Here is a 228,776-nt window from a genome sequence, read left to right as displayed (position 1 = left end):
CCCCCCCGGCCGGGCGCCCCCCCCGCGCCCCCCCCCCCCCGCGCGCCGCCCCCCCCCCGCCCCCCCCCCCCCCCCCCCCCCCCCCCCCCCCCCCCTCTTGTCCGTTCAGACGGTCACAGCTTGACGCGGACTTCCTTGCGGAACTTGGCGGTGGTGGCGGCGGCGTCCTCGGGCGCGGTGCCCTTGCCGCTCAGCAGTGAGGCCATGTCCATCGGGATCACGAAACCGAGCGTGCTGTGGTCGCCCCACACGCACACCGACATGGTGAACTCCGTCGGGCCCGCGCCCGCGTCGGCGCCGGCCTTCGGCTTGCTCTTGATCTGCTGGCACTTCAGGACGGCGCCGTCGAACTCGGCAGGCGTGTACGGCTTGGGCTCGCCGATCAGTTCGGCCTCGGCGTCCTTGTCCTTCTTGGACTCCGCGTTGATGGTGGCGAAGACTCCGTCCACGACCGCCTCGGGGTCGGCGATCTCGCCGTAGACACCGCCGAACTGGATCAGCTTCCCGCCCAGCGGGTTCGTCGTGTCCTTCACCTCGTAGCCGGCTTCGACCTGCTTCGCGTTCTTCACGCCGTTCTTCTCGGCGTCCTTCAGGAAGTCGTCGTTGTCCGAGCCGCCTCCGCTTTCCTCCTTGGACTTCTTGTACTCGGTGAGCACGGTCTCCGGAGTGATCAGCTTGTGCGGGCCGTCGTTCGCGACCGAGGAGCCGCCGCCACCCGCCGTGAAGTACCAGGCGCCGCCCGCGATCAGGGCGAGCGCCACGATCGAGGCGCCGACGATCAGGCCGGTCTTGGACTTCTTCGGGGCCGGCGGGGGCGGCGGGTAGCCGCCGGGGCCCTGCGGGGCGCCGTACGGGGGCTGCTGGCCGTACTGGGGCTGCTGCTGCGGGTAGCCGTACGGCTGCTGCTGCGGCGGCACGCCCTGGGGTGCCTGCTGCGGGTAGCCGTAACCGGGCTGCGGCGCTTGCGGCTGCTGGCCGTACGGGCCGGGCTGGCCCGGCTGACCGTACGGTCCGGGCTGCTGAGGCTGACCGCCGTACGGGCCCGGCTGGTTGTAGCTCATGGACAGGTTCCCCTCACAGGATGTTTATGCGTAGCGAACATCCTGTCGGACACCGTGCCCCGCATGGGCGGCGGGGGGCACACCGTTACGGAACAATCGAGTTTCAGGTCAACCCCGTCGCACCCCTAAACTGACCCCGTGACCGAGAACACTCAGCAGCAGCCAGCAGCCAACCCCGAACTGCCGACCCAGTACGCGCCGGCCGAAGTAGAGGGGAAGCTGTACGAGCGCTGGGTAGAGCGGGGTTACTTCGAGGCCGACGCGAACAGCGAGAAGCCGCCGTACACGATCGTCATCCCGCCGCCGAACGTCACCGGGTCGCTGCACCTGGGCCACGCCTTCGAGCACACGCTGATCGACGCCCTCACCCGCCGCAAGCGGATGCAGGGGTACGAAACGCTGTGGCAACCGGGCATGGACCACGCGGGCATCGCCACCCAGAACGTCGTCGAGCGTGAGCTCGCCAAGGAGGGCAAGTCCCGCCACGACCTGGGGCGCGAGGCGTTCGTCGAGCGCGTCTGGCAGTGGAAGGGCGAGTCCGGCGGTCAGATCTCCGGGCAGATGAGGCGGCTCGGCGACGGCGTCGCGTGGTCCCGTGAGCGGTTCACCATGGACGAGGGTCTCTCCCAGTCCGTCCAGACCATCTTCAAGAAGCTCTACGACGACGAGCTGATCTACCGCGCCGAGCGCATCATCAACTGGTGCCCGCGCTGTCTGACGGCGATCTCGGACATCGAGGTCGAGTACCAGGACGACGACGGCGAGCTCGTCTCCATCCGGTACGGCGAGGGTGACGCGTCCATCGTCGTCGCCACCACCCGCGCCGAGACGATGCTCGGTGACACCGCCGTCGCCGTCCACCCGGACGACGAGCGGTACAAGCACCTCGTCGGCACCGAGATCGAGCTGCCGCTGACCGGCCGTCGGATCCCGGTCGTCGCCGACGAGCACGTCGACCCCGAGTTCGGTACCGGCGCCGTCAAGGTGACGCCCGCCCACGACCCGAACGACTTCGAGATCGGCCAGCGCCACGGCCTGCCGAACCTCGCCGTCATGGACGAGCGCGCGGTCATCACCGCCCACGGCCCCTTCCAGGGCCTTGACCGCCTGGAGGCCCGCTCCGCCATCGTCGCCGCGCTGCGCGCCGAGGGCCGGATCGTCGCCGAGAAGCGTCCGTACGTCCACTCCGTCGGCCACTGCTCGCGCTGCAAGACCACCATCGAGCCGCGCCTGTCGATGCAGTGGTGGGTCAAGGTCGGCCCGCTCGCGAAGGCCGCCGGCGACGCGGTCCGCGACGGCAAGGTCAAGATCCACCCGCAGGAGATGGAGAAGCGGTACTTCGACTGGGTCGACAACCTGCACGACTGGTGCATCTCGCGCCAGCTCTGGTGGGGCCACCGCATCCCGGTCTGGTACGGCCCTGAGGGTGAGATCGTCTGCGTCGGCCCCGACGAGGAGCCGCCGTCCGGCGAGGGCTGGCACCAGGACACCGACGTCCTCGACACCTGGTTCTCCTCCGGCCTGTGGCCGTTCTCCACGCTCGGCTGGCCCGAGCAGACCGAGAGCCTGAAGAAGTTCTATCCGAACTCCGTCCTGGTCACCGGCTACGACATCCTCTTCTTCTGGGTCGCCCGGATGATGATGTTCGGTCTGTACGCGATGGACGGCACCCCGCCGTTCCACACCATCGCCCTGCACGGCATGGTCCGCGACCAGTTCGGCAAGAAGATGTCGAAGTCCTTTGGCAACGCCGTCAACCCGCTGGACTGGATGGACGAGTACGGCTCCGACGCCGTCCGCTTCACCCTGGCCAACGGCGCCAACCCGGGCGTCGACGTCCCGATCGGCGAGGACTGGGTCAAGGCCTCCCGTAACTTCGCCAACAAGATCTGGAACGCCACCCGCTTCGCGCTGATGAACGGCGCGACGGTCGAGGGCCCGCTGCCGGACCCGTCGGAGATGTCCGCGACGGACCGCTGGATCCTCTCCCGTCTCAACAAGACGGTCGCCGAGGTCGACGCGTACTACGACGACTACCAGTTCGCGAAGCTCGCCGACGCGCTCTACCACTTCGCGTGGGACGAGGTCTTCGACTGGTACGTCGAGCTGTCGAAGACGACGTTCTTCGCGGGCGGCGAGGGTGCCAAGGTCTCCGGCCGGGTCCTCGGCGAGGTCCTGGACGTGATGCTGCGGCTGCTCCACCCGGTCGTCCCGTTCGTCACCGAGACGCTCTGGACCACGCTCACCGGCAAGGAGTCCGTCGTCATCGCCGACTGGCCCACCGACTCCGGCTTCCGCGACGACGCCGCGGAGAAGGAGATCGAGCTGGTCCAGCAGGTCGTCACCGAGGTCCGCCGCTTCCGCTCGGACCAGGGTCTGCAGCCCGGCCAGAAGGTTCCGGCCCGTCTCGACCTGGCCGGTACCGCGCTCGCCCCGCACGAGGCGGCCATCCGTCAGCTGCTGCGTCTCCAGCCGGAGGGCGAGGAGTTCGCCGCCACCGCCTCCCTGCCGGTCGCCGGTGCCACGGTCGCGCTGGACCTGTCCGGCACGATCGACGTGGCGGCCGAGCGGAAACGGCTCGCGAAGGACCTGGCCGCCGCCGAGAAGGAGAAGGCGCAGGCGAACGGGAAGCTCGGCAACGAGGCGTTCCTGGCCAAGGCCCCGGACAACGTGGTCGACAAGATCCGTACGCGGCTCGCCAAGGCGGACGAGGACATCGCCCGCATCCAGGCACAGCTGGAGCGGCTGCCGCAGGCGTAGTGAGTGACGCGGGGGGCCCGGAACCGTTCGGTTCCGGGCCCCCTGCGTTTGGAGCCGACGCCCAGCTCGTCCTGGGATGCTTCGTGCGCATTCAGTAGTCAAACAGTAGATTGACTGGAGTGCCCGATCTCACACGAGAAGTGACTAAAGTCCAGGGTGATGGGTCGAAGGACCTTGGATGATGGAAGGCATGTCCCGACTGCCCGCCTTCCCCGCGCTGCGCGCCCGCGTGGACCGGTGGGCGGGTTCGCCCCGCGCCCTGGACGTCGTCACGGCGGTGAGCGCCTTCGCGCTGATGTCCCTCGACGTGCCGGGCCTGGCCCGCGCGGACAACTCCCTGACCGGCGCCACCGCCTCCCTCGTCCTGGCCGCCGGGGCCGCGACGCTCGTCCTGCGGCGACGGCTGCCCTGGGCGCCGTTCCTGGTGGCGCTCGCCCTGATGGGCTGGCTGCACGAGCTGACGATGATTCAGTTCGCCCTCTACTCGCTGGGCCGGTTCCGGGGGCGCAGGGTCGCGGTCGTCGCGACGGTGCTCTACGTGGGCGTGGCGTACGCCCTCTTCCTCACACCCGGCTGGCCGGCCCGGCACGGCGAGACGGTCAGCGAGTTCCTCAGCCTCGTCGTGCCCATCGGCGTGCTCGCGGCCGGTGTCGGCATCGCCGCGTACCGCCAGGACCTGGTGCGGGCCCTGGAGTCCCAGCGGGCGGAGGCGGCGGCGCGGCAGGCCGTCCAGGAGGAGCGGATCTCGGTCGGGCGGGACGTCCACGACCTGGTGGGGCGTGAGCTGACCGTGCTCGCCGTACGGGCCGAGGTGCTCTCCGTACGGGCCCGGGGCGCGGCGTACCAGAAGGACTTCGAGGAGCTCGCGGACACCGCGCGGCGGGCCCACCACATGCTGAACGAGACGATCGTGCGGCGGGCCGACGGGGGCGCGGCGACGCCCGGTCTCGAAGGGCTCGCCGTGCTCGCGGAGGAGAGCGAGCGGATGGGGAGCCCGGTCGACCTCACGGTCGCCGACGAGGCCAAGGCGCTCTCCCCGCTGCGGCAGGCGGCCGTCCACCGGGTCGTCCAGGAGTGCCTGACGAACGCGGCCAAGCACGCGCCGGGGCTCCCGGTGACGGTGACGATCTCGGTGACGGGCCGCGACCTGCGCGTCGACGTCCGCAACCCGCTCCCTGAGACCCCGCCGGACCGCGTCCCGGTCTCGACGGGCACGGGCCTGTTCTCCATGCGGGAGCGCGTCACCAGCATGGGCGGCAGTCTCACGGCCGGCCAGGACGGCACGACGTACGCGGTGACGGCGCTGCTCCCGACGGGCTTCACGCGCGCGTAGTCCCCCTGGCGCGCATGGAGGCCCCCTGGCCCTCACGCGCGCGTGGCCCCTGGCGCGCACGTAGGCCCCTCGCCCCCCAGCCGTCAGCGCCCGCTCTCCGCCCGCCCCAGCACCCGCTGCAGGTTGTCGAAGTCCTCCACGCAGCGGCCCGAGCCCAGGGCCACGCAGTCCAGGGGGTCGTCCGCGACGAAGACCGGGATGCCCGTCGCCGAGGCCATCCGCAGGTCCAGGCCCGGCAGCAGCGCGCCGCCGCCCGTGAGGACGATGCCGTGCTCCATGACGTCGCCCGAGAGTTCCGGAGGGCACTCCTCCAGCGTCGTCCGGACCGCAGCGATGATCGCCTCCACCGGCTCGTCCAGGGCCGCACGTACCTCCGGAACCGTCAGCTCCAGCGTCTTCGGCAGCCCGCCGACCCGCTCCCGGCCCCGCACCGTGAACGTCGCCCCCTCCCGCTCCTCCGCGCCCGGCACCGGCCAGGCCGAGCCGATCGCCACCTTGACGTCCTCCGCCGTGCGCTCGCCGATCAGCAGCGAGTGCTCCTTGCGGACGAAGTCGGTGATCGCCGCGTCCAGCCGGTCGCCGCCCACCCGCAGCGACCGCGCCGTGACGATGCCGCCGAGCGAGATCACCGCCACCTCCGTCGTACCGCCGCCGATGTCGACGACCATCGAGCCGCGCGGGTCCGAGACCGGCAGCCCCGCCCCGATCGCCGCCGCCATCGGCTCCTCGATGAGATGGACCGCGCGGGCGCCCGCCGAGCGCGAGGCGTGCACGATCGCCCGGCGCTCCACCGGCGTCACCCCGCTCGGCACGCACACCACCATCCGGGTGCGCGGCCTGCGGCCCTTCACGGCCTTGCGGACGAAGTGCCGGATCATCTCCTCGGCTGCCTCGTAGTCGCTGATCACCCCGTCCCTCAGGGGGCGGATCGCCGTGATCGAACCGGGAGTCCTGCCGATCGTCTCCTTCGCCTCCGTGCCGACCGCGAGGGCCGACCTCGATCCCTCCTGGACCGCCACCACCGACGGTTCGTTGAGCACGATGCCCTGGCCGCGGGCGTAGAGGAGGGTGTTCGCGGTGCCGAGGTCGATACCTATGTCCATGATCGCCAAGTTTGCCGGGCCCGGTCGGCGGACGGTGGGCCGAAAGTCCCGAAAGGGGTGGGTCCATGGTCCTGTCGGTACCCCTCCGTAGACTGGGCCCGTGAGTGAGCCCCGCGACCAGTCCGGCGAGTCCGACCCGTTCGACGACATCGTCGCCTCCGAGACCGACAGAGACCCCGACCTGGCGGTGATCGAGGCCGGCAGCCGTACGCTGCGCGCGCAGTCCGGCCCGCCCCAGGGTGACCCCGTGCCCGCCCGGCCCGCCGACCCGGAGGTGGACAAGGCGCTCCGCGAGGTCGAGACCGAGCTGTCGACCCGCTGGGGCGAGACCAAGCTCGAGCCCTCGGTGACGCGCATCGCGGCGCTCATGGACGTCCTCGGCGAGCCCCAGCGCGCGTACCCCTCCATCCACATCACCGGGACGAACGGCAAGACGTCCACGGCCCGGATGATCGAGGCGCTGCTCGCCGCGTTCGAGCTGCGCACCGGGCGGTACACCTCGCCGCACGTGCAGTCGATCACCGAGCGGATCAGCCTGGACGGCGCCCCGATCTCCGCCGAGCGGTTCATCGAGACGTACGAGGACATCAAGCCGTACGTCGAGCTGGTCGACGCCCGCGAGGAGTACCGGCTCTCCTTCTTCGAGGTCGTCACGGGTATGGCGTACGCGGCCTTCGCCGACGCGCCGGTGGACGTGGCGGTCGTCGAGGTCGGCATGGGCGGCACCTGGGACGCGACGAACGTGATCGACGCCCAGGTCGCCGTCGTCACCCCGATCGACCTGGACCACACCGACCGGCTCGGCGGGACGCCCGGCGAGATCGCGGTCGAGAAGGCCGGGGTCATCAAGCAGGGCGCGACGGTCATCCTCGCCCAGCAGCCGGTGGACGCGGCCCAGGTCATGCTGAAGAAGGCCGTCGAGGTCGACGCGACGGTGGCCCGCGAGGGCATGGAGTTCGGCATCGTCGCCCGCGAGGTCGCGGTCGGCGGCCAGCTGCTCACCCTGCGCGGGCTCGGCGGCGAGTACGAAGAGGTCTTCCTGCCGCTGCACGGCGCGCACCAGGCGCACAACGCGGCGGTCGCCCTCGCGGCGGTCGAGGCGTTCTTCGGGATCGGCGCGGAGCACGCCCGCACCCTGGACGTCGACACCATCCGGCGCGCCTTCGCCTCGGTGGCCTCCCCGGGCCGCCTGGAGGTCGTCCGCAAGTCCCCGACGGTCATCCTGGACGCGGCGCACAACCCGCACGGCGCGCGGGCCACGGCCGACGGCATCAGCGAGTCGTTCGGCTTCTCCCGGCTCATCGGCGTGGTCTCCACCAGCGCCGACAAGGACGCCAAGGGGCTGCTCGAAGCCTTCGAGCCGATCTTTGCCGAGGTCGTCGTCACGGCGAACTCCAACCCGCGCGCCACGGACGTCGACGCGCTCGCGGCGATCGCCGTGGAGGTCTTCGGCGAGGACCGGGTGGTCGTCGAGCCGCGTCTGGACGACGCCATCGAGGCCGCCATCACCCTTGCGGAGGAAGAGGGCGAGTTCAGTGGGGCGGGTGTGCTCGTGACCGGTTCGATCTTCACGGTCGGGGACGCCCGGCTGCTGCTGGGAAGGCGCTGAATCCGATGCGTACGCTCTGTGCCTCGACGCTGATCGGCGAGTTCTTCGTGATCGGCTTCGCCGGGCTCGTCGCGATGAAGGACGACAGTCTGTCGATGTCCACCGTCTGGTGGGTCTGCGGCGTCGCGATGCTGCTGTCGGTGCTGCTCTGCGGGATGATCACCCGTCCGGGCGGGGTCCAGCTCGGCTGGGCGCTGCAGATCGCCCTGATCGCGAGCGGTTTCTTCGTCCCGGTGATGTTCTTCCTCGGCGCGGCCTTCGCAGCCCTGTGGTGGGCCTCGTGCCACTACGGCGCGAAGATCGACGAGGTGAAGGCCCGCTGGGCCGCCCAGGCTGAGGCGGCGGGCCCGGAGCCCGAGGCGAGCTAGGGCAGGGACGGGCGAGAACCGGACGGTCGGCCTCCGGGCGGGACCCGGCTCGGCCCCGGCGCCCCGCGGGGCGCCGGGGTGTGCTGGGGGAGGGCTTGACGCTGAGTAATCGGCGCTGGATCCGGCCCTGTAGCCTCTGAGTCCCGCACACCGGATTGAAGGAGTCCCCACCGTGAGCCAGCGCACTCTCGTCCTGCTCAAGCCCGACGCCGTCCGCCGTGGCCTGATCGGCGAGATCATCGGTCGCATCGAGCGCAAGGCCGGCTGGACCATCTCCGCGCTCGAACTGCGCGAGCTGAGCCAGGAGACGCTGGAGCAGCACTACGGCGAGCACAAGGGCAAGCCCTTCTACGAGCCGCTGATGGGCTTCATGCAGTCCGGCCCCGTCGTCGCCCTGGTCGTCGAGGGCGAGCGCGTCATCGAGGGTCTGCGGACCCTCGCAGGACCGACCGACCCGATCGCCGCCGCCCCCGGTTCCATCCGTGGCGACTACGGCACCATCGTCCGCGAGAACCTGATCCACGCCTCGGACTCCGAGGAGTCCGCCATCCGGGAGATGAAGCTCTTCTTCCCCGGCCTGGCCTGATCCGGGGCTGACGGGTCCGACGGGTCCGACGGGTCCGACGGGTCCGACCGGTCCGACGGGCCGAATGGTCCGACTGGTCCGTCTGGTCCATCCATGAACCTCCCGTTCTGACCCGATGTCAGCCATCCACCGCAACGAACCTGGGGCGACCGAAGGAATTTCGGTCGCCCCCGGGCATATGAACGGTGCGAGCGGGAACGCATCGCACCGTCCTGTCGTCACCTGTACAGAGGTGGACCACCGCGCGGTATCCGTGTGGGCGGCACTACGATGGAAAACTCCACGCCGTAGCACCCGAACACCCACCACCTCGCCTACCTGAGAAGCCGTCAACGCTCCGATTGGGAAGGCTCGACGCATCCTCATGGGAAACAAGGGGAACTCAATGTCGTTCATCGGCCGTGACATGGCTGTCGACCTCGGGACCGCCAACACGCTGGTGTACGTCAGGGGTCGAGGCATCGTTCTGAACGAGCCGTCCGTCGTCGCGATCAACACCAACACCGGCGGGATCCTGGCGGTCGGCTCCGAGGCGAAGAAGATGATCGGCCGGACGCCCGGCAACATCGTCGCCGTCCGGCCCCTGAAGGACGGTGTGATCGCCGACTTCGAGATCACCGAGCGGATGCTCCGCTACTTCATCCTCAAGATCCACAAGCGCCGCTACCTGGCCCGCCCCCGGGTCGTCGTCTGCGTGCCCTCCGGCATCACCGGAGTGGAGCGCCGCGCCGTCATCGAGGCCTCGACCCAGGCCGGCGCCCGTCAGGTGCACATCATCGAGGAGCCCATGGCCGCGGCCATCGGCTCGGGCCTGCCGGTCCACGAGGCCACGGGCAACATGGTCGTCGACATCGGCGGCGGCACGACCGAGGTCGCCGTGATCTCGCTCGGCGGAATCGTCACGGCACAGTCCATCCGGGTGGCCGGCGACGAGCTCGACAACGCGATCATCCAGCACATCAAGAAGGAGTACTCGCTCCTCCTCGGTGAGCGCACCGCCGAGCAGATCAAGATCACCATCGGCTCGGCCTACGACATGGACAAGGACGAGCACACCGAGATCCGCGGCCGTGACCTCGTCTCCGGTCTGCCCAAGACCGTGGTCATCTCGGCCGCCGAGGTCCGCAAGGCCATCGAGGAGCCGGTCAACGCCATCGTCGACGCGGTGAAGACGACGCTCGACAAGTGCCCGCCCGAGCTCTCCGGTGACGTGATGGACCGCGGCATCGTTCTCACGGGTGGTGGCGCCCTCCTGCGCGGCCTGGACGAGCGGCTGCGCCGCGAGACCGGGATGCCGATCCACATCGCCGAGGATCCGCTGGACTCGGTGGCCCTCGGCTCGGGCAAGTGCGTGGAGGAGTTCGAAGCCCTCCAGCAGGTTCTGGACGCCCAGCCCCGCCGATAACAAGTGGGTAGCTTTCGGCTCGCGATCGGCTGTACGGGTGGCAAGACCCCCCGTACAGCCGATCGTTGATATAACGACACAAACCGCACAGAACAACCGAACCCCGAGGAAAGGCACGGCCGCCGCACGTGAGGGACACACGAGAGAGCCGGCTGCTCCTGGTGCTGCTGATCGCCATCGCGTTCGCACTGATCACGGTGGACATCCGCGGCGGCGAGGAGTCACCGGTCGACGGCGCCCGGCAGGCAGCCGCCGCGGTCTTCGGCCCGGTCGAGAACGGCGTCGCGGCGGCCGTCGACCCCATCGGCAACGCCATAGGGGCGGTACGCGACTCCGGCGAGCGGCACGACCGCATCGCCGCCCTGGAGCGCGAGAACGCCGCCCTCAAGGCCAAGCTCGGCAGCGACGACCGCAACCGCAGCCGCCTCCGCGAGCTCGACACCCTGCTCAAGACGGCCGGCGCCGGGCAGTACGGCATCAAGGGCGCCGAGGTCATCGCCATAGGAGCGGCCCAGGGCTTCTCCTGGACCGTCACCATCGACGCCGGCGCCGACGACGGCATCGAGCGGGACATGACCGTCCTGAACGGCTCCGGTCTGGTCGGCCGCGTCACCACGGTCGGGCCGTCCACCGCGACCGTGCTCCTCGCCAGCGACCCCGACTTCACCGTCGGCACCCGCATGGAGAAATCGGACGAGCTCGGCTTCGCCACCGGCCAGGGCAACGGGCCGCTCCTCGTCCAGCTCCTCAACGGCAAGGCGAAGGTGAAGGCGGGCGACCGCCTCGTCACCTTCGGCTCGCAGGCGAACAAGCCCTTCGTGCCCGGGGTCCCGGTCGGCGAGGTCGTCCGCGTCGACCCGCTGGGCGGCGGTCTCACCCGCAACATCTACGTCCGCCCGTACGTCGGCTTCTCCAAGCTCGACATCGTCGGCGTCGTCGTCCAGGCCCCGCGCACCAACCCCCGCGACATGGTCCTGCCGCCCAAGCCCAAGCCCGCCCCGACCGTCACCGTCACGGTCACCCCGCCGCCACCCGCCGGCGAGCAGCAGGGACAGGAGCAGGGACAGGGCCAGCAGCAGGCGGAGCCGCAGGGCCAGCCGCAGGGCGAGGGCCAGCAGCCGGGGCAGCAGCCGCAGCAGCCACAGACCGGACAGCAGCCGCAGCAGGGGCAGAAGCCCGAGAACGAGCAGCAGGGGGACTGAGGCATGAAGTTCAACCGGATCCTGCTCTCCAGCACGCTCGTCGTCGTCGCCCTGGTCATCCAGGTCTCCGTCCTCGCGCGCCTCCAGCTCCCCGGCGCCGTACCCGATCTCGTCCTGCTGACCGTCCTCGGCCTCGCGCTCGTGTACGGCCCCGTCAGCGGCTCCCTCATCGGCTTCGGGGCCGGCCTCCTCGCCGACCTCGCCCCGCCCGCCGACCACGCCGCGGGCCGCTACGCCCTGGTCCTCTGCGTCATCGGCTACCTCGCCGGACTCGCCCGCCCCGACAACGGCCGACTCAAGTCGGCCAGCGGCCCGATGGCCGTCGTCGTCGCCGCGTCCATCGGCTCCACGCTCCTGTACGCGGGTGTCGGCGCCCTCGTCGGCGACACCGCCGCCCGCCATGTCGGCCTCGGCTTCCTGCTCTTCACCGCGGCCGTCTACGACCTCCTCCTCGCGCCCTTCACCGTGCCCCTGATCATGGCGCTGGCCCGGCGCGCGGAGAACGATCCGCTCGCGGCGGCCGAGAACTCCGGCGGAACCGACGTCGCCTCCGGCTGGCTCAGCTCCGGCACCGGCCTGCAGATCGGCAGCCAGCGCGGTGGCCTGCGCGTCAAGGCCGCCCGTACGAGAGCGGCGCGCGCCGGACGCATCAAGGGAGTCAAGCGACTGTGACCGAGGGGGCAAGGGCAGCATGAGCAACATCCCGGAGACCGGGCGGACCCCCAGGGTCCAGGTCCGGCTCGTCATCATCCAGATCCTCGTCTTCTCCCTGCTCCTCACCCTCGGCGGACGCCTCTGGTACCTCCAGATCCGCAACGGCAAGGAGTACACCGAGGAGGCGAAGAGCAACCACGTCCAGCGGGTCGTCCAGCCCGCCGTGCGCGGCTCGATCCTCGACGCCCGCGGCGTCCCGCTCGCCGACAACGAGACCCGGCTCGTGGTCTCCGCGTCCCGCACCGACCTGATGAAGATGAAGGACGACGGCAAGGGCGTCCTCACCCGCCTCGCGGGCGTCCTGGGCATGAAGCCCAAGGACGTCATGGACAAGGTCCGGCTCTGCGACTCCAAGACCCCGCAGCCCTGCTGGAACGGTTCCCCCTACCAGCCGATCCCGATCACCGACGAGGCCACCACGCAGCAGGCGCTGCGGATCCGGGAGAGCACCGAGGACTTCCCCGGCATCACCGCCGAACTCACCGCCGTACGCCGCTACACGGCACCCGGCAAGGCCCGCACCGCGCAGGTGCTCGGCTACCTCTCGCCGGTCACCGACGAGGAGATCCAGAAGGCCAAGGACACCGAGTCGCCGCACCTCCGCTCCGACCAGGTCGGCCGCTCCGGCCTCGAACGCACCTACGACAAGGAGCTGCGCGGCAAGGCGGGCGTCACCTCCTACGAGGTCGACAAGGTCGGCCGGGTCATGGGCCAGACCGAGGCCGAGCCGGGCGTGCCCGGCTCCACCCTCGTCACCAGCATCGACGCCCGGGTCCAGTCCGTCGCCGAGTACGAGCTCGCCCAGGCGATGAAGGTCGTCCGCGGCGAGACCGACAAGATCACCGGCCGTAAGTACGAGGCCGACGCGGGCGCCGTCGTCGTCATGGAGTCGAAGACCGGCCGTGTCGTCGCGATGGCCTCCCAGCCCGACTACGACCCCAACGCCTGGGTCGGCGGCATCTCCGGCAAGGACTACGCGCAGCTCACCAGCAAGGGCTCCAACTACCCGCTGCTCAACCGCGCCATCCAGGGCCAGGCCCCGGCCGGCTCCATCTTCAAGGTGGTCTCGGCGAGCGCCGCCGTGCGGGCCGGGTACGACTTCAACGACAAGTACAACTGCAGCAGCTCCTACAGCCTGGGCAGTCGCAGCTTCGCGAACTTCGAGTCCCAGGGGCACGGCCCCATCACCCTCGGCGACGCGCTCAAGTTCTCCTGCAACACCGTCTTCTACGCCCTCGGCCACAAGGAGTGGCAGCGCGACGGCGGGCTCAAGCCGAACAAGAACACCCACGACTGGTTCTACAAGACCGCCCGGGACTTCGGGCTCGGCTCCGAGACCGGCGTCGACCTGCCGAACGAGGTCACCGGCCGCATCCCCGACCGCCAGTGGAAGCAGAGGTTCTGGGAGGCCAACAAGGACTCCTGGTGCAAGCAGGGCAAGAAGGGCGGCACGTACGTCGAGCAGATCGCGTACGAGAGCTGCCTCGAAGGCAACCAGCTGAAGGCCTACGACAGCATCAACTACGCGATCGGCCAGGGAGACGTCCTCGTCACCCCCATCCAGATGGCCACCGCCTACGCCGCCATCAGCAACGGCGGCACCCTCTTCAACCCCACCATCGGCAAGGCCGTGATCAGCCCCGACGGCAAGAGCGTCCAGGAGATCAAGCCCGAGTCCCACGGCAAGCTGCCGGTGAACGCCCAGACGATCCGGGACCTCGACAAGGGGCTGCGCTCCGTCGTCGAGCCCGGCGGCACCGCCGCCTGGCGGTTCGGCGGCTGGCCGCAGGACAAGATCCCCATGCGGGCCAAGACCGGCACCGCCCAGGTCTACGGCAAGCAGACCACTTCCTGGTTCGCGACGTACACCGACGACTTCACGATCGTCATGACGATCTCCCAGGGCGGTACGGGCTCCGGCGCCTCGGGACCCGCCGTGCGCAACATCTACGACGCGCTCTACGGCCTCGACGACGCGGGCAACCAGGACCTCAAGCGCGCCCTGCTGCCCAAGCCGCAGTCGACGCTCCCGAAGGTCCAGCCCGACGGCTCCATCGACGCGCCGGACGTCAAGGCGTACGACCCGAAGTCGCAGCTCGTCGACCCGGAGAAGCAGGGCGAGGGACAACAGCCGCTCGCGGGGCCGCCGCCGCACGCCAGGACTGGGGACTGAACCGATGACCGCACCTCACGGCTTCTCCGTCTCCCGGTACGCCCCCGAGCGCGGCACGCTGGCGAAGCTGGCCGCCCGCGACTCGGTGGTGCGCCGCCTCGACTGGCCGATCCTGCTCTCCGCGCTCGCCCTGTCCTTCATGGGCGCGCTGCTCGTCTGGTCCGCCACCCGCGGCCGTACCGAGCTGAACGCCGGAGACCCGTACGCCTTCCTTTTCCGGCACACGCTGAACACCGGCATCGGCCTCGCCCTGATGATCGGCACGATCTGGCTCGGCCACCGCACCCTGCGCGGCGCCGTCCCGATCCTCTACGGCATCTCGATCCTGCTGATCCTGGCCGTCCTCACCCCGCTCGGCGCGACCATCAACGGCGCGCACGCGTGGATCGTGATCGGCGGCGGCTTCTCGCTCCAGCCCAGCGAGTTCGTGAAGATCACGATCATCCTGGGCATGGCGATGCTGCTCGCGGCCAAGGTCGACGCGGGCGACCAGGTGCACCCGGACCACCGGACCGTCGCCAAGTCCCTGCTCCTGGCCGCGCTGCCGATGGCCATCGTCATGCTGATGCCGGACCTCGGCTCGGTGATGGTCATGGCGGTGATCGTGCTCGGTGTGCTGCTCGCCTCCGGAGCCTCCAACCGCTGGGTCCTCGGCCTCATCGGCACCGGAGTCGTTGGCGCGGTCCTGGTCACCGCGCTCGGCCTGCTCGACGAGTACCAGATCAACCGCTTCGCCGCCTTCGCCAACCCCGAGCTCGACCCGGCGGGCGTCGGCTACAACACCAACCAGGCGCGGATCGCGATCGGCTCCGGAGGCCTGTACGGTGCGGGGCTCTTCAACGGCCACCAGACCAGCGGCCAGTTCGTCCCCGAGCAGCAGACCGACTTCATCTTCAGCGTCGCCGGCGAGGAACTCGGCTTCCTCGGCGGCGGGCTCATCATCGTGCTGCTCGGCGTGATCCTCTGGCGGGCCTGCCGGATCGCCCGGGAGACCACCGAGCTCTACGGCACGATCGTCGCGGCCGGAATCATCGCCTGGTTCGCCTTCCAGTCCTTCGAGAACATCGGCATGGCGCTCGGCATCATGCCGGTGGCGGGTCTGCCACTGCCGTTCGTCTCGTACGGCGGCTCGTCGATGTTCGCGGTGTGGGTGGCGATCGGACTGCTCCAGTCGATCAGGGTGCAGCGGCCGATGACGGCCTGAGGCGCGCCGGGAACGGCCTGAGGCGGGCCGGGAGCGGGCCCGAGCCAGGCCTGAAGCGGGCCTGAGACAGGCCTGAGCGGGCCTGAGACAGGCCCGAGCCAGGCCTGAAGGGGGTGCGAGACAGGCCTGACGCGGACTCCCCTTCCGTTCACATCCCGTCTAGATTCGATTCATGGCGGAGACCAAGCGCGAGATCGAGCGGAAGTACGAAGCCACGGCCCGGACGAAGCTGCCCGACCTGGCACGCGTGGCCGGGGTCGCCTCGGTCGCGGACCGGGGCGTCACCGAGCTCGACGCGGTCTACTACGACACGCCGGACCTGCGGCTTGCCGCCGACTCCCTCACCCTCCGCCGCCGCACGGGCGGCGACGACGAGGGTTGGCACCTCAAGTTCCCGGTCGCCTCGGGGATCCGCGACGAGATCAGGGCCCCGCTCTCGGAGAGCCTCCCGAAGCCCCTGGCGGGCCTGATCCGCTCCCGGACCCGCGCCGAGGACGTCGTCCCCGTCGTCCGCCTCCGCTCCTCACGCAGCGTCCGCCACCTCGTCGACGAGGCGGGCGCGCTCCTTGCGGAGGTCTCCGTGGACACGGTCCACGCCGAACGCCTCCCGAAGGGCCCGGACACCTCCTGGACGGAGATCGAGGTCGAACTCGCCGACGACGCGGACCCCGAGATCCTCGACGCGGTCGAGAAACGTCTGAAGAAGGCGGGCATCGCCGCGTCGACGTCGTCGTCGAAGGTCGCGAGGGCCCTGGCGGAGACGGGGACACCGGCACCGGAGGTGCCCGACGACTCTCCGGGGGACGGGGACGGGGACGACACCGCCGGCGGGCGGGTCCTCGCGTACGTACGGGAACAGGTGGAGGCGCTCGTCGCCCTCGACCCCGCCGTCCGGCGCGACCTGCCCGACTCCGTGCACCAGATGCGCGTCGCCTGCCGCCGCCTCCGCAGCGCCTTCAAGAGCTACCGCAAGGTCCTCGACCGCACCGCCACCGACCCGCTCGGCGACGAGCTCAAGTGGCTGGCCGGTGAACTGGGCTTCGCCCGCGACCAGGAGGTCCTGCACGAGCGCCTCCGCGCCCGGCTCGACGAGATCCCCCGCACCCTCGCCCTCGGCCCCGTCCGCGCCCGCCTCCGGATCTGGCACCACGCCCACAGCGGCGGCGCCCGCCGCAAGGCCCTCGCCGCCCTCGACTCCGCCCGCCACCTCGCGTTGCTCGACGCCCTCGACGCGCTCCTCGCCGACCCGCCGCTCCTCAAGGCCGCCCACGACGCCCCGGAGCCCGTCCTCGCCGCCGCCGTCCTCAAGGACTACGACCGCCTCGCCACCCGCGTCGACCACGCCCTCGCCCTGCACCCAGGACACGACCGCGACCTCGCCATGCACGAGGCCCGCAAGGCCGCCAAGCGCGCCCGCTACGCCGCCGAGGCTGCACGGCCCAGCCTCGGCAAGCCCGCCAAGCGCTTCGCCAAACGGGTGAAGGCCGTCCAGACCCTCCTCGGCGACCACCAGGACAGCGTCGTCGCCCGCGGGGCCCTGCGCGACCTCGGCGTCCAGGCCCACGCGGCCGGCGAGTCCGCCTTCACCTGGGGACTCCTCCACGGCCAGGAAGAGGCGGCAGGCGCGGCCCGCGAACGCGAGTTTCCCGAGGTCTGGGCCAAGGCCTCGGCCCCGGAACTGCGGGCGGCACTGACCCCGTGAGCACCGGGTACGCTTGAGAGTCGCCCCCTGCCAGCTCACGAAGGTTCGAGATGTCTGCTGCCGAGTCTGTCTTCCCGCAGCTCGAAGCTCTGCTCCCGCACGTGCAGAAGCCGATTCAGTACGTCGGTGGAGAGCTGAACTCCACGGTCAAGCCGTGGGAGTCCGCCGACGTCCGCTGGGCGCTGATGTACCCGGACGCGTACGAGGTCGGTCTGCCCAACCAGGGCGTCATGATCCTCTACGAGGTACTGAACGAGCGCGAGGGCGTCCTGGCCGAGCGGACGTACAGCGTCTGGCCGGACCTCGAAGCGCTCATGCGCGAGCACGACGTCCCGCAGTTCACCGTCGACAGCCACCGGCCCGTCGGCGCCTTCGACGTCTTCGGCCTGAGCTTCTCCACCGAGCTCGGCTACACCAACATGCTCACGGCCCTCGATCTGGCGGGCATCCCGCTGGAGTCCAAGGACCGGACCGTCGACCACCCGATCGTGCTCGCCGGCGGCCACGCCGCGTTCAACCCCGAGCCGATCGCGGACTTCATCGACGCGGCGATCATCGGCGACGGCGAGCAGGCCGTCCTCGACATGACCGAGATCATCCGCGCCTGGAAGGCCGAGGGCCGCCCCGGCGGCCGCGAGGAGGTCCTCCTCCGGCTCGCCAAGACCGGCTCGGTCTACATCCCGGGCTTCTACGACGTCGAGTACCTGCCGGACGGCCGTATCGCCCGCGTCGTCCCGAACAGGTCGGGTGTCCCGTGGCGCGTCTCGAAGCACACGGTGATGGACCTCGACGAGTGGCCGTACCCGAAGCAGCCGCTGGTGCCGCTCGCCGAGACGGTCCACGAGCGGATGTCCGTCGAGATCTTCCGCGGCTGTACCCGCGGCTGCCGTTTCTGCCAGGCCGGCATGATCACGCGCCCCGTGCGGGAGCGAAGCATCACCGGCATCGGCGAGATGGTCGAGAAGGGTCTCAAGGCGACCGGCTTCGAGGAGGTCGGCCTGCTCTCCCTCTCCTCCGCCGACCACACCGAGATCGGTGACATCGCGAAGGGCCTCGCGGACCGCTACACGGACGACAAGATCGGCCTGTCGCTGCCGTCGACCCGCGTCGACGCCTTCAACGTCGACCTGGCCAACGAGCTGACCCGCAACGGCCGCCGTTCCGGTCTCACCTTCGCCCCCGAGGGCGGCTCCGAGCGCATGCGCAAGGTCATCAACAAGATGGTCTCGGAGGAGGACCTGATCCGTACGGTCTCGACGGCGTACGGCAACGGCTGGCGCCAGGTGAAGCTGTACTTCATGTGCGGCCTGCCCACCGAGACCGACGAGGACGTCCTCCAGATCGGTGACATGGCGGTCAACGTGATCGCCAAGGGCCGCGAGGTCTCCGGCCAGAACGACATCCGCTGCACGGTCTCCATCGGCGGCTTCGTCCCCAAGCCCCACACGCCGTTCCAGTGGGCCCCGCAGCTCTCGGCGGAGGAGACGGACGCGCGCCTGGAGAAGCTCCGGGACAAGATCCGCGGCGACAAGAAGTACGGCCGCTCGATCGGCTTCCGCTACCACGACGGCAAGCCCGGCATCGTCGAGGGCCTGCTCTCGCGCGGCGACCGCCGGATCGGCGCGGTCATCCGCGCGGTGTACGAGGACGGCGGCCGCTTCGACGGCTGGCGCGAGCACTTCTCGTACGACCGCTGGATGGCCTGCGCGGACAAGACGCTCCCCGAGATGGGCGTCGACGTCGACTGGTACACCACCCGCGAGCGCACCTACGAGGAGGTCCTGCCCTGGGACCACCTGGACTCGGGCCTGGACAAGGACTGGCTCTGGGAGGACTGGCAGGACGCCCTCGACGAGACCGAGGTCGAGGACTGCCGCTGGACCCCGTGCTTCGACTGTGGCGTGTGCCCGCAGATGGACACCCAGATCCAGATCGGCCCCACGGGCAAGAAGCTGCTGCCGCTGACGGTCGTCAAGTAGCGCGTAACACTCCGGCGACGGCCCGGCGTAAGGGGAAACCCTTCGCCGGGCCGTCGCGTCATGTCCGGCATGAGCATGGAGAAGCCCCAGCCCCGTCCGGCCGAGCCCGAGGGCTGTCTGACGGCGGTCATCAGGATTCCGGTGCGGATCGTGGTGCTGGTGATCGTCGTTCCGGTACGGATGGTCTGGGACGTGCTGGTCGTCTGCGCCCGCGCCCTCGACCGCACGGTCCTGCGCCCGACGGGCCGCGCGCTTGCCTGGCTGGGCAGGGCGTTGTTCGTCCGGCCCTGGGTCTGGCTGTGGCGGCAGGTCGTGCTGCCGGTCGTGCATCACGCGCTCGTGGTTCCCGCCCTGTGGCTGTACCGGCAGGTCCTGACTCCGCTGGGGCACGGGCTGGCCTGGCTCCTCACCATGCTGGGCAAGGCGTTGTTCGTGTGGCCCTGGGTCGCGCTGTGGCGGTACGTGATCGTCCCGGTCGCCCGCTACGGGATCGGGGTTCCCGCCGCCTGGGTGTACCGGTGGTTCCTCACCCCGCTCGGCGTCGGCGTCGCGTTCCTGGTCCTCGGGCTGTGGCGGTACGTCGTCGTCCCGGCGGCCCGCTACGGCGTCGCGCTGCCGCTCAGCCGGCTCCACCGCCATGTCCTCACCCCGCTCGGACACGGTCTGGCCTGGTTGTTCAGCGTCGTGGGGGCCGGGGTCCTGGCCGGTGCGGTCCGGCTCGGCAAGGCCCTCTTCGTGTGGCCCTGGGTCGCGCTGTGGCGGTACCTCGTCGTGCCCGTCGTGCGGTACGGGATCGTCGTCCCACTCGTCTGGCTGTACCGCCGCGTCCTCACCCCGGCCGGGCGCGAGCTCGTCGACGCGCTGCGGGTCTGCTGGCGGGTCGCCGGCTTCATCTCCCGGGCCGTCGGGCGCGCCCTCAAGTGGGTCGCCTGGAATCTCGTCGGGCGGCCCACCGTCCGGGTCTACCGGAGCGTCTGCGCTCCCGTCGGGCACTGGGTCCGCGACCAGGTCTGGGCGCCCGCCCGGAAGGCGGCCGTCGGGGCAGGGCGGGTCGCCCGGGAGGTCCTCGCCTCCGCGCGTGCGACCGTGCGGCAGGCGCGCCGTGACGCGTGGCGCGCGCTCGTCGGCGCACCCCGGGTGACGGAGCCTGGGGAACCGGTGGTGGCCTCTACGCGTACTCTGGGTAGTACAACAACCGCCTCCGGCGCGGCGCCCACACCCGAGATCTCCCTGCGAAAGCGGGGGTGAGCCGGGCGGGCCCCCCAGAGGCCACCCGTCTGTTCGAGGGTGGCGCGGCACCCGCGCCCGCCCCGCACCGAGGAGAAGAACCACTGGGCAAGCGACAGCCCGAAGGCCCGCCGCCCGCACCGGCGGTGCAGCGCATCCGACTGCGCTACACCAAGCGCGGCCGCCTCCGGTTCACCAGCCACCGTGACTTCCAGCGCGCCTTCGAGCGTGCGCTGCGCCGCGCCGAGGTGCCCATGGCGTACTCGGCCGGCTTCACCCCGCACCCCAAGGTGTCGTACGCCAACGCCGCCCCCACGGGTACGGGCTCCGAGGCCGAGTACCTGGAGATCGCCCTCACCGAGACACGGGACCCGGAGACTCTGCGGGCCCTGCTCGACGAGTCGCTCCCCACCGGTCTCGACATCACCGACGCCGTCGAGGCCCGCACCTCGGGACTCGCCGACCGGCTCACCGCCTCCGTGTGGGAGCTCCGGCTCGACGGTGTCTCCCCCGAGGACGCGGAGAAGGCCGTCGAGGCCTTCCTCGCGGCCGAGACCGTGGAAGTACAGCGCAAGACGAAGAACGGCATCCGTACCTTCGACGCCCGCTCCGCCGTCGCCGAGCTCGTCGCCGACCGTCCACAGGCACGTTCCGGAGCTGATAGGCCCCTGGACAATGCCTGTGCGATACTGCGGCTGGTTGTTCGGCACGTGACACCTGCCGTGCGACCCGACGACGTCCTGTCCGGTCTCCGAGCTGTGGCCGACCTGGCGCCGCCGGTCCCCGCAGCGGTGACCAGGCTGGCGCAGGGGCTCTTCGACGAGGAGTCCGGCACGGTGACCGACCCGCTCGCGCCCGACCGCGAGGCAGTCACGGCCGCTCCACCCACGGCCGCCGCGACCGCCTCAGCGACGGCGCCGGGTACCGGTTCCGCGTAGGGAGCGGTCGTTGTAGCGCAGCCCTGGCACTCGGGAGCCACCTGGGTCGGGCAGCGCACTGACCAGGAGACTTTCGCCAGGCCGTACGTACAAACGCGTACGGAACCGGCGAGCCAGACATCAGCTCCCGTGCGGCGCCCGCGCCCCGGACGGCGGCACCGCGCATCATGCGTGATCGTGCCGCCGGACCGGACCAAGACGCGGCGCCCGGGAGCGTGACGGGAGAACCGCCCGCATGCTCGAGCCGAACGAAGAGAACAACAGCAACGCACCTGGTGACAAGCTGCCGCCGCGCCGCAGGCGCCGCGCCGCTTCCCGCCCCGCCGGTCCGCCGGTCGCGGCGGAGGTCACCGAGACCGTGGCCGAGGTCGTCGTGGAGACGCCCGCCACCCCGGCCGCCGCGCCGGAGCCCGTGGAGGAGCCCGCAGCTCCCGCGCGCCCGCGTCGCCGCGCCACCCGCAAGGCCACCGCCCCCGAGCCGGTCGCGGAGCCGACGATCGAAACCGCCGTGGTCGAGGAGGCTCCCGCCGAGGAGCCCGCCGCCCCCGCCCGTACGCGTCGCCGTGCCACCCGTAAGGCGACGGCGCCCGAGCCGGTCGCCGAGGTCGTCGAGCCGACGATCGAAACCGCCGTGGTCGAGGAGGCTCCCGCCGAGGAGCCCGCCGCCCCCGCCCGTACGCGTCGCCGCGCCACCCGCAAGGCCACCTCGCCCGAGCCGGTCGCCACCGCGCCCGAGCCGGTCGCCGAGGTCGTCGAGCCCGCCGCCGTGGTCGAGGAGGCTCCCGCCGAGGAGCCCGCCGCCCCCGCGCGCACCCGTCGCCGTGCCACCCGTAAGGCCACCTCGCCCGAGGCCGCCCCCGCCGGCGGCGAGAGCCTGCCGCGCGAGGCCGTCGAGCAGATCACCTCCGAAGAGGCCGAGCCCGAGGTCGTTGCCGCCGAGAAGGCCGCCACCCGCGGTCGCACCCGCCGCCGCGCCACCTCGCCGCAGTTCACCTCCGAGCCGCCGGTCACCGCCACCGCCCCCGAGGCGGAGGAGGAGCCCCGCGGCCGCCGTGCCGCGCGCCCCGCCGTCGCCGTCTTCCAGGCCCCGGTCTTCACCGAGCCGATGTTCCAGACCCCGGAGACCGCGGCCGCCGCCGCTGCCGCCGAGGCCGTGGAGGAGGACGAGGAGGAGGCGGAGACCGTCGAGACGGTCGAGGAGCCCGTGGCGTCCGTCGAGACCGTCGAGCGTCCCGAGCCCGCCGGCCGCCGTCGCCGCCGCCGTCGTGGCGAGGCCGCCCCCGAGCCCGTGGCCGTCGAGCCGGTGCCCGCCACCGTCGCCGACGAGCCCGAGGTCGAGGCCGAGGAGCCCGAGGCGGAGGCCGAGGAGTCCGACGAGTACGGGGACCGTCCGTCCCGTCGCCGCCGCCGTGGTGGCCGTCGTCGTCGCCGCGGTGAGCTCGCCGAGGCCGATGCCGAGGAAGGCGACGAGAGCGACGAGGCGGAGGAGGCCCGCGCCGAGGACGAGGAGTCCGAGGACGAGGGCGAGTCCGACGAGTACGAGAACGGCGGCACGTCCGGCGGCAGCAGCAGCTCCCGTCGCCGTCGTCGCCGTCGCCGCCGCAGCGGTGACGCCGGTGGCGAGGCCGAGGCGGGCGAGGAGGACGGCGTCCGTACGGTCGTCAAGGTCCGCGAGCCCCGCCCGGCCCGTGAGAAGGCCGAGCCGTCCGACGAGGTCCAGTCCATCAAGGGCTCGACCCGTCTGGAGGCGAAGAAGCAGCGTCGCCGCGAGGGCCGCGAGCAGGGCCGCCGTCGTGTCCCGATCATCACCGAGGCCGAGTTCCTGGCCCGCCGTGAGGCCGTCGAGCGCGTCATGGTCGTCCGCCAGAGCGGCGAGCGCACCCAGATCGGCGTCCTCGAGGACAACGTGCTCGTCGAGCACTACGTCAACAAGGAGCAGGCCACCTCGTACGTCGGCAACGTCTACCTGGGCAAGGTCCAGAACGTGCTGCCGTCGATGGAGGCCGCGTTCGTCGACATCGGCAAGGGCCGCAACGCCGTCCTGTACGCCGGTGAGGTCAACTTCGAGGCGCTCGGCATGGCCAACGGGCCGCGCCGCATCGAGACCGCCCTCAAGTCCGGCCAGTCGGTCCTGGTCCAGGTGACGAAGGACCCGATCGGCCACAAGGGCGCCCGTCTGACCAGCCAGGTCTCCCTGCCGGGCCGTTACCTCGTGTACGTCCCCGAGGGCTCGATGACCGGCATCAGCCGCAAGCTCCCCGACACCGAGCGCGCCCGTCTGAAGACCATCCTCAAGAAGATCGTCCCCGAGGACGCGGGTGTCATCGTGCGCACCGCCGCCGAGGGCGCGAGCGAGGACGAGCTGCGCCGTGACGTCGAGCGTCTGCAGGCGCAGTGGGAGGACATCCAGAAGAAGGCGAAGAGCGGCAACGCCCCGACCCTTCTCTACGGCGAGCCGGACATGACCGTCCGTGTCGTCCGCGACATCTTCAACGAGGACTTCTCGAAGGTCATCGTCAGCGGCGACGACGCCTGGGAGACCATCCACGGGTACGTGAACCACGTCGCCCCGGACCTGACCGACCGCCTGTCCAAGTGGACGAGCGAGGTCGACGTCTTCGCGACGTACCGGATCGACGAGCAGCTGATGAAGGCGCTGGACCGCAAGGTCTGGCTGCCGAGCGGTGGCTCGCTGGTGATCGACAAGACCGAGGCGATGATCGTCGTCGACGTCAACACCGGCAAGTTCACCGGCCAGGGCGGCAACCTCGAAGAGACCGTGACGAGGAACAACCTCGAAGCGGCCGAGGAGATCGTCCGCCAGCTGCGCCTGCGCGACCTGGGCGGCATCGTCGTCATCGACTTCATCGACATGGTCCTGGAGTCCAACCGCGACCTGGTGCTGCGCCGCCTCCTGGAGTGCCTGGGCCGTGACAGGACCAAGCACCAGGTGGCCGAGGTCACCTCGCTGGGCCTCGTCCAGATGACCCGTAAGCGGGTCGGCCAGGGTCTGCTGGAGTCCTTCTCCGAGACCTGCGTCCACTGCAACGGCCGTGGCGTCATCGTGCACATGGAGCAGCCGACCGCCCCCGGTGGCGGCGGCAGCGGCAAGCGCTCGAAGAAGCGTGGCCGTGGCGGTGCCGAGCACCACGAGCACGAGCACGTCGACGTGGTGGAGACGGAGTCCGAGACCGAGACGGTCGAGACCGAGGCCGAGGTGGCCGCGGAGATCGCCGCGCCGGTCGCCGTGGAGGAGCCCTTCCGCGCCGACGAGGAGCTGTACAGCAGCGCCGCCGAGGCCGAGGCCGCCGCCACGCGCGGTCGTGGCCGCCGTCGGGCGACCCGCAAGGTCTCCGCGCCGGCCGGTCCTCCGGTCGCCGCCGCCCCCGCCCCGGTCGTCGTCGAGGAGCCCGAGCCGGTCGTCGAGCCCGAGCCCGTCGTCGAGGCCCCGGTCGTCGAGGCCGCCCCGGTGGTCGAGGAGGCCGCCCCGGCTCCCCGTGCCCGCCGCCGTGCCACCCGTAAGGCGACGGCCCCGGCCGGTTCGCCGGTCGCGGCCGAGCCGGTCGCCGAGACCGTCGTCGAGCCGGTGGCCGCCCCTGAGCCGGTCGTCGAGCCCGAGCCGGCCCCCGCGCCGGTCGTCGAGGAGGCCCCCGTGGCCGCCCCGCCGAGGGCCCGTCGTCGGGTCGTCCGCAAGGTGACCGCCCCCGCCGGTTCCCCGTCGGGCGCCGAGGAGGCCGCCGTCCTGGTGGTCGAGTCCCCGGCTGCGGCCCCGGCCACCGCCGAGGCCCCCGCCGCGGACGCCGAGCCCGAGGCCGAGGCAGCCGCCCCGGCCAAGAAGACGGCCGCCCGCAAGACGGCGAAGAAGGCCACCGCGAAGAAGGCCGCCACCAAGAAGACGGCGACGGCCAAGAAGACCGCGGCGAAGAAGACCACTGCGAAGAAGGCCACCGCCAAGAAGACGGCGGCCCCCGCGCAGGACTGAGGTTGCAGCCGGTGCGGGCCGTTCCTGAGGGACGGCCCGCGCCGCCGCAGGGGTGAAGTCACCGAATTTGACCCCTTGCGGCACCGGCCCGTAACCTTGACCGTCGGCGTGTCGTACGACCCGCCAAACCCCTGAGCACCCTCCTCCCGGTCTGCCGCGGAGAGGCCGCTCGTCCAATTCCGGATCACCGCGGGCTTCGGCCCGTGTGAGCGGCTGGCATCAGGGGTCCGTTCCCGAGTGAGAGAGAGATCCGCGTGTACGCCATCGTGCGCAGCGGTGGTCGCCAGCACAAGGTTGCTGTCGGCGACATCGTTGAGGTTGACAAGATTTCCACGGCCAAGGTTGGCGACACCGTAGAGCTCTCTACGCTGCTCGTTGTCGACGGCGACGCCGTGACCAGCGACCCGTGGGTGCTGGCCGGTATCAAGGTCACGGCCGAGGTCGTGGACCACCACAAGGGCGCGAAGATCGACATCCTTCGCTACAAGAACAAGACCGGCTACCGCCGTCGCCAGGGCCACCGCCAGCAGTACACGGCGATCAAGGTCACCGGCATCCCCACGGCTGCGAAGTAAGGGACTGAGGAGAGATGGCACACAAGAAGGGCGCATCGTCCACTCGGAACGGTCGCGATTCCAACGCTCAGCGGCTCGGCGTGAAGCGCTTCGGCGGTCAGGTCGTCAGCGCCGGTGAGATCCTGATCCGCCAGCGTGGCACCCACTTCCACCCGGGTTCGGGTGTCGGCCGTGGTGGCGACGACACGCTGTTCGCGCTGCAGGCCGGTTCGGTGCAGTTCGGCACCCACCGTGGCCGCAAGGTCGTGAACATCGTTCCGGTCGCCTGATCGGTTCTTTTGCGGAGGCGGACCTCACTTCCCGGCAGGGAAGCGGGTCCGCCTTTCGCGTGTTACTAGATAGACATTCCACCTCGTAGTACCCCTTGTATCTGGAGGCACAGAACCATGACCACCTTCGTGGACCGCGTCGAGCTGCATGTCGCCGCGGGTAACGGGGGCCACGGCTGCGCCTCCGTTCACCGGGAGAAGTTCAAGCCCCTCGGCGGGCCCGACGGCGGCAACGGCGGCCGTGGCGGCGATGTGATCCTGGTCGTCGACCAGGCGATCACCACGCTCCTCGAATACCACCACTCCCCGCACCGCAAGGCGACCAACGGTCAGCCCGGTGCCGGTGACAACCGCTCCGGCAAGGACGGCCAGGACCTCGTCCTGACCGTGCCCGACGGCACCGTCGTCCTCGACAAGGAGGGCAACGTCCTCGCCGACCTGGTCGGCCAGGGCACCACCTTCGTCGCGGGCCAGGGCGGCCGCGGCGGCCTCGGCAACGCCGCGCTGTCCTCCGCCCGCCGCAAGGCCCCCGGCTTCGCGCTGCTCGGCGAGCCCGGCGAGGCGCGGGACGTCGTCCTGGAGCTGAAGACCGTCGCCGACGTGGCCCTGGTGGGCTACCCGAGCGCCGGCAAGTCCTCGCTCATCTCCGTCCTGTCGGCCGCCAAGCCGAAGATCGCGGACTACCCCTTCACCACGCTCGTCCCGAACCTGGGCGTCGTCACCGCCGGTTCGACGGTCTACACGATCGCCGACGTCCCGGGTCTGATCCCGGGCGCCAGCCAGGGCCGCGGCCTGGGCCTGGAGTTCCTGCGCCACGTCGAGCGCTGCTCGGTCCTCGTGCACGTCCTGGACACGGCGACGCTGGAGTCGGACCGCGACCCCGTCAGCGACCTCGACATCATCGAGGAGGAGCTGCGGCAGTACGGCGGCCTCGAGGACCGTCCCCGCATCGTCGTCCTCAACAAGATCGACATCCCGGACGGCCAGGACCTGGCGGACATGATCCGCCCGGACCTGGAGGCGCGCGGCTACCAGGTCTTCGAGGCCTCCGCCGTAGCCCGTACGGGTCTCAAGGAGCTGTCCTTCGCGCTGGCCGAGATCGTCGGCACGGCGCGCGCGGCCAAGCCGAAGGAGGAGTCGACCCGGATCGTCATCCGCCCGAAGGCGGTCGACGAGGCGGGCTTCACCGTCACGTACGACGAGGCCGAGGACGTCTACCGGGTGCGCGGTGAGAAGCCGGAGCGCTGGGTCCGCCAGACCGACTTCAACAACGACGAGGCCGTCGGTTACCTGGCCGACCGCCTCAACCGCCTGGGCGTCGAGGACGCGCTGATGAAGGCGGGCGCCCGCTCGGGCGACGGCGTCGCGATCGGCTCCGAGGACAACGCGGTCGTCTTCGACTGGGAGCCCTCGATGATGGCCGGCGCCGAGATGCTCGGCCGCCGTGGCGAGGACCACCGTCTCGAAGCCCCGCGTCCGGCCGCCCAGCGCCGCCGGGACCGCGATGCCGAGCGGGACGAGGCACAGCGCGAGTACGACGAGTTCGACCCCTTCTAGGGTTCAACCCCTTCCAGGAACGGGCGGGGCCCGGGAGCGGCCGGTCGGCGAGATCGGCCGCTCCCGTAGGATCTCGGTGTGAGTAGCGCCCCCCACCCAGTCACGACAGAAGCCATGCTCGGCGTCGTCGTCATCGCCTACAACGACGCGGAGCTGGTCGGCGAGGCGGTCCGCTCGGCGCTCGCCCAGGGACCCGTCGTCGCCGAGGTCGTCGCCGTGAACGACGCGTCCACCGACGCCACCGCGAAGGTCCTGGACGAGCTGGCGGCGCTCCACCCCCGGGTCCGCGTCGTCCACCGCACCGAGAACAGCGGCGGCTGCGGCACCCCCCGCAACGACGGGATCCAGGCGGCCACGGCCCCGTACGTGATGTTCCTGGACAGCGACGACGTCCTGCCCGAGGGCGCGGCCGAGGCGCTCGTCACCGCCGCCGAGCGGCACAGCACCCCGGTGGCCGTCGGCGCCTGTGTCCGGCGCGAACTCCCCGAGGGCCGCGACGTGCGCTGGCAGCCCGCCCTGTACCGGGAGCCCGCCCTCCTGGAGACCGAGGCCGATCTCGTCCCCCTGGTGCACGACACGCTCTGCGTCAACAAGATCTACCGGCGCTCCTTCCTCGTCGAGCACGCGATCCGCTTCCCCGACGGCCGCTTCGTCTACGAGGACTTCCTCTTCACCGCCCGCGTGCTGGCCGCCGCGCCGCGCATCGCCGTGATCCCCGACACCGTCTACGTCTGGCACGTGCGCCGCGCCGCCGCCCAGCTGTCGATCTCCCTCGCCCGCGAGGACGTCGGCAACTGGCAGGCCCGGATCGCCGCCCACCGCCAGGCCGTCGAGACCCTGCGGGAGGCCGGGCGCGCCGAGCTCGCCGCCGCCTGCCGCACCAAGTTCCTCGAACACGATCTGAGCCTGTACGCCCGCGAGTTGAGGCTGCGCCCGGCCGAGTACCGGAGCGCCTGGTGGCTGCTGACCCGCGAGCACCTCGCGGCGTTCGAGGAGGGCGAGATCGCCGCGGCGACCGCGCCCGCCCGCTGGACGGCCCGCTTCCTGCTGGCCGCCGAGGAGCCCAGGGACCTGCTCAGGCTGTCCCGGCTTGCCGCCGACCCCGCCCGTCTCCTCCCGCCGTACGCCAGGAACGGTGCCGCGGCCGTCTGGTCCGAGGACCTGCCCGGCGTGGAGCTGGACGGCGTGGACACCCTGCCGCTGGCCGAGCTGCCGCTGGTGGTCGACGCGGCCCTGCGCACCGGCGCCGGGGCCGAGCTGCGCCTCACGGTCCGCGACCTGTACGACCGGGTGGGTGCGGCGGGCCCGCGTACCGTCGAGGTCGCGTTCGTCCCCCGGGGCGCCGACGCGCCGGCCCGTACCGAGCGGGCCGAGTTGGCCGAGGTGGACGGCGGCTGGACGGCCCGCGTCCCGGCCGGCCTCACCGGCCTGGCCAGGGCAGGTCGCAGCCGTGGCGACGCGGGGATCCAGTTCTGGGACATCCGGGCCACGGTGACGTGCGCCGACGGGGAGACCTTCTCCACAGCGCTCCGGCTGCCGGAGGGCCGCCAGCGGCGATCGGTGCTGCCGAGCAGCCGGTACGGTGTATTGCTGGTGCAGCAGTACACCACGGCGAACGGCTCGCTCGCGGTGCGGATCGCACCCGGTGCCCGCGACGGGCTCGGGGCGGTCAGGGCCAGGCTCCGTCGGCTCTCGCGCCGTTCATAGCGGAAGGAATTGGGGCGTAATGACTTATCTGATCACCGGTGGCGCCGGCTACATCGGCTCGCACGTGGTCCGGGCCATGACGCAGGCGGGGGAGCGGGTCGTCGTCCTCGACGACCTGTCCACGGGCTACGCGGAGCGGGTCCCGGAGGGTGTGCCCCTGGTGGTCGGCTCGACCCTGGACCGCGAGGTCCTGGACCGCGCCATCGCCGAGCACGGCGTCACGGGCGTGGTCCACCTCGCGGCGAAGAAGCAGGTCGGCGAGTCCGTCGAGCTGCCGCTGCACTACTACCGCGAGAACGTGCAGGGCCTCACGGTCCTCCTGGAGGCCGTGGCGGCCGCCGGCGTCCGCAACTTCCTCTTCTCCTCCTCGGCCGCCGTCTACGGCATGCCGGACGTCGACCTCGTCACCGAGGAGACGCCCTGCCTGCCGCTGAGCCCGTACGGCGAGACGAAGCTGGCCGGCGAGTGGATCGTCCGCGCCGCCGGCAAGGCCCACGGCATCTCCACCGCCTGCCTGCGCTACTTCAACGTGGCGGGCGCGGCCACCCCCGAGCTGGCCGACACCGGTGTCTTCAACCTGGTCCCGATGGTCTTCGAGCGGCTCGACGCCGGTGAGGCCCCGCGGATCTTCGGCGACGACTACGCCACCCCCGACGGCACCTGCGTCCGCGACTACATCCACGTCGAGGACCTCGCCGACGCCCACCTCGTTGCCGCGCGCAAGCTCGCCGAGTGGGCCGCCGCCGGTGAGCCGCGCGACCTGACGGTCAACATCGGCCGCGGCGAGGGCGTCTCCGTGACCGAGATGATCGACCTGATCAACGAGATCACCGGCCACTCCGTCGCCCCGGTCGTCACCCCCCGCCGCCCCGGCGACCCGGCCCGTGTCGTCGCCTCCGCGGACCGCATCGCCACCGAGCTGGGCTGGAAGGCACGGCACGACGTCCGCGACATGATCGACTCGGCGTGGGCGGGCTGGGTCGCCCGCCGCTCCGTCAACGCCTGACCGGACACGCACCACCCGTCGGGAGACCGATACGGCGAAGGGCCGGGGAGCACGCTCCCCGGCCCTTCGCCGTATCAGCCGTATCAGAGGTCGGTCGTGGACCGGCCGTCCGTCACGGACGGTGGATGCGCTCCACGCCGTAGTACGTCGACACGCACTGGGCGACCCAGTCCTTCTGGTAGTTCCGGGTGTAGTACGGCTCGGCCAGCCAGCCGATGTGCAGCGGCCGGTACTCGACGTCCGTCGCACCGCGCGCGACCTGTGCCCGGATCCGCGCGTCCTGCTTGTCCCAGGCGATACCGCGCGTCACCGTGCCCGAGGTGAGCGTCTGCATCTCCGGAAGGAGGGCCGCCGCGCTGCCGAGGACGGCGGCGGCGGTGACCACCACGGCCACGACCGAGAGCTTCGACGAACGGCCGCCGGCGCGCGAGAGACGCGCCCCGAGCAGTCGGCCCAGCCACACGCCGTACAGGCACAGAGCCATGAGCAGCGGGACCATGAAGCTGGTCCAGGTACGGGCGTACGTCCAGCCCGAGGGGCCGTAGCCGCTGCGCAGGCCGTAGGTCACGGCGAGCGTGGCGACCAGGATCAGCGGCACGGGGAGCAGCATGACGAGCCGCAGCACACCGCGCGACGGGCCGGTGGCCTCCACGCTCTCGGCGGCGTCGGCCGTGTCGAGGTCGTCGATCCCCGTACGCGAGACGCGGCGCGAGAAGAACGCCACGGCGAGACCGAGCAGCAGACCGGCGGCGATGGCCCCCAGGTACGCCCACTGGTCCGAGAGCACCTGCCAGATCCGCACCCAGTCGCGGACCGTCGCCTTCAGCTCCTCCGGCGCGAGGGTGTCGCGCGGCGGCTGCTGGGAACGGCGCCAGCGGGCACCGGGGGAGGTGTAGAGCAGGACCAGGCCGGACACCAGGCCGAAGCAGGCGGCGGCGCACCAGGTGAACGGGAACCAGTCCTTCGCCAGCTTCAGCCGGGGCAGCGACAGCAGCCCGGCGGTACCGGCGAACAGGCCCGCGACGGCGGTGAACGGCTCGCTGAGCGTGCCGATCGCGACGCCGAGGAGCACCACGCCGACGACGGCGGTGGCGCGCGCCGAGCGACGGCCGCTGCGGGCGGCCCAGACGGCCGTCAGGACCGCCCAGATGCCGATGATGCTGGGCAGCGTGTGCGAGATGGTGGCCGGGGCCCACAGCAGCACCTGGTACGAGCGGGTGCCGGCGAAGAACAGCAGCGTCTCGAGGAGCATCGCGGCGGCGACCAGGCTGATCAGCGGAGCCCGCAGGCCGAAGGCGCGGAGCACCTCGCGGCCCAGCAGGACCAGGCCCACGCCGAGCGTGAGGATCAGCAGGAGGGGCAGCACCTTCGGGCCCAGCAGGCCGTCCGCGTACACCACACCGCTCAACAGCGCGTTCGTGACCCGACCGTTCTGGGTCATGTAGAAGTCCGAGGCGATGCCGAAGACTCCCATGTCACGGGTCTTCCAGACGGCGCACCAGTCGTCCGACGTGGGGCGCACGTACAGGCCGAGGAACGCGCCGACGGACAGCAGGGCTCCGGTCACGGCGACCGATATGAGCCCGACCCAGCGGACGAGGCGCCCGATTCCGGCCGGTGCGGAGTCTCTGCCGTCGCCCTCCGCGGGCCGCACGTCGCGCCGCGACGCGGTAGTACTGCTCATCGTTCCTATCTCTCCAGGAAAAGGAAGAGGTCTTCCCAGCGGTCGGTGATCTCCTCGGCGGCGTACCGCTGCACGTTGCGCCAGGCGGCGTCGCCCATCCGGTCGCGCAGCTCGGTGTCGGCGATCAGCGTGCTGATGTGCGCGCCGAGCTCGATCGTGTTGCCGAGCCGGGCGAGCAGGCCGTCCTCGCCGTCACGGATGATCTCGCGGACACCCGGCGCGCAGTCGAACGCGGCACAGGGCACGCCGGCCGCCATGGCCTCGAGGAGGGTGATCGGGAAGCCTTCGGCGCGGGACGCCTGGGCGAAGACGGACGCGCCGCGCAGCGCGCCGAGCACGTCGTTCGTGCGTCCCATCCACTCGACGGAGTCGTCGAGGCGCATCGACGCGGAGTGGCGGCGGAGCGTTTCCTCCTCGTCGCCCGCGCCGTAGATCCGCAGCTTCCAGTCGGGGTGCCGGGGGGCGACCTCGGCCCAGGCGTCGAGCAGCATGTCGACGCCCTTCTCGTGCGAGAGCCGGCCGATGCAGGCGACGACCTTCTCGGTACGGGGGGCGGGTGCCTCGGGCATGAACGGCAGCGGGTTCGGCAGGTGGCCGACGTTGTCCATGCCGTTACGGATCCACAGATCGGCGTCGCCCGGCGTCAGCACGAGCAGCCGGTCGACGTCCTTGTAGTACCGCTTGACCCGGGCGAGCCGCGAGGAGCCCGCGCTCGCCTGGTACGACTCGTGGCTCATGCCGATGACGGTGAGGCCCTTGGTGTCGGCGAGCGCGACCCACTCCATCGCCCAGACCTGGGTGACGATGACGACCGCTCCGGGGCGGGCCGCGGCGAACAGCGCCGTCAGCTTGTCCGCCTGCTCCCGCATCCCGGCCGCGCGGGCCCGGTGCCGCATCCGCTCGGCCGCGTTGAGCTTGCCCTTGAGGCCGCGCAGCGACCGCACGTGCGGCGGGTGGGCGTCGTACAGCGTGGTCGTGGCGTACGGCAGGTCGGCGGGGAACTCGTGCGCGCGGCCCGCGGGCGCCGGGGTGATGCCGACGACGTGCACCCGGTGGCCGCGGTCGGCGAACTGACGGGCCATCTGGTGCGACCAGGTGGTCACACCGCCCATCTCGTCGACGCTGTTGGACACGAAGAAGATGTCACGGCCGCCGGACACGGCGGTCTGCTCGGTCACTTACCGCTCCTGGTGAAGAACTTGGCGACGATCTGCCGGGCCGCGTCGCCCCGGTCGTAGGCGCTGAACTCGGCGTTGAAACGCTCCCGTGCCGCCGAGTACTTGGCATCCGCCTCGTCCTTGAGGTGGGTGATCGCCGAGAACAGCTCGTCCTCGGTGGCCACCACGGGGCCGGGCGCCTTCTCCTTCAGATCGAAGTACGTGCCGCGGCTCTCCGTCGAGTACTCCTCGTAGTCGTACGTGAAGAAGATCATCGGCCGGTCGAGCAGCCCGTAGTCGAACATCACCGACGAGTAGTCGGTGATCAGACCATCGGCCAGCTCAAGGAGAGGGGTGATGTCGTGGTGGTTCGTGACATCGATGACCCGGCCGCGGACCGACGGCGGGAGCGTCAGGTTGTTGAGGTAGTGCGAGCGGATCAGCAGCGTGTGCGTGTCGCCGAAGCGCTCCGCGAACTCCGTCACGTCGAACGGCAGCTCGAACTTGCGCACCGCCCCGCCCGGCGCGGCCCGGAAGGTCGGCGCGTACAGCAGCACCGTCTTCTCCGGCGTGATGCCCAGCTCGGCGGCGAGCGCACCGCGCTCACGGGTACCGCTGCCGGCCTCCCGCTGCCGCGCCGCCACCAGGGCGTCGTTGCGCGGGTAGCCGACCGGAAGGAGCTTCTCCTCCTTGAGCCGGAAGGCCGCCGCCAGCGTGTGGATGTCGTGCTCGGCGCGGATCAGGAAGTGGTCGAACCGGTCCAGCGAACGCTGGAACGAGTTCTGCGCCGCCAGACCCTGCCGCTTCGTACCGGGCTCGTGGAAGCCCATCCGCTTGAGCGCGGAACCGTGCCAGGTCTGGATGTACGTGGTGCCGGGACGCTTGGTCAGCTTCAGCGGGAAGCCCTGGTTGTCGATCCAGAACTCCGCCTGGGCCAGCGCCCGCAGGTACTGCCAGCTCCACCGCTTGACCAGCGTGGCGTCCTTGGGGAATCCGGTGGGACGGGCGCCCGCGTAGGACCACACCGCCTCGAACTCCACGCCCTGGCGGCGCATCTCCTCGTAGATCGCCTTCGGGCTGTCGCTGTACTGCTTGCCGAGGTGGCTCTCGAAGACGACGAGGCCCTTGCGGATCGGGAGCTTGCTGTACACGTCGTGGTAGACGCGCAGCTTCGTCTCGCCGCCGTTGAGGTCGCGACGGGCCTTGAGGATCCTGCGCAGACCCGTCTTGGCCAGGCCGGCGGTGCGGCCGTGCATGGCGCCCTCGATCAGCGCGGACGCGCGGACGGCCGCGCGGCCCTCGGCCGTGAGGACGTACGACAGGTTGCCCTTCTTGGTGACCTCGGGCGCGAACCGGTCGGAGACCAGCCGGGTCAGCCGGGGCCGGACCCGGACCGTGCGGGTCTCGCTGAGTTCGACGCTGCCCGCGGAGACCCGGGTGCGCAGCTCGTCGCCGTCGACGACGAGGATCAGCCGGACGTCCCAGACCGCGTCGATGATGCCCAGCGGCCGCACCTTGCGGGTGATGTCGGCGGTGGCGTCCCACTCGATCGCGGTGTCCGTGCGACGCAGCGAGGTCACCGGGAACCGGAAGGCGCGCACACCGATCTTGCGGCGCGGCTGGAACTCCAGGAACGCCTTCAGCTCGGCGTCGGCCCCGATGCGGCCCAGCGGGTTCACGACCGCGCCGGAGAGCCGCACGGCGCCGTCGCTGCCCGCGTACGAGGTGAGGTGGTTGCCGAGGGCCATCGAGGTCAGCGGCTTGGTGTGGTAGCCCGCCGAGGTGACGTCGAGGATGCGACGGCCCTCGGGGTCGTCGAGGTGACCCTCGCACCAGTAGATGTGGCCGTCGTGCTCGACGAGCGGGGCCGTCAGACGGCCCTTGTTCGCGAGCGCGTCGGACGCCGGGAGCAGGTTGTCCCAGTCCTCCTTGCCCAGCAGATAGGCGCAGATGGCGTGGAGCGGCTGGACCTCGGTGTAGGCGTTCGGGTCGATCCCGGAGAGATAGCCGTTGGCCAGCTCCGCGAACTCGCGCCGGTACTCCTCACCCATCCGGGGCAGGTCACGCAGATGCAGGACCAGGTCGTGCTTGAGGAACTTGATGTCCTTGCGGTACCGCAGCTCGTCGTAGCCCTTGCTCTTCAGCAGGGCGTCCACCCGGCGGTGTATTTCCATCCGGTGGACGAAGTTGGCGATCTCGTGGCGCCGGTTGGAGATGGACTTCGACGCCGCGCTCTCCTGGACGTTCCAGTAGTAGACCTGGTTCGGGATGAGCGTGATCCGGCTCGCGGCGACGTACGCCTGCGCCGAGAAGAGCAGGTCCTCGTAGTGGATGCCGACCGGGAACTCGAGCTTCTGCTCGAGCAGGAACTCGCGCCGGTAGCACTTGTTCGTCGAGAGGGTGTCGAAGACCATCAGGTCGGGCAGCTCGGTGATCGACTCGATCGTCCGGGTGCCCGAGTAGATCCAGGGGTACCACTCGGTGGTCTTGCGGTGACGGCTGTCGAGGTGCACGCGCACACAGAGACCGGAGACGATGTCGGAGTCGGTCCGCTCGGCGGCCTCCAGCATGTTCCGGCAGGCGTTGCGCTCCAGGACGTCGTCACTGTCCAGGAACATGACGTACTTGCCTCTGGCGCGCTCCACGCCGTAGTTCCGGGGCGCACCGCAGCCGCCGCTGTTCGCGGGCAGCTGGTACGCGCGGACCCGGTCGGGGTGGGCGGCGGCCAGTCCCTGGGCGACCTCGAAGGTGTCGTCCTTGCTGCAGTCGTCGACGATGAGGACCTCGACGCTCTGCAGGGTCTGGTCCAGTACTGATCGGACGGCCGTCGGGAGACGCTCTGCGTCGTTGTACGCGATGACGACCACGGAGACGTCAGGCACTTGCACCTCAATCCACTTTCTACCTTTAGACAGATCCAAGCTACCTGGTGTTCGCACCCGCCCCCGCCGCACAGGCGCTCCGGTGGCGAGGAGCCGTTTCACGATCGTTACGGGACAGGTCCCAGGGGAACTACAACCTTCTCGGCAGTTCATCCGTCACCTCTGGTGCCGACCTTTCGGGATCTCCCGCTCGGGCGGTGAGATTCTTCGCACCGTTCCCGCGGAAGCCTTGCAGGGCCCGGAGAGTCGGCTACGCCGCGTGATCCGAATCACGGTGCCCGCGCGGTTTAGCCCTCGCGACCCGTACTCTGAGAGGGCTGCCCGCGGGAGGGCCCGGTGACCGACCCGGACTTCCGTCCGGTACGCCTCCGCGCCGTACCTTCTCGCTCATCAACCAGGAGTGACCGTTCATGACCAGGCTTTCGGTCGTTGTTCCTTGCTACAACGAGGAAGAGGTCGTCGAGAACTTCGACAACCGAATCCGAGAGGTCCTCGACGGACTCTCCCTCGACTACGAGATCTGCTACGTGGACGACGGCAGCGCCGACGGCACTCTCGGCAAGCTCCGGGGGATAGCCGCCCGTCACCCCGAGGGCACGCAGTACGTCTCCTTCAGCCGTAACTTCGGCAAGGAGGCCGGCATGCTCGCCGGCCTGCGGAAGGCCACCGGCGACGCGGTCGTGATCATGGACGCCGACCTCCAGCACCCGCCGGAGCTCATCGAGGCCATGCTCGACCTCTACCACCTCGGGCACGACCAGGTCATCGCGCGGCGCACCCGCGAGGGCGACAAGAAGGTCCGCTCCGCCCTCAGCCGGCTCTACTACCGGGCGGTCAACCGCTGGGTCGACGTCGAGCTGACCGACGGCGTCGGCGACTTCCGGCTGCTGTCCAGGCCTGCCGTGGACGCGCTGCTCTCCCTCCCCGAGTACAACCGCTTCTCCAAGGGTCTGTTCTCCTGGATCGGCTTCGACACCGTCACCTTCGACTACCAGAACGCCGCCCGCGAGGCCGGCGAGACGAAGTGGAAGTTCAGCTCCCTGGTCAACTACGGCATGGACGGGCTGATCTCCTTCAACAACCGTCCGCTGCGCATCGCGATCTGGATGGGCCTGGGCCTGTCGGCGCTGGCCGCGCTGTACGCGATCTGGATCACCGTCTCGGCGATCACGCAGGGCGTCTCCGCGCCCGGTTACGTCACGCTCGTCGCGATCATCGTCGGCCTCGGCGGCGTCCAGATGATCATGCTGGGGCTCATCGGCGAGTACATCGGCCGCATCTACTACGAGAGCAAGCGCCGGCCGCACTTCCTGGTCAAGGAGACCCACCGCTCGATCCCGCGCGGCGGCGACAAGCGGGTGCGCGTCGCGGCCAGCGACCGGGAAAGCTGATGCGAGGGCAGCTCGGGCAGATCGTCCGCTTCGGCCTCGTCGGCGGAGTCAACACGGCCACGTTCTACGGCTGCTATCTGCTGCTGCACCCCTGGATGCCGTACTTCGCGGCGTACTCCATCGCCTTCGTGCTCAGCATGATCGGCTCGTTCTTCCTCAACACGTACTTCACCTACCGCACCAGGCCGACCTGGAAGAAGTTCGCGCTCTTCCCGCTCACCAATGTCACCAACTACCTGGTGCAGAGCGTCGGCCTGTACGCCCTGGTGACCTGGGCCGGGATGGACGACCGGATCGCGCCGCTGGTCGCGGCCGTCGTCGCCATCCCCTTCACCTATCTCCTGTCGAAGAAGATCCTCGTGCCCGGCGGCAAGCAGCCGAGCCCGGCGGGACCCGTCGGGCCGACCGGGCCGGCAGGGGGCGCCGACGTCGAGTCGGACCCTGTCGCGAGCCGCTGAGCTCTCCTGGCGTGGGGGCGCCCGTCTCCTTTGGGGGTGCCCGCCCGTTCCAGCCGTCGGAATGGACGGGCACCGTCCGTCCCGCCTCGCGTAGATTGCCGCCTGACATCCGAGTGGGGCGACGACGCCGGTGACGGCGGTACAGGTGGCGGCGGTACAGGTGACAGTGGCAAGGCAGTTCGTGACGGAAGCCCGCAGGATCGTCGTGAAGGTCGGCTCGTCCTCCCTCACCACCGCGTCCGGCGGCCTCGACGCCGACCGGGTCGACGCCCTCGTCGACGTCCTCGCCAAGGTCCGTAGCGGCGGCGAGAAGGAGATCGTGCTCGTCTCCTCCGGCGCCATCGCCGCCGGACTCGCCCCCCTCGGCCTCACCCGCCGCCCCAAGGACCTCGCCCGCCAGCAGGCGGCCGCCAGCGTCGGCCAGGGCCTCCTCGTCGCCCGCTACACGGCCTCCTTCGCCCGCTACGGCGTACGCGTCGGACAGGTGCTGCTCACCACCGACGACACCAGCCGCCGCGCCCACTACCGCAACGCCTACCGGACCCTCGACCAGCTCCTCGCCATGGGCGCCCTGCCGGTCGTCAACGAGAACGACACCGTCGCCACCGACGAGATCCGTTTCGGCGACAACGACCGGCTCGCCGCCCTCGTCGCCCATCTCGTCCGCGCCGACCTGCTCGTGCTGCTCTCGGACGTCGACGGGCTCTACGACGGCGACCCCTCCAAGCCCGGCACCTCGCGGATCGCCGAGGTGGCGGGCCCCGAGGACATCGCCCACGTCGAGATCGGCTCCGCCGGCAAGGCCGGGGTCGGCACCGGCGGCATGGTCACCAAGGTCGAGGCGGCCCGGATCGCCGCGGCCGCCGGCACCCCCGTCGTCCTCACCTCCGCCAGCCGCGCCGCCGACGCCCTGGCGGGCCGCGACACCGGTACGTACTTCCACCGCACCGGCCGCCGCTCCGCCGACCGGCTCCTCTGGCTCGCCCACGCCTCCACCCCGCAGGGCAGCCTCACCCTGGACGACGGCGCCGTACGGGCCGTGGTCGAGGGCAAGAAGTCGCTGCTCGCCGCCGGGATCGCCGCCGTCGAGGGGGAGTTCGTGGCGGGCGACCCGGTCGAACTGCGCGACACCGACGGCCGGGCCGTCGCCCGCGGGCTCGTCAACTTCGACGCCAAGGAGATTCCCCGGATGCTCGGCCGCTCCACCCCCGAGCTCGCCAGGGAGCTCGGCCCGGAGTACGAGCGGGAGGTCGTCCACCGCGACGATCTGGTGGTCGTCCGCGCCTGATCCGTCCCCTGGCGCGGGGCGTGTGGAGAAACGGCTGAAAGACCGGCCATCCGGTAGGGACCTTTACCAAAACCGCCCCACGTGCCGCCTCGGACTGGTCAACTTTGTCTCGGGGACAAGACAAGGGCGGGGTACAGCACCACACGCATCAAACAGGAGGCCGCCGGTGAGACGAGCGCGCCCAGGGGCACCGCCCCGCGGGGCAGCCGAACGCGCCCTGACCAGTGTCGAGGCCGGAGCCGACTTCGACGAGGGACAGGGCACCGAGACAGCTCAGGGACGCGGTGAGGAGCGGCCGGTGGTCGCCTCGAAGCTCTGGCACATCACCCTCAGCGTCTCGGGCGCCGAGGCCCCGCTGAAGGAGGTCAGGCGCGGCCTTGAGCAGCTGGCCCACGACCATCCCTTCCTGCTGACCAGTCGCTACGCCAATGATCACGCGGAGATCCGCTACTGGGAAGAGGCCCGTGACCTGCACGATGCCGCCGCGGTGGCCCTCCGGCTGTGGGGCGAGCACCGGCAGAGCGCCAAGCTGCCGCCGTGGGAGATCGTCGGCCTGGAGGTCATCGACCGCGAGACCTACCACCTCCGGATCGCCGAGGGCTACGGCCCGCCACCGGCCGCCCCGGTGGGGGTCCACCCGTACTGACGGGCGGTCCGGCCGCAGGGGCCGCACTGGAGTGGCTGACGCCCTGCGCGTGCACGGACGGGCGTCTCGGAGTGCGGGATATGAACGGCATACGTGAGGGATGTCCGCAGAGGTGCCAGTACCCTGCGGGCATGACCTCGCTCACGCCCCTCGACAACCTGTCCCCGGTCGCCCGGGCCGCCTACCGCGCCCGCGCCGCCGCCGCCGAAATCGCGCCACTTCCGCGCGCGGCCAAGGACGACGCCCTGCTGGCGATCGCGGACGCCCTCGAGGTCCGCAGCGCCGAGATCGTCGAGGCCAACGCCGAGGACATCGCCCGCGCCCGCGAGGCCGGCACCAGCGAGACCGTCATCGACCGGCTCACCCTCACCCCCGAGCGCGTCCGCGCCATCGCCGCCGACGTCCGCGACGTGGCCGCCCTGCCGGACCCCGTCGGCGAGGTCGTCCGCGGCTCGACCCTTCCCAACGGCATCGACCTGCGCCAGGTCCGCGTCCCCCTCGGCGTCGTCGGCATCATCTACGAGGCCCGGCCGAACGTGACCGTCGACGCGGCCGCCCTCTGCCTCAAGTCCGGCAACGCCGTCCTGCTGCGCGGCTCGTCCTCCGCGTACTCCTCCAACACCGCCCTGGTGAAGGTCCTGCGGGACGCCGTCGGCGGCGCCGGCCTGCCCGCCGACGCCATCCAGCTCGTCCCCGGCGAGTCCCGCGACTCGGTACGGGAGCTGATGCGCGCCCGCGGCCTGGTCGACGTCCTCATCCCGCGCGGCGGCGCCTCCCTGATCCGTACGGTCGTCGAGGAGTCCACCGTCCCCGTCATCGAGACCGGCACCGGGAACTGCCACGTCTACGTGGACGCCCAGGCCGACCTCGACATGGCCGTCGACATCCTGATCAACTCCAAGGCCCAGCGGCCCAGCGTCTGCAACTCCGCCGAGACGCTCCTGGTCCACCAGGACATCGCGGAGGCCTTCCTGCCCCGCGCCCTCGCCGCCCTGGCCGACGCAGGCGTCACCGTCCACGCCGACGAGCGGATCCTCGCCCACGCCGAGGGCTCCAAGGCCACCGTCGTCCCGGCGACCCCCGAGGACTGGGAGACCGAGTACCTCTCCTACGACATCGCCGCCGCCGTCGTGGACTCCCTCGACAAGGCCGTCGAGCACATCCGGCTCTGGTCCTCCGGCCACACCGAGGCGATCGTCACCACCTCACAGGCCGCCGCCCGCCGCTTCACCCAGCTGGTCGACTCCACGACGGTCGCCGTCAACGCGTCCACCCGTTTCACCGACGGAGGCCAGTTCGGCTTCGGCGCCGAGATCGGCATCTCGACCCAGAAACTGCACGCCCGGGGGCCGATGGGCCTGCCCGAGCTGACCTCGACGAAGTACATCGTCACCGGCGACGGCCACACCCGGTGACCCCGGTTTCCCCCGTTCGGCCCCGCTCCCACGGGGCCACGGGGGGGCCGGACGGGCAGGGATGGTTCGCACTCTCCCTGCCCAAATCCCCCTCCCAGGTCTACTCTGAAAAGCGTGCCGGACGACGTGGGGGGCGGGCCGTTCCAGGACGGCCGGGACCCTGAGAACTCGGACGACCGCGGGGGCGCGAAGGACGACTTCGCCACCGTGGTGTTCAACGAGGACTTCGTACGGGCCGCCGAGGTCCATGAGCCGACCGCCGTGGAACGCCTCCTTGCGGCCGCACAGGCGCGCGCCGAGGCCGAGGCCGCCCGCGCCAGAGCCGGCGGGCGACCGGGCGACGACGACGCCTACGAGGACGGCTACGACCCCTCCGACCCCTTCGGCGGCCTCTACGGCGACGCGTGGGACCCGGACGACCCCCACGGCGATTCCGGCCCGTACGGCCCCCACGGAGGCGCCCTGCGCCCCTACCGTGGCGCCGCCCGCTGGCACCGTCCTGTCGCCTGGGTGCTCGCCCTGGTGATGGGCGTCGGCATGGTCGCCCTCGCCTTCACCGCGGTCTACCGGGGCGCCTCCGCCACCCGCCAGGACCAGGTCCCCGCCCCGGCCACCACCGGCATCGACAAGCCGGGCGGGAACCCTCCGGCGGTCACCGCGCCCTCGGCCTCCGCCGAGTACTCCGCACCCCCCGTCCCCGCCGTTCCCCGCACGCCCTGAAGCCCCGCGGGCACAGGGCCCGGTAACCGCCTCGTCTTGCGTGCCGTGCGTCGGAAATCTTCGGAACTTGTCGTGTACCTGGGCGTTTACCGAGGCCGCGTCCGACCTACTCTGAAGGTATGGCAGGGCGTGGCGACCCGCCTGAGGGGCCGGCTCCCGACCCCGGCGGTGGTGAGGACGAGTACCGATCCGTCGTCTTCGACGAGTCGTTCGTCCGGGCTGCCCGGCTTCAGGAGTTCTCGGCGGAAGAGCGGATGGGCGAGCCCTCCCACGCCGTACGCTCCCGCCCCACCTGGGAGGCCAGAAGCGGCTCCCGCCAAGCCGTCCTGCTGGTGCTGCTGGTGCTCCTGGCCTTCGGCACGGCCATCTATCTCGGCGTCCGCAACCCCTACCAGCCCCCCGTCGACCAGCGGGCCGAACCGCTGCGGGTCACGATGGTCCCGCTCGCCCCGCAGGGCCCGGTCCCGGGCGGTCAGCCGACCCAGCTGTTCGCCCACAGCCCCGCCGCCGAGTACCGAACGGGCGCCGCCGGCATCAACCTCCCGGTCGCCGGACGCACCACCCACTTCTCGGAGAGCCAGGTGGTGACGGCCCTGTCCATCGCCAAGGACTACCTCGTGGCCTCCTCCCTGGAGCCCGACGTGCTGGCGGGGGTGACGGTCCGCCCCGCCCGTCTGCTGCTCGACCCCGACCAGCTCGCGCAGTTCGACCGGAGCGTCGAGTCCTCGCTCGACGACGGCCGCCACGCCGAGGCCGGCTGGCTGGTGCGCTTCGACCCGGCGAAGGTCGCCCTGGCCGACCCCACCGTCCGCGTCCAGGGCACCCTCCGCTTCGCGGAGACGGCCGCCGACATGCTGGAGGTCACCACGGACCACACCTTCACCTACGCGCTGCGCCCGGCGGTCGCCGGCGCCGGGCCCGTGGCCGCCGCCTCCCTCTTCACCGTCCATCGCGCGATGCACTTCCGCTTCGACCGCGAGGACCTCCGGATGCACCGCGTGGAGCTGCTGGCCAGCACCGTCCAGGCCGGTCCGCAGGCCTGCGGACCGGACGCCGGTGGAGCCCTCCGCCCGCTGCTCGCGGGCGAACGCACCTCCGACTCGGGCGGCCCGGCCGTCACCGACCCGTACGCCACGGGCCGGCCCGCCGTCTCCTCGCTCTGCGGGACCCTCGCCCCGCGCGCCCAGCCCTCGGTCTGATCGCCGTCAGCCCTCGGTCCGACCGACCGACGTCAGCCCTCGGCCCGACCGACCGACGTCAGCCCTCGGTCCGACCGCCGCTGTCTCTGCCGCCCTCGTTGCCGGCGTCGCCCTTCTCGGCGCCGCCCGTGCCGTCGTCGCCGCGCGGGGCCCCGCCGCCGAACCGGCTGCGCAGCTTCCCGCCCAGGTCGCCCGCCAGGTCGCCCGCGCCACCGGCGATGTCGCCGACCAGCTTCATCAGCGGGTCCTTGCTGGTGCGCACCGACTCGGCGTAGTGCCCGGCCGATTCCCGGAAGGAGTCGGTCACCGAGGCGTCCTTGTCCTCCGTGCGCCGCGGGTAGTGCCCGTCCATGATCCGCTGGTAGTCCCGGGTCTCGGACCACTTCTTCAGCTCGGCCGCCCGGACGGTGGTGAAGGGGTGCGTGCGCGGGAGCACGTTGATGATCTTCAGGACGGAGTCGCGCAGGTCGCCGCCCTTCTCGTACTCGTCGGCCTGGGCGAGGAACGCGTCCACGTTCATCTCGTGGAGATGGTTGCCACCGGCGATCTTCATCAGACCGCGCATCGACGCCTGCAGGTCCTGGCCGACCAGGAGGCCCGCCCGGTCCGCCGACAACTCGGACTTGCGGAACCACTCCCGCAGCGCCGTCACGATCGCCATGATCGCCACGTTCCCGAGCGGGATCCAGGCGACCTTGACCGCCAGGCTGGTGAGGAACAGCAGGATCGTGCGGTACACGGAGTGACCGGAGAGGGCGTGGCCCACCTCGTGGCCGACGACCGCCCGCATCTCCTCCTCGTCGAGCAGCTCCACGAGGCCGGTGGTGACCACGATGATCGGCTCGTCCAGGCCGATGCACATCGCGTTCGGCTTCGGGTCCTGCGTGACGTACATCGGCGGGACCTTCTCCAGGTCCAGGATGTAACACGCATCCCTCAACATGTCGTTGAGGTGGGAGAACTGGGCGTCGCTCACCCGCACGGAGTCGGAGAGGAAGAGCAGTCGCAGGCTGCGCTCGGGCAGCAGCCCGCTGAGCGCCTTGAAGACCGTGTCGAAGCCGGTGAGCTTGCGCAGGGCGACAAGCGCCGAGCGGTCCGCCGGGTGCTCGTAGGCGCGCGAGGAGATGTCGGGGAAGCGCTTGCGCTGCCTGCTCGGCACGTTCCCGTGGTCGTTGTCGGTCTTCTCAGTCATGGATGCCCCCTGTTCGTACGAGACCTTGCTCGTCCCCCTGACGCATCCCAGCCTAGGTGCTGGGGTCCCGGAGCGCCGGAGCCTGTGGATAACTCGGGCGCGGGGGCAACGACGGGGTACGACAGCCCGGTCAACGACTGAGTCGGCGTGAGCGTGCCCGGACGGCCCGCATACGATGTGCGCGAAGTCATCCGCTCCCATCCCCGATCGATAGGTCCTGCCGAAGATGAGCCTCCACAGCACCGCCGCGAACCTGGTCATGCTCGCCGAGGGCGCCGAGCACGGCGGCAACCACGACAGCCTCAACCCCTACCTCACCGGTTTCGGCGCACTCGGCGCGCTGCTCCTGCTGCTGTGGATCACCACCCGCTTCAACCGCGACCGCTGAGCCGGCGACCGGATCGAAGGCGCCCGCAGCCGTGCCAGTAGGCTCTGCACGCATGGGAGAGCAGGAAGTGCCTACTGGCGGCCGCGGCAAGCGCCGCCTGGGCGTGATGGGCGGAACGTTCGACCCGATCCACCACGGACACCTGGTGGCCGCCAGTGAGGTGGCCGCCCTGTTCCACCTCGACGAGGTGGTGTTCGTGCCGACCGGGGAGCCGTGGCAGAAGAGCCACAAGGCGGTCTCGCCTGCCGAGGACCGTTACCTGATGACGGTCATCGCCACGGCGTCCAACCCGCAGTTCTCGGTCAGCCGTATCGAGATCGACCGGGGCGGGCCGACGTACACCATCGACACCCTGCGGGACCTGCGCTCCCTCAACGGCGACTCGGACCTCTTCTTCATCACGGGTGCCGACGCGCTGTCGCAGATCCTCACGTGGCGCGACGCCGAGGAGCTCTTCTCGCTCGCCCACTTCATCGGCGTCACCCGGCCGGGCCACGACCTGACGGACGACGGCCTGCCCAAGGGGGGCGTCTCGCTCGTCGAGGTTCCCGCCCTCGCCATCTCCTCCACCGACTGCCGGGTGAGGGTCGCGCAGGGCGATCCGGTCTGGTATTTGGTCCCGGACGGTGTGGTGCGCTACATCGACAAGCGCCAGTTGTACCGCGGCGAGTGAGCCTCGGAGAGGGGCACCGGTGAACGATCAGAACCCGTACGACCCGTACTACCCGCAGCCGCAGATCATCGGCTACGACGAGTACGGGCAGCCGGTGTACCAGCAGGTCCCACCGCAGGCGCAACAGCCGTACGACGCCTACGACCCGTACGGCCAGCAGCAGCCACACACCCAGCAGCCCGTCCAGCAACAGGGTCAGGCGCAGGGTCAGGCGCAGGGCCAGCAGCAGGGGTACGGCTACGACGCCTACGGGCAGCCCGTCCAGCCCCAGCAGCCCCGGACGGCCCCCCAGCAGCAGCCGCAGTACGACCCGTACGGGCAGCCGCAGCAGCAGGGCTACGGCTACTCCTCGTACGACACCGGCCAGCAGTGGGCCGTCCAGGCCGAGACGGCTCCGGCCGCCGCGCCCAGGCCCGCGCCCGCTCCGGCCGCCCCGGTGGCCGCGCCGCCCGGTGTGCCGGGCCAGCGCCCCGCGCCGGAGGGCGGCGGCGAGCGCGACTACCGCACCGAGCAGTTCTCGTTCATCGAGGAGCCCGACGAGGACTCCGAAGACGTCATCGACTGGCTGAAGTTCACCGAGAGCCGCTCCGAGCGGCGCGAGGAGGCCAGGCGGCGCGGCCGCAACCGGGTCGTCGCCCTGATCGTCGTCCTCGCCCTCGCCGCCGTCGGCGGGGTCGGCTACCTCTGGTCCGCGGGCAAGCTCCCCGGCATGTCCGGCGAGGAGCAGAAGCAGAACACCGCGACCGGCCCGCAGAAGCGCGACACGATCGTCGTCCACCTCCACGACATCAAGAGCGGCAACACCTCCACCGCCCTCCTCGTCGACAACACCACGACAGGACAGGGCACCACCGTCCTGCTCCCCAACAGCCTCTCGGTGTCCAACTCGGAGGGCTCCACGACCACCCTCGCCAAATCCGTCGAGGACGACGGATCCAGCGGCACGCGCGAGGCGGTCGGCAACCTCCTCGGCACGAAGATCACAGGCACCTGGCGCCTGGACACCCCGTTCCTGGAGAACCTGGTCGAGCTGGTCAGCAACATCGACCTCACCACCGACGCCACCGTGCCCAGCGACAAGAAGGGCGAGGACCCGCTCGTCACCAAGGGCGAGAACCAGACGCTCAACGGACGCGCCGCCGTCGCCTACGCCACCTACCGCGCGCCCGGCGAGGCCGAGGCCAAGCAGCTCCAGCGCTTCGGCCAGGTCCTCTACAGCGTGCTGCGGAAGATGTCCGACGACCCCAAGGCCAACGCGGACACCATCGCGACGCTGGTCATGATCCTGGACCCGTCGCTGCCGGAGAAGGACCTCGGCGCCTCGCTCGCCGGACTGGCCAAGCACGCCAAGGGCGGCGACTACAAGACGGCCCTGCTCCCGGTGGAGCAGGACGGCTCGCTCAGCGAGGCCGCGTCCGACAGCGTGGTCAAGGACATCCTCGGCGGCAAGGTCAGCGCCCCCGAGCAGGGCGCGGCGGTTCGTGTCTCGGTCAAGGACGCCACCGGCAAGGACGCCACCGAGCCCGCCAGGGTCGTCCTGGTCAACGGAGGGTTCTCCTTCGTGGGCGGCGCCGAGGCGGCCACCCAGGAGACGTCACAGGTCCTGTACGGCGACGACGCCCAGAAGGCGACCGCCGCCGAGGTCGCCAAGACGCTCGGTCTCCCGGACGGCTCGGTGAAGAAGGGCAAGCCTGCCGGAAACGCCGATGTCACGGTGGTTCTGGGCCAGGACTACAAGATCCCCGGGAGCAAGAAGTGACCCGTTCGTAATCGTTTGCGGGGCGGTCGGCGGTACGTGAGACCCTTGATGTGTCTCTGACCGCCGACGAAAGCCTGCTTGTGACCGCCACGGATCGTTCCATCGAGCTCGTCAACGCCGCCGCCCAGGCGGCGGCCGACCGGCTCGCGCACGACATCATCGCGTACGACGTCAGCGATGTGCTGTCGATCACCGACGCCTTCCTGCTCGCCTCCGCGCCCAACGACCGCCAGGTCAAGTCGATCGTCGACGAGATCGAGGAGCGGCTCAACAAGGAGCTCGGCGCCAAGCCGGTCCGCCGCGAGGGCGACCGCGACGCCCGCTGGATCCTCCTGGACTACGTCGACATCGTCGTCCACGTCCAGCACAGCGAGGAGCGGGTCTTCTACGCCCTGGAGCGGCTGTGGAAGGACTGCCCCGAGCTGCCTCTTCCCGAGGACGCCCTGAAGACCCGCGGCAAGGCCGCCGAGCACGCCGCCCTGACCGGTGTCGGCGAGGAGACGGACGGTGAGCTGAGCTGAGCACCACCAAGGGCGGCAGTGGCCGCCGCATCGTCCTGTGGCGGCACGGTCAGACCTCGTGGAACCTGGAGCGCCGCTTCCAGGGCTCCACGGACATCGAGCTGACCGAGACCGGCGTCGCCCAGGCGCGCCGGTCCGCCCGGCTGCTCGCCTCGCTCAAGCCGGACGCGATCATCGCCTCCGACCTGAAGCGGGCGGCGGCCACCGCGGCCGAGCTGTCCGCGATCACCGGTCACCTCGTCACGCACGACTCCGCCCTGCGTGAGACGTACGCGGGGGAGTGGCAGGGGCTGACCCACGACGAGATCGTCGCGCGCTACGGCGACCAGTACGCCGCCTGGAAGCGCGGCGAGCCCGTGCGCCGGGGCGGCGGCGAGCTGGAGACCGAGGTCGCCGACCGGGCCGCACCGCTGGTCCTGGAGTACGCCGACAAGCTGCCCGAGAACGGCACGCTCGTCGTCGTCAGCCACGGCGGCACCATCCGCACCACCATCGGCCGGCTCCTCGGCCTGGAGGCGCACCACTGGGAGAGCCTCGGCGGGCTCACCAACTGCTGCTGGTCCGTCCTCGGCGAGGGCGCCCGAGGCTGGCGGCTCCTGGAGCACAACGCCGGCACGCTGCCCGAACCGGTCCTCGGCGACGACGACTGAGCGGCCCGCCCACCCGGATTTCACTTTCCGGCAGGTCACAAGCTAAAGTTCTTCTTGTTCGCGGCGCGGAGCGCGAAGAACACGAGGGGCTATAGCTCAGTTGGTAGAGCGCCTGCATGGCATGCAGGAGGTCAGGAGTTCAATTCTCCTTAGCTCCACAGTCACCGAATCCCGTCCCCACCAGGGGGCGGGATTCGTCGTTTCCCCCTCCCCGTCCTGCGGCGCCGTCACGTCCAGGTGTCCACCCCCTCGGCGCGCAGCACCTCGATCGCCCTCCTGCTCTCCTCGTCGTTCGGGGTGTAGGCCACGATCCGGCACTCCGGCATCCCGTTGATGGAGAGCGACACCGACGTCATCCGCAGCTCTCCGACGGCGTCATGACGGAAGGTCTTGACCTGGCTGCCGGGCGGGACCACGTCGCCGCTCCGCCACAGCCGGGCGAACTCAGGGCTCGCCTCCGCGAGCCGGCGGACGAACGACTCCCAGGCCGGCTCGCCCACGTGCCGGCCGTACGCGCCGCGCATCTGGGCCACCATCAGCGGAAGCTCGCGCCGCTTGTCGACGAGCGGACAGCGGTGGTCGTCGAGGGTGAAGAGCGTCCACAGCACGTTGCGGACGTCGGCCGGGGTGGTCTCCGGCGCGGCGAACAGCAGCCGGTACGTCGAGTTGGTCGCGAGCACGTCGTAACGGCTGTTGTAGACGACCGCCGGATGCGGGACCAGGGCGTCCAGGATGCCCTGGATCTCCGGACTGACCACGTCCACGTCCTCGCTGCCGTGGTCGGGCGCGAACGGCACCTCCGCGAGGTGGTACAGATGCTCGCGCTCGGGCCGGTCGAGCCGGAGGACTCGGGCCACCGCGTCGAGCACCTGGGCGGAGGCGTTGATCGGACGGCCCTGTTCCAGCCAGGTGTACCAGGTGACGCCGACGCCGGAGAGCTGGGCGACCTCCTCGCGGCGCAGCCCCGGCGTGCGGCGGCGTAAGCCGGGTGGCATCCCCACGTCCTCCGGAGTCACCCGGGCCCGGCGGCTGCGGAGGAACGCGGCCAGTTCGTGTCTGCGGCGCTGCTGTGCCGGTGCTGCCAAGATCGTCACACCCCCCATGGTCGAGTCCCCGTACCGCCGTTGCCAGGTGGTGTCAGTACCAGCATCAGCGGGCTCTCGTTACCCGTATCGGATCCTCGTCACGCTGGCTGCCATGACGACGACCACAACACGTCCCGTACTCAGTAAAGACGGTGGCACCGACAACCGGCCCGGGCTGCTGCTCGCGGTGGTGCTCGCCGCGCAGTTCATGGCGCTGCTCGACGCCTTCATCGTCAACGTCGCCGCCCCCACCATCCGTACCGAACTCTCCGCCTCAGGAGCGGGACTTCAGCTCGTCGTCGCCGGATACACCATCGCCTACGCGGTCCTGCTGATCACCGGCGCGCGGCTCGGCGACCGCCTCGGCCACCGCCGGACGTACCTCGGCGGACTCGCCGTCTTCACCGCCGCCTCGCTCGCCTGCGGACTGGCGGCGGACACGGGCCAGTTGGTCGCGTTCCGGCTCGTCCAGGGCGCGGGGGCGGCCCTGATGATCCCGCAGGTGCTCAGCCTCATCCAGCGCACCTTCACGGGGGAGGGCCGCGTCCGCGCCCTCGGGGCGTACTCCGCGGTGCTCGCCACGGGCGCGGCCGCCGGCCAGGTCGCCGGCGGTGTCCTCGTCAGCGCGGATCTCCTCGGCAGCGGCTGGCGGCCGGTCTTCCTCGTCAACGTGCCCATCGGACTGGCCCTGCTGGCTCTCGGCGCCCGCGTCCTGCCGCGCGACGCGCGCACCGAACCCGAACGCTCCCGCCCCCTCGACCTGCCCGGCCTGGTCCTCCTGGCGGCCGCCGTCTCGCTCCTGACCGTCCCGCTGGTCCTCGGGCAGGAGGAGGACTGGCCGCTGTGGTCCTGGATCTCGCTCGCGGCCTCCGTCGCGGTGTTCGTGGCCTTCGGCGCGTACGAGTCGCGGCTCGCCCGCCGTGGTGGCGCCCCGCTCATCGCCCCGCGCGTCCTGCGGATCCCCGGCATCGGACGGGCCGCGTTCCGGATCGGCGTGGCGATGGCCGTCAACGCCGGGTTCCTGTTCACCCTCACCCTGCACCTGCAGGGAGGGCTCGGGTACAGCGCCCTGCGCGCGGGGCTCACGTTCGCACCGGCAGCCGTCGTGTTCGGCGTGATCGGCCTCACCTGGCGGCGCTGGCCGGCCCGCGCCCAGCGCTTCCTGATCCCGGGAGGATTCTTCACCGCGGCAGTGGCCGCCCTGGCCATGGGCGGTCTCCTCAGGGGCGGCGACACGGGCGGCTGGGCGCTCTACCCGGCCCTCGCCGCCATGGGCGGAGGGCTCGCGCTTGCCTTCAGCCCCGCCCTGACCGGTGCGCTGGCCGCCGTACGGCCCGAGGACGCCGCCGACGCCAGTGGTCTGCTCGCCACCGTCACCCAGCTCGGCCAGCTGATCGGTGTGGCCGCCTTCGGCACGCTCTTCCTCGGCCGGCTGCACGCGCCGGGGGCGTATGCCTCCGCCGACGCGCTGTGGGCATGCGCCCTCGCCCTGGCCGTCGCTTCGATCTTGGGCGCGTCGACCGGCCTCGTACGCCGAGCTCGCTGACCCCCTTGCGGGGCCATGGCAGAATCGGACGGCCGGAGGGGAACGAGGGTCCGGGCGGGAGGGAGTGCGCGTTGGCCGTGAGCGGTGCCGAGGATGCCGAGGCCCATGCCGTCACCGAGCCCGTCGAGTCCGCAGAACCTTTCGAGGTCCCTGCCGTGGCGTCCGCCGCGGCCGAAGGGACCGGAGTTCTGCTCGACTGCCCCTCGTGCGGTTCCGCCCAGGTGGCCCAAATGCTCGGTGACAACGGCGGAGTGTCCTATGTGTGCACGTCCTGCGGCCACAGCTGGAGCTGAGTGATGGGTGCACACAGGCGGAAATGCGACTGGTGCGGCAGTGGTACGCCCATCGTCCGTGACATGGACCCGGTCAACATCGAGTACCAGTACTGGTGCGAGGAGTGCGCGCGGGCGCTGATCATAAAAGGCGACCCCATCGAGACGTACCGCGAGCTCGAAGGGGAGCCGATCTACGGTCGGCTCCTCGACGAACACTGCACCCTCAAGCGGTTCTACTCCTTCGCCACGGCCTGACGCGGGCGCGTGAGCGCGTAGCCCGCGAACAGCGCCAGCACGGTCAGCGGATAGACCGCCGAGAGCAGCATCTGACCGGCGTTCTGATCGAGTTCGGGGCGACCCGGGTCGTGCGGAACCCACCAGAGCGCGAACGAGGCGAAGACGAGCGCCACCGCCCAGACCGTCCAGGCAGGCCGTATCCGCTCGCGGCGGTCCACCAGCAGGACCAGCAGCGGCACGCACCACACCCAGTGGTGGGACCACGAGATCGGGCTGATCATCAGCGCCGTGACCGCGCAGACGACCACGGCGAGCGCCTTGTCCCCGCGCAGCGCGGCCCGGACCGCGAGCACCATCGCCGCGCCTCCGAGCAGGGCGGCGACCACCGCCCACAGCAGACCGGGGTCGTCGGTGTGCATCAGCCGGGCCAGCACCCCACGCAGCGACTGGTTGGCGGTCTCCTCGGCGAAGCCGACCCGACCCGTCTCGAAGAGCGTGTGCGTCCAGAAGCGCTTGGAGTCGTACGGCAGGGCCAGCGCGCCGACGAGGGTCGCCCCGAGGAACACCCCCGTCGCCGTGGCGGCCGTGCGCAGCCAGGCGTTCCAGCGCTTCTCGCGGCGCCACTGGAGCAGTCCGGCGGCCAGCAGGAGGACGACGAAGAGCCCCGGTGTGAGCTTCACCGCAGTCGCCAGACCGATGCCCAGGCCCGCCCAGCGGCTGCCCTCGCGGCGTGTGAAGTCCCACAGCACCGCCACCGCGATGAGCAGGTTGATCTGCCCGTACCGCAGCGTCGTCCACACCGGCTCGCACCAGACGACGACCGCCGCCACCCAGAGCGTGGTGCGCCACAGCCGCTCGCCGGTGAGCGACGGGCGGACCAGCCGCAGCGAGAGCTGGACCAGCGCGACCACGAGGAGCAGGTTCCCGGCCGTGGCCAGCGTGCGCATCAGCGGAACGTCGACGAACGTCAGCGGGACGAACATCAGCCCCGCGATGGGCGGGTAGGTCATGGCGAGGTTCGCCGAGGTGGCGCGCATCGCGTAGAGGTCGCCGCCGGCCCGGACCGTCTCTCCCTCCGCCCGGTAGACCATCACGTCGAGCATGTTCACGTGGGCGAGCCGCTGCGCCACCCAGAAGGCGACGAACGAGACGAGACAGACCGCCACGGCGGTGGCGAGGGGCCACTGGCGGGCGCGGGTTCGGGCGAGGACGGTCACGGTCACAGAGGGGGACCCTACCCGCCGAGGTCGAACGCCCAGGGAAACGATTTGGTGATCCCCCGGGGGGCCGGTTAATGTTCTGTCTGTCGCCGCGGGGGAAACCCGGAACGGGGCGGACAGCGAGGGGCTATAGCTCAGTTGGTAGAGCGCCTGCATGGCATGCAGGAGGTCAGGAGTTCAATTCTCCTTAGCTCCACAATCAACGAAGAAGCGGGCCATCCGAATCGGATGGCCCGCTTCTTCGTGTTCGGCGGCTCCCGGGGAGCCGGGGTGTCAACCCCGGCCGCTGCCCAGTGCCTTACGGCCTGCGCCGGGCGGCAGCGCCGGCCGCTCCTGGGGCGCAGGCTCGATCCGGAGCGCCAGCGCGGGACAGCGGCCCACGGCCCGCTGCGCCCGCCCGCGCAGATGCGTCGGTACGGAGGCGTCGGCGAGCGCCGGATAGCCGTCCGGGCCCAGCCGGATCAGCTCCGGCACGATGTCCGCGCACAGTCCGTGCCCCTGGCAGAGCGTCCAGTCCACGGCCAGCTTCTCGCCGGTCGGAATGGACTCCTCCGCGTCCTGCTGGCCGGGGCCGGGGAGCGGCAGCACGCCGACGGTCGGGCGTCCGCAGCCACCGCCGAGGACATGGGCGGCCAGATCGTCGGTGAAGGCCGAGACCGTCGAGGCGAGGAAGCGGGCCGAACCGTCCGGGTGCTTGCACGCGCCCCTGCCCTTGACCGCCTGGGTGACCGCCCGCAGCGCTTCCAGCGCGGCCGGGCCGCCTCCGTTCAGTACGTCGGAGAGACCGCCGGCCGCCGCGGGGAGCCCGAGCCGGCACGGCCCGCACTGGCCTGCGGTCTCCGCCGCCAGCCAGTTCGCGACCCGCAGCGACTCCCCGAGCGGGCAGGTCTCCGGTCCGATCGGCAGGATCGCCCCGGCCCCGAGCGCTCCGCCGACGGCCGCCAGGGACGCACGTGAGACCACCGCGTCGTCGACCGAGACCGAGTCGATCCAGTTGCCGTGGTAGCCGCCCGTGAGGACGCCCTGGAGCAGCGGCGGGGCGCCCGCCAGCTGAAGCACGTACCGCAGCGGGACACCCGTCGGAACCTCGACGACCATGGGGCGCGCGACCGCGCCGGACAGCGTCAGCAGGACCGTGCCGGGTTCCGAGTCCAGACCGGTGTGGCGGTAGCGGCGCGGACCGATCCGGGCCGCCACGGCCAGCTGGGCGAAGGTCTCGGCGTTGGACAGCAGCGTCGGCGCACCGCCCACCCCCGACTCCGCAGCGCGCTCCCGACGGCCGGGCGGCAGGGCGGGGCCGCCGCCCGCCGCGCGGATCACCGCCGAGGCCTCCCCGGAGACCATCCGCTCGGGAGTACGGACGACACGCGCGCGTAGAGCCTGTCCACGCCGGTCGGAGAGGCCCCGCTCGGCGAGCGCGGCCCTGACGGAGATCTCCGTGGAGTTACGGGTCACGGCCACGATCAGCGTCCGGGCGCCGAGGGCCTCCGCCGCGAGCAGCGCGCCGTCCAGGATCAGGTGCGGGGCGCGGTTGAGCAGCACGGTGTCCTTGCGGCAGGCGGGCTCGCCCTCGCTGCCGTTGATCACGACCACCGGGCGCACCCCACGGCGGATCGCCGCCTGGCCGACCGCCCTGAGCTTGCGGCCGAAGGGAAAACCGGCGCCACCGCGCCCGTGGAGGGACATGTCGTCCGCGAGCTGGGCCAGCTGCTCGCCGCTCAGCGGGTCGAGCGGACCGTGCACCTTCAGGTGCATCTCCAGGCCGAGCCGCTCGACCAGGTCGAACCCCTGGGTGAGCTGGGGCAGGCCGACCACCCGGACCTCGGGGACGTCGGGGAGCGGTGCGTTCACGTGCGGTCTCCTGTGGGCGCGGTCCAGGGCTCACCCGCGGGGGGCGGGGTGGCGTACGTCGGCGCCGGGGGAGGGGTCGCGTACGTCGGCATCGGGGGTGGGGTGCCGTATGTCGGCATCGGGGGTGGGCTGGAGTACGTGGGCATCGGGGGTGGGGTGCGGTACGTGGGCGCCGGGGGCGGAGCGGCGTACGTGGGCACCGGGGGCGAGGGAGCGGGCCAGAAGCCGGGGCGGACGGGCGGGTCGGGGACGACGGGTATCTCCTCGGTGAGGGGAACGCGCTCGGCGAGCGGGGCGCGGCCGCCATCGGCGGCGTACGGAACGGGCTCGGACACGGACGGGGCGGGCTCCGAGGCGTACGGGGCGGGCTCCGAGGCGTACGGGGGCGTCTCGGGTGCGTACGGAACGGGCTCGGGCGCGGCGCGGGACACCGCGCGGTAGGCGGCCGAGAAGCCCGCCGGGACGCCGGGGGCGGGCCGGTCGAGCCACTCGGCGGACAGGGTGGGGGGTTCGTCGGGGACGGACGCGGCGGCCGTGCTCTCGGCGCTTTCGGTGCTCTCGGCCCCGTCGTCCGGCTCCGGAGGCCGGGTCCTGCCCTCCAGGGACGCCAGGAGGTCGGCGAACCGGTCCGCGAGCGCCCGCTGGGTGGGGGCGGGCAGCAGCCGGAGCGAGACGGCCGTCGCGACCGCGGTCAGGGCCAGGCAGTACATGACGAGGACCCAGGTGGCGGCGGGCCGTCCGGCGTACAGACCGTGAACCAGGGCGAGGCACCAGGCCGGGTACGCCAGCATGTGCAGCGGGCGCCAGCGGGCGGCGAAGCGGCTCCGGCCCGCCAGGGTGCTGCGCAGGGCTCCTGTGGCGGCCGTGACGACCATGAGGAGCCCGGCGAGCGAGCCGAAGCCGATGAGCGCCGAGGTCCCGGTGACTCCGAGGCCGAAGGGGATCAGCGCGCCGACCGGCTCGACATGGCCGAGGGCGACCTTCACGGTGCCGTGCAACAGCAGGAAGCCGAGCGAGGCGACCGCGGTGGCGCGATGGATCCCCTGGGCGAGCAGCCGGTGCCGGGTGGAGAGCAGCAGCCGGTCGGTCGCGATCAGGCCCCACGCGACCGACGCGGTGAGGGACACCAACGACAGCACGCCGCTGGTGAAGTCGAGGGCGGCCCGGAATCCGTCACTGCCGCCGAGGACGAGCAGGGGAATGATCACCAGCGCCGCGATCGAAATCCCGCGCTGAACCGGCCGGCTCAAACCGGTTCGCAGGACGGGGGAGGAACGGATCTTGCGATGAGGGTTCATGGGTGCGACTCCGAATGGTGCGGATAAGCGGTCCCGTTGCGGCATGCTAAGTCGCTCCATACCGACCGGTAGGTGGTTTGCTCGTTTACGCGGCACGAGACGGAGAACTGACTTTGGGGTTGCCCCGGATAGGGGCGATACGCGGAGTAACCCGGGCGCCTCGGGCGCCGTCGACCGCCGCCGACCGTCGGGTGGCCGCCGGGTGGAACGTCGGTGCGGCCCGTGCGGGCCCTGCGGTACCCTGACGCCATGCGTGCCGTACGCCTTCTGCTTAGCGAGCCGCGCTGATCAGTCCCGACGGATGAAAGATCCGGTCGGAATCGGCGCGGCGTCCCCTCCTGTGCGAGGGGATTTTTCATTTCGTGGCAGTGCAGTTCGCGGGCAGTGGGCAGAGACGATCGATGGAGCTTCAAGGATCATGAGCGAGATGAATTCGGCTGCCGAGACGGCGGCCCCGCATCGTTATACGGCGACCATGGCCGCCGACATCGAGGCACGCTGGCAGGACTTCTGGGACGCCGAGGGAACCTACGAGGCCCCGAACCCGACCGGTGACCTGGCGGGGGACGCGGCGGTCGTCGCCCGCCCCAAGAAGTTCATCATGGACATGTTCCCGTACCCCTCGGGTGCGGGCCTGCACGTCGGTCACCCGCTGGGCTACATCGCCACCGATGTCTTCGCCCGCCACCAGCGCATGACCGGCCACAACGTGCTGCACACCCTGGGCTTCGACGCCTTCGGCCTGCCGGCCGAGCAGTACGCCGTGCAGACGGGTACGCACCCGCGCGTGTCCACCGAGGCCAACATGGAGAACATGAGGGTCCAGCTGCGCCGGCTGGGCCTGGGCCACGACAAGCGCCGCTCGTTCGCCACGATCGACCCGGACTACTACAAGTGGACCCAGTGGATCTTCCTGCAGATCTTCAACTCCTGGTACGACGACGAGGCCAAGAAGGCCCGTCCGATCGCGGAGCTGGTCGAGCAGTTCGAGAACGGCACCCGTGAGGTCCCCGCGGCCGGCCGTGAGGCATCCGGCTCCACGCGCGCGTGGAGCGAGCTGACCGCCGCCGAGCGCTCCGACGTGCTGGGCGCGTACCGCCTGGCCTACGCCTCCGACGCGCCGGTCAACTGGTGTCCCGGCCTGGGCACCGTCCTGGCCAACGAGGAGGTCACCGCCGACGGCCGTTCCGAGCGCGGCAACTTCCCCGTCTTCAAGGCCAAGCTGCGCCAGTGGAACATGCGCATCACCGCCTACGCGGACCGGCTGCTGGACGACCTGGACGCGCTGGACTGGCCCGAGGCCATCAAGCTGCAGCAGCGCAACTGGATCGGCCGCTCCGAGGGCGCCCGCGTCGACTTCCAGGTCGGCGACGCCGGTGCGATCACCGTCTTCACCACCCGCCAGGACACCCTGTTCGGCGCCACCTACATGGTCCTGGCCCCCGAGCACGACCTGGTCGAGAAGATCGTCCCGGACGCGTGGCCGGCCGGCACCCACGATGTGTGGACGGGCGGCCACGCCACCCCGACCGACGCCGTCGCCGCCTACCGCAAGCAGGCCGCCTCGAAGTCCGACGTCGAGCGCCAGGCCGAGGCCAAGGACAAGACCGGTGTCTTCACCGGCGCGTACGCCACCAACCCGGTCAGCGGCGAGCAGGTCCCTGTCTTCATCGCCGACTACGTCCTGATGGGCTACGGCACCGGCGCGATCATGGCCGTCCCCGCCCACGACACCCGTGACTTCGCCTTCGCGCGCGCCTTCGAGCTGCCGATGCGCTGCGTCGTGGAGCCGAGCGACGAGCGCGGCACCGACCCGTCCACCTGGGACGACGCCTTCGCCTCGTACGAGGCGAAGCTGGTCAACTCGGCGAACGACGAGATCTCCCTGGACGGTCTGGGCGTCGTCGAGGCCAAGGCGAAGATCACCGCCTGGCTGGCCGACCGCGGCATCGGCGAGGGCACCGTCAACTTCCGCCTGCGCGACTGGCTGTTCAGCCGCCAGCGCTACTGGGGCGAGCCCTTCCCGATCGTCTACGACGAGGACGGCATCGCGCACTCGCTGCCCGAGTCGATGCTGCCGCTGGAGCTGCCCGAGGTCGACGACTACTCGCCGCGCACCTTCGACCCGGACGACGCCGACACCCGGCCCGAGACGCCGCTGTCCCGCAACGAGGACTGGGTCAACGTCACCCTGGACCTGGGCGACGGGCCGAAGAAGTACCGCCGCGAGACCAACACCATGCCCAACTGGGCCGGTTCCTGCTGGTACGAGCTGCGCTACCTGGACCCGAACAACTCCGAGAAGCTGGTCGATCCGGCGGTCGAGCAGTACTGGATGGGCCCGCGCGAGGGCATGCCCACCGGTGGCGTCGACCTGTACGTCGGCGGTGCCGAGCACGCCGTACTGCACCTGCTGTACGCACGGTTCTGGTCCAAGGTGCTGTTCGACCTGGGTCACGTCTCCTCCGCCGAGCCGTTCCACAAGCTGTACAACCAGGGCATGATCCAGGCCTTCGTCTACCGGGACGCGCGCGGCATCGCCGTGCCGGCCGCCGAGGTCGAGGAGCGCGACGGCGGCTACTGGTACCAGGGCGAGAAGGTCAGCCGCGTCCTGGGCAAGATGGGCAAGTCCCTGAAGAACGCCGTCACGCCGGACGAGATCTGCACCGAGTTCGGCGCCGACACCCTGCGCCTGTACGAGATGGCGATGGGCCCGCTGGACGTCTCCCGCCCCTGGGACACGCGCGCGGTGGTCGGCCAGTACCGGCTGCTGCAGCGGCTGTGGCGCAACATCGTCGACGAGTCGACCGGCGAGGCGACGGTCGTCGACACCGAGCCTGATGAGGACACGCTGCGCGCCCTGCACAAGGCGATCGACGGTGTCTCGCAGGACATGGCGGCCATGCGCTTCAACACCGCCATCGCCAAGGTCACCGAGCTGAACAACCACCTGACCAAGGTGGGCGGCCCGGTCTCCCGCTCGGTCGCCGAGCGGCTGGTGCTGCTGGTCGCCCCGCTGGCCCCGCACATCGCCGAGGAGCTGTGGCGCAAGCTGGGCCACACCGAGTCGGTCGTCCACCAGGACTTCCCGGTCGCGGACCCGGCGTACGTCGTCGACGAGACCGTGACCTGCGTCGTGCAGATCAAGGGCAAGGTCAAGGCCCGCCTGGAGGTCTCCCCGGCGATCACGGACGCGGAGCTGGAGGCGCTGGCCCTGGGCGACGCGCACGTGGTCGCGGCGCTGGGCGACGCGCAGATCCGCAAGGTGATCGTGCGGGCGCCGAAGCTGGTCAACATCGTCGCCGGATAGTTTCGGCAGCTGATCGCCGCAGCCGCTTGCTCCAGCTGATACCCGCAGCTGGTCCCGGCAGCCAGGCATGGGGGGTTTCCCCTACGGGCAGGTTGGGGGTTCCGTTGGAACCTCTGGCCTGCCCGTTCCGTTTACCGTGGAAGAACGACAGCCGAGGGAATTCGACCCACGCCGGAGGGGCGGACATGGAAGCCGCGATTGTGATCATGGCTCTGCTCTTCTTCGCCTTCGTGGCGCTGGGGGTCTATGCCACCGTGAAGGCGGTCAAGGCCGCCAAGCGGGGCGTCGACCGCACGATCCACCAGGCTCGACGCACCGTCGAGGACACCACGCTGCGCGCCAAGAGCTACGGACAGGGCGGGGTGGGCGGTGAACTGGCCCAGCTGCGGCTCTCCCTGCGGACGTCGATGCGCGCGACACAGGACGCCCTGCAGGCGGGCGTGGCCGAGGACGCCTCGCTGAAGGAGTCCCTCGAGCTCTTCCAGCGGCTCAGCGCCCATGGCCGCGAGTTGGACGAGGACCTCAAGCGGCTGGAGCGCGAGCCCGACCGGGCGAGGGTGGCCGGACAGCTCAAGGGCCTGCGGGAGCGTACGGAGCGGATCACGCACTCGGCCGACTCGCTGCGCTGGGCGGCCAGGGACCGGGCGCAGAAGTTCGCGGAGGACGACCTGTCCTCGCTGAGCGCCCAGATCGACCTGGAGGCGGGCGCGCTGCGCCACTGGTCGGGATCGACCGCCCAGGACCCCGCCTCGGACGACTTCTCCTGGCCCGACGCGGGCGCCCCGGCGCCGGACGCCGAGCGGGAACAGGTCTGGCCCGCGGAGACGGACGCACGGGCCGACGGAAGCGGTGGCGCGGACGGCGACGTGAAGGCCGGGCCCCGGCCGGACGGGGAGGCCCCGGACCGGCAGGCGCCGCAGGCCATCACGGCGCGCGACCCGCGTCTGACCACCTACCCGTGGGAGAAGACCGCGCGGCCCGAGACCACGAACTGACGTCGTGGAACGCGGGGCCGGGCTGCCGTGAGGCGGCCCCGGCGGGTAACCTCCCGCTCATGTCCCGGCATGTCGCGATCGTCACCGATTCCACGGCCTACCTGCCATCCCAGACGATGGAGCGGCACGGCATCACCGCGGTTCCCCTCACCGTCGTCATCGGCGACAGAGCGCTCGAAGAGGGGACCGAGATCTCGGCCCGCTCGCTGGCCCAGGCGCTGCAGAAGCGCCGGCCCGTGACCACCTCGCGGCCGAGCCCCGGCGTCTTCGCGGAGACGTACCGCGCGGCGGCCGAGGCCGGCGCGACGGGCATCGTCTCGCTCCACCTCTCCGGCGAGTTGTCCGGTACGTACGACGCCGCCGTCGTGGCGGCCAAGGACGCTCCCGTACCGGTCCGGGTGGTCGACACTCGCATGGTGGCCATGGCGCTCGGCTTCTGCGCGCTGGCGGCGGCGGACGTCGCGGACGCCGGCGGCTCGATCGACGAGGCCGTCGCCGCCGCCGAGAAGCGGGCCGCCGGGATCTCCGCCTTCTTCTACGTCGACACGCTGGACTATCTCCGACGGGGAGGCCGGATCGGCGCCGCGCAGGCGCTGCTCGGTTCGGCGCTCGCTGTGAAACCGCTGCTGCAGCTCGACGGAGGCCGGATCGAGCTGCGCGAGAAGGTACGGACGGCGTCCAAGGCGATCGCCCGCCTGGAGGAGATCGCGGTGGAACGGGCGGGCGCCGGACCGGTCGACATCGCCGTGCACCACCTCTCCGCGCCCGAGCGGGCCGCCGTGCTCGCCGACCGGCTGCGGGAACGGGTGCCGGGAGTGGAGGAGTTGCACGTCAGCGAGGTGGGCGCGGTGATCGGGGCGCACACGGGACCCGGACTCCTCGCCGTCGTCGTGTCGCCGCGCTGAGGCGTCCGTCACTCGAGTGAGTGACGGACTTATCCACAACTGGGCGCCTGTCCCCGGAAATTGATGCGTCTCAGCTGATTCGGACGGATGTGCCTACCGTCCTTTCCATGGCTCTTCGCACACATCTCGCAACCCGTCCCTCTTCCGTACGTCACGCCCCCTCGGTGAGGAGGGCGGGCGCGTCCAGCGGCCCGGGGCGCGCGCCCGGATCGGACGGGCGCACCCGCGTCCGAGGCCGGGGTTCGCCTCCCGCGCGAGCTCGGGGGCGGGTACGGGGAAGGCACGCGGTATCCGCTGACGGCGCGGCCGTACGACGCCGGGGCGAGGCGCTCTTTCCCACCGCCGCCCGGCCGACCGCGCCCCGACGCCCGACGGACTGGGGAGCGTCGGAGGTGGTCGAGCCACCCGGCCCGCAGGAAGAGAGGGCGACTCCCGGACGGTGGGAGCGGTTGCGGCTGGCGCTCGGTGAACGGCTGCCGGTGTGGGTGCAGTCCCGGTGCGGACTCGAACCGCGAACGCTGGCCGCACTGGCCGTGGTGCTCGTCGTGGCGGCCGTAATCGCCGGGAGGTACTTCTGGACCGGTAGGCCCGAGGCGGTCAGGGCGCCGGAGATCGTGCACGCGGCGCCGCTGCCGGAGGCCGGCGTGTCTCCCGATGCCTCGACGGCGGCTGCGCCCGGGGCGGCGCCGTCGGGTGTCGTCGTCGACGTCAGCGGCAAGGTGCGACGGCCGGGGGTGTTGACGCTGCCGTCCGGGTCACGCGTCGCGGACGCGCTGCGGGCGGCCGGAGGGGTCCGGCCGGGGACGGACCTCACCGGACTCAACCGGGCACGGATCCTGCTCGACGGCGAGCAGGTCGCGGTCGGGGTGACGCCACCGGCCGTCGTGGGCGGCGGGTCGGCAGCGGCCGGCGGAGCAGGCGCCGCGGCGGGTACGCGGGCGGCTCCCCTGAGCCTGAACGCGGCGACGGTGGAGCAGCTCGACACGCTGCCCGGGGTGGGGCCGGTGTTGGCCCAGCACATCGTCGACCACCGCACCGAGCACGGCGGCTTCCGGTCGGTGGCCGAGCTGCGCGAGGTCAACGGCATCGGAGAACGCCGGTTCGCGGACCTCGCGCCGCTGGTCCGGCCATGAACGCGCGCCGGGTGACGGAGGAGCCCGCGCCGGAGGGGCGCGGGTGGCCGCACGAGGAGGGGCCCGCCGATCTCCGGCTCGTACCGCCCGCGTTGGCGGCCTGGGGAGCGGCCGCGCTGGCCGTGGGGGTCACCGGGTGGTGGGTGTGCGCGGGGGTGCTCGTCTGCCTGGCGGGGGCGGGGGCCTTGATGGCGGCGGTTCGTGTGCGGTCCGGGCACGGGGCGTCCGGGGGAGTGCGGTCGGGGGGAGGGTGGTCCGGGTGGGGATGGTCCGGGCGGGGACGGGCCGGGTGGGGGCTTCGGGTCACGGCGGGGGCGGCCGTGCTGCTGTGCGCCGCCGCCGGTGCCGCTTCGGGCGGGCTACACGCGGCGGACCTGAGGCGGGGGCCGGTACCCGGGCTCGCGGAGGAGTACGCCCGCGTGGGGGCGGAGGTCACGGTCACCTCCGATCCCCGGCTCACCAGGCCCCGGGTCCGGGGCGACAGGACAGCCCCGGTCTCCGTCGTCCTCGACGGCGAGGCGACCCGGGTCGAGGCGGCGGGCGGCGCCGCGCACCGGACCAGGACACCGGTCCTGGTGATCGTTCCGGCGGGGGAGGCCCAGCGGGAGTGGTTGCGGCTGCTGCCCTCGACCCGGCTGCGGCTCGCCGCACGGCTCGCGCCCCCGATGCGCCCGGGGGACAGGTTGGCGGCGGTGCTGCGCGTCGAAGGGGCCGGGCCGCCCCGGATCGTCGGGCCGCCGAGCAGCGTGCAGCGCACGGCCGGGGAGCTGCGGGCCGGGCTGCGGCGCGCGACGGAGAACCTCGACGGTGACGCGCGGGCGCTGCTCCCCGGGCTCGTCGTCGGCGACACCTCGCGGATCGGTCCGGACCTCACCGACGCCTTCGAAGCCACGGACCTCACGCACCTGCTCGCGGTCTCAGGCTCCAACCTCACGGTCGTCCTGCTCCTGTTGATCGGGCGGCCGGGAGCGGCGCTGCGGGCGGAGCGGGGCGGGCTCGCGCCCTGGCTCGGCCTTCCGTTGCGGGCCACCGCGCTGGTCGGGGGAGGGCTGACGCTCGCCTTCGTGATCGTGTGCCGCCCGGATCCGAGCGTGCTGCGGGCGGCGGCCTGCGGCTCCGTCGCCCTGCTCGCCATCGGTACGGGCCGCCGCAGGTCGCTGGTGCCCGCGCTGGCCGGCGCGGTGCTGATGCTGGTGCTCTACGACCCGTGGCTGGCGCGGAGTTACGGATTCCTGCTCTCCGTCCTGGCCACCGGGGCGCTGCTCACGATCGCACCGGGCTGGGGCAACGCGCTGCGGCGGCGCGGGGTGCCGGGCAGGCTCGCCGAGGCGTTGGCGGCGGCTCTGGCGGCCCAGGCCGTGTGCGCGCCCGTGGTGGCGGTCTTCGCCGCCCGGGTGAGCCTGGTCGCGATCCCCAGCAACCTGCTCGCCGAGGCGGCCGTGGCCCCGGCCACGGTCCTGGGGTTCGCCGCGCTCGCGCTGGCCCCGGTCTCGCTCCGGGCGGCGGAGCTGGTGGCGGCGGTCGCGGCCTGGCCCGCCGAGTGGATCGCCGGCGTGGCCCGGGCGGGTGCCGCGCTGCCCGGGGCGGAGGCCACCTGGCCCGGGGGCTGGTGGGGCGGGCTGCTCCTGGCCGGGTTCTTCGGCCTCGTGGCGCTCGGGGCGTGGAGGCTGCCGTACCGGCGGAGGATCGCGGTGGGCTGTGTCGTCCTGCTCTTCCTCGCGGTGGTGCGACCACCGCCGCTGACCCGCCTGGTCAGCGGCTGGCCGCCACCGGGCTGGGCATTCGCGATGTGTCAGGTGGGGCAGGGCGACGCGACCGTCCTCGCGGCCGGTGGGGACGCGGCCGTCGTCGTGGACGCGGGGCCCGACCCGGCCCTGGTGGACCGCTGCCTCCACGATCTCGGCGTCCGGCGGATCCCGCTGCTCGTACTGACGCACTTCCACGCGGACCATGTCGCCGGGCTGCCGGGGGTCCTGCGAGGCCGGTCGGTCGGGGCGATCCAGACGACGGGGCTCGAAGAGCCCCCGGCACAGGCGGCGTTCGTGCGGCGCACGGCCCAGGCGGCGGGGGTCCCCGTCGTCCGCGCGGGGCCGGGGGAGCGGAGACGGCTGGGGCCGCTGGAGTGGCAGGTGCTGTGGCCGGCGGGACGGCCAAGGGTGGCGGGGGCGGAGGAGTCCGGGCCGAACGACGCCAGTGTCACGCTGCTCGTCCGGACCGTGGCGGGCCTGCGCCTGCTGCTCCTGGGAGACCTCGAACCGCCCGCCCAGCAGGGCCTGTTGCGGGCCTACCCCGCGCTCGGCCCGGTGGATGTGCTCAAGGTCGCCCACCATGGTTCCGCCTACCAGGATCCCGGGCTGATACGGGCGGTCCGGCCACGGCTCGCGCTGGTGTCGGCCGGGCGGGACAACCCGTACGGCCACCCTTCGCCGGCGACGGTCGAGGCGCTGCGGGCGGGAGGAGCGGAGGTGCTGAGGACGGACCGGGACGGCGCGATCGCGGTGACGGGGGTGGGGCAGGGTCTGGTGGCCTTACCGAGTGCGTAGCGGAATCCTTGTCCGGGAGCGGGGTTGCGTGTTCTCGGCCGCCTGAGTTTGCTCCTCTCCGACCGTCAGACCAACCACTCACCGTCGCGCATCAGCACGCGCTCGGCGAGTTCGTGCTCCTCGTTCCAGGCCCTCACCGTCCTGGGGGTGACCCGGAGGTAGACCCAGGCGGTCCTGTCGCGCGGATCCCAGGGGAGCTTGGCCGCGAAGGCGTCGGCCGAGGCCGTCGGAAGGTCGGTGCCCTCCACCTTCTCGGCCGTGCCGTCGATCAGCACGACGTCACGGGTGTGGCCGAGGCTGAGCCGGACCTTGCCCTTCGGGGTGAGGTTGCGGGCCGTGGGGTTGTTGCGCTTGGTGCAGAACAGAAGCGTCCCCGCGTCTGGCCGGTCGTTCCCGGTCACGTCCCAGAGGAACCACAGCGGCACCAGGCACGGTTCGCCGTCGGCCGAGGCGGTAGCGACCCAGATGTCCTCCTCCTTGGCGAGCCGGGTGAGGACGTCCTGCTTGCGCTGGACGCGGGGCCGGGGCGGTTCATGATCGGTCATGATCGGCACGGTAGTCGGGGCGGTACGGGTGCCGCCTCGGCCAACGGACCTCGGGCAACAGGCCTAGGGCCTTTCGTTTGGATCGGGCCGGATCAGGGAGCGGGGTCTGGTGCCGTGGATCGCAAGGCGGAGGAGGGAGTCAACGCGGAGCGTTGGCGACCGACGACAACGCGGCGAGGTGCGGTGCCAGGGCCCGCGAGCCCGGCATGATCCAAACGAGAGGCCCTAGGTCCAGGGACATGGGCGAGCGGAAGGACGGACCGGCAGACTCTGTTCATGACTACTGACACCCAGCAGACTCCGGATGTGCCCGTCGAGGCGTACCTGCGGCGAATCGGAGCGACGCGACCGGAACGCCCCGATGCGGGCGCCCTGCGCGACCTGCACGTGCGGCACCTGAAGGCGGTCCCCTTCGAGAACCTGTCGATCCACCTCGGCGAGGACATCGTCCTGGAGGAGAAGCTGCTGCTCGACAAGGTCGTCGGGGCGCGCAGGGGCGGGTTCTGCTACGAGATCAACGGCACGTTCGCCGCTCTCCTGCGCGCAGTCGGGTTCCGCGTGACGCTCCTCCAGGCACGGGTGTTCGGCGAGGGCGGTCGGCTGGGCGTCCCGTACGACCACATGGCTTTGCTGGTGGAGACGGAGCCGGAGGGGCAGTCGGGGGAGGAGGGGCGGTGGCTCGCGGACGTCGGGTTCGGCGAGCACGGCCACTTCCCGCTGGCGCTGGACGAGCGGGGCGACCAGGCCGATCCCGCCGGCACGTTCCGCGTCGTGGAGACCGAGGGCGGCGACCTGGACGTGCTGCGGAACGGCAAGCCGCAGTACCGGCTGGAGACGCGGCCGCGCGTGCTCGCCGACTTCACGGTGGGCGCCTGGTACCACCGCACCTCCCCGGACTCGCACTTCCCCCGCTCCCTCGTCTGCACCAGGCTCACCGACGAGGGCCGGGTCACCCTGAGCGGCCACAAGCTCGTCACGCATGTGCACGGTGAGCGCACCGAGCGGATGCTCGACGGGGACGAGGAGGTGAGGGCGGCGTACCGGGACCTGTTCGGGATCGGGCTCGCCGAGCTGCCGCCCCTTCCGCCGGCCAGGAAGGCGTAGGGCCTTTCGTTTGGATCATGCCGGGCTCGCGGGCCCTGGCACCGCTCCCCCAAGCTCTTCGAGCAGGGGGCACCCCCAGCCGCGTTGTCGTCGGTCGCCAACGTCCCCCGTAGCCCTTCGGGCACGGGAGGTACCCCCACCGCGTTGACTCCCTCCTCCGCCTTGCGATCGCACGCACTAGACCCCGCTCCCTGATCCGGCCCGATCCAAACGAAAGACCCTAGGGCCGGACAGGCCCTGGCGCACGCATAATTCGGACCCCCGGTAACACTTGCTCTATTTGCCTCGAACGACGCATCGGTGATCGAATGCGTCTTCGTTGGTATGTGAAACGAGTTGCACGGGGGTGCACGGAATGTTCAGTCGTCTTTTCGGCGGTCGGCGCGCGGGCGGGGCCGCGAGGGGCGGTCCGTTCGCCGGGCTCGCCGTTCCGCCGTCGGCCGGGGTGCTGAGCTGCCGCGTCCTCGACCCCGTCAACGAGCCGCTCCGGCAGGCCGAGTTCGTGGTGAGCGACCACGCGGGCCGGAAGGTCGTGGGCGGGGAGACGGATCCGTACGGCAGCGTCCTCGCGACCGTGCCGGCCGGTGAGTACCGGCTCGCCGTGACCGCCGAGGGCTACACGCCGTACCACGGCGGCGCCACCGTCGCCGAGAGCGCGCACGTGGGCCTCGGCGATGTGATGCTCCAGGTCGCGCCGCAGGCGAACCTCCCCGAGCCGGGCGACTGGGAGATCGACCCCGCGCACTCCCGTGTCGGTTTCACCGTCGCGCACATCGGACTGGCCCGGATCCACGGCCGGTTCAACGGTTTCGCGGGCGCGGTACGGATCGCCGAGCGCATGGAGCACTCGGCGATGCACGTGGTCATCGACGCCGCGTCCATCGACACGGGTGTGCAGATGCGCGACGACCATCTGCGCTCCAGCGACTTCCTGGACGTCGGGCGCCACCCGACGATCGAGTTCTACAGCGAGCGCTTCGTCCACAAGGGCGGCAGCAAGTGGTCGGTGACCGGCGCGCTCACCCTGCATGGCGTCAGCCGCACGGTCGCGTTGGACACCCAGTACCTGGGTCTCGGCAGCGGCCTTGAGGGCGAGACGCGCTGCGCGTGCCGGGCGAGCACGGAGCTGCACCGCGAGGACTTCACGCTGACGTGGCAGACGCTGCTTGCGAAGGGGATCGCGGCCGTCGGGTCGAGCATCACGATCGAGCTGGACGTGCAGATCGTTCCGAAGGGGCGCTGACGGGGTTTCTGGGGGCCTTCTCGGTGTGGCTCCTCCGGCTCCTCCTGCCAGGCTTCGCTACGGGGCCTCCAGCCAGCCCTCGTACTCAGCGGCCAGTTCGTCCAGCGCCGACGCGTCGAGCCGGCCCTCCGGGTCCTCCACGACGACCAGCCACTGCGCGTCCTCGGCGTCGTCCTCACCTGCCAGCGCGTCCCGTAGGAGCTGAGGCTCCTCGGCGACGCCGAAGCGGGCGGGAAGCTCCTCGGCCACCTCTTCGGCGGCGTCGCGGTCGGGCAGTACCAGTACGTGTCGTTCACTCACCCCGCCATTCTCGGGCATGGGGTGGGTGTCAGTGGGGCGTGGGATGCTGGTTCACGATGGCCACCAGGAAGAATTCGAACGACGACCTCCTCGCCCCCGTCACGCTCGCCGTGGGCCAGGAGGACCTGCTCCTCGACCGTGCCGTCCAGGAGGTGGTGGCGGCCGCCCGGGCCGCCGACGCCGACACGGACGTACGGGACCTCACCTCCGAGCAGCTCCAGCCCGGGACGCTCGCGGAGCTGACGAGCCCGTCGCTCTTCGCCGAGCGCAAGGTCCTGGTCGTGCGGAACGCGCAGGACCTGTCCGCGGACACGATCAAGGACATCAAGGCGTACCTCGACGCGCCCTTCGAGGAGATCACGCTCGTGCTCCTCCACGCGGGCGGAGCCAAGGGGAAGGGCCTCCTGGACGCGGCGCGGAAGGCCGGCGCGCGGGAGGTGGCCTGCCCGAAGACGACGAAGCCGGCGGAGCGGCTGACGTTCGTACGGCAGGAGTTCCGGACGCTGGGGCGGTCGGCCACGCCCGAGGCGTGCCAGGCGCTGGTGGACTCGATCGGCAGCGATCTGCGGGAGCTGGCGGCGGCGGTGTCGCAGCTGACGGCGGACGTGGAGGGGACGATCGACGAGGCGGTCGTCGGGCGGTACTACACGGGGCGGGCGGAGGCGTCGTCGTTCAACGTCGCCGACCGCGCGGTGGAGGGGCGGGCGGCGGAGGCGCTGGAGGCGCTGCGCTGGTCGCTCTCGACCGGCGTCCCGCCGGTCCTGATCACCAGCGCGCTGGCGCAGGGCGTCCGGGCGATCGGCAAGCTGTCGTCGGCGCGGGGCGGGCGGCCGGCGGATCTGGCGCGGGAGCTGGGGATGCCGCCGTGGAAGATCGACCGCGTGCGGCAGCAGATGCGGGGCTGGACACCGGACGGTGTCTCGCAGGCGCTGCGGGCGGTGGCGGAGGCGGACGCGGGCGTGAAGGGCGGGGGGGACGACCCGGAGTACGCGCTGGAGAAGGCGGTGGTGGCGGTGGCCCGGGCGGCGAGGTTGCGGCGGTAGGGGGCGTGGGGGTGCGGTTCGCGTCCGCGTGGGGGTGCGGTGCGCGTGCGCGTGCGCGGGCGGGGGTGCCGCTGTTGTGGCGCGGGGCCGGATGCCGGGTGCGGGTGCGTTGTGCCGGGGGCCTTTGATTCCCCCACCCCGCCCCTTCCCGAAACCCTGCCGGGGGCTGGTGGGGGCTGAGGTTACGCGGGGCTGCGCCCCGGCCTTCCCGGGTGGCGGCAGCTGCGTGCTGCGGTACTCGGGGCCGTGCCCTGCCTCTGCGGCAGGCGGTAGCCCCGCCCTGCGGCCCGCGCGGTCGAGCCCCGGCTGCCCTGGTGCGGCGGCTGCGCGCCGCAAGGCGCTGCGTCGGGGTGGGGTGGTCCCGCCGGGCTGCGCCCCGGCCTGCCGGGTGGCGGCAGCTGCGTGCCGCGGTGCTCGGGGCTGTGACCCGGACCCGGCTGTCGTCCCGTTCGGGTACGGCGAAGGCCCCGGGGCTCCTGGGGAAGGAGTTCCGGGGCCTTCGGCGTGTAGATGGTGGGCTCGTGCACGCGTGGCGAACGCGTGTCGCGCACGGGTCCGGGGTGCCGGGTGGGAGCGGGAGAGAGGGCCCGCTGGGTCCCGTCCGGCGTTACATCAGAGGGGCTCAGCCCTGCAGAGTGGCAACCTTGGTGGCCAGCGCCGACTTCTTGTTGGCGGCGGCGTTCTTGTGGATGACACCCTTCGAGACAGCCTTGTCGAGCGCGCGGGAGGCGGCGCGAGAAGCCACGACGGCCTTCTCGACGTCACCCGCGGCGACGGCCTCGCGGGCCTTGCGGATCGCGGTCTTGAGCGAGGACTTGACGGCCTTGTTGCGCAGGCGCGCCTTCTCGTTCGTCTTGTTCCGCTTGATCTGGGACTTGATGTTCGCCACGAAAAGAGCCTTTTCAGGTTCGGTGTTGTTTCTGAGGTGTGTCGCATCGCTGAGAGGGCGAACGTGACACAGCTGTCCACGGTATCAGGGCCCATTACCTCCGCCCAAACCGAGCGGAGCCTCCCACTCGTGGGACGATGGAGCCTACGTATCCAACCGACCATCGCCCCGAGACGAGACCTTGCGTGCCCGCGACTCCTACCCACGTGCCTGAGCCGAGCCGTACCGACCCGGCGTTGATCCGCAATTTCTGCATCATCGCGCACATCGACCACGGCAAGTCCACACTCGCCGACCGGATGCTCCAGCTGACCGGTGTGGTCGACCAGCGGCAGATGCGCGCCCAGTACCTCGACCGGATGGACATCGAGCGCGAGCGCGGCATCACGATCAAGTCCCAGGCCGTTCGTCTCCCCTGGGCGCCCACCGAGGGCGAGGGTCAGGGGAAGACCCACATCCTCAACATGATCGACACCCCCGGGCACGTCGACTTCACCTACGAGGTCTCGCGGTCCCTGGCGGCCTGTGAGGGTACGGTCCTACTCGTCGACGCGGCCCAGGGCATCGAGGCGCAGACCCTCGCGAACCTGTACCTGGCGATGGAGAACGACCTCACCATCGTTCCCGTACTGAACAAGATCGACCTGCCCGCCGCGCAGCCGGAGAAGTTCTCCGAGGAGCTCGCCAACCTCATCGGCTGCCAGCCCGAGGACGTGCTCAAGGTCTCCGCCAAGACCGGTCTCGGAGTCGAGGCGCTGCTCGACCGCGTCGTCGCGAACGTGCCGGCCCCCGTCGGTGTCGCCGACGCCCCCGCCCGCGCGATGATCTTCGACTCCGTCTACGACTCCTACCGCGGTGTCGTGACGTACGTCCGTGTCGTCGACGGCCAGCTCAACAAGCGCGAGCGCATCAAGATGATGTCGACCGGCGCCACCCACGAGCTCCTCGAGATCGGCGTCTCGTCCCCGGAGATGACGGCGTCCGACGGTCTCGGCGTCGGCGAGGTCGGCTACCTCATCACCGGTGTGAAGGACGTCCGCCAGTCCAAGGTCGGTGACACGATCACCTCCCTGGCCAAGGGCGCCACCGAGGCGCTCGGCGGTTACAAGGACCCCAAGCCGATGGTGTTCTCCGGCCTCTACCCGCTGGACGGCTCGGAGTACCCGGACCTCCGCGAGGCCCTGGACAAGCTGCAGCTCAACGACGCCGCGCTCGTCTACGAGCCGGAGACCTCCGCCGCCCTCGGCTTCGGCTTCCGTGTCGGTTTCCTCGGTCTGCTGCACCTGGACGTGATCCGGGAGCGGCTCGAGCGCGAGTTCGGTCTCGACCTGATCGCCACCGCCCCCAACGTGGTCTACCGCGTGGTCATGGAGGACGGCAGCGAGCACACGGTCACGAACCCGAGCGAGTTCCCCGAGGGCAAGATCAGCGACGTCTTCGAGCCCGTCGTGCGCGCCACGATCCTCGCGCCCAGCGAGTTCATCGGCGCGATCATGGAGCTCTGCCAGACCCGTCGCGGCACCCTCCTCGGCATGGACTACCTCTCCGAGGACCGCGTCGAGATCCGCTACACCCTCCCCCTCGCCGAGATCGTCTTCGACTTCTTCGACCAGCTGAAGTCCAAGACGCGCGGTTACGCGTCCCTCGACTACGAGCCCACCGGCGAGCAGGCCTCCAGCCTGGTCAAGGTCGACATCCTGCTGCACGGCGACAAGGTCGACGCCTTCTCGGCCGTCACCCACAAGGACGCCGCGTACGCGTACGGTGTGCGGCTCGTCGCCAAGCTGCGCGAGCTCATCCCCCGCCAGGCCTTCGAGGTGCCGATCCAGGCAGCCATCGGCTCCCGGGTCATCGCCCGCGAGACCATTCGCGCCATCCGCAAGGACGTCCTCGCCAAGTGCTACGGCGGTGACATCTCCCGTAAGCGGAAGCTGCTGGAGAAGCAGAAGGAAGGCAAGAAGCGGATGAAGATGGTCGGCTCGGTGGAGGTTCCGCAGGAGGCCTTCATCGCCGTCCTGTCGAGCGACGAGTCCGGCGGCAAGGCGAAGAAGTAGGCGAGTGGGGAGTCAGTAGGGGCCAGTAGGGAGTCGGTCGGGGGTGGACGTCAGCCGGTTCTCTCGTCCCCGCTGCTGTCCGCCGTTTAGCTGACAGATACATCGAACGGGTCCCCGCACGGACAGTGCGGGGACCCGTTCGCCGTTCGTTCTGTTATCAACCGGGTATGAAGAGGCGGCCCGCAGCCTCTTACGCGCCGGTCCCCGGCGCCTTACTCTGATCGCGGCTCGAAGGTTACTCGCGAGTTAGTACGCAGAACCGCATGCGGCAGCAACCGCATGGAACGCACCGCCAGAACGCACCGCCGCCGCCCGGAGGACGTCGTGAGCGACACACAGACCCAGATCGAGAACCGGCCGCCCTCGGTGGCGAACCTTTTCCTTGAGCGCGTGGCGCGGACCCCGGACGCGGAGGCCTACCGCTACCCCGTCCCGGCCTCCGACGGCCAGGGCCCGGACGACTGGAAGTCGCTCAGCTGGGGGCAGGCCGCCGAGCGGGTCTACGCGATCGCGGCGGGTCTGATGGATCTCGGCGTCCAGCCGGAGGAGCGGGTCGCCCTGGCCTCCTCCACCCGCGTGGAGTGGATCCTCGCCGACCTCGGCGTGATGTGCGCGGGCGCCGCCACCACCACGGTCTACCCGCAGACCAACGCCGAGGAGTCGGCGTTCATCCTCTCCGACTCCGAGTCGAAGGTGCTGATCGCGGAGGACGCGGCCCAGCTGGCCAAGGCCCGCGAGACCCGCGCCGACCTGCCCGGCCTCCACCACGTCGTCGTCATCGACCCCACGGGCGTCGAGAGCGACGACTGGGTCCTCTCCCTCGCGGAGCTGGAGGCGCGCGGCAAGGCGTACCTGGAGAAGCACGCCGACGCCGTCAAGGAGCGCGTCTCGGCCATCACCGCCGAGCAGCTCGCCACCCTCATCTACACCTCCGGCACCACCGGCCGCCCCAAGGGCGTCCGCCTCCCGCACGACAACTGGTCGTACATGGCCAAGGCCATCGCCGCGACCGGCCTGGTCACCAAGGACGACGTCCAGTACCTCTGGCTGCCGCTCGCGCACGTCTTCGGCAAGGTGCTCACCTCCGGCCAGATCGAGGTCGGCCACGTCACCGCCGTCGACGGTCGCATCGACAAGATCATCGTGAACCTGCCGGTGGTCCAGCCGACCTACATGGCCGCCGTGCCCCGCATCTTCGAGAAGGTCTACAACGGCGTCGCCGCCAAGGCACGCGAGGGCGGCCCGGCCAAGTACAAGATCTTCCAGTGGGCGGCCGGCGTCTCCCGCGAGTACGCCAAGGTCACCCAGGACAACTTCCGCCGTACGGGCACCGCCTCCGCCCCCTTCGGCCTGGAGGCGAAGCACAAGGTCGCCGACGCGCTGGTCTACAAGAAGCTCCGTGAGGCCTTCGGCGGCCGGCTGCGCGCCGCCGTCTCCGGCTCCGTCGCGCTGGCACCCGAGATCGGCTACTTCTTCTCCGGCGCCGGCATCCACATCCTGGAGGGCTACGGCCTGACGGAGTCCAGCGCGGCCTCCTTCGTCAACCCGGGCGAGGCCTACCGCACCGGCACCGTCGGCAAGCCGCTGCCCGGCACCGAGGTCCGGATCGCCGACGACGGCGAGATCCTGCTGCGCGGCCCCGGCATCATGGAGGGCTACCACGGCCTGCCCGAGAAGACGGCCGAGGTCCTGGAGGCGGACGGCTGGTTCCACACGGGCGACATCGGCGAGCTGTCCGCCGACGGCTACCTGCGGATCACCGACCGCAAGAAGGACCTGTTCAAGACCTCGGGCGGCAAGTACATCGCGCCGACCGAGATCGAGGGCCAGTTCAAGGCCGTCTGCCCGTTCGTCTCCAACATCGTCGTCCTCGGCGCCGACCGGAACTACTGCTCCGCGCTCATCGCCCTCGACGAGCCCGCCATCCTCGGCTGGGCCGCCGAGCACGACCTCGCGGGCAAGCCGTACGCGGAGGTCGTCGCCGCGCGGCAGACCCAGGAGATGGTCCAGGGCTACGTCGACCGGCTCAACGAGGGCCTGCAGCGCTGGCAGACGATCAAGAAGTTCCGGCTGCTGCCGCGCGACCTGGACATCGAGCACGGCGAGCTGACGCCGTCGCTGAAGATGAAGCGGCCGGTGGTGGAGCGGACGTACAAGAACCTGATCGAGGAGATGTACGCGGGGGCGCGGGAGGCGTAGCGCGTAGGGGGCTGCGCGGGGCTTTGCGGGGCCTTCGGGTTTCCGGGCCCGAGCCCCCGGGTCGCCCCTGTTTTCCACAGGTCGGAGGGTTACCTCGGGCAGTACGGGACAATGGGCTCATGCCTTCCGTACTGCCCGATGGTGAGCCCATGCCCGAGGACGGGGCGCTGCCCCCACACGCCCTGCAAGGGGCCGGGGAGCGGCCGCTCGGGTTCTATCTGCACGTACCGTACTGCGCCACGCGGTGCGGCTACTGCGACTTCAACACGTACACCGCGAGCGAGCTGCGCGGTGCCGGAGGCGTGCTCGCCTCCCGCGACAACTACGCCGGGCAGGTCGTCGAGGAGATACGCCTCGCCCGGAAGGTGCTCGGTGACGACCCGCGCCCGGTGCGGACCGTCTTCGTCGGCGGGGGTACGCCCACGCTGCTCGCCGCCGGAGATCTCGTACGGATGCTGGGGGCGATCCGGGACGAGTTCGGGCTCGCGGACGACGCCGAGGTGACGACGGAGGCGAACCCGGAGTCGGTGGACCCGGCGTACCTGGAGGAGCTGAGGGCCGGTGGCTTCAACCGGGTGTCCTTCGGCATGCAGAGCGCCCGGCAGCACGTCCTGAAGGTCCTCGACCGTACGCACACGCCGGGGCGGCCCGAGGCGTGTGTCGCGGAGGCGCGGGCGGCCGGCTTCGAGCACGTGAACCTCGACCTCATCTACGGGACGCCGGGGGAGTCCGACGACGACTGGCGGGCCTCGCTCGAGGCGGCGATCGGTGCGGGCCCCGACCATGTCAGCGCGTACGCGCTGATCGTGGAGGAGGGGACGCAGCTGGCCCGGCGGATCCGGCGGGGCGAGGTGCCGATGACGGACGACGACGTGCACGCGGACCGGTATCTGATCGCCGACTCCGTCTTCGCGGAGGCCGGCTTCGACTGGTACGAGGTGTCGAACTGGGCCACGTCCGAGGCCGGGCGGTGCCTGCACAACGAGCTGTACTGGCGCGGCGCGGACTGGTGGGGCGCGGGTCCCGGGGCGCACTCGCACGTGGGCGGTGTGCGGTGGTGGAACGTGAAGCATCCGGGGGCGTACGCGGCGGCGCTGTCCTCCGGTAGGTCGCCGGGGGCGGGTCGCGAGGTCCTCTCCGAGGAGGACCGGCGGGTGGAGCGTGTCCTGCTCGAGCTGCGGCTTCGGGAAGGGTGCCCGTTGGAGCTCCTGCGGCCGGACGGGCTGGCCGCGTCTCGCAAGGCCCTGGAGGACGGGCTCCTCGCGGCGGAGCCGTACGAGGCGGGGCGGGCGGTCTTGACCCTGCGGGGTCGGCTGCTGGCCGACGCGGTCGTTCGAGACCTGGTGGACTAGGGCCCCGGCCCTGGGCGGGCCAGGCCTGTGAAGCGCGCCCACTTCGTGCGAGGCCCCTGAGGGCACGGCGCCCCCGTGCGAGGGGCCTGAAAGGGCACCGCCCCCGTGGGTTGTGCCCACCCGTTCCGCCCTGCGGAACGATTGCCCACAACGGTGGGGGCCTCGTCTTACGGGAGCATTGCCCGCGACCGTGGGGGCTCTGCGGCGCGAAGCTGCCGCTCGCCCTGCCGGGGCGGCCATGGGCATCAGCCCACGGCACCTCACCGCCCCCCACCAGCCCCCGGCAGGGTTTCGGGAAGGGGCGGGGTGGGGGATCCGCCCCGGCCGCGCCCCCACGGCGCGTGGGGTAGGGGGTAGGGACCGGCCCCCGGCTCTCCCCCTCGGCGCGCGAGGTCGGATCGGTTCAGGCTCCCCGCCCCCGCCTACGGTGCCGTCACGAAGTCGATCAGTTCTTCCACTCGGCCCAGGAGCTGGGGTTCCAGGTCCTTGTAGGTGTGGACCTTCGACAGGATGTGTTGCCAGGCCGCGCCCGTGTTCTCCGGCCAGCCGAGGGCTCGGCAGATGCCTGTTTTCCAGTCCTGGCCGCGGGGGACGGACGGCCAGGCGGGGATGCCCACCGACGACGGCTTCACCGCCTCCCAGACGTCGATGTACGGGTGGCCGACGATCAGGACGTCCGGGGACGAGACCTGCGCCGCGATGCGGGACTCCTTCGAGCCCGGGACCAGGTGGTCGACCAGGATGCCCAGGCGCGCGTCCGCCGTCGGGGCGAAGTCCGCGACGATCGACGGGAGGTCGTCGATGCCCTCCAGGTACTCCACCACCACGCCCTCGATGCGCAGGTCGTCGCCCCAGACCCGCTCCACCAGCTCGGCGTCGTGCCGGCCCTCCACGTAGATCCGGCCCGCCCGTGCCACCCGGGCCCTCGCCCCCGGCACCGCGATCGAGCCCGAGGCCGTGCGGCTCGACCGCGTCGGGCCCGCCGCCGGGCGGGTCAGGGTGACCACGCGCCCCTCCAGCAGGAAGCCCCCCGGGTCCATCGGGAACACCCGGTGCTTGCCGAAGCGGTCCTCCAGCGTCACCGTGCCCGCCTCGCAGCGGATCACCGCCCCGCAGAAGCCCGTCGAGACCTCCTCCACCACGAGGTCCACGTCCGCCGGTACCTCCGGCACGGGCGCGGAGCGCTTCCAGGGCGGTGTCATGTCCGGGTTGTAGCTGCGCATTTGCGCGACGTTATGCGACGGAGAAGCGGCGTGCCAGTTCCTCGCGTTGGTGCCGTACGAACGTGGCGTCCACCGTCGCCCCGTGGCCCGGTACGTACACCGCGTCCTCCCCGCCCAGCCGCAGCAGCCGGTCCAGCGCGTCCGGCCAGCGCGAGGTGATCGCGTCCGGGCCCGCCTGCGGCTCCCCCGACTCCTCCACCAGGTCGCCGCAGAAGACGATCTCCCGCCCGCCGGGGATCAGCAGAGCCAGGTCGTGGGCCGTGTGGCCCGGGCCCACGTTCGCCAGCAGCACCTGCCGGCCGCCCAGGTCCAGCGTCCACTCCCCGGAGACCACGTGGTGCGGCGCCACCAGGACGTCCACCGCCTCCGCCGCAGCGAACGCGTCCACCCCTTGCCGTACCGCGTCCACCATCAGCTCGCTCCCCTCCCGGCGCAGCAGCGCGTCCACGCCCACCGCCCCGTACACCTCCGCCCCCGCGAACGCCGCCGTGCCCAGAACATGATCGAAGTGCGGGTGGCTCAGTGCGATGTGCGTCACTCTTCGGCCGCCCGTCAGCGCCTCGATCTGGGTCCGTAGCTCCGTTCCCTCCCGGAGCGTGGAGCCCGTGTCGTACAGCAGTACCGCCTCTTCGCCCACCACCAGGCCCACCGTGGCGTCCCAGATCGGCAGGCGGCGCCTGCCCACCCCGTCCGCGAGCCGCTCCCAGCCGAACTCTTCCCAACCGACGTCCATGCCGCGACGCTATCCGCAACGACGCGACGTCCGGCGACGTCCGGCGCGATGTCCGACCCGACGCACGACGCGACCTCCGACGCGGCCTCCTTGCCAGGAGCGATGCCCGCCGCCGTACACTGGCCGGGGGATTCCTGGCACTCGGGCAGGGCGAGTGCCAAAAGCGGAGCAACCGAAGCAACCGATACGACAGCTGGAGGTGTGCGCGATGCTCAGCGAACGCAGACTCGAGGTGCTGCGCGCCATCGTCCAGGACTATGTCGGGACGGAGGAGCCGGTCGGCTCCAAGGCGCTCACGGAGCGCCACAAGCTCGGCGTCTCGCCCGCCACCGTGCGCAACGACATGGCCGTCCTGGAGGACGAGGGCTACATCGCCCAGCCCCACACCAGCGCCGGACGCATCCCGACCGACAAGGGGTACCGCCTCTTCGTCGACCGGCTCGCCGGCGTCAAGCCGCTGTCGACGCCCGAGCGGCGCGCGATCCACAACTTCCTCGACGGAGCCGTCGACCTCGACGACGTCGTCGGGCGCACGGTCCGGCTGCTCGCGCAGCTGACCCGCCAGGTCGCCGTCGTGCAGTACCCGTCGCTGACCCGCTCGACGGTCCGGCACGTGGAGCTGCTCTCGCTGGCGCCCGCCCGGCTGATGCTCGTGCTCATCACGGACACCGGCCGCGTCGAGCAGCGCGTCATCGACTGCCCCGCGCCGTTCGGCGAGACCTCGCTGGCCGACCTGCGTGCCCGGCTCAACAGCCGGGTCGTCGGCCGCCGTTTCGCGGACGTGCCGCAACTGGTGCAGGATCTCCCGGAGTCCTTCGAGGAGACGGAGGACCGCGGCACGGTCTCGACGGTGCTCGCGACCCTGCTCGAAACGCTGGTGGAAGAGCACGAGGAGCGGCTGATGATCGGCGGTACCGCCAATCTGACCCGCTTCGGCCATGACTTCCCCCTCACGATCAGGCCTGTGCTCGAAGCCCTTGAGGAGCAGGTCGTGCTCCTCAAACTGCTCGGCGAGGCCAAGGACTCGGGCATGACCGTACGGATCGGGCACGAGAACGCCCATGAGGGCCTCACCTCCACGTCCGTCGTCGCGGTCGGCTACGGTTCGGGCGACGAGGCAGTCGCCAAACTCGGCGTGGTCGGACCGACCCGCATGGACTACCCCGGAACGATGGGAGCGGTACGCGCAGTGGCACGTTACGTCGGACAGATCCTGGCGGAGTCGTAAGTGGCCACGGACTACTACGCCGTACTCGGCGTGCGCCGCGACGCGTCCCAGGACGAGATCAAGAAGGCATTCCGGCGGCTCGCGCGCGAGCTGCACCCGGATGTGAATCCCGATCCGAAGACGCAGGAGCGGTTCAAGGAGATCAACGCCGCGTACGAGGTGTTGTCGGACCCGCAGAAGAAGCAGGTCTACGACCTCGGCGGCGACCCGCTGTCCGCTTCCGGCGGCGCCGGTGGCGCGGGCGGCTTCGGCCAGGGCGGCTTCGGGAACTTCTCGGACATCATGGACGCGTTCTTCGGTACGGCGTCGCAGCGCGGGCCGCGCTCGCGCACCCGGCGCGGCCAGGACGCGATGATCCGGCTGGAGATCGACCTCAACGAGGCGGCCTTCGGTACGACGAAGGACATCCAGGTCGACACGGCCGTCGTCTGTACGACGTGTTCCGGTGAGGGCGCGGCGCCCGGCACCTCCGCCCAGACCTGTGACATGTGTCGCGGTCGCGGTGAGGTCTCGCAGGTCACCCGGTCCTTCCTGGGCCAGGTCATGACCTCCCGCCCCTGCCCCCAGTGCCAGGGCTTCGGCACCGTCGTCCCGACCCCGTGCCCCGAGTGCGCGGGCGACGGCCGGGTCCGCTCGCGGCGCACGCTGACCGTGAAGATCCCGGCCGGTGTCGACAACGGCACGCGCATCCAGCTGGCCGGCGAGGGCGAGGTCGGCCCGGGCGGCGGCCCGGCGGGTGACCTGTACGTGGAGATCCACGAGGTCCCCCACGAGGTCTTCCAGCGGCGCGGCGACGACCTGCACTGCACGGTCACCATCCCGATGACGGCGGGCGCGCTCGGCACGAAGGTGCCGCTGCAGACGCTCGACGGGCTCGAGGAGGTCGACATCCGGCCGGGCACCCAGTCCGGCCAGTCGATCCCGCTGCACGGGCGCGGCATCACGCACCTGCGCGGCGGCGGACGCGGCGACCTGATCGTCCACGTCGAGGTGACGACGCCGACGAAGCTCGACCCCGAGCAGGAGCGCCTGATGCGCGAACTGGCCAAGCTGCGTGGCGAGGAGCGGCCGACGGGCCAGTTCCAGCCGGGGCAGCAGGGGCTGTTCTCGCGCTTGAAGGACGCCTTCAACGGGCGGTAGGGCGGCCCCGGGAGGCCCCCGGAGTGCGTAGGCAAGGGCGGTGTCCGCAGCGCGGATGCCGCCCTTCCTTATGGCACGATGCCTGCATGTCCACCGCGCTGAACGATCTCTCCCGATACCCGATCGTGCAGGCTCCCATGGCAGGTGGCGCGTCCGTTCCGCAGCTCGTCGGGGCGGTGTGCGAGGCCGGTGGGCTCGGGTTCCTCGCCGGGGGGTACAAGACCGCCGGCGGGCTGTACCAGGAGATCAAGCAGGTGCGCGGGCTGACCGGGCAGCCCTTCGGCGTCAACCTCTTCATGCCGCCCGGCGGACAGCCCGCCGACCCCGCCGCCGTCGAGGTGTACCGGCACCAGCTCGCCGGGGAGGCCACCTGGTACGAGACGGCCCTCGGCGACCCGGACAGCGGGCGCGACGACGCCTACGACGCCAAGCTCGCGATCCTGCTGGAGGATCCGGTCCCCGTCGTCTCGTTCACCTTCGGCTGCCCGGACCGGGACACCTTCGACGCCTTCGCCCGCGTCGGTACGTTCACCGTCGTCACCGTCACCTCCGCCGAAGAGGCCCAGGCCGCCCAGTGGGCCGGCGCCGACGCCGTCTGCGTGCAGGGCGTCGAGGCCGGCGGACACCAGAGCACCCACCGCGACGACCCGGACGCCGTCCTCGGCGGGACCGGGCTCCTCACGCTCGTCACCCAGGTCCGGGAGACCGTGCAGCTGCCGATCGTCGCCACCGGAGGGATCATGCGCGGCGCCCAGATCGCCGCCGTACTCGCCGCCGGTGCCGACGCCGCCCAGCTCGGCACCGCGTTCCTCGTGTGCCCCGAATCGGGCGCGCACCCGCTGCACAAGCAGGCCCTGACCAACCCCCTCTTCGTCCGCACCGAGCTCACCCGCGCCTTCTCCGGCCGCCCCGCGCGCGGACTCGTCAACCGCTTCATGCGCGAGCACGGGCCGTACGCCCCCGCCGCCTACCCCGAGGTCCACCACCTCACCGCCCCCCTCCGCAAGGCCGCCGCCACCGCCGGTGACGCGCAGGGCATGGCCCTGTGGGCCGGCCAGGGGCACCGGCTCGCCCGCGACCTCCCCGCCGGCCAGCTCGTCGAGGTGCTGGCCGCCGAACTCGACACCGCACTGACCGCGCAGTCCCACAGGAGCACCGCCTCATGACCGCACCCGTCTTCGTCGTCGAGGCCGTCCCCGGCACCGGCACCTTCCTCCTCGACGGCCCCGAGGGCCGCCACGCCGTCGCCGTGAAGCGGCTGCGCGCGGGGGAGGAGCTCGTCCTCACCGACGGGCGGGGCACCTGGGCCGACTGCGTCGTGCTGGCCGCCGAGGGCAAGGACCAGCTGACCGTCCAGGTCTCGGCCACGTACGAGGAGGCCGCGCCCACGCCCCGTATCACCGTCGTCCAGGCGCTGCCCAAGGGCGACCGGGGCGAACTGGCCGTCGAGATCATGACGGAGACCGGCGTCGACGCGATCGTGCCGTGGGCCGCGTCCCGCTGCATCACCCAGTGGAAGGGCGACCGCGGGCTCAAGGCCCTCGCCAAGTGGCGGGCCACCGCCCGCGAGGCCGGGAAGCAGTCCCGCCGCACGCGCTTCCCCGAGGTCGCCGACGCGATGACCACCAAGCAGGTCGCGACGCTCCTCGCGGGCGCCGACTTCGCCGCCGTCCTGCACGAGGACCGGGACCACCCCAGTGGCGCGCTCGCCGACGCCGAACTCCCCGCCGAGGGCGACATCGTGCTCGTCGTCGGGCCCGAAGGGGGCGTCTCCCCCGAGGAGTTGGCGGCCTTCGAGGCGGCGGGCGCGAAGCCGTACCGGCTGGGTCGGAGCGTGCTGCGCACCTCGACGGCGGGTACGGCGGCCACGGCCCTGCTCCTCGGCCGTACGGGCCGCTGGAGCTGAGCGCCCTCCCGTCGGCCTGCTTGCCGGAACCCGGTGGACGAGGAGGCCGGGTCGCTCCCTAGGCTGGGCCGCATGCCCGACGAGTCCCCCCTGATCCGTAGTCTGCGCGCCGCCGTCGCCGCCGCACCGGAAGACGTGCCCCTGCGGCTCCACTTCGCCGAACTGCTCCTCACCGAGGGGCGGGGCGACGAGGCCGTCACGGAGGCGGCCGTCGCGCTCCAGCACGCGCCGGGCGACCTCGCCGCCCGCACCCTGATGGCCCGCGCCATGGGCGTGCCCGCCGCGCCCGAGCGGACGCCCGCCGCGCCCGCCGTACCGGAGCAGGCACCCGCCACGCCGGACGAGGCCCCCACGGACACCCCCACCGACACCCCCACCGACACCCCCGCCGAACGCCCCGGTTTCGACTGGGACGCCGCCGAGCAGGAGGTCGGGCACGTCGTCGGTCCGCGCTTCGTGACCGGTGAGGTCGAGCAGCCGCTCACCGCCGACGGCAGTGGTGACCCCGGCGACGCCTCCGCCTGGGACGTCGACCGCCCCGGCGCCGTGCGCCTCGCCGACGTCGGCGGCATGCAGGAGGTCAAGGACCGCCTGGAGGCCGCCTTCCTCGCGCCCATGCGCAACCCCGAACTCCGCAAGCTGTACGGCAAGTCGCTCCGCGGCGGCCTGCTCCTCTACGGCCCGCCCGGCTGCGGCAAGACGTTCATCGCCCGGGCCGTCGCCGGCGAGCTCGGCGCCGGCTTCATCTCGGTGTCGCTCTCCGACATCCTCGACATGTACATCGGCACGTCCGAGAAGAACGTCCACGACATCTTCGAGACCGCCCGTGCCCAGGCTCCCTGCGTCGTCTTCCTCGACGAGCTGGACGCGCTCGGCGCCAAGCGTTCCCGTACGCACCACAGCGGGCTGCGCAACGTCGTCAACCAACTCCTGACCGAGCTCGACGGCATCGACGGCGCCGAGAACGAGGGCGTCTTCGTACTCGCCGCCACCAACGTCCCCTGGGACGTGGACCTCGCGCTGCGCCGCCCCGGCCGCCTCGACCGGACGCTGCTCGTGCTGCCGCCCGACGCCCCGGCGCGCGAGGCGATCCTCCGCTACCACCTGCGCGAGCGGCCCATCGAATCGGTCGACCTGGGCAAGCTCGTCAAGGCCACCGAGGAGTTCTCCGGCGCGGACCTCGCCCATGTCTGCGAGAGCGCCGCCGAGTTCGCGCTCCTCGACTCCGCCCGTACCGGCACCGTACGGATGATCAACATGAAGGACCTGCTGGCCGCGGCGAAGCAGATCAGGCCGTCCAGCGAGTCCTGGTTCGCCTCCGCCCGCAATGTGGCGATGTTCGCCAACGACGGCGGGATGTACGACGACCTGGTCGCCTACCTGAAGAAGAAGCGCAAGCTGTGAGCCCTCATCCGCAGGTCCAACGGGCCAGCATGCTCTACGAGATGGCGCGGGACGAGGAGGCCTACGAGCTGATCGGCCGCCGCCTCGCCGAGGACCCCGACGACCACCACGCGTGGTCCGTGCTCGGCCAGTGCCTGATCACCCTCGGGCGGCCCTCAGAGGCCCTCGCCGCCGCCATCGAGTCGTTGCGGCTCGAACCCCAGTACCTCGAGGCCCACTTCGTACGAGGCGTGGCGCTGCGCCATCTCGGGCGGCTGAAGGACGCCGAGGCGGCCCAGCGTGAGGCGATCCGGATCGACCCGTACGCCTGGGGCCCGCGTCGGCACCTCGCCGAACTGCTCCTCGAACTGGTCCCGGAACGGCCGGAGGAGGCACTGGAACAGGCCCACGCGGCGGTGCGGATCGGGCCGGACGTGACCTACACGTGGCAGACCCTGTACAAGGTCGCCTCGTTCCACGAGCGGACCGAGCTGGCCGACGAGGCAGTCCGGGAACTCATCCGAATCGACCCCACGCACTCCCTCGCCGTCACCGTGAGCACCGAGCGCGAGGCCGCGAGACCCGGCACGTCCGCCGCCGAGGCCGCCGACATGTACGCGAGCGGACTCGCCGCGGCGCCCCACTCCGACGCCCTGCGCACCAACCTCGACCAGGCCGTCTACCGGATGCTGCGCGGCACACGCTGGCTCGCCCTGCTCTGCCTGGTGATGGCGGGCGTCACCCTCGACGTCTTCCCGACCGACGGCGAGGAGACGAAGGAACTCCCGATCCACCTCGGCACCCGGTTGTGGGCGCTCGCGCTGATGGCGGCCGTGTGGGGCTTCGGCGCCCTGCGTCGCTATCTGCGGATGCGCACCGGCGCGAAGCTGACCGTACGCGACCTCGTACGGCGGCTGTTCTGGCCCCGCGTGGTCCTCGGCCAGGCCGTCCTCGCCACGCTCTGCGCCCTGCTGATCGTCCTCGTGCCGTGGACCGACCGGACGATCCCCCAGGTTCTGTTCTGGCTCGGACTCGTACCGAACCTGCTCAGCATCACCCACGACCGGGACAAGGTCTGATGAACCCCGCGCTGGACCGGGCGGACGCGCTCTTCGACGTCGGACGGTACGAGCAGGCCGCCGCGCTCGTCGCGCAGCACCTGGCGACCGATCCGGACGACGCCGCCGCGCTCGTCCTCCTGGCCCGCTGCCGGCACCGCCTGGGGCAGGAGCGGGAGGCCCTCGACACCGTCGAGAGGGCCCTGCGCGCCGAACCCGACGCGCTGCCGGGCTGGTTGATGCGCACCCACATCCTGCTCGCGCTCAAGCGGTACGAGGAGGCCGAGCAGGCCGCCCGGCACTCGGTCGAACTCGCCCCGCAGTACTGGGGCGGCCACTACGCCCTCGGCACCGTCCTCGACCGTTCCGTCCGCACGGAACGCCGGCGCGAGGCGTACGAAGCGGCCCGTACCGCCGTCGCGCTGGCGCCGGAGGAGAGCGACGCGCACTTCCTCGTCGGCCTCACCGCCCAGCGCACCGGCCACCACCGCATCGCCCAGCAGGCCTACGAGACGGCGCTGCGCCTCGACCCGCAGAGCAGCGAGGCACACAACAACCTCTCCCTGCTGCACCTGCGCCGCCGCTGGTTCCGGCGCGGGGCGTGGACGAAGGCGGCCGAGGGCTTCGTCGAGTCGGCGGCGCTCGACATGAACGACCGGCAGGCCCGCTACAACCTGGAGACCATGGCCTGGGGCACGGTGGCGGGCGCCCGCTGGGTGGCCCTGCTCGGCTTCGTCGCCGCCGCCATCGGCTCGGCGTCGCTGCGGACCGGCTCGTCGGGCGCCGAGGCCCTCGTCCCGTACGCGATCGGCGCTGTCGTCCTCGTCGGCGGCTGGGCCGGCTGGGCGGTGTGGATCACCCGGCGCGTACCGCGGCGGCTGCGCCGCCCCCTGCTCCTCGTGGCGCGCAACTGCCGGCCCGTGCTGGCCATGGCGCTCGCCGTCGGACTGCTCGGCCTGCACTCGCTGGTCTCGATGGCGTTGTGGACGCTGGACGCGGCCGTCGTCGGGGCGCTCGGCTATCCGCTGTTCTGGGTCGTGATCATCACTTATTGGGTGAGCCGCTCCGCCCTGCGGCGCCGCGCGCCCACGCCCGAGCGCGGGCGGTGAACCGAGCGGGGGCGGTGACCCGAGCGCTCGCGGTGACGTGGCCGATACGATGCCCGAGTAGCTGATCACCGAAGGCGAGGAGGCCCGGGCATGACCGGAGAGCCGCAGAGCGACTGCCTGTTCTGCAAGATCGCGGACGGGGAGGTTCCGGCGACGATCGTGCGCGAGACGGAGACGACCCTCGCCTTCCGGGACATCAACCCGCAGGCGCCCACGCACGTGCTCGTCATCCCGCGCCTCCACTACCCGGACGCCGCCAGCCTGGCCGCCGCCGCGCCGACGGTCGCCGCGGACATGCTGCGCGAGGCCGGTGAGGTCGCCGCGCAGGAGAAGATCGACGGCAGCGGCTTCCGGATCGTCCTCAACACCGGGGCGGGCGCGGGCCAGACCGTCTTCCACGCCCACGCGCACGTCCTCGGCGGCCGCGGCCTCAACTGGCCCCCCGGATAAGCCATGTCGGTACGTGAACTCGTCGTGCTCGGGACCGCCAGCCAGGTCCCGACCCGGCACCGCAACCACAACGGGTACCTGCTGCGCTGGGACGGCCGGGGCATCCTCTTCGACCCGGGCGAGGGCACCCAGCGCCAGATGCTCCGGGCCGGGGTCGCCGCGCACGACCTCGACCGGATCTGCGTGACGCACTTCCACGGCGACCACTCGCTGGGCCTGGCGGGCGTGATCCAGCGGATCAACCTCGACCAGGTCCCGCACCCGGTCACCGCGCACTACCCGGCGAGCGGACAGCGCTTCTTCGAGCGGCTGCGGTACGCGACGGCCTACCGCGAGACGGTGAAGCTGACGGAGGCCCCGGTGGCCGCCGACGGGCCCCTCGCCGTCACCGACGCCTTCACCCTGGACGCGTACAAGCTCTCGCACCCCGTCGAGTCGTACGGCTACCGGCTCGTCGAGCCCGACGGGCGCCGCATCCTGCCCGAGCGGCTCGCCGCGCACGGCATCAAGGGCCCGGACGTCGGCCGGATCCAGCGCGAGGGCGTCCTGAACGGCGTGACGCTGGAGTCGGTCAGCGAGGTCCGGCGCGGGCAGCGGTTCGCGTTCGTCATGGACACCCGGCTCTGCGACGGCGTGCACGCGCTCGCCGAGGGCGCCGACATGCTCGTCATCGAGTCGACCTTCCTCGACGAGGACGTCAGGCTCGCCACCGACCACGGCCATCTGACGGCCGGCCAGGCCGCGGCCGTCGCGCGGGACGCGGGGGTGCGGCACCTCGTCCTGACCCACTTCTCGCAGCGGTACGACGATCCCGCCGCGTTCGAACGGCAGGCGCGGGCGGCCGGGTTCGACGGCGAGCTGAGCATTGCCAAGGACCTGATGAGGGTCCCCCTCCCCAAGAGATAGACGAACCACCATGCCTCTCCCCAAGGCCGAACTCCACCTCCACATCGAAGGCACCCTCGAACCCGAGCTGGCGTTCGCGCTGGCCGCGCGCAACGGGGTCACGCTGCCCTACGCGGACACCGAGGAGCTGCGCAAGGCGTACCTCTTCAGCGACCTGCAGTCCTTCCTGGACCTGTACTACGGGCTGATGGCCGTCCTGCACACGGAGCGGGACTTCACCGAGCTGGCCGACGCGTATCTCGCGCGGGCCGCGGAGCAGGGTGTGCGGCACGCGGAGATCTTCTTCGACCCGCAGGCGCACACGGCCCGCGGTGTCGCGATCGGCACCGTCGTCGAGGGCCTGGCCGCCGCGCTCGACCGGGCCGAGGAGACGCACGGCGTCTCGACGCGGCTGATCATGTGCTTCCTGCGGGACGAGTCCGCCGAGTCGGCGATGGCGACGCTGGAGGCCGCGAAGCCGTACCTGCACCGGATCACGGGCGTCGGCCTGGACTCGGCGGAGGTCGGCCACCCGCCGTCGAAGTTCCGCGAGGTGTACGCGGCGGCCGAGGCGCTCGGCCTGCGCAAGGTCGCCCACGCGGGCGAGGAGGGCCCGCCGGAGTACATCCGCGAGGCGCTTGACGTCCTGGGCGTGGAGCGCGTCGACCACGGCCTGCGCTGCATGGAGGACCCGGAGCTGGTGTCCCGCCTGGTACGGGACCGGGTGCCGCTGACGCTCTGCCCGCTGTCGAACGTACGGCTCCGGGCGATCGACGTCCTGGAGGACCATCCGCTGGCGGCGATGTTGTCGGCGGGACTCGTGGCGACGGTGAACTCGGACGATCCGGCGTACTTCGGGGGGTACGTGGGGGACACGTTCGACGCGGTGCGGGGGGCGTTGGGTCTGGGGCGGGAGGAACTGCGGACGTTGGCCCGGAACTCCTTCGAGGCGGCGTTCCTGGAGGACGAGGAGGGGCGGCGGGCGCGGTATCTGGCGGAGGTCGAGGCGTACGACTTCGACGCGGAGTAGGTACGGGGGCGGGGCGCGTGGCGGGCGGGGGCGCCTGCGGGGGCGGGGCGCGCGCGTGCGGGCCGGGGCGCCTGCGGCGGGCTCTTCCCCACCCCGCCCCTTCCCGAACTGGGGCTCCGCCCCAGACCCCGCGCCTCAAGCGCCGGCGGGGCTGAGTTTCCGTACGGGGGCCCGGGGGCCTGCCCCCAGTTCGGGAAGGGGCGGGGTGGGGAAGAAGCCCCGCGCAGCGGCCCCGGTCCTTCTACGCCGTCGTCGACAGATCGAGGCCCGAGCGCTCCGCGGGGACCGGGATCGGGATCTCGGTGACCGCCGCCGTCGGCGCGCCCCGGCGGCGGATCGAGCCGGGGACCAGGGTGCGGCCCGAGGTGTGGAGGGCGACCGCCGTCATCGGGGCCGCCGCCAGCAGGAGCAGGGCGCACAGGATCAGGCCCATGCCCGGGTACCCGGCCTGTTCGGACAGGACGCTGCCGGTGACCGGGCCGCAGGCCACGCCGAGCGAGGACGCCGAGCCCACGAGCACCGCCCACCGCCCGCGCGGGTCCAGGGACGCGGCGAGGCCGAGCAGGTACGACAGGACGACCGGGTAGAAGACGTTCCACAGGACCTCGCCGGTCGCGAACGCCGGCAGGCTCTCCGCGCCTGAGGTCACGAGCACGCAGACGGCGATGATCGCGGTGCCCGCTCCGATCGGCGCCGCCCGGCCGAGGCGCGAGCCGAGGGCCCCGGCCGCCGTGACGCCCGTGAGCCCGGCGCCCAGCGCCACCGCGAACACGGCGCCGACGGTGACCTCGCTCAGCCCGGCCTGGGTGAGCCCGATCCGGCCGCTCACGCCCCACAGGGCGTTCTGGGCCATGGACCAGCACAGGATCGCGACGGCGAGGACCAGACCCGAGCGCCGGTGGGGGAGTGACGAGAGAGAGGTCTCCGGCCTCTCCGGCCTCGGTTGCCGTTCCGCGGTGCGGCGCCCGGCCCCTCCCGCGAGACCCCCCGTCAGCGGCCAGACCACCGCCGCCGCCAGCGCGATCGACGCGAACGGCAGTTCGTGGCCGCCGCCGAGGTGGGGGAGCGTGAGGTAGAGGGCGCCGGCGGTCGCCGAGACCGTGAGCAGGCCCAGCGTGGAGGCCCGGTGCGGGTCCCGCTGGGCCGCGATGCCGGCGGCGGCCACCGCGAGGGCCGTACCGGAGCCGAAGCCGCCCACGACCGCGCCGCCGACCACCAGCGGCACGCTCGCGGTCAGCGCCGCCGAGCCGTAGCCGAGGCACATCGCGCCGAGCCCGATCCGGGCCGCCCGGCGCGGGCCGAGCCGTTCGACGCGGGCGGCCAGGGTGAAACCGGCAGAGGCGGAGGCGAGCAGCAGGACCGAGCCGACCAGGCCGGCCTGGGCCGGTGTGAGGCCGAGCCCGGCGGAGAGTCTGCCGACGACGGTGGGGAGCAGGTACGGGGCGAGATATCCGGCCGTGAACAGGGCCACGAGGGGCCCCAGGGCACGCGGGCGCGACGACATGGGCGTTCCAGGGAACGGGGGGAAGGTGGGGTGGAGCGCCCGGTGTTGCACGGGATCGCGGGACATATCTATCAAGCGACCGAGGGCCCCGAGAAGCCCGAAGAGGAAGGAAAGCCCCCATTCCATTTGTGATGTGGGTCACTATGGGGTTTGGGGCCTGATTCGGCGGGTAGTCGTGGCCGGTTTTTGGTCAGGCGGCGCCCCTGCCACTCCGACCCCATCAGGCACACTGGCCTGACCAGCACCACGGACGGGAGGAAGCCGTGACCACGGCAAGAGGAGACCAGCAACGCGACGCGGGGGTCGATCCGTTGGTGCGGCTGCGGGAGCCCACCGACCCCGCCTGCGACGTCTTCCTCACCGGGACGGTCTTCCTCGACATCATCTTCACCGGCCTCGACAACGCCCCCGTGCGCGGCACCGAATCCTGGGCCAGGGGCATGGGGTCCAGCCCCGGCGGCGTCGCCAACATGGCCACCGCCCTCGCCCGCCTCGGCCTGCGCACCTCGCTCGCCGCCGCCTTCGGGGACGACCACTACGGCGAGTACTGCTGGGACGCCCTGGAGCAGGGCGAGGGCATCGACCTCTCGCTCTCCAGGACCGTCCCCGGCTGGCACTCCCCGGTCACCGTCTCCATGGCGTACGAGGGCGAGCGCACGATGGTCTCCCACGGCCACGAGGCCCCGCCCCTGGACGGCGCCCTGCCCGCCTACCCGCCGCACGCCCGGGCGGCCGTCGCCTCGCTCGTGCCGGGCCGGCCGGAGGAGTGGGTCGTCCAGGCCGCGCGGGGCGGCGCGAAGGTCTTCGCCGACGTCGGCTGGGACGACACCGGCCGCTGGGATCTGGCGGGCCTGACCGACCTGGAGCACTGCGAGGCCTTCCTGCCCAACGCCCAGGAGGCCATGCGCTACACCCGCACCGACTGCCCCAGGGCCGCCGCCCGGGCGCTCGCGGACAAGGTCCGCTACGCCGTGGTCACCCTGGGCGCGGAAGGCGCGTACGCGGTCGACGGGGCCACCGGCGAGACCGCGGAGGTGCCCGCCATCGAGGTCTCCGCCCTCGACCCGACCGGCGCCGGGGACGTCTTCGTCGCCGGGTTCGTCACCGGGACGCTCGCCGGCTGGCCGCTCGCCGACCGGCTGGCCTTCGCCGGGCTGATCGCCGCGCTCTCCGTCCAGGAGTTCGGCGGTTCGCTCTCCGCCCCCGGCTGGGGCGAGGTCGCCGCCTGGTGGGAGCACGTTCAGGAGCACGTCTGCCAGGACCCGGAGGCCCTGCGCGCCCGCTACGCCTTCCTGGAACGCCTCCTCCCGGCCGCCACCCGCCCCTGGCCCCTGCGCCGGGCCGTCCCGACCATCGGGTTCCGCGCCGCCCCCTCGTAGCAGTCCCCTCGTGGTCGATCGCCCGCCTCGTAAAAGCCCTCGGCCTTGTCAGTGACAAGTCGTAGGCTTGGTATCCCAGAGGTTGTCGAGCAGCGAGAACCCTGCAACGGGAGGTATGTGCAGGCCACAGTGCCGGCCCATGACTCAGACACCCACAGCCCCGAAGGGCGCGCCGGGCGAGACCCGCGCCCACTTCACCGTCCCCGCCAAGCATCCGATGGTGACCGTTCTCGGTTCCGGTGACGCACTCCTGCGCGTGATCGAGAAGGCGTTTCCGAAGGCCGACATCCATGTCCGGGGCAATCAGGTCAGCGCTGCGGGAGAGGCGGCCGAAGTCGCCCTCATCCAGCGCCTGTTCGACGAGATGATGCTGGTGCTCCGCACCGGACAGCCGATGACGGAGGACGCAGTGGAACGCTCGATCGCCATGCTCAGGGCGAGCGAGAACGGCAGCGCGGAGGCAGGCGAGGAGACCCCGGCCGAGGTCCTCACGCAGAACATCCTGTCCAGCCGCGGTCGCACCATCCGCCCCAAGACCCTCAACCAGAAGCGGTACGTCGACGCGATCGACAAGCACACGATCGTCTTCGGCATCGGCCCCGCGGGCACCGGCAAGACGTATCTCGCCATGGCCAAGGCGGTCCAGGCCCTGCAGTCCAAGCAGGTCACCCGGATCATCCTGACCCGGCCGGCCGTCGAGGCGGGCGAGCGGCTCGGCTTCCTGCCCGGCACGCTCTACGAGAAGATCGACCCGTACCTGCGGCCGCTCTACGACGCGCTGCACGACATGCTCGACCCCGACTCGATCCCGAAGCTGATGGCCTCGGGCACGATCGAGGTCGCGCCGCTGGCGTACATGCGAGGACGGACGCTCAACGACGCGTTCATCATCCTCGACGAGGCGCAGAACACGAACCCCGAGCAGATGAAGATGTTCCTCACCCGCCTCGGCTTCGAGTCCAAGATCGTCATCACCGGTGACATCACCCAGGTCGACCTGCCCGGCGGCACCAAGAGCGGTCTCCGCCAGGTCCGGGACATCCTGGACGGAGTCCCGGACGTCCACTTCTCGATGCTCACCTCCCAGGATGTCGTCCGGCACAAGCTCGTCGGCCGTATCGTCGACGCGTACGAGCAGTACGACAGCCGCAACGGGAAGTAGCAGCCAGCACCATGTCGATCGACGTCAACAACGAGTCCGGAACCGAGGTCGACGAGCAGGCGATCCTCGACATCGCCCGCTACGCGCTCGCGCGGATGCGCATCCACCCGCTCTCCGAGCTCTCGATCATCGTCATCGACGCGGAGGCGATGGAGCAGCTCCACATCCAGTGGATGGACCTCCCGGGCCCGACGGACGTCATGTCCTTCCCGATGGACGAGCTGCGTCCGCCGTCGAAGGACGACGACAACGCGGAGCCCCCGCAGGGGCTCCTCGGCGACATCGTGCTCTGCCCCGAGGTCGCCACCCAGCAGGGCAAGGACGCGCCGACGCAGCACTCCATGGACGAGGAGCTCCAGCTCCTGACCGTCCACGGAGTGCTGCACCTGCTCGGCTACGACCACGAGGAGCCGGACGAGAAGGCCGAGATGTTCGGCCTCCAGGCGGCGATCGTCGACGGCTGGCGCGCGGAGAAGGGCCTCACCGGCCCCTCGCCGGCGCCCACCGTCTCCTGACCCGGGGATCGGGCCCCCGATGAACGCATCGCTCATCCTCGGAGCGGTCGCGCTGGTGATCGTCGCCTGGCTCGCCGCCTGCGCCGAGGCCGGCATCGCCCGCGTCTCCAGCTTCCGCGCCGCCGAGGCCGTACGGTCCGGGCGGCGCGGCGCCGAGAAGCTGGCGCAGGTCTCCGCCGACCCCACCCGCTACCTCAACGTGGCGCTGCTCGTCCGCGTCGCCTGCGAGATGGCGGCCGGGGTCTTCGTCACGTACGTGTGCCTGGAGGAGTTCCCGGAGACCTGGGAGGCGCTGCTCGTCGCCATCGCGGTGATGGTGCTCGTCAGCTATGTCGCCGTCGGCGTCTCGCCGCGCACCATCGGCCGGCAGCACCCGCTGAACACGGCGACCGCCGCCGCGTACGTCCTGCTGCCGCTGGCCCGGATCATGGGCCCGATCCCGCAGCTGCTCATCCTGATCGGCAACGCGCTCACCCCGGGCAAGGGCTTCCGCAAGGGCCCCTTCGCCTCCGAGGCCGAGCTGCGCGCGATGGTCGACCTGGCCGAGCAGGAGTCGCTGATCGAGGACGACGAGCGCCGGATGGTGCACTCCGTCTTCGAGCTCGGCGACACGCTCGTACGGGAGGTCATGGTGCCGCGCACCGATCTCGTCGCCATCGAGCGGTTCAAGACCGTCCGTCAGGCCCTCACCCTCGCGCTGCGCTCCGGCTTCTCCCGGATCCCGGTGACGGGCGAGAACGAGGACGACATCGTCGGCATCGTGTATCTGAAGGACCTGGTCCGCAAGACGCACATCAACCGCGACGCCGAGTCCGACCTGCTGTCTACGGCGATGCGTCCGGCCGCCTTCGTGCCGGACACCAAGAACGCGGGCGACCTGCTGCGCGAGATGCAGCAGGAGCGCAACCACGTCGCCGTCGTCATCGACGAGTACGGCGGCACGGCCGGGATCGTCACCATCGAGGACATCCTGGAGGAGATCGTCGGTGAGATCACCGACGAGTACGACCGTGAGCTGCCGCCGGTCCAGGAGCTGGGCGACGACCGCTACCGCGTCACCGCCCGCCTCGACATCGGCGACCTCGGCGAGCTCTACGGCTTCGGGCCGGACGAGTACGACGACGAGGACGTGGAGACCGTCGGCGGACTCCTCGCCAAGGCGCTCGGCCGGGTGCCGATCGCGGGTGCCAAGGCGGTCGTGGAGCTGCCCGACGGGCGCCCGCTGCGGCTGACCGCCGAGTCCCCGGCGGGCCGTCGGAACAAGATCGTGACGGTCCTCGTGGAGCCCGTACGGGCCGAACCCGAGAGGGACGCCGGATGACGCCTGAGCAGCTGCGCGCCTTCTGCCTGGAGTTCAACGACGCGACGGAGGAGTTCCCCTTCGGGCCCGACACCTCCGTCTTCAAGGTGGCCGGGAAGATGTTCGCGCTGTCCTGGCTCGACGGCCGGCCGCTACGGATCAACCTCAAGTGCGAGCCGGAGGAGGCGGTCCGGCTCCGCGAGGAGTACCCGGCGGTCGCTCCCGGCTACCACATGAACAAGCGGCACTGGAACACGGTGACGGTCGGCGGGCTCCCGGACCGCATGGTCCGGGAGCTCGTGGAGGACTCGTACGACCTGGTGGTCGCGGGCCTTCCGAAGGCGGTACGCCTCCGCCTCGACCGGCCCTAGGGCCTGTCCCTCGCGGCTCAGGCCGTCTCGCGCGGCTCAGGCCTTCTTCCGCAGGCCGAGGGCGATCAGCAGGGCCGCCGCCAGGACGATCGCCGCGTCGACGGCGAGGACCGTGCGCACCCCGTCGTACAGGCTCGGGCCGGTCGTCGCGAGGACGCCGAGCAGCGGGATGCCGACGGTGAGACCGACCTGCTGGGTCGTCGTCACCAGGCCGGTCGCCAGGCCCTGCTCCTCGTCCGGGACGCCGGAGGTGACGGTCACGCCGTACGAGATGATCGCGGCGAGGTGGCACATGCTCGCCAGCGAGACGCCGATCGTCGCGAACACCGCGCCCGACTCCGTGCCGAGGCCGAGGAGCGTCGCCACGAACACGCCCTGACCGAGCAGGGCGACGGCCAGCGTGCGGCGGGCGCCGAACCGGCCGATGACCTTCGAGGCCATCGACCCGGCGAGGACCGACACGAGGCCCTGGACGCCGAAGACCAGGCCGGTGCCGAAGGCCGAGAGCCCCAGCGTCTCCTGGAGGTACAGGGTCAGCACGAAGACGACCGTGGACATCATCGAGAACGTCACGAGCCCGCCCAGGTTGCCGAAGGCCACCGTCCGGCGGCGCAGCATCGGCAGCGAGACGAGCGGCGACTCGTGCCGGGACTCGACCGCCACGAAGGCCACGAGCAACAGCACCCCGCCCACCAGCGTGACCAGGACGTCCGTACCGCCGAAGCCGCGCTCGGCCGCCGTCGACAGGGCGTAGATCACGGCGAGCAGTCCGCCGGTCACGGTCACCGCGCCCGGCACGTCGAGGCGCGGCCGGTCGGTGGTCCGCGACTCGCCCAGCACGCCGGGCGCGAGCGGCAGCACGATCAGGCTGAACAGCGCGAGCAGACCCATCGTCGAGCGCCAGCCCAGGGTGTCGGTCATGACCCCGCCGAGCACCATGCCGATGGTGAAGCCGAGGGACATCAGCGTCCCGGAGATGCCGAGCGCCCGGGCCCGCTGCGGGCCCTCGGGGAAGGTCGTGGTCAGCAGGGACATGCCGGTCGGCACGATCGCCGCCGCGCCGAGGCCCTGGAACGCCCGCCCGGCCAGGAACGAGGCCGGGTTCCAGGCGAAGGTCGCGAGGAGCGAGGCCGCGCCGAAGAGCGCGAGACCCGCGAGGAACAGCTTCTTGCGCCCGTACAGGTCGCCGATCCGGCCGAAGAGCAGCAGGAAACCGCCGGACGGCAGGGCGAACGCGGTCACCGCCCACTGGAGCGCGGACGGGCTCATGCCGAGGTCGGCGCCGAGGACGGGCAGCGCCACGTTCAGTACGGAGAAGTCGAGCGCCACCATGAACTGGGCGGCGCACAGCACGAAGAGGATCAGCCGGGAGCGGCCGGTCAGCGCCGGCGGGGACGGCGGTGCCGAGGTGGTGGTCGGCGCCGGGGTGGTGGTCGGTGCGGGTGCCGGGGTCGTGGCCGTGGTCGGGGAGTCGGTCGGGGAACCGAGGGAGGTTGCCATGGCCACCACCCTCGACGTGCGGGAACATCCGTGGGGAGCGGGAACTTATCCTGTTGGTCGCACCACCAGGCATCCAGGGGGAGGAACACGCCGTGGCCACAGCGGTCGAGAACGATGCTGCGAAGGCACACCGACTGGGCGAACTGCGCGAGTTCCTGATGAGCCGTCGGGCCCGCGTCACCCCGGCCGAGGCGGGACTCCCGGACGGCGGGGCCCGCCGCCGTACGCCGGGCCTGCGCCGCGAGGAGGTCGCCGTCCTCGCGGGCGTCGGCGTCTCCTGGTACCAGTGGCTCGAACAGGGCCGGGACATCACGGTCTCCCCGCAGGTCCTCGACGCGGTCGCCCGCGTGCTGCGGCTCAGCCCGGCCGAGCGGCGCCATCTGTACGTCCTCGCCGCCCTCAACCCGCCCGCGCCCGAGGTCGACCCGGCGGCGCGCGACATGTGCGCGGGGCTGCGGCGGCTGATCGACGCGTGGATGCCGTTCCCCGCGCACATCATGGACGTGTACTGGAACGCGATCATGTACAACGAGTCGGCGTCGGTCGTCCTGGGCATGCGGCCCGAGACCTCGCAGAACTGCCTCATCTCCTTCTTCACCGACCCGCTCTACCGCTCCAGGACCGCCGACTGGGAGCGCCTGGCGCCCCAGGTCGTGGCCCAGTTCCGGGCGGCCTGCTCGGACTGCCCGGACGACGACGGCTTCCGCGCGGTGGTGGAGGAGGCGAAGGCGGCGAGCGCGGACTTCGCGGCGCTGTGGGAGCGGCGGGACATCTCCCCCGGCGGCCAGATCCGCAAGCAGATCGCGCACCCGATCGTCGGCGAACTCCACCTGGAGGCCACGCAGTTGAGGGTGCCCGCCCGGCCCGACCTGACGATCGTCATGCACGCCCCGCTGCCGATGGCGGACACCGAGGCGAAGCTGACCTGGCTGGTCTCCCCGGAGGGTCGGCGCGGGGCGATGTACCCGATCGCGGGCTGAGAGGTCGGGGGCGGTCGCGAGAGGTCGAGAGAGGTCGCGGGCGGTCGCCCGGGTGTCGACTCGACGAGTGGGCCCGACGGGAGTGGGCCCGACGGCGTGGGCCCGATACGGGGATGTCGGCGGGGCCGGATATCCTCCTCGCCGTCCGGCCGCCGACCATGAGGCTTCCGGATGGACTTCTCTCTCATCACCCCCAAGGGGCTCTGCACCATGCGCACTCGCATACGCCACGGCCTGGCCGCGGCCCTCGTCGTCTCCGCCCTCTCCCTGACCGCCGCGTGCGGTGGCGGCGAGGCCCAGGACGACACCAAGAAGGACAAGGCCGCAGACAAGCCGGCCGCAGGGCAGACCACGTCCGCCGCCCCGTCGACCGCCCCGGCGGCCACCGCGCCGCTGACGGCCGCGCAGATGAAGGCCGGCGTCCTGGAACTGAAGGACCTGCCGTCGGGCTGGAAGGCCGTCAAGGCCGACGAGGGCCCGAACCTCACCAAGGTCGACAAGCCCGAGTGCCTGCCGATCGCGGGCCTGTTCGCGGAGAAGCTGTCCGGCGCGACGCTCGGTGCCTCGGGCGACTTCGAGAATGGCGGAGCCACGACGCTCAACCAGAAGGTCCTGACCTTCACGGGCACCGGTGCCACCGACTTCGTCACGAAGCTGGGCGGCGCCCTGGGGTCCTGCACCGGATTCGGTGCCACGGCGGAGGGCATGAAGGTGCAGGCCACCGTCGAGAAGCTCACCGTGCCGCAGGGGGCCGAGGAGGCCCACGCCCTGCGGGTGAAGCTGAGCATCGCCGAATTCGGTTACGCGACGGAGGTGAACCTGCTGGTCGCCCGCCAGGGCACCGGTGTGATCCGGCTGGCGCACGACCCGGCCGCCGCCTCCGGCCACAAGGACTTCGACGCGCTCGCCAAGATCGCCACCGACAAGTTCGTCAAGGGCGCCAAGAGCTGACCCCGTGCCCCGACCTATCCTCGGTCCATGACACTTCAGCCCGACCACGGCGACCTCGGCGCCGAGGACCTCAAGATCATCACGCTGGCGCGCAGCGCCCGCGCCCGTAACGGTGTGCCCGAGGGTGCGGCGGTACGCGACGAGACCGGCCGCACGTACGTGGCCGGGACCGTGGCCCTGGAGTCGCTCAAGCTGAGCGCGCTCCAGACCGCCGTCGCGATGGCCGTGGCCAGCGGGGCCCGGTCCCTGGAGGCCGCGGCCGTCGTCTCGAACGCCGAGGCCGCGTCGGACGAGGACCGCGCGGCCGTGCGCGACCTGGGCGGGCCCGACACCCCGGTGCTGCTCGCCGGTCCCGACGGGCAGCTGCGCGCGGCGGTCACGGCGGGCTAGAGGCCGCGAGGTTCGGACGTACGCGCAAAGGGGGCCCGGCACCGCGCCGGGCCCCCTTTGCGCGATTGTGAAGAATCAAACGGAACGTCTCTTGTCTTCCCCGGCTCCTTGCGCGTCAATGGCAGCGGTCGGTCCGACGGACCGTCAGATCCACGCCTTCACGCAGCGTCCGCACCCCTGCGTGCTTCATCGGGAAGGGGTACGACCTATGAGAGGCACCAGTAGAGGCAGGTTAGGCATCGGCGCGGTCCTCGCGGGAGCGCTCGCCGTGACCGGGCTCGCCTTCGCCCCGGCGGCCGGCGCCGTGACGCCGGGCAGCGCCACGGCCACGTACGACTGCGGGATCTGGGGCGGCGGGCTCGCCACTCTCCAGGCCACGCAGAGCGGCACCGCCGCGACGATCACCCTCACCTCGGCCGTCAAGACGCCGGTCGCGGTCGGGGCCGACACCATCAACGCCAAGCTGACGATGGCCAAGGGTGCGGGCGGTACGACCGTGTTCAGCGGCCAGAAGAACCCGGCCCTGGCGGCGCAGCAGTCCGTCACCATCGGCCCGCTCAACGGGACGGTGGCCGCAGGCGACAGTCTCAACTCGTACTTCGCGGGCACCGCGCTCACGATGACGATCTTCGGCGTGACCGTGAACTGTGACGCGGTCACCTCGCAGTCGCCCGGCCCGTTCGTGTTCTAGCGCGACCTGCTCCTCCGTTCCTTCACCGGCGTCGCCACAGGCGGCGCCGGTACCTGTGCTGTGCTCGTCCCGTACCCCCTGTGACCAGGCGAAACGTCGATCTTGACAGTATCTGATGGGTCATCAGTCGGTGCATTTCGATTCCATTGACTTCTCCTGGCCCGCAGCCGTCAATGGCGCCCTCTCATCCCTCAGGAGGGGGCACACACATGGCACTTTCGCCCACCCGGACCCGGACCCGAAGACGGCGCTGGACCGCCGCCCTCGGTGCCACCGCCCTCGTGTTCGCCGCGGGCGGCGCGCTGGCGTCTCCGGCCGGCGCGTTGGGGACCGCGTCGCAGGAGGTGGAGTTCCCCACCCGCTGCGTCCCGCCGCCGATCGCCGGCATCCCGCCCATCGAGGGCATCACGAAGGCCCAGATCACGGTCGACAAGCCCACGCCCAAGGTCGGCGACACCGTCACGGTGACGTACACGATCACCAAGCCGGCCGCCTCGAACCCCGTCGACCTGGCCCTGCCCGCCGACATCATGACCCCGACCGGCAAGGTCACCCTCGGCGGCGCCCAGTCCGGCGCGGTCACCGTCGCGGGACCCAAGAAGAACCCGCCCGTCCCGGGCAAGGGCACCTTCCCGTCGTTCTCGATGACCGGCACGTTCACGGTCACCGCGCCCGGCTCGATCACCCTCTCGCCCGGTGACTACAACATCCACACCAGCTACATCATGGAGCTGGACACCCCCTGTACGGTCCTCAACCCGCCCGCCCCCGTCTCCGAGACGGTGGTCGCGAGCGCGCAGCCGGGCGCCAACGAGCGGAACGTCTCGCTCGGCACGGCCTCCGGCGCACCCGGCGTCCGGGTCACCGTGACCGGCGCCAAGTTCACCCCGCTCGCCGAGGTCACCGTCGTCGGCCGGGCCGGCGCGGCGGAGACCGCCGACAAGATGACCGTCACGACCGACAGCGAGGGCGGATTCGTCGCCCGCCTGAAGGTCAGCGACAAGGCGACCACCGGGATCGTGGCCTACGAGGGCGCGGCCTGGGACCCGGAGAAGGGCGCGGGACCGGCCGCGTACACCGTCATCGACGACACCCCGCAGCCGCCGAACAGCCAGAAGCTCACAGCGGCGGTCGCGGCGGGCGAACTGTCGATGACCCAGGCCGGTGACGCCGTCCAGCTCTCGTCCGTCGACTTCGGTCAGGGCGGCGCGGCGACCGGCGACCTGAAGACGGTGACGGTCAAGGACTTCCGCGGCGGCCCCGCCGGCTGGTCCCTGACCGGCAAGGTCACCGACTTCACCGGGCCCGGCGGCTCCATCGGAGCCGGCGCGCTCAGCTGGACCCCGGCCTGCACCACCAAGGCGGGCAGCCCGAGCACCTGCGTACCCGGCTCGGCGGGTGCGGTCGGCAGTGGCGGGGCGACCCTCGCCTCGACCCCGAACGGCACGCTCACCGGCGGTGAGTTCACCGTCGACGCCAAGGTCTCCCTCGACGTCCCGGCGTTCACCGCGCCCGGTTCGTACGCGGGCGTCCTGACGCTCACGCTCAGCTAGCCCAACCAGTCCAACCAGTCCAACCAGTCCAACCAGCCGGAGCAGCTCAGCCAGCTGGAGCAGCTCAGCCAGCTGGAGCAGCTGGACCAACTGGAGCAGCGAGAGCAGCAAGCACCCCAGCGGGCCGGGCGCGCACCCGGTCGGCCCGCTCCCAACCCCGGGAGGGCTCCGCACCGTGCGCAGCAAGCTGTACGTCTTCCTCCTCTTCCTCCTCGCGGCGGCGCTCACGCCGATCGGCGCGCCAGCCGCCCAGGCCGCCGAGAACGGCGAGTGGGCGGTCTACCCGGCCGCGTCCGAGCTCGGCAGCCGGCCGTACTTCTACCTCTCCGCCGACCCCGGCGCGACCGTGAAGGACCAGGTCACCGTCGCCAACAAGACCGGGGCCGCACTGACCTTCCGGCTCTACGGAGCCGATGCGTACAACACCGAACGCGACGGCGGCTTCGCCGTCCGCACCAGCCAGGAGAAGCAGACCGGCGCCGGAGCCTGGATCAAGCCCGACCGCACCCGCGTGACCGTCCCGCCCCGCTCCTCCGTCACGGTGCCGTACACCCTCACCGTCCCCGAGGACGCCGAGCCGGGCGACCACCCCGGCGCCGTCGTCGCCCTCGACGAGCGGATCGAGGCCGGGACCGGCTCCGTCGCCGTCGGCGTCCAGCGCGCCGTCGGGGCCCGCGTCTACCTCCGGGTCAATGGCCCGACCGTCCCGGCCCTCGCCGTCGAGGACGTCACCCTCGACCAGGACCGGCCGTTCGTCCCCGGCGCGGGCACGTCCACCGCAGTCATCTCGTACACCCTCCACAACCGGGGGAACGTGACCCTCAACCCCAAGGTCGCCCTGCGCGCCGAGGGCGTCTTCGGTCGCACCCTGCTCGCCCGCGACCTCGCGAAGATCCCCTCCGAGCTGCTGCCCCGGCAGAAGATCCGGCTGACCGAGCGGTGGATGGGTTCGCCGCAGTTCGACTGGGGCGAGGTGACGCTCACGGCCACCGCCAAGGACGTACGCGAGTCAGGTCGGGCGTCCTTCCTGGCGCTGCCCTGGCTGGCCGCCGGGGTGGTGCTCGTCGGGGGAGCGGTGGCCCTGATCGCGCTGCGGGTGCGGCAGCTCCAGGCGCGCCGAGCGGACTCCGGCGGGCACTGAGTACGTGACGGGGCCGGGGATCGGGGAGAATGGCCCCCATGAGCGCTCGTAACCAAGATTCCGAAGCCGTCCACCGGGCCGGCTTCGCCTGCTTCGTCGGCCGCCCCAACGCGGGCAAGTCCACTCTCACGAACGCTCTGGTCGGCCAGAAGGTGGCGATCACCTCCAACCGGCCCCAGACCACCCGGCACACCGTCCGAGGCATCGTGCACCGCCCGGACGCGCAGCTGATCCTCGTGGACACGCCCGGCCTCCACAAGCCGCGCACGCTCCTCGGCGAGCGGCTGAACGACGTCGTGCGCACCACGTGGGCCGAGGTCGACGTGATCGGCTTCTGCCTGCCCGCCGACCAGAAGCTCGGCCCCGGCGACCGCTTCATCGCCAAGGAGCTGGCCGGGATCAAGAAGACCCCGAAGGTCGCGATCGTCACCAAGACCGACCTGGTCGACTCCAAGACGCTCGCCGAGCAGCTCATCGCCGTCGACCAGCTCGCCAAGGAGCTGGGCTTCGAGTGGCGCGAGATCGTGCCGGTGTCGGCCGTCGGTGACAAGCAGGTCCAGCTGGTCGCGGACCTGCTGATCCCGCTCCTCCCGGAGTCCCCGCCGCTCTACCCGGAGGGCGACCTCACGGACGAGCCGGAGATGGTGATGGTCGCGGAGCTGATCCGCGAGGCCGCGCTCGAAGGCGTACGGGACGAGCTGCCGCACTCGATCGCGGTGGTGGTCGAGGAGATGATCCCGCGCGAGGACCGCCCGGCGGACAAGCCGCTCCTCGACATCCACGCGAACGTCTACATCGAGCGCCCCAGCCAGAAGGGGATCATCATCGGCCCGAAGGGCAGCCGCCTGAAGGAGGTCGGGATGAAGTCCCGCAAGCACATCGAGGCGCTGCTCGGCACCCCGGTCTTCCTCGACCTCCACGTGAAGGTCGCCAAGGACTGGCAGCGCGACCCGAAGCAGCTGCGGAAGCTCGGGTTCTAGCCCCAGGCCAGACTTTCCGGACGCGACCTAGGCGCCCTCTTTCAGGACCATGTCGATCAGGGCGCGCTGCGACTCCGTCAGGTGTGGGTCGCAGCAGCGGATCGTCGTGCCGTCGATGGTGATCTCGTACGAGAAGCCGTCCGGCACGCCCCGGACGTCACCGTCGCCCTCCTTGAGGACGGTGGCGGCCAGGGCGTCCAACTCCCCGGCGTCCCGTCGGCCTGAGGTGTCCACCTCGGCCGTCCGCTCGATGCCCGCGAAGCCGCCCGTGCGCCGCACTCGAATACGCATGGTTCAGGTCTACCAGGCCACCGGTCGGTCGGCCCGTCGGTCGATCAGCGCGGTGGCCTGTCAGTGCGCCAGGGCGATCAGTGCGTCGATACGCCGACGGCCGCCCAGGCCTTCAGCACGGCCTGGAGCTCCGGCCCGTCCCCGTACCGCGCCTTCGCCGCCGCCACCGTGGCCGCCGCGAACTCGGAGAACCGGGTCTCGGGGGTGAGCGTCCCGCCCGTCATCACGTCGTACCAGATCTGCCCGGCCCCCTCCCAGGCCCTGCCGCCCAGCTCCGTCGCCGCCAGGTAGAAGGCGTGGTTCGGGATGCCCGAGTTGATGTGCACCCCGCCGTTGTCCCGGCTCGTGCGGACGTAGTCGTCCATGTGGCCCGGCTGCGGGTCCTTGCCGAGGACGTCGTCGTCGTACGCCGTACCGGGGGCCTTCATCGAGCGCAGCGCCGTCCCCTGCACGTTCGGGTGGAACAGCCCCTCGCCGATCAGCCAGTCGGCCTGGTCGGCGCTCTGGCCGCGCGCGTACTGCTTCACGAGCGAGCCGAAGACGTCCGAGACGGACTCGTTGAGAGCGCCGGACTGGCTGAAGTACTCCAGGTTCGCCGTGTACTGCGTGAAGCCGTGCGCCAGCTCGTGGCCGATCACGTCCACCGGAAGGGTGAAGTCGAGGAAGATCTCGTCGTCCCCGTCGCCGAACACCATCTGCTCGCCGTTCCAGAAGGCGTTGCCGTAGTTCCGGTCGTAGTGGACGGTCGCGAGCAGCCGCAGCCCCGCGCCGTCGATCGAGTCCCGGTCGAAGGCGTTCAGGAAGAGGTCGAAGGTGGCACCGAGCCCGGCGTACGCGCGGTTGACGGTGGCGTCCCCGGTCGCCTCCTCGTCCTCCTCGCGGACCGTGACGCCCGGCAGCTCGGTGGAGCCCTGGGCGTCGTAGATGGTGCGGCGGGGGCGGGCGGGCCCGGCCGACTCCACGGCCGGCGGCGCGACCGGGCGGGACAGGGCGCGGGCGGTCCGGTTCGCTGCGTCGGCGACCAGGGTCCGCCGGGCGACGGCCGCGACGGCCGGGTTGTCGGACTCGGCCAGGTGCTCCAGGAGGTACGGCGGCACGATCGTGCAGAAGACGGGGTGAGCCGGGGTGTGCGCGTGGGAGGTCATCCCAGCAATGTGGCACTGGGTCATCCCGCTGTCACTAGCGGCGACGAGTATCCGCGAAATGGAGTGATTCGTCACGCTTTCGTATTATCGTCCCTCCCGTCCCGCATACTGGACCAAGATGTCCGCGCTCGGCGGACCTCAGCTAGGCTGCGGCACATCATGCGTTTCGGGCTGCTTCTCCTTAGCTGCCGCGGCGAGGGCCTGTAGTCGTAGGCCGACCCCCTCCCCGCGGGACCTGGTGTTGCGTTCGACAGTCGGCCGTCCCTCTTCCGGACCCCCGAGGAGCCCTACGCAATGTCCCAGCCCGTTGGTCGCCCGACCCCCGTCACCAACGCCACCCAGGCGCAGAAGCCGTCCGGGATGCCGATCCACAAGTACGGCCGGTACGAGGCCGTGCACATCCCCGACCGGACCTGGCCCGAGCAGCGCATCACCAAGGCCCCCCGCTGGCTGTCGACCGACCTGCGCGACGGCAACCAGGCCCTGATCGACCCGATGAGCCCCGCCCGCAAGCGCGAGATGTTCGACCTGCTGGTGCGCATGGGCTACAAGGAGATCGAGGTCGGCTTCCCGTCCTCCGGCGACACCGACTTCAACTTCGTGCGCTCCATCATCGAAGAGGGCGCGATCCCGGACGACGTCACCATCTCCGTACTGACCCAGGCCCGCGAGGACCTGATCGAGCGGACCGTGGAGTCCCTGGTCGGCGCCAAGCGCGCCACCGTCCACCTGTACAACGCCACCGCGCCCACCTTCCGCCGGGTCGTCTTCCGCGGCTCGAAGGAGGACATCAAGCAGATCGCCGTCGACGGCACGCGGCTGGTCATGGAGTACGCGGACAAGCTGCTGGGCGACGAGACGGTCTTCGGCTACCAGTACAGCCCCGAGATCTTCACCGACACCGAGCTGGACTTCGCCCTGGAGGTCTGCGAGGCGGTCTGTGACGTCTGGCAGCCCGAGGAGGGCCGCGAGATCATCCTCAACCTGCCCGCCACCGTGGAGCGTTCGACGCCCTCCACGCACGCGGACCGGTTCGAGTGGATGTCCCGGAACCTGACCCGCCGCCCGTACATCTGCCTGTCCGTCCACCCGCACAACGACCGCGGTACGGCGGTGGCGGCTGCCGAGCTGGCCATCATGGCCGGCGCCGACCGGATCGAGGGCTGCCTGTTCGGGCAGGGCGAGCGGACCGGCAACGTCGACCTGGTGACGCTGGGCATGAACCTGTTCTCGCAGGGCGTGGACCCGCAGATCGACTTCTCGCAGATCGACGAGATCCGTCGCACCAGCGAGTACTGCAACCAGATGGAGGTCCACCCGCGCCACCCCTACGCGGGCGACCTGGTCTACACCGCCTTCTCCGGCTCCCACCAGGACGCCATCAAGAAGGGCTTCGACGCCATGGAGGCCGACGCGGCCGCCGCCGGCAAGACCGTGGACGAGATCGAGTGGGCGGTGCCGTACCTGCCCATCGACCCGAAGGACGTCGGCCGCTCCTACGAGGCCGTCATCCGGGTCAACTCGCAGTCCGGCAAGGGCGGTATCGCGTACGTCCTGAAGAACGACCACAAGCTGGACCTGCCGCGCCGGATGCAGATCGAGTTCTCGAAGATCATCCAGCAGAAGACGGACACCGAGGGCGGCGAGGTCACCCCGGCCGCGATCTGGTCGGTCTTCCAGGACGAGTACCTGCCCAACCCGGACAACGCCTGGGGCCGTATCCAGTTGCGCTCCGGCCAGACCACCTCGGACACCGACGGCACCGACACCCTGACCGTCGAGGCGGTCGTGGACGGCGTCGACACCGTCCTGAGCGGCTCCGGAAACGGCCCGATCTCCGCCTTCTTCGCCGCGCTGCAGTCGATCGGCGTGGACGCCCGACTGCTGGACTACCAGGAGCACACGATGAGCGAGGGCGCCTCCGCGCAGGCCGCCTCGTACATCGAGTGCGCCATCGACGGCCAGGTCCTGTGGGGCATCGGCATCGACGCCAACACCACCCGCGCCTCGCTGAAGGCCGTCATCTCGGCGGTCAACCGCGCCGCGCGCTGACGCTCGGGAAGCCGGTGCCCCGTATCCCCTTCGGGGGGTGCGGGGCACCGCTCTTTCCCGTGAGACGGCCGCTGTCCTCGCCGTGACCGGCGCCGTCCTCACCTGGGCCCCCGCCGCCTCGTCGTGGGCGGCACCCTCCACGCCAACCAGGGCCCTCTCCGTCCACCCCTGAGGGTGATCTCGCCAGTACCGGATCCGCGGTCGGCCCGGGTGTCATCGGGGTGGCGGCCGCCGCCGTGGCCGTGGGCGGCGGATTCGTCGCGTACTCGGTGCGCAGGCGCCGCGGGAGCCTGTCCTGAGGGTGTCGCGTCTCGGCCAAGTCGAGGGCGATCTGCTGACGGGGTGCTGACGCCGCATCACAGATGTGGCTAACATCACTCCCCACGTCGGCAATGTCGCCGGTTCGTCAAGGGAGGTGCGACGTGCTGTCTGCTCGAGAGTCACGTGGACGAAAAGTAACCCTCTGCGGCATTCGTACCTCTTGGAACACCGTCGGGGACGGCGAGTTCTTCTGCGAGGAGTGCGGCGGAGACCGCAACTACCGCCGCCGGACGGGTCGCCGGCGGTTCGCCGTCCTGGGCGTGCCCCTGCTGCCCCGGGGCCACGCGGGCCCGGTCGTCGAATGCGCCGCCTGTCACACGCACTTCGGCACCGACGCGCTCGACCACCCCACGACGAGCCGCTTCGCCGCGATGCTGCGGGACGCCGTGCACACCGTCGCCCTCGCCGTCCTCGCGGCCGGCGGTACCTCCTCCCGTACGGCCGTGGACACCGCCGTCGCGGCGGTCCGCGCCGCCGGGTACGACGAGTGCACCGGCGTCCAGCTCACCGACCTGGTCGAGGCGCTCGCCGCCGACACCGGCCGGTTCCTGCCGGACGCGGACTGCGGGGGCGCGGCCCTCGCCATCGAGCTGCACGAGGCCCTGGAGCCGCTCGCCCCGCACCTGGCCGCCTCCGGTCGCGAGTCGATCCTGCTCCAGGGCGCGCGGATCGCGCTCGCGGACGGGGCGTACAGCCCGTCGGAGCGGGACGTCCTGAACACCGTCGGCAACGCGCTGGCGCTCTGCGCCGACGACACGGCCCGGCTGCTCGCGGAGGCGCGGACGCTGCTGTAGGCCCTTTCGGTCGGCGCTCACGGCTCGATGTTGTGGTTGAGGCGGAAGAGGTTGTCGGGGTCGTAGCGGCGCTTGACCGTCCGCAGCCGGTCGTAGTTCTGCCGGTAGTTGGCCCGGACACGGTCCTGGTCGTCGGTGTCCATGAAGTTGACGTAGCCGGCCTCCTGGGTGTGCGGCCGCAGGGCCTCGTCGTACGCCCGCGTCCAGGCGATGTTCGCCTCGTTGTCGGCGGGGTCGGTGTGCGTCGTGCCGAAGGCGGCCGAGAAGGAGGCGTCGCGGTAGGCGAACGCGGTGTCCTCGGGTCCGACCCGGTGGCAGGCGCCGTCGATCGGGAAGACGGCCGTGTCGCTCTCCATCGAGGGCAGGGTCTCGCCGTGGCGGATGTGCACGTCGATGGCGCCGTCGCTGAGATCGCGGCTGAAGTTCCCCTTCCAGTAGTGGTAGAGCCCCGGCGGCAGGTCCTCGTCGAAGAGCGTGTTGACCATCGGGTACGGGATCCGCTCCACGAACCGGCCCAGGACAGGGCCCATCTCGTCGAGGAGTCCGAGGACCTTCTCGTCCTCGGTGGCGGGGCCGCTGAAGCAGGTCACCAGGCCGCAGACCGGGCGGCCGTGCCAGCGCTCCGGCAGGAACGGCATGTCGGGGCCGAGCACCATCACGAAGATCGCGTTGAGCTCCTCGGGAGCACCGGTGATCATGTCGCGCCAGCGCCGGGCCACGTCGCCGTCGAGCGGATAGAAGACGACACCGCCGAGGACGTCCGAGACCGGGTGCAGTCGGTAGACGAGCGAGGTGGCGACGCCGAAGTTGCCTCCGCCGCCGCGCAGCGCCCAGAAGAGGTCGGGGTGCCGTTCGGCGTCGCAGGTGACGAGGGTGCCCTCGGCGGTCACGACGTCGGCCTGGACGAGGTTGTCGCAGCTCAGCCCGTAGCGGCGGGCCAGATTGCCCATGCCGCCCCCGAGGGTGAGCCCGCCGAGGCCGGTGGTGGAGACGACCCCGCCGGTGGTGGCCAGGCCGAAGGCGTGCGTGGCGTGGTCGAAGTCGCCCCAGGTGCAGCCGCCCTCGGCCCGGGCCGTACGGGCCACGGGGTCGACGCGGACCGCGCGCATCCGGGACAGGTCGATCACGAGCCCGTCGTCGACGGTGCCGTATCCGGCGACGGCGTGGCCGCCGCCCCGGACCGCGAGCGGTAGCGCGTTGTCCCGGGCGAAGTGGACGCCGGCGATCACGTCGCCCGCGTCCACCGCACGGACGACGGCGGCGGGCCGACGGTCGTGGATGGCGTTGTAGACGCGGCGGGCCTCGTCGTAGGACGGGTCGCCGGGGACGACGACGTCGCCTCGGACGGCGCCGCGCAGGGTGTCGAGCGCATCGGAGAGGTTCTGTGTGGTGTCCATGAACCCGTTCTAGGCCCGGGGCGCGGGCGCGTGCATCGCTCGAACCACCCACATCGGGCCGCTGACCGGGCATGGGCGAAACGGCCTATGCGGGGCCGTTGGGCAAGGCTGGGGCTGGGGGGCGGGGCTGGGGCCGGGGGGCGGGGCTGGGGGCTTATGTCGAGGCCGGGGCAGGGATCAGGTCGTGGGCGTAGGCGTAGGCCGAGGCGGCGGTACGGGAGGTCACGTCCAGCTTGGCGAAGATGTTGTTCAGGTGGCGGGCGACCGTGTGCTCGCTGATCACCAGGGCCTGGGCGATGTCCCGGTTCTTGGCGCCCGCCGCGACCAGCCGCAGCACCTCCGCCTCCCGGGCGGTCAGGCCACCGGGCAGCGCGTGGCGCCGTCGCCCCGCCAGCAGGGCCGCCGCGCGGCGGGCGTCGGGCAGCGCGCCGAGCCGCTCGAAGACCGCCCGGGCCGCCGCGAGCTCGAGCCGGGCGGCCTCCTCGTCACCGGCGGAGCGGTCGGCGGCCGCGAGCAGCATCCGTACCTGCGCGGCCTCGTACGGGACGCGCAGCTCGAGCCAGCCCGCGAGCGCGCGGCGCAGCGGGACCAGGGCCGGTTCCCGGCGGGCGAGCGCGAGGGCGCCGCGCGCGGTGTCGGCCATGGCGGCAAGGAGCGGGGTGCCACCGGCCCCGGCGAGCCCCTCAAGCTCCACGACCGCCGTCTCGGCCCCGGCCACGTCCCCGACGGCCAGCGCCACCTCCGCCTGCGCGGCGAGCAGGCGGGCCCGGCCCAGGAGGTCGTGGCGCGGGTCGCTGTGACAGGCCAGGGCCAGCCGCAGCCCGGTCACGGCCGCGTCGGCCTTGCCCTGCGCGAGCCGGAGCAGCGCGAGGCCGGGCTGCGGGACGCGGCCCAGCTCATGGGCGTGCGCGTACGAGAGGGCGGCGGCGTCGATGCGGCCCTGGCGACGGCGGATCTCCCCGGCCTCGTAGTACGCCTCGGCGGCGACGTCCAGGCTGTCCGCCATCACCTCGCCACACACCCGCCCGGCCTCGTCCTCGGCGAGCGTCCACGCCCCGAGCAGATCGAGCACCTCGACGTGATGGATCCGGCACAGCCCCCGGAAGGGGTTGTCGGCGACGGACGGGGAGGCGCCGGCGGTGCCGGCGTCACCGGCCTCACCGGCGGAGTCGATGGCGGTGTCGGCGGTGCCCGGGCCGGCCTGCCGCGGCTCGGCCGGCCGGACGTGCTGGGACCACGGGGCTTCGCACCAGGTCATCGCCGCGTCCGTCCACTCCACCGCGCGGGCGAGGTCCGCCGCCTCCATGCACTGGGTGAGCGCCAGGCAGAACAGCCAGCCGGTGAACATGCCGCTCAGCTCGCCCGCCAGGACCGCGACCATCGCGTCGTCCAACAGGGCCATGCCCTCCGCCCTGCGGCCCTCCGCGAGGAGCACCGCCGCCTGGGCCTGGCGGCTCAGGGCCACGAGCCCCGGGTCGCCCGACGCGGCGGCGATGCGGGTCATGCGCCGCGCGGCGGCAAGCGCGGCTGCCGGGTCCCGGTGCTCCTGGGCCTCCTCCGCGTCCGTCCAGGCGAGGAAGCACTGCTCGGGGCAGTCCGGTACGTGCTCCAGGTGGTGCCGCGACCTGTGCAACCAGCCCGCGGCCGCCGCCGGGCGGCCCAGGCAGCGGTACTCGAAGTGCAGCCACCACGCCACGGCCCCCGCGCCCCGGTGGTCGCCCGCCGCCACGTACCCCGCGTGGGCCCGCAGTCGCGCGGCGACCGACTCGTCGACGTGCCCTGTCCACCACGCGGCGTCGGCGAGGAGGTCCAGGTCGCCGGCGGTCAGCGCTTCGGAGGGATGCCGGTCGGCCTCGGCCAGCAGGACGTACGCCTCGGCCCAGGAGTCCCGGGCCGCCGCGGCCCGCGCCCGGCCGACGGCGCTGGGGTGTTCGGCGGCCTGTCCGACGGCCGTGGGGTGTCCGGTGGCCTGTCCGACGGCCGTGGGGTGTCCGGCGGCCTGTCCGACGGGGACGGCAGCAGCCATCGCCGCTCACTTCCCTTCCCTGCCCTTCCAGAATATGAGCGCGCGTCGCCCCCGGCCCGTCGGCGCTCGCCGTACTCCCCGGGGAGTAACCGGGGTGGCGGGCCGCCCCCGGCAGTAGCCCCCAACTCCGCCGACAGCGCGACGAATCCCCCTCCGAGCGGCGGGAATCTGGGATCGACCCGAAGAGCACCGATGGAGGGAGGCCCGCGATGGAGGGCCGTAGGAGAATCGTCGGCTGGGGGGTGCTGGCCCTGTGGGTGATCGTGATCGCCCTCGCCGCACCGCTCGCCGGAAAGCTCGGCGACGTACAGCGCGACCGCGCCGTCGACTACCTGCCGGCGAGCGCCGACTCGACCCAGGTCGCGAAGATCACCGAGCAGCTGCCCGGTGGGGAATCCACCGACCTCGTGCTCGTCTACCACCGCGACGGCGGACTGACGGAGGCCGACAGGACGCGCGCCGCCCAAGAGGTGCGGCAGGTCGCCGCCGAGCACCCGCTCACCTCGACTCCGCAGGCCGTCCCCTCCGAGGACGGCACCACTCTCCTGTACGCCGTGTCCAGTACCGAGCCCGGTACGGACGAAACGGCCAGGGACGCCTTCGTCCACGACATCCGTGAGGCGGTGAGCGGCGAGGTCGGCGGCCCCGGCGCGCTCGCCACGGACGCGAGCGAGGTCTACAACTCCCTCGACGGCCCCCTCCTCTACACGACCGTCGCCGTCGTCGCCGTCCTGCTGATCGTCATCTACCGCAGTCCGTTCCTCTGGCTCGTCCCGCTGGTCGTCGCCGGAGTCGCCGACTACCTCTCCATGGCCGTCACCTACGCCCTGAACCAGGGCTTCGACATCAGCGTCTCCGGCCAGAGCACGGGCGTCATGACGATCCTCGTCTTCGGCGCGGGCACCGACTACGCCCTCCTCCTCGTCTCCCGCTACCGCGAGGAGCTGCGCCGCACCCGGCGCCCGTACGACGCGATGGTCGCCGCGCTGCGCGGCTGCGGCCCCGCCGTCCTCGCCTCCTCAGGGACCGTCGCCCTCGGCATGCTCTGCCTGCTCGCCGCCGACATGAACAGCAGCAGGGGCATGGGTCCCACCGCGGCCGTCGGCGTGCTCTGCGCGCTCGTCGCGATGATGACGCTGCTCCCCGCGCTGCTCGTCGTCCTCGGCCGACGGGTGTTCTGGCCGCTGATCCCGGCGTACGGAAGCGAGCCGAAGGCCGCGCGCCGGTCCCTCTTCGCCGCCATGGGCTCCTCGGCCGGCCGGCGCCCTCTCGCCGTCCTGCTCGCGGGCGCCGCCGCGCTTGCGGCCCTCGCACTCGGCGCGCTGAACCTGCCAGGAACCGTCAAGCAGGAGGATTCCTTCGCCACCACTCCGGAGGCCGTCGCCGCGATGAAGACACTGGCCGCCGCGTACCCGGAGTTGGGGACCCAGCCGATCACCGTCGTCGCCCCGACGGCAGCCTCCTCCCGCGCGCTGGAGACCGTGCGCGCCACCGGGGGAGTGGCGAAGGCCGAGCGCGGCCGCAGCGGCGACGGCTGGACGGAGATCTCCGTCGTCGCCGCGCACCCGCCGCAGTCCGCGGCCGAGACCGGGACCATCAGGGAGTTGCGCTCCGCGCTCGGCGACGGTGTGTACGTCGGCGGGCCGAGCGCCGAACAGCTCGACATGGCCGACACCAGCGTGCGCGACCGGAACATCGTCGTCCCGCTCGTCATCGTCGTCGTCCTGCTCGTCCTGGTCGTGCTGCTGCGCAGCCTCGTCGCACCACTGGTCCTGGTCGCCGCCGTCGTCGCCGTCTGGGGTGCGGCCCTCGGTATCGGCGGACTCGTCTTCGAATCCCTCTTCGGCTTCGAGGGCACGGATCCGGGCCTGTCGTTGCTCTCCTTCGTGTTCCTCGTCGCCCTCGGTGTCGACTACGGGATCTTCCTGATGCACCGGATGCGCGAGGAGTGCCTGAAGGGCGCGGAGCCGGGTGCGGCGGCCCTGACGGCCCTGCGGACGACCGGTGGGGTGATCGCCTCGGCGGGGCTCGTCCTCGCCGCCACCTTCGCGGTCCTCGTCAACATGCCGATGGTGCAACTGGCGGAGCTCGGCTTCGTGATCGCCGTCGGCGTCCTGCTCGACACCTTCCTGGTCCGTACGTACCTCGTCACCAGCGCGAGCGTGTTGCTCGGCCGGAAGGTGTGGTGGCCTGGGCCGTTGGCCAAGAGGCCCGCGTCAAGGGCCGGTTCAGGGTCGGAGCGGGAGCCCGTAGGGGTCTGATCGGGGGCGGGTGGGGGGCTCCCCGGACTGTCAGGAGCCCCCGCCCACAGGGAGGATGACCACCATGGACCTCGCAGCGCTCTTCACCCGTGACCCACAGGCGGCGCCGTCGCCGCTGCGGCACGACGCGACGGCCGCCGCGGCTTTCGCGGTGGTCGCGACGGTGATCGCGCTCACCGTCGACGACGGCCGGCGGCCGGACGCTCTCGGCTGGGCGCTGCTGCTCGCCGTACACGTCCCGCTGGCCTGGCGGCGCAAGGCGCCCCTGCCGGTGCTGATCGCCGTGGCGGCCTGCGTCGCCCCGTACCACGGCCTGGACTACATGCATCTCGCGCCGCTCCCGGCCACGATGACCGCGCTGTACACGGTCGCGGCCACCAGCCGTCCGAAGCGCACGGTGATCGTGGGGCTGGCGGTCACGTCCCTCACGCTCTCCATGCAGCTCTTCGTCAACCCGCACGAGATGGTGGAGGTGCTGAGGATCTCCGGCTGGGTCACCGCAGTGCTCGTGTTCGGCGCGAGCATCCGCCTGTACCGCCAACTCGTGGCGACCGTGGTGGAGAAGGCCGAGCGGGAGGCCGAACGGAAGGTCACCGAGGAGCGGCTGCGCATAGCCAGAGACCTGCACGACCTCCTCGCGCACTCGATCACCCTGATCGGCGTGCAGACGTCCGTCGCCGCACACGTCCTGGTCGCCGACCCGGACCGACTCGACCGGGAGGCGCTCGTGCGGGCGCTCGACGGGATATCCGAGACCTGCCGGGAGGCCCGTGCCGAGGTGCGTACGACCCTGGACGTGCTACGGGCAGCCCCGGAGGGCCCGTTGCCGGATCTCGCCTCGCTGCCCGATCTCGTACGGTCCTCCGGCGCGGACCTGACGGTACGGACGGGGGAGGCGAAGGTCCCTGCTGCGGTGGGGGCGGCGGCGTACCGGATCGTGCAGGAGTCCCTCACCAACGCCGTCCGGCACGGGGGTCCGGACGCGGAGGTTCGGGTCGATGTCTCCCTGGTGGAGGAGGTGTTGACGGTACGGGTGACGAATGGCGGCGCCGCTTCCGGTGGGACGGGCGGTTCCGGGGGCTCGGGCGGCTCGGCCGGATCCGGGTACGGAATCATCGGGATGCGGGAGCGGGCCAGGAGCGTGGGCGGCACACTGCGCGCGGGCCCGCGCGTCGGCGGGGGTTTCGAGGTCACGGCGGCGCTGCCGCTCGCGGTGAGAGAGGTGGCGGCGTGATACGGGTCCTGCTCGCGGACGATCAGGCGCTCGTCCGGGCGTCGTTCGCGATGCTCGTCGACTCGGCTCCGGACATGGAGGTCGTGGGGCAGGCGGCCAACGGCAAGGAGGCGGTGGAGCTGGCCCGTTCGGCGCGGGCGGACCTGGTGGTGATGGACGTCCGGATGCCCGAGCTCGACGGGATCGGGGCGACCCGGCTGATCGCCGCCGACGAGGACCTGGCCGGGGTGAAGGTCCTGGTCCTGACGACCTACGACACGGACGAGCACATCGTGGAGGCGCTGCGGGCGGGTGCGTCGGGCTTCGTGGTCAAGGACATCCTTCCGGCCGAACTCCTCGCCGCCATCCGTACGGTGGCGGCGGGGGAGTCCCTGCTGTCCCCCGGTCCGACGTCCCGCCTGATAGCCAGGGTCCTCGCGACCCCGGACACGCCGGTGACGGGAGGGCCTGACGGGCTGTCGGACCGCGAGCGCCAGGTCCTCGCGCTGGTGGCCAGGGGCCTCAACAACACGGAGATCGCGGAGGCGCTGGGGCTCTCGCCGCTCACGGCGAAGACGCATGTCAGCCGGATCATGGGGAAGCTGGGGGCGCGGGACCGGGCCCAACTGGTCATCGTCGCGTACGAGTCGGGCTTGGTGGCCCCGGGCCGCTGAGGGCCGCCGGGACGGGCCAGGCCCCGCCGGCGGGTGCCGACAGGGCCTGGGCGTACGGGGACGGGCTCGGGTCAGCCGAGCTCGACGCCGCTCGCGCGGAGCATGTCCTCGCGCTCGACGATCTTCACGCGCTCGCGGCCCTCGGGCTCGCCCAGCGCCTTCTCGGCGGCGTCGAGGGCGTACCAGCCCTCCCACGTCGTGTACGTGATGCCCTTGCCCTCGAGGAAGGCGACGACCGCGTCCGTCTCCGGGGTCTCGGGCGTGAGCAGCCGGCCGTTGGCGAAGTCGTCGAGCAGGTTCGCGACCGTCTCGTTGGCGTCGCCCTTGGTGTGGCCGATGAGGCCGACGGGTCCGCGCCGGATCCAGCCGGTGACGTACGTCGACGCCAGGTGCTCGCCGCCCTCCTCGATGACCCTGCCGCCCTCGTCGGGGACGGTGCCGCTGGCGACGTCCCAGGGCAGCTTGGGCAGCTCGTCGGAGAGGTAGCCGACGGCGCGGTAGACGGCCCGCACGTCCCAGTCGGTGGTCGTGCCGGTGGAGGTGACGTTGCCGGTGCCGTCGAGTTCGGTGCGCTCGGTGCGCAGGCCGACGACCTTGCCGTCCTCGCCGAGGATCTCGACGGGTGACTCGAAGAAGTGCAGGAAGAGCTTGTGCGGGCGGTCGCCGACATCGCGGATCGCCCAGTTCTCCAGGGTCTTGGCGACCATGTCGGTCTGCTTGTTCTTACGGCGCTCGGCGATCGAGCCCTCGTCGTAGTCGATGTCCTCGGGGTTGACGATGACCTCGATGTTCGGCGAGTGGTCCAGCTCGCGCAGCTCCATCGGGCTGAACTTCGCCTGCGCCGGGCCACGACGGCCGAAGACGTGGATCTCGACGGCCTTGTTGGCCTTGAGCCCCTCGTGGACGTTCGGCGGGATCTCGGTGGGCAGCAGCTCCTCCGCCGTCTTGGCGAGGATGCGCGCGACGTCGAGGGCCACGTTGCCGACGCCGAGGACGGCGACCTTCTCGGCCGAGAGCTCCCAGGTGCGGGGGACGTCCGGGTGGCCGTCGTACCAGGAGGCGAAGTCGGCGGCGCCGAAGGAGCCGTCGAGCTCCACGCCGGGGATCTTCAGCTCGCGGTCGGCCATGGCGCCGGTCGAGAAGACCACGGCGTCGTAGAACGAACGCAGGTCGTCCAGGTGCAGGTCGGTGCCGTAGTCGACATTGCCGAAGAGGCGGACCTGCGGCTTGTCGAGCACCTGGTGCAGGGCCGTGATGATGCCCTTGATGCGGGGGTGGTCGGGTGCGACGCCGTACCGGATCAGACCGAAGGGAGCCGGCATCCGCTCGAAGATGTCGATCGACACGCCCGGCTCGGTGGCGGCCTCGGACTTCAGCAGCGCGTCAGCGGCGTAGATCCCGGCGGGGCCGGCGCCGACGATCGCTACCCGGAGAGGGCGGGGCATGTCAGGGTTCCCTTCGCAAAACGACGCGACGACGATGAGTGTCGTCACTTAGGTCACCCTAAATAACGCCTGAAGCGAGTCGGTACCCGCCCCCGGTCTATGACCTCATAAGGCAGGCTTATGACTTCTCAAAGGGATGCTGTGTCTCGATGCCGAGGGCGGTCATGACGCGTCCGTCGCCCCGGCCGGGCCCGCCGGTCCGGGAGGGGCCGGGTGGCGCGGTGCCGAGCCCGCGGGTACCGCCGCCTCCCACTCCGCCTGCTGCCCCGAATTGACTCGCGTATGGCGAAGCGTCGATCGGCTTCCGAATTCCCTGCTCGAACAGGCTATTGGTCGAGGAACGCCCACGTGTCCTGTCGCCCTGCTTTGGCCATGGATTAACTCCTCAACCCTGGCCCGCAGTTGCGGGACCTGCGCATCTATCCATTCTAGAGATCCAGCACCGCCCAGGGTGCGGTAAGCGAGAAATGGATTCGGAAAGGGAGACGTTGGTGAAGGAACAAGGCACGCGGTCGACCACGGGGGTCGTCGAAGAAGCGAGCGAGACGGTGGCGGAATTGCGCGAGGCACTCGTACGGGCGGGAATCGTGTTTCCCTCCCTCGGGCTCGACGCCGTCACCCTCGCCGCCGACTCCCCGGGGCGGTCACCGCTCATCGAATGGAGACGCTGCACGGTGGAAACGGCACGGCTCCGGCCGGCGCCGTACTCCCGCCAGGGGAAGAAGGGGGCCGGTCATGAGACTGCCCATCGGGTCGTACGTCGTCGAGATCCGCACCGGACGTGTGGGCACGGTCATGGGGCACGAGGGCCCGTACGTCCAGCTGCGGCCGCTCGGCGGCGGGAGGGAGTGGGACGCGGAGCCGGAAGGCGTCCGCGAGGCCACCTCCGCGGAGCGGCTCCGCGCCGCCACCGCACACGCGAACGCGCGCAGCCGCGGCGAGGTGCCCTGACGGCGGTGGCTCAGCCCGTACCGCTCCGATGCGACCGAAGCCCTCGCATCGGGATTCGAGGCCGGGCCCCCCTTCCCGTACGGGAGAATGGGCCGCATGAGTCTGTTCCGCGACGACGGCATCGTGCTGCGCACCCAGAAGCTGGGTGAGGCGGACCGGATCATCACGCTGCTCACCCGCGGTCACGGGCGCGTACGCGCCGTGGCGCGGGGGGTGCGGCGGACCAAGTCGAAGTTCGGGGCGCGGCTCGAACCGTTCTCCCATGTCGACGTGCAGTTCTTCGCCCGGGGGAGTGACCTCGTCGGGCGCGGGCTGCCCCTCTGCACGCAGAGCGAGACCATCGCCCCGTACGGCGGCGGGATCGTCACCGACTACGCCCGCTACACCGCCGGGACGGCGATGCTGGAGACGGCGGAACGGTTCACGGACCACGAGGGCGAGCCGGCGGTGCAGCAGTACCTGCTGCTCGTCGGCGGTCTGCGGACGCTCGCGCGGGGCGAGCACGCGCCCCATCTGATCCTCGACGCCTTTCTGCTCCGGTCCCTCGCCGTCAACGGCTACGCGCCGAGCTTCGAGGACTGCGCGAAGTGCGGCCTGCACGGACCCAACCGGTTCTTCTCGGTCGCGGCGGGCGGTGTCATATGCGGCGACTGTCGGGTGCCCGGCAGCGTCGTACCCTCTCCGGAGGCCATCGGCCTGCTCAGCGCGCTGCTCACCGGCGACTGGGCGACTGCGGACGCGTGCGAGCCGCGTCACGTCAGGGAGGGGAGCGGGCTGGTGTCCGCCTATCTGCACTGGCACCTGGAGCGCGGCCTGCGCTCGCTGCGGTACGTAGAGAAGAGCTAGGAGATCCATCGCCATGGCCATCGCACGACGCGGAATCCTCGGACGGAAGATCCGGGAGTACAAGACCCCGGAGCCGCACCCGTCCGGCGCCCGCCCGCCGAAGCTTCCCGGCGAGCTGGTGCCGAACCACGTCGCCTGTGTGATGGACGGCAACGGCCGCTGGGCCCAGGAGCGGGGCCTCCCGCGCACCGAGGGGCACAAGGTCGGCGAGGGCGTCGTCCTGGACGTCCTGAAGGGCTGCCTGGAGCTCGGGGTCAAGAACCTCTCGCTCTACGCCTTCTCCACGGAGAACTGGAAGCGGTCGCCCGAGGAGGTCCGCTTCCTGATGAACTTCAACCGGGACGTGATCCGGCGCCGGCGTGACGAGATGGACGAGCTGGGCATTCGTATCCGCTGGGTCGGCCGCATGCCGAAGATGTGGAAGTCGGTCGTCCAGGAGCTTCAGGTCGCGCAGGAGCAGACCGTCGACAACGACGCGATGACGCTGTACTTCTGCGTCAACTACGGCGGCCGTGCCGAGGTCGCCGACGCCGCGCAGGCGATCGCCCGGGACGTCGCGGCGGGCAAGCTCGACCCGGCGAAGGTCAACGAGAAGACCTTCCAGAAGTACCTGTACTACCCGGACATGCCGGACGTCGACCTCTTCCTGCGGCCCAGCGGCGAGCAGCGCACATCGAACTACCTGATCTGGCAGAGCAGTTACGCCGAGATGGTCTTCCAGGACGTGCTGTGGCCGGACTTCGACCGCCGTGACCTGTGGCGGGCCTGCGTCGAGTACGCCTCGCGCGACCGCCGCTTCGGCGCGATCCCTGCGGCGGACCGGGCGGCCATGGGCACGGTGCCGCAGCAGGGTCCGGCGGTCTGATCCGCCCTCCCCGAACCACCCTCCCTCCCGGCCGCTACGATCACGGATCTTGCCGTTCGAGGCCGGGAGGGGCCGTGACCGAAGAACAGTCAGAGACGACACGGGAGACCGTGGAGCTGACCTATCTGCCCGTCGTCTCCGACGCGACGGAGGCACTCCGCGCCCGGATGCGGGCCACGCCCGCGGGACGGTTGCAGAACGGCATCCTGCTGGCCGCCGGGGGCCTGATGTGCCTGGCCTTCGCCCTCACGTTCACGGGGCCGAAGGGGCCGAGCCTGGGCACGACCGTGATCTGCCTGTTCGCGCTGGCGCTGATCGCCGCCACGTACGTGATGATCCCCGGCATCCAGGGGCGCCAGGTGCATCGGATGTTCGGCCCGCAGGGGGAGTTCCGGGGCTTCGTCGACGGGGCCGGGGTGCGCGTGGCGTCGCGGGACACCGACACGACGTACCGGTGGACGATGCTCACCCGGTACGCCGAGACACGTGATCTCTTCGTCCTGCTGACCCCCGACAAGCACGGCATCGGCCTGGTCGTGCTGCCGAAGCGCGGGGTCGCGGACCCGGCGGAGATCGATCGGCTGCGGGCCGTGCTCGACCGGTACAGCAAGCGGGTCTGAACCGCCGTACGAGCGTCCGTACGGGGGTACGTACGCGCCTACGCGAAAGGGGCCCCGCCGGATTTCTCCGGTGGGGCCCCTCGTCGTATCCGATGTGCGGTCGACTACTTCGCCGCGCACTCCGCGCACGTGCCGAAGATCTCGACCGTGTGCGCCACGTTCACGTACCCGTGCTGGGACGCGATCGTCTCGGCCCACTGCTCCACCGCCGGGCCCTCCACTTCGACCGCCTTGCCGCAGACGCGGCAGACGAGGTGGTGGTGATGGTCGCCGGTGGAACAGCGGCGGTAGACGGTCTCGCCGTCGCTGGTGCGCAGCGCGTCGACCTCGCCCGCGTCCGCGAGGGACTGGAGCGTGCGGTAGACCGTCGTGAGGCCCACCGAGTCGCCGCGGTGCTTGAGCATGTCGTGCAGCTCCTGGGCGCTGCGGAACTCGTCCACTTCGTTCAGTGCCGCCGCGACAGCGGCCCGCTGCTTGGTCGAGCGGCCGCGTACGGGGGGTCCTGCCGTCGCCACAGGGGCCTCCTTGTGAGTTCCGTTGCCCCCGCCATTCTGCCAGGCTGTTCAGACCGTGACGTCGTCCGTGGGACGGCGCGTGAGCGGGACCTGTGCGTCGCAGGCCGCCGAGGCCGCCTCCGCCGCCCGTGCGCGGCGCCTCGCGAGGGGCGCCGAGAGCGCCGTCAGGACGATGAAGACGCCGATCGCGAGCAGCACGATGAGGGAGCCGGGCGGCAGGTCCTGGTAGTACGTGGTGACGGTGCCGGTCAGGGTGACGGCCGTGCCGATGGCGACCGCGAGGACGAACGTCGCGCGGAAGGACCGGGACAGCTGCTGGGCGGCCGCGACCGGGACCACCATCAGGGCGCTGACGAGGAGCAGGCCGACGACCCGCATCGCGACCGTGACGGTCACGGCCGCCGTGATCGCGACGAGCAGGTTCAGGGCGCGGACCGGGAGGCCGGTGACGCGGGCGAACTCCTCGTCCTGGCTGACCGCGAAGAGCTGGCGGCGCAGGCCGATGGTGACGAGGACGACGAAGGCGGCGAGGACGGCGATCGCCGTGACGTCCTCGTCGGACACCGTGGAGAGCGAGCCGAAGAGGTACGACAGCAGGTTGGCGTTGGAACCGCCGCCGACCTGGATCAGCATGACGCCGCCCGCCATGCCTCCGTAGAAGAGCAGCGCGAGCGCCAGGTCGCCGCGGGTGCGTCCGTACGTCCGGATCAGCTCCATCAGCACGGCGCCGGCGATGGCGACCAGGGTGGCCATCCACACCGGGCTGCTGTTGAGGAGGAAGCCGAGGCCGACACCGGTCATGGCGACATGGCCGATGCCGTCGCCCATCAGGGCCTGGCGGCGCTGGACGAGGAAGATGCCGACGGCGGGCGCGGTGATGCCGACGAGGACGGCCGCGATGAGCGCCCGCTGCATGAAGGCGGGTTCGAGGAATTCCATGATCAGGTCAGCTTCCTCAGGTCAGCAGACCCGTGCGGAGCGGCTCGTCGGCCGCGTGCGGATGGACGTGGTCGTGGCCCGGCAGCGCGTGCTGGCCGACCGCCTTCGGCGGCGGCCCGTCGTGGACGACGCAGCCGTCGCGGAGGACCACGGCCCGGTCGATCAGCGGTTCCAGGGGGCCCAGCTCGTGCAGGACGAGCAGGACGCTGGTGCCGCCGGCGACCTGCTCGCGCAGGGTGGCGGCGAGGATCTCCTGGCTGGCGAGGTCGACGCCGGCCATCGGCTCGTCCATGATCAGCAGCTCGGGCTCGGAGGCGAGCGCGCGGGCGATCAGGACGCGCTGGTGCTGGCCGCCGGAGAGGGCGCTGACGGAGTCCTTGGCGCGGTCGGCGAGGCCGACGAGCTCGATGGCGCGGTCGACGGCGGCCTTGTCGGCCTTGGTCAGCAGGCCGAACCGCCGGCGGGAGAGCCGGCCGGAGGTGACGACCTCGCGGATGGTGGCGGGGACGCCGCTCGCGGCGGTGGTGCGCTGCGGTACGTAGCCGACGCGGGCCCACTCGCGGAAACGCTTCTGCTCGGTTCCGAAGAGCGAGATCGAGCCGCCGGTCAGGGGTACCTGGCCGATGACGGCGCGGACGGCGGTCGACTTCCCGGATCCGTTGGCGCCGAGCAGCGCGACGACCTCACCGGGGTTCACGGTGAGGTCGATGCCGCGCAGGACCGGGCGCGCCCCGAGGGACGCCGTGGCTCCGCCGACGGATATGACCGGAGTGACGGGCGTGACGGGCGCGCTCACGGTTGCCTCCTGCTGTGCGTGGGTCACTTCGCGCCGAGGGCCTTCTTCAGCGCGGTGAGGTTGGACTGCATGACCTCGATGTAGTCATCGCCCTTGGACCTGTCCGTGATTCCCTCCAGCGGGTCCAGGACGTCGGTCTTGAGGCCGGTGTCCTTCGCGAGGGTCTTCGCGGTCCTGTCGCTGGCGAGGGTCTCGAAGAAGACGGTGGAGACCTTGTCCTTCGCCGCGATCTCCTGGAGTTCCTTCATGCGGGCGGGGCTCGGCTCGGACTCGGGGTCGAGGCCGGTGATGCCCTCCTGGTCCAGGCCGTACCGCTCGGCGAGGTAGCCGAAGGCGGAGTGGGTGGTGATGAAGGTCTTGGTGGTGGTGTTCTTCAGGCCGGACTTGAACGCCGTGTCGAGGTCACCGAGCTTCTTGACGAGGGCGTCGGTGTTCTTCTTGTAGTCGGCGGCGTTGTCCGGGTCGGCCTTCTCCAGGGAGGCGCCGACGCCCTTGGCGACCTCGGCGTACTTCACCGGGTCCAGCCAGATGTGCGGGTCGAGACCGGCCTCGGACTCGTGGCCGTGCTCGTCGGCTCCGTGCTCGCCGGCTCCCTGCTCCTCGGCGCCGTGCTCGTGGCCCGCCTCGCCGTGGCCGGGGTCCTCGGTGCCGTGGTTCTCGGCTCCGTGGTCGTGGCCGACCTCGGTGCCGTGGTCCTCCATCGTCGTGAGGGTCGCGGCGTCGACGGTGTTCTTCACGCCGGCCTGCTTGATCGCCTCGTCGACGGCGGGCTGGATGCCCTTGAGGTAGAGGATGTAGTCCGCCTCGCCGAGCTCGCCTATCTGCCTCGGCTTGAGCTCGAGGTCGTGCGGCTCGACGCCAGGCGCGGTGAGCGTCTCGACGGAGACGTGGTCGCCGCCTATCTGCTCGGCCAGGTACTGCATGGGGTAGAACGACGCCACGACGCTGAGCTTGCCTTCGGCGGACTTGTCGGAGGCGCCGGACGCTCCGCCGCAGGCGGAGAGGGTCACGAGACCGAGGGTGACGACTCCGGCGACGGCGGTGGTGGGTATCAGGCGGCGTACGTTCATGACACTCATTTTCAACAATGTTGGAAACGATTGTCAATTGTCCTGCTTGTGTTCCCGGCCACGCCCGGGCCACGCCCCGGCCGGGCGCGTCCGCGTGCGCGTGGAAGCCGGACCGATTTGATGCGGGGGGTGCGGGCGCCGGTAACCTGAAGCATTCGCACTTCGTCGTCGTAATGAAGAGAGCACCGTGGCCGCCGACAAGATCGACACCATCGTCAGCCTGAGCAAGCGCCGTGGCTTCGTCTACCCGTGCAGCGAGATCTACGGCGGCCAGCGCGCCGCCTGGGACTACGGACCGCTGGGTGTCGAACTCAAGGAGAACATCAAGCGTCAGTGGTGGCGTTACATGGTCACCGCGCGCGAGGACGTCGTCGGCATCGACTCGTCGGTGATCCTGGCCACCGAGGTCTGGGAGGCCTCCGGTCACGTCGCCACCTTCACCGACCCGCTGACCGAATGCACCTCCTGCCACAAGCGCTACCGCGCCGACCACCTGGAGGAGGCGTACGAGGCGAAGCACGGCCGCCTCCCCGAGAACGGCCTCACCGACCTGAACTGCCCCAACTGCGGCAACAAGGGCACGTTCACGGAGCCCAAGCAGTTCTCCGGTCTGCTCTCCACGCACCTCGGCCCCACCCAGGACTCCGGCTCGGTCGCCTACCTGCGCCCCGAGACCGCGCAGGGCATCTTCACCAACTTCGGTCAGGTTCACCAGACCTCGCGCAAGAAGCCCCCGTTCGGCATCGCGCAGATGGGCAAGTCGTTCCGGAACGAGATCACTCCGGGCAACTTCATCTTCCGCACCCGCGAGTTCGAGCAGATGGAGATGGAGTTCTTCGTCAAGCCGGGCGAGGACGAGCAGTGGCACGAGTACTGGATGGAGCAGCGCTGGAACTGGTACACGGGCCTGGGTCTCCGTGAGGAGAACATGCGCTGGTTCGAGCACCCGAAGGAGAAGCTCTCCCACTACTCCAAGCGCACCGCCGACATCGAGTACCGCTTCCAGTTCGGCGGCAGCGAGTGGGGCGAGCTCGAGGGTGTCGCCAACCGCACCGACTACGACCTGAAGGCGCACTCCAAGGCGTCCGGCAACGACCTGCTCTACTTCGACCAGGACGCCGGCGAGCGCTGGACCCCGTACGTCATCGAGCCGGCCGCCGGTGTCGGCCGCACGATGCTGGCGTTCATGCTCGACGCGTACAACGAGGACGAGGCGCCGAACGCCAAGGGCGTCATGGAGAAGCGCACCGTGATGCGCTTCGACCCGCGCATCGCGCCGATCAAGGTCGCCGTCCTGCCGCTCTCCCGCAACCCGCAGCTCTCCCCGAAGGCCAAGGGCCTCGCGGCGGACCTGCGGCAGAACTGGAACATCGAGTTCGACGACGCGGGCGCCATCGGCCGCCGCTACCGCCGCCAGGACGAGATCGGTACGCCGTTCTGCGTCACCGTCGACTTCGACACCCTGGACGACAACGCGGTGACCGTGCGCGAGCGCGACACCATGAAGCAGGAGCGCGTCTCCCTCGACCAGATCCAGGGCTACCTGGGCAGCCGCCTGCTGGGCTGCTGACGGTCGTAGCGCTTGCGGCTCGCCGCTCGACGTTCGTAGCGCTCGACGTTCGTACGACGAAGCCCCCGGTTCCTTCCCAGGAGCCGGGGGCTTCGACGTGCGGTTACTTGCCCTTCTTCGCGCCGAAGACCAGCGCGCCGATCGCCGCCGCTGCCGCGCTGAGGACGCCCGCGGCCGGGGCCAGGGCGCCTTCGTCGATGAAGTGCTTGGCGAGCAGCAGGATGGCGGCGAAGGCGGTCGCCCCGAAGACGGCCCCCGCGACGCGGAAGCGGAAGTGGACGATGTCCATCCGCATCTGGTGCTGGTCGAGTTGGACGCGCCGCAGGGCCTCCGCCCGCTGGATCTCGATCTGGGCGGCCGACTCCTGCTCCACGATCCGCAGCACCCGCTCGGGCGCCCCGTCGACGATGCGCTTCCAGACCTCCATGTCCACGCCCGGCGGCAGGGGCCGGTGGGGAGAGGGTGCGCCCTGGCCGTTCGCGCCCTCCGGGCCGGGCAACGGCTGCTGCTGGGGCACGGGGGCGGTCATGGGGTGTCCTCGTCGGCCGGGGCCCGTGGAGTGTCCTCGTCGGACCGCGCCGACGTGGCGGCGATCCGCGCCAGGACCTCCCGCACGGCCTCCTCCACCTCCACGGGGTCGCCCTCGCCCGGCAGCGGCTCCAGGAAGGGCCGTATCGGGACCGGCTCCGCGCCGAGGGTGCGCGCGGGGACGAGCGCCGCGAGCACGCCCTCGGCGAAGGCCCGCCCCGGGGTGCTGTGCGCGGCGGCCGCCTGGGCACTGTGCGTACCGACTCGGGTCGGGTGGGGGCGTCCGGCGAGGGCGCCGGCACCCCACGGAGCCTGGCCGCGGACCGCCGCGACCCCGGTCCTCACGAGGTGCGCCCAGACGAGGAACACCACCCCGGCCCACCACCCGGCCAGCAGGGCCGACGCCGCCGCGACGAGCAGCAGGGTCAGGGTCGTCCAACGGCGGGGCCAGGCCGCAGGGCGGGCCGCGGTGGCGTCCTGGGCGCCGGTGTCCCAGCCTTGCGTGGCCTGGTTCCAGTGGGCCGGCACCTTGTTCCCGGCGATCCGGTCCCGGCGCGCCCGCAGCCAGGCCCGTAGCCACGTCCAGAGCCGTGGCCGTCCCCGCCGTCGCGCCGGCCGGATCCGTGGCCGGCGCCGCCCCGTGCCCATGCCACCCCAGGCTCCACCGCTCCAGCCCTGGGTGTCCGCGTCCCAGAACGGCTGACTGATGCTCAAGCCGCTCCACCCCCCGCCTGCCACGTGGGCGAAAGATCGGACTGCAGGCCGGGCTGCAGGCCGGTCGTCCCGATGAAGATGCCCTTCGTCAGCGCCTTCGCCTCGAACTCGTCCACCTGCCAGCCCGCTTCCCGCAGCGCGTCCCCCACACCCTGGGCGATGCCTTCGCGGACCGACTCCAGGTAGCGCTCGATGTCCATGTCCTGGAACGCGCCCGTCCTCCGCTCGGAGGCCAGCTCCCGCACCGACATCGCGGGACCTTCCGGCAGGCCGGCCTCGTACCCGCCGACGAGCAGCCGCCAGGAGTGCTTCGCCGCCCGCCACAGCAGCAGCGGCGCGGAGCCGGCCGTGACGGGGATGCGTACGGTCGCCTGCGCCGCCTTCGCGAGGAACCCGCTGTGTCGCTGACGGTGCGCGATCCGGTCCGCCTCCCGGAACCAGGACAGCACGGGACGCAGGACGAACGGCGCCGCCTCCAGCGTCAGCAGCCCGCCCTGGGTGTGCACGCGGACGTACACCGTGAGGACCACCTCGTCGTCCCAGCTGCTCACCTGGATCCGCAGGAAGTGGCGGCGCTTCTCCCCGCCCTCCTCCACCGCCGACGCCCGGTGCGCCTCGAGCTCGTCGAGGCTCTGCGGCGCCAGCCATCTGTGGGGGAGCCCGTCCACCGGGAGGAACACGCAGTCGTCCACGGTCAGTTGGCGCAGCCGGTCGCGGACCGTGTCCTGCGCGGAGCCGAGCGCGGAGTGGGTGCGGATCCGCTCCATCCGCAACCTGATGCGCGTCAGGACCTCTTGGTTGAGGAGCTGCGAGGGCGTGCGCGTCTCGAACCCCGGCTCGCGGTTCGGTCGCAGGCTCACGGCGTGCGTCCATGACGGGTACGGCACGCCCGCGCCCCGGAACGGCGCCGCCGTGTCGTACAGCAGCAGGAGCGAGGTCTGTTCCCTGTGGATGAGCTGTCTGAGCCGCTGGAAGCGGATGCCGATCGCCCGCACCGCCGGGTCGATCGCCGGCTCGCCGAAGTCCTGGGGCGACAGCTCCCGGCCCAGGATCGCGGCGATCTGCGCGCGGTGCAGCGCGCCCGCCACGGCCATCAGGAGGACGCAGCAGACCGTCGCCCACCAATGGACGGGCCGGTGGCCGAGGCCCATCCAGAGGCCGGAGATCCAGGAGAAGACATCGTCCTGGGAGGTGGCCGCGAGACGGTCGCTCCGTGTCCCAAGGCCCGGGTAGATCCACAGCAGCCAGAGCGCGAGACCGCCGAGCCAGGCCCGTCCCGACCAGCGCAGTGCGACGGTGCCCGCCGCCCTGCCGGGGGACGGCTCCGGATGCTTCGCCGACGCCGTACGGAACCGGGAGCCGGCGGCGAGCAGAGCGAACGGCGGCACGAAGGCGAGCATCAGGCCGCCGCTGAGTGCGATGCCGATCAGCCAGAGCGCCAGCACCAGGGCGGCCCAGGTCGCCGCCATCCGCCGGGCGCGCAGGGCATGGGCGAGGACCCGTGCCGCGTCGAATCCGAACGACGGTGCGACCCTCCGCTCCTCGTGGACGTAGAGCTCGTTGATGACCGCGTCACGGAAGGTGTCGTCGAGGTACGTGCCGGCGCACAGCAGCCTGGAGGCTTCGGTCGTGCTCGGGGCCGGCGGTACATGTGAAGGCAACACCCGCGCTACCCCTCCCCCTGTTTTGTCCCCGAACCAGCGTATGGCACCGAGGAGTTGATGCCCAGCGCATCCTGGTGCGACGCGCCTTCCGGGGCCTGTTGTGAACGTGCTGGTCACGGCCGTTCGTCGATCGCCGCGATCAGCTCGTGAGGTCGACATGAGTGGCCGAGCCGCCGAGAGTCGTCGCTCACGGGGAGTGATGATATGCTACGCAACGTGACAATGGAGCCCGAGGGCATCCCTCGACACCGCACGACCGCGCCCAATCACGTCTATTACTTCGACATCGGGACCGGCATCTGGCAGGGGATCGCCACCTTCCGCGTCACCTCGTGGCGTCGTCTCATGCGCAGCCGCATCGGGTTGATGAACAAGCTGCTCGCGACCTCCATGCACGTCGTCGAGCGGCTCACCGGTGTGCCACGGCAGGAGTCGACGATCGTGGCGAAGCCGGACGTGGGCGAGTTCGGGCGGGCCGACAATGTGGTCAGGATCTCCAAGTTCGGTGTGACCCTGTACCTCTTGGAGGAGCAGTACGTCCTGCACAGCGACGGAACCGGAGTCACGGTGAACGGGAACGAGAGGCTCGGCCCTGTGCCGGGCCTGCTCACGCGGACCTTCACCTACTCCGCGGAAATTCGCGACGAGGGGATGGCCGCGACCTACCGCATGCCGTTGCTCGGAGCCCTTTGGATCGCGAACTATCAGGTCGCACCCGACCGCCAGAGCCTCTTCGCCGAATTGGTGTGCGACTGGGGCAGGGTGACCGAGGACACCCGCCTCGTCGGCCCGCCGGCTTAGCGGGCGGCAGGAACACCCTCCCGATGACCGCCGAGTCCATGCTTCCCGCCGAAAAGGTCACCCTGGTCGCCGGATTGCTCGCGGACCGGGTCAGGCAGTACGACGCCACACGCGATCACCGGGCCGCGTTCGCCTACACCTACTACCGCCTCACAGCGACGCTCGCCACAGGCTTGGACACGGGCACACCCGCGTTCAACGACCCGCCGTGGGTCGCCGAGCTGTGTGAGACGCTCGCATCGGCCTACTTCAGCGCGATGGACAGCATCGACGAATGGCTGGCAGGACGATCCGGTGGCTCCACAGGCGAGGTTCGGCCCAGTGATCTGCCGGACTCCATCCCTCAACCATGGCGAGACGTCTTCGCCGCTTCGAGTTTCCGGCACTCCTACATGCTGGAAGACGTGCTCTTCTCCATGATGGCGCACATGTCGTACGACTTGCCGGAGGCATTGCGGCGCATGGCGACGTCCACGGGCGACCGCAACCACATCGCGGACTTCCACCGCATGAACGAGGTGCTGGCGTCCTGTATCGACGGGGTCCAGGACGACCTTTCGTCCAGGTACATCGTCGGGCTCAGCTCTCTGGACAGGCTGTTCACCCGTAGCGACGAACTGTTGACCAACTACGGGATCCGGGTCTCACGGGGCCTGGCCTGGTTCAACTGCGACAGACTCCTGGACCCGGATGCGACCGAGGACGCGTCGCGGTCGATCGGCAGGAGCACCGCCGCGCTCATCTCCGAAATCCGCTCCCCCGGCGCCTGGAAGCTGCGCGCCGGCCTGTGGATCCTGCGCAGGTTGATTCCCGACCGCCGGCGCTGGCCCGCGGCGAGCACGCCCGTCGCGTAGAAAACCGAAGCCTGCACTCCCGACGGGCCTAGGGCCTGTCCGCCCTAGGCGCGCAGGCCGCGCAGGAGCAGGTCGAGCACCGCGTCGAACTCGTCCTGGATGGTGGGGCGCTTCCACTCCGGGGCGTACATCGGGTCGTGGAAGCGGCCGGTCGCGTCGAAGAGCGCGCGGGCCGTTGCCGCCGGGTCGGGAGCGGTGAACTCCCCGCCCCGCGTGCCCTCTTCGACGATCTCCCGGACCTGTCCGACGAGGGCCTCGATGTGCTCCTCGACCACATCGCTGGCCTCGTCGATCAGGACCCCGTACGTGGCGAAGAGCTCGGGGTCGTCGCCCGCCTTGTGGCGCTTGGCCTCGAAGAGGGCGGCGAACCAGGCCCGGAGCTTCCCGGCGGCCGGCTCGGCCGAGCTCGCGATCAGCCCGGCGAGCATCACCTCGGAGCGGCTCAGCCAACGCTCGGTCACCGCCTCCCGCAGCGCCGCCTTCGTACGGAAGTGGCGGTAGACGCTGCCGTGGCTGACGCCGAGGACCCGGGCCACGTCCACCACCGTCGCCTTCGCCGGGCCGTACCGGCGGAGCACCTCCTCGGTGGCTTCGAGGATGCGCTCTGCGGTCAGGGTCTCGGTGGCCATGGGATGACAGTACCTGTCAGTAGAACCACGGGTCAGTGCTCACTGTCCAGGTGGGCCATCTGGGCCGCCGGGTAGCGCTCGCCGGCGGCCGCGCCGGCCGGGACGGCTCGCTCGATCGCGGCCAGGTCGGCGTCGTCCAGCGTCACGTCCAGGGCGCCGAGGGCCTCCGTCAGCCGGTCCCTGCGGCGGGCGCCGACCAGCGGGACGATGTCCGCGCCCTGGCGGGCCGCCTGCGCCAGGACCCAGGCGATCGCGGTCTGCGCGACCGTCACGCCCTTGGCCTCGGCGAGGGTGCGCAGCTGGTCCACCAGGTCCAGGTTCCGGTGGAGGTTGTCGCCCTGGAAGCGCGGGCTCATGCCCCGGAAGTCGCCGGGGGAGAGCTCGCGGTCGCGGGTGAAGTGGCCGCTGATGAGGCCGCGCGACAGCACGCCGTACGCCGTGACGCCGATGCCGAGCTCGCGGGCGGTCGGCAGGATCTTCTCCTCGATTCCGCGCGAGATCAGGGAGTACTCGATCTGGAGGTCGGAGATCGGGGCGACGGCCGCCGCCCGGCGCAGGGTGTCCGCGCCGACCTCGGAGAGGCCGATGTGTCGGACGTGTCCGGCCTCGACCAGCTCGGCGATCGCGCCGACGGTCTCCTCGATCGGGACGTCCGGGTCCACGCGGGCGATCCGGTAGATGTCGATGTGGTCCGTGCCGAGGCGCTGGAGGCTGTACGCCGCGAAGTTCTTGACCGCGGCGGGGCGGCCGTCATAGCCGGTGAAGCCGCCCTCGACCGTGCGCAGGGCGCCGAACTTCACGCTGGTCAGCGCCTGCTCGCGGGCGACCGCGGGGGCCGTGCGCAGGGCTTCGTTGATCAGCAGTTCGTTGTGCCCCATCCCGTAGAAGTCGCCGGTGTCCAGGAGGGTCACTCCGGCGTCGAGGGCGGCGTGGATGGTCGCGATCGACTCGGCACGGTCGCTCTCGCCGTACAGCGCGGACATGCCCATGCACCCGAGGCCGAGGGCGGAGACCTGCGGGCCGGTGGCGCCGAGGCGGCGGGTGGGGAGGGAGTGGTGTGAGTGGGCGGAGGTCATGGGGTCTCCTCGGTCGGGAGGGATGCGGAGCGCCGGGGGAGCGGCGTATGACAACTATGGCATGACGGCTGACAGATTTCAATGTTTGTCATTCGTTGGGGTGGGGCGGGGAAAACGGTGTGAGCGAGTGCCCTGGGCGGGGTAGCGTCTACGGCATGTCTTCGTTCTTCCAGATCTACGAGTGAGAGCGCGGCGGGCCTCGACGCCCGCCCCCGCCGGACGATCCCCTCACCACTTCTCACCAATGGGAGAACCCCATGGCCAAGGGCCGTAACAACCTGCTCGGCGTCGGCGGACAGCGCAAGAAGCTGTCCCGAGGCGACCAGCAGGGCGCTGTTCAGAACAGCAACGCCGACCGCAAGGCCGCCGTCGACCAGAAGCAGGAGCTGCTGAGGAAGATGCGCGAGCGCGCGACGGGCTCCGAAGGCGCCGAGACCGCCGCCGCCGGCACGGACGGCCAGGAGTAGCCGCAGCCGGTACGACGACGTGGGCCCGGGTCACCTTCCGTGACCCGGGCCCACGTGCGTCCCCCCCTGCACCGGGCCCCCGCCCCCGCCCTCCGCCCCCGCCCTCCGGCCTGCCGCCCCCGCCCTCCGCCTCAGCTCACGACGCGCGGCAGCCGCAGGCTCAGCAGGACCGTCAGGATCACGGCCGCCAGCTGGACCAGGAGCGTCACCGTCAGCGCCGTGCCCATCGAGCCGGTCGCGGCGAGGGACAGGAAGAGCGAGCCGAGCGTGGCCACGCCCAGGGCGAGGGCCGACTGCTGGGCTGTCACCATCACGCCGCTGCCGACGCCCGCCCGGTCCGCCGGGACCTCGGAGAGGACCACCCGGAAGAGGACCGGGAGCTGGAGGCCCTGGCCGAGACCCGCGACGGCCATGCCCGGCAGCAGGGTCCAGGCGGAGAGGTCCGGCCAGGAGCGCCAGGCCGTCAGGGCCAGCAGGGCGATGCCGAGCCCCTGGACGAGGCCGCCCGCGGTGACGACCCGGGTGCCCCAGCGCCGTACAAGGCGGGGACCCGCGAGGGAGGCCCCGAAGAAGGCCACCGCCATCGGGACCAGAGCCAGGCCCGAGACCACCGCGCTCATCCGCAGCCCCTGCTGGAGCGCGACCGCGATCACGAACATGAAGCCGCCGAAGCCGATCGAGAACGGCACGACAAGGGCGAGCCCGCGGCGCAGGGAGACCAAGGAGAGCAGGCTCGGCGGCACCAGCGGCGTACGGCCCCGGCGGTCGGCCCGCAGCTCCACCCACCAGAACGCGCCCGCGGCGAGCGGGAAGAGCCCGAGCGCGACCCAGGTCCACAGCGGCCAGCCCGCGGCCCTCCCCTCTGTAAGAGGGGCGAGGAGCGTGAGCAGCGCCAGGCCGAGGAGCAGGGTGCCCGCCACGTCGACCGGCGCCGGGCGATCGGAGCGGGTCTCCGGGACCGCCCGCACCGCGAGCAGCAGGCCCGCCACCACCACGGGCACGTTGACCAGGAAGATCGCCCGCCAGCCGCTGCCCCAGAGGTCGGCGGCGACGAGGACCCCGCCCAGGATCTGGCCGGCGACCATCGCGAGCCCCGCGGTCGCCCCGTAGAGGCTCAGCGCCTTCGCGCGGCGGGCGCCCGCCGTCGAGGAGTGGATGGTGGCGAGGACCTGGGGGAGCATCAGGGCGGCCGAGGCACCCTGTGCCACGCGCGCCCCGACGAGCGTCCAGGCGTCGGGGGCGAGCCCGCAGGCGAGCGAGGTCACACCGAAGGCGGCCATGCCCGCGAGGAAGAGCCGGCGGCGGCCGAAGAGGTCCCCGAGCCGCCCGCCGAGGACGAGCAGGACTGCGTATGCGAGCCCGTACCCGGCGACGACCAGCTCCAGCATGGCCGGTCCCGCGGCCAGGTCGTGGTCGATGGTCGGCAGGGCGACGTTGACGATGAAGAAGTCGATCAGCGGAAGAGCGGCGCCGAGCAGGACCGTGAACAGTCCGAGGGAGCCGAGGGCGGGCGCCGGGCGGTCGACGGCGGGGCCGGTGCCGCGGGCGGGGGCGGGGGCGGTGGTGGAGGCTGTAGTACGCACGCCATCGACGATCGTCCCCTTCTTAGCCTGGTACCAGAGTGTCTTTATCCTGGTACAAGCAGTACCTGGAAACGGGCTGAGCGCCCCGGCACCCTGGGAGCATGACGACGATGGTGGCCCCCCTCGAAACAGAAGCGACGGCGCCCGCCGACGTCCGGCGGCACGAGCTGGCCGCCTTCCTGCGCAGCCGCCGGGAGCGGATCACCCCCGAGCAGGTCGGCCTGGTCCGAGGCCGGCGCCGGCGCACCCCCGGGCTGCGTCGCGAGGAGGTCGCGCACCTCTCCGCCGTCGGTGTCACCTGGTACACCTGGCTCGAGCAGGCCCGCGACATCCACGTCTCCCCGCAGGTCCTCGACGCCCTCGCCAGGGCCCTGCTGCTCGATCCGACCGAGCGCACCCACCTCTTCGCCCTCGGCGGCGAGGCCGACCCGAACCCGGAGTCGCCCTGCCCGACGGTGACGCCCGCCCTGCGCGCGATGCTCGACCAGCTGGAGCCCGTACCCGCCTGCATCCAGAACAGCCGCTACGACATCCTGGCCTACAACCGCACGTACGGCAGGCTGCTCTGCGACCTCGACGCGCTGCCGCGCGAGGACCGCAACTGCATCTGGCTGGCCTTCACCAACGACGACTGGCGCGCCGCCGTCGCCGATCTGCCGGACGTCACGCGCGCGATGGCCGGCAAGTTCCGGGCCTCGATGGCCGAGCACCTGGCCGAGCCCGCCTGGAAGGCGATGCTGCAGCGCCTGGAGACGGCGTCGCCGGAGTTCCGGGAGATCTGGGCGCGGCACGAGGTGGTGGCCCAGGGCGGCCGTACGAAGTTCATCCGCAACGCCCACGTCGGCACGCTCCACCTGGAGCACACCAACCTCTGGCTCGGTCCGACCTCGGGGCCGCGTCTGGTGACGTACGTGCCGGTGGACGAGGAGTCCCGTCAGGGTCTCGAACGCCTGCGCGCCATGTGTGGGCGAAACGACTGACGGATCACGGCGAGGGTGCGGGACAATGGCCCAATGACCGCGTTCTCCCCTCTCGCCATCGGCCCGCACATCGTGCAGCCGCCGGTGGTGCTCGCGCCGATGGCCGGCATCACCAACGCTCCGTTCCGCACCCTCTGCCGTGAGTACAGCGGCGGCAAGGGGCTCTTCGTGAGCGAGATGATCACGACGAGGGCGCTGGTCGAGCGCAACGAGAAGACGATGCAGCTCATCCGCTTCGACGCGAGCGAGAAGCCGCGGTCGATCCAGCTCTACGGCGTCGACCCGGTGACGGTCGGCAAGGCCGTGCGGATGATCGCGGACGAGGACCTGGCCGACCACATCGACCTGAACTTCGGCTGCCCGGTCCCCAAGGTGACCCGCAAGGGCGGCGGCTCGGCCCTCCCGTACAAGCGGCCGTTGCTGCGCGCCATCCTGAACGAGGCCGTGTCGAACGCGGGCGCCCTGCCGGTCACGATGAAGATGCGCAAGGGCATCGACGACGACCACATCACGTACCTGGACGCGGGCCGGATCGCGGTCGAGGAGGGCGTCACGGCGATCGCCCTGCACGGCAGGACGGCGGCGCAGCACTACGGCGGTACGGCGGACTGGGACGCGATCGCGCGGCTCAAGGAGCACGTGCCGGAGATCCCCGTGCTCGGCAACGGCGACATCTGGTCGGCCGACGACGCGCTGCGGATGATGCGCGAGACCGGCTGCGACGGCGTCGTCGTGGGGCGCGGCTGCCTGGGGCGGCCCTGGCTCTTCGGCGACCTGGTGGCGGGCTTCGAGGGCACGGGTGCGTACGCCCAGCCGGGCCTGCGCGAGGTCGCGGACGCGATGGTGCGGCACGCGCGGCTGCTCGGCGAGTGGCTGGGGGACGAGTCGCGCGGTGTCATCGACTTCCGCAAGCACGTCGCCTGGTACCTGAAGGGCTTCTCGGTCGGTTCCGAGATGCGCAAGAAGCTGGCCATCACCTCGTCCCTGGACGAGCTGAGCGCTCAGTTGAGCGAGCTGGACCTGGACCAGCCCTGGCCGACCGGCGCGGACGGCCCCCGGGGCCGCACCTCGGGCAACAACCGCGTCGTCCTGCCGGACGGCTGGCTGAAGGACCCGTACGACTGCGCGGGCGTCAGCGAGGAGGCGGAGTTGGACACGTCCGGGGGCTGATCCCGGACGTCCGGATCGTGGGAATCGAGCCGTTCGCGCGGCGTGATCCTCGCCACCCTTGATAGGGGGTGTGCTCAGATGAGCAGATTTCGGGGTGTTGTACTTATGGAGGGGTGGCACTGGGTGCCACCCCTCTTGCGTTCAAGAGTTGAACGCAGATGCGCCGGAAGGCGCTCGTGTGAGCGCGAATCCCCAGGTTTGAGTCAAGGGGGCTTCGGAGCCTGAAAGCGGAAGCTACTCGTCGGTTACTTTCGATGTGCTGGCGGACGGGTGGTTAAGACCATGTGACCGGTAGGCATACCTCCACAGGAGCCTTCGATCTGGGTATGTTCCTCGCCGTCAGGGCAGCCACCGAGTCCTCGAGGAGTCGAGACACGTGTCGGAAAACAAAGATCAGAAGTTCGTGTACGACTTCACCGAGGGCAACAGGGACCTGAAGGACCTGCTCGGTGGCAAGGGAGCGAACCTCGCCGAGATGACCAACCTCGGCCTCCCGGTTCCCCCCGGCTTCACGATCACCACCGAGGCGTGCAAGGTCTACCTCGAGAGCGGCTCCGAGCCCGTCGCGCTCCGCGACGAGGTCAGCGCCCACCTGGACGCCCTCGAGCAGAAGATGGGCAAGAAGCTCGGCCAGGCCGACGACCCGCTGCTCGTCTCGGTCCGCTCCGGCGCCAAGTTCTCGATGCCCGGCATGATGGACACGGTCCTGAACATCGGCCTCTCCGACACGTCCGTCGAGGGCCTCACCGCCCAGGCCGGCGACGCGCGCTTCGCCTGGGACTCGTACCGCCGGCTCATCCAGATGTTCGGCAAGACCGTCCTCGGCGTCGACGGCGAGCTCTTCGAGGAGGCGCTCGACGAGGCCAAGGCCGCCAAGAAGGTCACCGTCGACACCGATCTCGACGCCGCCGACCTGAAGAAGCTCGTCAAGCACTTCAAGAAGATCGTGAAGGCCGAGGCCGGCCGCGACTTCCCGCAGGACCCGCGCGAGCAGATGGACCTCGCCATCGAGGCCGTCTTCAACTCCTGGAACACCGACCGCGCCAAGCTCTACCGTCGCCAGGAGCGCATCCCCGGCGACCTCGGCACCGCGGTCAACATCTGCTCCATGGTCTTCGGCAACCTCGGCCCCGACTCCGGCACCGGTGTCGCCTTCACCCGCGACCCCGCCTCCGGCCACCAGGGCGTCTACGGCGACTACCTGCAGAACGCGCAGGGCGAGGACGTCGTCGCCGGTATCCGCAACACCGTGCCGCTGGCCGAGCTGGAGTCGATCGACAAGGCGTCGTACGACCAGCTGATGCAGATCATGGAGACGCTGGAGACCCACTACAAGGATCTCTGCGACATCGAGTTCACGATCGAGCGCGGCCAGCTGTGGATGCTGCAGACCCGCGTCGGCAAGCGCACCGCCGGTGCCGCCTTCCGGATCGCGACCCAGCTCGTCGACCAGGGCCTGATCGACGAGGCCGAGGCGCTCCAGCGCGTCAACGGCGCCCAGCTCGCGCAGCTGATGTTCCCCAAGTTCGACGAGAACGCGAAGGTCGAGCAGATCGGCCGCGGCATCGCCGCCTCCCCGGGTGCGGCCGTCGGCAAGGCCGTCTTCGACTCGTACACGGCCGTCAAGTGGTCCCGCTCCGGCGAGAAGGTCATCCTGATCCGCCGCGAGACCAACCCGGACGACCTGGACGGCATGATCGCCTCCGAGGGCATCCTGACCTCCCGCGGCGGCAAGACCTCGCACGCCGCCGTCGTCGCCCGCGGCATGGGCAAGACCTGTGTCTGCGGCGCCGAGGAGCTCGAGGTCGACACCAAGCGCCGCCGGATGACCACCACCTCGGGCCAGGTCATCGAGGAGGGCGACGTCGTCTCCATCGACGGCTCCACCGGCAAGGTGTACCTCGGTGAGGTACCCGTCGTACCGTCGCCGGTCGTCGAGTACTTCGAGGGCCGGATGCACGCCGGCGCCGACGACGCCGACGAGCTGGTCCAGGCCGTCCACCGGATCATGGCCTACGCCGACCGCGTCCGCCGGCTGCGCGTCCGCGCCAACGCCGACAACGCCGAGGACGCGCTGCGCGCCCGCCGCTTCGGCGCCCAGGGCATCGGCCTGTGCCGCACCGAGCACATGTTCCTCGGCGAGCGCCGCGAGATGGTCGAGAAGCTGATTCTCGCCGACACCGACGAGGAGCGGACCGAGGCGCTGGACGCCCTGCTCCCGCTGCAGAAGAAGGACTTCGTCGAGCTCTTCGAGGCCATGGACGGGCTGCCCGTCACGGTCCGCCTGCTCGACCCGCCGCTGCACGAGTTCCTGCCCGACATCACCGAGCTCTCGGTGCGCGTCGCCCTCGCCGAGGCCCGCAAGGAGCCGCACGAGAACGAGCTGCGCCTGCTCCAGGCCGTCCACCGGCTGCACGAGCAGAACCCGATGCTGGGTCTGCGCGGCGTCCGGCTCGGCCTGGTCATCCCCGGCCTGTTCACCATGCAGGTCCGGGCGATCGCCGAGGCCGCGGCCCAGCGCATCGACGCCAAGGGCGACCCGCGCGCCGAGATCATGATCCCGCTCGTCGGCACCGTCCAGGAGCTGGAGATCGTCCGCGACGAGGCCGAGCAGGTCATCGCCGAGGTCCAGGCGAAGACCGGTGTGGAGCTGAAGCTCGCGCTCGGCACCATGATCGAGCTGCCGCGCGCCGCCGTGACCGCCGGTCAGATCGCCGAGGCCGCCGAGTTCTTCTCCTTCGGCACCAACGACCTCACCCAGACCGTGTGGGGCTTCTCCCGCGACGACGTGGAGGCCAGCTTCTTCACCGCTTACCTGGAGAAGGGCATCTTCGGGGTCTCGCCGTTCGAGACCATCGACAAGGACGGCGTCGGCGCGCTGGTCCGCAGCGCCGTCGAGGCCGGCCGGGCCACCCGCCCGGACATCAAGCTCGGCGTCTGCGGCGAGCACGGCGGCGACCCGGAGTCGGTGCACTTCTTCCACGAGGTCGGCCTCGACTACGTCTCCTGCTCGCCCTTCCGGATCCCGGTGGCGCGCCTGGAGGCCGGTCGCGCGGCGGCGGAGTCGAAGGGCTCCGACAGCCGCTGAGCCGCCTGCTGGGCGCTCGCTGACCGGGCGTTCAGTAGCAAAGATCACCGGAGTCGCCGCTCGTCCCCGACCCTCAACCGATGGGCGGCGACTCCGGGTCGCAAGAGAGACGGGGCGGACACCTTGTGCGGAGGTGTCCGCCCCGTCGTATTTCGTCCACCCCATCAGGTCCCTGAGGGGTCGCCGGGATGTTCGCCGGATGTGAGTTTCTGTTCAATCGAGGCGGATTAAATTATTCGCCGTTGAACATTCCGTCAAGAACTTTCCACGATTGGTTGCGCAAAGAACAGGGCGGGCGCGGCCCCCGGATCCCCACCCGGTGGCCGCGCCCATTACCCATGCCGGGCAGGTGAGCCGCAACCCTCGCCGACCGCCGCCGGACGTGTGAAGCCCCCCACGGTCTTCGCCACGCCACCTCGGTCCTGAAGGTTTCCTGCCCGACACCCACAGCTTTTCCGTTTGCCCCCGGTCCCCGCGATGCTTTTCAAGTGTGGCTGAAACACCCTGGTAACGTGCTGTGATGATGTGCATACTCATCGACGGGGGTGGTTGCGAGTGCACAGGTGGGGGTTCAATGCTGCGGATTCATTTCACCGCAAGCGACGTGGCGGGCGTACGGATGGCGGCCCGGCCCGACGTTCTGTGGGAAACGATTCTCAGCTTTCATCGGCTTAGGGACCGGCGCGGCCCGGTCGTCTACGGAGAATGGCGTTCCCAGACCCGTACGCGGCTCAATGGGGAGACCCGGCTGCTTGCCGCGCTCGTTCCCAGTCGCGGTTACTTCCCCGACTTCCTGACCCCTCCCGAGGGCCTCCAGGGGCTCGACGAGGGCCTGGAGGCGGTCCGCGCGACCCCCCGGGACCGGCTCCGCAGGGAGCTCGCCCTCCTCGGCGCCGACCGGGCCGGAGGCAGGACCGTGCCGCACTCGCTGAGAGCCCTCGCCGAAGGCGGCGCAGAACCGTTCGGCCGGCTCGTGGGGGCCCTGCGCAGCTACCACCGGGCGGCGATCGAGCCGTACTGGCCGCAGATACGCGCCCGGGTCGAGGCCGACCGGGCGGTGCGCGGCCGGGCCCTGCTCGACGGCGGCGCGGACGAACTCCTCGCCTCGCTGCCGCCGATGTTCCGCTGGCGCGCGCCCGTCCTGGAGGCCGACTACCCGGTCGCCCGCGACCTGCACCTCGACGGCAGGGGCCTGCTGCTCCAGCCCTCGTACTTCTGCCGGGGCACGCCGGTCGTCCTACGGGACCCGGAACTGCCCCCGGTGCTCGTCTACCCGACGACGCACTGCGAGGCGCCGACGGTGCACGCGCCGGGCGGCTCCTCGCTGGCCAAGCTGGTCGGCAACACCCGCTCCGCGGTCCTGCACGCGATCGGCGACGGCGGCACCACCAGCGAACTCGCCCGCAGGGCGGGGGTCTCGCTCGCCTCGGCGAGCCAGCACGCGGGCGTCCTGCGCGAGGCGGGGCTCGTCGCGACCCTGCGGCACGGCAACGCGGTCCTGCACACCCTCACACCCCTCGGCGCCGCCCTGCTGGGCGGCGGCGGGCGGAAGAGGGGGGTCGCGGGGGCCGTCTCGGCGACGGCCCCCGCGGAGCGTCTCTACGCCCGGAACGGGCCGGTCACCTCGTAGGTGATGCCGCCCGAGGAGCTGCCGCTGGTGCCGCGCTGGCTGGAGAAGTACAGCCGCTTGCCGTCGGGCGAGAAGGCCGGTCCGGTGATCTCCGAACCGGACTGGCCGCTGATCCGCAGGAACGGAGCCACGACGTCGTCCGGCGTGATGATGCAGATCTCCATGTTGCCGCCGTCCTCGGCGATGAAGAGGTCGCCGGAGGAGGAGCCGGTGACGTTGTCGACACCGGTCAGCGGGGCGCCGCCGCCGGACACCAGCGAGTCGTCGTAGGCGAGTTCGTAGGTGTTGTCGGTGAGGTTGAGCTGCCAGAGGCGGTTGTCGCCCTTGGTGGTGAACCAGACGGTGTCGTTGGCGTAGTGGCAGCCCTCGCCGCCGTTGAACTTCTTCGAGCCGGAGACCTGGCTGCGGGTCGCGGTCGGCGAACCGTCCGGGTCCGGGACGTTCTGCCAGGTGAAGGAGCCGGAGGTGGCGGTGCCGGCCACCAGGACCTGGAGCGTGCCCGTCGAGAGGTTGCCCCAGGTGGTCGGGATGAAGCGGTAGAAGCAGCCGCTGGACTCGTCCTCGGTCAGGTAGACGACCTTGCGGACGGGGTCGGCGGCGGCGGCCTCGTGCTTGAAGCGGCCCATCGCGGCGCGGCGGACAGCCGCGTTCACGCCGTACGGGTCGGTCTCGTAGACGTACCCGAGGCTGACCTCCTCGCAGGAGAGCCAGGTGTTCCACGGGGTCTTGCCACCCGCGCAGTTGGTGCGGGTGTTGGAGAGGATGCGGTACGCGCCGGTGACGGCGCCGGTCGAGCTGAACTTCACGGCGCTCGCGCCGCCGCCCGGGTTGATCTCCGAGTTGGAGACATAGATCCAGCCGGATCCGTCGACGAAGCAGGCGCCGCCGTCGGGGGCGTTGTGCCAGGTGTACGAGGTGCCGGGGACGGTCTGCCCCGACCGTGCGATGACCCGGCTGCTGAATCCGCTCGGCAGCAGGATGCCGTTGGCGTCGGCCGAGCCGAGAGCCCCGTAGGGGCCGGCGCCGGGCTGAGCGGGGGCCGCGTAGGCCGCCCCGCGCATCAGGGTGCCGCCGAAGGCGGCGGCCGACGTGCCGATGACCGCTCCGCGCAGGAAACTGCGTCGCTCCACGTCTCACTCCAGAGGGTGGTGTGTGTGAACCCGCCGCACCGGTCGGCGGCGGGGTCGCGCGCTTCGGGAACCTAGGAGTACGGAGTTGGTACGGAGTTGACGGTGCGGCAACAACCGGTGAAGGGGAAGCGTCGGTCGGAAGGTCGATGCGGGACCGGGGGAGTACGGGTGCTTACGTCCTGGATTCGATCCGGCCCAGGTCTCGGGGTCGAGGGGGTCGAGGGGGTCGAGCCTCGGATTCGAGCGGGCTCGCGTCCCGGGTTCGAGCGGGCTCACGTCCACCGTCCTGCTCGCGCTCACCTGCCGGCGGCCGTCGGAGGCCTGGCCCACCTGGCGCAGCCCGCGCTCCTGCTCGTAGCCGACGGTGATCGACCGGGCGTGCCAGCCGCTGACGCCGTGCGCGTCCACCAGGTGGCGGGCGATCGCGGTGTGGCCCCGGCCGCTGGCGTCCCAGGCGTCGAGGAGCGCGAACCGGGCCGCCCGGTCCCGCCCGGTGGCGCCGCTCAGGGCCTCGTCCGACAATCGTTCGGTGATCTGCCTGCCTGCGGGGCTCATACCTCGACGGCCCTAGCCCGGCCCGGAAAAAACTTCCCGCGCGCCGATGAGTTCCGCCGGGCCCCGCCGTCCTATCTCTCGAAGCGCTCGAAGCGCGCACGAGGCACCGAGACACCGCCCGACAAAGAACGACACAGAGCGACACGGAGAAGAGAGCACGCCATGAGCCAGATGATCTTCGTCAACCTGCCGGTGAAGGACCTGGAGACCACCAAGGCCTTCTGGAGCAAGGTCGGCTACTCCTTCAACCCGACGTTCAGCGACGACACGACCGCCTGCATGATCATCAGCGACACGATCTTCGCGATGCTGCTGACCGAGCCGAAGTTCCAGGAGTTCACCAAGCCGGGCAAGGAGCTCGTCGACGCGACCAGGTCGACCGAGGTGCTCCTCACGCTGAGCGCCGAGAGCCGCGAGAAGGTGGACGAGTTCGCGGACGCCGCCCTCGCCGCCGGTGGCACGGCGGCGAAGGAGCCCATCGACTTCGGCTCGATGTACGGCCGCTCGTTCTCGGACCCGGACGGCCACCACTGGGAGGTCATGTGGATGGACCCGGCCGCCATCGAGGCCTGATCCAAACGAAAGGCCCTAGGCCGAGACACCGCCGTCGATCACCAGATCGGCGCCGACGACCGACCCGGCGTCCTCCGAGGCGAGGTACAGCACCGCCGCCGCGACCTCGGAGGCGGCCGAGATCCGGCCGAGCGGCGACTCGTCCTTCATCCGTACCGCCCGCTCGGCCTCCGTCTCGCCGGGCCGCAGCGACATCGTCGAGTCCGATGCGCCCGGGCTGACCGCGTTGATCCGGACCCCCTCGGCGACGTGGTCGAGGGCGGCGGCGCGGGTCATCGCGGAGACCGCCGCCTTGGAGACCTGGTAGCCGAAGACGCCGGGGATGCGCACGTGCGGGCCGAGGTTGGAGGAGATGTTGACGATGGCGCCGCCGCCGTTGGCCCGCATGTGGGCGATCTCGGCCTGCAGGGAGTGCAGGACTCCGGTGACGTTGATGTCGAGCAGGGTCTGCCACTCCTCCAGGGGGAAGTCGGCGGCGGACGCGCCGCCCCGGAAGACCCCGGCGTTGTTCACTGCGACGTCGAGCCCGCCGAAGGTCTCGACGGTCTCGCGGACGAGCCGGCGGGTGTCCTCGGCGCGGGACACGTCGGCGGTGACGGCGACCGCGGTGCCACCGGCGGCCTCGATCAGGGAGACCGTCTCGGCGAGCGGGGCCGCGCCGCGGCCGGCGACGACGACCTTCGCGCCCTCGGCGGCGAAGGCGAGCGCGATGGCCCGGCCGAGGCCGGTGCCGGCGCCCGTGACGAGGACGCGCTTGTCGGTGAAGCGTGCGGACATGGCGATGTCTCCTTCTGTCTCGTGAAGAGAGCTGTCTCGTGAAGAGAAGTTTTTGACCGTACGTTCCAATAAGAGGCCCAGGAAAAGGGGCGCCGTGGGGCGCCCCGCGCGGCCTTTCCGGAAGGCCTCGGTTCCTCAGTCCAGCAGGGTCAGGGCCTGCTCCGCCGCGTCATGGACCCGGGCCGGGTCGCTCGACGCCTTGCCGACCACCCGCAGGCCCTGGGCCAGGACGAGGAGCATCCGGGCCAGGGCCTGCGGATCGCGGTCGGGCGGCAGCTCGCCCTGGGCGCGGGCGCGGACCAGCGAGGAGTGGAGCAGGGTCTCGATCTGCTCCCAGCTCAGCTCCACCCGCCGGGCCACCGGCCCGTCGTGCGGCGCCAGTTCGGCCGCCGAGTTGGTGACGAAACACCCGTTCAGGCGTGTCGCTTCGGCTCCCGCCTCCGCGGCGAAGCGCCTGATCAGGTCCCGTACCGGCGGGAGCGCGGGCCCCGGCGTGGACAGCTCCTCCAGCATCGCCGGCTCGCACGACTGGAGGTAGCGGTCCAGCGCCTTCATGTAGAGGGCGTGCTTGTTGCCGAAGGTCGCATAGATGCTGGCGCGGCCGATCCCGAGGTGCTCGACGAGATCCGCCATCGTCGTCGCCTCGTAGCCGCGCGCCCAGAACAGCTCGAGGGCTGCCTGGAGCGCGGCGTCGGGATCGAATTCCTTGGTCCTGGCCACACGTTGACTCTAGGAGTATCTGGAACGATCGGTCAAGAAGAAATGATCATTCGCCCGGCGGCGGGACCCGTGACGTCACACCGTGCGGACCGGGAAGACCGCCACCGAGACGCTCTCGTCGTCCAGGCACCGTCCCGTCTCCAGGTCGAAGCGCTGCTTGAGCAGCGGCGAGGCCACGAACGTCCGCCCGGCCGCCGAGCCGAGGAGCCCCCGGGACAGCACCTGCGCCCCGGTGAACGGATCGCGGTTCTCGATCGCGTACGCCCGCCCCGCCCGGTCCAGGAAGAGCGCCGCCTGCCGGCCGTCGGGGAGCAGCGCGGCCACGCCCCGGCCCGGCGTCAGCCGGGAGGTCTCGCAGACCGCCGTCCAGGCGTCGGCCTCGACGTCGTGGGAGAGTTCGAGATGCATCGGGCTTCAGACCCCTTCCAGAGTTCCGATGGTGAGGACCGTCAGGTCCGGCTTGATCTGGTCCCGCTCCGGCACGAACCGCACCGACGGGTCCGGCGCGTTCGGCGCGTTCACGAAGGAGACGAAGCGGCGCAGCCGCTCCGGGTCGTCCAGGGTCGCGGCCCACTCGTCCTGGTAGTCCGCGACATGGGCCGCCATCAGCGCCTCCAGCTCGTCGCAGAGACCCAGCGAGTCGTGCACGACCACGTCCCGTAGATGGTCGAGCCCGCCGTCGAGCCGCTCCAGCCACACCGAGGTGCGCTCCAGGCGGTCGGCGGTACGGATGTAGAACATCAGGAACCGGTCGATCAGCCGCACCAGTTCGGCGTCCGACAGGTCCTGGGCAAGGAGGTCCGCGTGACGCGGGGTCGCGCCGCCGTTGCCGCCCACGTACAGGTTCCAGCCGTTGGCCGTCGCGATGACGCCGAAGTCCTTCGACTGCGCCTCCGCGCACTCCCGCGCGCAGCCGGAGACCGCAGACTTGAGCTTGTGCGGGGAGCGCAGCCCCCGGTAGCGCAGCTCCAGCTGGATCGCCATCTTCACCGAGTCCTGCACGCCGTAGCGGCACCAGGTCTGCCCCACGCAGGACTTCACCGTGCGCAGCGACTTGCCGTACGCGTGCCCCGACTCGAAGCCCGCGTCGACGAGCCGGGTCCAGATCGCCGGCAGCTGGTCGACGCGGGCGCCGAACATGTCGATCCGCTGACCGCCCGTGATCTTGGTGTAGAGCCCGAAGTCCCGGGCCACCTCACCGATCACGATCAGCTTCTCCGGGGTGACCTCACCACCCGGGATGCGGGGGACCACGGAGTACGAGCCGTTGCGCTGCATGTTGGCGAGGAAGTGGTCGTTGGTGTCCTGGAGGGAGGCCTGCTCGCCGTCGAGGATGTACCCGTTGTTGAGGCTGGCCAGGATCGAGGCGACCGTCGGCTTGCAGACCTCGCAGCCCTCGCCGCCGCGCGCCTCCGGCCGGCCGTGCGAGTCGAGCAGCTCGGCGAAGGAGGTGAGCCGCAGCGTCCGGGTGATCTCGTACAGCTCACCGCGGGTGTACGAGAAGCAGCCGCAGAGCCCCTTGTCGGCCGGCTCCGGCAGCAGCTGCCCGATGAGCTTCACGCAACTGCCGCAGCCCGTCCCCGCCTTGGTGCACTTCTTCACCTCCGGCAGCGTCGCGCACTGGGTGATCGCGTGCTTGGTGACGTTGTGGCAGGAGCAGATGACGGCGTCGTCCGGCAGCGCGGACGGACCGAGCGCGACCGGCGCGCCCGCGCCCGCGGGGAGGACCAGCTGCTCGGGGGAGACGGGCGGCACGGAGCCGGTGAGCGGCCGCAGCATCCCGTACGACTCGGCGTCGCCGACCAGGACGCCGCCGAGCAGCACACCGTCGCCGTCGACCACCAGCTTCTTGTAGACGCCCGAGCGGGAGTCGGAGTAGACGACGTCGAGGCAGCCCTCGGTCGTGCCGTGCGCGTCGCCGAAGGAGGCCACGTCGACACCGAGCAGCTTCAGCTTCGTCGACATGTCGGCACCGGTGAACGCCCGCTCCTCGGACGCCTCGGCGATCGTCGCCGCCGCCGTCAGAGCCATCTCGTAGCCGGGCGCCACCAGGCCGTACACCCGGCCGTCCGAGGCGAGCGCGCACTCGCCGATCGCGTACACCGCCGGGTCCGACGTCCGGCACAGCTCGTCCACCGCGATGCCGCCGCGCTCGCCGACCGTCAGACCGCAGTCGCGCGCCAGCTGGTCCCGGGGCCGTACGCCCGCCGAGAACACCACCATGTCCGTCGCCAGTTCGGAGCCGTCCGAAAGGCGCATCCCGGTGACCGAGCCGTCCTCCGTCACGACCTCCTGCGTGCCGGTGCCGGTGTGGACGGTGAGACCCATCCGCTCGATCGTGCGCAGCAGCGCCGCGCCGCCGCCCTCGTCCACCTGCACCGGCATCAGCCGGGGCGCGAACTCCACGACGTGCGTGTCCAGACCGAGCCCCTTGAGGGCGCCGGCCGCCTCCAGGCCGAGCAGGCCGCCACCGACGACGGCGCCGCTCGTCGACGTCTTGGCGTACTCCTCGATCGCGAGCAGGTCCTCGATCGTCCGGTACACGAAACAGCCGCGCGCGTCCCTCCCGGGGACGGGCGGCACGAAGGGGTACGAGCCGGTGGCCAGGACGAGCGTGTCGTACGGGACGACCTGTCCGGAGCGGGCGGTGACCGTACGGGCGGCGCGGTCGACGGACTCCGCCGGGTCGCCGACGTACAGCTCGATGCCGTGCTTCTCCATGAAGCCGTCCTCGACCATCGACAGGTCGTCGGGGGTCCGGCCCTTGAAGTACGAGGTCAACTGGACGCGGTCGTAGGCGGGGCGCGGCTCCTCGCAGAGCACGACGACCCGCGCCCACTCGGTGACGCCCCGGTCCGCGAGCGCCTCGAGGAACCGCTGGCCGACCATGCCGTGGCCGACCAGGACGATGGTGGGCACGGTGGGGGTGTGCAGGGGCGTGGTCGCCATCTCAGGAGCCTCCGTCATGGGTGAGCAGATGAAGCAGGGGGGCGTCGGGCAGGACTTCGTCGCCCTCCCAGGCCCGGGCGAGGGTGCCGACGGCGGCGAGGTCGCCGAGCAGCACGCCGCCGACGAGCCGGTCGCCGCGGACGACGACCTTGCGGTAGGCGCGCCGGGTGGCGTCGGTCAGCTGGACGACGTCGTCCCCGGGGAGCGGAGTCGCCTCGCCGAACGCGGCGAGGTCGAGCCCCACGGGCCCGCCGAGGGTGAGCCGGGTCAGGGCACGCGTGCCGGTGTACGCGGGGTGGGCCCCGGGGGCGTCGGCCGGGAGTGCCTCCGGCCGGAGGACGTCCGCCAGCGCGTCCGCCTGTTCCAGGGCGGGACCTGCCAGGCCGTAGACCCGGCCGTCGTGCTCGGCGCAGTCGCCGATGGCGTGGATGTACGGATCGGAGGTCCGCAGCTGGTCGTCGACGACGATGCCCTTGCGGACCTCGAGACCGGCGTCCAGGGCGAGACCGGTGCGCGGCCTGACCCCGCAGGCGAGGACCACGACCTGGGCGTCGAGCACGAATCCGTCGGCGAGTTCGACGGCCGTGACCGCGCCGTCCTCCTGTCGAAGACCGCTGACCCGGCATTCGGTGTGCACCTCGACGCCGAGCGACTCCACGTGGTCCCGCAGCAGCTCCGAGGCCTGTGCGTCGAGTTGACGCTCCATGAGCCGCTCGCCCTGCTGGGTCAGCACCACCTCCGCGCCGAGCGCGGCCAGCGCCCGGGCCGCGGAGACTCCGAGCAGCCCGCCGCCAATCACGACCGCGCGCACACCGGGGCGGACGAGGGCCCGCAGCTCCAGGCAGTCGTCGAGCGTCCGGAACGGGTGGACGCCCGTGGGGAGTCGGGTGCCGCGAAGGCCACGCAGGGGCGGGAGCACCGGGTTGGAGCCGGTCGCCAGGACCAGGCGGTCGTAGCCGACGGCCGTCCCGTCCTCGCACGCGACGATCCGGGCTGCCCGGTCGATCCGCACCGCCCGCACCCCGCGCCGCACCGGCTCACGGGGATCGGGCAGCGCGATCACCTCGGGCGCGTACCGCCCGGCGAGGACGTCCGCGAGCAGCACCCTGTTGTACGGTGCGTGCGGCTCCTCGCCGAGGAGGGTGACGGGCAGGCGCTGGGCGAGCCGGACGCCCGCCGTTCCGCCGCCGACCACCACGATCCGTGTACTCATGTGTCGAAGCGTGCGGGCCGGGTGTTACCCGGGGGGATCTCGATTGTTTCTCCTGCGGAACGCTGATCTCCGCGATGGGCGTCCTCCGGTGTGAGGGTTAACCGGTGGTGAGCCGGTCCTCAAGGGGGCCTTAAGGATCCCGGGGGAGGGGCTGAGCTGGGGTTTCGTATACCCCGCGGACCCTAGTGTCGGCTCTCGTGACGACCGAGGTTCAGGAACCCAGCCATCCGGCTCTCGCCGCGTATCTGGCGCAACGGCCCCGTGCACAGGTGGTGCGGGAGGAGGGCCGGGCGCGGCCGGCCGGTGAGCACACCCAGCGGCCCGGCGCTGAGCACACCCGGCCCGCCGGTGAGCACACCCGGCGGCCCGCCGGTGAGCACACCCGGCCCGCCCGGCCCGCCCCCCGGGTGGCCCCTGACCGACTCCGTACCGCCATCCTCGGCGGAGCCGGGGCCGTGGCCCTCCTCTGGGGTGTCCAGGCTCGGCCCTCCGCCCGGCTCGATTCGTTCTTCGCCGCCGGGGCGCACCTCACCGGGCTGCTCGCCGGGTACGGCGTGCTCGTCATGCTGTTCCTGATGGCGCGCGTGCCCGCCGTCGAGCACGGCGTCGGGGCAGACCGGCTCGCCCGGTGGCACGCGCGCGGCGGGCGGTACGTCCTCGGGCTCGTCGGGGCCCACGCGGTGCTCGCGCTCTGCGGGTACGCCGTGCACACCCGTACCGACCTCGTGACCGCCGCCGGAGGGCTGCTCGCCTACCCCGCGCTCGCCGCCGCCACCGCCGGTACCGCGCTCTTCGTCGCCGTCGGGGTGACCTCCGCCCGGGCCGCCCGGCGGCGGCTGCGGCACGAGACCTGGCGGGCGCTCCACCTGCTCAGCCACCTCGCCGCCGCCCTCGGCTTCGTGCACCAGCTCGCCGGGCCCGACCTCACCGGGAGCGTCCTCGCGCTCTGGGCCTGGTCCATGGCGCACGCGACCGTCGCCGTCGTCCTCGTCTGGTACCGGATCGTCGTCCCCGTCCGGCAGGCCCTGCGCCACGCGCTGCGCGTGACCGAGGTCCGCGACGAGGGGCCGGGGGTCGTCTCGGTGATCGTCAAGGGCACCGGGCTCGATCTGCTGTGCGCCGAACCCGGGCAGTTCTTCCGCTGGCGGTTCCTGACCCGCAGGCTCTGGCGGACCGCGCTGCCGTTCTCCCTCTCCGCGCCCGTCCACGACGACACCCTGCGGATCACCGTCAAGGCGCTCGGCGACCACACCCGCCGGATCCGCCGCCTGCGCCCCGGCACGCGCGTCCTGGCCACCGGCCCGTTCGGCGCGCTCACCGCGCACCGCCGCACCCGCCGCAAGGTCCTGCTGCTCGCCGGAGGCGTGGGCATCACCCCGCTGCGGGCGCTCTTCGAGACCCTGCCCGGCGGCCCGGGCGACGTGACGCTGCTGTACCGGGCATCCGACGCGGACGGGCTCGTCCTGCGCGAGGAGCTGGAGCGCATCGCGCACGCGCGGCAGGCCGCACTCCACTACCTCCTCGGCCCGTCCGACGCCTCCTTCGACCCGCTCGCCCCGCAGGCACTGCGCGATCTCCTGCCCGACGTCGCCGCCCATGACGTCTACCTCTGCGGGCCGCCCGCCATGGCCCGCGCCGCCACCGACTCGCTCGTCCGGGCCGGAGTGCCGGCCCGCCGCATCCACTCCGAGGACTTCAGCCATGAGTAAGCACCGCGCCCCGTCCGCGAGCAGGCACCGCGTCCCGTCCGTGAGCGGGTACCGCGCCGGGTCCGTGAGCAGGCACCGCGCCCGGTCCGCCCACGCCGGCGTCCCCGCCACCGACCGAGCCCGCAGACAGCTCGCCGCCGGGCTCCTGACGGTCGGCGCGCTCGCCGCGACCTTCCTCACGGTCGCCGTCGATCCGGCCGCGCCGCCCGCCCCCGACCGGGCGCCGGTCGGCACAACCTCAGACGTAGCTCAACTCTCCAGGGATTGATGGACGGCACACCCATCTCCTCCCTAGGCTCGCGAGCATGCCTGACATATCCCTGACCACTCTGGTCCTGCTCTGTGCCGCCGCTCTCGTGGCGGGCTGGATCGACGCCGTGGTCGGTGGAGGAGGGCTTCTGCTGCTGCCCGCGCTGCTGCTGGGAGTACCCCACGTTCCCGCCCCGCAGATCCTCGGCACCAACAAGGCCGTCGCGATCGTCGGCACGACCGGCGCCGCCATCACCTTCGTACGGAAGGCGACGGCGCCCGTGCAGGTGAAGACGGCGGTACGGATCGGGCTCGCGGCCCTCGCGGGGTCCATGGGCGGCGCGTTCTTCGCGGCCGGGATCAGCAGTGACGTGCTGCGCCCGGTGATCATGGTGGTCCTCGTCGGCGTCGCCGCGTTCGTGATGCTGCGCCCGACCTTCGGCACCCGGAAGGAGGGGGAGAAGCCGCCCGTCGGCCGGGCGCGGATCGTCACCGCGATCGTGATCGTCGGCGGCGGGATCGGCTTCTACGACGGCCTGTTCGGGCCGGGCACCGGCACGTTCCTGGTCCTCGCGCTCACCGCCGTCCTCCATCTCGACCTGGTGACCGCCTCCGCCACCGCCAAGATCGTCAACGTCTGCACCAACGCGGGGGCGCTCGCGATGTTCGCGTACCAGGGCAGTGTGCTCTGGCAGCTGGCGGCGGTCATGGCGGTCTTCAACCTGGCGGGCGGGATGCTGGGGGCGCGGATGGCGCTCAGCAAGGGCGCCGAGTTCGTCCGGGGCGTGCTGCTGGTCGTCGTCTTCTCGCTGGTCGCGAAGCTCGCCTTCGACCAGTGGTCGTGACGGTGTTCGGCGCACCCTGACTCAGCGCACGCCGAGTTCAGCGCACGCCGAGTTCAGCGCACCCCGAGTTCAGCGCACCCCGATCAGGTGGCCGAAGGCGACCACGTTCCCCTGGTAGCCGGCCTTCTTGTCGAAGCCTCCGCCGCAGGTGATGACCCGGATCTCGGCCCGGTCGGTCTCCCCGTAGACCTTCTCGTCCGGGAAGTCCTTGTTCTCGTACACCTCGACGGCGTCGATCGTGAACACGGCGGTCCGGCCGTCCTGGCGGTCCACCTCGATCCGGTGGCCCTTCTTGAGCGCGCCGAGGGCGTAGAAGACGGCCGGGCCCCGCGCGTTGTCGACATGGCCGGCGACGATCGCGGTGCCCTCGGCGCCGGGCGTGGTGCCGTCCTTGTACCAGCCGGCCAGGTTGCGGTCGCCCGCGGGCGGCACGTCGAGGGAGCCGTCCCGGCCCAGGCCGAGCCGCGTCATGGGCGTGTCGACGTCGATCTGGGGGACGCGGAGCCGCACGGGCTCGGACGGCGGCAGCGGGTCGGCGGCGGCCGTGGTGTGCTCGTTCGGCCCCGCGGCGAACGCCTGTGCGGCGGACGGGACCGGCGGGGTGACCTGCTCCGAGCCGTTCTGGACGAGCCAGATGCCGACGCACGCGGCGGCGGCTATGCCCCACCCCTTGCTCCTGCTGCTCACGGTGCGTTCCTCCGAGGTGTGCCCGAGGGGTGGCCGAGGGGGGTGGCCAAGAGCGTGGCCGAGGGTGTGGCCCTGCCCCCGCCGGGCCTCGTACGGGCGCGCGGCGGGGGCAGGACGTGCGGTACGTCTCAGCCGTCCTGCGCGCCGCTCGCCCGGCGACGCAGGAGCCACGTACCGCCGACGGCAGCCGCGGCCAGCACCGCCGCGCCCGCCGCGATCTGGGTGGTGTCGGGGCCCACGCTGCCGCCGACACCGGTACGGACATGGCCGCTCGGGCGGTCCTTGTGCTTGACGACCAGCTCGCCGCGAGCGGTCTTGCCGTTGTCGCAGGCCACGCTGATCCAGTACGTACCGGGCTTCGCGTGCTCCGGGACCGTGAACTGGCCGACGACGACCTCCTTGTGCGTGCTCGGGTTGAGGTGGAAGTCGCCCGCGCCGAGGGACTGCGCGTCGCCGACGCCCCGGCCGTTCTTGCCGCAGGCGAGGGTGTTGACGGTGACGGTGGTGCCGGGGCTCGCGGAGGACGGATAGACCTCGAGGGCCTCGGAATTCCCGGCGTACGCGGCGGGGGCGCCGAGTGCGCCGATCGCGGCGACCGTCAGCGCGGTACCGGTGAGCAGGCGGGCAGTGGTGCGCATGGGGTCCTCCGGGGCGCGCGAGCGGTCATGCCGGGGAGGCCTCCCGGGAGGGACTTCCCGGAACCGACCTCCTAGGACCGAGATAAGAGCCGCAGCGCCCGCCCCGCCTGCTGATGGAGGGTCAGAATTACGCCGTCCGGTACGGTGTGTCGCCTTGCGCGAGTGGTGTTTACGCAGGTCAGGCCGGTTTACGGAGAGTCAGCTGACGGTCCGTGTCGAACGGGTGACCTGCCCGGGGGCGCGCCTCAGGCGATCAGGCTCTCGATCGCAGCCCGGGCCCACTCCTGGGTCGCCACCGTCGTGCCGGCCGCGGCCCCCATCGCGACCGGGGTCAGGGCGCCCCTCAGCGTGGCGAGCGCGCGGCGGAGCCGGGTCTCCTCCGGCGGGTCGGAGCGGGTGAGCGTCGTCAGGACCTCGCCTGCCGCCGCCTCGGCGTCCTCGCGGTCCTGGTCGGGGAGGCCCTGCTCGGGCAGCCGGCGGAGCAGCTCGGCGACGCGCGCGGCGAGCGGCTCGTAGCCCTCGGCGACCTTGGTGTTGATCTGCTGGTTCTGGGTGACCGTCTCGTTCCCCCAGGCGAACAGGTTCTGCGAGGAGTTGCCGTGGAACACGGGCCCCTCGTGCGGGCGTTCGTCGCGCGGCTCGCTCATGTCCGTGGACCTTCCTCTGTCGGCTGGTTCTGGATGACGTGGTCGTTGCCCCACGCGAAGTTGTTGTTGATGGCGTCGCCGTGGATGGTCGGGCCGGTGATGATCTTCTGATTGATGATGTTGATGACGTTGATGATGGTCGGTGGCAGGGGGACGGGCTCCCGGTTGCGGACCACCGGCAGCGAGGTGGTCAGCGAGGCCAGGTCGACCAGGCCGTTGTGGCGTACGGCCATGTCGCCCGTTCCGCCCACGGAGCAGTCCACGAGCCGGCCGGTGCACTCGTCGTCGAAGGCCGCGCCGACGAGCGCGCAGTCGGTGAACTCGCCGTGCGTGATGTCCAGGAGGGCGGAGTTCCGCCCGCAGATTCCGAGGGCCTCCGAGCCGCTGACGGTCAGGTTCTTCGCGATGAGCCGCGCGCTGCCGAAGACGACGGCGCCGCCGCTGCTCACCCGGGTGACGCGGCAGTCGAAGGCGCGCAGCTGGGCCTCCTCGCCGATGCCGAGGCCCAGCATCCCGCGGTCCGCCGTGACGCCCGTGAGCGTGACCCGGCACTGGCCCGCGAGGGCCACGGCGGCCTGGTCGAAGTCGTGGAACTCCGCCCGGGTGACCTCGGCGGTGGTCCCTCCGTTGCCCCGGACCTCCAGGCCGGCGGGGCAGTGGTCCACCCGGACGTCCTCGAAGACGCCCGTGGAGTCGGGGTCGAAGATCCGTAGCGCGGTGGTGGTCAGGTCCTCGATCCGGATGCGGGTGAAGCGGCCCCGGGCGCCTTCCGTGACGGCGATGCCGACGTTGCCGCCCGAGATGTGGCAGCCGTGGACCTCCGGCGCACCGCCCTTGGTCGAGAACACCCCGATGTTGCGCGCGCCGACGACCCGGCAGTCCTCGAACCTGCCCCGGGCGTCGGTCTGTACGTTGATGCCGGTGTCGCGGCACGCGGTGAACACGGAGTCGCGCACCACCGGGTCGGCGCCGCTCGCCGCGCCCACCCCGTGGCGGGCGTCGGTGACGCGGGCGCGGTCCACGGAGCCCCGGGACTGCTCGATGAACATGATCCCCTCCGCGTGCACGGCGGTGATCACGCAGTCCGCCACCGCGAGCTCCGCCCGGGTGTCGGCCATGAGGGCCGCGTTCCCCGTGCCGGTCAGCTCGCAGCCGACGACCTCGGCGCGCGCGTCGCAGACCCGTACGCCGTGGATCCGGCTGCCCTCGATCCGGCTGCCCCGGACCGAGACCTGGGCGCCCTCGATGATCGCGACCGCGTTGTCGGCGGCGTCGGTGAACCGGCACCGCTCGATCGTCCCCGCCGAGGCCGTGAAGAGCGTCCGGCCGTGCAGGAACACGCTGTTCCGCAGGGTCGCCCGGGTGTTCGGCCGCGTGTGCGTGCCGACGCCGCCCGGGGTGCGGACCTCCACGTTGTCGAGCGTGAGGCTGCCCTGCCAGCAGGAGACGACGTCGTACTCCGTGTCCCGGTTGGTCAGCACGAGGCCGTCGACCTGGACCGATCCGTACGTCTGCAGGACGGCCCCGCGCAGCTGGTTCACCACGACGGAACCCGGCCCGTCGGCCGCGACCAGCCGGACGTCGCCCTGGGCGACGAGGCTCTCCTCGTAGCGCCCGGCGGCGATCTCGATCAGCGCGGGGCGCCCACGGGCGGCGGCGGCGCGCAGCGCGGAGGCGATGCTCGGGTACGCGCGACGGCCGCCGCGAGGCGAGACGACGTACCGCGCGACCATGTCCGGACCCCCATGTCGGTCGCCCACCAGGTCCATCGATCGTACCGGAGGTCACCCAACGCACGTCGACTCACGACGAGTTGCTCGTGTCGTCAGAGGTGTTCCCACGGCACGGACGCGTACGCCTCGTGCACCCGCCCGATCAGTTCCTCGTCCACCGCGAACGTCACCTCGTCGATCCCGCCCACCGGCGCGATCCCCCGGGAGTTCGTCACGAACGCGGCGCGCATCCCCGGGAGGTCCGCCAGCGTCACCCGGCGGCGCACGGAGCCGAGCAGTGGTTCGAGGAGCGCCATGGTGATGCCCGTCAGGGCGGGTGCGGAGGGCCAGATCACCGAAGTGCCGTCCCAGAAGGCGATGTTGGTGACCGCGCCCTCCGCGATCTCGCCGTCCCGGGAGGTCAGCAGGGCGTCGTCGTAGCCCTCGCGGCGGGCCGCCTCGCCGAAGTAGGCCTGGCCGAAGCCGCCCAGGTGCTTGATGTGCGCGGCGGGGCGCCAGTAGTCGACGGACTTCAGCCGCTGCGGGGTCTCGGGCGGGGATGCCGGATCGCGGACGGTGACCACGAGGCGGACACCCCCGGGGCTCCCCGCGGAGCCGGCCCCGGAGCCCCCGGAGCTCCCCGCGGAGCCGGCCCCCGCGCCGCCCCCGTAGACGTACACCCGCGCCGTGGCGTCCCGTCGGCCCGCCGTCCGCAGGGCCTCGGCCAGCAGGTGGCGGACGTGCTCGCCGTCGATCCCCTGCCCGAACAGCTCGCGCGTGGCGCGGTCGAGGCGGTCGACGTGCAGGCCGTAGCCGCGCACCCGCCCGTCCCGTACCTGCATCGCCGTGAAGTGGCCGAAGCCGCTCATGAGGGTGGCGAGGAGCTCGGGACCGGCCGCGGGGACGCCGTCGATCTCGATGTGCGGAGGAGGAGTCGTCATGCCCTCACGGTATGCCGACCCCGACAGGAAAAATCGGCGCTTGACCTCAATCAAACTTGAGGTACCAGGATCCTCGGCATGGACACCGCATACACGAACTCCACGCCGCTCAAGCTCGCCGTCGTCGTCGCCAGCAACCGCGAAGGCCGGTTCGCCCCCGTCATCGCCGACTGGTTCCGGGCCCGCCTCGCCGAGCGCGCCGACTTCACCGTCGACGTCGTCGACCTCGCCGACGTCGACCTGCCCACCGCCCTCTCCTACGAGCCCTCCGCCGCCGTCCGCGCCGAACTGGCCAAGGTCTCCCCGGTCCTCGACGCCGCCGACGCCTTCGTCGTCATCACCCCCGAGTTCAACCACTCCTTCCCCGCCTCCCTCAAGTCCCTCATCGACTGGCACTTCGGCGAATGGCAGGCCAAGCCCGTCGGCTTCGTCTCGTACGGCGGGATGTCCGGCGGCCTGCGCGCGGTCGAGCAACTGCGCCTGGTCTTCGCCGAGATGCACGCCGTGACCATCCGCGACACGGTCTCCTTCCACAACGCGCACGGCCACTTCGACGAGGACGGCCGGCACAAGGACCCCGCGGGCCCCGACGCCGCCGCCAAGTCGCTGCTCGACCAGCTCGCCTGGTGGGCGCGGTCCCTGCGCGACGCCAAGGCCCTCGTCCCCTACGCCGCCTGACGGAAGGGCGCCTGCTGCCATGCTGCTCAAGCTCATCGCCGGTCGGCTCCGGCCCTACCGGCGGACCCTGGCCCTCGTCGTCCTCCTCCAACTCGTCCAGTCCCTCGCCTCCCTCACCCTGCCCACCCTCAACGCCGACGTCATCGACAACGGCGTGCTGCGCGGCGACACCGCCCATGTCCTCACCGGCGGCGGCCTGATGGCCGCCGTCACCCTCCTCCAGGCCGCCGCCGCGGCCGCCGCCGTCTACTTCGGCGCGAAGGTCGCCATGGGCGTCGCCCGCGACGTGCGCGCCGCCGCCTTCCGCCGGGTCCAGGACTTCTCCGCCCAGGAGATGAGCCGCTTCGGCACCGCCTCCCTCATCACCCGCACCACCAACGACGTCCAGCAGGTCCAGACGTTCGCCGTCCTCGTCCTGACGATGCTGGTGGCGGCGCCCCTGCTGTGCGTCGGAGGCATCGTCATGGCCCTCGACCAGGACGTCCCGCTCGCCCTGCTGCTCCTGCTCTTCGTCCCGCTGATGGCCGGGGGCGTCGGCACCGTCGTCCTGCGCATGCGGCCGCTCTTCCGGGGCATGCAGGAACGCGTCGACCGGGTCAACCGGGTGATGCGCGAGCAGATCACCGGCATCCGGGTCGTCCGTGCCTTCGTCCGCGACCGCCACGAGCAGCACCGCTTCGGCGAGGCCAACGACGAACTCCGCTCGGTCGGCACCCGGGCCGGCCGGCTCCAGGCCCTCATGTTCCCGATCGTGCTGATCGTCTGGGAGCTCTCGACCGTCGCCATCATCTGGGCCGGCGCCCACCGGATCGAGTCCGGGGCCCTGCAGGCCGGTTCACTGATCGCGTTCCTCGGCTATCTGCTCCAGATCATGATGTCGGTGATGATGGTCCTCTTCCTGCTGATGCACATGCCGCGGGCCGAGGTCAGCGCCGAACGCATCCGGGAGATCCTCGACACCGAACCCTCCGTCTCCGCCCCCGCCGCACCCGTCCACACCCTGCTCGGACCCGGCCTGCTCGACATCCACGACGCCCACTTCAGCTACCCCGGCGCGGAGGAACCCGTCCTGCGCGCCGTGAGCCTCACCGCCCGGCCCGGCCGCACCACCGCCGTCATCGGCTCCACCGGCAGCGGCAAGACCACCCTGCTCGGCCTCGTCGCGCGCCTCTTCGACGCCACCGCAGGGCAGATCACGGTCGGCGGCGTCGACGTCCGCGCCATGGACCCCGCGCTGCTCGCCCGTACCGTCGGACTCGTCCCGCAGAAGCCGTACCTCTTCTCCGGCACGATCGCGAGCAACCTGCGGTACGGCAGGCCCGAGGCGAGCGACGAGGAGCTGTGGCACGCCCTGGAGGTCGCCCAGGCCGCCGACTTCGTCACGGAGCTCCCCGAGGGGCTCGACGCGCCGGTCGCCCAGGGCGGCACCAACCTCTCCGGCGGCCAGCGCCAGCGCCTCGCCATCGCCCGGGTCCTCGTCGCCCGCCCCCGGGTGTACCTCTTCGACGACTCCTTCTCCGCCCTCGACAACCGCACCGACTCCGTGCTCAGAGGGGCCCTGAAGGAGGAGACCGCCGACGCGACGGTCGTCGTCGTCGCCCAGCGCGTCTCCACCATCCGCGACGCCGACCGGATCGTCGTCCTCGACCAGGGCCGGGCCGTCGGCAGCGGCACCCACGAGGACCTCATGCGGACCAACGCCACCTACCGGGAGATCGTCCTCTCCCAGCTCACCGAGGAGGAAGCAGCATGAGCGACGCGCAGCGTGGGAAGGGGCGCGCCCCGCAGCGCCGTGGGCCCGCAGCGCAGCAGCGCGGCCCCGGCGTCGCCACCCCGTCCCTCGAACGCTCCCTGGACTTCGGCGCCTCCGGCCTGCGGCTGCTGCGCACCATGGCCCCCGAGCGCCCCCGGCTGATCGGCGTCCTCGCCGCCGCGGCCGCGAGCGTCGCCCTCGCCGTCCTCAGCCCGCTGCTCCTCGGCCGCGCCACCGACCTCGTCGTCTCCGGCGCCGCGACCCCGGCGGGCGTCGACTTCCGGGCCGTCGGCGAGACGCTCGCCCTCGCCTTCGCGGCCGTCGTCGGCTCCGCCGCGCTCAACTGGCTGCAGCAGCGCCTCGCCACGACCGTCGTCCAGCGCGCCGGGCACCGCCTTCGCGCGGAGGCCCAGGCCAAGCTGGCCCGGCTGCCACTCTCGTACGTCGACGGGCAGCCGCGCGGCGAACTCCTCAGCCGCACCACCAACGACATCGACAACATCGTCCAGACCCTCCAGCAGGCCTTCGGCCAGATGGTCCGGGCGCTCCTCACGCTCGTCGGCGTGCTGGTGATGATGTGCTGGATCTCGCCGCTGCTCGCCCTCGTCGCCCTCGCGACCGTCCCCGTCTCGCTGCTCGTCGCGGCCCGGATCGGCAAGCGCGCCCAGCCGCAGTTCGTGAAGCAGTGGGCCGTCACCGGCCGGCTCAACAGCCACGTCGAGGAGATGATCACCGGGCACGCGGAGGTCGTCGTCTTCGGACGGCGGGACGCGGCCGTGGCGCGCTTCGACGAGCTCGGCGAGGAGCTGTACGGGGCGAGCTTCCGCGCCCAGTTCATCTCCGGCTTCATCCAGCCGGCCCTCACCTTCGTCGGCAACCTCAACTACGTCCTGATCGCGGTCGTCGGCGGGCTTCGGGTGGCGAGCGGCACGCTGAGCGTCGGCGACGTGCAGGCGTTCATCCAGTACTCGTACGAGTTCAACGGCCCGATCAACCAGATCGCGGCCATGGCCAACCTGCTGCAGTCCGGGGTCGCCTCCGCCGAGCGGGTCTTCGACCTCCTCGACGCGGAGGAGGAGCCCCCGGCACCGGCCGCCGCGCCGGGGAGCCGTCGCGAGCAGGCCGTCGGCCGGGTCTCGTTCGAGAAGGTGTCCTTCCGCTACGAGCCGGAGAAGCCGCTCGTCGAGGACCTGTCTCTGACGGTGGAGCCGGGCCAGACCGTCGCGATCGTCGGCCCGACGGGCGCGGGCAAGACGACGCTCGTGAACCTGCTGATGCGGTTCTACGACGTGACCGGTGGCCGGATCACCCTCGACGGCGTGGACATCTCGGCGATGTCCCGCGAGGAGCTGCGGTCCGGGATCGGCATGGTCCTCCAGGACACCTGGCTCTTCGGCGGGACGATCGCCGACAACATCGCGTACGGCGTTCAATCGGAAGGGGCTGCGCGCAGCGCATCGGACAAGGGTGGTGGTGGGCGGCGGGAGGGCGTCTCGCGCGAGCGGATCGTCGAGGCGGCCATGGCCTCCCACGCCGACCGGTTCATCCGCACCCTGCCCGACGGCTACGACACGGTCCTCGACGAGGACGGCGTCGGGCTCAGCGCCGGCGAGAAGCAGCTGATCACGATCGCCCGGGCGTTCCTGTCCGAGCCGGTGATCCTGGTCCTGGACGAGGCGACCAGCTCCGTCGACACCCGTACCGAGGTGCTCATCCAGAAGGCGATGTCCTCCCTCCGCGAGGGCCGTACGTCCTTCGTGATCGCCCACCGGCTCTCCACCATCAGGGACGCGGACGTGATCCTGGTGATGGAGAACGGCTCGATCGTCGAACAGGGCACGCACGACGAGCTGTTGGCGACCGGCGGCACCTACGCCCGGCTGCACGCGGCCCAGTTCGCGGCGGCGGCGTGAGCGCGGGGCGGGGCGGTGACGGTGGTGCGGGCTTGGGCGGGGCGGACGGGCGGGCGCGGGGCGGACGTGCGGGCGCCGGGCCGGGCGGTGGTGAGTACGGTGGGCCGCGTGACCCTCGCACTCACCGTACTCACCACCACCGACAGCCCGGCCAAGGCCCAGGAGCTCGCGCGCGGGGCGGTCGAGGCCCGCCTCGCCGCCTGCGCGCAGGTCTCAGGACCGGTCACCTCCGTCTACCACTGGCGGAAGGCGATCGAGACCGAGGAGGAGTGGCAGGTCCTCTTCAAGACGACGGAAGCGCGCTACGAGGAGCTCGAGGCCCACCTCCTCGCCGCGCACGACTACGAGACCCCGGAGGTCCTCGCCACCCCGGTGGTCCGCGCCTCGGCCGCGTACCTGGCGTGGCTGGAGGCCGAGACGACCGACGCTCCGGACGCCGCTGCCGCCGAATGACCGAACTGCCCTTCTTCGTCTACGGCACGCTGCGGCCGGGCGAGTACAACCACGACCGCTTCCTCCTCGGCCGCACGGCCCGGGAGGAACCGGCGCGTCTGCCGGGCGCGCTGCTGTACGACGGCCCCGGCTACCCCTACGTCGTGCCGGGCGAGGGCCTGGTCGCGGGCGACCTGGTGACCGCCGCGCCGGACGCGTACGCCGAACTCCTCGCCGTACTCGACCGGGTGGAGCTCCCCGCCGGGTACGAGCGGGCGGAGCGCGCGGTGGTACGGGTCGGGGACGGGGCGACCGTACGGGCCTGGGTCTACTTCGCTGCCGCCGGCACCCCGTACGGGCCGCTCATCAGGGGCGGGGACTGGCGGGCTCGACCCGGACCGCGCACGTCTTGAACTCGGGCATCCGGGAGACGGGGTCGAGCGCGGGGTTGGTGAGGGTGTTGGCGCGGCCCTCGCCCGGCCAGTGGAACGGCATGAAGACCGTGTCCTGGCGGATGGCCGTGGTGATCCGCGCGGGCGCGACCGCCCGCCCCCGCCGCGACACGACGGCGACCCGCTCGCCCTCGGCCACCCCGATCCGCTCGGCGAGCCGCGGATGCAGCTCCACGAACGGCCCGGGCGCGGCCGCGTTCAGCTCGTCGACGCGCCGGGTCTGCGCCCCGGACTGGTACTGCGCGACGACCCGCCCGGTGGTCAGCACCACCGGGTACTCGGCGTCGGTCTCCTCGGCCGCCGGGCGGTGCGTGACCGCCACGAACCGCGCGCGTCCGCTCGGCGTCGCGAACCGGTCGAGGAAGAGCCGGGGGGTCCCGGGGTGGTGGCCCGCGCCTGCCGACCCCGTGGGCCCTGCGCCTGCCGGCCCCGTGCCTGCCGGCCCCGCGCTCTCCGGGCAGGGCCAGAAGACGCCGTTCTCCTCGCGCAGGCGGCGGTAGCTGATGCCCGAGTAGTCCGCGGGGCCGTCCGCAGACGCGCGGCGGAGCTCGTCGAAGACCTCCTCCGGGTCCGTCGGGAAGCCCTTCTCCCGGCCGAGGAGAGCCGCGAGCGCGTGCAGGACCTCCAGGTCCGTGCGGACCCCTTCGGGCGGGGTGATCGCCCTCTGCCGCAGCAGCACCCGCCCCTCCAGGTTGGTCGTGGTCCCCGTCTCCTCCGCCCACTGGGTGACCGGCAGCACCACGTCCGCCAGCTCCGCCGTCTCCGACAGGACCACGTCCGCGACCGCCAGGAAGTCCAGCGAGCGCAGCCGCCCCTCGATGTGCGCGGCGCGCGGCGCCGAGACGACGGGGTTGGAGCCCATGAGGAGCAGCGACTTCACGTCGCCTCCCAGCGCGTCCAGGAGTTCGTACGCGCTCCGGCCCGGCCCCGGCAGCGAGTCGGGGTCCACCCCCCACACCCCCGCCACGTGCGCCCGCGCCGCCGGGTCGTCCAGCTTCCGGTAGCCGGGCAGCTGGTCCGCCTTCTGGCCGTGCTCACGGCCGCCCTGGCCGTTGCCCTGGCCCGTGAGGCACCCGTACCCGCTCAGCGGCCGCCCGGCCCGGCCGGTCGCCAGGCAGAGGTTGATCCACGCGCCGACGGTGTCCGTGCCCTTCGACTGCTGCTCCGGGCCGCGCGCGGTGAGCACCATCCCGCTCTCCGCGTCGCAGAACATCCGCATCGCGTCCCGCAGCAGCGGCACGGGCACGCCCGTGATCCGCTCGACCAGCTCGGGCCAGTGCGCCATCGCCCCGGCCCTGGCCGCCTCCCACCCCTCCGTACGCTCCCGGACGAACCCCTCGTCCACCCGCCCCTCGGCGACCACGAGATGGAGCAGACCGAGCGCGAGCGCGAGGTCGGTGCCGGGGCGGGGCGCGAGGTGGAGGTCGGCCTGCTCGGCGGTGCGGGTGCGGCGCGGGTCGATGACGATCAGCTTCCCGCCGTTCGCCTTCAGCTCGGTGAGGTAGCGCAGCGCGGGCGGCATGGTCTCGGCCAGGTTGGAGCCGACGAGGATCACGCAGCCGGTGCGCGGGATGTCCTCCAGGGGGAAGGGAAGCCCCCGGTCGAGCCCGAACGCCCGCTGGTGCGCGGCCGCCGCGGAGGACATGCAGAAGCGGCCGTTGTAGTCGATCTGCGAGGTGCCGAGCACGACCCGGGCGAACTTGCCGAGCGCGTACGCCTTCTCGTTGGTGAGGCCGCCGCCGCCGAAGACCCCCACGGCATCGGGTCCGTGGTCGGCGCGGGTCCGGCGCAGCCCGTCGGCGACGGCGGCGAGTGCCTCCTCCCAGGAGGCGGACTTCAGGACACCTGTGTCAGGGCATCGGACCAGGGGCCCGGTCAGCCTGACCCGGGAGGAGAGTACGGCCGGGGCGGTACGGCCCTTGCCGCACAGCGCGCCCCGGTTGACGGGGAAGTCGGGGCGCTCCACCACCTCCACGGTGCCGCCCGCGGGGCGCAGCGACATGCCGCACTGGAGGGCGCAGTAGGGGCAGTGCGTGGGGGTGGTGACAGCCTCGGACATGCGGAAAGCGTGCGACGGGCGTGTTACGGGAGGCGGCGCGCCGCATTACAAGTCCCGCGCGTTCTGCTCCTTGGGAGGGCGCGCGAGGGGTGAGGAGCGGGGCGGTGCGAGGCCGGGCGGTGCGAGGCCGGGCGGTGACGGGCCGGGCGGTTGAGGGTCCGGGTGGTTGAGGGCCGGGGCGGTGAGGGCCCGGGTGGTTGGTTGGGGGGAGAGAGGCCGGGGCGGTGAGGGCCCGGGCGGTTGAGGGTCCGGGTGGTTGAGGGCCGGGGCGGTGAGGGCCCGGGCGGTCATCGGCCGCGGCCGTTGGGTCAGCCCGCCGAGGCGAGCGCCTCCGTCACGCCCCGCTCGCGTTCGCCGAGGAAGTGGGGGTCGGGCCGCAGCGTCGCGTCCACGGCGGCCTTGCCCGCCGCGACGAGCTCCCGGACACCGCCGTAGTAGAAGACGGAGTCGTGGGGTTCGACGACCTTCACCCCGTACGAGTCGATGCCGGCCGCCCGGCAGAGCGCGACGGCCCGCTTGATGTGGAAGTCCTGGGTGACGAGCACGGCCCGGTGGACCCCGAAGATCTTCTTCGCGCGGACGCAGGAGTCCCAGGTGTCGAAGCCCGCGTAGTCGCTGACGATCCGGCCGTCCGGCACCCCGCGTTCGGTGAGGTACGTCCGCATCGCGTCGGGCTCGTCGTACTCCACGCGGCTGTTGTCGCCGGTGACGAGGACGACCTTGACCTTGCCCGCGCGGTAGAGCTCGGCGGCCGTGTCGAGCCGGTGCGCGAGGTACGGCGTCGGCCGCCCCTTCCACAGGCCGGCGCCGAAGACGACGGCGACGTCCTGCGCGGGCACCTCGGCGGTGGTGCGCAGCCGGCTGTCGGCGACGGCGTGCGTCCAGGTGGCGGGGGCGAGGGCGAGGACCGTGCCGAGCATGACGGCCTGGACGGTACGGCGGCGGGCCCGCGTGGAGCGCGGCAGCGGGGAGAGCCGCGTGAGCCCGTGCGTGACCCGCTTCAACCGGAGCGGCACCCGCTGCAGCGGGGCGGGTACGCGAACGCGTCGCAGGCCGCGCATGGATGAACCTCCGTGGATCTTGACTGTCCCGTCACCCTGTTCGACGCGAACGCGGGACGTTCGGTTCGCTCCGGCCGTACAGAACCGTGGCGAGCGCGACGCCGACGAGCGCGCCGAGGAGCTGTGCCCCGACGAAGCCGGGCAGCGAGGCGGGGGCGATGCCGGTGAAGGAGTCGGAGAAGGAACGGCCGACCGTCCCGGCCGGGTTGGCGAAGGAGCCCGAGGAGGTGAACCAGATCGCGGCCAGCAGGTATCCGGCCACGGCGACCGGGGCGAGCGAGGAGCGGCCGATGCGGCGCAGCCCCTGGACGAGCAGGACGAGCCCGGCCGTGGCGACGGTCTCGCCGAGCAGCAGATGGACGTCGGAGCGGACGGCGGTGGACCAGGTGCCCGGCGCCCGCCCGAACATGGCCTCGGCGAGCAGGGCCCCGGCGACGGCCCCGGCGAACTGGGCGGCGACGTAGACGGCCACCTCGCGGATCCCCGGAGCGCCGTCCTCGCCCCGCCGGGCCCACCACTCGGAGAGGGTGACGACGGGGTTGAGGTGGCCGCCGGAGAGCGGGCCGAGGAGCGCGATGAGCAGGCCGAGCCCGAGGGCGGAGGCGAGCGAGTTGGCCAGCAGCCGCACCCCGACGTCCTGGCTGAGCGCGGCCGCCTGGATGCCCGATCCGACGACGACGGCCACCAGCGCGGCGGTGCCGACGAGTTCGGCGAGGGCGCGCCGGGGCAGCCCGGGGGAGGGAGAGGGAGTCATTCGCATGGTGGAAAAGATATTCCGCTAGATAAAAGAATGAGAGAGGATAAAAGAATGAGAGGGGAAGGGGTAAAGCCGTACGATCCGCAGATGATCAGCGAGGCTGCCATCAACAACGCGGAGTGGTGCGACGCGATGTGCCGCGCGCACGGCCACCCCGGAAACTTCGGGCGGAGCGCCTGGACCAACGGCCGCCGCACGCCGCTGTACTACCCGGACGCCGTGACGCTGTCCGCCGACGCGTCGGTACGGGACGTCCTGGACGGCATCGACCGCAGCACCCCCGGGGCCTCGGTCAAGGACTCCTTCGCCTGCCTCGACCTGACCGCCGAGGGCTTCCGGCCGCTCTTCGAGGCGCGTTGGATCCACCGGCCCGGGTGGCTCCCCGCCCCCGAGGTCGCCGTGCCGGCGGACACGTCGTGGCGCCCGGTCCGCGACGCGGCGGAGCTCGCCGCCTGGGCCATGGCGTGGAGCGGCGGGGACGCGGACGAGGCGGCGCTCTTCCGCGCCGAACTCCTCGCCGACCCGGCGACGAAGGTCGTCGCGGGGTACGGCGCCGACGGCCGGATCACCGGGGGAGCGGTGCTCACCGACAACTGGCGGGTGACCGGCGTCTCCAACCTCTTCGCCGCCGAGGGAACCGACCCGGTCGAGGCCTGGGCCGGCTGCCTGAGCCTCGTCGACGCGGGCAGCCCGGTCGTCGGCTACGAGTCCGGCGACGACCTGCCGCCCGCGCTGGCCGTGGGCTTCGAGGAGCTCGGCCCACTGCGGGTCTGGCTGGCCACCGACGCCTGACAGCCGCGTCGGGCGGACCGTGAGCCCGTGGAAAACACTCGTGACGCCCGCGCAACGGGGAGGCAACGCGGCGCGGTCACGATCGGTGCATGACGGAGCGGGACAGTACGTTCGACAGCACGGCCGAGCTGCTCGGCATGATCACGACGCGGCTGGGCGCGCAGCTGAGCCACGTCCATCGCAACGGTGTCCGACGCGACCGCCCCACCCTCGTCGCCGTCGGCCACGGCAGCCGCGACCCGCGCGCCCGCGCCGCCCTCGCCGACCTGGTCGAACGGGTCCGCGAACTCCGCCCAGGCCTCGACGTCCGCCTCGCCCACATCGAACTGAACCCCCCTCTCCTCCCGGACCTCCTCACCGACCTCACCGGCCCCACGGAGGCAGACGCCGCGCCGGCCGGGGTGCCGCTGGGGCCGGGACCCGCGCTGCCGACCGGGGTTTCCGCGGCCGCCGGACACGCCGGGCCGAACCGGGTGCCCGCGGGCGACGGACATGCCGGGCCGGCCGGTGGTTCCGCGGTCGACGGACTCGCCGGGCCGCCCCGGGTGCCCGCGGCCGCCGGACATGCCGGGCCGCCCCGGGTCTCCGGGGCCGACGGACTCGCCGGGCCGCCCCAGGCTTCCGCGGCCGACCGACACGCCGTGGCCGGCGGGGGCCCTCCGGCCGGGCGACGTGCCGTCCTCGTGCCCCTGCTCTTCGGGCCCGGGTATCACGTCAAGTACGACCTGACCGCCGCTGCCGCCGCCGTACCCGACGGGCGTGTCCGGATCGCCGCGCCGCTCGGTCCGCACCCGCTGCTCGTCGAGGCCCTCGCCGACCGGCTCGCCGAAGCGGGCTGGACCTCCGCGGACAGTGCCTCGCGCTCCACCGGTGTCGTCCTCGCGGCGGCCGGCTCCCGCGACCGCGAGGGGCTCGCCGCCGTCCGCCGGATCGCCGCCGCGCTCTCCGAGCGGCTCGGCGGGGTGCCCGTCGTCCCCGCGTACGCCTCCGCCGCCACGCCCACCGTCCCCGAGGCGCTGCGCGTGCTCGCCGCCCGGGGCCGCCACCGGGTCGCCGTCGCCTCCTGCTTCACCGCCCCCGGTCTCTTCGCGAGCCGCGCCGCCGCCCACGCCCCCTGGATCGCCTCGCCCCCGCTCGGCGCCCACCCCTCCCTCGCCCGCCTGGTCCTCCACCGCTACGACGAGGCCCTGGCAGCCCTGACGGCGTCCGCCCCCGCAGCTACACCTCCCTCCTCCACATCCACACCCGCACCCACTCCCACGAACGCGCCCGCTCCCCACCCCGTGCCCACCTGGCGAGAACTCGCCTCCGCCTAGACCTCCGCCCAGAGCTCCAACCAGTCCTCCACCCAGCCCGCAGCCGAAAGACACCCGTCGAGCGCCCCACTGTCCGTCCCGCCCGTTACCTTCGGTGCATGGAAGGCTTCACGGACACCCCAGGCATCACGGACACCCCCGGCTACGACGACGCCGCCACCGAGCGCTGGGCCGCCGAGCCCGACAAGCGCCCGGGGCGGACCGCCTTCCAGCGGGACCGCGCGCGCGTGCTGCACTCCAGCGCCTTGCGCCGGCTCGCGGGCAAGACCCAGGTCGTCACCCCCGGCTCCCGGAGCCACGCCTGGGACGCCAGCCCCCGCACCCGCCTCACCCACTCCCTGGAGTGCGCCCAGGTCGGGCGCGAGCTCGGCGCCGCACTCGGCTGCGACCCCGATCTCGTCGAGGCCGCCTGCCTCGCCCACGACATGGGCCACCCGCCCTTCGGGCACAACGGCGAGGTCGCGCTCAACGAATTCGCCAAGGACTGCGGCGGCTTCGAGGGCAACGCCCAGTCGCTGCGCCTGCTCACCCGTATCGAACCCAAGCGGTTCATCGCCGACGCCACCACCGGCGAGCCCGTCAGCGTCGGCCTCAACCTCACCCGCGCCGCGCTCGACGCCGCCACCAAGTACCCCTGGCCGCGCGGCGGTCACCCCGAGAACCCCGACTCGTCCAAGTTCGGGGTGTACGAGGACGACCTCCCCGTCTTCCTGTGGGCCCGGCAGGGCGCTCCCGCGGACCGCAAGTGCTTCGAGGCCCAGGTCATGGACTGGTCCGACGACGTCGCGTACTCCGTCCACGACTTCGAGGACGGTCTGCACGCCGGCCACATCGACCCGAACATGCTCTTCTCCGAGCCCGAGCGCGCCGACATCTGGCGCGTCGCCATCGGCCGGTACGTCCCGCACGACACCGACCCGCAGGAGCTCGCCGACGCCCTCGACCGGCTCGTCGACCAGGACTGGTGGCCGCACGGCTACGACGGATCGGCCGTCGCCCAGGCCCGCCTGAAGGACGCCACCAGCCAGCTGATCGGCCGCTTCGCCCTCTCCGCCGAAGGAGCCACCCGGCAGGCGTACGGTTCAGGACGCCTCACCCGGTACGCGGCCGAGCTCGTCGTCCCCCGCGAGACCCGCAACGAATGCGCCGTCCTCAAGGCCGTCGCCGACCGGTACGTCATGCAGCGCGCCGAGCAGGAGGCCCTCCGGGCCGACCAGCGCATCGTCCTCGCCGAGCTCGCCGAGGCGCTCACCGCCCGCGCCCCCGAGGGCCTCGACCCCCAGTTCCGCGCCCTCTTCGACACGGCGGACGACGACAGGTCACGCAAGCGGGTGATCATCGACCAGATCGCCTCCCTCACCGACGCCTCCGCCCGCACCCTCCACTCCCGCCTCAGGCACGGCCGCCCCTAGGACCTGTCCGGCGGATCATGGCCGGGGCCGCGGCTATCCGACCCTGATCCGCCGGACAGCCCCTAGGACCTGTCCGGCAGTCCCCAAGGCGCCCCCGCCGGGACCCGCCCTCTTTCGTCATCACGCTCCGTGCGGGACGCTCGGCTCAGGGCCCGAGGCGGAACGGCTCGCCGAACGCCCGGAGGCGTAGCGTAGAACCGGTCGCAACGAGGAGGCATCAAGTGGTCGACGCAGATCAGACCTTCGTCATCGTCGGCGGAGGACTGGCCGGTGCCAAGGCGGCGGAGACGCTCCGCTCCGAGGGGTTCACCGGCCGGGTGATCCTCATCGGCGACGAGCGCGACCACCCCTACGAACGCCCACCGCTCTCCAAGGGCTACCTCACCGGCAAGGAGGAGCGCGACAGCGTCTTCGTGCACGAGGCCGCCTGGTACGCCCGCGCCGAGGTCGAGCTCCACCTCGGGCAGCCCGTCACCGCCGTCGACCGCGAGGCCCGCACCGTACGCCTCGGTGACGGCACCACCATCCGCTACGACCGGCTGCTGCTCGCCACCGGCTCCGAGCCGCGCCGCCTCGACGTCCCCGGCACCGGCCTCGCCGGCGTCCACCACCTGCGCCGGCTCGCCCACGCCGACCGGCTGCGCCACGTCCTGGCCTCCCTCGGCCGCGACAACGGCCACCTGGTGATCGCGGGCGGCGGCTGGATCGGTCTCGAGGTCGCCGCCGCGGCGCGCGGTTACGGCGCCGAGGTCACCGTCGTCGAGTCCGAGCCCACCCCGCTCCACCAGGTCCTCGGCCCCGAGCTCGGCCAGCTCTTCGCCGATCTCCACACCGAGCACGGCGTCCGCTTCGTCTTCGGCGCCCGGCTCGCCGAGATCGTCGGCCAGGACGGCATGGTCCTCGCCGTCCGCACCGACGACGGCGAGGAGCACCCCGCGCACGCCGTCCTCGCCGCGATCGGCGCCGCCCCGCGCACCGCCCTCGCCGAGGCCGCCGGACTCGCCCTGGTGGACCGCGCCCACGGCGGGGGCGTCGCAGTCGACGCGTCGCTGCGCACCTCCGACCCCGACATCTTCGCGGCCGGCGACGTCGCCGCCGCCCACCACCCGCTCCTGAACACCCGGCTGCGCGTCGAGCACTGGGCCAACGCCCTCAACGGCGGCCCGGCCGCCGCCCGCGCCATGCTCGGCCGGCAGGTCTCGTACGACCGCGTCCCGTATTTCTTCTCCGACCAGTACGACCTCGGCATGGAGTACTCGGGCTGGGCCCCGCCCGGCTCCTACGACCAGGTCGTGCTCCGCGGCGACGTCGGCAAGCGGCAGTTCATCGCCTTCTGGCTCAAGGACCGCAAGGTCCTCGCCGGGATGAACGTGAATGTGTGGGACGTCACAGACCCCATCCAGAAGCTCATCCGCGCCCAGTCCCCCGTGGACCCCGACGCCCTCGCCGACCCCTCCGTCCCCCTGGAGAGCCTCGTCGACTAGGGGGCCGGTCGGTTCCCCGCCCACGTAGACTTCCTGCGTGGCAGGCAGGATCAACGATGACGACGTGAAGGCGGTACGGGACGCGGTCCCGATCGACGCCGTCGTGTCCGAGTACCTCCAGCTCCGCAACGCCGGCGGCGGCAACCTCAAGGGCCTGTGCCCCTTCCACGACGAGAAGTCCCCCTCCTTCCAGGTCAGCCCGAGCAAGGGCCTGTTCCACTGCTTCGGCTGCCAGGAGGGCGGCGACACCATCGCCTTCGTGATGAAGATCGACCACCTCTCCTTCTCGGAGACGGTCGAGCGCCTCGCCGCCAAGGCGGGCATCACCCTGCGGTACGAAGAGGGCGGCTACAACCCCGGCCACCAGCGCGGCGAGCGCATCCGGCTGGTCGAGGCGCACAAGGTCGCCACCCAGTTCTACATCGACCAACTCGACTCGCCCGAGGCCGAGATCGGCCGGAAGTTCCTCGCCGAGCGCGGCTTCGACCAGTCCGCCGCCGCGCACTTCGGCGTCGGCTACTCCCCGGCCGGCTGGGACCACCTCACCCGCTTCCTGCGCGGCAAGGGCTTCTCCGACAAGGAGCTGATCCTCTCCGGGCTCTCCCAGGACGGCCGCCGCGGCCCCATCGACCGCTTCCGGGGCCGGCTGATGTGGCCGATCAGGGACGTCGGCGGCGACGTCGTCGGCTTCGGCGCGCGCAAGCTCCGCGACGACGACAACGGGCCGAAGTACCTGAACACGCCCGAGACGCCGATCTACAAGAAGTCCCAGGTGCTCTACGGCATCGACCTGGCCAAGAAGGACATCGCCAAGGTCAGCCGGGCCGTCGTCGTCGAGGGCTACACCGACGTCATGGCCTGCCACCTGGCCGGCGTCACCACCGCCATCGCCACCTGCGGCACCGCCTTCGGCGGCGACCACATCAAGATCCTCCGCCGGCTCCTGATGGACAACGGCTCGGCCCGCGTGATCTTCACCTTCGACGGCGACGCGGCCGGCCAGAAGGCCGCCCTGCGCGCCTTCGAGGACGACCAGAAGTTCGCCGCCGAGACGTACATCGCGATCGCCCCCGACGGCATGGACCCCTGCGATCTGCGGCTAGCCAAGGGCGACCAGGCCGTCGCCGAGCTGGTCGAGCCGCGCACCCCGCTGTTCGAGTTCGCGCTGCGCCAGATCGTGAAGCGGTACGACCTGGAGACCCCGGCCGGCCGGGCCGCCGCCCTCGACGAGGCCGCGCCGATCGTCGCCAGGATCAAGAACGTCGCCTCCCAGCACGAGGTCGCCGTCCAGCTCGCCGGCATGCTCGGCATCCTCGACACCCCGTTCGTGGTCAAGCGCGTCGCCCAGATCGCGCGCTGGCAGCGCGACCGGGGCGGCCGGGGCGCCCCGGGCCCCTCGACCCCCCAGCATGGGGGTGCCTCCGCTGCCCGAAGGGCCACGGGGGAGTACGAGTCCCTCCAGGCGCCCGCCGCGAGCGGCGGCCCCGCGCTGAACCTGCGCAGCCCCGCGCACCGCACCGAGCGCGAACTGCTCAAGCTCGCCCTCCAGCGTCCCGAGCTGGTCTCCCCGGCCTTCGACGCGTACGGCGCCGACGAGTTCACCGCCCCGCCCTACGCGGCCGTCCGCCAGTGCGTCCAGGACGCGGGCGGCGCCACCGGAGCCCCGGCCGACTACCTCTCCGCCGTCCGCGAGGCCGCGCCCAACGACACGGTCCGCGCGCTCGTCACCGAACTCGCCGTCGAGACGATCTTCGCCAAGGTCGTCGACGAGATCTACGCGGGCGCCCAGCTCGTCCAGGTCCGCCTGCGCGCCGTCGACCGCCGCGTCCGCGACATCCAGGGCACCCTGGCCCGCCTCGGCGCGAACGGCGACCCGACCCAAGCGGCCGCCGTACAGAACGAGTTGTGGGTCCTCACCCAGTACGCCCAGTCCCTCCGCACCAACGGCGCAGCAGCCCTCTAGAGCAGGCTCTGACGTTCGGTCACCTCCCGAACTCAAAAAGTCACCGCACGCCCCTCGTGGCAGTGATGTGTCGTACCCCACACTGGGAAGCGGTGCCTGAGCCCCCGGAGCACCGGCAGCGATCACCCTGGAGGTCGCCCCCGTGCAGACCCAGACCCTGTCCCCGACGGACGTCGTGCCCGGGCAGCGCCCGGCCGCCCACCATCCGGAGGCGCCCACCCCGGCCGCCCCCGCCGAGCCGGCCGAGGGAGCCGATCCGCCGGAGCCCACCGAGTTCGTGGACGACACACCCGAACCGGAGCCGGTGCCGCGCCGCGTCACCGATCTCGGCGGGAGCGGGCCCTCCTCCGACCTGTTCCGCCAGTACCTGCGCGAGATAGGCCGCATCCCCCTGCTCACCGCCGCCGAGGAGGTCGAGCTCGCCCGCCGCGTCGAGGCCGGGCTCTTCGCCGAGGCGAAGCTCGCCGGCACCCCCGACCTGGACTCGCAGCTGGCGCTCGACCTGGACCGGCTCGTCGTCCTCGGCCGGATGGCGAAGCGCCGGCTCATCGAGGCCAACCTGCGGCTCGTCGTCTCCGTCGCCAAGCGGTACGTCGGGCGCGGACTGACCATGCTCGACCTGGTCCAGGAGGGAAACCTGGGCCTGATCCGGGCCGTCGAGAAGTTCGACTACGCGCGCGGCTACAAGTTCTCGACGTACGCGACCTGGTGGATCCGCCAGGCGATGTCCCGGGCCCTCGCCGACCAGGCCCGGACGATCCGCGTCCCCGTCCACGTCGTCGAGCTCATCAACCGGGTGATCCGGGTCCAGCGCCGCATGCTCCAGGAACGCGGCTACGAACCCACCCCCGAGGAGGTCGGCGCCCAGCTCGACCTGGCCCCCGAGCGGGTCGGCGAGGTCCTGCGCCTCGCCCAGGAACCGGTCTCCCTGCACGCCCCCGTCGGCGAGGAGGACGATGTCGCCCTCGGCGACCTCATCGAGGACGGCGACGCCACGAGCCCCGTGGAATCGGCGGCGTTCCTGCTGCTGCGCGAGCACCTGGAGGCCGTCCTCTCCACCCTCGGCGAGCGCGAACGCAAGGTCGTCCAGCTCCGCTACGGCCTCGACGACGGCAGGCCCCGCACCCTGGAGGAGATCGGCCGGCTCTTCGGCGTGACGCGCGAACGCATCCGCCAGATCGAGTCGAAGACCCTCAACAAGCTGCGGGACCATGCCTTCGCGGACCAGCTCAGGGGCTACCTGGACTAGTCCGCCGAGTCCGGCCGGCCCGGTCAGTCGACCTCGGCGACCGCCTGTGCGAACTGGGCCGCGTACAGCCGCGCGTACGCGCCGCCGGACGCCAACAGCTCGTCGTGCGTGCCCTGTTCGACGATCGAGCCGTTCTCCATCACCAGGATCACGTCCGCGTCCCTGATGGTGGAGAGCCGGTGGGCGATCACGAACGAGGTGCGCCCGTGGGCGAGTCGGGCCATCGCCTTCTGGATGAGGACCTCGGTACGGGTGTCGACCGAGCTGGTCGCCTCGTCCAGGACCAGGATCACCGGATCGGACAGGAACGCCCGCGCGATGGTGATCAGCTGCTTCTCGCCGGCGCTGACGTTGCCGCCCTCGTCGTCGATGACGGTGTCGTAGCCGTCGGGCAGGGTCCGGATGAAGCGGTCGGCGTGGGCCGCCCGCGCCGCCTCCTCGATCCGCTCCCGCGTGATCTCCCCGCTCGCCCCGTACGCGATGTTGTCGGCGATCGTCCCGCCGAAGAGCCAGGTGTCCTGGAGGACCATGCCGATCCCGGACCGCAGCTCCTCGCGGGACATCGCCGAGATGTCCACGCCGTCGAGGGTGATCCGGCCGCCGGTCACGTCGTAGAACCGCATCAGCAGGTTCACGAGCGTCGTCTTGCCCGCGCCCGTCGGGCCGACGATCGCGACCGTGTGACCTGGCTCCACCGTCAGGGACAGCTCCTCGATGAGCGGCTTCTCCGGCTCGTAGCGGAACGACACCTCCTCCAGGGCGACCTTGCCCTGCGACTCCGACGGCCTCTCGCTCGCCGGGGAGTCCGGGGTCTGCTCCTCGGCGTCGAGGAGCTCGAAGATCCGCTCGGCGGAGGCGATGCCCGACTGCACCAGGTTCGCCATCGACGCGACCTGCGTCAGCGGCATCGAGAACTGGCGGGAGTACTGGATGAACGCCTGCACGTCACCGATCGACAGCGTGCCGCTCGCCACTCGCAGTCCGCCGACGACGGCGACGAGGACGTAGTTGATGTTCGAGATGAAGAACATCACCGGCTGCATCACACCGCTGTTGAACTGGGCCTTGAAGCCGGCCTCGTACAGCGCCTGGTTCTGCTCGCGGAAGTCGGCGGCCGACTCGTCCTGCCGCCCGAAGACCTTCACCAGGGCGTGGCCGGTGTACATCTCCTCCACATGGGCGTTGAGGGTGCCCGTGGACTTCCACTGCTGCACGAAGTGCGGCTGCGAGCGCTTGCCGACCTTCGTGGCCACGACCACCGACACCGGCACGGTCACCAGCGCGACCAGCGCGAGGAGCGGCGAGATCCAGAACATCATCGCCAGGACGCCGACGATGGTCAGCAGCGAGTTGATCAGCTGGCCCATCGACTGCTGGAGCGTCTGGGAGATGTTGTCGATGTCGTTGGTGGCCCGGCTCAGCACCTCACCGCGCTTGGCCCGGTCGAAGTACGACAGCGGCAGCCGCGCCAGCTTCGCCTGGACGTCCTCCCGCATGCGGTAGACGGTCCGGTTGATCACCTTGATCGACATCCGGGTCGACACCAGCATGAGCAGACCGGCCGCCACATAGATCGCCAGGACCCACAGCAGCACCTCGCCGACGGCCGTGAAGTCGATGCCCTGCCCGGGGGTGAAGTCCACCCCGGACAGCATGTCCGCCATCCCGCCGTCGCCCTTGGCCCGCAGGCCCTCGATCGCCTGCGCCTTCGTCGTGCCGTCGGGCATCGGCCGCCCGATCACGCCCGCGAAGATCAGGTCGGTCGCCTTGCCGAGGATCTTCGGGCCGACCACCGAGGCCGCCACGCTGAGCACACCGGCGATCAGCATCAGCCAGAGCGCGCCCCGCTCGGGCGCCAGCTGCCGCAGCAGTCGCTTGCTGGAGCCCTTGAAGTCCATCGACCGCTGGTCGGGGCCTCCACCGGCCATCATTCGTCCACCAGGACCGGCCATCAGGCTGCCTCCGCCTCGGTCAGCTGGGAGAGCACGATCTCCCGGTACGTCTCATTGCCCGCCATCAGCTCGTGATGGCGTCCGGTGCCCACGACCCGGCCCTCGTCGAGGACCACGATGCGGTCGGCGTCCCGGATGGTCGACACCCGCTGGGCGACGATGACGACGGTCGAGTCCGACGTCTCCGACTTCAGCGCCTCCCGCAGCAGCGCGTCGGTCCGGTAGTCGAGCGCCGAGAACGAGTCGTCGAAGAGATAGATCTCCGGCCGCTGCACCAGCGTCCGGGCGATCGCGAGCCGCTGCCGCTGACCGCCGGACACATTGGTCCCGCCCTGCGCGATCGGCGCGTCGAGCCCGTGCTCCAGCTTCTTCACGAAGTCCGCCGCCTGCGCGACCTCGAGCGCGTGCCACAGCTCCTCGTCGCTCGCGTCGGGCTTGCCGTACCGCAGGTTCGTCGCGACCGTGCCCGAGAAGAGGTACGGCTTCTGCGGCACGAGCCCCACGGTCCGCGCCATCAGCTCCGGGGCCAGCTTCCGTACGTCCACGCCGTCGACGAGAACCTCGCCGCCGGTCACGTCGAACAGCCGGGGCACCAGGCCGAGCAGCGTCGACTTGCCGCTGCCGGTCGACCCGATGATCGCTGTCGTCTCGCCCGGCCGCGCCACCAGCTCCACGTCCCGCAGGACCGACTCCTCGGCGCCCGGGTAGCGGAAGTCCGCGCTCCGGACCTCCAGGTGACCGCGCCGCCCCAGCTCGCGCACCGGCTCGGCCGGCGGCACGACGCTGCTCTCGGTGGCGAGTACCTCCTCGATGCGCTCGGCGCAGACCTCGGCGCGCGGCACCATCATGAACATGAAGGTGGCCATCATCACGGCCATCACGATCTGCATCAGATAGGCGAGGAACGCGGTCAGCGCGCCGATCTCCATCCCACCGCTGTCGATGCGGTGCGCTCCGAACCAGACCACCGCGACGCTGGAGATGTTCACGACCGTCATCACGGTCGGGAACATCAGCGCCATCAACCGGCCCGTCGCCATCGAGACGTCGGTCAGCTCGGTGTTGGAGACCTTGAACCGCTCCCGCTCGTAGTCGTCCTTCACGAAGGCCCGGATCACCCGGTTGCCGGTGATCTGCTCGCGCAGCACCCGGTTCACCGTGTCGAGCCGCTCCTGCATCGTCCGGAACAGCGGGCGCATCTTCTTCACGATCAGCGAGACCGCGATGCCGAGCACCGGCACGACCGCGATCAGCACCGCCGACAGCGGTACGTCGAGACTCAGCGCCATGACGATGCCGCCGACGCACATGATCGGCGCCGAGACCATCAGCGTGAACGCCAGCAGGACCAGCATCTGGACCTGCTGGACGTCGTTGGTCGTACGGGTGATCAGCGACGGGGCGCCGAACTGCCCGACCTCGCGGGCGGAGAAGGACTGCACCCGGTCGAAGACCGCGGCGCGGACGTCCCGGCCGAGGGCGGAGGCGGTCCTCGCCCCGTAGTACACGGCACCGACGTTGCAGACGACCTGGATCACCGAGACGGCGACCATCAGGGCGCCGAACCGCAGGATGTAGCCGGTGTCCCCGTTGACGACACCGTTGTCGATGATGTCCGCGTTCAGGGTCGGCAGGTAGAGGGACGCACAGGTCTGCAGGAACTGCAGCAGAACCAGCAGACCGATGGGCTTCTTGTACGGTCGAAGGTGGGTTCGGAGAAGTCGTAGGAGCACGGGTTCTACTATCGCCCGCGCCCCCACGACGTGACGACTGTGTTTTGTCGAGTCTTGAACGGACTCCGCTACCAGCCGAATCCGCTGTCGCTACGAACCGAACGCGCCGGGGTGGATCTGCTCCCGCGTGGCCACGTACTGCTGCCGTACCGCCTGACCGACCGCCAGCTCCTCACCCGGCTCGAAGATCTGCGCCGAGGCGCCCTGCCAGGCCGGGGGAGCGGCGGGCGACAGCGTGCCCCGGGCGACCCCGAGCGCCCACGCGGCCTGCCGGGCGGCGCCCAGGGCCGCGTAGTCCGCGGGCTGCGGCACGACGACCTGCGCGCCGAAGATCGCCGGGGCGATCGCCTGGACGGCGGGCAGCCCGGCCACCGCACCGAGCAGGAACACCCGGCGCACCTCCACCCCACGTCCGCGCAGGACGTCCATGGCGTCGGTCAGCGAGCAGAGCATGCCTTCGAACGCGGCCCGGGCGAGGTGCTCGGGCTTCATCGACTCGCGGCGAAGCCCGCTGAGCGTGCCGGCGGTGTGCGGCAGCTGCGGGGTGCGCTCGCCCTCCAGGTAGGGGAGCAGGACGAGCCCCGAGGCGCCGGGAGTCGACTTCAGGGCCAGCGCCGACAGCTCCTCCAGGCTCTCCGTGCCGAGCATCTCGGCGGTGCCGCGCAGCGCCCGTACCGCGTTGGAGGTGTGGACGACGGGCAGGTGCATCCCGGCCGCGTCGGCGAAGGAGGTGATCAGGCCCTGCGGGTCGGCGAGCGCCTCGTGGTGCACGGCCATGACCGAGCCGGAGGCGCCGAGGGAGACGACCGCGTCGCCGTGCCCGAGGCCGAGCCCGAGGGCGGCGGCCATGGTCTCGCCCGTACCGGCGGAGATCAGCAGGCCCTCGGGGGTGGTTCCGGCGGCCTCGGCGGGGCCGAGCACCTCGGGGAGCACGGCCTGGTGACCGAGGGCCAGCTCGACGAGGTCGGGGCGGTACGCGCCCGTGCCCGCGGACCAGTAGCCGGTGGCGGAGGCGGCGCCGCGGTCGGTGGTACGGCGCAGGGGGCGGCCGAGGAGCTGCCAGACCAGCCAGTCGTGCGGCTGGAGGAGCATCGCGACGCGCTGGGCGTGCTCGGGCTCGGAGCGGGCCAGCCAGCGGAGCTTGGCGACGGGCTGCCCGGACTGCGGTACGGAGCCGACGGCCTCGGCCCAGGCCTGCCGTCCGCCGAAGGCCTCGACGAGGTCGGCGGCGGCCACCTGCGCGCGCTTGTCGTTGCCGACGAGCGCGGGGCGGACGAGCCCGCCCTGCGCGTCGAGCGGCACGAGCCCGTGCTGCTGGGCGGAGACCCCGATGGCCTGCACCCCTTCGAGCAGCCCGCCACCGGCCGCCTCGCCGAGCGAGAGCAGCCAGGCCTGCGGGTCGACATCGGTGGCCTTGGGCTCACCCGGGTGCGGGGCGTACCCCTGACGCAGTACGGCACCCGTGTCCGCGTCGCAGACGACGATGCGTGTGAACTCGGCAGAACTGTCCAAGCCGGCGACTATCCCCATGGCAGGAGATTCTGCCCCACGCGGAGGAGTAAGGGGAGCGCGTGCGGGGTAGGGGATGCGTTTTCGGGCACCGCCTTGCGATGGAGACGCCCGGATCCCACCGACCGAACGCGCCGGTCAAGCCGACCCGGCTCGGCCGGCCAGCCCGGATCGGCCGTCTCGCGCAGCTCGCCTGGCCCGGCCGTCTCGCGCAGCCCGCCTGGCTCGGCCGCCTCGCCCAGCTCACCCGTCTCGGCCGGCCCGCCCGTCTCGGCCGGCTCGCGCAGCCCGCCCGTCTCACCTAGCTCGCCCAGCCGACCCGTCTCGGCCGCTCGGCCCGGCCGAGCTCTGCCCTCCGGGCTGCCCTCCGGGCCCGGCTCAGGTGTTGCTCACGCCCCACTCGTCCTCGGTCACCTGGCCGTTGTGGTGGCGGAGGGAGTGGATCCGGTCGGTGACCGAGGCGGGGAGCTTGTCGCCCACCTTGTCGCTCACCGCGTGGAACGCCTTCCCCGCGACCTGGCGGCCGGTCTGCGCCGCGGACTCGGCGGCGTTGCGGACCGCCGGGTTCTGGGAGAAGTCCCTGGCCGACTTCTTCATCTGCTCGTAGCGCTCGCGCCCGGCGCGCGTGCCGATGACGTAACCGAGGGCCAGCCCCACCACGAACGTCAGCTTGTACCGCACGGCGGCACCACCTTCCCTTGAGCTTCCCTGTTGCCTCACTGGTGCCCACGAGCGCCCACGGCATACCGATTGGCGGAGCACCCCCCTGCTTGCGCTAATGTATGTGTCGCAGCGAACGCGCGCCGCCTGGGAACACCCGAGGTGGATCCGTTCGGTGCAACCGCAGCAATCCCCTGTAGCTCAATTGGCAGAGCAGCCGGCTGTTAACCGGCAGGTTACTGGTTCGAGTCCAGTCGGGGGAGCGCGATCCCCTGTAGCTCAATTGGCAGAGCATTCGGCTGTTAACCGGAGGGTTGCTGGTTCGAGTCCAGCCGGGGGAGCAAGCGAAAGAGGACCCTTAGGGGTCCTTTTTTGTATGCCCGGGAACCATGCGCCACGCTGCGCGGTCCTCATGGTCGAGCAGTCCGCAGCAGACGCCGACCATCCGGAGCAGGAGATCGTATGAGCGGCTATGCTGCGGCAGACGGCGCGCACACATGTACGCGCCACGCGGTGAGGGGCGGTAGCTCAGCCGGTTAGAGCAGCGGACTCATAATCCGTCGGCCGTGGGTTCGAGTCCCACCCGCCCCACCACCGCATGGTGAAGCAGAATCGTTCTGACCAGCACGTCCTGCTGGTCGGACGATTCGCCACCGACTTCGCGACGGCTTTCGGCCGCGCTTTCCCCCCAGTGTGGGGACAGATTCGGGACACGGAAGCCGCGACACGCCCGAGTCACCCGGATGACCCACCGCCGGTATCGACCGGCCCCTCTGTCGGTCCCTCTGTGAGCCGGACCACAGGACCGATCGCGCGCCGGGCCGCACCCGCCTCCGTACCCCCCGTACCGCCGTGAATCGGCCGGGTGGCCGGATCTTGTTCCCCGGCGTGCGGGGTGTCGGATGCGCCGTCGAATGCCGCAACTCCCCCAGCGCCGTACAACAGCGGATCGAGTGGCTCCGGTACGTGTCGACACCTCCCGAGGACCTCTACCCCTCGTTCATGTTTTCTCCGTCTCTGCTTCACCGGTCCGTGTAGCCACCAGCGCCCAGCGCCGTGATTGTCATGCGCGCAGCTACGTCCGCGGGGTCGATTGTCGGCCACGCGTGGGGTCCGGGCGAAGGGGGCGGTTCCTAGGCGCCGCACGAGTGGACGCCCGGCGAGGTCAGCGCGGAAGCCGTGAGCCGGCGGCTCGTCGGCGCCGACAGCCATGAACTCGGGCGCGGACCCGACCTCCACGGCGGACACAACGCCTGCTCCGCGGCCGTCCGGCGGCTGCGCGACGGGCTCGACCGCGCGGTCCCCCTCGTCGGCATGGGCGCCACCACCGGCGTCTGGAGCTGGCAACTCGCCCTGGACGAGCGGTGCGTGGCCGTCGCCGCCCTCACCTTCAGGCGCCGGCGCGAGTGCCGCCACAGCCTGCAGCTCTTCCTCGTCGCCGCCGCCGAGGGCAGCTCGCTCGCCGACGCCACCACCCCGATCGGTGCCACCACCGAACCGGGCACGCCCATGGCGCTGCTGACGATCCCCCAGCTCGGCGTGAAGGAGGTCGTCCGGGAGGGCACCTCCGCGGAGGTGCTGGCCTCGGGCCCCGGGCGCCGCCGCGACACCGTGCTGCCCGGCCAGGCCGGCAGCAGCATCGTACGGAGGCCATGTTCGGCAGCCCCGCGACCCGTGCACGGCGGACTACGTGGAGGGCCGCTTCGGCTGACCGGATCAGGGGAAACGCGCCGAGGGCCCGTACGCGTCGGGGGACGCGTACGGGCCCTCGGCCGTACGGGGGGTCTGGCCGGCCTTACTCGACGACGAGCTCGACCTGGATGTTGCCGCGGGTGGCCTTGGAGTACGGGCAGAACGCGTGGGTCTTCTCGAGCAGCTCGCGGCCCGGCTCGCCCTGGAGGTGGTCGGGGAACTCGGCGCGCATGACGACCGCGAGGCCGAAGCCGCCGTCCGTCTCGTCCTTGCCGATGGAGACCTCGGCGGTGATCGAGGCGTCCGTGATGTCGATCTTCTCCTGGCGTGCCACGAGGCCCATCGCGCTGGCGAAGCAGGCGGCGTACCCGGCGGCGAAGAGCTGCTCGGGGTTGGTGCCCTGACCGTTGCCGCCGAGCGCCTGGGGGTGGGCGAGGGGGAGGTCGATGTGGCCGTCGGAGCTGACGGCACGGCCTTCGCGGCCGTTGGCGGTGGCGACGGCGGTGTAGATCGCGTTCATGGGGTCCTCGTTTTCCGTTCCGTGCTCGGTCGGGGTCTGGGGTAAACCGTAGCGTGCAATTCAGTTGTGCACAACTCAATGGCTCGCGATGCGCGGTCCCGTACCCTGGAGCCATGGCGACGCTCGACACGACCCCCGACACGGACCGGGACGCGGACTTCCTCCGGCTCGACCACCAGATCTGCTTCTCGCTGCACGCCGCGACCCGCGCCTTCAACGGCGTCTACCGCGCCGCGCTCAAGGAGCTCGGGCTCACCTACCCCCAGTACCTGGTCATGCTGGTGCTCTGGGAGCACGGAGAGCTGCCGGTCAAGCGGATCGGCGAGCACCTGCGCCTCGACTCCGGGACGCTGTCGCCGCTGCTCAAGCGGCTGGAGGCGGCCGGCTACGTCGAGCGCAGGCGCAGCCCCGAGGACGAGCGCTCGGTGACCGCGCGCCCCACCGAGGCCGGGACCGCCCTGCGGGAGCGGGCCCTCGGCGTCCCGAAGCGGATCGCCGTTGCGACCGGCCTCGACCTGGCGGAGATCAGCGCCCTGCGCACCCAGCTCAACGCCCTGTCCGCCCGCCTCGACGCCGCCGACCCGGAGGCCCTGGGCGGCCTGGGGTAGATCGGATGTCCCCGACGTTCAGGCAGGGTCGTCGGGGTGCGGGAGCCGTCGGGGTGCGGGAGCGTGGCTCGGGAGCCCGATCGCCCGGACCGAACGGAAGACCGATGGAGCACGTCACCCTGAACAACGGCGTCAGGATGCCGATCCTCGGCTTCGGCGTCTAGCAGAGAGCCGGGGGCCGCTAGGGTCTTTCGTTTGGATCAGGCCGGATCAGGGTGCGGTGCCAGGGCCCGCGAGCCCGGCATGATCCAAACGAGAGGCCCTAGGGCTTCTCGGAGGCGTCCGAGGCGATCCGTGGGACGCCCCGCAGCAGCACGAGCACCAGCACCGCCGTCAGGAGGGCGAAGCCCGCGCTCAGGGCCGACGCCGACTGGAGGGCCGTCGTGAACGACTCCCGGGCCGTCGTCAGGAGCCCCTCGTCCGCCACGGCCGCCGCCCCGCCCAGGGACTCCCGCGCCGCGGCCGGGGCGTCGCCCGGGATCCCGTTCCGATAGACCGCGACCGCCACGCTGCCGGTCACCGCGATCCCCAGGGCCAGACCCAGGTCGTACGCCGTCTGGCCGGTCGCCGCCGCCGCGCCCGCCTTCTCCGGCGGGGCCGCGCCCACCGCGAGGGCGGTGCCGAGGACGCTGATCGGGGCCGCCCCGAACATGATCACCGTGAGCCCCAGGGAGGCCGCGGCCACCCCGGTGGCCAGGGCGACCGCCGCGTACCCGGTCAGCGAGACCAGCAACCCGCCCACCAGCACGTACGCCGGACGGAAGCGGCGGGCGAGCGGCGGGGTCAGCTGCGAACCGGCGATCAGCCCCGCCGCCCCCGGCAGCAGCCACAGGCCGGCCGCCGGCGGCGAGAGCCCCGCGACCGCCTGGAGGTACTGCGGAACGAGGTACTCCACCCCGTTGAGCGCGGTCATCCCGAGCAGCAGGGTGAGCAGCGCCCCGGTGAACGCCCGGCTGCGGAAGAGCCCGAGGTCGAGCAGCGGGGTCGCCAGACGGTTCTGCCGGCGGACGAAGAGAAGCGTGAAGGCGATACCGGCGGCGAAGGCCGCGCCCGCCTCCGCCGTCACGCCGTGCGCGGCAAGCGACTTCACCCCGTACACCAGTGGCAGCACCGCGAGCAGGAAGAGCGCGGCGCTCGGCAGGTCGAGCCGGCCGGGGCGCGGATCGCGGTACTCGGGGAGCAGCACGGGCGCCGTGACCAGCGCGACCAGCATGATCGGGAGCCCGATCAGGAACACCGACCCCCACCACCAGGACGCGAGAAGCACCCCGCCGACGATCGGGCCGATCGCCAGACCGACGGAGAGCGCGGTCACCCACATCGCGATCGCCGTGGCCCGCTGGCGGGCGTCCGCGAACATATGGCTGATGAGCGCGAGCGTCGAGGGCAGGACCGCCGCCCCCGCCACGCCAAGGAGGGCGCGGGCCGCGATCAGCGTCCCGGCGTTCGGGGCGTACGCGGCGAGCAACGAGGCGAGCAGGAAGCCCGCCGAGCCCGCCATCAGGAGCCGCCGCCGGCCGAGCCGGTCGCCGAGCGTGCCCATGATGACGAGGGTGGAGGCGGTGAGGAAGCCGTAGATGTCGGTGATCCACAGCAACTGGGCGCCGCTGGGCCGAAGATCGGCCGCCAGGTACGGGGTGGCGAGCCACAGCACGCCGAGGTCGGCCGTCATCAGGGTGACGGGCAGGAGGAGGACGGCGAGTCCGAGCCAGTGGCGGGCACCGGCCTTCGCCGGAGCCGCCTCGGTCACGGTGTCGGTGGTCGTGCTCATGGCCGCGGCCCTCCGTCCAGTGCCGCGTCGACCTCGGCGAGCAGCTCCCGCACGCGCTCCGGGCGCAGGGCCTTCGGTACGCCGGAGAGTTCGGTGCCGTACACGATCCGCACCGACGTGTCCCGGATCCCGCAGTACTCGGAGACGCCGACGCGCAGTTGGGTGTCCAGGACGGTGTCCAGGCCCAGCTTCTCGATCTCCTCCAGCGGGTTGCCCATCAGCGCCAGCCACACCATCCGCTTCTCCGCGAGGCGCGGCTTGCTGCGGCCGTAGGCGAAGCCGTAGTTCCACACCCGGTCGATCCAGCCCTTGAGGACGGCGGGCGGCGCCATCCACCAGACCGGGAAGACGACCACGATGTCGTCGGCGGCCAGGATGCGGTCCATGTGGGCGTGGACCTCGGGGGTGTACACCTTCTCCCGGTCCTCCCAGTCCGGTTCGTCGGCCGGGCGCAGGACGGGGTCGAACTCCTCGGCGTACAGGTCGAGTACGTCGACGGTGCCGCCCGCGCCCGTCAGTCGGCCGTGGACGAGCGCGGCGGCCTGGGCGGTCAGCGAGTCGGAGCGGGGGTGGGCGTGGACGAGGAGGGTGTGACGGGCGTGGGACATGAGGCTTCCTTCGCGGAGAGTGTGAGGGCGTGGCGGCGTGAGGGCGTGACGGGGTGGTGGGGGGCGGGGTGGGTCAGAGGCCGAGGCCGGAGCCGCCGCTCGCGTCGATGTTCTGGCCGGTCACCCAGCGGGCGTCGTCGGAGGCGAGGAAGCCGACGACATCGGCCACGTCACCCGGCTGCCCGACCCGGTCGAAGACCGAGAATCCGGCGGCGTGCGCCTTGGCGGCCGGGTCGGCCATCCACGGGTGGATGTCGGTCTCGATCGTGCCGGGGGAGACCGCGTTGACGGTGATGCCCCGGGAGCCGAGGGTCTGGGCGAGCGTCAGGGTCAGCACCTCGACCGCGCCCTTCGAGGCCGCGTACGAGGTCATGCCGGGGAAGGCGACCTTGGTGACGCCTGAGGAGATGTTGATGATCCGACCGCCGTCGCGGAGCCGGCCGAGGCCGTGCTTGACGATGAAGAAGGGGGCCTTGGCGTTGACCGCGAACACCCGGTCGTAGTCGGCCTCCTCGACCTCGTCGATGGTGCCGGGGCCGGCGATCCCGGCGTTGTTGACCAGGATGTCGACGCCGTCGGCGTGCGCGTCGAAGGCCTTCCAGAGGGCCTCGGCGTCGCCGGGGACGCCCAGTTCGGTGCGGATCGCGAAGGCCGAGCCGCCGGCCTGCTCGATCGCGGCGACCGTCTCCTTCGCTGCGGTCTCGTTGCTCGCGTAGTGGACGGCGACGCGGGCGCCGTCGGCGGCGAGCCGGAGGGCGATCGCGCGGCCGATGCCCCGGCTGCCGCCGGTGACGAGGGCGGTCCTGCCGGTGAGGGAGGTGGTGGACATGAGGTGCTCCTCGGGGGCTGGTACTGGCTGGTTTCGGCTGGTGTCGGCTGGTGACGGGGATGACTCTGCGGGCCGGCGGTTCGGGTTCGGCTCGGGTCGGGTTCGGGTTCGGCTCGGGCCCTGTTCGGTCCGCTTCGGACGGGGTTACGGCGCTGGTCAGGCCGGGGGTTACGGTGGCCGCATGCGATTCGCGGTGCTGGGGGAGACGGCCGTACTGACCGAGGACGGGCGGGTCGTCCGGGTCCCGGAGCTGAAGGTGCGGGCGTTGCTGGCCTCGTTGCTGGTCGACCCGGGGCGGCCCGTGGCCACGCACCGGCTCGTGGACGACCTGTGGGGCGAGGAGCCGCCCGGCAACCCGGTGCGGGCGCTCCAGGCCAAGGTCTCCCAGCTCCGCCGCGTCCTGGAGGAGGCCGAGCCGGGCGGCCGCGAGCTTGTCGCCACCCGCGCACCCGGCTACCAACTGGCCCTTGCAGAGGGTGCGTTGGACGCGGACCGGTTCACCGCTCTGGCCGCACGCGCGCGTGCCGAGGCCCGACCGGCGCGCCGCGCCGCGCTCTTCGCCGAGGCGCTGGAGCTGTGGCGCGGGCCCGCGTTCGCGGACTTCGCGGACGAACCCTTCGCCCGGGCCGCCGTCAACCGGCTGGAGGAGAAGCGGCTCGTCGTCCGCGAGGAGGCCGCGGAGGCCCGCCTGGAGAACGGGGAGCACGCGCTGCTGGTGGGTGAGTTGGCCGAACTGGTCGAGCTGCATCCGCTACGGGAACGGCTGCGCGCCGCCCACCTGCGCGCCCTCTACCGCTCGGGTCGTCAGAGCGAGGCCCTGGCAGGCTACGAATCCCTCCGTACCCGTCTCGCCGAGGATCTGGGTCTTGACCCGAGCCCCGAACTGGTCGCCCTCCAGCGGGCGATGCTCCAGCAGGACCCGACGCTGGAGGCGGCGCTCCCGTCCCAGGCCCATGCCGAGCCCTCGCCGGTACTCGCCCCGTCCGTGCGGCAGCCGCCCGTACAGCCCCCGCCCGTGCCCGAGGCCCCGCCGGGTGAGGGGCGGGGGAACCTGCCCGTCCCGCTCGTGGGACTCGTGGGCCGGGAGGAGGCCGTCGGCGAGGTCGGCGGGCTGTTGGCGGCGCGGCGGCTCGTGACGCTCACCGGTCCCGGCGGGGTCGGGAAGACGCGGCTCGCGGTGGCGGCGGCGCGGCAGGCCCAGGGGCACTTCCCCGACGGCGCCTGGCTCGTCGAACTCGCCGGTGCCCGGGGCGACCTGGCCGAGGTCGTGGCCGCCGCCCTGGAGCTGCGCGACGACGGCTGGGGCATCCGCCCCGAAGGCCCGACGGGTGGTCCCCAGCGCCTCGCGGGCGTCCTGCGCGGCAAGCGGCTCCTGCTCGTCCTCGACAACTGCGAGCACGTGATCGACGAGGCCGCCGAGCTGACCGAACTGCTGCTGCGCACCGCGCCCGGACTCGTCGTCCTGACGACGAGCCAGGAACCGCTGGCCCTCGCGGGGGAGATCCTGTGGGCCGTACCGCCGCTCACCCCCGACAGCGCCGTCGAACTGTTCACCGCCCGCGCGTCGGCCGCCGCGCCCGGCCTCGTCCTCGACGCGGACGGCCGCGCCGCCGTCGAGGCCGTCTGCCGCCGCCTCGACGGGATCCCGCTCGCCCTCGAACTGGCGGCCACCCGCGTCCGCGCCCTCGGCGTCCACCGGCTGCTGGAACGGCTCGACGATCGGTTCCGGCTGCTCAGCGCCGGACAGCGGGGCGCGCCGGCCCGCCAGCAGACCCTGCGCGCGGTGATCGACTGGAGCTGGGAGCTGCTGCCCGAGCCCGAACGGACCGTCCTGCGGCGTCTCGCCGTCCACGCCGAGGGCTGCACCCTGGACGCGGCCGAGGAGGTCTGCGGGGGCGACGAGATCGAGGTCGAGGACGTACTCGGCCTGCTCGCGCGGCTCGTGGACCGCTCCCTCGTCGTCGCCGTCGACACCAAGGACGGGCCCCGCTACCGGCTGCTCGAATCCGTCGCGGCGTACTGCCTGGAGAGGATGGCGGAGGCCGGCGAGAGCGGCGCCGTGGAGGACCGGCACCTCGCGTACTACACGCGCCTCGCCCGCACCGCCGAACCGGAACTGCGCGGGCACGGGCAGCGGGAGTGGCTGGCGCGCCTCGACGCCGAGAGCGCCAACCTGCGCGCCGCCCTCGACCGGGCGGTCGCGCACGGCGCGGCACGGGAGGCGCTCTCCCTCGTGGACGCGCTGGCCTGGTACTGGGTGCTGCGCGGGCGGCTCGGCGAGGCGATCCGCTCGGCGACGGCCGCCCTGGGAACCACCGGGGGCGACGCGTTGCTCCGCGCCCGGGTCGAGGTCTGGCGAACCGGCCTCACGGTCATGGGCGGCAACGGCACGGACCGCAGGCGGCGGATCGAGACCGCGCTCGCGCGGTACGACGCCGTGACGGGCCCCGACGGCCCGGCCCCCTGGCCCCGCTGGTTCCTGGCCCACGCGCTGTGCGGGACCGGCGACCAGGGCGCGGGCGAGGCGCTCACCGGGGAGGCCCTCGACGGCTTCCGGGCCGCGGGCGACCGGTGGGGCGAGGCCGCCGCGCAGGCCGACCGGTCCGTGCAGCGGCTCCTCAGGGGCGACCTGGCCGGCGCGAAGGCGGACGCGGCCTCGGCGGCCGAGCTGTTCGGGCGGCTCGGCGACGCGTGCGGAGGGCTCTGGTCCGTCTACCCGCTGGCCACGGTGGCCGAGGTGAGCGGCGCGTACGAGCAGGCCGCGCGGCTCAAGCGGGCCGGTCTGGAGACCGCCCGGAGCTTCGGGATCACGACCGAGGTGCCCGACCTGCTGTCGGGGCTCGGCCGGACCGCGCTGCTCACGGGGGACTTGGCGCAGGCCCGCGCGTACCACCGGGAGGGCCGGGAGAAGGCGATCGAGGTCGGCTTCCGGGCGGGCGAGATCAACGCGGTCCTCGGCCTCGGGCTCGGCGCGCGCCGCGAGGGCCTGCTCGCGGAGGCCGAGGGGCACCTGCGGGAGGTCCTCGACTGGCACCGGCTGGTCGGGCTCGACGGCGCCAACGCGCTGATCCTCGCGGAGCTCGGCTTCGTGGCGGAGCTGCGGGGCGACGGCGCGGGGGCGCTCGCGCTCCAGGAGGAGGGGTACGCGACGGCCGCGACGACCGGGGATCCGCGGGCGGTGGCGCTGGCCTTGGAGGGTCTGGCGGGCGCGCTGGCCCTGGCCGGGCGGGGCGAGGGGGCGGGCCTTCTGCTCGGCGCGGCGAGCGCGCTGCGGGCGTCCACGGGGGCGCCGTTGCCCGTGGCGGAGCGGGCGGACGTGGACCGGGTGAGCACGTCGGTCCGCGGGGCCGTCGGCGACGAGGCCTTCGAGGCGGCCTTCGAGCGGGGTGCCGGCCTCGCCCCGGAGGCCGCCGTGCGCGAGGCCCACGTGCCGTCGGGGCCGGCCCTGCGGACGGCCCTGCAGACGGCCCGGCGGACGACCCCGTAGACGCGCCGCGAGGGCGGTCGAACGGGCAGTGGCGGTTCACGAACGTGCACGCCATCGGCGTGAACCAGCCCATCCCGCCCCGCTCCCCGCGTTCTCCCGGGATCCGGAACCAGCCTGCCGGCATGACAGATCCCAAGCCCAGGACGAGCCGTCGTCCGCTCCTCGTCCTCGGCGGACGGGGAAGGGCCGGAATGCGGACTGTAAGGGACTCGTCCCACCCCCGCCCCTATACTCGCCCCATGTCCCTCTCCATCCGGCGGGCCACCGCCGACGACTCGCGTCGCCTCACTCGGCTCGTCCGGAAGTCCGCCGCCTACCGGGGTGACTACGCCGGCATGGTCGACGGCTACACCGTCGGTGGGACGTACATCGAGCACCACCCCGTCTTCGTCGCCGTCGACGCGCACGACCGGGTCCTCGGGTTCTACGCCCTCCTCCTGGACGAGGCCGAGCTCGATCTCGCCTTCGTCGCCGACGAGGCACAGGGGCAGGGCATCGGGCGGCTGCTCATGGACCACATGGTGGAGCAGGCCAGGGCCGCGGGGCTCGGGTCCGTACGGGTCGTCGCGCATCCGCCTGCCGAGGAGTTCTACCTCCGTACCGGCGCCCGCCGCACCGGCACCGTCGAGCCCGCCGGGCGGATCCACTGGGCCCGCCCCGAGCTCCGGTACGACGTCGCGTGAGCGCCCCCGAGAAGGCCGAGGACGCCCAGGAGGCAGCGGCGGCCGCGCGGCCCGACCGCCGCCGCGTCTTCGCCGACCTCACCCCGCTCCGTACCTCCGCGCACTACCGCCGCCTCTGGTTCGGCAACACCGTCTCCTGGGTCGGCCAGGGCATGACCGCGCTCGCGGTCTCCCTCCAGGTGTACGAGATCACCCGCTCGCCGTTCTCCGTCGGGCTCGTCGGTCTCTTCTCGCTCGTGCCCCTGATCGTCTTCGGGCTGTACGGCGGCGCCATCGCCGACACCGTCGACCGCCGCAAGCTCGGCCTCGCCAGTGCCACGGGATCCGCCGTGCTGTCCGCCGCCCTCGCCACGGCCGCGTTCGCCGGCTTCCACACGGTGTGGTTCCTGTACGCGATCGTGGCCCTGCAGTCGGTCTGCGCCGCGCTCAACTCGCCCGCCAGGACCTCGATGATCCCGCGCCTGCTGCCGCCCGAGCAGCTGCGCGCCGCCAACGCGCTCAACTCGATGACGATGACCTTCGGCACGCTCGTCGGGCCGAGCCTCGGCGGGCTCATCGTCGGCGTCGGCGGCTTCCAGACCGCGTACCTCATCGACGCCGTCGCCTTCTCCGCCGCGCTGTACGCGATGTGGCGGCTGCCCTCCATGCTCCCCGAGCGGACCGGAACCAAGCGTGCCTCCGTCCTCGACGGGCTCCGCTTCCTCGCCACCCGGCCCAATCTGCGCATGACGTTCTTCTCCGACTTCTGCGCGATGATCCTCGCCCACCCCCGCGCTCTCTTCCCCGTCGTCGCCGTCCTCTGGTACGACGGCGACGCCACCACCACCGGCCTGCTCGCCGCCGCGCCCGCCGCCGGGGCGCTCCTCGGCGGCGTCCTCAGCGGCTGGCAGGGGCGCATCCGGCACCACGGGCAGGCGATCCTGCTCGCCGTCGCCTGCTGGGGCACCGCCATCGCCGTCTTCGGGCTCACCCGCGAACTCTGGCTCGGGCTGCTCCTGCTCGCGCTGGCCGGGTACTCCGACACCGTCTCCATGATCTTCCGCAACACGATGATGCAGGTCGCGGCCCCGGACGAGATGCGCGGCCGGCTCCAGGGCGTCTTCATCGTGGTCGTCGCGGGCGGGCCGAGGCTCGGCGACTTCCTCGCCGGTTCCGTCGCCGATCTGACCTCCCCGGCCGTCGCCATCACCGGCGGCGGTATCGCCTGTGTGCTCGCGATCGGGGCACTTGCCCTGTACGGTCGCGGTTTCCGCCGATACGACGCCCTCAACCCGACTGCCTGAACTGGCGGTTGGCCGCCACGGCACATAGCCGCCAGTCATTGCCGTATTCAACGGCCTCCGGCCGGAACAGACTCCTCGCGGCGCCCGGAACCACCCCTTCCCCCGGGTGCCGAGGAGTTCGTCGATGATCAGACCTTCCGCAGGAGGAAGGGCCGGGCTGCTCGCCGCCGGCATCTCCCTGGTGCTGCTCACGGCGGGGCAGACCGCCGCCGCCGGTGGAGCCACCGCCCCCGCCGTACCCGACACGTTCACGAACGCCGCCGCGCGGAGCGCCACCGTCACGCTCGTCACCGGCGACCGGGTCACCGTCACCGAGCTGGGCGGCGGGAAGAAGACCGTCACCGTCGACCGTGCGGCGGGCGCCACCGGAGCCGTACGCAGCGAGATCTCCGACGGCCGCGTCACCGTCGTCCCGGACGAGGCCCGCCCCTACCTGGACTCGGGCGTCCTGGACGAGCGGCTCTTCGACGTCAGCGGGCTCATCGCGCAGGGCATCACCGACGAGCTGCCGCTGATCGTCACCCACGGCAAGGGCGCCCGGGCCGCCGCGCCGCGCGGCACCGAGACCGTCCGCGCGCTGCCCAGCATCGGCGGCGCGGCGGTGGAGGCGACCGACCAGGCCGCGTTCTGGCGGTCGTTCACCTCGCCCGCCACCCGCTCGGCGGGCGGCAAGGTCTGGCTGGACGGCCGGGTCGAGGCCGCCATGGCCGAGTCCAACGCCCAGATCGGCACCCCGAAGGCCTGGGAGGCCGGGCTCACCGGCAAGGGCGTGAAGGTCGCCGTCCTCGACACCGGGGCCGACCTCGGCCACCCCGACCTCAAGGACCGGGTCGGCGAGTCCAAGTCGTTCATCGCGGGCGAGGAGGTCGCCGACCGCAACGGCCACGGCACGCACGTCGCCTCCACCGTCGGCGGCAGCGGCGCCGGTTCCGAGGGCAACGCCGAGAAGGGCGTCGCGCCCGGCGCGACCCTCGCCGTCGGCAAGGTCCTCAGCGACGAGGGCTCCGGCAGCGAGTCCGAGATCATCGCCGGCATGGAGTGGGCCGCCAAGGACATCGACGCGAAGATCGTCTCGATGAGCCTCGGTTCGCGCGAGCCCAGCGACGGCACCGACCCGATGGCCCAGGCCGTCAACACCCTCACCGCGGAGACCGGCGCGCTCTTCGTCATCGCCGCGGGGAACAGCGGCGCCCCCGGCTCCATCGGTTCGCCCGGCGCCGCCGACTCGGCGCTGACCATCGGCGCCGTCGACTCCGCCGACAGGCCCGCGTACTTCACCAGCGAGGGCCCCCGCTTCGGCGACCAGGCCCTCAAGCCCGACCTCTCCGCGCCCGGCGTCGACATCCTCGCCGCCCGCTCCCAACTGGTCACCGGCAGCGGCCTCTACACCTCCATGAGCGGTACGTCGATGGCGACCCCGCACGTCGCCGGCGTCGCCGCGCTGCTCGCGGAGAAGCACCCCGACTGGACCGGCGCGCAGCTCAAGAACGCCCTGATGTCCTCGTCGAAGACGCTCACCGACTCCTCCTACGCGCTCGGCGCCGGGCGGGTCGACGTGGCCGCCGCGATCACCGCGAACGTCACCGCCACCGGCTCCGCCGACCTCGGCTTCTTCGCGTGGCCGTACGAGTCGAACGAGCCGGTCACGAAGACGGTCACGTACACCAACCACTCCGACGCGCCCGTGGAGTTGAACCTCGCCGTCGAGGGGATGCCCACCGGCGTCGCGACCCTCGCCGACAGCACGCTCACCGTCCCGGCCCACGGCACCGCGCAGACCACGGTCACCGGTGACGGCACGAAGGCCCCGGTCGGCAACGCCTCGGGCCGGATCGTCGCCTCGGCGGCGGGCGCGCCCGTCGCGCACACCGCGCTCGGCCTGGTGAAGGAGGAGGAGCGGTACAACCTCACGGTCCACGTCAAGGACCGTGACGGCGCCCCGACCTCGGCCAACCTGGGCGTCAAGCGGCTCGCCCCGGGCTACGACCCGTTCCCCGCGGCCGTCGGCGAGTCCGGCACGCTCGAACTGCGCCTGAAGCCGGGCACGTACACCGTCTCGTCCTTCCTCGACGTCCGTGGCTCCCAGGGCAAGGACTCGCTCGGCCTCGGCTTCCTCACCGACCCCGAGATCGTCCTCGACCGCGACCGCGAGATCACCCTCGACGGGCGGCAGCTCAACGAGATCCGCGCCGAGGTCGAGAAGCGGACCGAGACCCGTCAGCTTCTGATGGAGTTCGACCGGGACGCGAACGGGGCCTCCTTCGGCGGCGCCGTCCAGCTGCCGGTGAAGTACGACTCGATCTTCGCCGCCCCCACCCGCAAGCCCGCCACCGGCACCTTCGAGTACCGGACCGTCTGGCGCCTGGGCAAGCCGCTCCTGGAGGCGAGCGCGGACGGCCACCGGCTCTCCGGCGCCACCGTCCAGCCCGGCACGACCATGCTCGAAGGCAGCAAGCGCCTCGGCCTCGTCGACGTCGGCACCGGTACGGCCGCCGAGTACGCCGGGAAGGACGTGAAGGGCAAGGCCGTCCTGGTCCGCGCCGGAGCGCTGACGCCCGTCGCCGTGGCGCAGATCGCCCAGGACGCGGGCGTCGCCTTCCTCTTCGTCACGGACGAGACCCCCGGCCGCCTCAACACCTGGTTCGGCACGGCGGAGTTCGAGGACAGGCCGCTGGCCGTCGCGACCGTGAACGCGGCCGACGGGGCCCGGCTCGCCCAGACCGCCGCACGGAAGAAGACGGTCGAGCTGACCGGCACGCGCTACACGCCGTACGTCTACGACCTCTCCGAGGGGCACCCCGGCGCGATCCCGTCCGACCTGGTCTTCCGGCCCGACGAGGACGAACTCGCCACCGTACGCTCCACGTTCCACATGCCCACCGGCCGCAAGGAGACCGGCGGCGAGTTCCGCTACTCGATCACCGACACCTTCCCCATCGGCTTCGGCTTCAAGGAGTACATCGCCTTCCCCGCCGAGCGCACCGAGTACGTCTCCACCGGGCGCGGCCAGGGCTGGCACGAGTCCGTCGACCTGGCCGACTCGCTCGAAGAGCGCGGCGGGATCCTCTCCTACCGGGGCGACAGCACGACCCACCGTGAGTGGTTCAAGCCGGTCTGGCACCCGTGGCTCGGCACCGGGCTCGGCTGGGGCCAGCAGCGGGTCGGCAACGACCTGCGGTTCAACACCCCCGGCTGGGGCGACTCAGGACCCGACCACACCGGCTTCGGCAACGTGTGGAACGACGACTCGATGACCCAGTTCACCGAGGTGTACGTCAACGGGACCCGGGTCGACCGCAAGATGAGCTCCGGCGCCTACGCCTGGGACGCCCCGGCGGAGGAGGCCCAGTACAAGGTCGTCACCGACACCACGCTCGACCCGGCGCGCTGGCGCCTGTCGACCAAGGGCCACGCCGAGTGGACCTTCCGCTCCAAGGAGACCCCCTCCGACCGCGAGACCTTCCTCCCGCTGATCAACCTCGGCTTCGACGTCGACACCGACCTCAAGGGCGATGTCAGGGGCGGCGGCCGGGTGGAGATCGGGATCTCGGCGGAGTACGTCGTGGGCGCAGCCGACACCGGTCGGATCGGCGGCGGCACGCTGGACGTCTCCTACGACGACGGAAAGACCTGGCAGAAGGTCACGCTCAAGAAGGCGTGGCGCGGAACGTCCTGGACGGGTGAGCTGCGGGTGCCGCACGGCGCGCAGTACGTCTCGCTCCGGGCCGGAGCGTCCGACGACCGCGGTGGCGCGGTCACGCAGGAGATCATCCGGGCGTTGGGCGTGAGGTAGCGCGACCGGACGACGGACGGGCACCCCGGGGAAGACCCGGGGTGCCCGTCCGCGTTCCTGGCCCGGTCGGGTGGGTGACGCCCCCTCGGATGGGGCATCGCGTGCCCCGAACGCCCGTCAGCGTTTGCCGCCGGCCTATGCCGTGGTCAGGCTCCGAGGGTGAGCAACCCCGCTCCGCTCGTCAGGAGGTTTTCCATGCGCAGGACCCTTGCCACGTTCGCCCTGGCCGCCGTCGCCGTTCTCGGCGGCTCGGGTGTGGCCCTCGCCCACACCGGCCCGGACTTCGGCGGCCCGGACTTCAGCAACGACAACGACGTGGTCGTGGTCGACCACACGGTCGTCGTCTGCGGCGACTTCAGCTTCTGCGCGGGCGACTGACCCTCGCACGGCGCGCACCACGAAGCCCCCTCACTCCGAGGGGGCTTCGGCCTGCCCGACGATCCCGCGCACGACCCCCAGGTCCACCAGGTCCTGGGGGCGCAGCCGGAGCTGGTCGGCGGTGACCGGCGCCTGGTCGGGGGAGCGCTTGAGGATGGCCGAGGCGAGTTCGGGCGCGATGACGGAGAAGTAGCCGTCGGGCGTGGCCCAGGTGTTGTTCCGCGCGGCCAGGGCGAGGGCACCGCCCGAACCGCCCTCGCCGACCAGGAGCGAGGTCACCGGAACCCGCGCATCGGCGACCGCGGCGAACGCCTCCGCGATCGCCGGGCCCGCCCCCGCCCGCTCCGCCTCGGCGTCGTTGGCGGCGCCCGGGGTGTCGATCAGGGTGAGCACCGGGATCCCGAGCCGGTCCGCGAGCCGGATCAGCCGGGCGGCCGTCCGGAACCCGGCCGGGCGGGTCGCGGTCCCGCCCTGCGCCGCGTACGCGACCGGCCTCCCCGCGCGCAGGCCGAACCCGCACTCCACGCCGTCGTCCACCCCGCCGGCCCGGTCGCCCCTGACGGCGGCCCGGACGTCGAAGTAGGCGTCCAGATAGGCCCCGGCGCGGGGCCGGGCGGCCGAACGGGCCCGGACGACCGCCTCCCACCCGGTGCCGGGCGGGGCGGCCTCGGTGAGGGCGTGCGGCGGGGGAGCGGGGACGGGCGGCTGCTCCCCGGCGCCCGTCAGGAGCCGTAGCCACAGACCGAGCGTGCGCCGCAGGTCGGCCGGATCGACGAGCGCGTCCACATGCCCGTGCGCGTACTGCCCCTCCGCCGTGTACGCGGACGGGTCGGCGTCCCGCGGCCTGACCCGGGAGCCCGCGAAGGCCACCTGGGCGGAGGGGAGGGCGAGGACCACGTCCGCGCCCGCGCCGACCGTGGCCCAGCCGCCGCCGGTCGACGGGTCGCGCAGGACCGTGACATGGGGGACGCCCGCGCTCCGCAGCCGTACGGTCGCCTCGGCCACGCGCTGGAGCTGGGTCAGGGCGATCATGCCCTCCTGCATCCGGCTGCCGCCCGTCGCCACGAGCGACACCAGCGGCACCCGGTCGGCGACGGCGGTGCGGTACGCGGCGACGAGCCGGTCACCGGCCGCCTGCCCGAGCGAGCCGCCCAGGAAGCCGAACTCGAAGGCGACCAGGACCACAGGACGGCCGTCGACCGTCGCCCTGCCGTACAGGACGGACTCCTCCTCGCCGGTCTTCTCGGCGGCACGCGCGCGTGCGGCGTCGTACCCGGCCCAGCCGATCGGACCGTCGGAGCGCGGCGACCCGCCCGGGGCCTCCGCGGCCGGGGCGGGCAGCGCCGCGAAGTCGTCGGCGACGAGCGCCACGACCTCGCGGGCCGTGCGCCGCTCAGCCACGGCGGGCCTCCGCGAGGGCGTCAGGCAGCGCCTTCTTCAGGAGCTTGCCCATGTCGTTGCGGGGCAGCGCGCCGAGGAAGTGGACCGTGCGCGGGCGCTTGTGCGGGGCGAGGAGAGCGGCGACATGGTCCGCCAGCTCCTCCGCCGTCGGCGGCTTCTCCGCGTCCGCCGCCACCACCCAGGCCACGATCCGCTCGCCGAGATCCGCGTCGGCCTCCCCGGTCACGGCGGCCTCGGCCACCGCCGGGTGGTCCAGGAGCGCGTTCTCGATCTCGCCCGCGCCGATCTTGTACCCGCCGCTCTTGATCAGGTCCGTGGCCTTGCGGCCCACGATCCGTACGTACCCGTCGGGTTCACGGACCGCCATGTCACCCGTGCGGAACCACTCCCCGTCGAAGGCGGCGGCGGTCGCGTCCGGCCGGTTCAGATACGCGCTGAACAGGTTCGGGCCCCTGACCTGGATCTCGCCCACGCTTTCCCCGTCGTACGCCCCGAGCTCCGTGCCGTCCTCCTCCACAAGCCGCAGCCCCACGCCCCGCAGGGGCAGCCCCACGGACCCGGGGCGCGGTGGGGAACCCACGGGGACGGCCGTGTTCATCAGGGTCTCGGTCATGCCGTACCGCTCGACCACCGTCCGGCCCGTCGCCGCCGCGATCCGCTCGTGGTCGTGGACCGGCAGCGCCGCCGAACCCGAGACGAGCAGCCGCGCCTGCGCCAACGCCCGTACCAGCGCCGGATCGCCGTCGAGCGCGTCCGCGATCCGGTGGTACATCGTCGGTACGCCGAACAGCATCGTGCCGCCGCCCGCGCCCAGCTCCCGGGCCACGCCCTCGACGGAGAACGCGCCGAGGTGGCGCACGGAGCCGCCGCGCCGCAGCGGCCCGAGGATCCCCAGGATCAGTCCGTGCACGTGGAAGAGCGGCAGCGCGTGCACGAGCACGTCGTCCGCCGTCCACGCCCAGGCCTCCTCCAGCGCGTCGAGCGAGGCGGCGACCGCCCGGTGGGACAGCACGACGCCCTTGGGCGGTCCCGTGGTGCCGGAGGTGTAGACGATCAGGGCGGCGGACTCGGGGTCGTCCGGCCCGTCGGCGACAGCGGGGGCGGCGGATGCGGGGGTGTGGTGCGCGACCGCCGTCTCGACGTCGATCCGGGGCAGCTCCGCGAGCCCCGCAGGCAGGACGTCGTCCGGGCCCGCGAGGACGAGCCCGGGGGTGCTGTCGCCGAGGATGTGCGCCAACTCCCGTTCGCCCGTGCGCGGGTTGAGAGGGATCGCCGGTACGCCTGCCAGCAGCGCGGCCGTCACCGCGACCGCCGTCCGGGCGGTCGGCGTGGCCCAGACGGCGACCCGCCCCGCGTCGCCGATCCGCACCGCCAAGGCACCGGCCGCCCTGCCCAGTTCGTCGTACGTCAGCGTCTGGGCGCCGAAGCGCAGTGCGGGCCGGTCCGAGCCGGCCTTCAGGGCCGGGAACAGCGCGTTCACGGGTCGTCCTCCTCGCGTAGCGGGATGCCGAGAGGCATTCTGCCCGCGACTCAGGGGCGACGTGCTGCGACCTTGCTCACCTCAGGGGCTCCGTCCTCCTCCGAGCTGGGCCGGATCGACCGCATCCGGCCGTACGCGTACACGCAGCCCGCGAGCGCGAGGTCGGACAGGAGCATGAATCCGATCGAGTACGAGTCCTTGGCGCTGTAGATCGCGCCCATCACCAGCGGCGGCACGAACCCGCCGAGCCCGCCCATCGCCCCGACGATGCCGGTGACGCTGCCGACCTGCGGCTGCGGGGTGACCTGCGAGACCAGCGCGAAGACCGAACCGCTCGCCGTGCCGAGCCCGGCGGCCATGCAGAGCAGGGCGATCGTGCCGCCCGGGTTCAGCGGCGGGTCGAAGGCCTGGACGATGGCGAACAGGGCGACGAAGCCGAGCGCGCCGGCCGTGACGAGGGCGGGGTGGGACCGGTCCGAGAGCCAGCCGCCGATCGGCCGGAAGACGACGGTGACCAGGGCGAACCCGGCGGCCTTCGTCCCGGCGTCGGTCGGGTCGAGCTCGTACCAGGTCTTCAGGTACGTCGGCAGGTACACCCCGAACGCGACGATGCCGCCGAAGCCGATCGCGTACAGCGCCGACAGCTCCCATGTCACCCGCAGCCGGCCCGCCTTGCCGAGCCGGCTCGCGAGGGAGGCGGTGGGGACCGGCCGGTCGGGGCGGTCGGTGATCAGGAACACGGCGAGGACGGCGTACGCGGCGAGGGCGAGGGCGACCACGACGAACGGCAGGTTCTCACCGTGCTTGGCGATGCGCGGGGTGAAGTACCCGGACAGCGCCACACCGCCCATGCCCATGCCGAAGATCCCGAGCGCGAGGCCCCTCTTGGCGGGCGGGAACCAGGAGTTGACCAGGGGGATGCCGATCGCGAAGGTCGTGCCGCCGAGACCGAGGAGGAAACCGACGGCGAGCATCGCGCCGTACGAGTTCTTCGCCGGAATCAGGAGCAGGACGGGCACGATCGTCAGCGCCGACACCACAGGGAACATCAGCTTGGCGCCGTAGCGGTCGGTGAGCGCCCCGACCGGGATCCGGCCGAGCGAACCCACCAGGACGGGGACGGCGACGAGCAGCGACTGCTCGAAGGAGCTGAGCTCCAGCCGGTCCCCGTACCAACTGGCCAGCGGCGCGATCAGGTCCCACGCCCAGAAGGTGAGCGCGAACCCGATCGTGGCCATGACCAGGTTCCGGTAGGCGGCGCCGGAGGGTTTCGCGAGGGTGTCCACGCGACCAGTCAAATTCGAGCGGCCGGTGGGGGCGCGCGGGACTGGGCCGTACGGGGCCCTGAGGAACGATCTACGGCCAGTCCACGGTCGTCGGTGGGCGGCCGTCGTCCGTGACCCGGAGGCGCGGGCCGTCCTGTGTCGCCGTCACCTCGACGCGGATCGCGGCCACGCCCGGCCGGCGGTGGGCCGCCGCGAGCGCGGAGCGCAGGGCGGCGAGCAGCCGGTCCCCGTCGGCGGGCTCGACGAGGGTGTCGACCGCGCCGGTGAAGTGCACGGACGGCTGGAAGCCGAGGAGCACCGCCGCGCCGCCGGTCTCGCGCAGCACCCGCCCCCGGAAGGTCGTCGGGGCGTCGGCGGGCGGCTGCTGGAGGGCGAAGATGGCCGTCCGTACCTCCTGGATGGTGGAGTCCAGCTCGTCCACCGCCCGCCCGAGCAGCGCGGTGTCGTCCACGGAGTCCGGGTCGGGGGTCGATGTGCTCTCGGCGGGCGTCTCGCCCGTCCGTGCGTCCAGCGCGCGTCGGCGGGTGGACTCCAGCATCATCTCCGTCGCGAAGAGCCGCTGGACCACGAGATCGTGCAGGTCACGGGCGATCCGGTCGCGGTCCTCGTACACCGCGAGCTGCTCCCGGTTGTGCTGCGCGTCCGCCAGGACGAGCGCGAGGGCCGCCTGGGAGGCGAACTGCGAGGCGAGCAGTCGCTCCACCGCCGTGTACGGGCGTCCGCCGTGCCGCCGGGGGAGCGCGAGCGTGCCGATGAGCCGGCCGCCGCTCTGCAGCGGCAGCATCATCGAGGGCCCGAACCGTGACCGTACGTGCGTCGTCATCCGGGGATCGGTCGCCGAGTCCTCGACGAACACCGGCTCCCCGCCGAGCAGTTGCTCGAGGACCGGCGAGCCCGGCGCGATCGTCGTCCCCACCAGGTCACCCGGGTCGTCCACCGTCGAGGCCGCCACGATCTCCATCCCGCCCTCCTCGTTGGGCTGGAGGACGACCCCGGCCGAGGCGTCGGCGAGTAGCCGCGCCCGCTCGGCGACCGTCATCAGCGCGTCCGCCGCCGGCTCCCCGGCGAGCAGCGCCGTCGTCACCGCCGCCGCCCCCTCGATCCAGCGCTCGCGCTGCCGGACGGTCTCGTACAGGCGGGCGTTGCCGATCGCGATCCCGGCCTGGGCGGCGAGGACCCGCAGCATCGACAGGTCCCGGTCGGTGAACGGGCCGCCCTGCTTCTCGGTGAGGTAGAGGTTGCCGAACACCTCGGTGTGGACGCGGATCGGGACCCCGAGGAAGGAGTGCATCGTGGGGTGGCCCTCGGGGACCCCGCCGGAGCGCGGATCGGCCGTCAGATCGTCCAGACGCAGTGGCTGGGGGTCCTCGATGAGGACGCCGAGGAGCCCGCTGTGTCCGTCGGGCAGACGGGGGATCCGCTCCCGCTCGGCGTCCGTCATCCCGGCGGTGAACAGCTCGGTGAGCCGGCCGCGCTCGGGGTCCACGACCCCGAGCGCCCCGTAGCGCGCTCCGATCAGCTCCGTCGCAGAGTCCACGATGTGCTGGAGCGTGGCCCGCAGTTCGAGGTCGGTGCCGACACTCAGGACCGCCTGGAGCAGCATCGGCAGACGGGGCACCGGGTCCGGTTCGTCGTCCTGGTCCATGAGTGACATGGGAGCATTGTCAGGCAGAAGGGTCGGGCGGAACGGTCATTCCGCCTGGGCCAGCGGGTCGAGCACCATCGGCTGGATCTTGCCCTCCAGCATCGCGCCGAGCCCCAGGATCGCGCACACGTCGGGACGTTCGGCGATGTGCACGGGCATCCCGGTCGCCTCGCGCAGCATCTGGTCGAGCCCGGGGAGCAGCGCGCTGCCGCCGACCATCATGATGCCGCGCTCGGCGAGGTCGGCCACCAGGTCCGGCGGGCAGTCGCGCAGGATCTTGCCGATGCCGTCGAGGACGGCGGTCAGCGGGGTGTGGATCGCCTCGCGTACGGCGGCGGTGTCGACGGTCACCGAGCGGGCGAGCCCCGTGGCGACGTCCCGGCCGTGGATCTCGGTGTAGCTCGGGCCCTGGAGGGTCAGGCCGTTGCCGCTGAGGGCGAGTTGCAGCGGTCGGACGGACTGGCTGGGCAGCATCAGTTCGTGCTGGTGGCGCAGGTGCTGGATGACCGCGTGGTCGATCGCGTCACCGCCCACCGGGATCCGCTCGGCGGTCACGATGGACCCCAGCGACAACACGGCGACCTGGGTGGTCGCCGCCCCGCAGACCATGATCATGGTCGCGGTGGGCTGCTCGACGGGGAGTCCGCAGCCCACGGCCGCCGCGATCAGGGTGTCGACCAGCTCGACCCGGCGCGCGCCGAGGCCGACGAGGGTCTCCACGGCGGCGCGCTGGGCGAGCGGGTCGCTGTCGTGCGGGGTGCAGGCGGCGGCGCGCAGCCGGGGCTTGCGGCGCAGCTGGCGGCGGAGCTTCTCACCGAGGAGGTGACGGAGCATCCGCTGGGCCATCTCGATGTCGACGACGGTGCCGCCGGAGACGGGTCGGGCGACCCGGATGTAGTCGGGGGTGCGGCCGGTCATCTTCTCGGCCAGGGCGCCGACGGCGATCAGCGCCCCGGTACGGGTGTTCACGGCGGCGACACTGGGCTCGTCGACGACGAGCCCGGCGCCCTTGACGAAGACCCGGGTCCGGGCGGCGCCCAGGTCGACGGCGAGATGGCAACGGCGCAGCTGCTCAAGGCTGACGGTCACGGCAGATCCTCCGGAGTGCGGTGCTGGCACGGAGCGAGGTGGGTGGACGCGCGTTCTGTTCCGGCGGTCCGGCTCGGTGTTTCTGAGCGGCGTTCTGTGGGGCGTTCTGTTCGGCGTTCGTTTCGGCGTTCTGTTCGCATCGTGCGACCGGCTCAGGCGCGGCGCGCGCTGGGATGCGCCGCCCGGGGGTGTCCGGGGGCGTAGGGAGTCCTGACGTCGGGTCAGAGCAGACGCTGCAGCAGGCCCCAGGTGAACTCGGCGGCACCCGGGGTGCCGCCGGGGAGGGTGAAGTCCAGGCGCAGCCGGGTCGGAGCGCTGCCGTCGCGCGCCGAGGCCGGCGGGAAGGCGTTGCCGACCTCGGCGACGGTGCAGCCCCAGGGCCGTAGATCCGCCTCGGTGCGCAGCTCGGGGGTGTGGGAGCCGGGCGCGCGGACCAGGCCGCAGCCCCAGACGTCCGGCGACCGGCGGCCGAGCGGGCCCACCAGGACCTCCCAGCGCAGGTCCGGCCAGAGCGGCAGCTCCCACTGGAGGATCTCGGAGTCGTACCGCTCCACCCGGCGCCGCGCCACGGGCTCACCGAGCGCCGCGCGGTAGCGGGCGAGCTCGCCCGGGCCCCGGCGGGCGTGCGCGCGGGCCTGCCAGCGCCGGTTCGCCTCGCGCATCGCGGTCCGCGTGGCGCCGAGCGCGCGGACGGCGTCCTCGACGAGATCCGGCTGGTGGTCGGCCATCCGGCGGAGCAGGACGAGCTGGAACTCGGTGGGCCCGAAGGGCTCGATCGAGGTCATGCGACCATCCTGCCCGAAGCGGGAGATTCGCGACGACACGCCGTCGACCTGGGGTTTCCTCACAGGATCCTCACGTTCCCGCCTACCTGTGGTGTCCCGTCGACACATACTCTGCGGCAGCCATGGACTACTGCCATCAGTGCCGACGGCATCTCAACGGCGCCCTCGCCTGTGCGGGGTGCGGTACGCCGGTGGAGGAGCTGCGGTACGAGACCCCTCGCGCGACCGAGTACGCGGCCGAGGCCGAGCACGTCTACGAACTGGACGTCGTCGAGCCTCCGCGCCCCGCCTCGGGTGGCGGGCGTGCCGCCAGACGGGCCGCCGTGGCGTCGGCCCCGTCCGGCCGCGCGGCCTCGCGCAAGGGGCGCAGGGCGCGCAGCCGCAAGGGGCGAAACGTTCTGGTGGGCACGCTCGGGCTCGTCCTCGCTGCCGGGGCGCTGAGCCTGACGAAGGCGGCCCTCGACCCGCCGGACGAGGGGGGCGCGGCCAGCGCCGTCCAGGAGGAGGAGGTCGTCGAGACCTCGCTGCCTCCGGTCCCCTCCGAGACCGTGCGGCCGACCGCGACCCGTGGCCCGGTCCGGGTGTCGACCTCGGCCTCCCCGGTCGACAAGGACACGCCCGCACCCGGGCACACGGGCATACCCGGCGGGGGCTCCGGCGGCGGATCCGGGTCGGGCGGCGGCGGGAACGGCTCGGGGAGCGGGGGCGGGACCGGGCAGGGCTCGGACGGTGGTCAGGGCGGGTCGCCGAGCGCCACGCCGTCGGGCTCGCCGTCCGCCTCGCAGCCCGGTGCCACACCGACGGCCACGGGCAGCGGCACTCCCACGCCGCCCGGTTCGCCGACGCCCAGTCCCCCGCCTGCCACGCCGAGCCCGGAGCCCGAGGAAGACTGCTGGCTCATCATCTTCTGCTAGGTCGTGTCCGGAAGTCCGGCCTGGCTCGCGACGCTCGCCAGGGCCGCCAGGGCCGCCAGGGCGGTCACAGCGGTCACCGCACGTCTTCGCCCAGCATCCGCTTCAGCAGGTCCCGCAGGAGCGTCCGCTCGACCTCCGTGAGCTGCCCGAGCGGCTCGCGCGCGAAGTCGAGCGACTCCCGCAGCCTGCGGGCGGTCTCGAGCCCCTCGGGCGTGGGCGCGGCCAGCTTGACGCGGCGGTCGGCCGGGTCGGGGCGGCGCTCGACCAGGCCGCGCGCTTCGAGCCGGTCGACGATCCCCGTGACGTTCGACGGCTCGCATCTCAGCTTCTCGGCGATCTTCCGCATGGCCACCGGCTCCAGGGACAGGAGTCCGAGGACCCGGGCCTGGGCGCCCGTGAGCGCGTGCTCGGAGGCCGCCTGCTCGTACTCCTCGTGGTACCGCGCCACGACCGTGCCGATCAGGTCGACGACTTCGACGGTCAGGGGGTCTGTGCGTGAGGTGGCCATGGGCACCATCGTACCCAGATACTTGACAACATGAAATATCCAAGCGCATTGTTGTTTCAGGTAGTGAAGTAATTCTCGTTCCAGGAGGCAGAGCCGATGTCCGTACTTCCCGCGTCCAGCCGTGAGTGGCACCTCGTCGCACGCCCGCACGGCTGGCCCACCCCGGCGGACTTCGCGCTCCGTGAGACCCCGGTCGCCGCGCCCGCCGAGGGTCGGATCCTGGTCAAGAACCTGCACTTCTCGGTCGACCCGTACATGCGCGGCCGGATGAACGACGTGAAGTCGTACACCCCGCCGTTCAAGCTGGACCACCCCATGGACGGCGGCGCCGTCGGCGAGGTCGTCGCGTCGAACGCGGAGGGCTTCGCCGTGGGCGACCACGTCCTGCACCGCCTCGGCTGGCGTGAGTACGCGGACGTCGCCGCCGAGCACGCCGTCAAGGTCGACGCGAGCCTCGCCCCGCTCTCCACCTACCTCGGCGTCCTCGGCATGACGGGCCTGACCGCCTACGCCGGCCTCTTCGAGGTCGCCTCCTTCAAGGAGGGCGACACGGTCTTCGTCTCCGGCGCGGCCGGCGCCGTCGGCAGCCAGGTCGGCCAGATGGCGAAGATCAAGGGCGCCGCGCGCGTCATCGGCTCCGCCGGTTCCGACGAGAAGGTCAAGCGCCTCGTCGAGGAGTACGGCTTCGACGCCGCCTTCAACTACAAGAACGGCCCGGTCAAGGACCAGCTCCGCGAGGCCGCCCCGGACGGCATCGACGTCTACTTCGACAACGTCGGCGGGGACCACCTCGAAGCCGCGATCTCCTCGCTCAACGTGCACGGCCGCGCCACCATCTGCGGCATGATCGCGCAGTACAACGACACCGAGCCGGTCCCCGGCCCGCGCAACATGGCCATGATCATCGGCAAGCGGCTGCGTCTCCAGGGCGTCCTCGTCGGCGACCACTACGGCATGCAGCAGCAGTTCGTCCAGGAGGTCGGCGGCTGGCTGCGCTCCGGCGAGCTCAAGTACGACGAGACGGTCGTCGAGGGCATCGAGAACGGTGTGGAGGCCTTCCTCGGCCTGCTCCGCGGGGAGAACACCGGAAAGATGATCGTTTCCGCGACCCGTTAGTCTTCCCTCAGCCGTCGCGATCGTGGGCGCGAGTCGCGGCGAACCAGCAGAAGGAAGCACCAGATGTCCATCCAGCACTCTGACGTCCTGTACACCGCCGTCGCCACCGCCGAGAACGGGCGGGACGGCCGGGTCGCGACCGACGACGGTCAGCTCGATGTCGTCGTGAACCCGCCGAAGGCCATGGGCGGCTCGGGCGAGGGCACCAACCCCGAGCAGCTCTTCGCCGCCGGCTACAGCGCCTGCTTCCAGGGCGCGCTGGGCGTCGTTGCGCGCAACGAGAACGCCGACATCTCGGGCTCGACGGTCACCGCCGAGGTCGGCATCGGCAAGAACGACGACGGCTTCGGCATCATCGTCAAGATCTCGGCGACCATCCCGAACGTGGACGCCGAGACCGCGAAGAGCCTGATCGAGAAGGCCCACCAGGTCTGCCCGTACTCCAAGGCGACCCGTGGGAACATCTCGGTCGAGCTTGCCGTCTGAGTTACGCGTAGGCTGAAGAGGGCCGCACCCCGACCGACCGGGGTGCGGCCCTCTTCGTACCGGCCCGCGCGGGGCGCCCGATAGGGTGATCGACATGCGCGATTTCGGGGCCGGCTTCGGTTTTCTGGTACAGGGGCAGAAGTGGGTGGCCCGGCACGGGCGGTGGTTCGGGTTCGGACTGCTGCCGGGGCTCGTGACCCTCGTGCTGTACGTGGGCGCCCTCGTCGGTCTCGGCTACGGAGCCGACGACCTGACCGCCTGGGCGACGCCGTTCGCCGATGACTGGACCTCCCCCTGGCAGGGGCTCTTCCGGGGCTTCCTCACCGGCCTCGTCTTCGCCCTCGGGCTCTTCCTCGCGGTCATCACCTTCACCGCCGTGACCCTGCTGGTCGGCCAGCCGTTCTACGAGTCGCTCTCCGAGCAGGTCGACCGCACCGAGGGCGGCGAGGTCCCCGAGTCCGGCCTGCCGCTCTGGCGCGAGCTGTGGATCTCCGCGCGTGACAGCCTGCGCGTGCTCGCACGGGTCGCCCTGTACGGCATCCTGCTCTTCGCCTGCGGCTTCATCCCCGTCGTCGGCCAGACGGTCGTCCCGGTCGTCGGCTTCTGCGTCTCCGGTTTCTTCCTCGCCCAGGAACTGACCTCCGTCGCCCTCCAGCGCCGGGGCGTCGAGCTGAAGGACCGCCTCCGGATGCTCCGGGGCCGCCGGGCGCTCACCCTGGGCTTCGGCGTCCCCGTGGCCCTCTCGTTCGTGGTCCCGTTCGTCGCCGTCTTCCTGATGCCGGGCGCCGTCGCGGGCGCGACGCTGATGGCCCGCGAGCTGACGGGCGAGGCAGGGACGGGCAAGGACGGGAACACCGCGCAGCCCGTACCGACGGACGCCCCGCAGCCGCACCCGTACGCGCGGCCGCAGGCGCACCACCCCCGCCCGTAACGCCGCCCGGGCGGTTCAGCCCACCTCGGCGAGGGCGAAGCCCTCGCGGTCCGGGCCCGCGTCGGCGATCCGCTCGCCGTCCGGGCCCCAGGCGCCGCTGAGGCCCGGGCACGTGCCCGCCTCGCTCTCGCCGAAGACGTTGGCCAGGACGACGTAGAGCCCGAAGTCCCTGGCCCGCACCGGATACACCTTCTCGAACGAGTCGTTCGCGACGTCGAGCACCGAACTCGCCAGATAGACCGTGCAGTCGTCGGCCACGGCCCGCTCCGCCAGCTCGGGGAAGCGGTTGTCGTAGCAGGTGGCGAGCGCGAAGCGGGTGTCGTCGAGGGTGAAGCGGCCGTCGGCAGTGCCCGGGGCGAAGACCTCGTTCTCGACGCCGTGCAGATGGATCTTGTCGTAGCGGGCGAGCAGGCCACCGTCCGGGCCGATGACGAGGGAGGTGATGGCCGGCCTGCCGTCCCCGGTGAGGACCGGCCCGTTGACGACCGCCGCCGCACCCGTCGCGCGGCAGGCCTCCCGTACCGGATCGAGCCGTGCGTCGTCCTCGGTGAGACAGACGGCGGGGTTGTCGCGGATGAGGGCCGGCTCGTAGCCGGTGAGGGCGAGCTCGGGGAGGACGACGACCCGGGCGCCCTCGGCACCGGCCGCCCGGATCAGGTCGGCCGCCGTACGGACATTGGCCTCGACGTCCCCGGCGACCGGGGCGAACTGCGCTGCTGCGACGATCATGACCGCCATCATCCCGCCCGTCCGGCCCGCGGGAAACCCCTGGACCCCGGCAGCGCCTCGGCCGTCTCGCGGAGCACCCCGAGGAACGCGAGGGCCGCCACCGTCGCCCCCGCCGGGGTCGCCGCGCAGACCCGGCGGTAGGGCACGTCGTCGGGGTGGACCCTGACCAGCGTGACGTCCCGCCGCACGGACGCCGCCGCGAGGGCCGGCACGAGGGTGACGCCCAGACCGGCCGCGACCGCCCCGAGCTTGGCGATCCAGTCGGACGCGATCAGTCCGGTCCGCGGCCGGAACCCGGCGGCGACCGGACGGAAGAGCGTGTCCTCCAGACGCTCGCGGCCGACGATCCACTCCTCGTCCGCCAGCTCGCCGAGCCGCAACGCCCGTCGGCCCCCGAGCGCGTGGCCCCGGGGGAGCGCGACCAGCATCGGTTCGTCGAGCAGCGGATGCAGCGTCACCCCCTCCGGCACGGCGGCGCCGACGGCCGGGGCGACCACCGCGAGATCCTCCTCGCCGGCGACGATCAGCCCCAGGTGCTTGGCCGACGGGCCCTCGGTCCGGGTGACGGCCACGCCCGGACACCGCTCGCGGAACACGGCCTGGGCGCGGGGCACGAGAGACGCCGTGGCGCTGGAGAACGCGCCGAGCCGCAGCAGCCCGCCCTCCAGGGTGCGCAGCGCCTCCAGTTCGGTACGGGCCAGGCCGAGCCGGTCGCGTACCGCCTCGGCGTGCGGCAGCAGCACCCGCCCGGCGTCGGTGAGCCGCACCCCGCGCGGCAGCCGCTCGAAGAGGGCCGCCCCGATCTCGTCCTCCAGGGACTGGACCTGGCGCGAGACTGCGGACTGGGTGTAGCCGAGCGCGCGGGCCGCGGCCGTGAAGGAGCCGTCCCGGGCGACGGCGAGGAAGACCTCGTACAAGCCATGATTCTGCGGCATGGGAGCCATGCTAGACATTCGCTTGTTGCATGGCTCCTCCCTGCCTAGCGTCGAAGTCATGGACAGCAAGCAGAAGATCGCCTTCCTCGGGCTCGGCGGCATGGGCCTGCCGATGGCCCGCCGCCTCCTCGCCGCCGGACACCCGCTGACGGTGTGGAACCGTACGGCCGCCAAGGCCGATGCCCTGGTCGGCGCAGGCGCCGTCCGCGCCGCGACCCCCGCCGACGCCGTCCGGGACGCCGATGTGGTCCTCACGATGCTGGCCGATCCGCCGGCCGCCCTCGCCGTCGCGGACGCGATGCTGCCGGCGCTGCGCCCCGGCACGTACTGGGTCGACACCTCCACCGTCGGCCCGGACACCGTCCGGACCATGACCGGCCGGCTCCCCGAGGGCGTCACTCTGATCGACGCCCCGGTCATGGGCAGCGTGGACCGGGCCGAGGTGGGGGAGCTGCTGATCTTCGCGGGCGGTGACACCGCGCCGGTACGGGGCGTCCTCGACCGGCTCGGTACGACCACCGTGTGCGGTGGGCCGGGGACGGGCGCCGCCCTCAAGCTCGTCCTCATCAACGCCGCCATCGGCGGGGTCGCCCTGGTCGGCGAGGCCCTCGCCCTCTCCGACGCGCTGGGACTGCCGAGGCGGTCGACGCTCGACGCCCTGGCCGCGGGACCCCTCGCGGGCGCCGTCGCCCGGGCCACCGCGACCGGCGCGCACTTCCCGGTCGCGCTCGCCGCGAAGGACGTCGCCCTGGCCACGGCGGTGGCGAAGCTGCCCGTCCTGGAGGCGGTGCACCGGGCCCTGACCGAGGACCCGGCGCTCGCGGGCGAGGACCTGGCGGCGGTCGCGCGTTAGGGCCCGGCGGCCGTCACGCGATAGGGCCCGGCCGCCGACGCCCGCCAGTCGCCGTGCGTCAGCCGCCGTGCGCTAGGAGTTCGCGGCCGCCACCGCGACGATCGCCCTGACCTGGGCGATGATGTCGAGCCGGTTGCGGACGAACTCCGGGTCCGTGACCGTGCCCGACGCAGGGTCCGTGTTGCCCGCGCCGAACTCCAGTACCGGCGTATGGACATGGCCGCCGGGCAGCCCCGGCAGGCCGAGCCGGTCGCGCAGCAGGGTCGCGCGGTAGGCGATCTCGTTGGAGAGGTAGTTCCCGCCGCCGCCCGCGCGGGCCGTGGAGCCAGGCGTCGGACCGGCCGGGCGGTCCACGGGCCCGGCCCCGCCCGCCGGGATCTCGGTCACGGCCGTGTTGTCCCGTACCGGGAAGCGCCCGGTGTCCGCCGCGACGATCGAGGCGTACGGCAGGGTCGTCGCCGTCCACTGGGGCCGCGTGGCCGGGTCGTCGACCGGGACGGTCTCGGTGCGGGAGACGTTCTCGTTGTCCGGGAAGCCGCCCCGCCAGGCCCCGTTGAACCGCTCGATGTCGAAGCGGCCGATCCGGCCCTGGCTGACGGTGGTGAAGAGGTCCACCCTCGGCAGGTGCCCGCGCAGCGTCCGCTCGACCGTGCCGTCGGCGAAGTCCTGCCAGCGGACGGGGAAGACGGCCGTCTCGATCCGGGCGAGGCCACCGTCCGCCGTACGGATCCAGGTGCCGTCCAGGGCCAGCGCGGTGGCCCCCGAGGGGTTGCTGATCCGGACGTCCCGGTCGAGCGTGAACGGGTCGAAGCCGGTCAGCAGGATCCGCTTCACGCCCTTGCCTGCGGGAAACCGGATCGCGTCCTGGCCGCGCGAGGAGCGCTCGAGACGGTCGAGCAGCCGGGCCCGCCCCTCCTCGCCGAGCGTGAACTCCGGCTTCCAGCTCCGCAGTTCACGGGTCATCGCGAGACGCGCCCAATACAGCGGGCGGTCGTCGTCCACACTGAGGTCGCCGCGCACCCGGCGCCCCTGCGCCCGATCGACCGCGTCCCGCCAGAGCTGCCCCCCGTGCCGCGCGACCGCCCGCTCGGCCTCTCCGTACGACTCCGCTCCGGCCAGCGCCCGGGCGAACTCCGGTGCCACGGAGGCGAATCCACCGCGCCGCAGGATCTCCTGGGGCACGGCCCTGCCGAGCCGCGCCTCCTCCACGGTCACGGAACCCGCCGCGGCCGTGGCGGGTGGTGCGCCGAGTGTCAGGGTGGCGGTGATCAGCGCGAGACCGAGCGCTGCGTGACGTATCCGGGAGAGCACGGGCGGGACCTCCGTCGAGTCGGAAACCGGCCCGCGCAGTATCCCGGCTCACCCGCAACTCCCGCTACGGTGCCCTCACTTGCCGCTCGTGTCCCCAAGGTCCCCGGGAGCCCCGCCGCCCTCGCCGTCCCTGCCGTCCCCGCCGTACAGCAGCCGCAGGAAGTCCCGGAACGCCGCCGGCATGTCCACCGCCGCCGGGTCGAGCAGCCACTGGTACTGCAAGCCGTCCATGACGGCCGTCAGGATCGGCGCCGCGCGTTCCGGCGTCAGCCCGCTCGGCAGGCGCTCGCCGAACTCCAGGCGCAGCACGGTCGCCATCTCCGTACGGACCTGGGTGTAGCGCTCGGTGAAGAACCGGCGCGCCGGATGGTCCTCGGTCACGCTCTCGCCGAGCAGCGCCGAGAAGGTCTGCACGATCCCCGGCCGCATCGCGTTGTACTCGACGAGCGAGTCGATCAGGTCGAGCCGCCAGCCCTCGCGCGAGCCCGCGCCGCTCGTGTCCCACTTGTCGCGCTCCGCGAGGACCGCCACGAGCAGGGTCTCCTTCGTGGGGAAGTAGTGCAGCAGCCCCTGCTGCGTCAGGCCGACGCGCTCCGCGACGGCGCCGAGCGACGCGCCCCGGTAGCCGCGCTCGGCGATCACCTCCAGGGCCGCGCGCACGATGTCCGCGCGCCGCTCCTCGCTCCTGGCCCGCACCATCGCCGTGGCCCCCTTCCCCTGCTGTCCGTCCGCCGAAGGTCCCTCGTCACGAGGACCGTACGGCATCCTAAGATCACGAAACAATAACGTAACCTACCGATCTACAGGCAAGAGGTCCACCATGGGCCGCACACGACTTCAACGAGGAGGTACGGCCATGGCGGAGAACAGCGCGGAAACCGTCCGTGAGCAGGCCGTCGAGACGGCACTCGGCAAGCTCGACCTGGATACCAGGACCCGGCTGCTCGGCGGCCAGGACATGTGGTCCCTGCCCGCCGTGCCCGAGATCGGACTGCGGTCGATCGTGATGTCGGACGGTCCGATCGGCGTCCGGGGCGTCCGCTGGACCGCCGACGACCCCTCCGTCGCGCTGCCGTCCCCGACGGCCCTCGCCGCCGCCTGGGACCCGGCCCTCGCCCGCCGCGCCGGCCGCCTGCTCGCCCAGGAGGCCCGCCGCAAGGGCGTCCACGTCCTCCTCGCCCCCACCGTCAACCTGCACCGCACCCCGCTCGGCGGCCGCCACTTCGAGGCCTACAGCGAGGACCCGTACCTCACCGGCGCCATCGGCACCGGATACGTCCAGGGCGTCCAGGACGGCGGCGTCGGCACGACGGTCAAGCACTTCGTCGCCAACGACGCCGAGACCGACCGCTTCACCGTCGACAACAAGGTCGCCCCGCGCCCGCTGCGCGAGCTCTACCTCGCGCCCTTCGAGGCCATCGTCAAGAACGCCCACCCCTGGGGCATCATGACCGCCTACAACCAGGTCAACGGCGTGACCATGACCGAGCACCACGAGCTCGTCAACGAGGTCCTGCGCGGCGAGTGGGGCTTCGACGGCTACAACGTCTCCGACTGGATGGCCGCCCGCTCCACCAAGGGCGACATCGAAGGCGGCCTCGACGTCGCCATGCCCGGCCCGCAGACCGTCTACGGCGAGGCGCTCGCCGCCGCCGTCAGGGCCGGCGAGGTCGAGGAGTCGGCCGTCGACGCGGCCGTACGGAACGTGCTGCGGCTCGCCGCCCGCGTCGGCGCCCTCGAAGGCGCCCCGCCGGTCGTCACCGAGCCCCCTGCCACGATCGACGGCGACGCGCTCGCCCGCGAGATCGCCCGGCGCGGCGTCGTCCTCGTCCGGAACGAGAACGCGGTGCTGCCCCTCGGGAGCGGCACGGTCGCCCTCTCCGGCGCCGCCGCCCGCGATGCCCGGGTCCTCGGCGGCGGCTCCGCCCAGGTCTTCCCCGACCACACCGTCTCCCCGCTCGACGGCCTCACCGCCGCCCTGCCCGAAGGCGCCCTCACCTTCTCAATCGGCGCCGACCCGAGCGACGAACTCACCCCGGCCGATCAGGGCTTCACCCTCCGCGCGGTCTGCCGCGACGCCGACGGCACCGTCCTCGGCGAGGGCTCCCTGCCCAACGGCCAGGTCCAGTGGATCGGCGACGACCTCCCGGCCGGCGTCACCCACGAGGCCCTCGCCTCCATCGAGGTCACCGGCACCTTCACCCCGCGCGAGTCCGGCGAGCACTCCTTCGGCACCCGCGGCCTCGGCGCCTTCACCCTCCGCGTCGCGGGGGAGACCGTCTTCGACGGCCTCCAGGCGATGGGCCCCGAGAGCGACCCCTTCGAGGCGTTCTTCGGCTCTCCCGTCGAGCGCGCCAAGGTCGCCCTCACGGCGGGCGAGAGCGTCGAGGTCTCCCTGCTCCACCCGCTGGACAAGGAGTTCGCGGCCCCGCTGCCCGCCGTCATGTTCTCCTTCGTCCACCTCGGGCCGCAGCGCGACCCCGACGAACTGATCGCCGAAGCCGTCGAGGCCGCCCGCGCCGCCGACACGGCCGTCGTGGTCGTCGCCACCACCGAGCGCGTCGAGTCCGAGGGCTTCGACCGCAAGGACCTCGCCCTGCCGGGCCGCCAGGACGAGCTGGTCCGCGCCGTGGCCGCCGCCAACCCGAACACCGTGGTCGTCGTCAACGCCGGCTCCCCGGTCGAGATGCCCTGGCGCGAGGACGTCGCCGCGATCCTGCTCAGCTGGTTCCCCGGCCAGGAGGGCGGCGCCGCGCTCGCCGACGTCCTCACCGGCGCCGACGAGCCCGGCGGCCGGCTCCCCACCACCTGGCCCGTCGCCCTCGCCGACGTCCCGGTCACCGAGGTCACCCCCACCGACGGCGAACTCGACTACACCGAGGGCGTCTTCATCGGCTACCGCGCCTGGGACAAGGCCGGCACCACCCCCGCGTACCCCTTCGGCCACGGCCTCGGCTACACCACGTGGAGCTACGACTCCCTCGAAGTCACCCCCACCGAGGCGCGCGTCCGGATCACCAACACCGGCACCCGCACCGGCCGCGAGGTCGTCCAGATCTACCTGGCGCCGACGGCGGACGCCGTCGAGCGCCCGGCGCGCTGGCTCGCGGCCTTCGCGAGCGTCGAGGCCGGCGCGGGCGAGAGCGTCGAGACCGTGATCCCGCTGCCCGCCCGCGCCTTCGAGATCTGGGACGAGGAGCGGAACGGCTGGGCGAGCATCCCCGGTACGTACGAGGTCAGGGCCGCGCACTCGCTCACCGACGCGCGCCTCACCGCCACGCTCGACATCTGACGTCCGCGGACACCCTCAAGACCGGCCCCGGGGCGGAACCTGACAACCGCCCCGGGGCTTCCACGCCTTCCTCAGCGCGTGCCGAACCGGAAGACGGTCTCCGAGGCGTACACCTCGCCCGGCCGCAGGACCGTCGAAGGGAACTCCGGCCGGTTCGGCGAGTCGGGGAAGGCCTGCGTCTCCAGGGCGACCCCGCCGAGCTCCGGGTTCGCGTACGCCTGCAGCCCGGGTTCGGTGGTCTCCACGGTCACCGCCCGCCCGGTGTCGGGCGCGTACAGCTCGGCGGCCGGCGAACCGTCCCCGTCGAGGACGAAGTTGTGGTCCAGAGGCACCGAAAGCCGTCCGCCCGTACGGAAGTCCAGCTCCGTGCCCGCGACCTCGGCGAACTCCCCGCTCGGGATCCCCGTCGCGTCGGTCGGCGTGTACCGCCCGGCGGCGATCCGCAGCTCCTGCGCCCCGCCGCCCGGCCTCCAGTACGTGTGGTTCGTCAGCGCCACCACCGTCGGCGCGTCGGTCACCGCCCGGTAGCCGATCCGCAGCGCGCCGTCGGCGTCGAGCGTGTACGTCACCGACACGTCCAGGCGGCCGGGGAAGCCCTCCTCGCCGTCCGGGCTCACCCGGGACAGCCGTACCCCGCCCTCGACCTCCTCCGCGTCCCATACGCGCTTGTCGAAGCCGCGCTCCCCGCCGTGCAGACAGTTCGGCCCGCCGTTGCGGGGGAGGCGGTGGGTCGTGCCGTCCAGGGCGAAGGACCCGCCGCCGATCCGGTTGGCGTACCGGCCCACCAGGGCACCGAAGTACGGCTCCGGATGCTTCAGATAGCCCGTCAGATCCGGGAACCCGAGGGCCACCTCGCCCGGAACGCCGTCCCGGTCCGGCGTCACGACCGACTGCACGATGCCGCCGTACGTCAGCACCCGCACCCGCACGGTGCCCCGCTGGAGGGTCCAGCGCGTGACGTCCGTACCGTCGACCGAACCGAAGGGTTCACCCGTGATCCTCATGATCCGGAACCCTACGCGGGCGGCTCAGGCGCCGTCACCTGTCGATGGGCCAGCTCCGCGAGCCGTGCCTGCCCGTCCTTGCTGGGGTGGAACCAGTCCCAGGGGCTCAGCTGCCCGCCGTCGAAGGGGAAGCCGAACACCGCGCCGCCGTCGTACCGGCAGCGCCGGTCCTTCGCGCAGACCTCCTTCAGCGCCTGGTTGTACGCCACGATCCGGTCCCGCACGGCCGTCCGGCGCTTCTCGGCCGAAGGGCTCAGGTCCTGCGCGTCGGCCAGCATCGAGGCGCAGATCCCCAGCTTCCAGACCTGCCGGCCCAGCGCGCTGTCCTTGCCCCGCGCCCAGAGCCGCTTCAGGTCCGGCACGCTCGACACGTACACCTGTGCCTTCGGCGCGGAGGTCCGCAGGCTCGTCAGCGCCGCCTCGAAGTCCGCGCGGAACTCCGCGACCGGGGTCATCAGTTCGGCCCGCTTCCGGCAGGCGTCGTTGGCGCCCATCATCACCGTCACCAGCTCCGGCTTCCTGGCCCCCGCCCGCGCCATCTGCGCGGGCAGCTCCGCCATCCGGGCCCCCGACCGCGCCAGGTTCCAGCTGCGCTCGGCGACCCGCTCCGGGCCGAGGAGCCGCAGGGCGAGGCTGTTGACGCCGATGTCCGTGCCGGTCGCCCAGGACGCCTCCGGGCAGTCCGCCAGGACCGCACAGGCGTCGTACGCGCGGGTGATGGAGTCGCCGACGGCGGCGACGGAGGCCGGCGTGCGGTCCCAGACGGGGGTCGGCCGCGGCGTGGGGGTCGGCTTCGGCGTCGCCGAGGTCCCGGTCCCCTCCGCCTCACACCCCGTCAGGGTGCCCGCGCACAACAGCGCGACGGCCCCCGCGGCGGCGACGGTCGTACGGAAGGGTCGCCTGCCGCGCATCCCCCTGCGTACACCCCCGCGCATCCCTCGGCGCATCCCCCGTGCCCTCCTTCGGCGTCCGTTCGGCGTCCTGGCGGGTGAAAGCTTCGTGTCCACCGGCCCCCGGACCGACCGTACGTCACCCCAAGGGCGGTGCGGCACGGTAGCTTTTCCCCCGTCGAACCAGAGGCACCTTTGCCAATCGGCTCCGGTAAATTACATCACGTCACATGCTGTCCCTTTTTCGGGGTTTTACGGAGTTTTGCCCCCGATGCTGTTTACTGAGGCCGCTGGGAAAGGCGAACCTCGTCCCACACTGGAGGTCCCGGTGACGACACGTGGAGTCCTGTACGTACACTCCGCACCGCGCGCGCTGTGCCCGCACGTCGAATGGGCGGTCGCGGGTGTCCTCGGTGCGAGGGTCCAGCTCGACTGGATCCGCCAGCCGGCGTCGCCCGGCACGTGGAGAGCCGAGTTCTCCTGGCAGGGCGAGACCGGTACGGCCTCCAAACTCGCCTCCGCGCTGCGCGGCTGGCAGATGCTCCGCTTCGAAGTCACCGCGGAACCCTGCCCGACCGCCGAGGGCGAGCGCTACAGCGCCACCCCCGAACTGGGCATCTTCCACGCCGTCACCGGCATGCACGGCGACATCCTGATCCCGGAGGACCGCCTGCGGGCCGCCCTGGCCCGCTCCGTGCGCGGCGAGACGGAGCTGGAGGCGGAGATCGCCAAGCTCCTCGGCAAGCCCTGGGACGACGAACTGGAACCCTTCCGGTACGCGGGCGAAGGCGCCCCGGTCCGCTGGCTGCACCAGGTCGTCTGAGGCCGCCCGTAACCCGGCGGGGGTAGATTCCGCCGGGGGGCGCGCAGGGGGCGCGCGGGGGTGGGGGACGTCATGCGCCACGTCATCGTCAACCGCGTCGCGTCGCCCCCACAACCGTCCGTCTTCGCCCTCCGCTGACGCACGGCAGAGGCCCACCCCGCACACAGCGGGATGGGCCTCGTACGTGACGTCAGGTCACACCGTGCGGAACGCCAGCACCACGTTGTGGCCGCCGAAGCCGAAGCTGTTGTTGATCGCGGCGATCGTGCCCTGCGGGAGTTCGCGGGGTTCGTCGCGGACGATGTCCGCCTCGACCTCCGGGTCGAGCTCGTCGACGTTGATCGTCGGCGGGGCCAGGCGGTTGTGGAGCGCCAGGACCGTCGCGACGGTCTCGATGCCGCCCGCGCCGCCCAGCAGGTGACCCGTCATCGACTTCGTCGCGGAGATCGCGACGTGGTCCAGGTCGTCGCCGAGCACCTTGCGCAGCGCCTTGATCTCGGCGACGTCACCCTGCGGCGTCGACGTCGCGTGCGCGTTGAGGTGGACGACCTCGGAGGGCTTCAGGTCCGTCGCGTCCAGCAGGTTCTGCATCGCGGCGGCGATGCCCCGGCCGGTCGGCTCGGGCTGCGCGATGTGGTGGCTGTCGGCCGACAGGCCCTGGCCGAGCACCTCGCAGTAGATCCGCGCGCCACGGGCCTTCGCGTGCTCCTCGGACTCGAGGATCACCACGCCCGCGCCCTCGCCGAGCACGAAGCCGTCACGGGCCGTGTCGTACGGACGCGAGGCCTTCGTCGGCTCGTCGTTGTTCTTGGACATCGCCATCATGTTGGCGAAGGCCGCGATCGGCAGCGGGTGGATCGCCGCCTCGGTGCCACCGGCCACGACCACGTCGGCCCGGCCGGTACGGATCATCTCGACGGCGTAGCCGATCGCCTCGGCACCCGACGCGCACGCCGAGACCGGGGTGTGGACGCCCGCCCGGGCGTTCACCTCCAGGCCGACGTTGGCGGAGGGGCTGTTCGGCATCAGCATCGGCACGGTGTGCGGGGACACGCGGCGGACGCCCTTGTCCTTCAGCACGTCGTACTGGTCGAGCAGAGTCGTGACACCGCCGATGCCGGAGGCGATGACGGAGCCGAGCCGCTCGGGCGCGATGCTCGTGTCCTCGCCGGCCGGGGCGGTGTAGCCCGCGTCGGCCCACGCCTCACGGGCCGCGATCAGCGCGAACTGCGCCGAGCGGTCCAGCTTGCGGGCGAGCGGGCGGGGCAGAACGTCACCCGGGTCGACGGCGGCGAGCGCCGCGATCTGTACGGGCAGTTCGGCGAATCGTTCGCCCTCAAGGGGCTTGACGCCGGAGCGTCCCGCGATCAGACCTTCCCAGGTCGATGCGGAGTCGCCACCCAGCGGTGTGGTTGCGCCGATACCGGTGACGACCACGGTGCGATTGGTCGGGCTCACAGGAATTCTTTCTCCACGTGTGTGATGGTCGAAATACGGCGCCACCGCCGGGTGGCTGACCGAGTCAGCAGGGGCCGAATCAGCCCTGGTGCTTCAGGATGTAGTCGGCCGCGTCGCCGACCGACTTGAGGTTCTTGACGTCCTCGTCCGGGATCTTGACGTCGAAGCGCTCTTCGGCGGCGACAACGACCTCGACCATGGACAGCGAGTCGACGTCGAGGTCGTCCGTGAAGGACTTCTCGAGCGCGACGTCCTCGGTCGGGATGCCGGCGATCTCGTTCACGATCTCGGCGAGACCGGCGACGATCTCTTCCTGGGTGGCGGCCATGGTGGCGCTCCTTCTGTGATTTGCTGTGGAAATGGGCTTCCGGAAGATCCGGAGTGCCTAGGGGAGAGTAACGACCGTCGCGGCGTAGACCAGACCCGCCCCGAAGCCGATGACGAGCGCGGTGTCGCCGCTCTTCGCCTTGCCGGTCGCCAGCAGCCGCTCCATCGCGAGCGGAATCGAGGCGGCCGAGGTGTTGCCGGTGGTTTCGACGTCACGCGCGACCGTGACGTGCTCCGGCAGCTTGAGAGTCTTCACCATCGAGTCGATGATCCGCATGTTCGCCTGGTGCGGAATGAAGACATCCAGGTCGTCCGCCGAGATTCCGGCGGCGTCCAGCGCCTGCTGGGCGACCTTCGCCATCTCGAAGACGGCCCAGCGGAAGACCGCCTGGCCCTCCTGCGTGATGGCGGGGAACTTGATCTCACCCTGCTCGTTGAGCGGGAGGTTCGAGACGTCGCCGATGTGGAACTCGTTCCACGGCACGGTCTGCTTGATCGTCTCGGACTTGTCGCCCTCCGAACCCCACACCGTGGGGCCGATGTGCGGCTCGTCGGAGGGGCCGACCACGACCGCGCCGGCGCCGTCGCCGAAGAGGAAGGCCGTCGCGCGGTCCTCCAGGTCGGTCAGGTCGCTCAGCCGCTCGACGCCGATGACGAGGACGTACTCGGCCGAACCCTCGACGATCATGCCCTTGGCGAGGGTCAGGCCGTAGCCGAAGCCCGCGCAGCCGGCGGAGATGTCGAACGCGGCGGGCTTGCCCGCGCCGATCTTGTCGGCGATCTCGGTGGCGACGGCCGGGGTCTGCTTGAAGTGCGAGACGGTGGAGACGACCACGGCGCCGATCTGCTCGGGGTCGATCCCGGCGTCGGCGATGGCCTTCCCGGAGGCCTCGACGGACATCGCGGTCACGGTCTCCTCGGGGGAGGCCCAGTGGCGCGTGGCGATGCCGGAGCGCGAGCGGATCCACTCGTCGGACGAGTCGATCTTCTCGAGGATCACCTCGTTCGGCACGACCCGGGTGGGGCGGTAGCCGCCGACACCCATGATCCGCGCGTACGGGGCGCCCTTGCTGGGCTTGATCTTCGACATGCTCTACGGCTCCTTCTCAGGCTGCAGTCTGCTCGGCGACGAGCGTGCGGGCCGCGTCGAGGTCGTCGGGGGTCTTCAGGGCGAGGGTCTTCACGCCCGGAAGCGCGCGCTTGGCGAGACCGGTCAGGGTGCCGCCAGGGCACACCTCGATCATCGCCGTCACGCCCAGCTCCTTGAAGGTCTCCATGCACAGGTCCCAGCGGACCGGGTTGGCGACCTGGCCGACCAGGCGCGCGATGACCTCGCTGCCCTCGGTCACGACCCGGCCGTCCTTGTTGGAGACGTAGCGCACGGCCGGAGCCGAGACGGCCAGCTCCTTCGCGGCGGCCTCCAGCTTCGGCACCGCGGTGGCCATGTGGAGCGTGTGGAACGCGCCGGCGACCTTCAGCGGGACCACCCGGCGGGTGCCCTCGGGCTTGTCCTCGGCCAGGGCGGCCAGCTGCTCCGGCGTACCGGCGGCCACGATCTGGCCCGCGCCGTTGACGTTGGCCGGGGTCAGACCCAGCTTCTCCAGGTGCGGGAGGACCACGTCGGGCTCGCCGCCGAGCAGCGCGGACATGCCGGTCTCGGTGATCGCGGCGGCCTCGGCCATGGCGATCCCGCGCGACCGTACGAGACGCAGTGCGGAGAAGTCGTCGAGGACACCGGCGAACGTGGCGGCCGTGATCTCACCGACGCTGTGGCCCGCGACGGCGCCGGGGGCGAAGCCGGGGACGGCCTCGTCGAGGGCGGCGGCGGACAGCAGACCGGCGGCGACGAGCAGCGGCTGGGCCACCGCCGTGTCACGGATCTCGTCCGCGTCCGCGTTCGTGCCGTAGTGGGCGAGGTCCAGTCCGATGGCCTCGGACCAGGCCGCCACACGGTCGGCGGCACCGGGGAGTTCGAGCCAGGGAGTCAGGAAGCCGGGCGTCTGAGCGCCTTGGCCGGGAGCGACGAGTACGAGCACCCTCACACTCTCTCTTGGGGACGGCTCCCGGCGCCCGTGGGGACTAGGACGAAGAACCGTCGGGGGAATTGTTGGTGTTCGACAAAAGTCTAGGACTGGGTATCTCCGTCGGCCAAGCGCCCCAGAATGAGGGCGATCCGCAGCGTGAAGGCGGACCGAACATCGGAGGGTGACCAACCGGTGACGTCTGTCACACGTCGAAGCCGGTACCGCACGGTGTTCGGGTGCACGAAGAGCATCCGTGCCGCGCCTTCCAGGCTGCTCGCCTGCTCCAGATAGACACTCAGAGTTTCCAGCAGCGCCGATCCCGCTTCCTCCAGCGGTCTGTAGATCTCCTCCACCAACTGCTCACGCGCAGAAGGGTCGGAGGCGATGGCGCGCTCCGGCAGGAGATCGTCCGCGAGGACCGGTCGCGGGGCGTCCTGCCAGGCCGTGCAGGCCTTCAGACCGGCGGCGGCGGCCTGCGCGGACCGGGTCGCCGCGAGCAGGTCGGGGACGACGGGGCCCGCGACGACGGGACCGGCGGCGTACGGACCGATCAGGGCCTTCGCCACGGCGAGGGGGTTGTCGTTGCCGCCGGCGATGACGACGAGCCGGTCGCCGAGGACGCCGGTGAGGACCTGCAGCTTGGCGTGCCGGGCGGCCCGGCGGATCGCCTCGACGGTCAGCTCGCTGTCACCGTCGGGCGCGGTGCCGAGGACGACGCAGACGTGGTCGGGGGAGTTCCAGCCGAGCGCGGCGGCCCGCGAGACGGCGCCCTCGTCGGCCTCCCCGGAGAGGACCGCGTTGACGACGAGGGACTCGAGGCGCGCGTCCCAGGCGCCCCGGGCCTCGGCGGCCTGGGCGTAGACCTGGGCGGTCGCGAAGGCGATCTCGCGGGCGTAGACGAGGAGGGCCTCGCGGAGGATGGATTCGTCGCCGGGGGCGGCGACCTCCTCGATCGCCGTCTCCATGACCTCGATGGTGGTGCGGACCATCTCGACGGTCTGCCGGAGCGTGATGGCCCGGGTCAGCTCGCGGGGCGCGGTGCCGAAGACGTCGGTGGAGATGGCCTGCGGGGTCTCCGGGTGCCGGAACCACTCGGTGAACGCGGCGATACCGGCCTGGGCGACCAGACCGATCCACGACCGGTTCTCGGGCGGCATCGCCCGGTACCACGGAAGCGTCTCGTCCATACGGGCAATGGCGTTGGCGGCGAGCCGCCCGGAGGACTGTTCGAGGCGCTTGAGGGTCGCGGAATGCGGATGAGCGGCGTTCGTGGGTTCAGACACGGGGACAAGACTGCCTTATCGGGACGCCCGGGTGCGGGGTCGGGGCCGTTTCCCCACGAGGGGCCCGTCGCGGGAGGCGTCGCGGGCGGGTGCGTCGCGGGGCGTGCCTCCCCGGGGCGGTCGCCGCGCCCGGCTTGCGCGGGCAAGGCCGGACCCGGACGTCGGCCGCCGCTGCCGCGCGGGGCGGCACCCGCGCGGCGGCGGTGGATACGGGCGCCGCGTGCCGCGCCCGTCGCGGGCTACCGTTTGCCCGTGATTCGTATCCAGCGTGCCGGTGACCGTTACCCCGGGGGCGACCCGGCGGCCGGGATCGAGACGCGGCACGCGTTCTCCTTCGGGCCGCACTACGACCCCGACAACCTCCGCTTCGGCGCCGTGCTCGCCTGCAACGAGGAGCGGCTCGCGCCCGGGGCCGGGTTCGCCGAGCACCCGCACCGGCACACCGAGATCGTCACCTGGGTCGTCGAGGGCGAGCTGACCCACCACGACACGGCCGCGGGCCACACCACGGTCGTCCGCCCCGGGGACGTCCAGCGGCTCAGCTCCGCCGGGGGCGTACGGCACGAGGAGCGCAACGACGCCGACGTGCCCCTGGTCTTCGTCCAGATGTGGCTCGCCCCGCTCGAGCCGGGCGGCGACCCCGCGTACGAGATCGTCCGGGGCATCGCCGACTCCACCCCGTACGCTCTCCCGGAGGCGGCCGCGATGCTCCACGTCCGGCGCCTGGAGCAGGGCGAGCGGACGGCCGTCCCGGACGCGGACCTCGTCTACGCGCACGTCGTGCGGGGCACGGTCCGCCTCGACGGCGAGGAGCTCGCCCCCGGCGACGCGGCCCGCGTCACCGACGCCCGCGACCTCGCCCTCCTGGCCACGTCGGACGCGGAACTCCTCCTCTGGGAGATGCGCCGCACCTGAGCGGGAGTCCCGGGCCGAGCCCCTCGCGTCAGCGTGCCGCCGCGCTCTTCGCGCGCCACTGCTCCCAGCTCACGTTCCACGCGCCGTAGCCGTTGCCCTCCGCCACCGTGCCCTTCGTCTCCGCGCCCGTGATCTCGAAGGGGTCGCCGGGCCGGACCTGGGCGTAGAACCACGCCGCGTCCGCGTCGCTCATGCCGATGCAGCCGGAGCTCTTGTTGGCGCGGCCGAAGTACGCCGCGTTCCACGGCGCCGCGTGCGCGTACATGCCCGACCACGTCAGCCGCATCGAGAAGTCGACCATCTTGTCGTAGGCGTCGCCGAGCCCGACCGTCTCCGAGTTCATGTTGATCGTGCCCTCCTTCGCCATCAGCACCGCCGTCCCCCGCCACGACCGCTTGTCGCCCCCGGGCGTCCCACCCGATACGGGGATCGTGCGCACGGCCCGCCCGTCGCGCTCCAGGACCAGCCGCTTGCGGTCCAGGTCCACTTTGACCACCTGCGCCACCCCGCCGACCGTGAACCCGGTCCGGTAGTCCCGTACGAACCAGCCCCCGCCCGAGTCCGTCCCGTCGAGCGTCGCGTCCAGGTCCACCCGGGTCCCCGGCTTCCAGTACTCCTTCGGCCGCCAGTCCACCCGGTCCTTGCCCGACCAGTCCTTCAGCCAGCCCCACGAGCCGACCGTCCCGTTCGAGGTCGTCACCTTGAGCTGCTTCTCCACCTCGGCCCGGTTCGTCACCGGCCGGTCGAAGACGATCGACAGCGGCTGCCCGACCCCGACCGTGGTGTTCTTCCCCGGCGCCAGCGTCAGCTTGTTGACCCGCGCGGCCGGGACGGTCCTGAACGTCGAGCTGCTCGTCGTCTCCTTCCCGCCCGCCGTACGGGTCGTCGCCTCCACCCGGTACGAGGTGCCCGGCACCGCCTTCCGGTCCGAGACCCAGGACGTCCCGCCGGCGCCGGTACGGCCCACCAGCACACCGCCCTCCGCGTCCACGACCCGCACCGTCCTCAGCGTGCCGCCGGTGGCCGTGACCGTCACGGTCCGCCCCGCGGCCGGGCTCACCACGGTCACCTTCGCCGGGGTCTCCGCCTTCTGCGCGGCCCCCGGGCTCTCCGTCGTACGGGGCGCGCCCACCGCCCCCGCCGAACAGGCGGCGAGCGAGCCGCAGAGGGCGACGGCCGCGAGCGACCGGCGTATTCGGGTGCGTGCGGAAACCACGGGAACCTCCGGAAAAAAGTGTGGGATGCCCGGACTGTAGGCCGCCGAATCGCCCTCCGGGCCTCTGTGACAAGGGGTGGAGAGGAACGGTCATCGTCCGGTCACACACGACGCGCGGCCCCGTCAAGGACGGCTGTGAGCATCCTGTGCGCCCCCCGACCGAGGGGCGGAACAAGGAGGCTCACGTTGTGTCAGCTCTGCTCGTGACGGCCGCACCGCCGCGGACCACCCGCCTTGAGCCCGTCACCGTCGAGACGTACCGTGCCGTCCTCGCCCGGAGCGAGGCGCGCCCCAGCTTTCTCCAGTGCCCCTCCTGGGCCGAGGTCAAGGACGGCTGGCGCCACCAACTCCTCGGCTGGGGACCGGAGTCGGGGCCCGGACCGACCGGCGTCGCCCTGGTGCTGCTGCGCCCCTTCCCCGGCACCCGCAAGTTCTTCGCCTACCTCCCCGAGGGGCCGGTCGCCGACTGGTCCGACCCGGACGTCGACGGCTGGCTCACCCCGCTGCTCCACCACCTGCGCGCCGCCGGGGCCTTCGCCGTACGCATCGGCCCCTCGCCGGCCTTCCGCCGCTGGAACGCAGCCACCCTCAAGGCGCACACCGGTCCGGGGCGGCGGCTCTCCGACGTCCTCGCCGACGAGGTCGACCCGCTCGGCACCGCCGTCGCCGAACGGCTCCGTTCCCGCGGCTGGCGGCGCTGCGGAGGCGACTCGACCGGCGAATCCGACGGCGCCGACGCCCAGCCCCGCCACGTCTACCAAGTACCGCTCGCGGGACGCAGTTCCGACGACCTGTGGAACGGCCTCAACCAGGAGTGGCGACGCAACATCCGCAAGGCCAGGAAGTCCGGCGTCGAGGTCGTCGTCGGCTCGGCGGCCGACCTGCCGGACTTCTTCCGGCTCCTGCGGATCACCGAGGAGCGTGACGGTTTCCGGCTCGGACGCTCCCTTTCCTACTACGAACGTCAGTACGCGGTCCTCAACGCCGAGCAACCCGGACGGATGAAGCTCTACCTCGCCCGCCACGAGGGCGAGACCCTCGCCGCCCACACGATGATCACCGTGGGGAAGCGGGTCTGGTACCAGACCGGAGCCTCCGCCGACCACCGCCGCGAGGTCCGCCCCTCCAACGCCCTGCAGTGGCGGATGTTGCTCGACGCCCACGCGCTCGGCGCGGATGTCTACGACATGCGCGGGATACCCTCCACCCTTGACCCGGACGACCGCGCCCACGGTCTGCTGCGCTGGAAGCTCGGCACGGGCGGGCAGGCCGTCGAGACGCTGGGGGAGTGGGAGACACCGTTGGCCGGCACGACCAACCACGCGCTGTACCGGGCGTTCCAGGCCTACCTGGCCCGCCGATGACGACGACCCTCGCGGAGCAGGGTCCGGGGGCGGGCGCGGGGCCGAGGCACCGCGCCGCCCCGTCCGTGCTGCGCAGCGGCGCACTCATGGCCGCCGGGTCGCTGGTCTCGCGCGCCACCGGATTCGTCCGCTCGGCGATCGTCGCGGCGGCGCTCGGCGTCGGCGGGATCGCCGACGGCTACGCCGTCGCCAACTCCATCCCCACGATCGTCTACATACTGCTCCTCGGCGGCGCCCTCAACGCGGTCTTCGTGCCCGAGCTCGTCAAGGCCGCCAAGGAGCACGAGGACGGCGGCGTCGCCTACACCGACCGGCTCCTCACCCTCTGCGTCTGCGCTCTGCTCGTCATGACGGCGGGCGCGGTGGTCGCGGCGCCCGCGATCATCGACGCGTACACCGACTACAGCGGCGCGCGGGAGTCGATGACGCTCGCGTTCGCCCGGTACTGCCTGCCGCAGATCTTCTTCCTCGGCCTCTTCACCCTGCTCGGGCAGGTCCTGAACGCGCGGGGCAGGTTCGGCGCGATGATGTGGACGCCGGTCCTCAACAACGTCGTCGTCATCGCCGTCTTCGCGCTGTATCTGACGACGGCCGTGACGGGCGCCGACGGACTCTCGGCGGGGGAGACCGCGCTGCTCGGCTGGGGCACGACGGCGGGCATCGCGCTCCAGGCCCTCGCGCTCGTGCCCTCGTTGCGGGGGGCCGGTTTCCGCTGGCGACCGCGGTTCGACTGGCGCGGCAGCGGGCTGACGTCGCCGATGCGGTCGGCGGCGTGGCTGGTGCTGCTCGTCCTCACCAACCAGGCCGCGTACTGGGTGACGACGAAGCTCGCCACGGCGGCCGGGGCGCAGGCGGAGACGCTGGCGGGCGGCGGCGGGGGCGGCTTCGGATTCGCCGCGTACAACAACGCCTATCTGCTGTGGGCCGTGCCGCACGGCATCGTCACCGTCTCGCTGGTGACGGCGCTGCTGCCGAGGATGAGCGGCGCGGCCGCCGACGGCGACCTGGCGGGGGTGCGCCGGGACGTCTCGTACGGGCTCCGCGCCTCGGCGGCGGCGGTCGTCCCCGCGGCCTGCGCCCTGTTCGCGCTCGCGGTGCCGCTGATGAGCCTGGTCTTCCAGTACGGCAGGACCGACGCGGCCGACGTCCGGGCGATGGCGTGGATCCTGATGGCCTTCGCGCCGGGGCTGATCGCCTTCTCGGGCCAGTACGTCTGCACCCGCGCCTTCTACGCGCTGCGCGACACCAGGACACCCTTCCTCCTGAACCTGGTGATCGCGGCCCTGAACGCGGGCCTGTCCCTGACCGCGTACCGGATCCTGCCCGCGACCTGGGCGGTGGCGGGCATCGCGGCCGGCTACTCCCTGTCGCTGTGGGCGGGCTGGGCCCTGACCGCGTACGCCCTGCGGCGCCGGCTGGGGCGCGCGCCGAAGGACGGCGTACGGGACGGGGCCCCCGCGCCCCGGGCCGCCGGCTCCCTCGCGCGGCTGGTTCTCGCCGCCCTCCCCGCCACCGGCTGGGGGCTGCTCGCCACCGACACCACCGCCCCCGCGGGCGCGCTGCCCGCCGCCCTCGCGGGCGGGCTCGCCGTCCTCGCGGTCTTCGGGCTGCTGGCCCGGCCGCTCGGGCTCACCGAGGTGAGTGCCCTGCTGACGACCACCGGCCGGCGCCTGCGCATCCCGCGGCCGCGCCGCGGCTGACCCGGGGCACCCCACCGCTCCCTCTCCTCACCTTGGGATACTGCTCGAATGCCTCGCGTGCTGCTGATAGAAGACGACCCCTCCGTCCGCGAAGGGGTCGAACTGGGGCTGCGGCGGCGCGGCCACGAGGTGCGGGCCGCCGCGACCGGGGAGGCGGGGCTCGCCCTGCTCACCGAGTTCCGGCCCGACCTCGTCCTGCTCGACCTGATGCTGCCCGGCATGAACGGCGTCCAGGTCTGCCACCGGATCCGGGAGACCAGCCAGCTGCCGATCATCATGCTCACCGCACGCGGCGACGACTTCGACGTCGTCGTCGGTCTGGAGGCGGGCGCCGACGACTACATCGTCAAGCCCGCCCGTACCGAGGTCATCGAGGCCCGCATCCGCGCCGTCCTGCGCCGCATCGAGGAGCCGGGGACGGGCCGCCCTGCCGTCGAGTTCCACGGCGAGCTCGCCATCGACCGGGCGGGACTCACCGTCGCCAAGTCCGGCGAACGGCTCGCCCTCGCACCCTCCGAGCTCAAGCTGCTGCTGCATCTGACCGCCCACCCCGAGCAGGTCTTCAGCCGCCAGCAACTCCTCGAACACGTCTGGGAGCACAGCTACCACAGCGACGCCCGCCTCGTGGACGCCTGTGTCCGCCGCCTCCGCAACAAGGTCGAGGACACCCCGGGAACCCCCCGCTACATACAGACCCTGCGGGGCTTCGGCTACCGCTTCGGGCCGCTGTGAAGCGCCGCCTCCGCCCCTTCGGGCTCCGCACCCGGCTCGTCCTCGCCTTCCTCCTGGTCGCCGCCGTCGGCTGTGGCACCACCGCCGCGCTCACCTACCAGGCCGCGCGCAACGCGATCCTCGAACAGGCCCAGGACAACGCCGTCGCCGCCTTCCGCGAGCAGGTCGGGCTGCTGAACATCTCGCTCCCCGTCGACCGGGAGTCCCTGCGCGAGTCGCTCTTCCTGATCGCCAAACAGGGCAAACCGCGCCCCTGGCGGGTCTACGCCGAGTACGGCCCCCTCCGGGTCTCCTCCACGGACCGCCCCATCTCCACCGTCCTCACCCCCGAACTCCGCTCCCGCGCCCAGGGCACCACCCACGGCAGCTTCCAGCGCGTCGTCAAGAACGGCACCGCCTACCTGACGATCGCCGTCCCCGCCCTCCTCAAGCCCGGCCCGGGCGCCGACGGCCGGCCCACAGGACTGGTCCTCTACGCCGTCGTGGACATGAGCGGCGAGCAGAAGAACATCGACGCCATGGTGGCCGCGGCCCGCGGCGGCGTCCTGCCGGCCCTCGCCGTCGCGCTCGTCCCCGCCCTGATCGCCGCCCGGAGCGTGCTGCGACCCGTACGGGACCTCAGGCGCGCCGCGCACAGCATGGGCCGGGGCGAGCTGGACACCCGTATCCAGGCCAAGGGCAGCGACGAACTCGCCGACCTCGCCCGCACGTTCAACGAGTCCGCCGCCGAGCTCGAACGCTCGGTCGCGGAGCTGCAGCGCGCCGAGGCGCGCGCCCGCCGGTTCGCCTCCGACGTCTCGCACGAACTGCGCACCCCGCTCGCCGGAATGCTGGCCGTCACCGAGGTCCTCGACGAGGACGCGGCCCACCTCCACCGGGACACGGCCGCCGCGGTCCGGCTCATCAGCGCCGAGACCGGCAAACTCGCCGACCTGGTCGAGGACCTGATGGAGATCTCCCGCTTCGACGCCCGCGCCGCCGAGCTGCACACGGACGAGGTGGACGTCGCCGAAACGATCCGCCGGACCCTGTCGAGCCGCCACTGGACCGACCCGGAGCAGCTCGTCCCCGACCTCCCGCCCGGCATCCGCGCCCGCCTCGACCCGCGCCGCTTCGACGTGGTCGTCGCCAACCTGGTCGGCAACGCGCTGCGGCACGGCCGCCCGCCGGTGACCGTACGGCTCTTCACCGACGGCCCCTGGCTGGTCACCGAGGTCGCCGACCGGGGCCCCGGCATCGCGCCCGAGGTGCTGCCGCACGTCTTCGACCGCTTCTACAAGGCCGACCCGGCGCGCGCCCGCTCCTCCGGCAGCGGCCTCGGGCTCGCGATCACCCAGGAGAACGTACGCCTCCACCACGGCACCGTCCTGGCCGCCAACCGCCCCGACGGCGGAGCCGTCTTCACGGTGAGGATCCCGCTGTGACCCCGTACCGCAGGATCACGCTCGCCGCCGCCCTGCTCCTCACCCTCGGGGCCTGCGGCATCCAGGGCACCGACGTCGTCGAGTCCGGCGAGGCGGCCTCCGTCGTCGTCCAACCGCCGCCCGCGCTGCGGATGACGCTCTTCTTCGTCGGCGGCGACGGGCGTCTCGCCCCTGTCGTACGGGAGGGCCAGGGCCTGGACCACGGCCCGCCCGACCCCACCCCGACCGGCTCGGGCGACACGGGCAGGGGAGACCTGCGGGAGAGCGACGCGGGCCGGCCCCTGAAGCCGCTGGCCGCCCTGCTGGCAGGACCCGGCGAAGCCGACCGCGCCGCAGGCCTGGGCACCCGGCTCCCCGCGGAGGGGCACGAGCTGTTCGTGAGCGAGGGGGCGATCAAGACGGGAACGTACGGCGTTCCGACGTTCCTGGTGCGGTCCACGGGCCCCGTGAAGACCCTGGAGCCGCTCGCCGTCCAGCAGATCGTCTGCACGGCGGTCTTCGCGAAGGACCCCGCAGGCGTGGTCTCGATCAGCCTCTCCGGCAAGGACGGCACCCTGCCCACCCAGTCCTGCCCGGCATAGCCGGCCGGCCGGCCGCGGGGATCAGGCCCCGGCGCGCAGCTCCGCGAGCACCGCGTCCGTGAACGGCGGCCACGCCTCGACCGCCCACGCCCCGAAGGGGCGGTCGGTCAGCGCGACGCACGCGGCCCGCGCGTCCGGGTCGATCCACAGGAACGTGCCCGACTGCCCGAAGTGCCCGAACGTGCGCGGCGAGGACGAAGCCCCCGTCCAGTGCGGCGACTTGCCGTCCCGGATCTCGAAACCGAGCCCCCAGTCGTTCGGCCTCTGATGTCCGTAGCCGGGCAGGATGCCCGTCAGACCGGGGTACGTCACCGTCATCGCGTCGAGCACCGTACGCGCGTCGAGGAGGCGCGGCGCCTGCACCTCGGCCGCGAACCGCACCAGGTCGTCGACGGTCGAGACGCCGTCCTTGGCGGGCGAGCCCTCCAGCGTCGTCGACGTCATCCCCAGCGGCTCAAGGACGGCCTGGTGGAGGTAGTCGGCGAACGGGATGTCCGTCGCCTTGGCGACGTGGTCGCCGAGCGCCTCGAACCCGGTGTTGGAGTAGATCCGGCGGGCGCCGGGCGCGGCCATGACCCGCTGCTCGTCGAAGGCGAGCCCCGAGGTGTGCGCAAGGAGGTGCCGGACCGTCGCGCCCTCGGGCCCGGCGGGCTCGTCGAGGTCGATCGCCCCCTCCTCGTACGCGACGAGGACGGCGTACGCCGCCAGCGGCTTGGTGACCGAGGCGAGCGGGAACCGCTGTCCGGTGGGGCCGTGCGCCCCGGCCAGGGTGCCGTCCGCGCGGACGACGGCGGCGGCCGCGGTGGGGACGGGCCAGTTCTCGATCAACGCCAGGCTCTGCAAGGACATGGGGCCGAGCCTACTTGCTTCGAGTGCACTCGAAGGTTCTAGCGTGGAGACCATGAGCGTGATCGAGAGCAGCGCCGCCCGCTTCACCATCAGCGAGGTCGCCGCC

Annotated in this window: 194 protein-coding genes, 5 tRNA genes and 1 pseudogene (1 of these 200 cut by a window edge); 125 read left to right on the top strand and 75 right to left on the bottom strand. The window is 72.0% G+C overall.

All coding sequences use genetic code 11. From position 1 onward, the window contains the following. Positions 1-113: 113 nt before the first annotated feature. Positions 114-1,061, bottom strand: a complete 948-nt coding sequence (locus ACGFYP_RS12895; protein WP_393490801.1) for a hypothetical protein — start codon at positions 1,059-1,061, stop codon at positions 114-116. A gap of 138 nt (positions 1,062-1,199) precedes the next feature. Between ACGFYP_RS12895 and ACGFYP_RS12890 the strand changes: the two genes are divergently transcribed. Both ACGFYP_RS12890 and ACGFYP_RS12885 read left to right on the top strand, forming a co-directional pair. Further along, positions 1,200-3,821 (top strand): valine--tRNA ligase, encoded by a 2,622-nt coding sequence (locus ACGFYP_RS12890; protein WP_393490796.1) that lies wholly within the window; start codon positions 1,200-1,202, stop codon positions 3,819-3,821. Between the two features lie 190 nt (positions 3,822-4,011). Further along, positions 4,012-5,154: a sensor histidine kinase gene (locus ACGFYP_RS12885; RefSeq protein WP_393490790.1), complete on the top strand. Its 1,143-nt coding sequence runs from the start codon at positions 4,012-4,014 to the stop codon at positions 5,152-5,154. A gap of 83 nt (positions 5,155-5,237) precedes the next feature. Here the strand turns inward: ACGFYP_RS12885 and ACGFYP_RS12880 are convergent, their stop codons facing one another. Further along, complete coding sequence (locus tag ACGFYP_RS12880; protein WP_393490783.1) at positions 5,238-6,257, bottom strand: rod shape-determining protein; 1,020 nt, start codon at positions 6,255-6,257, stop codon at positions 5,238-5,240. Positions 6,258-6,357: 100 nt separating this feature from the next. On the opposite strand from ACGFYP_RS12880, the gene ACGFYP_RS12875 reads away from it, so the two are divergent. The 18 genes from ACGFYP_RS12875 to galE all read left to right on the top strand — a co-directional run bounded on the left by ACGFYP_RS12875 (position 6,358) and on the right by galE (position 30,460). Further along, a complete protein-coding gene (locus ACGFYP_RS12875) occupies positions 6,358-7,866 on the top strand; it encodes a bifunctional folylpolyglutamate synthase/dihydrofolate synthase (protein ID WP_393490777.1) in 1,509 nt (502 codons plus the stop codon). A 5-nt stretch (positions 7,867-7,871) separates the two neighbouring features. Next, positions 7,872-8,234, top strand: coding sequence for a DUF4233 domain-containing protein (locus tag ACGFYP_RS12870; RefSeq protein WP_393490772.1), 363 nt, complete (start codon positions 7,872-7,874; stop codon positions 8,232-8,234). Between the two features lie 172 nt (positions 8,235-8,406). Further along, a complete protein-coding gene (gene ndk, locus ACGFYP_RS12865; protein WP_361969061.1) occupies positions 8,407-8,820 on the top strand; it encodes a nucleoside-diphosphate kinase in 414 nt (137 codons plus the stop codon). 385 nt (positions 8,821-9,205) lie between these two features. After that, positions 9,206-10,225 (top strand): rod shape-determining protein, encoded by a 1,020-nt coding sequence (locus ACGFYP_RS12860; RefSeq protein ID WP_361969059.1) that lies wholly within the window; start codon positions 9,206-9,208, stop codon positions 10,223-10,225. Between the two features lie 128 nt (positions 10,226-10,353). Further along, entirely contained in the window at positions 10,354-11,427 is a 1,074-nt protein-coding gene (gene mreC / locus ACGFYP_RS12855) for a rod shape-determining protein MreC (protein WP_393490761.1), read from the top strand. 3 nt (positions 11,428-11,430) lie between these two features. Then, positions 11,431-12,099, top strand: coding sequence for a rod shape-determining protein MreD (gene mreD / locus ACGFYP_RS12850; protein ID WP_361969055.1), 669 nt, complete (start codon positions 11,431-11,433; stop codon positions 12,097-12,099). Positions 12,100-12,118: 19 nt separating this feature from the next. Next, positions 12,119-14,314 carry a penicillin-binding protein 2 gene (gene mrdA / locus ACGFYP_RS12845; protein WP_393490755.1) on the top strand — a complete coding sequence of 732 codons (2,196 nt, stop codon included), beginning with the start codon at positions 12,119-12,121 and terminating at the stop codon, positions 14,312-14,314. Between the two features lie 4 nt (positions 14,315-14,318). Beyond that, positions 14,319-15,518, top strand: a complete 1,200-nt coding sequence (gene rodA, locus ACGFYP_RS12840; protein WP_393490750.1) for a rod shape-determining protein RodA — start codon at positions 14,319-14,321, stop codon at positions 15,516-15,518. Between the two features lie 172 nt (positions 15,519-15,690). Further along, positions 15,691-17,220, top strand: a complete 1,530-nt coding sequence (locus tag ACGFYP_RS12835; RefSeq protein ID WP_393490746.1) for a CHAD domain-containing protein — start codon at positions 15,691-15,693, stop codon at positions 17,218-17,220. Positions 17,221-17,270: 50 nt separating this feature from the next. Continuing rightward, the gene (locus ACGFYP_RS12830; protein ID WP_393490739.1) at positions 17,271-19,199 is read left to right on the top strand and encodes a TIGR03960 family B12-binding radical SAM protein; all 1,929 of its coding nucleotides are present in this window, start codon (positions 17,271-17,273) and stop codon (positions 19,197-19,199) included. A gap of 69 nt (positions 19,200-19,268) precedes the next feature. Continuing rightward, entirely contained in the window at positions 19,269-20,447 is a 1,179-nt protein-coding gene (locus ACGFYP_RS12825; RefSeq protein ID WP_393490732.1) for a hypothetical protein, read from the top strand. Between the two features lie 125 nt (positions 20,448-20,572). Next, positions 20,573-21,364, top strand: coding sequence for a TIGR03936 family radical SAM-associated protein (locus tag ACGFYP_RS12820; protein WP_361969043.1), 792 nt, complete (start codon positions 20,573-20,575; stop codon positions 21,362-21,364). A gap of 235 nt (positions 21,365-21,599) precedes the next feature. Next, positions 21,600-25,346 (top strand): ribonuclease E/G, encoded by a 3,747-nt coding sequence (locus tag ACGFYP_RS12815; protein WP_393490724.1) that lies wholly within the window; start codon positions 21,600-21,602, stop codon positions 25,344-25,346. A gap of 254 nt (positions 25,347-25,600) precedes the next feature. Next, positions 25,601-25,921, top strand: coding sequence for a 50S ribosomal protein L21 (rplU, locus tag ACGFYP_RS12810; RefSeq protein WP_114036861.1), 321 nt, complete (start codon positions 25,601-25,603; stop codon positions 25,919-25,921). Positions 25,922-25,935: 14 nt separating this feature from the next. Continuing rightward, a complete protein-coding gene (gene rpmA, locus ACGFYP_RS12805; RefSeq protein WP_073914109.1) occupies positions 25,936-26,190 on the top strand; it encodes a 50S ribosomal protein L27 in 255 nt (84 codons plus the stop codon). A 117-nt stretch (positions 26,191-26,307) separates the two neighbouring features. After that, positions 26,308-27,747, top strand: coding sequence for a GTPase ObgE (gene obgE, locus ACGFYP_RS12800; RefSeq protein WP_361969038.1), 1,440 nt, complete (start codon positions 26,308-26,310; stop codon positions 27,745-27,747). Positions 27,748-27,861: 114 nt separating this feature from the next. Beyond that, positions 27,862-29,454 carry a glycosyltransferase family 2 protein gene (locus tag ACGFYP_RS12795; RefSeq protein WP_393490966.1) on the top strand — a complete coding sequence of 531 codons (1,593 nt, stop codon included), beginning with the start codon at positions 27,862-27,864 and terminating at the stop codon, positions 29,452-29,454. 19 nt (positions 29,455-29,473) lie between these two features. Continuing rightward, positions 29,474-30,460 carry a UDP-glucose 4-epimerase GalE gene (gene galE, locus ACGFYP_RS12790; RefSeq protein ID WP_393490703.1) on the top strand — a complete coding sequence of 329 codons (987 nt, stop codon included), beginning with the start codon at positions 29,474-29,476 and terminating at the stop codon, positions 30,458-30,460. A gap of 112 nt (positions 30,461-30,572) precedes the next feature. On the opposite strand, the gene ACGFYP_RS12785 is transcribed toward galE, so the two are convergent. From ACGFYP_RS12785 to ACGFYP_RS12775, 3 genes are all read right to left on the bottom strand, one after another. Further along, positions 30,573-32,144, bottom strand: a complete 1,572-nt coding sequence (locus ACGFYP_RS12785; RefSeq protein ID WP_393490698.1) for a DUF6056 family protein — start codon at positions 32,142-32,144, stop codon at positions 30,573-30,575. Between the two features lie 5 nt (positions 32,145-32,149). Beyond that, the gene (locus ACGFYP_RS12780) at positions 32,150-33,256 is read right to left on the bottom strand and encodes a glycosyltransferase (protein ID WP_393490963.1); all 1,107 of its coding nucleotides are present in this window, start codon (positions 33,254-33,256) and stop codon (positions 32,150-32,152) included. Positions 33,257-33,318: 62 nt separating this feature from the next. Then, a complete protein-coding gene (locus ACGFYP_RS12775; RefSeq protein ID WP_393490692.1) occupies positions 33,319-36,189 on the bottom strand; it encodes a CDP-glycerol glycerophosphotransferase family protein in 2,871 nt (956 codons plus the stop codon). Positions 36,190-36,593: 404 nt separating this feature from the next. On the opposite strand from ACGFYP_RS12775, the gene ACGFYP_RS12770 reads away from it, so the two are divergent. From ACGFYP_RS12770 to ACGFYP_RS12740, 7 genes are all read left to right on the top strand, one after another. Further along, complete coding sequence (locus ACGFYP_RS12770) at positions 36,594-37,574, top strand: glycosyltransferase family 2 protein (protein WP_361969028.1); 981 nt, start codon at positions 36,594-36,596, stop codon at positions 37,572-37,574. Then, positions 37,574-38,032 (top strand): GtrA family protein, encoded by a 459-nt coding sequence (locus tag ACGFYP_RS12765; protein WP_393490687.1) that lies wholly within the window; start codon positions 37,574-37,576, stop codon positions 38,030-38,032. The genes ACGFYP_RS12770 and ACGFYP_RS12765 overlap by 1 nt, the downstream gene beginning before the upstream one ends. A gap of 160 nt (positions 38,033-38,192) precedes the next feature. Beyond that, positions 38,193-39,320, top strand: coding sequence for a glutamate 5-kinase (proB, locus tag ACGFYP_RS12760; protein WP_361969024.1), 1,128 nt, complete (start codon positions 38,193-38,195; stop codon positions 39,318-39,320). A gap of 166 nt (positions 39,321-39,486) precedes the next feature. Continuing rightward, on the top strand, positions 39,487-39,966 hold the full coding sequence (locus tag ACGFYP_RS12755) for a hypothetical protein (protein ID WP_393490681.1): 480 nt from the start codon (positions 39,487-39,489) through the stop codon (positions 39,964-39,966). A gap of 131 nt (positions 39,967-40,097) precedes the next feature. After that, positions 40,098-41,381, top strand: a complete 1,284-nt coding sequence (locus ACGFYP_RS12750; RefSeq protein ID WP_361969020.1) for a glutamate-5-semialdehyde dehydrogenase — start codon at positions 40,098-40,100, stop codon at positions 41,379-41,381. Between the two features lie 114 nt (positions 41,382-41,495). Then, positions 41,496-42,101: a hypothetical protein gene (locus ACGFYP_RS12745; RefSeq protein ID WP_393490675.1), complete on the top strand. Its 606-nt coding sequence runs from the start codon at positions 41,496-41,498 to the stop codon at positions 42,099-42,101. A gap of 119 nt (positions 42,102-42,220) precedes the next feature. Then, positions 42,221-43,300, top strand: a complete 1,080-nt coding sequence (locus ACGFYP_RS12740) for a hypothetical protein (RefSeq protein ID WP_393490671.1) — start codon at positions 42,221-42,223, stop codon at positions 43,298-43,300. Between the two features lie 58 nt (positions 43,301-43,358). Here ACGFYP_RS12740 and ACGFYP_RS12735 read toward each other — a convergent pair whose 3' ends face one another. Further along, complete coding sequence (locus ACGFYP_RS12735; RefSeq protein WP_393490665.1) at positions 43,359-44,492, bottom strand: M48 family metalloprotease; 1,134 nt, start codon at positions 44,490-44,492, stop codon at positions 43,359-43,361. Positions 44,493-44,718: 226 nt separating this feature from the next. Here ACGFYP_RS12735 and ACGFYP_RS12730 point away from each other — a divergent pair, with 226 nt between their 5' ends. The 6 genes from ACGFYP_RS12730 to ACGFYP_RS12705 all read left to right on the top strand — a co-directional run bounded on the left by ACGFYP_RS12730 (position 44,719) and on the right by ACGFYP_RS12705 (position 48,641). Then, positions 44,719-44,880: a hypothetical protein gene (locus ACGFYP_RS12730; protein WP_260226309.1), complete on the top strand. Its 162-nt coding sequence runs from the start codon at positions 44,719-44,721 to the stop codon at positions 44,878-44,880. 52 nt (positions 44,881-44,932) lie between these two features. Continuing rightward, positions 44,933-45,553 (top strand): nicotinate-nucleotide adenylyltransferase, encoded by a 621-nt coding sequence (nadD, locus tag ACGFYP_RS12725; protein WP_361970228.1) that lies wholly within the window; start codon positions 44,933-44,935, stop codon positions 45,551-45,553. Between the two features lie 19 nt (positions 45,554-45,572). Beyond that, complete coding sequence (locus ACGFYP_RS12720) at positions 45,573-47,312, top strand: LytR C-terminal domain-containing protein (protein ID WP_393490654.1); 1,740 nt, start codon at positions 45,573-45,575, stop codon at positions 47,310-47,312. A gap of 80 nt (positions 47,313-47,392) precedes the next feature. Continuing rightward, positions 47,393-47,833, top strand: a complete 441-nt coding sequence (rsfS, locus tag ACGFYP_RS12715; protein WP_361970235.1) for a ribosome silencing factor — start codon at positions 47,393-47,395, stop codon at positions 47,831-47,833. After that, complete coding sequence (locus tag ACGFYP_RS12710) at positions 47,830-48,483, top strand: histidine phosphatase family protein (RefSeq protein ID WP_393490958.1); 654 nt, start codon at positions 47,830-47,832, stop codon at positions 48,481-48,483. Before rsfS ends, ACGFYP_RS12710 begins: the two co-directional genes overlap by 4 nt. An 85-nt stretch (positions 48,484-48,568) precedes the next feature. After that, positions 48,569-48,641 (top strand) — tRNA-Ala (locus ACGFYP_RS12705). A 69-nt stretch (positions 48,642-48,710) separates the two neighbouring features. On the opposite strand, the gene ACGFYP_RS12700 is transcribed toward ACGFYP_RS12705, so the two are convergent. Further along, positions 48,711-49,586, bottom strand: coding sequence for a helix-turn-helix transcriptional regulator (locus tag ACGFYP_RS12700; RefSeq protein ID WP_393490650.1), 876 nt, complete (start codon positions 49,584-49,586; stop codon positions 48,711-48,713). A 94-nt stretch (positions 49,587-49,680) separates the two neighbouring features. Between ACGFYP_RS12700 and ACGFYP_RS12695 the strand changes: the two genes are divergently transcribed. Both ACGFYP_RS12695 and ACGFYP_RS12690 read left to right on the top strand, forming a co-directional pair. Continuing rightward, entirely contained in the window at positions 49,681-51,114 is a 1,434-nt protein-coding gene (locus tag ACGFYP_RS12695) for an MFS transporter (RefSeq protein ID WP_393490646.1), read from the top strand. Between the two features lie 296 nt (positions 51,115-51,410). Beyond that, positions 51,411-51,644 carry a hypothetical protein gene (locus ACGFYP_RS12690; RefSeq protein WP_361970244.1) on the top strand — a complete coding sequence of 78 codons (234 nt, stop codon included), beginning with the start codon at positions 51,411-51,413 and terminating at the stop codon, positions 51,642-51,644. Here ACGFYP_RS12690 and ACGFYP_RS12685 read toward each other — a convergent pair. Beyond that, positions 51,623-52,849: a glycosyltransferase 87 family protein gene (locus ACGFYP_RS12685; protein ID WP_393490637.1), complete on the bottom strand. Its 1,227-nt coding sequence runs from the start codon at positions 52,847-52,849 to the stop codon at positions 51,623-51,625. The genes ACGFYP_RS12690 and ACGFYP_RS12685 overlap by 22 nt on opposite strands. A 120-nt stretch (positions 52,850-52,969) precedes the next feature. Here ACGFYP_RS12685 and ACGFYP_RS12680 point away from each other — a divergent pair. Further along, positions 52,970-53,042: transfer RNA gene (locus tag ACGFYP_RS12680), tRNA-Ala, on the top strand. 77 nt (positions 53,043-53,119) lie between these two features. Here the strand turns inward: ACGFYP_RS12680 and ACGFYP_RS12675 are convergent. Beyond that, entirely contained in the window at positions 53,120-54,697 is a 1,578-nt protein-coding gene (locus ACGFYP_RS12675; protein WP_393490632.1) for an NADH-ubiquinone oxidoreductase-F iron-sulfur binding region domain-containing protein, read from the bottom strand. Further along, complete coding sequence (locus tag ACGFYP_RS12670; protein WP_393490628.1) at positions 54,694-55,905, bottom strand: hypothetical protein; 1,212 nt, start codon at positions 55,903-55,905, stop codon at positions 54,694-54,696. Before ACGFYP_RS12670 ends, ACGFYP_RS12675 begins: the two co-directional genes overlap by 4 nt. A gap of 508 nt (positions 55,906-56,413) precedes the next feature. On the opposite strand from ACGFYP_RS12670, the gene leuS reads away from it, so the two are divergent. From leuS to ACGFYP_RS12645, 5 genes are all read left to right on the top strand, one after another. After that, positions 56,414-59,305 carry a leucine--tRNA ligase gene (leuS, locus tag ACGFYP_RS12665; protein WP_393490623.1) on the top strand — a complete coding sequence of 964 codons (2,892 nt, stop codon included), beginning with the start codon at positions 56,414-56,416 and terminating at the stop codon, positions 59,303-59,305. A gap of 185 nt (positions 59,306-59,490) precedes the next feature. Then, complete coding sequence (locus ACGFYP_RS12660) at positions 59,491-60,300, top strand: hypothetical protein (protein ID WP_393490618.1); 810 nt, start codon at positions 59,491-59,493, stop codon at positions 60,298-60,300. 59 nt (positions 60,301-60,359) lie between these two features. Further along, entirely contained in the window at positions 60,360-61,205 is an 846-nt protein-coding gene (locus ACGFYP_RS12655) for a DegV family protein (RefSeq protein ID WP_393490613.1), read from the top strand. A gap of 392 nt (positions 61,206-61,597) precedes the next feature. Then, complete coding sequence (locus ACGFYP_RS12650; protein ID WP_393490610.1) at positions 61,598-62,338, top strand: helix-hairpin-helix domain-containing protein; 741 nt, start codon at positions 61,598-61,600, stop codon at positions 62,336-62,338. Further along, positions 62,335-64,881: a ComEC/Rec2 family competence protein gene (locus ACGFYP_RS12645; RefSeq protein WP_393490605.1), complete on the top strand. Its 2,547-nt coding sequence runs from the start codon at positions 62,335-62,337 to the stop codon at positions 64,879-64,881. The genes ACGFYP_RS12650 and ACGFYP_RS12645 overlap by 4 nt, the downstream gene beginning before the upstream one ends. Before the next feature lie 65 nt (positions 64,882-64,946). Here the strand turns inward: ACGFYP_RS12645 and ACGFYP_RS12640 are convergent, their stop codons facing one another. Next, positions 64,947-65,426 (bottom strand): pyridoxamine 5'-phosphate oxidase family protein, encoded by a 480-nt coding sequence (locus tag ACGFYP_RS12640; protein WP_393490600.1) that lies wholly within the window; start codon positions 65,424-65,426, stop codon positions 64,947-64,949. Between the two features lie 276 nt (positions 65,427-65,702). Here ACGFYP_RS12640 and ACGFYP_RS12635 point away from each other — a divergent pair, with 276 nt between their 5' ends. Further along, on the top strand, positions 65,703-66,530 hold the full coding sequence (locus tag ACGFYP_RS12635; protein ID WP_393490595.1) for an arylamine N-acetyltransferase: 828 nt from the start codon (positions 65,703-65,705) through the stop codon (positions 66,528-66,530). A 355-nt stretch (positions 66,531-66,885) separates the two neighbouring features. Then, on the top strand, positions 66,886-67,773 hold the full coding sequence (locus tag ACGFYP_RS12630) for a YceI family protein (RefSeq protein WP_393490589.1): 888 nt from the start codon (positions 66,886-66,888) through the stop codon (positions 67,771-67,773). 57 nt (positions 67,774-67,830) lie between these two features. Here the strand turns inward: ACGFYP_RS12630 and ACGFYP_RS12625 are convergent, their stop codons facing one another. Further along, the gene (locus ACGFYP_RS12625) at positions 67,831-68,091 is read right to left on the bottom strand and encodes a hypothetical protein (protein ID WP_393490582.1); all 261 of its coding nucleotides are present in this window, start codon (positions 68,089-68,091) and stop codon (positions 67,831-67,833) included. A gap of 38 nt (positions 68,092-68,129) precedes the next feature. Between ACGFYP_RS12625 and holA the strand changes: the two genes are divergently transcribed. After that, positions 68,130-69,116, top strand: a complete 987-nt coding sequence (gene holA, locus ACGFYP_RS12620; RefSeq protein WP_393490576.1) for a DNA polymerase III subunit delta — start codon at positions 68,130-68,132, stop codon at positions 69,114-69,116. Between the two features lie 622 nt (positions 69,117-69,738). Here the strand turns inward: holA and rpsT are convergent. Further along, the gene (gene rpsT / locus ACGFYP_RS12615) at positions 69,739-70,005 is read right to left on the bottom strand and encodes a 30S ribosomal protein S20 (protein ID WP_055643511.1); all 267 of its coding nucleotides are present in this window, start codon (positions 70,003-70,005) and stop codon (positions 69,739-69,741) included. Positions 70,006-70,190: 185 nt separating this feature from the next. On the opposite strand from rpsT, the gene lepA reads away from it, so the two are divergent. The 3 genes from lepA (at position 70,191) to hemW (ending at position 75,610) form a co-directional block, all read left to right on the top strand. After that, positions 70,191-72,059, top strand: coding sequence for a translation elongation factor 4 (gene lepA, locus ACGFYP_RS12610; protein WP_361969089.1), 1,869 nt, complete (start codon positions 70,191-70,193; stop codon positions 72,057-72,059). A 324-nt stretch (positions 72,060-72,383) separates the two neighbouring features. Further along, a complete protein-coding gene (locus ACGFYP_RS12605; protein WP_361969087.1) occupies positions 72,384-74,258 on the top strand; it encodes an AMP-dependent synthetase/ligase in 1,875 nt (624 codons plus the stop codon). Positions 74,259-74,407: 149 nt separating this feature from the next. Further along, on the top strand, positions 74,408-75,610 hold the full coding sequence (hemW, locus tag ACGFYP_RS12600) for a radical SAM family heme chaperone HemW (protein ID WP_361969114.1): 1,203 nt from the start codon (positions 74,408-74,410) through the stop codon (positions 75,608-75,610). 422 nt (positions 75,611-76,032) lie between these two features. On the opposite strand, the gene ACGFYP_RS12595 is transcribed toward hemW, so the two are convergent. Then, positions 76,033-76,833, bottom strand: a complete 801-nt coding sequence (locus tag ACGFYP_RS12595; RefSeq protein ID WP_393490562.1) for a DUF3097 domain-containing protein — start codon at positions 76,831-76,833, stop codon at positions 76,033-76,035. A gap of 10 nt (positions 76,834-76,843) precedes the next feature. Then, a complete protein-coding gene (locus ACGFYP_RS12590; protein WP_393490556.1) occupies positions 76,844-77,566 on the bottom strand; it encodes an MBL fold metallo-hydrolase in 723 nt (240 codons plus the stop codon). A gap of 208 nt (positions 77,567-77,774) precedes the next feature. Between ACGFYP_RS12590 and hrcA the strand changes: the two genes are divergently transcribed. The 10 genes from hrcA (at position 77,775) to ACGFYP_RS12540 (ending at position 87,755) form a co-directional block, all read left to right on the top strand. Further along, complete coding sequence (hrcA, locus tag ACGFYP_RS12585; protein ID WP_361434985.1) at positions 77,775-78,794, top strand: heat-inducible transcriptional repressor HrcA; 1,020 nt, start codon at positions 77,775-77,777, stop codon at positions 78,792-78,794. Further along, entirely contained in the window at positions 78,795-79,934 is a 1,140-nt protein-coding gene (dnaJ, locus tag ACGFYP_RS12580) for a molecular chaperone DnaJ (protein WP_361969081.1), read from the top strand. Positions 79,935-80,020: 86 nt separating this feature from the next. Beyond that, positions 80,021-81,100: a nitronate monooxygenase gene (locus ACGFYP_RS12575; RefSeq protein ID WP_393490542.1), complete on the top strand. Its 1,080-nt coding sequence runs from the start codon at positions 80,021-80,023 to the stop codon at positions 81,098-81,100. Further along, the gene (locus ACGFYP_RS12570) at positions 81,097-81,840 is read left to right on the top strand and encodes a 16S rRNA (uracil(1498)-N(3))-methyltransferase (RefSeq protein WP_393490535.1); all 744 of its coding nucleotides are present in this window, start codon (positions 81,097-81,099) and stop codon (positions 81,838-81,840) included. Before ACGFYP_RS12575 ends, ACGFYP_RS12570 begins: the two co-directional genes overlap by 4 nt. Positions 81,841-81,912: 72 nt before the next feature. Next, on the top strand, positions 81,913-83,244 hold the full coding sequence (locus ACGFYP_RS12565) for an AAA family ATPase (RefSeq protein WP_393490529.1): 1,332 nt from the start codon (positions 81,913-81,915) through the stop codon (positions 83,242-83,244). Further along, positions 83,241-84,302, top strand: a complete 1,062-nt coding sequence (locus ACGFYP_RS12560; RefSeq protein ID WP_393490525.1) for a tetratricopeptide repeat protein — start codon at positions 83,241-83,243, stop codon at positions 84,300-84,302. The genes ACGFYP_RS12565 and ACGFYP_RS12560 overlap by 4 nt, the downstream gene beginning before the upstream one ends. After that, the gene (locus ACGFYP_RS12555; protein ID WP_393490522.1) at positions 84,302-85,390 is read left to right on the top strand and encodes a tetratricopeptide repeat protein; all 1,089 of its coding nucleotides are present in this window, start codon (positions 84,302-84,304) and stop codon (positions 85,388-85,390) included. The genes ACGFYP_RS12560 and ACGFYP_RS12555 overlap by 1 nt, the downstream gene beginning before the upstream one ends. A 90-nt stretch (positions 85,391-85,480) precedes the next feature. Continuing rightward, the gene (locus ACGFYP_RS12550; protein ID WP_361969069.1) at positions 85,481-85,840 is read left to right on the top strand and encodes a histidine triad nucleotide-binding protein; all 360 of its coding nucleotides are present in this window, start codon (positions 85,481-85,483) and stop codon (positions 85,838-85,840) included. Positions 85,841-85,843: 3 nt separating this feature from the next. Beyond that, on the top strand, positions 85,844-86,746 hold the full coding sequence (locus ACGFYP_RS12545) for a ribonuclease Z (RefSeq protein ID WP_393490518.1): 903 nt from the start codon (positions 85,844-85,846) through the stop codon (positions 86,744-86,746). A gap of 10 nt (positions 86,747-86,756) precedes the next feature. After that, the gene (locus ACGFYP_RS12540) at positions 86,757-87,755 is read left to right on the top strand and encodes an adenosine deaminase (protein ID WP_393490515.1); all 999 of its coding nucleotides are present in this window, start codon (positions 86,757-86,759) and stop codon (positions 87,753-87,755) included. 241 nt (positions 87,756-87,996) lie between these two features. Here the strand turns inward: ACGFYP_RS12540 and ACGFYP_RS12535 are convergent, their stop codons facing one another. Further along, entirely contained in the window at positions 87,997-89,259 is a 1,263-nt protein-coding gene (locus tag ACGFYP_RS12535) for an MFS transporter (protein ID WP_393490512.1), read from the bottom strand. Positions 89,260-89,522: 263 nt separating this feature from the next. Between ACGFYP_RS12535 and ACGFYP_RS12530 the strand changes: the two genes are divergently transcribed. The 5 genes from ACGFYP_RS12530 to ACGFYP_RS12510 all read left to right on the top strand — a co-directional run bounded on the left by ACGFYP_RS12530 (position 89,523) and on the right by ACGFYP_RS12510 (position 93,986). Continuing rightward, entirely contained in the window at positions 89,523-90,638 is a 1,116-nt protein-coding gene (locus tag ACGFYP_RS12530; RefSeq protein ID WP_393490508.1) for a carbohydrate kinase family protein, read from the top strand. Between the two features lie 139 nt (positions 90,639-90,777). Next, complete coding sequence (locus tag ACGFYP_RS12525) at positions 90,778-91,800, top strand: PhoH family protein (RefSeq protein ID WP_393490505.1); 1,023 nt, start codon at positions 90,778-90,780, stop codon at positions 91,798-91,800. A gap of 11 nt (positions 91,801-91,811) precedes the next feature. Next, a complete protein-coding gene (gene ybeY, locus ACGFYP_RS12520; RefSeq protein WP_361965670.1) occupies positions 91,812-92,315 on the top strand; it encodes an rRNA maturation RNase YbeY in 504 nt (167 codons plus the stop codon). Between the two features lie 19 nt (positions 92,316-92,334). After that, positions 92,335-93,636 carry a hemolysin family protein gene (locus ACGFYP_RS12515; protein WP_393490499.1) on the top strand — a complete coding sequence of 434 codons (1,302 nt, stop codon included), beginning with the start codon at positions 92,335-92,337 and terminating at the stop codon, positions 93,634-93,636. Further along, positions 93,633-93,986, top strand: coding sequence for an MmcQ/YjbR family DNA-binding protein (locus ACGFYP_RS12510; RefSeq protein ID WP_361965666.1), 354 nt, complete (start codon positions 93,633-93,635; stop codon positions 93,984-93,986). Before ACGFYP_RS12515 ends, ACGFYP_RS12510 begins: the two co-directional genes overlap by 4 nt. A gap of 36 nt (positions 93,987-94,022) precedes the next feature. On the opposite strand, the gene ACGFYP_RS12505 is transcribed toward ACGFYP_RS12510, so the two are convergent. Beyond that, positions 94,023-95,486 carry an MFS transporter gene (locus ACGFYP_RS12505; protein ID WP_393490494.1) on the bottom strand — a complete coding sequence of 488 codons (1,464 nt, stop codon included), beginning with the start codon at positions 95,484-95,486 and terminating at the stop codon, positions 94,023-94,025. 158 nt (positions 95,487-95,644) lie between these two features. Here ACGFYP_RS12505 and ACGFYP_RS12500 point away from each other — a divergent pair, with 158 nt between their 5' ends. The 7 genes from ACGFYP_RS12500 to era all read left to right on the top strand — a co-directional run bounded on the left by ACGFYP_RS12500 (position 95,645) and on the right by era (position 102,172). Then, positions 95,645-96,466 (top strand): helix-turn-helix transcriptional regulator, encoded by an 822-nt coding sequence (locus tag ACGFYP_RS12500; protein WP_393490954.1) that lies wholly within the window; start codon positions 95,645-95,647, stop codon positions 96,464-96,466. Between the two features lie 210 nt (positions 96,467-96,676). Further along, positions 96,677-97,417, top strand: coding sequence for a hypothetical protein (locus ACGFYP_RS12495; protein ID WP_393490491.1), 741 nt, complete (start codon positions 96,677-96,679; stop codon positions 97,415-97,417). Between the two features lie 27 nt (positions 97,418-97,444). Then, positions 97,445-97,807, top strand: a complete 363-nt coding sequence (locus ACGFYP_RS12490) for a cytidine deaminase (RefSeq protein ID WP_361965658.1) — start codon at positions 97,445-97,447, stop codon at positions 97,805-97,807. Positions 97,808-98,015: 208 nt separating this feature from the next. After that, entirely contained in the window at positions 98,016-98,498 is a 483-nt protein-coding gene (locus tag ACGFYP_RS12485) for a hypothetical protein (RefSeq protein WP_361965656.1), read from the top strand. A 209-nt stretch (positions 98,499-98,707) separates the two neighbouring features. Further along, the gene (locus ACGFYP_RS12480) at positions 98,708-100,051 is read left to right on the top strand and encodes a beta-xylosidase (RefSeq protein WP_393490482.1); all 1,344 of its coding nucleotides are present in this window, start codon (positions 98,708-98,710) and stop codon (positions 100,049-100,051) included. A 175-nt stretch (positions 100,052-100,226) separates the two neighbouring features. Beyond that, positions 100,227-101,192: a WxL protein peptidoglycan domain-containing protein gene (locus tag ACGFYP_RS12475; RefSeq protein ID WP_393490478.1), complete on the top strand. Its 966-nt coding sequence runs from the start codon at positions 100,227-100,229 to the stop codon at positions 101,190-101,192. A 38-nt stretch (positions 101,193-101,230) separates the two neighbouring features. After that, on the top strand, positions 101,231-102,172 hold the full coding sequence (gene era / locus ACGFYP_RS12470) for a GTPase Era (protein WP_361965650.1): 942 nt from the start codon (positions 101,231-101,233) through the stop codon (positions 102,170-102,172). A 27-nt stretch (positions 102,173-102,199) separates the two neighbouring features. Here era and ACGFYP_RS12465 read toward each other — a convergent pair whose 3' ends face one another. Both ACGFYP_RS12465 and ACGFYP_RS12460 read right to left on the bottom strand, forming a co-directional pair. After that, positions 102,200-102,463 (bottom strand): protealysin inhibitor emfourin, encoded by a 264-nt coding sequence (locus tag ACGFYP_RS12465; RefSeq protein ID WP_393490473.1) that lies wholly within the window; start codon positions 102,461-102,463, stop codon positions 102,200-102,202. Between the two features lie 77 nt (positions 102,464-102,540). Next, entirely contained in the window at positions 102,541-103,608 is a 1,068-nt protein-coding gene (locus ACGFYP_RS12460; RefSeq protein WP_393490470.1) for a M4 family metallopeptidase, read from the bottom strand. A 294-nt stretch (positions 103,609-103,902) separates the two neighbouring features. Between ACGFYP_RS12460 and leuA the strand changes: the two genes are divergently transcribed. Both leuA and ACGFYP_RS12450 read left to right on the top strand, forming a co-directional pair. After that, entirely contained in the window at positions 103,903-105,660 is a 1,758-nt protein-coding gene (gene leuA / locus ACGFYP_RS12455) for a 2-isopropylmalate synthase (protein WP_393490466.1), read from the top strand. Between the two features lie 422 nt (positions 105,661-106,082). Then, positions 106,083-106,775 carry a TerB family tellurite resistance protein gene (locus ACGFYP_RS12450; RefSeq protein WP_361965639.1) on the top strand — a complete coding sequence of 231 codons (693 nt, stop codon included), beginning with the start codon at positions 106,083-106,085 and terminating at the stop codon, positions 106,773-106,775. A gap of 17 nt (positions 106,776-106,792) precedes the next feature. On the opposite strand, the gene ACGFYP_RS12445 is transcribed toward ACGFYP_RS12450, so the two are convergent. Both ACGFYP_RS12445 and ACGFYP_RS12440 read right to left on the bottom strand, forming a co-directional pair. Then, positions 106,793-108,172: an FAD-binding oxidoreductase gene (locus ACGFYP_RS12445; protein ID WP_361965637.1), complete on the bottom strand. Its 1,380-nt coding sequence runs from the start codon at positions 108,170-108,172 to the stop codon at positions 106,793-106,795. A 154-nt stretch (positions 108,173-108,326) separates the two neighbouring features. Continuing rightward, the gene (locus ACGFYP_RS12440) at positions 108,327-110,198 is read right to left on the bottom strand and encodes a LuxR C-terminal-related transcriptional regulator (protein WP_393490461.1); all 1,872 of its coding nucleotides are present in this window, start codon (positions 110,196-110,198) and stop codon (positions 108,327-108,329) included. Between the two features lie 209 nt (positions 110,199-110,407). Between ACGFYP_RS12440 and ACGFYP_RS12435 the strand changes: the two genes are divergently transcribed. The 3 genes from ACGFYP_RS12435 (at position 110,408) to ACGFYP_RS12425 (ending at position 114,346) form a co-directional block, all read left to right on the top strand. Then, entirely contained in the window at positions 110,408-112,459 is a 2,052-nt protein-coding gene (locus ACGFYP_RS12435; RefSeq protein WP_393490458.1) for an MMPL family transporter, read from the top strand. A gap of 64 nt (positions 112,460-112,523) precedes the next feature. Next, a complete protein-coding gene (locus ACGFYP_RS12430) occupies positions 112,524-113,693 on the top strand; it encodes a sensor histidine kinase (protein ID WP_393490455.1) in 1,170 nt (389 codons plus the stop codon). Continuing rightward, the gene (locus ACGFYP_RS12425) at positions 113,690-114,346 is read left to right on the top strand and encodes a response regulator (protein WP_393490452.1); all 657 of its coding nucleotides are present in this window, start codon (positions 113,690-113,692) and stop codon (positions 114,344-114,346) included. The genes ACGFYP_RS12430 and ACGFYP_RS12425 overlap by 4 nt, the downstream gene beginning before the upstream one ends. Positions 114,347-114,417: 71 nt before the next feature. Here the strand turns inward: ACGFYP_RS12425 and ACGFYP_RS12420 are convergent, their stop codons facing one another. After that, positions 114,418-115,791 (bottom strand): FAD-dependent oxidoreductase, encoded by a 1,374-nt coding sequence (locus ACGFYP_RS12420; protein WP_393490447.1) that lies wholly within the window; start codon positions 115,789-115,791, stop codon positions 114,418-114,420. A gap of 735 nt (positions 115,792-116,526) precedes the next feature. Between ACGFYP_RS12420 and ACGFYP_RS12415 the strand changes: the two genes are divergently transcribed. From ACGFYP_RS12415 to ACGFYP_RS12400, 4 genes are all read left to right on the top strand, one after another. Continuing rightward, positions 116,527-116,742 carry a hypothetical protein gene (locus ACGFYP_RS12415; RefSeq protein WP_361965626.1) on the top strand — a complete coding sequence of 72 codons (216 nt, stop codon included), beginning with the start codon at positions 116,527-116,529 and terminating at the stop codon, positions 116,740-116,742. Positions 116,743-116,838: 96 nt separating this feature from the next. Continuing rightward, a complete protein-coding gene (gene recO / locus ACGFYP_RS12410) occupies positions 116,839-117,588 on the top strand; it encodes a DNA repair protein RecO (RefSeq protein WP_361965624.1) in 750 nt (249 codons plus the stop codon). A gap of 19 nt (positions 117,589-117,607) precedes the next feature. After that, positions 117,608-118,453 carry an isoprenyl transferase gene (locus ACGFYP_RS12405; RefSeq protein ID WP_361965680.1) on the top strand — a complete coding sequence of 282 codons (846 nt, stop codon included), beginning with the start codon at positions 117,608-117,610 and terminating at the stop codon, positions 118,451-118,453. Positions 118,454-118,527: 74 nt separating this feature from the next. Continuing rightward, on the top strand, positions 118,528-119,073 hold the full coding sequence (locus ACGFYP_RS12400; protein WP_393490440.1) for a YcxB family protein: 546 nt from the start codon (positions 118,528-118,530) through the stop codon (positions 119,071-119,073). Between the two features lie 104 nt (positions 119,074-119,177). On the opposite strand, the gene ACGFYP_RS12395 is transcribed toward ACGFYP_RS12400, so the two are convergent. The 4 genes from ACGFYP_RS12395 to ACGFYP_RS12380 are packed head-to-tail and all read right to left on the bottom strand — an operon-like array spanning position 119,178 to position 122,393. Beyond that, a complete protein-coding gene (locus tag ACGFYP_RS12395; RefSeq protein ID WP_361965620.1) occupies positions 119,178-119,588 on the bottom strand; it encodes a transcriptional repressor in 411 nt (136 codons plus the stop codon). A 48-nt stretch (positions 119,589-119,636) separates the two neighbouring features. Continuing rightward, entirely contained in the window at positions 119,637-120,533 is an 897-nt protein-coding gene (locus ACGFYP_RS12390) for a metal ABC transporter permease (protein WP_361965678.1), read from the bottom strand. Between the two features lie 10 nt (positions 120,534-120,543). Beyond that, a complete protein-coding gene (locus ACGFYP_RS12385) occupies positions 120,544-121,323 on the bottom strand; it encodes a metal ABC transporter ATP-binding protein (protein ID WP_393490433.1) in 780 nt (259 codons plus the stop codon). A 23-nt stretch (positions 121,324-121,346) separates the two neighbouring features. Beyond that, the gene (locus ACGFYP_RS12380) at positions 121,347-122,393 is read right to left on the bottom strand and encodes a metal ABC transporter substrate-binding protein (RefSeq protein WP_393490427.1); all 1,047 of its coding nucleotides are present in this window, start codon (positions 122,391-122,393) and stop codon (positions 121,347-121,349) included. Between the two features lie 187 nt (positions 122,394-122,580). Between ACGFYP_RS12380 and ACGFYP_RS12375 the strand changes: the two genes are divergently transcribed. Further along, positions 122,581-123,963, top strand: coding sequence for a glycine--tRNA ligase (locus ACGFYP_RS12375; RefSeq protein WP_361965614.1), 1,383 nt, complete (start codon positions 122,581-122,583; stop codon positions 123,961-123,963). Between the two features lie 103 nt (positions 123,964-124,066). On the opposite strand, the gene ACGFYP_RS12370 is transcribed toward ACGFYP_RS12375, so the two are convergent. From ACGFYP_RS12370 to ACGFYP_RS12360, 3 genes are read right to left on the bottom strand one after another with little or no spacing between them, the layout of a single operon-like run. Continuing rightward, entirely contained in the window at positions 124,067-124,492 is a 426-nt protein-coding gene (locus ACGFYP_RS12370) for a hypothetical protein (protein WP_393490420.1), read from the bottom strand. After that, positions 124,489-125,205, bottom strand: coding sequence for a hypothetical protein (locus ACGFYP_RS12365; protein WP_393490415.1), 717 nt, complete (start codon positions 125,203-125,205; stop codon positions 124,489-124,491). Before ACGFYP_RS12365 ends, ACGFYP_RS12370 begins: the two co-directional genes overlap by 4 nt. After that, complete coding sequence (locus ACGFYP_RS12360; protein WP_393490411.1) at positions 125,202-126,869, bottom strand: hypothetical protein; 1,668 nt, start codon at positions 126,867-126,869, stop codon at positions 125,202-125,204. Before ACGFYP_RS12360 ends, ACGFYP_RS12365 begins: the two co-directional genes overlap by 4 nt. Before the next feature lie 216 nt (positions 126,870-127,085). On the opposite strand from ACGFYP_RS12360, the gene ACGFYP_RS12355 reads away from it, so the two are divergent. Together ACGFYP_RS12355 and ACGFYP_RS12350 are read left to right on the top strand one after the other, a co-directional pair. Next, positions 127,086-127,670 carry a hypothetical protein gene (locus tag ACGFYP_RS12355; protein ID WP_393490407.1) on the top strand — a complete coding sequence of 195 codons (585 nt, stop codon included), beginning with the start codon at positions 127,086-127,088 and terminating at the stop codon, positions 127,668-127,670. Between the two features lie 23 nt (positions 127,671-127,693). After that, a complete protein-coding gene (locus ACGFYP_RS12350) occupies positions 127,694-128,524 on the top strand; it encodes a DUF5995 family protein (RefSeq protein ID WP_393490404.1) in 831 nt (276 codons plus the stop codon). 44 nt (positions 128,525-128,568) lie between these two features. On the opposite strand, the gene ACGFYP_RS12345 is transcribed toward ACGFYP_RS12350, so the two are convergent. Both ACGFYP_RS12345 and ACGFYP_RS12340 read right to left on the bottom strand, forming a co-directional pair. After that, on the bottom strand, positions 128,569-129,153 hold the full coding sequence (locus ACGFYP_RS12345; protein ID WP_361965600.1) for a TetR family transcriptional regulator: 585 nt from the start codon (positions 129,151-129,153) through the stop codon (positions 128,569-128,571). 32 nt (positions 129,154-129,185) lie between these two features. Next, on the bottom strand, positions 129,186-130,229 hold the full coding sequence (locus ACGFYP_RS12340) for an aldo/keto reductase (protein ID WP_393490399.1): 1,044 nt from the start codon (positions 130,227-130,229) through the stop codon (positions 129,186-129,188). A 257-nt stretch (positions 130,230-130,486) separates the two neighbouring features. Here ACGFYP_RS12340 and ACGFYP_RS12335 point away from each other — a divergent pair, with 257 nt between their 5' ends. After that, positions 130,487-130,696, top strand: coding sequence for a DUF6243 family protein (locus tag ACGFYP_RS12335; RefSeq protein WP_393490392.1), 210 nt, complete (start codon positions 130,487-130,489; stop codon positions 130,694-130,696). A 131-nt stretch (positions 130,697-130,827) separates the two neighbouring features. On the opposite strand, the gene ACGFYP_RS12330 is transcribed toward ACGFYP_RS12335, so the two are convergent. After that, entirely contained in the window at positions 130,828-132,279 is a 1,452-nt protein-coding gene (locus ACGFYP_RS12330; protein WP_393490385.1) for an MFS transporter, read from the bottom strand. 101 nt (positions 132,280-132,380) lie between these two features. On the opposite strand from ACGFYP_RS12330, the gene ACGFYP_RS12325 reads away from it, so the two are divergent. The 4 genes from ACGFYP_RS12325 to ACGFYP_RS12310 all read left to right on the top strand — a co-directional run bounded on the left by ACGFYP_RS12325 (position 132,381) and on the right by ACGFYP_RS12310 (position 139,147). Continuing rightward, positions 132,381-133,259, top strand: coding sequence for a helix-turn-helix domain-containing protein (locus ACGFYP_RS12325; protein ID WP_393490378.1), 879 nt, complete (start codon positions 132,381-132,383; stop codon positions 133,257-133,259). A 33-nt stretch (positions 133,260-133,292) separates the two neighbouring features. Then, positions 133,293-134,429, top strand: coding sequence for a tRNA dihydrouridine synthase DusB (dusB, locus tag ACGFYP_RS12320; protein WP_393490374.1), 1,137 nt, complete (start codon positions 133,293-133,295; stop codon positions 134,427-134,429). Positions 134,430-134,805: 376 nt separating this feature from the next. After that, positions 134,806-137,517, top strand: a complete 2,712-nt coding sequence (ppdK, locus tag ACGFYP_RS12315; protein ID WP_361965588.1) for a pyruvate, phosphate dikinase — start codon at positions 134,806-134,808, stop codon at positions 137,515-137,517. Between the two features lie 574 nt (positions 137,518-138,091). Continuing rightward, positions 138,092-139,147, top strand: coding sequence for an ArsR/SmtB family transcription factor (locus tag ACGFYP_RS12310; protein WP_393490369.1), 1,056 nt, complete (start codon positions 138,092-138,094; stop codon positions 139,145-139,147). Here ACGFYP_RS12310 and ACGFYP_RS12305 read toward each other — a convergent pair. After that, positions 139,117-140,277 (bottom strand): alkaline phosphatase PhoX, encoded by a 1,161-nt coding sequence (locus ACGFYP_RS12305; protein WP_393490365.1) that lies wholly within the window; start codon positions 140,275-140,277, stop codon positions 139,117-139,119. The genes ACGFYP_RS12310 and ACGFYP_RS12305 overlap by 31 nt on opposite strands. 3 nt (positions 140,278-140,280) lie before the next feature. Beyond that, positions 140,281-140,832, bottom strand: coding sequence for a hypothetical protein (locus tag ACGFYP_RS12300; protein WP_393490360.1), 552 nt, complete (start codon positions 140,830-140,832; stop codon positions 140,281-140,283). 162 nt (positions 140,833-140,994) lie between these two features. Here ACGFYP_RS12300 and ACGFYP_RS12295 point away from each other — a divergent pair, with 162 nt between their 5' ends. After that, positions 140,995-141,405 (top strand): VOC family protein, encoded by a 411-nt coding sequence (locus ACGFYP_RS12295; protein WP_393490357.1) that lies wholly within the window; start codon positions 140,995-140,997, stop codon positions 141,403-141,405. A 15-nt stretch (positions 141,406-141,420) separates the two neighbouring features. Here ACGFYP_RS12295 and ACGFYP_RS12290 read toward each other — a convergent pair whose 3' ends face one another. From ACGFYP_RS12290 to ACGFYP_RS12270, 5 genes are all read right to left on the bottom strand, one after another. After that, positions 141,421-142,182 (bottom strand): SDR family oxidoreductase, encoded by a 762-nt coding sequence (locus ACGFYP_RS12290; RefSeq protein ID WP_361965578.1) that lies wholly within the window; start codon positions 142,180-142,182, stop codon positions 141,421-141,423. Between the two features lie 135 nt (positions 142,183-142,317). Next, entirely contained in the window at positions 142,318-142,902 is a 585-nt protein-coding gene (locus ACGFYP_RS12285; RefSeq protein ID WP_361965576.1) for a TetR family transcriptional regulator, read from the bottom strand. A 75-nt stretch (positions 142,903-142,977) separates the two neighbouring features. Continuing rightward, on the bottom strand, positions 142,978-143,310 hold the full coding sequence (gene nirD / locus ACGFYP_RS12280) for a nitrite reductase small subunit NirD (RefSeq protein ID WP_361965574.1): 333 nt from the start codon (positions 143,308-143,310) through the stop codon (positions 142,978-142,980). A gap of 6 nt (positions 143,311-143,316) precedes the next feature. Continuing rightward, positions 143,317-145,851 carry a nitrite reductase large subunit NirB gene (gene nirB, locus ACGFYP_RS12275; protein ID WP_393490352.1) on the bottom strand — a complete coding sequence of 845 codons (2,535 nt, stop codon included), beginning with the start codon at positions 145,849-145,851 and terminating at the stop codon, positions 143,317-143,319. 1 nt (position 145,852) lies between these two features. Continuing rightward, the gene (locus tag ACGFYP_RS12270; RefSeq protein ID WP_393490349.1) at positions 145,853-147,064 is read right to left on the bottom strand and encodes an NAD(P)/FAD-dependent oxidoreductase; all 1,212 of its coding nucleotides are present in this window, start codon (positions 147,062-147,064) and stop codon (positions 145,853-145,855) included. 407 nt (positions 147,065-147,471) lie between these two features. Here ACGFYP_RS12270 and ACGFYP_RS12265 point away from each other — a divergent pair, with 407 nt between their 5' ends. From ACGFYP_RS12265 to ACGFYP_RS12255, 3 genes are read left to right on the top strand one after another with little or no spacing between them, the layout of a single operon-like run. Then, positions 147,472-148,773, top strand: coding sequence for a ferric reductase-like transmembrane domain-containing protein (locus tag ACGFYP_RS12265; RefSeq protein ID WP_393490948.1), 1,302 nt, complete (start codon positions 147,472-147,474; stop codon positions 148,771-148,773). Next, a complete protein-coding gene (locus tag ACGFYP_RS12260) occupies positions 148,766-149,041 on the top strand; it encodes a hypothetical protein (protein WP_393490345.1) in 276 nt (91 codons plus the stop codon). Before ACGFYP_RS12265 ends, ACGFYP_RS12260 begins: the two co-directional genes overlap by 8 nt. A 37-nt stretch (positions 149,042-149,078) precedes the next feature. Next, positions 149,079-149,867, top strand: a complete 789-nt coding sequence (locus ACGFYP_RS12255; RefSeq protein WP_393490342.1) for a sulfite exporter TauE/SafE family protein — start codon at positions 149,079-149,081, stop codon at positions 149,865-149,867. Between the two features lie 69 nt (positions 149,868-149,936). On the opposite strand, the gene ACGFYP_RS12250 is transcribed toward ACGFYP_RS12255, so the two are convergent. The 5 genes from ACGFYP_RS12250 to ACGFYP_RS12230 all read right to left on the bottom strand — a co-directional run bounded on the left by ACGFYP_RS12250 (position 149,937) and on the right by ACGFYP_RS12230 (position 154,492). Beyond that, positions 149,937-150,554 carry a class F sortase gene (locus tag ACGFYP_RS12250; RefSeq protein ID WP_393490339.1) on the bottom strand — a complete coding sequence of 206 codons (618 nt, stop codon included), beginning with the start codon at positions 150,552-150,554 and terminating at the stop codon, positions 149,937-149,939. A gap of 128 nt (positions 150,555-150,682) precedes the next feature. Then, positions 150,683-151,192, bottom strand: coding sequence for a hypothetical protein (locus ACGFYP_RS12245; RefSeq protein WP_361965560.1), 510 nt, complete (start codon positions 151,190-151,192; stop codon positions 150,683-150,685). Positions 151,193-151,437: 245 nt separating this feature from the next. Beyond that, the gene (locus tag ACGFYP_RS12240; protein WP_393490335.1) at positions 151,438-151,839 is read right to left on the bottom strand and encodes a hypothetical protein; all 402 of its coding nucleotides are present in this window, start codon (positions 151,837-151,839) and stop codon (positions 151,438-151,440) included. After that, complete coding sequence (locus ACGFYP_RS12235; protein ID WP_393490332.1) at positions 151,836-153,572, bottom strand: right-handed parallel beta-helix repeat-containing protein; 1,737 nt, start codon at positions 153,570-153,572, stop codon at positions 151,836-151,838. The genes ACGFYP_RS12240 and ACGFYP_RS12235 overlap by 4 nt, the downstream gene beginning before the upstream one ends. A gap of 92 nt (positions 153,573-153,664) precedes the next feature. Next, a complete protein-coding gene (locus ACGFYP_RS12230) occupies positions 153,665-154,492 on the bottom strand; it encodes an aminotransferase class IV (protein ID WP_393490328.1) in 828 nt (275 codons plus the stop codon). Positions 154,493-154,570: 78 nt separating this feature from the next. Here ACGFYP_RS12230 and ACGFYP_RS12225 point away from each other — a divergent pair, with 78 nt between their 5' ends. The 5 genes from ACGFYP_RS12225 to ACGFYP_RS12205 all read left to right on the top strand — a co-directional run bounded on the left by ACGFYP_RS12225 (position 154,571) and on the right by ACGFYP_RS12205 (position 159,681). Continuing rightward, positions 154,571-155,170 carry an NAD(P)H-dependent oxidoreductase gene (locus ACGFYP_RS12225; RefSeq protein WP_361965552.1) on the top strand — a complete coding sequence of 200 codons (600 nt, stop codon included), beginning with the start codon at positions 154,571-154,573 and terminating at the stop codon, positions 155,168-155,170. 19 nt (positions 155,171-155,189) lie between these two features. Beyond that, a complete protein-coding gene (locus tag ACGFYP_RS12220; protein WP_393490321.1) occupies positions 155,190-156,923 on the top strand; it encodes an ABC transporter ATP-binding protein in 1,734 nt (577 codons plus the stop codon). Continuing rightward, the gene (locus ACGFYP_RS12215; protein ID WP_393490318.1) at positions 156,920-158,836 is read left to right on the top strand and encodes an ABC transporter ATP-binding protein; all 1,917 of its coding nucleotides are present in this window, start codon (positions 156,920-156,922) and stop codon (positions 158,834-158,836) included. The genes ACGFYP_RS12220 and ACGFYP_RS12215 overlap by 4 nt, the downstream gene beginning before the upstream one ends. Positions 158,837-158,944: 108 nt before the next feature. After that, on the top strand, positions 158,945-159,289 hold the full coding sequence (cutA, locus tag ACGFYP_RS12210) for a divalent-cation tolerance protein CutA (protein ID WP_393490314.1): 345 nt from the start codon (positions 158,945-158,947) through the stop codon (positions 159,287-159,289). Next, positions 159,286-159,681 carry a gamma-glutamylcyclotransferase family protein gene (locus tag ACGFYP_RS12205; RefSeq protein WP_393490309.1) on the top strand — a complete coding sequence of 132 codons (396 nt, stop codon included), beginning with the start codon at positions 159,286-159,288 and terminating at the stop codon, positions 159,679-159,681. The genes cutA and ACGFYP_RS12205 overlap by 4 nt, the downstream gene beginning before the upstream one ends. On the opposite strand, the gene ACGFYP_RS12200 is transcribed toward ACGFYP_RS12205, so the two are convergent. From ACGFYP_RS12200 to ACGFYP_RS12190, 3 genes are all read right to left on the bottom strand, one after another. After that, complete coding sequence (locus ACGFYP_RS12200; protein WP_393490304.1) at positions 159,635-161,779, bottom strand: molybdopterin oxidoreductase family protein; 2,145 nt, start codon at positions 161,777-161,779, stop codon at positions 159,635-159,637. The two genes, ACGFYP_RS12205 and ACGFYP_RS12200, sit on opposite strands and share 47 nt — an antisense overlap. Positions 161,780-162,087: 308 nt before the next feature. Then, a complete protein-coding gene (locus tag ACGFYP_RS12195) occupies positions 162,088-162,840 on the bottom strand; it encodes a vancomycin high temperature exclusion protein (RefSeq protein ID WP_393490300.1) in 753 nt (250 codons plus the stop codon). Between the two features lie 31 nt (positions 162,841-162,871). Then, complete coding sequence (locus ACGFYP_RS12190; protein ID WP_393490297.1) at positions 162,872-163,600, bottom strand: aquaporin; 729 nt, start codon at positions 163,598-163,600, stop codon at positions 162,872-162,874. 84 nt (positions 163,601-163,684) lie between these two features. On the opposite strand from ACGFYP_RS12190, the gene ACGFYP_RS12185 reads away from it, so the two are divergent. The 6 genes and pseudogenes from ACGFYP_RS12185 to ACGFYP_RS12160 form a co-directional block, all read left to right on the top strand. Further along, on the top strand, positions 163,685-164,389 hold the full coding sequence (locus tag ACGFYP_RS12185) for a hypothetical protein (RefSeq protein WP_393490293.1): 705 nt from the start codon (positions 163,685-163,687) through the stop codon (positions 164,387-164,389). An 89-nt stretch (positions 164,390-164,478) separates the two neighbouring features. After that, on the top strand, positions 164,479-165,705 hold the full coding sequence (locus tag ACGFYP_RS12180) for a sirohydrochlorin chelatase (RefSeq protein WP_393490291.1): 1,227 nt from the start codon (positions 164,479-164,481) through the stop codon (positions 165,703-165,705). A gap of 98 nt (positions 165,706-165,803) precedes the next feature. After that, entirely contained in the window at positions 165,804-167,117 is a 1,314-nt protein-coding gene (locus ACGFYP_RS12175) for a deoxyguanosinetriphosphate triphosphohydrolase (RefSeq protein ID WP_393490288.1), read from the top strand. A 221-nt stretch (positions 167,118-167,338) separates the two neighbouring features. After that, positions 167,339-168,601: an NAD(P)/FAD-dependent oxidoreductase gene (locus tag ACGFYP_RS12170; RefSeq protein ID WP_393490284.1), complete on the top strand. Its 1,263-nt coding sequence runs from the start codon at positions 167,339-167,341 to the stop codon at positions 168,599-168,601. A gap of 37 nt (positions 168,602-168,638) precedes the next feature. After that, a complete protein-coding gene (gene dnaG, locus ACGFYP_RS12165) occupies positions 168,639-170,564 on the top strand; it encodes a DNA primase (RefSeq protein ID WP_393490279.1) in 1,926 nt (641 codons plus the stop codon). A 103-nt stretch (positions 170,565-170,667) separates the two neighbouring features. Next, positions 170,668-171,813 (top strand): annotated as a pseudogene (locus tag ACGFYP_RS12160) (RNA polymerase sigma factor); the annotation flags it as partial. Positions 171,814-171,836: 23 nt separating this feature from the next. Here ACGFYP_RS12160 and ACGFYP_RS12155 read toward each other — a convergent pair. The 3 genes from ACGFYP_RS12155 to ACGFYP_RS12145 form a co-directional block, all read right to left on the bottom strand. Further along, positions 171,837-173,765, bottom strand: coding sequence for an ABC transporter ATP-binding protein (locus ACGFYP_RS12155; RefSeq protein ID WP_393490274.1), 1,929 nt, complete (start codon positions 173,763-173,765; stop codon positions 171,837-171,839). Further along, positions 173,765-175,498 carry an ABC transporter ATP-binding protein gene (locus ACGFYP_RS12150; protein WP_393490270.1) on the bottom strand — a complete coding sequence of 578 codons (1,734 nt, stop codon included), beginning with the start codon at positions 175,496-175,498 and terminating at the stop codon, positions 173,765-173,767. The genes ACGFYP_RS12155 and ACGFYP_RS12150 overlap by 1 nt, the downstream gene beginning before the upstream one ends. 90 nt (positions 175,499-175,588) lie before the next feature. After that, a complete protein-coding gene (locus ACGFYP_RS12145) occupies positions 175,589-177,028 on the bottom strand; it encodes an FGGY family carbohydrate kinase (RefSeq protein WP_361965522.1) in 1,440 nt (479 codons plus the stop codon). An 80-nt stretch (positions 177,029-177,108) separates the two neighbouring features. Here ACGFYP_RS12145 and ACGFYP_RS12140 point away from each other — a divergent pair, with 80 nt between their 5' ends. Further along, entirely contained in the window at positions 177,109-177,312 is a 204-nt protein-coding gene (locus tag ACGFYP_RS12140; protein WP_393490265.1) for a hypothetical protein, read from the top strand. A 73-nt stretch (positions 177,313-177,385) separates the two neighbouring features. Here the strand turns inward: ACGFYP_RS12140 and ACGFYP_RS12135 are convergent, their stop codons facing one another. Further along, on the bottom strand, positions 177,386-177,688 hold the full coding sequence (locus tag ACGFYP_RS12135) for a YtxH domain-containing protein (RefSeq protein ID WP_393490260.1): 303 nt from the start codon (positions 177,686-177,688) through the stop codon (positions 177,386-177,388). 169 nt (positions 177,689-177,857) lie between these two features. On the opposite strand from ACGFYP_RS12135, the gene ACGFYP_RS12130 reads away from it, so the two are divergent. The 3 genes from ACGFYP_RS12130 (at position 177,858) to ACGFYP_RS12120 (ending at position 178,261) form a co-directional block, all read left to right on the top strand. After that, positions 177,858-177,930 (top strand) — tRNA-Asn (locus ACGFYP_RS12130). A 5-nt stretch (positions 177,931-177,935) separates the two neighbouring features. Continuing rightward, positions 177,936-178,008: transfer RNA gene (locus ACGFYP_RS12125), tRNA-Asn, on the top strand. A gap of 176 nt (positions 178,009-178,184) precedes the next feature. Beyond that, positions 178,185-178,261: transfer RNA gene (locus tag ACGFYP_RS12120), tRNA-Ile, on the top strand. Positions 178,262-179,462: 1,201 nt separating this feature from the next. Here the strand turns inward: ACGFYP_RS12120 and ACGFYP_RS12115 are convergent. Further along, a complete protein-coding gene (locus ACGFYP_RS12115; RefSeq protein WP_260226412.1) occupies positions 179,463-179,879 on the bottom strand; it encodes an organic hydroperoxide resistance protein in 417 nt (138 codons plus the stop codon). A gap of 113 nt (positions 179,880-179,992) precedes the next feature. Between ACGFYP_RS12115 and ACGFYP_RS12110 the strand changes: the two genes are divergently transcribed. Continuing rightward, on the top strand, positions 179,993-180,487 hold the full coding sequence (locus ACGFYP_RS12110; RefSeq protein WP_393490253.1) for a MarR family winged helix-turn-helix transcriptional regulator: 495 nt from the start codon (positions 179,993-179,995) through the stop codon (positions 180,485-180,487). Positions 180,488-180,749: 262 nt separating this feature from the next. Here the strand turns inward: ACGFYP_RS12110 and ACGFYP_RS12105 are convergent, their stop codons facing one another. The 3 genes from ACGFYP_RS12105 to ACGFYP_RS12095 all read right to left on the bottom strand — a co-directional run bounded on the left by ACGFYP_RS12105 (position 180,750) and on the right by ACGFYP_RS12095 (position 183,695). Beyond that, positions 180,750-182,258, bottom strand: coding sequence for an MFS transporter (locus tag ACGFYP_RS12105; protein WP_393490250.1), 1,509 nt, complete (start codon positions 182,256-182,258; stop codon positions 180,750-180,752). Continuing rightward, positions 182,255-182,866, bottom strand: coding sequence for an NAD(P)H oxidoreductase (locus ACGFYP_RS12100; protein ID WP_393490245.1), 612 nt, complete (start codon positions 182,864-182,866; stop codon positions 182,255-182,257). Before ACGFYP_RS12100 ends, ACGFYP_RS12105 begins: the two co-directional genes overlap by 4 nt. Before the next feature lie 73 nt (positions 182,867-182,939). After that, complete coding sequence (locus tag ACGFYP_RS12095) at positions 182,940-183,695, bottom strand: SDR family oxidoreductase (RefSeq protein ID WP_393490242.1); 756 nt, start codon at positions 183,693-183,695, stop codon at positions 182,940-182,942. Between the two features lie 181 nt (positions 183,696-183,876). Between ACGFYP_RS12095 and ACGFYP_RS12090 the strand changes: the two genes are divergently transcribed. The 5 genes from ACGFYP_RS12090 to ACGFYP_RS12070 all read left to right on the top strand — a co-directional run bounded on the left by ACGFYP_RS12090 (position 183,877) and on the right by ACGFYP_RS12070 (position 193,319). Further along, a complete protein-coding gene (locus ACGFYP_RS12090; RefSeq protein WP_393490238.1) occupies positions 183,877-187,182 on the top strand; it encodes a BTAD domain-containing putative transcriptional regulator in 3,306 nt (1,101 codons plus the stop codon). Between the two features lie 239 nt (positions 187,183-187,421). Further along, a complete protein-coding gene (locus ACGFYP_RS12085; RefSeq protein WP_393490234.1) occupies positions 187,422-187,865 on the top strand; it encodes a GNAT family N-acetyltransferase in 444 nt (147 codons plus the stop codon). Continuing rightward, on the top strand, positions 187,862-189,148 hold the full coding sequence (locus ACGFYP_RS12080) for an MFS transporter (RefSeq protein ID WP_393490231.1): 1,287 nt from the start codon (positions 187,862-187,864) through the stop codon (positions 189,146-189,148). Before ACGFYP_RS12085 ends, ACGFYP_RS12080 begins: the two co-directional genes overlap by 4 nt. 124 nt (positions 189,149-189,272) lie before the next feature. Further along, positions 189,273-192,941 (top strand): S8 family serine peptidase, encoded by a 3,669-nt coding sequence (locus ACGFYP_RS12075; RefSeq protein WP_393490228.1) that lies wholly within the window; start codon positions 189,273-189,275, stop codon positions 192,939-192,941. 195 nt (positions 192,942-193,136) lie between these two features. Beyond that, positions 193,137-193,319 (top strand): hypothetical protein, encoded by a 183-nt coding sequence (locus tag ACGFYP_RS12070; protein WP_361966537.1) that lies wholly within the window; start codon positions 193,137-193,139, stop codon positions 193,317-193,319. Between the two features lie 30 nt (positions 193,320-193,349). On the opposite strand, the gene ACGFYP_RS12065 is transcribed toward ACGFYP_RS12070, so the two are convergent. From ACGFYP_RS12065 to ACGFYP_RS12040, 6 genes are all read right to left on the bottom strand, one after another. Then, positions 193,350-194,720 carry a carboxyl transferase domain-containing protein gene (locus ACGFYP_RS12065; protein ID WP_393490225.1) on the bottom strand — a complete coding sequence of 457 codons (1,371 nt, stop codon included), beginning with the start codon at positions 194,718-194,720 and terminating at the stop codon, positions 193,350-193,352. After that, on the bottom strand, positions 194,713-196,200 hold the full coding sequence (locus tag ACGFYP_RS12060) for an acyl-CoA synthetase (protein ID WP_393490222.1): 1,488 nt from the start codon (positions 196,198-196,200) through the stop codon (positions 194,713-194,715). The genes ACGFYP_RS12065 and ACGFYP_RS12060 overlap by 8 nt, the downstream gene beginning before the upstream one ends. Positions 196,201-196,250: 50 nt before the next feature. Beyond that, positions 196,251-197,438 (bottom strand): nitrate/nitrite transporter, encoded by a 1,188-nt coding sequence (locus tag ACGFYP_RS12055; protein ID WP_393490945.1) that lies wholly within the window; start codon positions 197,436-197,438, stop codon positions 196,251-196,253. Positions 197,439-197,556: 118 nt separating this feature from the next. Further along, positions 197,557-199,140 carry a GAF domain-containing protein gene (locus ACGFYP_RS12050; protein WP_393490219.1) on the bottom strand — a complete coding sequence of 528 codons (1,584 nt, stop codon included), beginning with the start codon at positions 199,138-199,140 and terminating at the stop codon, positions 197,557-197,559. A 36-nt stretch (positions 199,141-199,176) separates the two neighbouring features. Continuing rightward, positions 199,177-200,220: a rod shape-determining protein gene (locus ACGFYP_RS12045; RefSeq protein ID WP_361966528.1), complete on the bottom strand. Its 1,044-nt coding sequence runs from the start codon at positions 200,218-200,220 to the stop codon at positions 199,177-199,179. A 221-nt stretch (positions 200,221-200,441) separates the two neighbouring features. Continuing rightward, entirely contained in the window at positions 200,442-201,005 is a 564-nt protein-coding gene (locus tag ACGFYP_RS12040) for a hypothetical protein (RefSeq protein WP_393490214.1), read from the bottom strand. 122 nt (positions 201,006-201,127) lie between these two features. Between ACGFYP_RS12040 and ACGFYP_RS12035 the strand changes: the two genes are divergently transcribed. Further along, positions 201,128-201,919: a hypothetical protein gene (locus ACGFYP_RS12035; protein ID WP_393490209.1), complete on the top strand. Its 792-nt coding sequence runs from the start codon at positions 201,128-201,130 to the stop codon at positions 201,917-201,919. A gap of 73 nt (positions 201,920-201,992) precedes the next feature. On the opposite strand, the gene ACGFYP_RS12030 is transcribed toward ACGFYP_RS12035, so the two are convergent. Continuing rightward, a complete protein-coding gene (locus ACGFYP_RS12030; protein ID WP_393490206.1) occupies positions 201,993-202,427 on the bottom strand; it encodes a MarR family winged helix-turn-helix transcriptional regulator in 435 nt (144 codons plus the stop codon). Between the two features lie 96 nt (positions 202,428-202,523). On the opposite strand from ACGFYP_RS12030, the gene ACGFYP_RS12025 reads away from it, so the two are divergent. The 3 genes from ACGFYP_RS12025 (at position 202,524) to ACGFYP_RS12015 (ending at position 204,960) form a co-directional block, all read left to right on the top strand. Further along, positions 202,524-203,543: an NADP-dependent oxidoreductase gene (locus ACGFYP_RS12025; protein WP_393490203.1), complete on the top strand. Its 1,020-nt coding sequence runs from the start codon at positions 202,524-202,526 to the stop codon at positions 203,541-203,543. A gap of 63 nt (positions 203,544-203,606) precedes the next feature. Next, positions 203,607-204,029: an organic hydroperoxide resistance protein gene (locus ACGFYP_RS12020; RefSeq protein ID WP_361966518.1), complete on the top strand. Its 423-nt coding sequence runs from the start codon at positions 203,607-203,609 to the stop codon at positions 204,027-204,029. 94 nt (positions 204,030-204,123) lie between these two features. Next, a complete protein-coding gene (locus ACGFYP_RS12015; RefSeq protein WP_393490195.1) occupies positions 204,124-204,960 on the top strand; it encodes an EI24 domain-containing protein in 837 nt (278 codons plus the stop codon). Positions 204,961-204,975: 15 nt separating this feature from the next. On the opposite strand, the gene ACGFYP_RS12010 is transcribed toward ACGFYP_RS12015, so the two are convergent. Beyond that, entirely contained in the window at positions 204,976-205,689 is a 714-nt protein-coding gene (locus tag ACGFYP_RS12010) for a carbon-nitrogen hydrolase family protein (protein WP_393490190.1), read from the bottom strand. Positions 205,690-205,697: 8 nt separating this feature from the next. Next, complete coding sequence (locus ACGFYP_RS12005) at positions 205,698-206,624, bottom strand: LysR family transcriptional regulator (RefSeq protein ID WP_393490183.1); 927 nt, start codon at positions 206,622-206,624, stop codon at positions 205,698-205,700. 58 nt (positions 206,625-206,682) lie between these two features. On the opposite strand from ACGFYP_RS12005, the gene ACGFYP_RS12000 reads away from it, so the two are divergent. Then, the gene (locus tag ACGFYP_RS12000; RefSeq protein ID WP_393490179.1) at positions 206,683-207,477 is read left to right on the top strand and encodes an NAD(P)-dependent oxidoreductase; all 795 of its coding nucleotides are present in this window, start codon (positions 206,683-206,685) and stop codon (positions 207,475-207,477) included. Between the two features lie 72 nt (positions 207,478-207,549). Here ACGFYP_RS12000 and ACGFYP_RS11995 read toward each other — a convergent pair whose 3' ends face one another. Together ACGFYP_RS11995 and ACGFYP_RS11990 are read right to left on the bottom strand one after the other, a co-directional pair. Next, positions 207,550-208,749 carry a pyroglutamyl peptidase gene (locus tag ACGFYP_RS11995; protein ID WP_393490942.1) on the bottom strand — a complete coding sequence of 400 codons (1,200 nt, stop codon included), beginning with the start codon at positions 208,747-208,749 and terminating at the stop codon, positions 207,550-207,552. A gap of 114 nt (positions 208,750-208,863) precedes the next feature. Beyond that, positions 208,864-209,487 (bottom strand): TetR/AcrR family transcriptional regulator, encoded by a 624-nt coding sequence (locus ACGFYP_RS11990; RefSeq protein ID WP_393490176.1) that lies wholly within the window; start codon positions 209,485-209,487, stop codon positions 208,864-208,866. A gap of 157 nt (positions 209,488-209,644) precedes the next feature. On the opposite strand from ACGFYP_RS11990, the gene ACGFYP_RS11985 reads away from it, so the two are divergent. Then, positions 209,645-212,080 (top strand): glycoside hydrolase family 3 protein, encoded by a 2,436-nt coding sequence (locus tag ACGFYP_RS11985; protein ID WP_393490172.1) that lies wholly within the window; start codon positions 209,645-209,647, stop codon positions 212,078-212,080. Positions 212,081-212,151: 71 nt separating this feature from the next. Here ACGFYP_RS11985 and ACGFYP_RS11980 read toward each other — a convergent pair whose 3' ends face one another. Together ACGFYP_RS11980 and ACGFYP_RS11975 are read right to left on the bottom strand one after the other, a co-directional pair. Next, on the bottom strand, positions 212,152-213,084 hold the full coding sequence (locus ACGFYP_RS11980) for an aldose epimerase family protein (protein WP_393490166.1): 933 nt from the start codon (positions 213,082-213,084) through the stop codon (positions 212,152-212,154). Between the two features lie 11 nt (positions 213,085-213,095). Next, entirely contained in the window at positions 213,096-213,995 is a 900-nt protein-coding gene (locus ACGFYP_RS11975; RefSeq protein ID WP_393490163.1) for an SGNH/GDSL hydrolase family protein, read from the bottom strand. Positions 213,996-214,302: 307 nt separating this feature from the next. Here ACGFYP_RS11975 and ACGFYP_RS11970 point away from each other — a divergent pair, with 307 nt between their 5' ends. Next, entirely contained in the window at positions 214,303-214,797 is a 495-nt protein-coding gene (locus ACGFYP_RS11970) for a DUF3145 domain-containing protein (protein ID WP_137989482.1), read from the top strand. 195 nt (positions 214,798-214,992) lie between these two features. Here the strand turns inward: ACGFYP_RS11970 and fabF are convergent, their stop codons facing one another. From fabF to fasR, 5 genes are all read right to left on the bottom strand, one after another. Next, positions 214,993-216,255 (bottom strand): beta-ketoacyl-ACP synthase II, encoded by a 1,263-nt coding sequence (fabF, locus tag ACGFYP_RS11965; RefSeq protein WP_393490160.1) that lies wholly within the window; start codon positions 216,253-216,255, stop codon positions 214,993-214,995. Between the two features lie 79 nt (positions 216,256-216,334). Then, positions 216,335-216,583, bottom strand: coding sequence for an acyl carrier protein (locus ACGFYP_RS11960; protein ID WP_361966496.1), 249 nt, complete (start codon positions 216,581-216,583; stop codon positions 216,335-216,337). A 57-nt stretch (positions 216,584-216,640) separates the two neighbouring features. Then, positions 216,641-217,672 (bottom strand): ketoacyl-ACP synthase III, encoded by a 1,032-nt coding sequence (locus ACGFYP_RS11955; RefSeq protein ID WP_361966494.1) that lies wholly within the window; start codon positions 217,670-217,672, stop codon positions 216,641-216,643. A gap of 16 nt (positions 217,673-217,688) precedes the next feature. Next, positions 217,689-218,618, bottom strand: coding sequence for an ACP S-malonyltransferase (locus ACGFYP_RS11950; protein ID WP_361966492.1), 930 nt, complete (start codon positions 218,616-218,618; stop codon positions 217,689-217,691). Between the two features lie 89 nt (positions 218,619-218,707). After that, the gene (gene fasR, locus ACGFYP_RS11945) at positions 218,708-219,889 is read right to left on the bottom strand and encodes a fatty acid biosynthesis transcriptional regulator FasR (protein WP_393490154.1); all 1,182 of its coding nucleotides are present in this window, start codon (positions 219,887-219,889) and stop codon (positions 218,708-218,710) included. Between the two features lie 252 nt (positions 219,890-220,141). Between fasR and ACGFYP_RS11940 the strand changes: the two genes are divergently transcribed. Continuing rightward, positions 220,142-220,804: a pirin family protein gene (locus tag ACGFYP_RS11940; RefSeq protein WP_393490151.1), complete on the top strand. Its 663-nt coding sequence runs from the start codon at positions 220,142-220,144 to the stop codon at positions 220,802-220,804. 28 nt (positions 220,805-220,832) lie between these two features. On the opposite strand, the gene ACGFYP_RS11935 is transcribed toward ACGFYP_RS11940, so the two are convergent. Next, positions 220,833-222,020, bottom strand: coding sequence for an Ig-like domain-containing protein (locus ACGFYP_RS11935; RefSeq protein ID WP_393490148.1), 1,188 nt, complete (start codon positions 222,018-222,020; stop codon positions 220,833-220,835). A 188-nt stretch (positions 222,021-222,208) separates the two neighbouring features. On the opposite strand from ACGFYP_RS11935, the gene ACGFYP_RS11930 reads away from it, so the two are divergent. From ACGFYP_RS11930 to ACGFYP_RS11910, 5 genes are read left to right on the top strand one after another with little or no spacing between them, the layout of a single operon-like run. Next, positions 222,209-223,384, top strand: a complete 1,176-nt coding sequence (locus ACGFYP_RS11930) for a lipid II:glycine glycyltransferase FemX (protein ID WP_393490146.1) — start codon at positions 222,209-222,211, stop codon at positions 223,382-223,384. Next, entirely contained in the window at positions 223,381-225,084 is a 1,704-nt protein-coding gene (gene murJ, locus ACGFYP_RS11925; RefSeq protein WP_393490143.1) for a murein biosynthesis integral membrane protein MurJ, read from the top strand. The genes ACGFYP_RS11930 and murJ overlap by 4 nt, the downstream gene beginning before the upstream one ends. A 48-nt stretch (positions 225,085-225,132) precedes the next feature. Beyond that, positions 225,133-225,816 carry a response regulator gene (locus tag ACGFYP_RS11920; RefSeq protein WP_393490138.1) on the top strand — a complete coding sequence of 228 codons (684 nt, stop codon included), beginning with the start codon at positions 225,133-225,135 and terminating at the stop codon, positions 225,814-225,816. Beyond that, positions 225,813-227,240 (top strand): ATP-binding protein, encoded by a 1,428-nt coding sequence (locus tag ACGFYP_RS11915; protein ID WP_393490133.1) that lies wholly within the window; start codon positions 225,813-225,815, stop codon positions 227,238-227,240. The genes ACGFYP_RS11920 and ACGFYP_RS11915 overlap by 4 nt, the downstream gene beginning before the upstream one ends. Further along, positions 227,237-227,821 carry a hypothetical protein gene (locus ACGFYP_RS11910; RefSeq protein WP_393490130.1) on the top strand — a complete coding sequence of 195 codons (585 nt, stop codon included), beginning with the start codon at positions 227,237-227,239 and terminating at the stop codon, positions 227,819-227,821. Before ACGFYP_RS11915 ends, ACGFYP_RS11910 begins: the two co-directional genes overlap by 4 nt. Positions 227,822-227,842: 21 nt before the next feature. On the opposite strand, the gene ACGFYP_RS11905 is transcribed toward ACGFYP_RS11910, so the two are convergent. Beyond that, positions 227,843-228,670: a serine hydrolase domain-containing protein gene (locus ACGFYP_RS11905; protein ID WP_393490126.1), complete on the bottom strand. Its 828-nt coding sequence runs from the start codon at positions 228,668-228,670 to the stop codon at positions 227,843-227,845. A 52-nt stretch (positions 228,671-228,722) separates the two neighbouring features. Here ACGFYP_RS11905 and ACGFYP_RS11900 point away from each other — a divergent pair, with 52 nt between their 5' ends. Then, positions 228,723-228,776 carry the beginning of a MerR family transcriptional regulator gene (locus tag ACGFYP_RS11900; protein ID WP_393490121.1) on the top strand. Its footprint extends 342 nt past the window's final position, so only the first 54 of its 396 coding nucleotides appear in the window; it begins with the start codon at positions 228,723-228,725; its stop codon lies beyond the right edge, outside the window.

The sequence above is a fragment of the Streptomyces sp. NPDC048370 genome (assembly GCF_043200825.1).
In the GTDB taxonomy this organism is placed as follows: Bacteria; Actinomycetota; Actinomycetes; order Streptomycetales; family Streptomycetaceae; genus Streptomyces.
Note: the sequence above shows the minus strand (reverse complement) of the source record. Positions and strands in the feature narration are given on the sequence as shown.

Coding starts and splice junctions, on each gene's coding strand:
- ACGFYP_RS12370 (WP_393490420.1), bottom strand. CDS start 124,492: ATGACCGCCCCCGTGCCCCAGCAGCAGCCGTTGCCCGGCCCGGAGGGC.
- rpmA (WP_073914109.1), top strand. CDS start 25,936: ATGGCACACAAGAAGGGCGCATCGTCCACTCGGAACGGTCGCGATTCC.
- ACGFYP_RS12645 (WP_393490605.1), top strand. CDS start 62,335: ATGAACGCGCGCCGGGTGACGGAGGAGCCCGCGCCGGAGGGGCGCGGG.
- ACGFYP_RS12540 (WP_393490515.1), top strand. CDS start 86,757: ATGCCTCTCCCCAAGGCCGAACTCCACCTCCACATCGAAGGCACCCTC.
- holA (WP_393490576.1), top strand. CDS start 68,130: ATGGCCACCAGGAAGAATTCGAACGACGACCTCCTCGCCCCCGTCACG.
- ACGFYP_RS12780 (WP_393490963.1), bottom strand. CDS start 33,256: ATGGGCGGTGTGACCACCTGGTCGCACCAGATGGCCCGTCAGTTCGCC.
- ACGFYP_RS12345 (WP_361965600.1), bottom strand. CDS start 129,153: ATGGCCACCGAGACCCTGACCGCAGAGCGCATCCTCGAAGCCACCGAG.
- ACGFYP_RS12200 (WP_393490304.1), bottom strand. CDS start 161,779: ATGTCCGAGGCTGTCACCACCCCCACGCACTGCCCCTACTGCGCCCTC.
- ACGFYP_RS12735 (WP_393490665.1), bottom strand. CDS start 44,492: ATGACTGAGAAGACCGACAACGACCACGGGAACGTGCCGAGCAGGCAG.
- rodA (WP_393490750.1), top strand. CDS start 14,319: ATGACCGCACCTCACGGCTTCTCCGTCTCCCGGTACGCCCCCGAGCGC.
- ACGFYP_RS12545 (WP_393490518.1), top strand. CDS start 85,844: ATGTCGGTACGTGAACTCGTCGTGCTCGGGACCGCCAGCCAGGTCCCG.
- ACGFYP_RS12270 (WP_393490349.1), bottom strand. CDS start 147,064: ATGAGTACACGGATCGTGGTGGTCGGCGGCGGAACGGCGGGCGTCCGG.
- nadD (WP_361970228.1), top strand. CDS start 44,933: ATGGGAGAGCAGGAAGTGCCTACTGGCGGCCGCGGCAAGCGCCGCCTG.
- ACGFYP_RS11955 (WP_361966494.1), bottom strand. CDS start 217,672: ATGTCGAAGATCAAGCCCAGCAAGGGCGCCCCGTACGCGCGGATCATG.
- galE (WP_393490703.1), top strand. CDS start 29,474: ATGACTTATCTGATCACCGGTGGCGCCGGCTACATCGGCTCGCACGTG.
- ACGFYP_RS12290 (WP_361965578.1), bottom strand. CDS start 142,182: ATGTCCGCACGCTTCACCGACAAGCGCGTCCTCGTCACGGGCGCCGGC.
- ACGFYP_RS12050 (WP_393490219.1), bottom strand. CDS start 199,140: ATGTCACTCATGGACCAGGACGACGAACCGGACCCGGTGCCCCGTCTG.
- ACGFYP_RS12095 (WP_393490242.1), bottom strand. CDS start 183,695: ATGTCCACCACCTCCCTCACCGGCAGGACCGCCCTCGTCACCGGCGGC.
- ACGFYP_RS12430 (WP_393490455.1), top strand. CDS start 112,524: ATGGACCTCGCAGCGCTCTTCACCCGTGACCCACAGGCGGCGCCGTCG.
- ACGFYP_RS12075 (WP_393490228.1), top strand. CDS start 189,273: ATGATCAGACCTTCCGCAGGAGGAAGGGCCGGGCTGCTCGCCGCCGGC.
- ACGFYP_RS12595 (WP_393490562.1), bottom strand. CDS start 76,833: ATGCGCAGCTACAACCCGGACATGACACCGCCCTGGAAGCGCTCCGCG.
- ACGFYP_RS12655 (WP_393490613.1), top strand. CDS start 60,360: ATGTCCCGGCATGTCGCGATCGTCACCGATTCCACGGCCTACCTGCCA.
- era (WP_361965650.1), top strand. CDS start 101,231: ATGAGCGCTCGTAACCAAGATTCCGAAGCCGTCCACCGGGCCGGCTTC.
- ACGFYP_RS11975 (WP_393490163.1), bottom strand. CDS start 213,995: ATGCGCGGCAGGCGACCCTTCCGTACGACCGTCGCCGCCGCGGGGGCC.
- ACGFYP_RS11990 (WP_393490176.1), bottom strand. CDS start 209,487: ATGGTGCGGGCCAGGAGCGAGGAGCGGCGCGCGGACATCGTGCGCGCG.
- ACGFYP_RS12000 (WP_393490179.1), top strand. CDS start 206,683: ATGGACAGCAAGCAGAAGATCGCCTTCCTCGGGCTCGGCGGCATGGGC.
- ACGFYP_RS12350 (WP_393490404.1), top strand. CDS start 127,694: ATGACCGCCGAGTCCATGCTTCCCGCCGAAAAGGTCACCCTGGTCGCC.
- ACGFYP_RS12640 (WP_393490600.1), bottom strand. CDS start 65,426: ATGACCGATCATGAACCGCCCCGGCCCCGCGTCCAGCGCAAGCAGGAC.
- dusB (WP_393490374.1), top strand. CDS start 133,293: ATGACCGCGTTCTCCCCTCTCGCCATCGGCCCGCACATCGTGCAGCCG.
- ACGFYP_RS12190 (WP_393490297.1), bottom strand. CDS start 163,600: ATGCGAATGACTCCCTCTCCCTCCCCCGGGCTGCCCCGGCGCGCCCTC.
- ACGFYP_RS12550 (WP_361969069.1), top strand. CDS start 85,481: ATGACCGGAGAGCCGCAGAGCGACTGCCTGTTCTGCAAGATCGCGGAC.
- ACGFYP_RS12240 (WP_393490335.1), bottom strand. CDS start 151,839: ATGAGCGAGCCGCGCGACGAACGCCCGCACGAGGGGCCCGTGTTCCAC.
- ACGFYP_RS12220 (WP_393490321.1), top strand. CDS start 155,190: ATGCTGCTCAAGCTCATCGCCGGTCGGCTCCGGCCCTACCGGCGGACC.
- ACGFYP_RS12040 (WP_393490214.1), bottom strand. CDS start 201,005: ATGACCTCGATCGAGCCCTTCGGGCCCACCGAGTTCCAGCTCGTCCTG.
- ACGFYP_RS12445 (WP_361965637.1), bottom strand. CDS start 108,172: ATGGACACCACACAGAACCTCTCCGATGCGCTCGACACCCTGCGCGGC.
- ACGFYP_RS12175 (WP_393490288.1), top strand. CDS start 165,804: ATGGAAGGCTTCACGGACACCCCAGGCATCACGGACACCCCCGGCTAC.
- ACGFYP_RS12205 (WP_393490309.1), top strand. CDS start 159,286: ATGACCGAACTGCCCTTCTTCGTCTACGGCACGCTGCGGCCGGGCGAG.
- ACGFYP_RS12085 (WP_393490234.1), top strand. CDS start 187,422: ATGTCCCTCTCCATCCGGCGGGCCACCGCCGACGACTCGCGTCGCCTC.
- ACGFYP_RS12180 (WP_393490291.1), top strand. CDS start 164,479: ATGACGGAGCGGGACAGTACGTTCGACAGCACGGCCGAGCTGCTCGGC.
- ACGFYP_RS12700 (WP_393490650.1), bottom strand. CDS start 49,586: ATGGGGGGTGTGACGATCTTGGCAGCACCGGCACAGCAGCGCCGCAGA.
- ACGFYP_RS12055 (WP_393490945.1), bottom strand. CDS start 197,438: ATGGCCACGATCGGGTTCGCGCTCACCTTCTGGGCGTGGGACCTGATC.
- ACGFYP_RS12695 (WP_393490646.1), top strand. CDS start 49,681: ATGACGACGACCACAACACGTCCCGTACTCAGTAAAGACGGTGGCACC.
- recO (WP_361965624.1), top strand. CDS start 116,839: ATGAGTCTGTTCCGCGACGACGGCATCGTGCTGCGCACCCAGAAGCTG.
- ACGFYP_RS12035 (WP_393490209.1), top strand. CDS start 201,128: ATGGACTACTGCCATCAGTGCCGACGGCATCTCAACGGCGCCCTCGCC.
- ACGFYP_RS12245 (WP_361965560.1), bottom strand. CDS start 151,192: ATGCGCACCACTGCCCGCCTGCTCACCGGTACCGCGCTGACGGTCGCC.
- ACGFYP_RS12485 (WP_361965656.1), top strand. CDS start 98,016: ATGAGAGGCACCAGTAGAGGCAGGTTAGGCATCGGCGCGGTCCTCGCG.
- nirB (WP_393490352.1), bottom strand. CDS start 145,851: ATGGCGACCACGCCCCTGCACACCCCCACCGTGCCCACCATCGTCCTG.
- ACGFYP_RS12510 (WP_361965666.1), top strand. CDS start 93,633: ATGACGCCTGAGCAGCTGCGCGCCTTCTGCCTGGAGTTCAACGACGCG.
- ybeY (WP_361965670.1), top strand. CDS start 91,812: ATGTCGATCGACGTCAACAACGAGTCCGGAACCGAGGTCGACGAGCAG.
- ACGFYP_RS12785 (WP_393490698.1), bottom strand. CDS start 32,144: ATGAGCAGTACTACCGCGTCGCGGCGCGACGTGCGGCCCGCGGAGGGC.
- ACGFYP_RS12435 (WP_393490458.1), top strand. CDS start 110,408: ATGGAGGGCCGTAGGAGAATCGTCGGCTGGGGGGTGCTGGCCCTGTGG.
- hemW (WP_361969114.1), top strand. CDS start 74,408: ATGCCCGAGGACGGGGCGCTGCCCCCACACGCCCTGCAAGGGGCCGGG.
- ACGFYP_RS12660 (WP_393490618.1), top strand. CDS start 59,491: ATGGAAGCCGCGATTGTGATCATGGCTCTGCTCTTCTTCGCCTTCGTG.
- ACGFYP_RS11985 (WP_393490172.1), top strand. CDS start 209,645: ATGGCGGAGAACAGCGCGGAAACCGTCCGTGAGCAGGCCGTCGAGACG.
- ACGFYP_RS12225 (WP_361965552.1), top strand. CDS start 154,571: ATGGACACCGCATACACGAACTCCACGCCGCTCAAGCTCGCCGTCGTC.
- ACGFYP_RS12025 (WP_393490203.1), top strand. CDS start 202,524: ATGTCCGTACTTCCCGCGTCCAGCCGTGAGTGGCACCTCGTCGCACGC.
- ACGFYP_RS12420 (WP_393490447.1), bottom strand. CDS start 115,791: ATGCCCCGCCCTCTCCGGGTAGCGATCGTCGGCGCCGGCCCCGCCGGG.
- ACGFYP_RS12255 (WP_393490342.1), top strand. CDS start 149,079: ATGCCTGACATATCCCTGACCACTCTGGTCCTGCTCTGTGCCGCCGCT.
- ACGFYP_RS12555 (WP_393490522.1), top strand. CDS start 84,302: ATGAACCCCGCGCTGGACCGGGCGGACGCGCTCTTCGACGTCGGACGG.
- ACGFYP_RS12880 (WP_393490783.1), bottom strand. CDS start 6,257: ATGGACATAGGTATCGACCTCGGCACCGCGAACACCCTCCTCTACGCC.
- ACGFYP_RS12325 (WP_393490378.1), top strand. CDS start 132,381: ATGACGACGATGGTGGCCCCCCTCGAAACAGAAGCGACGGCGCCCGCC.
- murJ (WP_393490143.1), top strand. CDS start 223,381: ATGACGACGACCCTCGCGGAGCAGGGTCCGGGGGCGGGCGCGGGGCCG.
- ACGFYP_RS12020 (WP_361966518.1), top strand. CDS start 203,607: ATGTCCATCCAGCACTCTGACGTCCTGTACACCGCCGTCGCCACCGCC.
- ACGFYP_RS12295 (WP_393490357.1), top strand. CDS start 140,995: ATGAGCCAGATGATCTTCGTCAACCTGCCGGTGAAGGACCTGGAGACC.
- ACGFYP_RS12535 (WP_393490512.1), bottom strand. CDS start 89,259: ATGTCGTCGCGCCCGCGTGCCCTGGGGCCCCTCGTGGCCCTGTTCACG.
- ACGFYP_RS12335 (WP_393490392.1), top strand. CDS start 130,487: ATGGCCAAGGGCCGTAACAACCTGCTCGGCGTCGGCGGACAGCGCAAG.
- leuS (WP_393490623.1), top strand. CDS start 56,414: ATGAGCGAGATGAATTCGGCTGCCGAGACGGCGGCCCCGCATCGTTAT.
- ACGFYP_RS12500 (WP_393490954.1), top strand. CDS start 95,645: ATGAGCCGTCGGGCCCGCGTCACCCCGGCCGAGGCGGGACTCCCGGAC.
- ACGFYP_RS12825 (WP_393490732.1), top strand. CDS start 19,269: ATGAGCATGGAGAAGCCCCAGCCCCGTCCGGCCGAGCCCGAGGGCTGT.
- ACGFYP_RS12625 (WP_393490582.1), bottom strand. CDS start 68,091: ATGCCCGAGAATGGCGGGGTGAGTGAACGACACGTACTGGTACTGCCC.
- ACGFYP_RS12260 (WP_393490345.1), top strand. CDS start 148,766: ATGAGTAAGCACCGCGCCCCGTCCGCGAGCAGGCACCGCGTCCCGTCC.
- ACGFYP_RS11980 (WP_393490166.1), bottom strand. CDS start 213,084: ATGAGGATCACGGGTGAACCCTTCGGTTCGGTCGACGGTACGGACGTC.
- ACGFYP_RS12195 (WP_393490300.1), bottom strand. CDS start 162,840: ATGCGCGGCCTGCGACGCGTTCGCGTACCCGCCCCGCTGCAGCGGGTG.
- ACGFYP_RS12815 (WP_393490724.1), top strand. CDS start 21,600: ATGCTCGAGCCGAACGAAGAGAACAACAGCAACGCACCTGGTGACAAG.
- ACGFYP_RS11905 (WP_393490126.1), bottom strand. CDS start 228,670: ATGTCCTTGCAGAGCCTGGCGTTGATCGAGAACTGGCCCGTCCCCACC.
- ACGFYP_RS12835 (WP_393490746.1), top strand. CDS start 15,691: ATGGCGGAGACCAAGCGCGAGATCGAGCGGAAGTACGAAGCCACGGCC.
- ACGFYP_RS12340 (WP_393490399.1), bottom strand. CDS start 130,229: ATGACCTCCGCCCACTCACACCACTCCCTCCCCACCCGCCGCCTCGGC.
- ACGFYP_RS12100 (WP_393490245.1), bottom strand. CDS start 182,866: ATGTCCCACGCCCGTCACACCCTCCTCGTCCACGCCCACCCCCGCTCC.
- ACGFYP_RS12830 (WP_393490739.1), top strand. CDS start 17,271: ATGTCTGCTGCCGAGTCTGTCTTCCCGCAGCTCGAAGCTCTGCTCCCG.
- ACGFYP_RS12310 (WP_393490369.1), top strand. CDS start 138,092: ATGCTGCGGATTCATTTCACCGCAAGCGACGTGGCGGGCGTACGGATG.
- ACGFYP_RS12480 (WP_393490482.1), top strand. CDS start 98,708: ATGGCACTTTCGCCCACCCGGACCCGGACCCGAAGACGGCGCTGGACC.
- ACGFYP_RS12185 (WP_393490293.1), top strand. CDS start 163,685: ATGATCAGCGAGGCTGCCATCAACAACGCGGAGTGGTGCGACGCGATG.
- ACGFYP_RS12505 (WP_393490494.1), bottom strand. CDS start 95,486: ATGGCAACCTCCCTCGGTTCCCCGACCGACTCCCCGACCACGGCCACG.
- ACGFYP_RS12440 (WP_393490461.1), bottom strand. CDS start 110,198: ATGGCTGCTGCCGTCCCCGTCGGACAGGCCGCCGGACACCCCACGGCC.
- ACGFYP_RS12005 (WP_393490183.1), bottom strand. CDS start 206,624: ATGCCGCAGAATCATGGCTTGTACGAGGTCTTCCTCGCCGTCGCCCGG.
- ACGFYP_RS12230 (WP_393490328.1), bottom strand. CDS start 154,492: ATGACGACTCCTCCTCCGCACATCGAGATCGACGGCGTCCCCGCGGCC.
- ACGFYP_RS12105 (WP_393490250.1), bottom strand. CDS start 182,258: ATGAGCACGACCACCGACACCGTGACCGAGGCGGCTCCGGCGAAGGCC.
- ACGFYP_RS12380 (WP_393490427.1), bottom strand. CDS start 122,393: ATGAACGTACGCCGCCTGATACCCACCACCGCCGTCGCCGGAGTCGTC.
- mrdA (WP_393490755.1), top strand. CDS start 12,119: ATGAGCAACATCCCGGAGACCGGGCGGACCCCCAGGGTCCAGGTCCGG.
- mreD (WP_361969055.1), top strand. CDS start 11,431: ATGAAGTTCAACCGGATCCTGCTCTCCAGCACGCTCGTCGTCGTCGCC.
- ACGFYP_RS12090 (WP_393490238.1), top strand. CDS start 183,877: ATGCGATTCGCGGTGCTGGGGGAGACGGCCGTACTGACCGAGGACGGG.
- ACGFYP_RS12795 (WP_393490966.1), top strand. CDS start 27,862: ATGCTCGGCGTCGTCGTCATCGCCTACAACGACGCGGAGCTGGTCGGC.
- ACGFYP_RS12415 (WP_361965626.1), top strand. CDS start 116,527: ATGAGACTGCCCATCGGGTCGTACGTCGTCGAGATCCGCACCGGACGT.
- ACGFYP_RS12730 (WP_260226309.1), top strand. CDS start 44,719: ATGAGCCTCCACAGCACCGCCGCGAACCTGGTCATGCTCGCCGAGGGC.
- ACGFYP_RS12155 (WP_393490274.1), bottom strand. CDS start 173,765: ATGGCCGGTCCTGGTGGACGAATGATGGCCGGTGGAGGCCCCGACCAG.
- hrcA (WP_361434985.1), top strand. CDS start 77,775: ATGCTCAGCGAACGCAGACTCGAGGTGCTGCGCGCCATCGTCCAGGAC.
- ACGFYP_RS12630 (WP_393490589.1), top strand. CDS start 66,886: ATGTTCAGTCGTCTTTTCGGCGGTCGGCGCGCGGGCGGGGCCGCGAGG.
- ACGFYP_RS12215 (WP_393490318.1), top strand. CDS start 156,920: ATGAGCGACGCGCAGCGTGGGAAGGGGCGCGCCCCGCAGCGCCGTGGG.
- ACGFYP_RS12885 (WP_393490790.1), top strand. CDS start 4,012: ATGTCCCGACTGCCCGCCTTCCCCGCGCTGCGCGCCCGCGTGGACCGG.
- ACGFYP_RS12635 (WP_393490595.1), top strand. CDS start 65,703: ATGACTACTGACACCCAGCAGACTCCGGATGTGCCCGTCGAGGCGTAC.
- ACGFYP_RS12465 (WP_393490473.1), bottom strand. CDS start 102,463: ATGCGTATTCGAGTGCGGCGCACGGGCGGCTTCGCGGGCATCGAGCGG.
- obgE (WP_361969038.1), top strand. CDS start 26,308: ATGACCACCTTCGTGGACCGCGTCGAGCTGCATGTCGCCGCGGGTAAC.
- ACGFYP_RS12590 (WP_393490556.1), bottom strand. CDS start 77,566: ATGGACGTCGGTTGGGAAGAGTTCGGCTGGGAGCGGCTCGCGGACGGG.
- ACGFYP_RS11960 (WP_361966496.1), bottom strand. CDS start 216,583: ATGGCCGCCACCCAGGAAGAGATCGTCGCCGGTCTCGCCGAGATCGTG.
- ACGFYP_RS12300 (WP_393490360.1), bottom strand. CDS start 140,832: ATGAGCCCCGCAGGCAGGCAGATCACCGAACGATTGTCGGACGAGGCC.
- ACGFYP_RS12860 (WP_361969059.1), top strand. CDS start 9,206: ATGTCGTTCATCGGCCGTGACATGGCTGTCGACCTCGGGACCGCCAAC.
- ACGFYP_RS12870 (WP_393490772.1), top strand. CDS start 7,872: ATGCGTACGCTCTGTGCCTCGACGCTGATCGGCGAGTTCTTCGTGATC.
- ACGFYP_RS12770 (WP_361969028.1), top strand. CDS start 36,594: ATGACCAGGCTTTCGGTCGTTGTTCCTTGCTACAACGAGGAAGAGGTC.
- ACGFYP_RS12015 (WP_393490195.1), top strand. CDS start 204,124: ATGCGCGATTTCGGGGCCGGCTTCGGTTTTCTGGTACAGGGGCAGAAG.
- ACGFYP_RS12895 (WP_393490801.1), bottom strand. CDS start 1,061: ATGAGCTACAACCAGCCGGGCCCGTACGGCGGTCAGCCTCAGCAGCCC.
- ACGFYP_RS12070 (WP_361966537.1), top strand. CDS start 193,137: ATGCGCAGGACCCTTGCCACGTTCGCCCTGGCCGCCGTCGCCGTTCTC.
- ACGFYP_RS12740 (WP_393490671.1), top strand. CDS start 42,221: ATGGCAGGGCGTGGCGACCCGCCTGAGGGGCCGGCTCCCGACCCCGGC.
- ACGFYP_RS12515 (WP_393490499.1), top strand. CDS start 92,335: ATGAACGCATCGCTCATCCTCGGAGCGGTCGCGCTGGTGATCGTCGCC.
- ACGFYP_RS12570 (WP_393490535.1), top strand. CDS start 81,097: ATGACCGCACCCGTCTTCGTCGTCGAGGCCGTCCCCGGCACCGGCACC.
- ACGFYP_RS12565 (WP_393490529.1), top strand. CDS start 81,913: ATGCCCGACGAGTCCCCCCTGATCCGTAGTCTGCGCGCCGCCGTCGCC.
- ACGFYP_RS12690 (WP_361970244.1), top strand. CDS start 51,411: ATGGGTGCACACAGGCGGAAATGCGACTGGTGCGGCAGTGGTACGCCC.
- ACGFYP_RS12010 (WP_393490190.1), bottom strand. CDS start 205,689: ATGATCGTCGCAGCAGCGCAGTTCGCCCCGGTCGCCGGGGACGTCGAG.
- ACGFYP_RS11920 (WP_393490138.1), top strand. CDS start 225,133: ATGCCTCGCGTGCTGCTGATAGAAGACGACCCCTCCGTCCGCGAAGGG.
- ACGFYP_RS12140 (WP_393490265.1), top strand. CDS start 177,109: ATGGAGACGCCCGGATCCCACCGACCGAACGCGCCGGTCAAGCCGACC.
- leuA (WP_393490466.1), top strand. CDS start 103,903: ATGTCCCAGCCCGTTGGTCGCCCGACCCCCGTCACCAACGCCACCCAG.
- ACGFYP_RS12235 (WP_393490332.1), bottom strand. CDS start 153,572: ATGGTCGCGCGGTACGTCGTCTCGCCTCGCGGCGGCCGTCGCGCGTAC.
- ACGFYP_RS12030 (WP_393490206.1), bottom strand. CDS start 202,427: ATGGCCACCTCACGCACAGACCCCCTGACCGTCGAAGTCGTCGACCTG.
- ACGFYP_RS12495 (WP_393490491.1), top strand. CDS start 96,677: ATGCGCACTCGCATACGCCACGGCCTGGCCGCGGCCCTCGTCGTCTCC.
- ACGFYP_RS12115 (WP_260226412.1), bottom strand. CDS start 179,879: ATGAACGCGATCTACACCGCCGTCGCCACCGCCAACGGCCGCGAAGGC.
- ACGFYP_RS12525 (WP_393490505.1), top strand. CDS start 90,778: ATGACTCAGACACCCACAGCCCCGAAGGGCGCGCCGGGCGAGACCCGC.
- ACGFYP_RS12765 (WP_393490687.1), top strand. CDS start 37,574: ATGCGAGGGCAGCTCGGGCAGATCGTCCGCTTCGGCCTCGTCGGCGGA.
- ACGFYP_RS12145 (WP_361965522.1), bottom strand. CDS start 177,028: ATGGGGATAGTCGCCGGCTTGGACAGTTCTGCCGAGTTCACACGCATC.
- nirD (WP_361965574.1), bottom strand. CDS start 143,310: ATGCATCTCGAACTCTCCCACGACGTCGAGGCCGACGCCTGGACGGCG.
- ACGFYP_RS12490 (WP_361965658.1), top strand. CDS start 97,445: ATGACACTTCAGCCCGACCACGGCGACCTCGGCGCCGAGGACCTCAAG.
- ACGFYP_RS12750 (WP_361969020.1), top strand. CDS start 40,098: ATGACCTCGCTCACGCCCCTCGACAACCTGTCCCCGGTCGCCCGGGCC.
- ACGFYP_RS12575 (WP_393490542.1), top strand. CDS start 80,021: ATGTCCACCGCGCTGAACGATCTCTCCCGATACCCGATCGTGCAGGCT.
- ACGFYP_RS12460 (WP_393490470.1), bottom strand. CDS start 103,608: ATGACCTCCCACGCGCACACCCCGGCTCACCCCGTCTTCTGCACGATC.
- ACGFYP_RS12110 (WP_393490253.1), top strand. CDS start 179,993: ATGGCGACGCTCGACACGACCCCCGACACGGACCGGGACGCGGACTTC.